General features: G+C 70.8%; 169 protein-coding genes and 2 tRNA genes (1 of these 171 only partly in view). 67 read left to right on the top strand and 104 right to left on the bottom strand.

All coding sequences use genetic code 11. The annotated features are described in order from the left end of the window. The first annotated feature begins 641 nt into the window (after positions 1 to 641). Together ACSDR0_RS05335 and ACSDR0_RS05330 are read left to right on the top strand one after the other, a co-directional pair. Complete coding sequence (locus ACSDR0_RS05335) at positions 642 to 1,052, top strand: hypothetical protein (RefSeq protein ID WP_435287591.1); 411 nt, start codon at positions 642 to 644, stop codon at positions 1,050 to 1,052. A gap of 53 nt (positions 1,053 to 1,105) precedes the next feature. Then, complete coding sequence (locus tag ACSDR0_RS05330; protein WP_435287590.1) at positions 1,106 to 1,339, top strand: hypothetical protein; 234 nt, start codon at positions 1,106 to 1,108, stop codon at positions 1,337 to 1,339. A 163-nt stretch (positions 1,340 to 1,502) separates the two neighbouring features. Here ACSDR0_RS05330 and ACSDR0_RS05325 read toward each other — a convergent pair whose 3' ends face one another. From ACSDR0_RS05325 to ACSDR0_RS05290, 8 genes are all read right to left on the bottom strand, one after another. Continuing rightward, complete coding sequence (locus tag ACSDR0_RS05325; RefSeq protein ID WP_435287589.1) at positions 1,503 to 1,931, bottom strand: PH domain-containing protein; 429 nt, start codon at positions 1,929 to 1,931, stop codon at positions 1,503 to 1,505. A 275-nt stretch (positions 1,932 to 2,206) separates the two neighbouring features. Then, a tRNA-Met gene (locus tag ACSDR0_RS05320) sits at positions 2,207 to 2,283 on the bottom strand. Positions 2,284 to 2,361: 78 nt separating this feature from the next. Continuing rightward, entirely contained in the window at positions 2,362 to 2,697 is a 336-nt protein-coding gene (locus ACSDR0_RS05315) for a hypothetical protein (RefSeq protein WP_435287588.1), read from the bottom strand. 388 nt (positions 2,698 to 3,085) lie between these two features. Next, positions 3,086 to 3,159: transfer RNA gene (locus ACSDR0_RS05310), tRNA-Met, on the bottom strand. Between the two features lie 74 nt (positions 3,160 to 3,233). Beyond that, complete coding sequence (locus ACSDR0_RS05305) at positions 3,234 to 6,182, bottom strand: UPF0182 family membrane protein (RefSeq protein ID WP_435287587.1); 2,949 nt, start codon at positions 6,180 to 6,182, stop codon at positions 3,234 to 3,236. A 343-nt stretch (positions 6,183 to 6,525) separates the two neighbouring features. Beyond that, positions 6,526 to 7,572, bottom strand: a complete 1,047-nt coding sequence (locus ACSDR0_RS05300) for a YlbL family protein (protein WP_435287586.1) — start codon at positions 7,570 to 7,572, stop codon at positions 6,526 to 6,528. A gap of 83 nt (positions 7,573 to 7,655) precedes the next feature. After that, positions 7,656 to 8,081, bottom strand: a complete 426-nt coding sequence (locus ACSDR0_RS05295; protein ID WP_435287585.1) for a molybdenum cofactor biosynthesis protein MoaE — start codon at positions 8,079 to 8,081, stop codon at positions 7,656 to 7,658. Positions 8,082 to 8,261: 180 nt separating this feature from the next. Next, positions 8,262 to 9,335, bottom strand: coding sequence for an NAD-dependent epimerase/dehydratase family protein (locus ACSDR0_RS05290; protein WP_435287600.1), 1,074 nt, complete (start codon positions 9,333 to 9,335; stop codon positions 8,262 to 8,264). A gap of 79 nt (positions 9,336 to 9,414) precedes the next feature. On the opposite strand from ACSDR0_RS05290, the gene ACSDR0_RS05285 reads away from it, so the two are divergent. From ACSDR0_RS05285 to ACSDR0_RS05275, 3 genes are all read left to right on the top strand, one after another. Further along, positions 9,415 to 10,734, top strand: coding sequence for a zinc-dependent metalloprotease (locus tag ACSDR0_RS05285; RefSeq protein ID WP_435287584.1), 1,320 nt, complete (start codon positions 9,415 to 9,417; stop codon positions 10,732 to 10,734). After that, positions 10,731 to 11,276, top strand: a complete 546-nt coding sequence (locus ACSDR0_RS05280; RefSeq protein ID WP_435287583.1) for an NUDIX hydrolase — start codon at positions 10,731 to 10,733, stop codon at positions 11,274 to 11,276. The genes ACSDR0_RS05285 and ACSDR0_RS05280 overlap by 4 nt, the downstream gene beginning before the upstream one ends. Before the next feature lie 160 nt (positions 11,277 to 11,436). Continuing rightward, positions 11,437 to 12,441, top strand: a complete 1,005-nt coding sequence (locus tag ACSDR0_RS05275) for an endonuclease/exonuclease/phosphatase family protein (protein WP_435287582.1) — start codon at positions 11,437 to 11,439, stop codon at positions 12,439 to 12,441. A gap of 30 nt (positions 12,442 to 12,471) precedes the next feature. Here the strand turns inward: ACSDR0_RS05275 and ACSDR0_RS05270 are convergent, their stop codons facing one another. The 3 genes from ACSDR0_RS05270 to ACSDR0_RS05260 all read right to left on the bottom strand — a co-directional run bounded on the left by ACSDR0_RS05270 (position 12,472) and on the right by ACSDR0_RS05260 (position 14,510). Next, positions 12,472 to 13,074, bottom strand: a complete 603-nt coding sequence (locus ACSDR0_RS05270) for a DUF2064 domain-containing protein (RefSeq protein WP_435287581.1) — start codon at positions 13,072 to 13,074, stop codon at positions 12,472 to 12,474. Further along, positions 13,068 to 13,583 carry a M48 metallopeptidase family protein gene (locus ACSDR0_RS05265; protein ID WP_435287580.1) on the bottom strand — a complete coding sequence of 172 codons (516 nt, stop codon included), beginning with the start codon at positions 13,581 to 13,583 and terminating at the stop codon, positions 13,068 to 13,070. Before ACSDR0_RS05265 ends, ACSDR0_RS05270 begins: the two co-directional genes overlap by 7 nt. Before the next feature lie 141 nt (positions 13,584 to 13,724). Beyond that, a complete protein-coding gene (locus tag ACSDR0_RS05260; protein WP_435287579.1) occupies positions 13,725 to 14,510 on the bottom strand; it encodes an enoyl-CoA hydratase/isomerase family protein in 786 nt (261 codons plus the stop codon). 465 nt (positions 14,511 to 14,975) lie between these two features. Here ACSDR0_RS05260 and ACSDR0_RS05255 point away from each other — a divergent pair, with 465 nt between their 5' ends. Together ACSDR0_RS05255 and ACSDR0_RS05250 are read left to right on the top strand one after the other, a co-directional pair. Beyond that, entirely contained in the window at positions 14,976 to 16,076 is a 1,101-nt protein-coding gene (locus ACSDR0_RS05255; protein WP_435287578.1) for a ThiF family adenylyltransferase, read from the top strand. Positions 16,077 to 16,139: 63 nt separating this feature from the next. Next, entirely contained in the window at positions 16,140 to 17,477 is a 1,338-nt protein-coding gene (locus ACSDR0_RS05250; RefSeq protein ID WP_435287577.1) for an ABC1 kinase family protein, read from the top strand. Positions 17,478 to 17,709: 232 nt separating this feature from the next. On the opposite strand, the gene ACSDR0_RS05245 is transcribed toward ACSDR0_RS05250, so the two are convergent. The 5 genes from ACSDR0_RS05245 to ACSDR0_RS05225 form a co-directional block, all read right to left on the bottom strand. Next, the gene (locus ACSDR0_RS05245) at positions 17,710 to 17,904 is read right to left on the bottom strand and encodes a hypothetical protein (RefSeq protein WP_435287576.1); all 195 of its coding nucleotides are present in this window, start codon (positions 17,902 to 17,904) and stop codon (positions 17,710 to 17,712) included. A 106-nt stretch (positions 17,905 to 18,010) separates the two neighbouring features. After that, positions 18,011 to 18,280 carry a WhiB family transcriptional regulator gene (locus tag ACSDR0_RS05240; protein ID WP_329085648.1) on the bottom strand — a complete coding sequence of 90 codons (270 nt, stop codon included), beginning with the start codon at positions 18,278 to 18,280 and terminating at the stop codon, positions 18,011 to 18,013. A 128-nt stretch (positions 18,281 to 18,408) separates the two neighbouring features. Then, positions 18,409 to 18,693: a hypothetical protein gene (locus ACSDR0_RS05235; RefSeq protein ID WP_435287575.1), complete on the bottom strand. Its 285-nt coding sequence runs from the start codon at positions 18,691 to 18,693 to the stop codon at positions 18,409 to 18,411. A 130-nt stretch (positions 18,694 to 18,823) separates the two neighbouring features. Next, the gene (gene tesB / locus ACSDR0_RS05230) at positions 18,824 to 19,690 is read right to left on the bottom strand and encodes an acyl-CoA thioesterase II (RefSeq protein ID WP_435287574.1); all 867 of its coding nucleotides are present in this window, start codon (positions 19,688 to 19,690) and stop codon (positions 18,824 to 18,826) included. Beyond that, entirely contained in the window at positions 19,687 to 21,768 is a 2,082-nt protein-coding gene (locus ACSDR0_RS05225) for an ATP-dependent DNA helicase UvrD2 (RefSeq protein WP_435287573.1), read from the bottom strand. Before ACSDR0_RS05225 ends, tesB begins: the two co-directional genes overlap by 4 nt. A 176-nt stretch (positions 21,769 to 21,944) precedes the next feature. Between ACSDR0_RS05225 and ACSDR0_RS05220 the strand changes: the two genes are divergently transcribed. Together ACSDR0_RS05220 and ACSDR0_RS05215 are read left to right on the top strand one after the other, a co-directional pair. Continuing rightward, entirely contained in the window at positions 21,945 to 23,171 is a 1,227-nt protein-coding gene (locus tag ACSDR0_RS05220) for an alpha/beta hydrolase fold domain-containing protein (RefSeq protein ID WP_435287572.1), read from the top strand. 58 nt (positions 23,172 to 23,229) lie between these two features. Further along, positions 23,230 to 23,484, top strand: a complete 255-nt coding sequence (locus ACSDR0_RS05215; RefSeq protein ID WP_435287571.1) for a glutaredoxin domain-containing protein — start codon at positions 23,230 to 23,232, stop codon at positions 23,482 to 23,484. Between the two features lie 186 nt (positions 23,485 to 23,670). On the opposite strand, the gene nudC is transcribed toward ACSDR0_RS05215, so the two are convergent. From nudC to ACSDR0_RS05180, 7 genes are all read right to left on the bottom strand, one after another. Then, on the bottom strand, positions 23,671 to 24,648 hold the full coding sequence (gene nudC / locus ACSDR0_RS05210) for an NAD(+) diphosphatase (protein WP_435287570.1): 978 nt from the start codon (positions 24,646 to 24,648) through the stop codon (positions 23,671 to 23,673). 299 nt (positions 24,649 to 24,947) lie between these two features. After that, on the bottom strand, positions 24,948 to 25,562 hold the full coding sequence (locus tag ACSDR0_RS05205) for a class F sortase (protein WP_435287569.1): 615 nt from the start codon (positions 25,560 to 25,562) through the stop codon (positions 24,948 to 24,950). 2 nt (positions 25,563 to 25,564) lie between these two features. Further along, positions 25,565 to 26,251, bottom strand: a complete 687-nt coding sequence (locus ACSDR0_RS05200; RefSeq protein WP_435287568.1) for a hypothetical protein — start codon at positions 26,249 to 26,251, stop codon at positions 25,565 to 25,567. A 96-nt stretch (positions 26,252 to 26,347) separates the two neighbouring features. Then, complete coding sequence (locus ACSDR0_RS05195) at positions 26,348 to 27,010, bottom strand: response regulator transcription factor (RefSeq protein WP_435287567.1); 663 nt, start codon at positions 27,008 to 27,010, stop codon at positions 26,348 to 26,350. An 85-nt stretch (positions 27,011 to 27,095) separates the two neighbouring features. Then, positions 27,096 to 28,457 carry an ATP-binding protein gene (locus ACSDR0_RS05190; RefSeq protein WP_435287566.1) on the bottom strand — a complete coding sequence of 454 codons (1,362 nt, stop codon included), beginning with the start codon at positions 28,455 to 28,457 and terminating at the stop codon, positions 27,096 to 27,098. A 41-nt stretch (positions 28,458 to 28,498) separates the two neighbouring features. After that, complete coding sequence (locus ACSDR0_RS05185) at positions 28,499 to 28,687, bottom strand: hypothetical protein (RefSeq protein WP_435287565.1); 189 nt, start codon at positions 28,685 to 28,687, stop codon at positions 28,499 to 28,501. After that, complete coding sequence (locus ACSDR0_RS05180; RefSeq protein WP_435287564.1) at positions 28,671 to 29,057, bottom strand: hypothetical protein; 387 nt, start codon at positions 29,055 to 29,057, stop codon at positions 28,671 to 28,673. Before ACSDR0_RS05180 ends, ACSDR0_RS05185 begins: the two co-directional genes overlap by 17 nt. Positions 29,058 to 29,234: 177 nt before the next feature. Here ACSDR0_RS05180 and ACSDR0_RS05175 point away from each other — a divergent pair, with 177 nt between their 5' ends. Genes ACSDR0_RS05175 through ACSDR0_RS05165 form a run of 3 tightly spaced genes read left to right on the top strand, consistent with a single transcriptional unit; the run spans position 29,235 to position 33,822 of the window. Further along, positions 29,235 to 30,392, top strand: a complete 1,158-nt coding sequence (locus tag ACSDR0_RS05175; protein WP_435287563.1) for an ATP-grasp domain-containing protein — start codon at positions 29,235 to 29,237, stop codon at positions 30,390 to 30,392. Next, a complete protein-coding gene (locus ACSDR0_RS05170; protein ID WP_435287562.1) occupies positions 30,389 to 32,194 on the top strand; it encodes an IucA/IucC family protein in 1,806 nt (601 codons plus the stop codon). The genes ACSDR0_RS05175 and ACSDR0_RS05170 overlap by 4 nt, the downstream gene beginning before the upstream one ends. After that, on the top strand, positions 32,191 to 33,822 hold the full coding sequence (locus ACSDR0_RS05165) for an IucA/IucC family protein (RefSeq protein ID WP_435287561.1): 1,632 nt from the start codon (positions 32,191 to 32,193) through the stop codon (positions 33,820 to 33,822). Before ACSDR0_RS05170 ends, ACSDR0_RS05165 begins: the two co-directional genes overlap by 4 nt. A 247-nt stretch (positions 33,823 to 34,069) precedes the next feature. Here the strand turns inward: ACSDR0_RS05165 and ACSDR0_RS05160 are convergent, their stop codons facing one another. After that, positions 34,070 to 37,291 (bottom strand): penicillin acylase family protein, encoded by a 3,222-nt coding sequence (locus ACSDR0_RS05160; RefSeq protein WP_435287560.1) that lies wholly within the window; start codon positions 37,289 to 37,291, stop codon positions 34,070 to 34,072. A gap of 304 nt (positions 37,292 to 37,595) precedes the next feature. On the opposite strand from ACSDR0_RS05160, the gene ACSDR0_RS05155 reads away from it, so the two are divergent. Further along, positions 37,596 to 38,399: an SAM-dependent methyltransferase gene (locus ACSDR0_RS05155; RefSeq protein WP_435287559.1), complete on the top strand. Its 804-nt coding sequence runs from the start codon at positions 37,596 to 37,598 to the stop codon at positions 38,397 to 38,399. Positions 38,400 to 38,551: 152 nt separating this feature from the next. Here ACSDR0_RS05155 and ACSDR0_RS05150 read toward each other — a convergent pair whose 3' ends face one another. The 4 genes from ACSDR0_RS05150 to ACSDR0_RS05135 all read right to left on the bottom strand — a co-directional run bounded on the left by ACSDR0_RS05150 (position 38,552) and on the right by ACSDR0_RS05135 (position 42,886). Next, positions 38,552 to 39,388, bottom strand: a complete 837-nt coding sequence (locus tag ACSDR0_RS05150) for a carbohydrate ABC transporter permease (RefSeq protein ID WP_435287558.1) — start codon at positions 39,386 to 39,388, stop codon at positions 38,552 to 38,554. A gap of 3 nt (positions 39,389 to 39,391) precedes the next feature. Further along, the gene (locus ACSDR0_RS05145) at positions 39,392 to 40,333 is read right to left on the bottom strand and encodes a carbohydrate ABC transporter permease (protein WP_435287557.1); all 942 of its coding nucleotides are present in this window, start codon (positions 40,331 to 40,333) and stop codon (positions 39,392 to 39,394) included. After that, the gene (locus ACSDR0_RS05140) at positions 40,330 to 41,619 is read right to left on the bottom strand and encodes an ABC transporter substrate-binding protein (RefSeq protein WP_435287556.1); all 1,290 of its coding nucleotides are present in this window, start codon (positions 41,617 to 41,619) and stop codon (positions 40,330 to 40,332) included. The genes ACSDR0_RS05145 and ACSDR0_RS05140 overlap by 4 nt, the downstream gene beginning before the upstream one ends. 97 nt (positions 41,620 to 41,716) lie before the next feature. After that, complete coding sequence (locus ACSDR0_RS05135) at positions 41,717 to 42,886, bottom strand: trans-sulfuration enzyme family protein (protein WP_435287555.1); 1,170 nt, start codon at positions 42,884 to 42,886, stop codon at positions 41,717 to 41,719. Positions 42,887 to 42,948: 62 nt separating this feature from the next. On the opposite strand from ACSDR0_RS05135, the gene ACSDR0_RS05130 reads away from it, so the two are divergent. Beyond that, entirely contained in the window at positions 42,949 to 43,965 is a 1,017-nt protein-coding gene (locus ACSDR0_RS05130; RefSeq protein ID WP_435287554.1) for a LacI family DNA-binding transcriptional regulator, read from the top strand. 231 nt (positions 43,966 to 44,196) lie between these two features. On the opposite strand, the gene ACSDR0_RS05125 is transcribed toward ACSDR0_RS05130, so the two are convergent. From ACSDR0_RS05125 to ACSDR0_RS05060, 14 genes are all read right to left on the bottom strand, one after another. Further along, positions 44,197 to 45,015 (bottom strand): SAM-dependent methyltransferase, encoded by an 819-nt coding sequence (locus ACSDR0_RS05125; RefSeq protein ID WP_435287553.1) that lies wholly within the window; start codon positions 45,013 to 45,015, stop codon positions 44,197 to 44,199. Between the two features lie 242 nt (positions 45,016 to 45,257). Continuing rightward, on the bottom strand, positions 45,258 to 46,451 hold the full coding sequence (locus ACSDR0_RS05120) for a cytochrome P450 (RefSeq protein ID WP_435287552.1): 1,194 nt from the start codon (positions 46,449 to 46,451) through the stop codon (positions 45,258 to 45,260). A gap of 32 nt (positions 46,452 to 46,483) precedes the next feature. Further along, entirely contained in the window at positions 46,484 to 47,191 is a 708-nt protein-coding gene (locus ACSDR0_RS05115) for a TetR/AcrR family transcriptional regulator (RefSeq protein WP_435287551.1), read from the bottom strand. Positions 47,192 to 47,326: 135 nt separating this feature from the next. After that, positions 47,327 to 51,019 (bottom strand): UvrD-helicase domain-containing protein, encoded by a 3,693-nt coding sequence (locus ACSDR0_RS05110; protein WP_435287550.1) that lies wholly within the window; start codon positions 51,017 to 51,019, stop codon positions 47,327 to 47,329. Positions 51,020 to 51,286: 267 nt separating this feature from the next. Further along, positions 51,287 to 54,451, bottom strand: a complete 3,165-nt coding sequence (locus ACSDR0_RS05105) for an ATP-dependent helicase (RefSeq protein WP_435287549.1) — start codon at positions 54,449 to 54,451, stop codon at positions 51,287 to 51,289. 368 nt (positions 54,452 to 54,819) lie between these two features. After that, positions 54,820 to 57,615 carry a CDP-glycerol glycerophosphotransferase family protein gene (locus ACSDR0_RS05100; RefSeq protein ID WP_435287599.1) on the bottom strand — a complete coding sequence of 932 codons (2,796 nt, stop codon included), beginning with the start codon at positions 57,613 to 57,615 and terminating at the stop codon, positions 54,820 to 54,822. Between the two features lie 252 nt (positions 57,616 to 57,867). Further along, the gene (locus ACSDR0_RS05095; protein WP_435287548.1) at positions 57,868 to 58,176 is read right to left on the bottom strand and encodes an MGMT family protein; all 309 of its coding nucleotides are present in this window, start codon (positions 58,174 to 58,176) and stop codon (positions 57,868 to 57,870) included. Next, entirely contained in the window at positions 58,164 to 58,514 is a 351-nt protein-coding gene (locus tag ACSDR0_RS05090) for a hypothetical protein (protein WP_435287547.1), read from the bottom strand. The genes ACSDR0_RS05095 and ACSDR0_RS05090 overlap by 13 nt, the downstream gene beginning before the upstream one ends. Positions 58,515 to 58,643: 129 nt before the next feature. Continuing rightward, entirely contained in the window at positions 58,644 to 60,026 is a 1,383-nt protein-coding gene (locus tag ACSDR0_RS05085) for a S8 family peptidase (protein WP_435287546.1), read from the bottom strand. Continuing rightward, positions 60,020 to 60,988 (bottom strand): hypothetical protein, encoded by a 969-nt coding sequence (locus ACSDR0_RS05080; protein ID WP_435287545.1) that lies wholly within the window; start codon positions 60,986 to 60,988, stop codon positions 60,020 to 60,022. The genes ACSDR0_RS05085 and ACSDR0_RS05080 overlap by 7 nt, the downstream gene beginning before the upstream one ends. 134 nt (positions 60,989 to 61,122) lie before the next feature. Then, positions 61,123 to 62,493, bottom strand: a complete 1,371-nt coding sequence (locus ACSDR0_RS05075) for a S8 family serine peptidase (RefSeq protein WP_435287544.1) — start codon at positions 62,491 to 62,493, stop codon at positions 61,123 to 61,125. Further along, the gene (locus ACSDR0_RS05070; protein ID WP_435287543.1) at positions 62,487 to 63,221 is read right to left on the bottom strand and encodes a hypothetical protein; all 735 of its coding nucleotides are present in this window, start codon (positions 63,219 to 63,221) and stop codon (positions 62,487 to 62,489) included. Before ACSDR0_RS05070 ends, ACSDR0_RS05075 begins: the two co-directional genes overlap by 7 nt. Before the next feature lie 157 nt (positions 63,222 to 63,378). Continuing rightward, the gene (moeZ, locus tag ACSDR0_RS05065) at positions 63,379 to 64,560 is read right to left on the bottom strand and encodes an adenylyltransferase/sulfurtransferase MoeZ (protein WP_435287542.1); all 1,182 of its coding nucleotides are present in this window, start codon (positions 64,558 to 64,560) and stop codon (positions 63,379 to 63,381) included. 77 nt (positions 64,561 to 64,637) lie between these two features. Then, positions 64,638 to 65,546, bottom strand: coding sequence for an alpha/beta fold hydrolase (locus ACSDR0_RS05060; protein ID WP_435287541.1), 909 nt, complete (start codon positions 65,544 to 65,546; stop codon positions 64,638 to 64,640). A gap of 462 nt (positions 65,547 to 66,008) precedes the next feature. Here ACSDR0_RS05060 and ACSDR0_RS05055 point away from each other — a divergent pair, with 462 nt between their 5' ends. The 6 genes from ACSDR0_RS05055 to ACSDR0_RS05030 all read left to right on the top strand — a co-directional run bounded on the left by ACSDR0_RS05055 (position 66,009) and on the right by ACSDR0_RS05030 (position 70,477). Continuing rightward, positions 66,009 to 66,344 carry a hypothetical protein gene (locus tag ACSDR0_RS05055; protein ID WP_435287540.1) on the top strand — a complete coding sequence of 112 codons (336 nt, stop codon included), beginning with the start codon at positions 66,009 to 66,011 and terminating at the stop codon, positions 66,342 to 66,344. Positions 66,345 to 66,997: 653 nt separating this feature from the next. After that, positions 66,998 to 67,321, top strand: a complete 324-nt coding sequence (locus ACSDR0_RS05050; protein WP_435287539.1) for a hypothetical protein — start codon at positions 66,998 to 67,000, stop codon at positions 67,319 to 67,321. Positions 67,322 to 68,058: 737 nt separating this feature from the next. Beyond that, positions 68,059 to 68,436 carry a hypothetical protein gene (locus tag ACSDR0_RS05045; RefSeq protein WP_435287538.1) on the top strand — a complete coding sequence of 126 codons (378 nt, stop codon included), beginning with the start codon at positions 68,059 to 68,061 and terminating at the stop codon, positions 68,434 to 68,436. 618 nt (positions 68,437 to 69,054) lie between these two features. Continuing rightward, positions 69,055 to 69,351 carry a hypothetical protein gene (locus tag ACSDR0_RS05040; protein WP_435287537.1) on the top strand — a complete coding sequence of 99 codons (297 nt, stop codon included), beginning with the start codon at positions 69,055 to 69,057 and terminating at the stop codon, positions 69,349 to 69,351. 60 nt (positions 69,352 to 69,411) lie between these two features. After that, on the top strand, positions 69,412 to 70,041 hold the full coding sequence (locus ACSDR0_RS05035) for a TetR/AcrR family transcriptional regulator (protein ID WP_362685409.1): 630 nt from the start codon (positions 69,412 to 69,414) through the stop codon (positions 70,039 to 70,041). Between the two features lie 205 nt (positions 70,042 to 70,246). After that, positions 70,247 to 70,477: a DUF3107 domain-containing protein gene (locus tag ACSDR0_RS05030; protein WP_435287536.1), complete on the top strand. Its 231-nt coding sequence runs from the start codon at positions 70,247 to 70,249 to the stop codon at positions 70,475 to 70,477. A 478-nt stretch (positions 70,478 to 70,955) separates the two neighbouring features. Here ACSDR0_RS05030 and ACSDR0_RS05025 read toward each other — a convergent pair whose 3' ends face one another. Continuing rightward, positions 70,956 to 71,606, bottom strand: a complete 651-nt coding sequence (locus ACSDR0_RS05025) for a ferritin-like fold-containing protein (RefSeq protein WP_435287535.1) — start codon at positions 71,604 to 71,606, stop codon at positions 70,956 to 70,958. Between the two features lie 369 nt (positions 71,607 to 71,975). On the opposite strand from ACSDR0_RS05025, the gene ACSDR0_RS05020 reads away from it, so the two are divergent. The 3 genes from ACSDR0_RS05020 (at position 71,976) to ACSDR0_RS05010 (ending at position 75,831) form a co-directional block, all read left to right on the top strand. Then, entirely contained in the window at positions 71,976 to 73,871 is a 1,896-nt protein-coding gene (locus tag ACSDR0_RS05020; protein WP_435287534.1) for a DEAD/DEAH box helicase, read from the top strand. A gap of 111 nt (positions 73,872 to 73,982) precedes the next feature. Further along, positions 73,983 to 74,855: an alpha/beta fold hydrolase gene (locus ACSDR0_RS05015; RefSeq protein ID WP_435287533.1), complete on the top strand. Its 873-nt coding sequence runs from the start codon at positions 73,983 to 73,985 to the stop codon at positions 74,853 to 74,855. Between the two features lie 58 nt (positions 74,856 to 74,913). Beyond that, positions 74,914 to 75,831: an oxygenase MpaB family protein gene (locus ACSDR0_RS05010; protein WP_435287532.1), complete on the top strand. Its 918-nt coding sequence runs from the start codon at positions 74,914 to 74,916 to the stop codon at positions 75,829 to 75,831. 87 nt (positions 75,832 to 75,918) lie between these two features. On the opposite strand, the gene ACSDR0_RS05005 is transcribed toward ACSDR0_RS05010, so the two are convergent. The 3 genes from ACSDR0_RS05005 to ACSDR0_RS04995 form a co-directional block, all read right to left on the bottom strand. After that, positions 75,919 to 76,827, bottom strand: a complete 909-nt coding sequence (locus tag ACSDR0_RS05005; RefSeq protein ID WP_435287531.1) for a RecB family exonuclease — start codon at positions 76,825 to 76,827, stop codon at positions 75,919 to 75,921. Then, positions 76,828 to 77,553 (bottom strand): MBL fold metallo-hydrolase, encoded by a 726-nt coding sequence (locus ACSDR0_RS05000; protein WP_435287530.1) that lies wholly within the window; start codon positions 77,551 to 77,553, stop codon positions 76,828 to 76,830. It abuts the gene before it with no gap. 111 nt (positions 77,554 to 77,664) lie between these two features. Next, the gene (locus ACSDR0_RS04995) at positions 77,665 to 78,306 is read right to left on the bottom strand and encodes a DUF6758 family protein (protein ID WP_435287529.1); all 642 of its coding nucleotides are present in this window, start codon (positions 78,304 to 78,306) and stop codon (positions 77,665 to 77,667) included. A gap of 74 nt (positions 78,307 to 78,380) precedes the next feature. Here ACSDR0_RS04995 and ACSDR0_RS04990 point away from each other — a divergent pair, with 74 nt between their 5' ends. Continuing rightward, entirely contained in the window at positions 78,381 to 78,779 is a 399-nt protein-coding gene (locus ACSDR0_RS04990; RefSeq protein ID WP_435287528.1) for an NUDIX hydrolase, read from the top strand. Here the strand turns inward: ACSDR0_RS04990 and ACSDR0_RS04985 are convergent. After that, positions 78,763 to 82,023 carry a hypothetical protein gene (locus tag ACSDR0_RS04985; RefSeq protein WP_435287527.1) on the bottom strand — a complete coding sequence of 1,087 codons (3,261 nt, stop codon included), beginning with the start codon at positions 82,021 to 82,023 and terminating at the stop codon, positions 78,763 to 78,765. The two genes, ACSDR0_RS04990 and ACSDR0_RS04985, sit on opposite strands and share 17 nt — an antisense overlap. A gap of 493 nt (positions 82,024 to 82,516) precedes the next feature. Between ACSDR0_RS04985 and ACSDR0_RS04980 the strand changes: the two genes are divergently transcribed. Beyond that, on the top strand, positions 82,517 to 83,140 hold the full coding sequence (locus ACSDR0_RS04980; protein WP_435287526.1) for a hypothetical protein: 624 nt from the start codon (positions 82,517 to 82,519) through the stop codon (positions 83,138 to 83,140). Further along, complete coding sequence (locus tag ACSDR0_RS04975) at positions 83,140 to 83,706, top strand: DUF6529 family protein (RefSeq protein WP_435287525.1); 567 nt, start codon at positions 83,140 to 83,142, stop codon at positions 83,704 to 83,706. Before ACSDR0_RS04980 ends, ACSDR0_RS04975 begins: the two co-directional genes overlap by 1 nt. On the opposite strand, the gene ACSDR0_RS04970 is transcribed toward ACSDR0_RS04975, so the two are convergent. Beyond that, a complete protein-coding gene (locus ACSDR0_RS04970) occupies positions 83,696 to 84,637 on the bottom strand; it encodes an HpcH/HpaI aldolase/citrate lyase family protein (RefSeq protein WP_435287524.1) in 942 nt (313 codons plus the stop codon). The two genes, ACSDR0_RS04975 and ACSDR0_RS04970, sit on opposite strands and share 11 nt — an antisense overlap. 161 nt (positions 84,638 to 84,798) lie before the next feature. Between ACSDR0_RS04970 and ACSDR0_RS04965 the strand changes: the two genes are divergently transcribed. Both ACSDR0_RS04965 and ACSDR0_RS04960 read left to right on the top strand, forming a co-directional pair. After that, the gene (locus tag ACSDR0_RS04965) at positions 84,799 to 85,374 is read left to right on the top strand and encodes a biotin transporter BioY (RefSeq protein WP_435287523.1); all 576 of its coding nucleotides are present in this window, start codon (positions 84,799 to 84,801) and stop codon (positions 85,372 to 85,374) included. 60 nt (positions 85,375 to 85,434) lie between these two features. Then, positions 85,435 to 85,797 carry a hypothetical protein gene (locus tag ACSDR0_RS04960; protein ID WP_435287522.1) on the top strand — a complete coding sequence of 121 codons (363 nt, stop codon included), beginning with the start codon at positions 85,435 to 85,437 and terminating at the stop codon, positions 85,795 to 85,797. A 131-nt stretch (positions 85,798 to 85,928) separates the two neighbouring features. Here ACSDR0_RS04960 and ACSDR0_RS04955 read toward each other — a convergent pair whose 3' ends face one another. Beyond that, entirely contained in the window at positions 85,929 to 86,873 is a 945-nt protein-coding gene (locus tag ACSDR0_RS04955) for an EamA family transporter (protein WP_435287521.1), read from the bottom strand. A gap of 139 nt (positions 86,874 to 87,012) precedes the next feature. Here ACSDR0_RS04955 and ACSDR0_RS04950 point away from each other — a divergent pair, with 139 nt between their 5' ends. Beyond that, on the top strand, positions 87,013 to 88,257 hold the full coding sequence (locus tag ACSDR0_RS04950) for a magnesium transporter MgtE N-terminal domain-containing protein (protein WP_435287520.1): 1,245 nt from the start codon (positions 87,013 to 87,015) through the stop codon (positions 88,255 to 88,257). Continuing rightward, a complete protein-coding gene (locus ACSDR0_RS04945) occupies positions 88,250 to 88,729 on the top strand; it encodes a DUF1003 domain-containing protein (RefSeq protein ID WP_435287519.1) in 480 nt (159 codons plus the stop codon). The genes ACSDR0_RS04950 and ACSDR0_RS04945 overlap by 8 nt, the downstream gene beginning before the upstream one ends. Before the next feature lie 148 nt (positions 88,730 to 88,877). Here the strand turns inward: ACSDR0_RS04945 and ACSDR0_RS04940 are convergent, their stop codons facing one another. Further along, positions 88,878 to 90,797 carry a Xaa-Pro dipeptidyl-peptidase gene (locus ACSDR0_RS04940; RefSeq protein ID WP_435287518.1) on the bottom strand — a complete coding sequence of 640 codons (1,920 nt, stop codon included), beginning with the start codon at positions 90,795 to 90,797 and terminating at the stop codon, positions 88,878 to 88,880. A gap of 536 nt (positions 90,798 to 91,333) precedes the next feature. Further along, positions 91,334 to 91,819 (bottom strand): MarR family winged helix-turn-helix transcriptional regulator, encoded by a 486-nt coding sequence (locus ACSDR0_RS04935; protein WP_435287517.1) that lies wholly within the window; start codon positions 91,817 to 91,819, stop codon positions 91,334 to 91,336. 267 nt (positions 91,820 to 92,086) lie between these two features. Between ACSDR0_RS04935 and ACSDR0_RS04930 the strand changes: the two genes are divergently transcribed. Next, positions 92,087 to 93,229, top strand: coding sequence for an Mrp/NBP35 family ATP-binding protein (locus tag ACSDR0_RS04930; RefSeq protein ID WP_435287516.1), 1,143 nt, complete (start codon positions 92,087 to 92,089; stop codon positions 93,227 to 93,229). Between the two features lie 203 nt (positions 93,230 to 93,432). Here the strand turns inward: ACSDR0_RS04930 and ACSDR0_RS04925 are convergent, their stop codons facing one another. The 5 genes from ACSDR0_RS04925 to sigE form a co-directional block, all read right to left on the bottom strand. Beyond that, a complete protein-coding gene (locus ACSDR0_RS04925; RefSeq protein ID WP_435287515.1) occupies positions 93,433 to 93,789 on the bottom strand; it encodes a sec-independent translocase in 357 nt (118 codons plus the stop codon). A gap of 104 nt (positions 93,790 to 93,893) precedes the next feature. After that, positions 93,894 to 95,522: a S1C family serine protease gene (locus ACSDR0_RS04920; RefSeq protein WP_435287514.1), complete on the bottom strand. Its 1,629-nt coding sequence runs from the start codon at positions 95,520 to 95,522 to the stop codon at positions 93,894 to 93,896. A 95-nt stretch (positions 95,523 to 95,617) separates the two neighbouring features. After that, the gene (locus ACSDR0_RS04915; RefSeq protein ID WP_435287513.1) at positions 95,618 to 96,652 is read right to left on the bottom strand and encodes a sigma-E factor regulatory protein RseB domain-containing protein; all 1,035 of its coding nucleotides are present in this window, start codon (positions 96,650 to 96,652) and stop codon (positions 95,618 to 95,620) included. Then, positions 96,649 to 97,179, bottom strand: a complete 531-nt coding sequence (locus tag ACSDR0_RS04910; protein WP_435287512.1) for an anti-sigma factor family protein — start codon at positions 97,177 to 97,179, stop codon at positions 96,649 to 96,651. Before ACSDR0_RS04910 ends, ACSDR0_RS04915 begins: the two co-directional genes overlap by 4 nt. Positions 97,180 to 97,231: 52 nt before the next feature. Beyond that, positions 97,232 to 97,864, bottom strand: a complete 633-nt coding sequence (gene sigE, locus ACSDR0_RS04905) for an RNA polymerase sigma factor SigE (RefSeq protein WP_329085768.1) — start codon at positions 97,862 to 97,864, stop codon at positions 97,232 to 97,234. Between the two features lie 171 nt (positions 97,865 to 98,035). Between sigE and ACSDR0_RS04900 the strand changes: the two genes are divergently transcribed. Both ACSDR0_RS04900 and ACSDR0_RS04895 read left to right on the top strand, forming a co-directional pair. Further along, positions 98,036 to 98,686: an O-methyltransferase gene (locus ACSDR0_RS04900; RefSeq protein ID WP_362685333.1), complete on the top strand. Its 651-nt coding sequence runs from the start codon at positions 98,036 to 98,038 to the stop codon at positions 98,684 to 98,686. 168 nt (positions 98,687 to 98,854) lie between these two features. Then, the gene (locus tag ACSDR0_RS04895) at positions 98,855 to 99,079 is read left to right on the top strand and encodes a hypothetical protein (RefSeq protein WP_435287511.1); all 225 of its coding nucleotides are present in this window, start codon (positions 98,855 to 98,857) and stop codon (positions 99,077 to 99,079) included. A gap of 63 nt (positions 99,080 to 99,142) precedes the next feature. Here ACSDR0_RS04895 and ACSDR0_RS04890 read toward each other — a convergent pair whose 3' ends face one another. Continuing rightward, positions 99,143 to 100,669 carry a leucyl aminopeptidase family protein gene (locus tag ACSDR0_RS04890; RefSeq protein ID WP_435287510.1) on the bottom strand — a complete coding sequence of 509 codons (1,527 nt, stop codon included), beginning with the start codon at positions 100,667 to 100,669 and terminating at the stop codon, positions 99,143 to 99,145. Between the two features lie 197 nt (positions 100,670 to 100,866). Further along, the gene (locus ACSDR0_RS04885) at positions 100,867 to 101,034 is read right to left on the bottom strand and encodes a DUF3117 domain-containing protein (protein ID WP_084195322.1); all 168 of its coding nucleotides are present in this window, start codon (positions 101,032 to 101,034) and stop codon (positions 100,867 to 100,869) included. A gap of 189 nt (positions 101,035 to 101,223) precedes the next feature. Here ACSDR0_RS04885 and ACSDR0_RS04880 point away from each other — a divergent pair, with 189 nt between their 5' ends. Both ACSDR0_RS04880 and ACSDR0_RS04875 read left to right on the top strand, forming a co-directional pair. Continuing rightward, positions 101,224 to 102,006: a PaaX family transcriptional regulator gene (locus tag ACSDR0_RS04880; protein WP_435287509.1), complete on the top strand. Its 783-nt coding sequence runs from the start codon at positions 101,224 to 101,226 to the stop codon at positions 102,004 to 102,006. A 107-nt stretch (positions 102,007 to 102,113) separates the two neighbouring features. After that, positions 102,114 to 102,896 (top strand): enoyl-CoA hydratase-related protein, encoded by a 783-nt coding sequence (locus tag ACSDR0_RS04875; protein WP_435287508.1) that lies wholly within the window; start codon positions 102,114 to 102,116, stop codon positions 102,894 to 102,896. A gap of 115 nt (positions 102,897 to 103,011) precedes the next feature. Here the strand turns inward: ACSDR0_RS04875 and ACSDR0_RS04870 are convergent, their stop codons facing one another. Together ACSDR0_RS04870 and ACSDR0_RS04865 are read right to left on the bottom strand one after the other, a co-directional pair. Next, positions 103,012 to 103,590: a DNA-3-methyladenine glycosylase I gene (locus tag ACSDR0_RS04870; protein ID WP_435287507.1), complete on the bottom strand. Its 579-nt coding sequence runs from the start codon at positions 103,588 to 103,590 to the stop codon at positions 103,012 to 103,014. Further along, entirely contained in the window at positions 103,587 to 104,336 is a 750-nt protein-coding gene (locus ACSDR0_RS04865) for a hypothetical protein (protein ID WP_435287506.1), read from the bottom strand. Before ACSDR0_RS04865 ends, ACSDR0_RS04870 begins: the two co-directional genes overlap by 4 nt. A 292-nt stretch (positions 104,337 to 104,628) precedes the next feature. On the opposite strand from ACSDR0_RS04865, the gene ACSDR0_RS04860 reads away from it, so the two are divergent. Further along, entirely contained in the window at positions 104,629 to 104,994 is a 366-nt protein-coding gene (locus ACSDR0_RS04860; protein WP_435287505.1) for a hypothetical protein, read from the top strand. Here the strand turns inward: ACSDR0_RS04860 and ACSDR0_RS04855 are convergent. The 4 genes from ACSDR0_RS04855 to ACSDR0_RS04840 form a co-directional block, all read right to left on the bottom strand. After that, a complete protein-coding gene (locus ACSDR0_RS04855) occupies positions 104,971 to 105,558 on the bottom strand; it encodes a TIGR00730 family Rossman fold protein (RefSeq protein ID WP_435287504.1) in 588 nt (195 codons plus the stop codon). The two genes, ACSDR0_RS04860 and ACSDR0_RS04855, sit on opposite strands and share 24 nt — an antisense overlap. A 9-nt stretch (positions 105,559 to 105,567) precedes the next feature. Next, positions 105,568 to 106,362 (bottom strand): TIGR00730 family Rossman fold protein, encoded by a 795-nt coding sequence (locus tag ACSDR0_RS04850; protein ID WP_435287503.1) that lies wholly within the window; start codon positions 106,360 to 106,362, stop codon positions 105,568 to 105,570. A gap of 220 nt (positions 106,363 to 106,582) precedes the next feature. Further along, positions 106,583 to 107,644, bottom strand: coding sequence for a succinyl-diaminopimelate desuccinylase (dapE, locus tag ACSDR0_RS04845; RefSeq protein WP_435287502.1), 1,062 nt, complete (start codon positions 107,642 to 107,644; stop codon positions 106,583 to 106,585). Positions 107,645 to 107,868: 224 nt separating this feature from the next. Further along, complete coding sequence (locus ACSDR0_RS04840) at positions 107,869 to 108,723, bottom strand: 2,3,4,5-tetrahydropyridine-2,6-dicarboxylate N-succinyltransferase (RefSeq protein WP_435287501.1); 855 nt, start codon at positions 108,721 to 108,723, stop codon at positions 107,869 to 107,871. A gap of 69 nt (positions 108,724 to 108,792) precedes the next feature. Between ACSDR0_RS04840 and ACSDR0_RS04835 the strand changes: the two genes are divergently transcribed. Further along, the gene (locus ACSDR0_RS04835) at positions 108,793 to 109,617 is read left to right on the top strand and encodes a hypothetical protein (protein WP_435287500.1); all 825 of its coding nucleotides are present in this window, start codon (positions 108,793 to 108,795) and stop codon (positions 109,615 to 109,617) included. Here ACSDR0_RS04835 and ACSDR0_RS04830 read toward each other — a convergent pair. The 3 genes from ACSDR0_RS04830 to fdxA form a co-directional block, all read right to left on the bottom strand. Continuing rightward, entirely contained in the window at positions 109,614 to 110,288 is a 675-nt protein-coding gene (locus ACSDR0_RS04830) for a DUF4178 domain-containing protein (protein WP_435287499.1), read from the bottom strand. The two genes, ACSDR0_RS04835 and ACSDR0_RS04830, sit on opposite strands and share 4 nt — an antisense overlap. Positions 110,289 to 110,299: 11 nt before the next feature. After that, on the bottom strand, positions 110,300 to 111,379 hold the full coding sequence (gene dapC / locus ACSDR0_RS04825; RefSeq protein ID WP_435287498.1) for a succinyldiaminopimelate transaminase: 1,080 nt from the start codon (positions 111,377 to 111,379) through the stop codon (positions 110,300 to 110,302). A 142-nt stretch (positions 111,380 to 111,521) separates the two neighbouring features. Further along, positions 111,522 to 111,848: a ferredoxin gene (fdxA, locus tag ACSDR0_RS04820; protein ID WP_435287497.1), complete on the bottom strand. Its 327-nt coding sequence runs from the start codon at positions 111,846 to 111,848 to the stop codon at positions 111,522 to 111,524. Between the two features lie 110 nt (positions 111,849 to 111,958). Between fdxA and ACSDR0_RS04815 the strand changes: the two genes are divergently transcribed. The 9 genes from ACSDR0_RS04815 to ACSDR0_RS04775 all read left to right on the top strand — a co-directional run bounded on the left by ACSDR0_RS04815 (position 111,959) and on the right by ACSDR0_RS04775 (position 124,061). Next, positions 111,959 to 112,195: a putative acetyltransferase gene (locus tag ACSDR0_RS04815; RefSeq protein WP_435287496.1), complete on the top strand. Its 237-nt coding sequence runs from the start codon at positions 111,959 to 111,961 to the stop codon at positions 112,193 to 112,195. Positions 112,196 to 112,512: 317 nt separating this feature from the next. Continuing rightward, positions 112,513 to 113,574: an ABC transporter substrate-binding protein gene (locus ACSDR0_RS04810; protein ID WP_435287495.1), complete on the top strand. Its 1,062-nt coding sequence runs from the start codon at positions 112,513 to 112,515 to the stop codon at positions 113,572 to 113,574. 128 nt (positions 113,575 to 113,702) lie between these two features. Continuing rightward, the gene (locus tag ACSDR0_RS04805) at positions 113,703 to 114,455 is read left to right on the top strand and encodes a class I SAM-dependent methyltransferase (RefSeq protein WP_435287494.1); all 753 of its coding nucleotides are present in this window, start codon (positions 113,703 to 113,705) and stop codon (positions 114,453 to 114,455) included. Positions 114,456 to 114,566: 111 nt separating this feature from the next. Beyond that, the gene (locus ACSDR0_RS04800; RefSeq protein WP_435287493.1) at positions 114,567 to 116,936 is read left to right on the top strand and encodes a hypothetical protein; all 2,370 of its coding nucleotides are present in this window, start codon (positions 114,567 to 114,569) and stop codon (positions 116,934 to 116,936) included. Positions 116,937 to 116,939: 3 nt separating this feature from the next. Next, the gene (locus ACSDR0_RS04795; RefSeq protein ID WP_435287492.1) at positions 116,940 to 118,997 is read left to right on the top strand and encodes a UvrD-helicase domain-containing protein; all 2,058 of its coding nucleotides are present in this window, start codon (positions 116,940 to 116,942) and stop codon (positions 118,995 to 118,997) included. Between the two features lie 49 nt (positions 118,998 to 119,046). Then, positions 119,047 to 120,888 carry a sigma factor-like helix-turn-helix DNA-binding protein gene (locus tag ACSDR0_RS04790; RefSeq protein ID WP_435287491.1) on the top strand — a complete coding sequence of 614 codons (1,842 nt, stop codon included), beginning with the start codon at positions 119,047 to 119,049 and terminating at the stop codon, positions 120,886 to 120,888. 122 nt (positions 120,889 to 121,010) lie between these two features. Then, entirely contained in the window at positions 121,011 to 122,399 is a 1,389-nt protein-coding gene (gene cysS, locus ACSDR0_RS04785; protein ID WP_435287490.1) for a cysteine--tRNA ligase, read from the top strand. 140 nt (positions 122,400 to 122,539) lie between these two features. After that, positions 122,540 to 123,016, top strand: a complete 477-nt coding sequence (locus ACSDR0_RS04780) for a GNAT family N-acetyltransferase (RefSeq protein WP_435287489.1) — start codon at positions 122,540 to 122,542, stop codon at positions 123,014 to 123,016. A 124-nt stretch (positions 123,017 to 123,140) separates the two neighbouring features. Beyond that, entirely contained in the window at positions 123,141 to 124,061 is a 921-nt protein-coding gene (locus tag ACSDR0_RS04775) for an aldose 1-epimerase family protein (RefSeq protein ID WP_435287488.1), read from the top strand. A 36-nt stretch (positions 124,062 to 124,097) separates the two neighbouring features. On the opposite strand, the gene rraA is transcribed toward ACSDR0_RS04775, so the two are convergent. After that, positions 124,098 to 124,577 (bottom strand): ribonuclease E activity regulator RraA, encoded by a 480-nt coding sequence (rraA, locus tag ACSDR0_RS04770; protein WP_435287487.1) that lies wholly within the window; start codon positions 124,575 to 124,577, stop codon positions 124,098 to 124,100. A 107-nt stretch (positions 124,578 to 124,684) separates the two neighbouring features. Between rraA and ACSDR0_RS04765 the strand changes: the two genes are divergently transcribed. Then, positions 124,685 to 127,225 carry a penicillin acylase family protein gene (locus tag ACSDR0_RS04765; RefSeq protein WP_435287598.1) on the top strand — a complete coding sequence of 847 codons (2,541 nt, stop codon included), beginning with the start codon at positions 124,685 to 124,687 and terminating at the stop codon, positions 127,223 to 127,225. Positions 127,226 to 127,388: 163 nt separating this feature from the next. Here the strand turns inward: ACSDR0_RS04765 and ACSDR0_RS04760 are convergent, their stop codons facing one another. The 4 genes from ACSDR0_RS04760 to mshB all read right to left on the bottom strand — a co-directional run bounded on the left by ACSDR0_RS04760 (position 127,389) and on the right by mshB (position 131,021). Continuing rightward, positions 127,389 to 128,624, bottom strand: a complete 1,236-nt coding sequence (locus tag ACSDR0_RS04760) for an MBL fold metallo-hydrolase (RefSeq protein ID WP_435287486.1) — start codon at positions 128,622 to 128,624, stop codon at positions 127,389 to 127,391. Between the two features lie 58 nt (positions 128,625 to 128,682). Then, positions 128,683 to 129,117 carry a hypothetical protein gene (locus ACSDR0_RS04755; RefSeq protein ID WP_435287485.1) on the bottom strand — a complete coding sequence of 145 codons (435 nt, stop codon included), beginning with the start codon at positions 129,115 to 129,117 and terminating at the stop codon, positions 128,683 to 128,685. 63 nt (positions 129,118 to 129,180) lie between these two features. Further along, a complete protein-coding gene (locus ACSDR0_RS04750) occupies positions 129,181 to 129,945 on the bottom strand; it encodes a DUF6113 family protein (RefSeq protein WP_435287484.1) in 765 nt (254 codons plus the stop codon). Positions 129,946 to 129,950: 5 nt separating this feature from the next. Next, entirely contained in the window at positions 129,951 to 131,021 is a 1,071-nt protein-coding gene (gene mshB / locus ACSDR0_RS04745; RefSeq protein ID WP_435287483.1) for an N-acetyl-1-D-myo-inositol-2-amino-2-deoxy-alpha-D-glucopyranoside deacetylase, read from the bottom strand. A gap of 106 nt (positions 131,022 to 131,127) precedes the next feature. On the opposite strand from mshB, the gene ACSDR0_RS04740 reads away from it, so the two are divergent. Next, positions 131,128 to 133,188: a prolyl oligopeptidase family serine peptidase gene (locus ACSDR0_RS04740; protein ID WP_435287482.1), complete on the top strand. Its 2,061-nt coding sequence runs from the start codon at positions 131,128 to 131,130 to the stop codon at positions 133,186 to 133,188. A 93-nt stretch (positions 133,189 to 133,281) separates the two neighbouring features. On the opposite strand, the gene ACSDR0_RS04735 is transcribed toward ACSDR0_RS04740, so the two are convergent. Continuing rightward, entirely contained in the window at positions 133,282 to 133,677 is a 396-nt protein-coding gene (locus ACSDR0_RS04735; RefSeq protein WP_435287481.1) for a hypothetical protein, read from the bottom strand. Between the two features lie 391 nt (positions 133,678 to 134,068). On the opposite strand from ACSDR0_RS04735, the gene ACSDR0_RS04730 reads away from it, so the two are divergent. The 3 genes from ACSDR0_RS04730 (at position 134,069) to ACSDR0_RS04720 (ending at position 137,399) form a co-directional block, all read left to right on the top strand. Further along, positions 134,069 to 135,013: an SGNH/GDSL hydrolase family protein gene (locus ACSDR0_RS04730; protein WP_435287480.1), complete on the top strand. Its 945-nt coding sequence runs from the start codon at positions 134,069 to 134,071 to the stop codon at positions 135,011 to 135,013. Between the two features lie 210 nt (positions 135,014 to 135,223). Next, positions 135,224 to 136,123, top strand: coding sequence for a helix-turn-helix domain-containing protein (locus tag ACSDR0_RS04725; RefSeq protein ID WP_435287479.1), 900 nt, complete (start codon positions 135,224 to 135,226; stop codon positions 136,121 to 136,123). Positions 136,124 to 136,427: 304 nt separating this feature from the next. Beyond that, on the top strand, positions 136,428 to 137,399 hold the full coding sequence (locus ACSDR0_RS04720; protein ID WP_435287478.1) for a hypothetical protein: 972 nt from the start codon (positions 136,428 to 136,430) through the stop codon (positions 137,397 to 137,399). Positions 137,400 to 137,463: 64 nt separating this feature from the next. Here the strand turns inward: ACSDR0_RS04720 and ACSDR0_RS04715 are convergent, their stop codons facing one another. Next, positions 137,464 to 139,209, bottom strand: coding sequence for an ABC transporter ATP-binding protein (locus ACSDR0_RS04715; RefSeq protein ID WP_435287477.1), 1,746 nt, complete (start codon positions 139,207 to 139,209; stop codon positions 137,464 to 137,466). Then, positions 139,206 to 140,897, bottom strand: a complete 1,692-nt coding sequence (locus tag ACSDR0_RS04710) for an ABC transporter ATP-binding protein (protein WP_435287476.1) — start codon at positions 140,895 to 140,897, stop codon at positions 139,206 to 139,208. Before ACSDR0_RS04710 ends, ACSDR0_RS04715 begins: the two co-directional genes overlap by 4 nt. 115 nt (positions 140,898 to 141,012) lie before the next feature. On the opposite strand from ACSDR0_RS04710, the gene ACSDR0_RS04705 reads away from it, so the two are divergent. Both ACSDR0_RS04705 and ACSDR0_RS04700 read left to right on the top strand, forming a co-directional pair. Next, positions 141,013 to 141,246 (top strand): RNA polymerase subunit sigma-70, encoded by a 234-nt coding sequence (locus ACSDR0_RS04705; RefSeq protein ID WP_329085846.1) that lies wholly within the window; start codon positions 141,013 to 141,015, stop codon positions 141,244 to 141,246. Positions 141,247 to 141,248: 2 nt separating this feature from the next. After that, positions 141,249 to 141,809, top strand: coding sequence for a Clp protease N-terminal domain-containing protein (locus ACSDR0_RS04700; protein WP_435287475.1), 561 nt, complete (start codon positions 141,249 to 141,251; stop codon positions 141,807 to 141,809). 111 nt (positions 141,810 to 141,920) lie between these two features. Here ACSDR0_RS04700 and ACSDR0_RS04695 read toward each other — a convergent pair whose 3' ends face one another. The 4 genes from ACSDR0_RS04695 to ACSDR0_RS04680 form a co-directional block, all read right to left on the bottom strand. Continuing rightward, complete coding sequence (locus ACSDR0_RS04695; protein WP_435287474.1) at positions 141,921 to 142,625, bottom strand: formylglycine-generating enzyme family protein; 705 nt, start codon at positions 142,623 to 142,625, stop codon at positions 141,921 to 141,923. 296 nt (positions 142,626 to 142,921) lie between these two features. Continuing rightward, positions 142,922 to 143,659 carry a succinate dehydrogenase/fumarate reductase iron-sulfur subunit gene (locus ACSDR0_RS04690; protein ID WP_435287473.1) on the bottom strand — a complete coding sequence of 246 codons (738 nt, stop codon included), beginning with the start codon at positions 143,657 to 143,659 and terminating at the stop codon, positions 142,922 to 142,924. Next, on the bottom strand, positions 143,656 to 145,584 hold the full coding sequence (locus ACSDR0_RS04685; protein WP_435287472.1) for a fumarate reductase/succinate dehydrogenase flavoprotein subunit: 1,929 nt from the start codon (positions 145,582 to 145,584) through the stop codon (positions 143,656 to 143,658). Before ACSDR0_RS04685 ends, ACSDR0_RS04690 begins: the two co-directional genes overlap by 4 nt. Before the next feature lie 160 nt (positions 145,585 to 145,744). Then, entirely contained in the window at positions 145,745 to 146,509 is a 765-nt protein-coding gene (locus ACSDR0_RS04680; RefSeq protein WP_435287471.1) for a succinate dehydrogenase cytochrome b subunit, read from the bottom strand. A 367-nt stretch (positions 146,510 to 146,876) separates the two neighbouring features. Between ACSDR0_RS04680 and ACSDR0_RS04675 the strand changes: the two genes are divergently transcribed. From ACSDR0_RS04675 to ACSDR0_RS04645, 7 genes are all read left to right on the top strand, one after another. Beyond that, positions 146,877 to 147,809 (top strand): LysR family transcriptional regulator, encoded by a 933-nt coding sequence (locus ACSDR0_RS04675; RefSeq protein ID WP_435287470.1) that lies wholly within the window; start codon positions 146,877 to 146,879, stop codon positions 147,807 to 147,809. Between the two features lie 370 nt (positions 147,810 to 148,179). Continuing rightward, positions 148,180 to 149,334 carry a PP2C family protein-serine/threonine phosphatase gene (locus tag ACSDR0_RS04670; RefSeq protein ID WP_435287469.1) on the top strand — a complete coding sequence of 385 codons (1,155 nt, stop codon included), beginning with the start codon at positions 148,180 to 148,182 and terminating at the stop codon, positions 149,332 to 149,334. Then, the gene (locus tag ACSDR0_RS04665; RefSeq protein ID WP_435287468.1) at positions 149,331 to 151,013 is read left to right on the top strand and encodes a sensor histidine kinase; all 1,683 of its coding nucleotides are present in this window, start codon (positions 149,331 to 149,333) and stop codon (positions 151,011 to 151,013) included. Before ACSDR0_RS04670 ends, ACSDR0_RS04665 begins: the two co-directional genes overlap by 4 nt. Positions 151,014 to 151,237: 224 nt before the next feature. Continuing rightward, entirely contained in the window at positions 151,238 to 151,687 is a 450-nt protein-coding gene (locus tag ACSDR0_RS04660) for a response regulator (RefSeq protein ID WP_435287467.1), read from the top strand. A 323-nt stretch (positions 151,688 to 152,010) separates the two neighbouring features. Then, entirely contained in the window at positions 152,011 to 152,796 is a 786-nt protein-coding gene (locus ACSDR0_RS04655) for a hypothetical protein (protein WP_435287466.1), read from the top strand. Between the two features lie 9 nt (positions 152,797 to 152,805). Then, a complete protein-coding gene (locus tag ACSDR0_RS04650) occupies positions 152,806 to 154,713 on the top strand; it encodes a fumarate reductase/succinate dehydrogenase flavoprotein subunit (RefSeq protein ID WP_435287465.1) in 1,908 nt (635 codons plus the stop codon). A gap of 2 nt (positions 154,714 to 154,715) precedes the next feature. Beyond that, positions 154,716 to 155,477 (top strand): succinate dehydrogenase/fumarate reductase iron-sulfur subunit, encoded by a 762-nt coding sequence (locus tag ACSDR0_RS04645; RefSeq protein WP_435287464.1) that lies wholly within the window; start codon positions 154,716 to 154,718, stop codon positions 155,475 to 155,477. Between the two features lie 66 nt (positions 155,478 to 155,543). Here ACSDR0_RS04645 and ACSDR0_RS04640 read toward each other — a convergent pair whose 3' ends face one another. Then, positions 155,544 to 156,020 carry a MarR family transcriptional regulator gene (locus tag ACSDR0_RS04640; protein WP_435287463.1) on the bottom strand — a complete coding sequence of 159 codons (477 nt, stop codon included), beginning with the start codon at positions 156,018 to 156,020 and terminating at the stop codon, positions 155,544 to 155,546. A 165-nt stretch (positions 156,021 to 156,185) separates the two neighbouring features. On the opposite strand from ACSDR0_RS04640, the gene ACSDR0_RS04635 reads away from it, so the two are divergent. Then, the gene (locus ACSDR0_RS04635) at positions 156,186 to 156,392 is read left to right on the top strand and encodes a hypothetical protein (RefSeq protein WP_435287462.1); all 207 of its coding nucleotides are present in this window, start codon (positions 156,186 to 156,188) and stop codon (positions 156,390 to 156,392) included. Between the two features lie 228 nt (positions 156,393 to 156,620). Here the strand turns inward: ACSDR0_RS04635 and ACSDR0_RS04630 are convergent, their stop codons facing one another. The 13 genes from ACSDR0_RS04630 to ACSDR0_RS04570 form a co-directional block, all read right to left on the bottom strand. Next, positions 156,621 to 158,108, bottom strand: a complete 1,488-nt coding sequence (locus ACSDR0_RS04630; protein ID WP_435287461.1) for a hypothetical protein — start codon at positions 158,106 to 158,108, stop codon at positions 156,621 to 156,623. Positions 158,109 to 158,225: 117 nt separating this feature from the next. Further along, the gene (locus tag ACSDR0_RS04625) at positions 158,226 to 160,268 is read right to left on the bottom strand and encodes a hypothetical protein (RefSeq protein ID WP_435287460.1); all 2,043 of its coding nucleotides are present in this window, start codon (positions 160,266 to 160,268) and stop codon (positions 158,226 to 158,228) included. 107 nt (positions 160,269 to 160,375) lie between these two features. Next, positions 160,376 to 160,789, bottom strand: coding sequence for a (deoxy)nucleoside triphosphate pyrophosphohydrolase (locus ACSDR0_RS04620; RefSeq protein WP_435287459.1), 414 nt, complete (start codon positions 160,787 to 160,789; stop codon positions 160,376 to 160,378). A 14-nt stretch (positions 160,790 to 160,803) separates the two neighbouring features. Further along, on the bottom strand, positions 160,804 to 161,901 hold the full coding sequence (locus ACSDR0_RS04615) for a C40 family peptidase (RefSeq protein ID WP_435287458.1): 1,098 nt from the start codon (positions 161,899 to 161,901) through the stop codon (positions 160,804 to 160,806). After that, positions 161,898 to 162,167: a hypothetical protein gene (locus ACSDR0_RS04610; RefSeq protein WP_435287457.1), complete on the bottom strand. Its 270-nt coding sequence runs from the start codon at positions 162,165 to 162,167 to the stop codon at positions 161,898 to 161,900. The genes ACSDR0_RS04615 and ACSDR0_RS04610 overlap by 4 nt, the downstream gene beginning before the upstream one ends. After that, positions 162,164 to 162,841, bottom strand: a complete 678-nt coding sequence (locus ACSDR0_RS04605) for a hypothetical protein (RefSeq protein WP_435287456.1) — start codon at positions 162,839 to 162,841, stop codon at positions 162,164 to 162,166. Before ACSDR0_RS04605 ends, ACSDR0_RS04610 begins: the two co-directional genes overlap by 4 nt. Before the next feature lie 2 nt (positions 162,842 to 162,843). Further along, entirely contained in the window at positions 162,844 to 165,378 is a 2,535-nt protein-coding gene (locus ACSDR0_RS04600; protein ID WP_435287455.1) for a type IV secretion system protein, read from the bottom strand. Beyond that, a complete protein-coding gene (locus tag ACSDR0_RS04595) occupies positions 165,375 to 167,867 on the bottom strand; it encodes an ATP-binding protein (protein ID WP_435287454.1) in 2,493 nt (830 codons plus the stop codon). Before ACSDR0_RS04595 ends, ACSDR0_RS04600 begins: the two co-directional genes overlap by 4 nt. Next, a complete protein-coding gene (locus tag ACSDR0_RS04590; protein WP_435287453.1) occupies positions 167,864 to 168,172 on the bottom strand; it encodes a hypothetical protein in 309 nt (102 codons plus the stop codon). Before ACSDR0_RS04590 ends, ACSDR0_RS04595 begins: the two co-directional genes overlap by 4 nt. Before the next feature lie 23 nt (positions 168,173 to 168,195). Then, positions 168,196 to 170,730, bottom strand: a complete 2,535-nt coding sequence (locus ACSDR0_RS04585) for a TcpE family conjugal transfer membrane protein (RefSeq protein WP_435287452.1) — start codon at positions 170,728 to 170,730, stop codon at positions 168,196 to 168,198. A gap of 47 nt (positions 170,731 to 170,777) precedes the next feature. Continuing rightward, on the bottom strand, positions 170,778 to 171,053 hold the full coding sequence (locus tag ACSDR0_RS04580) for a hypothetical protein (protein ID WP_329093688.1): 276 nt from the start codon (positions 171,051 to 171,053) through the stop codon (positions 170,778 to 170,780). Between the two features lie 151 nt (positions 171,054 to 171,204). Continuing rightward, positions 171,205 to 172,233, bottom strand: a complete 1,029-nt coding sequence (locus tag ACSDR0_RS04575) for a conjugal transfer protein (protein ID WP_435287451.1) — start codon at positions 172,231 to 172,233, stop codon at positions 171,205 to 171,207. Positions 172,234 to 173,106: 873 nt separating this feature from the next. Then, positions 173,107 to 173,325, bottom strand: coding sequence for a hypothetical protein (locus ACSDR0_RS04570; RefSeq protein WP_435287450.1), 219 nt, complete (start codon positions 173,323 to 173,325; stop codon positions 173,107 to 173,109). Between the two features lie 164 nt (positions 173,326 to 173,489). Here ACSDR0_RS04570 and ACSDR0_RS04565 point away from each other — a divergent pair, with 164 nt between their 5' ends. From ACSDR0_RS04565 to ACSDR0_RS04545, 5 genes are all read left to right on the top strand, one after another. Then, positions 173,490 to 173,945, top strand: a complete 456-nt coding sequence (locus ACSDR0_RS04565) for a hypothetical protein (protein WP_435287449.1) — start codon at positions 173,490 to 173,492, stop codon at positions 173,943 to 173,945. Positions 173,946 to 174,024: 79 nt separating this feature from the next. Then, on the top strand, positions 174,025 to 174,390 hold the full coding sequence (locus ACSDR0_RS04560; protein WP_435287448.1) for a hypothetical protein: 366 nt from the start codon (positions 174,025 to 174,027) through the stop codon (positions 174,388 to 174,390). Then, positions 174,387 to 175,247 carry a hypothetical protein gene (locus ACSDR0_RS04555; RefSeq protein WP_435287447.1) on the top strand — a complete coding sequence of 287 codons (861 nt, stop codon included), beginning with the start codon at positions 174,387 to 174,389 and terminating at the stop codon, positions 175,245 to 175,247. The genes ACSDR0_RS04560 and ACSDR0_RS04555 overlap by 4 nt, the downstream gene beginning before the upstream one ends. Then, positions 175,244 to 175,546, top strand: coding sequence for an HNH endonuclease (locus tag ACSDR0_RS04550; protein ID WP_435287446.1), 303 nt, complete (start codon positions 175,244 to 175,246; stop codon positions 175,544 to 175,546). Before ACSDR0_RS04555 ends, ACSDR0_RS04550 begins: the two co-directional genes overlap by 4 nt. A 758-nt stretch (positions 175,547 to 176,304) precedes the next feature. Continuing rightward, entirely contained in the window at positions 176,305 to 177,516 is a 1,212-nt protein-coding gene (locus ACSDR0_RS04545; protein WP_435287445.1) for a helix-turn-helix domain-containing protein, read from the top strand. A gap of 657 nt (positions 177,517 to 178,173) precedes the next feature. Here ACSDR0_RS04545 and ACSDR0_RS04540 read toward each other — a convergent pair. From ACSDR0_RS04540 to ACSDR0_RS04490, 11 genes are all read right to left on the bottom strand, one after another. Continuing rightward, positions 178,174 to 180,813 carry a phage tail tape measure protein gene (locus ACSDR0_RS04540; protein WP_435287444.1) on the bottom strand — a complete coding sequence of 880 codons (2,640 nt, stop codon included), beginning with the start codon at positions 180,811 to 180,813 and terminating at the stop codon, positions 178,174 to 178,176. 4 nt (positions 180,814 to 180,817) lie between these two features. Beyond that, positions 180,818 to 181,114: a hypothetical protein gene (locus ACSDR0_RS04535; RefSeq protein ID WP_435287443.1), complete on the bottom strand. Its 297-nt coding sequence runs from the start codon at positions 181,112 to 181,114 to the stop codon at positions 180,818 to 180,820. 2 nt (positions 181,115 to 181,116) lie between these two features. Next, the gene (locus ACSDR0_RS04530; protein WP_435287442.1) at positions 181,117 to 181,845 is read right to left on the bottom strand and encodes a hypothetical protein; all 729 of its coding nucleotides are present in this window, start codon (positions 181,843 to 181,845) and stop codon (positions 181,117 to 181,119) included. 14 nt (positions 181,846 to 181,859) lie between these two features. After that, positions 181,860 to 182,669, bottom strand: coding sequence for a hypothetical protein (locus ACSDR0_RS04525; protein WP_435287441.1), 810 nt, complete (start codon positions 182,667 to 182,669; stop codon positions 181,860 to 181,862). Between the two features lie 4 nt (positions 182,670 to 182,673). Then, positions 182,674 to 183,123: a hypothetical protein gene (locus ACSDR0_RS04520; RefSeq protein WP_435287440.1), complete on the bottom strand. Its 450-nt coding sequence runs from the start codon at positions 183,121 to 183,123 to the stop codon at positions 182,674 to 182,676. A 129-nt stretch (positions 183,124 to 183,252) separates the two neighbouring features. Then, the gene (locus tag ACSDR0_RS04515; RefSeq protein WP_435287439.1) at positions 183,253 to 183,495 is read right to left on the bottom strand and encodes a hypothetical protein; all 243 of its coding nucleotides are present in this window, start codon (positions 183,493 to 183,495) and stop codon (positions 183,253 to 183,255) included. Next, entirely contained in the window at positions 183,470 to 184,213 is a 744-nt protein-coding gene (locus tag ACSDR0_RS04510; RefSeq protein WP_435287438.1) for a helix-turn-helix domain-containing protein, read from the bottom strand. The genes ACSDR0_RS04515 and ACSDR0_RS04510 overlap by 26 nt, the downstream gene beginning before the upstream one ends. A gap of 181 nt (positions 184,214 to 184,394) precedes the next feature. Then, a complete protein-coding gene (locus ACSDR0_RS04505; protein ID WP_435287437.1) occupies positions 184,395 to 184,580 on the bottom strand; it encodes a hypothetical protein in 186 nt (61 codons plus the stop codon). Then, on the bottom strand, positions 184,577 to 184,810 hold the full coding sequence (locus ACSDR0_RS04500) for a hypothetical protein (protein WP_435287436.1): 234 nt from the start codon (positions 184,808 to 184,810) through the stop codon (positions 184,577 to 184,579). Before ACSDR0_RS04500 ends, ACSDR0_RS04505 begins: the two co-directional genes overlap by 4 nt. 170 nt (positions 184,811 to 184,980) lie before the next feature. After that, a complete protein-coding gene (locus tag ACSDR0_RS04495) occupies positions 184,981 to 187,572 on the bottom strand; it encodes a DNA primase family protein (RefSeq protein WP_435287435.1) in 2,592 nt (863 codons plus the stop codon). A 124-nt stretch (positions 187,573 to 187,696) separates the two neighbouring features. Next, the gene (locus ACSDR0_RS04490; protein WP_435287434.1) at positions 187,697 to 187,927 is read right to left on the bottom strand and encodes a helix-turn-helix transcriptional regulator; all 231 of its coding nucleotides are present in this window, start codon (positions 187,925 to 187,927) and stop codon (positions 187,697 to 187,699) included. Between the two features lie 58 nt (positions 187,928 to 187,985). On the opposite strand from ACSDR0_RS04490, the gene ACSDR0_RS04485 reads away from it, so the two are divergent. Beyond that, on the top strand, positions 187,986 to 188,168 hold the 5' end (the start) of the coding sequence (locus ACSDR0_RS04485) for a helix-turn-helix domain-containing protein (protein WP_435287433.1). Its footprint extends 504 nt past the window's final position; only the first 183 of its 687 coding nucleotides appear in the window; the start codon lies at positions 187,986 to 187,988; the stop codon falls past the right edge of the window.

Genomic DNA, 188,168 nt, shown 5'->3' with positions numbered 1-188,168 from the left:
CATCCCCCACCACCACACAAGGCGGAAAAAGGAACGCAGTGGATGTTCAACCAAAGGAATCCGTCCCCCACCCCAAAAGGTGGGTTGAACGGGGTTGTGCATCATGCACTGGCTTTTAACACACTGTTGAGTTCTCAAGAAACGGACGCGTACACCATCACCCTGACCGGCCAGATCGGCCGACCCGAACTCCGGGGCGTTCCATTTTCGTGTCACTATCTTATCAGGAGTGCCGGTTTCGTGTCAAACTGTCGGATTTTCGACCATCGACTCGAACCCGCCGAACCCGCTAGGATTGCGACCACCCCGTTTCCAGGGCAACCCCTCTAATTTACTCCCACATCCGGCCGATGTCCAATCGTGCAGACATGCCCGTTTTGTCGGGATCAGAGAGAGGGTTTGCTGGGCAACTCGTCCGTCTCAGGAGGTTTAAACCTGCGACTTCGCTGCCCTGCGAAAAGAACACTACCAGGACTCTCACGTCACAGAGACAACTTGCCAACCATCCCGGAGCTTCGCGCGTCCCAAACAGTCATAGGAAGTCGAAGCGCGCAACCAGACGTCAAGCCAATCGCAATCGACTCTGGATACGAAGTAGGCGCGAGGGTCAGGATCCTGACTCCGCCGTGGAGGTGAGCACCATGACCCGCTCGGAGTTCGACGACATCCGCGCGCACATCGACGCGGAGGCCGACCGTCCAGGTGACCTACTGAGGGTTGCCAGGTCTCTGCTGAACGACCTTGAAGACGCACGCATGAGAGAGGCGACCCTCCGCGCCTACTATCTGCGTCTCCTTACCGCGGCTCGGGCGACGGTCGCCGCGGAGGCGGCCGGCTACCCCGAGCCGTTGACCTTCCTCACCGACGAGCTCGCCAAGCGCGGCCAGCTCCCGACATCCGAGGACGAGGTGAACCGGATCCTCGGCGACGCCCACACCGCGGCGGCACTGCTGGCCTGTCTTGAGGAGAATCCTCTCGGAGCGACCCCGATGCACGCCGGCGGGTCTCGCGCGCGGAGGTGTGCCGGCACAAGCCGTAGCCTCCCACGATGAGGCGTTCCGCGTCATTGACCTGGGCTTGAACCAAGATCTGTAAGACTCCAGGCATGTTGCAGCGAGGGCTGAATTGGGCTGCGGCGACCCTGGTGGGCGCCTTCGGCTTTGTCTGGACCGGTGTAGTGATGTTCGCGGCCGTCGAGACCTCGATGTGGACGTGGCTCGGGCAGGTCTCCTTCGGGGCCTTCCTCACCTGCTGGGCTCTTTACAAGGCACGCCTGCTGGTACGCCGCACCAAGCCCGGTTTCGTCCCGAGACATCGCCGGGTGAGGGTCAGAGCCTGAGGAACGCCGTCGCGGTCCAGGGCCCGTCAGCCGCCGACCGGCACCGGGCCCTGGACCGGAGGGGTCCTGGACCGGAGGGGTCCTGGACCGGAGCCCGAAGACGCGGCCGCGGGCACCCCGGGAACGGAGGCCCGCGGCCACCGGCCTCCGAAGCCCGGACGGCCTATGAACCCGTCCGGAACGAGCGGAGCTCGTCGGCCACCTGCCGGCACGGCACCCCCAGATCGAACCGGCTGAGGAGGTGGATGCCCTCCCCCGTGTCGATCTCCAGGAGTTCCGTACGCGAGGTGAAACGGGTCCGCGTGTCCACCCGGATGCGCTCGACGGATCTCCACGGCACCCGTTCGGATCCGGCGAAGCCCCTCACCACGATGAGGCCCTCGCCATCGGCGGTCAGCCGTACCGGAGCGAGGACGTCACGCACCGCCAGCACCGTCAGCACCGCGGACGCGGCACCCGCGAGGATCGCGCCCCGGGGGTCTCCGAGGGTCAACACCGTGAGCACCGCGAAGGCGAGCGCGGCGACGATCTTCATGACGAGGAGGTCGCGGCGCACGCGCCAGCGCAGGACGGGTTCGGACGTTTCGGCCACAGCGGCACGCTACCTCTCGGACTCGGCACCCTTCGGACTCCGTAGCCCTCGAAGTACCTCCTTCGAAGAACTCCCACGAAGTACTTCTCTCAACGCTTCGCCATCTCCCGGACGCCCGGCTCGGCCCCTTTCGACCGTTCGCCGGTACCTCCCCACCCGCCCCGCGCGTACGAGGGTGTGATGCCCCGGCCAGCGGTTCGAGCGCAGGAAGACGAATTCCTGATTGTCGGAAATGCGAAAGGCCCTGATCTCCTGGGAGATCAGGGCCTTTCGATTGGTAGCGGGGACAGGATTTGAACCTGCGACCTCTGGGTTATGAGCCCAGCGAGCTACCGAACTGCTCCACCCCGCGTCGGTGTGTGTTTGAACAATATCCGGAATCCCCCTCCGGCTGCAAATCGGCGCGGGAACGCGGGGTGGCCCGCTCGCGCTATCCCGCCCGCGGGGACCCGGGTCGCGGTGTGATCGCCCAGGTCAGCATGGCCACGGTGAGGGCGATGAGCCCGAGGGCAAGAGGCACGTGGATGACGGTGATGCCCCCGCCGCCGGTCATCGACTGCGCGAAGCCGCCGACGAAGAGGGCGAGGCTGGCGAGTGCGGGCCAGCCGGGGCCACGGCCGGGGCGCCAGAGCAGGACCGCGGTCACCAGCTGGACGAGTCCGAGCGCGTGGACGGGCAGGGCGCCCGTGCCGTGCAGGCTCAGGGCGCCTGTGACGCCTCCGAGGAGCTGCCCTGCGGTCAGGCCCTGCAGGACGATGACAAGCACCTGTAGGGCCAGGACAACCCCGAGTACGGCCCGTGTCCTGGACCCGCGACCGGCTCGGCCGGACTCGGGGACGGGAGTGGCCTTGCTTTCGGGGGTCGAGGCGTCGCCGGATGTGGGATCCGTGTGCATTTCATCTGCCTTTCACCGCTCGACTCAAGTCTGGAATCGGCGGAAGAGGCGGATGAAACGCCCGCCGTCTCCCGTACGGGTCAAGGGTCGTCCCGGACACGTGGTGAGTCGTCAGACCGTGGGCGGTGGATGCTCTACACCCGTCGGCGTAGGCGACACTCCCGCGAGACGCGTAACCGGCCTTCCGAGGGAGTTCTTCGAAGGAAGGGCAACACAAAAGGCCCCGGTCGCCGTTTCCGGCGACCGGGGCCTTCTTTTGTAGCGGGGACAGGATTTGAACCTGCGACCTCTGGGTTATGAGCCCAGCGAGCTACCGAGCTGCTCCACCCCGCGTCGGTGTATGTCTTAACCATACCCGGCTTTGGTGGTGGACGCGAATCGAATGGCGCTGGGCTCCCCCGAGGTCTCTAGGGATTCGGTGCGGGCGTCGGTGTGGCCGATGGGACCGGTGTGGCCGACGGTGTCGCCGACGGCGCCGGGGACCCCGACGGCGAGGGCGACGGGGTGGGCGTGGGGCTCGTCGTCGCCTCGGTGCCCTTCAGCTTCGACAGCGCCGCCTGGAGCTCCTTCTGGGCGTTGCCGTAGTCGGTCCAGTTCGGCGGGTTGGCCTGGAGGGCCTTCTGCGCCTTGTCGTACGCCTTCTGCGCCTCGTCGATGGCCTGGGCCAGCGCGGTGGCTGGCTTGGCCTCCTCCGGTTTGGCCTCACCAGGCTTGGTCTCCTGCTGCGGCACCGTCTGAGTGCCGTTGCCGAAGACCTGCTCCAGCGCGCCCTTGAGCGTGTCGGCCGAACCGACCTTGCTGCCGTAGGCGACCAGGACGCGGCGGAGGATCGGGTACGGCTCCTGGCCGGAGGCGGCCGCGATCTCCACGTAGACCGGTTCGACGTAGACCAGGCCGTCGGCGAACGGCAGGGTCAGCAGGTTGCCGTAGCGGACCTTCGCCTGGCCGAGTCCGAGCAGGTTGAGCTCGCCGGAGAACTTGTTCTGGAAGTTGTTCTGAACCTGGCCGGGCCCGGGGATCGTGGTGTTGGACGGCATGCGCAGGATGCGCAGCTTCCCGTAGTCGGTTCCCGGGGTGGCGTCCACGGCCATGAACGCGGCCAGGTTGGGACCCTGGCGCGGCACGAACGTGGTGGTCAGGGAGAACGAGGGCGCTGTGGTCTTCGGCATCTTGACCGACAGGTAGTACGGCGGCTGCTTGGTGTCGCGGTCGCCGGACGACGGGTCGTTCGGGACGTTCCAGAAGTCCTGGCCGCTGTAGAAGGCGTTCGGGTCGGAGATGTGGTACTGGGAAAGCACGTCACGCTGGACCTTGAACAGCTTCTCCGGGTAGCGAAGGTGCTGCCTGAGCTCGGTCGACATCTCCGTCTGCGGCTTGATGACGCCGGGGAAGGCCTTGCGCCAGGTCTGCAGGATGGGATCCTTCTCGTCCCAGGCGTACAGGCTGACGGTGCCGTCGTAGGCGTCGACCATGGCCTTCACCGAGTTGCGCATGTAGTTGATCTGGTCGCGCGGCTGCGGGACCACCTGGCGCGGGTCGGTGATGGTGTCGCGCGTCATCGCCTCCAGGCTCTTGCTCTGGGAGTACGGGTAGGCATTGGACGTGGTGTACGCGTCGGCGATCCAGACCACCCTGCCGCCGACGATGGCCGGGTAGGGGTTGTCGTCCAGGCTCAGGAACGGCGCCACCTTGGCGATCCGCTCCTGCGGGTTGCGCTCATAAAGGATCTTGGAGTTCGTGTTGACGTCACCCGACAGCAGCAGGTTGATCTCGCCGTACTTGGCGGCGTAGAGCATCCGGTTGAGGAAGGATCCGACCGGGACCCCGCCCTTGCCGTCGTAGGTGGTGTTCTTCTGGCCGGTACCGCCGCTCTCGGGGTAGTCGAGCTCCTGCTTCTGCTGGCCGGTCCCGCCGACGACGACGTACGCGGTCGAGCCGGGTGCCTCGCCGAAGTAGATCCGCGACTCCTTCAGCTTCGTCCGGTCCACCAGGGCGCCGGTGACCGGCATGTCCTTGGCGTCGAAGTTGGGCAGGCCCTCGGAGTCGACCTCGTTGCCGGGCGCCGCCACGAAGCCGTTGCCGTGGGTGTAGACGAGGTGCCGGTTGATCCAGTTGTTCTGCTCCGCCGGCGGCCCCGTGAGCTCTCGCACGGCCACGACGGTGTCGCGCAGCGTGCCGTTCGAGTCGGGGTAGCGGTCGACGTCGAGCGGCTCGTGGAAGTCGTAGTAACCGCGGATTCGCTGCTTCTGCTGGTAGGTCTTGGCGACCAGGCTGGGGTCGAGCAGGCGCACGCCGGAGATCGAGCTGTCGGCGGTGACGTTGACCTTGCTCGGGTCGCCCTGAGCCGTGTAGTCGATCACCTCGGCGTCGTTGACGCCGTAGGCTTTTCGGGTCGCGTCGATGTTGCGCTTGATGTATTCCTGCTCCTTGCCCTGCTGGTTCGGCTTGACCTGGAACTGCTCGACCAGGGCCGGGTAGACCCCGCCGATCAGGATGGCCGAGAGCACCAGCAGGCCGAAGCCGACGCCGGGCAGCATGCCGCCGGATCGCACGACCCCGGCGAAGAACAGGACCGCGCAGATCAGGGCGATGATCGCCAGGATGCTCTTCGCGGGAAGCACCGCGTTGACGTCGGTGTAGGAGGCCCCGTGCCGGAATCCCCGGTCGGAGAAGACCAACCCGTACCGGTCGACCCAGTAGGCGATCGCCTTCAGCAGCACGAAGACGCCGAGCAGCACCGACAGGTGCGCCCTGGCGCCGCGTGAGGCGTGCACGCCGGGTGACTGAAGTCGGAACCCGCCGTACAGATAGTGCACGATCGCCGCCAGCATGGCGGAGAGCACCACCGCGACGAACAGGAAGTTCAGCACCATCCGGATGAACGGATAGGTGAACATGAAGAAGGAGATGTCCATCTTGAACTGCGGGTCGGTCTCACCGAACGGCGTGGCGTTGATGAACTCCAGCCAGGTCTTCCACTGACCGGAGAAAGACGATCCCGAGAACAGGCCGAGCACCGCCACGCCGATCAGGAAGATCAGCTTGCGGTGCGGGTCGAGGGCCATCCGATATCGGTCGGCGCCGCTGGCGCCGCCGAACATCCCCGGACCGAACATCGGCCGCATGCGGTACGCCATCAGCATGTTGCCGCCGACGATCCCGACCATCAGCAGTGCGCCGACGGCGAACAACAGGATCTGCGTGACGACCACACCGGAGAAGACGGCCGTGTAGTCGACCGATTCGTACCAAAGGTAATCAGTAAAAATACCGGCAAAAAGGAAGAATAACGCGACTATCGCGACCAGTGCGATCGCAACGGGAAGTAGCAGTCGTGGCCGGCGGGGCAAGCGCATTGCCCTGCCGGCTCCGGGGGTCCGGAAGCTCAAGGCCAACCCCTTGTCGTAAGAGCACGGTCCGTGTCTGGCAACCTACACCGGCGGGAGTTGGGTCGCGTTCGGCCTTTCGGGCACGGTCCGGCCACAACGCCCGCTGGTTTCGGGTCCACGGGTCCAACGTACGGGAGCCCTGATGAGTGCCCCGCGACAAGGCCCGGGACCGGAAAGCCACATCTTTTACGTGAATCAGGCTTCGCGCCCTGCTTTTCGGGCTTCTCTCACCGTCCGCAGGCGCCCTGCCCCGCTTTCCAGGCTTCTCGCCGTCCGGTCGGGCGCCGCTTCCCGCTTTCCGGCTCCCGGGTCAGCCGGCCCGGCAGGCCGGCACGGAACCCGAGCCGGTGCGGATCGCGTCGACCGCCTGGACGGCATCGCGCAGGGTCGCGACCTTGACCAGCCTGAGGCCCGCCGGGATCGCCTTGGCCGCCTCGGCGCAGTTGTCGGCGGGGGTCAGGAAGACCGTCGCCCCGGCCTTCCTCGCGCCGACCATCTTCTGCTGGATGCCGCCGATCGGGCCGACGGCGCCCTCCGCGGTGATCGTCCCGGTCCCGGCGATGGATCTGCCGCCGGTCATCGACCCGGGGGTGAGTTTGTCGACGATGCCCAGGGAGAACATCATCCCCGCGCTCGGCCCGCCGACGTCACCGACGTTGATCTTGACCTGGAAGGGGAACTTGTAGCCGACCCGCATGGTGATGCCCACGATGGGCATGCCGTCCTTGCTCGCGACGGTCGGGACGGCGACGGTCACGCTCTGGGCGCCCCGGTTGACGACGAAACTGACCTGCTCACCCGCCTTGTGCCTGCGGACGGAGGCGGAGACCGCCTCGCGGTCGGACACGGGCGCGCCGTCCACCGAGACGATCTCGTCGCCGGTCTTGAACTTCCCGTCGGCGGGCAGACCCTTCTCCGTGGAGGCCACGGTCACGACCGAGCTGTAGGGGATCTTCAACTCCGTCAGCGCCGCCGCGGTCGCGTCGTCCTGGGAGTTTGTCATCTCCTGGGTGTTCTGCTCCTCGACCTCCTTCGCGGTGGTGGCCGGAGGGAAGATCGTCTCCTCGGGCACGACCGCGATGGTGGGATCGATCCATCCCCTGAGCGCGCTGAAAAGGTCGATTCTGGTGCCGGGACCGCCCTGGTAGGCGACGGTGACGAGGCTGAGCTTGCCTTCCGTCGGATACGTCTGGCGCCCCTCGACGCTGATCACCGGCTTGCCGTCGACCTCACCGATGGTGTTCTCGGTCGGCCCGGGGCTCAGCACGACGTACGGCACCGGCAGCAGGGCGCCGACCAGCGCGAACATGAGCGTGAGAAAACCCGCCACCATGAGGGTCAGCGCTCGTCGGGACATGGACAAAGCCTATGCCGTACGACAGGTCATGAAACCGCACCCGGACCCCGCCGCGCCGACGGCCGCGCACCCGACGGCCGATCTCACTCGCAGGCCCCGACCCACTCGGAGGAGCCGTCGGTGAAAAGCTGGTTCTTCCAGATGGGGACCTGGCTCTTGAGGTCGTCGATCAGCCTGCGGGAGGCCTCGAACGCCTCGCCCCGGTGGGGCGTGGCGACCGCCACGACGACCGCGACGTCGCCCAGCCTCAGGTCGCCGACCCGGTGGACGGCGGCCAGGGCGGTCACGGGGAAGTCGGTGGCGATCTTCTCGGCCACCCGGCGGAGCTCGTCCAGGGCGCTCGGGTGCGCCGAGTAGGAAAGGCTCGTGACCGGTTTGCCATGGTCCTGTTCGCGCACCGTGCCGACGAAGACGGTCGTGCCGCCCGCGGCGTGATCACCGACGGCGGCGAGCACCTCGTCGACGGAGAGCGCGCTGTCGCGAATATCGAGCAACCGGATGACATCCACGCCGCAAAGCGTACCGCCCGGGAAAAACGCCTCCCGGCCGCGTACCCCTCCGGGGCGGGTCCCCGGTCGCCGTGAGAATCCCCTCGGCCTTCGTCCTCCGTGCCCCATGGGGGTCGCGCGAGGCCGTACGCCCTCTTACACACCACACGCACCGCGCACACCACGCGGACCACGTGATCGTCAGGTGCGGCGCTTCTTGCGGGCGGCGTGGACGATCGCCGCGGTGCCGAGGACGGCGACGGTGGCTCCGGCCGCGGTGATCGTGGCCTCCTTGCCCGACAGGCGGCGGCCCACGACGGCGTGCTTGCCCTCGCGCAACTCCAGGAGTTGCTCGAAGGAGGCCTCGTTGGTCCACACCGGCTTCCAGCCCGCCTCGCGCAACGCGGTGCAGTCGACCACCCACGGGTAGACGACGTAGTGCAGGTCGGCGGCCGGGGCCGGGGTGATGCCGAGGCGGTGCAGGCGCTGAGCGGTGCCGAAGGTCAGCCCGGCGGGCAGCTCCAGGCTGCGCAGCCCGGAGATCTCCTCCACCTGCTCCTGCTCCAGCCAGCCCTCGCCGCCGACGGCCACCACCCCCGAGACCGTGCCGAGCGCCGCCATCTCAAGGGCCGAGACAAGGTCATCGACGTGGCAGAACTGCCAGCAGGGGGCGCATCCCTTGACGGTCAGCAGCCGGGGCGCCTCGAAGTGCCGGGTCACCACGCTGTCGACGCCGGGACCCACCAGAGCGGCGGGCCGAACCACGGTCACGCCGAGACCGGGATGGCTGCGCAGGGAGCGCCGGGCCAGCGCCTCGATCTCCAGATGGTCGCCGACCATGCCCGTGTCGGGCTCGGCGGCGACCGCCGACCCCTCCGGCAGCGGGACGGGGTTGTCGGGGACGGCGCCGTACACCATGGCGCTGGTGACCAGCACGACCCGCCGCACCCGTGCGGCGGCGCTGGCGGTGAGCACCGTCTGGGCCGCTCGCAGATTGTAGGCGCGCCGCTCCGCCGGGTCGGCGTCTAGCGCGTAGTCGGCCGCCAGATGCACGAGCACGTCAATATCAGATATGCGGTTCGCCAAGAGCGGATCTCGGACATCGAGGACCCGCCAGGTGACGTCGGGAACGTCACCCCGCTGCTCGTCGATGGCCACGACCCTGCGGAAATCCGCAGACGAGGCGACCTTCGCGAGGAAGGCACGGCCTAGGCCCGAGGCGGCGCCGGTGACGGCGACGACGGGGGGGCGGGAGCGTTTCGAGGTAGGCACCAGGTCCTCACTTTGCACTGACCCGCCATGCGACGGATAACGTGGCGGATGTGGACTCCTCCATCCTGCACGAGGTAGAGCGGTGACTGACTTGCCAGGTCGGGAAAACGACCCCAACGAGAATCCGTTCGCCATGTTCGGCAACCCGGAGCAGATCGCAGCGGCAATGCGCCAGTTCGCCGACATGCTCTCCGCTCCGCCGACCTCAGGTCCCGTCAACTGGGACATGGCGAAGAACATCGCACGGCACGTGGTGGTCGCCGAGGGCGATCCAAGCGTCATGGAAGGCGAGCGGCGCCAGATCGTCGACGCCCTGAATCTGGCCGATCTATGGCTCAACGAGGCCACATCCCTGCCGAGCGGGGTGAGCAACCCCCAGGCGTGGAGCCGTTCCGAGTGGATCGAGAAGACCGTCCCGGTCTGGCAGAAGCTCTGTGATCCGATCGCCGCCCGCATGGTCGAGACCATGAGCGGCACGCTCGGCGCCACCGGTCTGCCCGCGGAGGCCCAGGCCATGGCCGGGCCGCTGATGGGGATGATGAAGCAGATGGGCGGCATGATGGTCGGCCAGCAGATCGGCCAGGCCATCGGCTCGCTCGCCCTCGAAGTGATCGGCTCCACCGACATCGGCCTGCCGCTGTCGGACAACGCCGCCCTGCTGCCCGGCGGCGTCGCGGCGTTCAGCCAGGGTCTGGAGACCCCGGCCGAGGAGATCCGCCTCTACCTCGCCCTGCGCGAGGCGGCCCACCACCGGCTGTTCCAGCACGTGCCGTGGCTGCGCGCGCACCTGCTCGGAGCCGTGGAGGAGTACGCCAGGGGCATCACGGTGGACGCGTCCGCACTGGAGGAGCAGCTCCGCGGGCTCGACATCAACAACCCCGAGCAGCTCCAGCAGGCGCTGAGCGGCGGCAACCTGCTCAAGCCCGAGGAGACCGAGCGGCAGAAGGCCGCCCTGTCCCGGCTGGAGACCATGCTCGCCCTGGTCGAGGGCTGGGTCGGCACCGTCGTGGACGGCGCCGCGGACGGCAAGCTCCCCTCGGCGACCGCGCTGTCGGAGACCGTACGCCGCCGCAGGGCGACCGGCGGCCCCGCCGAGCAGACCTTCGCCACGCTCGTCGGCCTCGAACTCAGGCCCCGCCGCCTGCGCGAGGCCGCCGCCCTGTGGCAGGCCCTGCAGGCCGACCGGGGCGTCGACGGCCGCGACGCGGTCTGGAACCACCCCGACCTGATGCCCACCGCCGACGACCTCGACAATCCCGAGGGGTTCGTACGGGGCGAGCCCGAGCTCGACCTGTCGTCCCTGGAGGGGACCCTGCGTGAGGAGCCTCCGGCCGTCCCGGGCGAGGAGGGCGACGGCGGGAAGGGCCGCAAGGACGACGGTGGCGGGGACGGCGGCGCGTGAGCCTGCGCGCCGACGCGAAGGACGTGCTCACAGGGTGGATCGCGCCCACGGCGGACGAGGAGATCCTCCGCAAGGAGTTCCTGGAGCACGTCCACGCCAATGACGACGCGATGTGGCGCGAGTGCGTCACCGGGCACCTGACGGCCACGACCGCGGTGCTCTCCCACGACGGCGAGCGGGTGCTGCTGACGCTGCATCCCAAGGCCGGGATGTGGCTGCCCATGGGAGGCCACTGCGAGCGCGGCGACGCCTCCCTGGAGGCGGTCGCGCTGCGTGAGGCCACCGAGGAGTCCGGCATCCCGGGCCTGCGGCTGCTGCCGGGCCCGCTGGCGCTCGACCGGCACCTGGTCTGGTGCCATCCGCCGCACAGTAGCCACCTCGACGTCGAGTACGGCGCCGTAGCCCCCGCCGGGGTCGAGGCCGTGATCAGCGCCGAGTCGCTCGACCTGCGCTGGTTCCCGCTGGAGGAGATCCCCGAGCTCTCCGACGAGGCGACCCGCCGCCTGGCCCGCCGCGCCCGCGAGGTTCTGCGCTCCACGTGACCGGACGCTCGGCTTCACCCGGTTCGACGGCGGGTTCCGGCCTGCCCGGGACACGGGCCCAGGGCGTTGGACCGTTTTACGCTTGTCTCACCTTTCCCCGGATATCTTCGTCCTCGTCAAGCTGTACGGAACGGATCGGGGCACTGTGAGCGTGGACATCGTGGCTGACAGGAGCGCCGGAGGCGTCGGGGGAACGGTGATGCCTCCGGCGCGGCGACGGCGGCGCTGGAGGATTCCCAAAACCCTCGCCTGGGCCGCGGTGACCCCGTTCGCCGCCTGGGCGGTGGCCCGGGTCGCCGGGCTCGAACGCGACTCGCTGACCACCCAGCTCATGACCGGCACCCCGTACGTGGCCGCGGCTTCGCTCGTCCCGGTGCTGCTGTCCGCGCTGACCCGCAACCGGGCGGCGACGGCCGTGGCGCTGATCACCACCGTGGCGCTCGGCCTCAGCGTGCTTCCCAGGGCCTTCCGCGCCGGGGATCCCGTGACGGGAACGCCCCTGCGCGTGCTGACGCTCAACACGCTGTTCGGGCACGCCGAGCCCGACGCCGTGATGGACCTGGTCCGGCGGCTGAACCCGGATGTGTTCAGCACCCAGGAGCTGACCCCGGGAATGGTCGAGAAACTGGAGGCGGCCGGGCTGGAGAAGATCATGCCGTACAAGGTGCTGGAGCCGGAGTGGAGCGCCGGCGGCAGCGGCCTGTACGCGCGGTATCCGCTGACCCCCAGGAATGACCTGTTCGAGGCGATCGGGCACAACATGCCCGCCGCGCTGATGACCGTGCCCGGCGCCAAGCCCGTCGAGATCGTCGACGTGCATCCCTTCCCGCCGCTGGGCAGGCAGGTTTACGACTGGACGGCGGCGCTGGACGCCCTGCCCTCCGCCGCGCCCGACACGATTCGCATCCTCGCGGGCGACTTCAACGCCAGTCTCGACCACGCGGCCATGCGCCGTTTCCTGAGCCGCGGCTATCTGGACGCGGCCGACAGCGCCGGGGAGGGCCTCACCCCCACCTGGCCGGTCAACAAGCGCGTCCCGGCGCTGATCACGATCGACCACGTCGTGGCGGACCGGCGGGTGGGAGTGAACGCGGTCAGCGTGCACACCGTTCCCGGCACCGACCACCGGGCCGTCTTCGCCGACCTGCGCCTGCCCCCGCCCTGACGGGGCGAGCGCTCGATCGCCCAGGGGTTCTCAGGGGGAGAGCAGGGCCCGGGTGTTGTCCCAGCCTTCCAGGCCCGGGTCGAGGAGGCCGATGTCGCCGGGAGTGCGCAGGCGATGCCAGCCGGGGCCCCTCGCGACCATGCGGCTGCCGGGCGCGGAGGCGCGGAGTGCCTTGACCGGGTCGAGGTCGTCGAAGCCCACCGCGGCCCAGCCGGGATAGGGGAGGTGGGCGGCGAACGCCACCGTGCCGCCCCCGGCGTCCGGGCAGACGGCGATCCTGGCCCGGCCGAGCTCGCGGAAGAGCTTGCCGATGAGCAACGGGGGCAGGTCGGGCGCGTCGGCGCTCAGCAGGACCGCCTGCTCACCGTACGGCAGGGCCGCGAAGGCGGCCTCGACCAGGGCGCTCCCCGAAAGATCGGGGATCTCGACGACCGGGGTGCCCGGCCAGACGATCTCCTCCATGCCCGGGACGCTCGTCACCACGACAGGGGAGACGAAGTCGAGCCCGGCGACGAGCTCGTAGGCGTCTTCGGCGACGGCCATGAGGAAGTCGGTGGCGTCGACTCCCGGTGGGGCGGCGTCCGCCACGGAGGAAGTGACCAGAACGGCCACCACCCGGTCTTCCGTCAACATTCCTCCGCGGAACCGTGAGCCGCCGTGGAGAATCCCTCCAGGAAGCCCCTGGCCCGCTCGGCCTTGGGATATCGTTCCACAAGCGCCCAGAAGCGTGAGCCGTGGCTCGGCACCAGCAGGTGGACGAGCTCATGCATGATCACATAGTCGACCACCCACGACGGCATGCCCCGCAGCCGCGTGGAGATCCTGATGGTTCCGTGATCAGGAGTGCACGAGCCCCAGCGGTGCTGCTGGTTCTCCACCCAGCGCACGCTCGACGGCTCAGCCTCCCCGCCCAGATAGCGGGCCGACAGATCGACGGCCCGATCGAGGAGATCGTCATCGGAGGGGCGTCTGCGCTGTTCCTTGGCCGCGAGGCGATCGAGCATACGGCGCACCCATTGTTCCTCATCGGTGCTACTCAGACCGGCGGGGAGGAGCACGATCGTTTTCTCGCCGTCGCGGTACGCAGAAACCGTCCGCCGGCGGCGAGAACTGCGGCGGACCTCGACTGTCTCGGGGGGCACATATGAACGGTAGCCGAGAATGGCGAATTCACACCAGGGGGTAGAACACGTTCCCGCTGGTCAATCCCCGTTCGCCGATTGTTCAGCGCGGGTGATCAACTATGACCGCGACTTATCTAATTAACCTGGATATCAGCCGTCTCATGCGTTGCCGAATCGCGGGACCCGCTGTTCTCTCTGGGCTGCCAGTCCTTCAAGCATGTCGTCGGAGATCATCGTGACCGGCTGGGCGAGAGACTCCCAGCGCAGCGCGGCGTCGAGGTCCGCGTGCCCGCCGCCCGCGAGGGCGACTTTGGTGAGCCGGGTGGCGACCGGCGCGTTGGCCGCGGTGCGCGACGCGATCCCCATCACCTCCGCCATCAGCGACTCCCGGGGAAAGGCCCTGGTCACCAGCCCCGCGGGGGCCGCCTCCGCGCCTGTCAACGTCCGCCCCGTGAGCAACATCTCCCTGGCCACGCCCACTCCCGCGACCCTGGGCAGCAGGTAGGTGGCCGCCATGCCGGGGTGCAGGCCGAGCGAGGTGAAGGGGGCGAGGAGTTTGGCCTCCTCGGCGGCGTAGACCAGGTCGCAGGCGAGGGCGAGGCACAGTCCCGCCCCGACGGCCGCGCCGTTGACGGCGGCGATGGTCGGCACCTCCAGATCGGCGATCGCCAGCCAGGTCCGGTAGAAGCCGAGCATCCGCTCGCGCAGGGCGGGGACCCCCTCCGAGGCCCGCTCGGCGAGCCAGGACAGGTCTCCCCCGGAACAGAACGCGTTTCCCGCTCCGGTGACGACGACGCATCTGAGGTCGCGGTCCGCCGCGAGATCGGCGACGGCCAGCCGCCAGCTGGCGGTCATTCCATCGGTCATCGCGTTACGCCGGTCGGGGCGGTTCAGAGTGAGCACCGCGACGCCGTCGGCACGCCGGTCGACCAAGAGCTCGTCCATGCCGGGGAGCGTAACCCACCCCCTCCCGGTCACCGCCTCCTGGGCCTGTCTTCTCCTCCGTCGCCTTCCAGACCCGCATGCCGGGCTCGCCCTGACGATCCGCCATCTCCCAGGAGTGCATCTCCCGGAATGTCCTCTCCCAGAGTGCATCTCCCCGAATGTCGTCTCCCAGCCCACCGTTCCCTCGACCCGCTGTCTCCCGGAATGTCGTCTCCCAGGAGTCCATCTTCCGGAATGGCCCTCATCCGGGAGGGCGAAAGATTTCCGGAGGCGGGTTATCCACAGGGCGGGAGTTATCCACAGGCGACGGAAAAGGCGTCCGGGATCTTGAAGGGCCATGCCACGCTGGCACACCCAGCCGGCCAACCTGCTCACCCGCTCCCCCTGCCACCCTGCGCAACCTGCTCCCTCTGCTCTTCGCTCCCCTGTCACCCGCAGGCTGCCCCCCGGAAGAAAGGCTCTCCGATGAGACCGCGTCTGAAGCCCGCTCTGCGCCGCGTCGCCCGAGACGGGCGCACCCTGCAGTTCGGCCTGCACCCCCGCCACGCGGTGGTGCTGACCGATCTCGAACCTGAGGTCCGCCGCTGGGTGGAGAGCCTCGACGGCGTGCGAGATCTCGCGGGTGTGCTGGCCGGCGCCGCCGAGGCGGGTCTCGGCGAGGAGCACGGCCGGACTCTGCTCGACCAGCTGGTCAGCCGTGGTGTGGTGGACGACGCGGGTGCGGGCCCCGGCCCGCTGCGCGCGCTCGCCATGGCCGAGCGTGACCGGCTCCAGCCGGATCTCGACGCGCTCTCCCTCACTCCGGGCACGATCGACGGCGGGCTCGCCGTGCTGGAGCGCAGGCGAGAGGCCCAGGTGCGGGTCTACGGCGCGGGCCGGGTGGGCGCGCAGGTCGTCAGCCTGCTCGCAGCCTCCGGCGTCGGCCGGATATGCGTCATCGATCCCGGCACGGCCCGGCGACAGGATGTCGTCCCCGGCGGGCTCGGCTGGACGGAGGTGGGAATGAGCAGGCAGGACGGCGCGGTCGCGGTGGCCAAACGGCTCGCGCCCGGTCTCACGGCATGGACCGGCGACGGGGCGGCACAGCTCGCCGACGGGGCCAGGCCTCCGGACCTGGCGGTGCTCGCGCCGGTGATGCCCCTGGACGGCCTCCTGGTCAAGGAGCTCGTCGAGTGGGAGATCCCCCACCTGCTGGTCGCCGCCTTCGAGGGCTCCGGGTCGGTCGGCCCTTTGGTGCTGCCCGGACGGAGCACATGCCTGCACTGCCTGGATTTGACCCGACGGGATCGCGACCCCGGCTGGCCCGTCGTCAGCGCCCGGCTGGGCGGCTTCCCCGCGGGAGAAATCGCGTGTGGCACGGTGCTGTCGACGCTGGTGGCGGCGTCGGCGACAGGCCACGCACTCGCCGTGATCGACGGCCGTGAGCCCGCTGTGACCAACAGCACAACGGAAGTATTGCCAGATTGGAGCTGGAAGAGGCGATCCTGGAGTGTTCATCCTCAATGTCGTTGCTTCCGAAACGAGTTGGGTTCGCTAACAATGGTCGCGTCGGCTACCTGCCGCTGACGGACACACAGCGAAGGGGGGGAGCGGCGTCTCGCTGTACCAGTGGATGCGCCGCTAACAAAGGTGAGTGACCTTCCGCGCCGCGCCGTTGCGCGCTCCGCCAAGCTGGCGGCCCTGCCGATCGGGTTCGCCGGTCGCACTGCTCTTGGTCTCGGGAAACGGATCGGGGGCAAGTCCGCCGAGATCGTGGCCCAGGAAATCCAGGAACGCACCGCCGAGCAGATCTTCAAGGTTCTCGGAGAGCTCAAGGGCGGGGCGATGAAGCTCGGCCAGGCGCTGTCCATCTTCGAGGCGGCGCTGCCCGCCGAGGTCGCCGGCCCCTACCGCGCGACCCTGACCAAACTCCAGGACGCGGCTCCGCCGCTTCCCGCGACGACCGTGCACAAGGTCCTCGTTGAGCAGCTGGGCGACGACTGGCGGGAGAACTTCCTGTCGTTCGACGACAAACCCACCGCCGCCGCGTCCATCGGGCAGGTGCACAAGGCGGTCTGGCACGACGGCCGGACGGTCGCGGTCAAGATCCAGTATCCGGGGGCGGGGAAGGCCCTGCTCTCCGACTTCACCCAGCTGTCCCGGCTCGGCAAGCTCTTCGGGGTGCTGCTGCCCGGCCTCGACATCAAGGCCGTCCTGAGCGAGTTGCGCGAGCGGGTGGTCGAGGAGCTCGACTATCTCCACGAGGCCGAGGCACAGCACGCCTTCGCCCTGGAGTTCAAGGACGATCCCGACTTCCTGATCCCGGACGTGATCGCCGCCAACGAGCAGGTGCTCGTCTCCGAATGGGTCGACGGCACCCCGCTGTCGCGGATCATCACCGACGGCACCCAGGAGGAGCGCGACCGGGCCGGGCTCCAGCTCGTCCGTTTCCTGTTCTCCTCACCCGCGCGGCTGGGCATGCTCCACGCCGACCCCCATCCGGGCAACTTCCGGATCGTCGAGGACGGCCGGATGTGCGTGCTCGACTTCGGCGCGGTCAATCGGATGCCCGACGGGTACCCACCGGTCTTCGGGAAGCTGACCCGCATCTTCAACAACGGCGACATGGCGACCGTGGTGCAGGGCCTGCGCGATGAGGGCTTCATCCGCCCGCACATCGAGATCGACCTCGAAGCCCTGCGGGCCTTCCTCGCCCCCTACGTCGAGCCGACCGCCGTGGAGGAGTTCTCGTTCAGCAGGGAGTGGCTCCAGCGGCAGGCCGCCACGGCCACCGACCTGCGTCCCGGCAATGTGGTGCGCCAGCTCAACCTGCCCGCCTCGTACGTTCTCATCCACCGCGTGCACGCGGCGGGGGTCGGCGTCCTCTGCCAGCTCGGCGCCACCGCCCGCTTCCGCCAGGAGGTCGTCCGCTGGGTCCCCGGGTTCTCCGACGAGGACTCCGGAGAACCCACTCTCACCAGCGTCTGAGGGATCTTTTCCCTCCCGCGACGCGGTGGGCCCGGCGAGACGTTTGAGGGGTGGCCCGCCGGAGCGGGTCACCCCTCGTTCGTCTCGCTCTTCTTGTCAGTCTCGCTCTTTCGTCTGCCTGGCCGTGCGACTTCCTGTCTGCCGTGCGACTTCGTGTGTCTCTCGTGCGTCTTCTACACGTCGCCGCCGGTTCTTACAGATCAGACCAGGTAAATCAGACGGACCAGGCAGATCAGATGAGGCGCAGGATCGCGCTCCGCAGGCGCGCCGAGGCGCGCTCCGCGTCGCGTTCCGCGCGCTGGAGGCGTCGAAGGCCTGCGGCCCTGCGATGCTCCTCCGCCTCGCGGTGAAGGGTCCGTATTCGGTCACGAACCATCTCTTCTTGCATAGATGACAGGTCGAGGCCTCTGGCGGTGAAGTAGCTCATCGGAATGGTCCTTTCGGAAACGTGCGGCTCGTGGTCGGTCGCGTTCTCGGTGGTTCGGGTTCTCGGTGGTTCGCGTTCTCGGTGGTTCGGGCAGCGACCGGGTTGTTCAGGCAGCGACCGGGTTCTTGCGGGGACGCCCGCGCGGACGCTTCCGGGGGACGATGGCCCCCCGCAGGACAAGCTCGCCGCCCCAGACGCCCCACGGCTCCTCGCGCTCCAGCGCGCGGGCCAGGCAGGCCTCACGGATCGGGCAGCCCCCGCAGAGCGCCTTGGCGAACTCCACGTCCTCCGGAGACTCGGCGAACCACAGGTCGGGGTCGGTACGACAGGGGATTGTGGCTTCGTCGATCAGGTCCATGACCGTCTGGGCCCCCATCTGCTTCACCTCTCAGCTAGGTGTTGATCTTCGATTACCTCTTGGGGTGGGGGTCAGGAATGACGCGGACAAACAAGAAGGCCGCGGATCCTGGGTGCGGATCCGCGGCCTGAAGGCTTTTTCCTCGGTCAGGTTATGACCGGAGGATGCCCCCAGGGTTGCGGACCGCGCAGTCCACCGTTTCCGATGTGCTTGGTCGTTGCTGCGTAGCTGCCGCCCACTCGGCCCCGAGCAGCCGGGACGTCCATCGCCGGGAGAGCGATCGGAGCGAACCAACGGCCGGTTTCGACCTGGAAATGGGCGGGATTGGCCTGCTGAGCCAGAGCTGCCGCGCCGCCGGCGAGGATGGTCTGGCTGTCGCAAGACAGAACGGTGTTACGGCGCGCGGAAGTGAGCCCCAGCTGGGACGTCATCAGAATGTTCCTCACAGCGGACTCACCTCCATTCGTGGATCGTCGGACAGTAGCGTCCGACTTGCTTGAGCATGACCCTAAACCCCGGCCCGGGGAGTGGGCAACATATTTTCTACCTGCGGCTTTGCGACTATCTCACGCGGATCATCGCCTCCTGCACTACCGACACGGCCAGTTCTCCGGACCGGGTGAACATCTCGCCCTTGGCGAGCCCTCGCGCCGCCCCCGACCACGGTGACTCCTGGGCGTAGAGCATCCACTCGTCCACGCGGAAAGGACGGTGGAACCACATCGCGTGGTCCAGCGACGCACCGGAGAGGTTGGACGCGCCCCACGCCAGGCCGTGGGTCAGCAGCACGGTGTCGACCAGGGTGAAATCGGAGGCGTAGGCGGCGAGCACCACGTGCAGCAGCGGGTCGTCAGGCAGTTCCGCGTCGTAGCGGAACCACACGTTGGTGTTTGAACCGCGAAGCTCCGGGTCACGGTAGGCCTCCCAGGTGAGGGGCGTCACATATCGGGCGTCCACCGGCCTCGGCCTCGACACCCACTCACGCAGCGGCGACTCCGCCCCCACCGCCTGGAGCAGCCGGTCCTGGAAGAGCGGCAGGCCCTCGGGATCGACCACCTGGGGCATCGTGGCCGCCTGGTGCTCGACACCGGTCTCCCTCACGTGGAAGGAGGCCGACATGGTGAAAATCGCCTTGCCGTGCTGGACGGCCACCACCCGCCGGGTGGTGAAGGACCGGCCGTCGCGGACCCGCTCGACGTTGTAGACGATCGGGATGGCCGGGTCTCCGGGACGGATGAAGTAGGCGTGCAGCGAGTGGACGTCGCGGTCGTCGGGCACCGTCCGTCCCGCGGCGACCAGGGCCTGGGCGGCTACCTGACCGCCGAAGACACGCTGGATGCGCTCCTCCGGGCTGCGCCCTCTGAAGATGTCGAGCTCGATCTGCTCCAGGTCGAGCAGGTCCAGGAGCTCCTTTAACGCCTCGTTCACGCGCCCTCCGTCCGGTTCGTAGCGATACGACACAGTTCGAGCACCGCCTCGCCATAACGATCCAGTTTGACGCGTCCGATTCCAGTGATCGCCAGCAGGTCCTGTTCCGAGAGCGGCGCCCGTTCGGCGATGGCCTGCAGGGTGACGTCGGTGAAGATCGCCCACTGCGGGATCTTCTCGTGCTTCGCCACCCCCGTACGCCAGGACTTGAGCGCTTCGAGCAGCGCCTCGTCGTAGTCGGCGGGGCAGCCGGCGCACCTGCCGAGCTTCTGTTCCACGGCGGCGGCCAGGATCTTTCCGCAGACCCGGCAGCTGATCGGCGCGGCGACCTGACGGCGATCGGCCGCCCCGGACGCCCCGGCCGGGGCGACGGTGCGGCTTTTCTGCGGGGCGCGGCCGGTGAGCCCGTCCAGGAAGCGGGAGGGTTTGCGGGAACGCCGCCCGCCGGGCGAGCGTGCCAGCGCCCACGACAGCCCCAGGTGGGCGCGGGCGCGGGTGACACCGACGTACAGGAGGCGGCGCTCCTCCTCGATCTGCTCGGGCGTCTCGGCGTAGATGATCGGCAGCATGCCCTCGGTGACGCCGACGAGGAAGACCGCGTCCCACTCCAGGCCCTTGGCCGCGTGCAGCGAGGCCAGGGTGACCCCCTCGACCGGCGGCGCGTGCTGCTCTCCGGCCCGGCGCTCCAGCTCGGCCACGAAGGCGGGCAGGTCGGCGCCCGTGGCGGCGAGGTCCTCGGCGAGGTCGGCCAGGGCCTTCAGCGACTCCCACTTCTCGCGGGCCTTGCCGCCGCCGGGGGCCTCGGGGGTGAGCCCGATGCCGGACAGGATGTGGTGCACGGTCGAGACGAGCGTGTCGCCGGGTTCGGCCGAGCGGGCGGCGCCGCGCAGCAGCACGACCGCCTGGCGGACCTCGGGACGTTCGAAGAAGCGGTCGGCGCCGCGCAGCACGTACGGCAGACCGGCCTTGGCGAAGGCCTGCTCGTACGCCTCGGACTGGGCGTTGACCCGGAACAGCACGGCGATCTCACGGGTCGGCACGCCGCCGCCGACGAGCTTCCTCACCGCCCTCGTCACGCCCTCGGCCTCGGCGGTCTCGTCGTCGTACTCGGCGAAGACCGGTTCGGGGCCGTCCGGACGCTGGGCGATCAGGGCGAGCTTGTGCGGGGTCCGCGCCCTGTCGAGCACCCGGTTGGCCAGGGAGACGACCTGGGGGGTGGAGCGATAGTCGCGGACCAGCTTGATCACGGTGGCGTTGGGGTGCTCGACCGAGAAGCCGGTCAGGTATCGGGGGGTGGCGCCGGTGAAGGAGTAGATCGTCTGGTTGGGGTCGCCGACCACGCACAGATCGTCGCGCCCGCCGAGCCAGGTGTCGAGCAGCAGTTTCTGCAGCGGGTTGACGTCCTGGTACTCGTCGACCACGAAGTAGCGGTACTGCTGGCGGATCTGGGAGGCCACCTCGCGGTGCTCGGTCATCACGGCCGCGGTGAGCTCCAGGATGGTCTCGAAGTCGACCAGGTGCCGGTCGCGGCGGAGGGTCTCGTAGGCCTCGTAGAGCCGGAAGACCTCCTCGGCGGGCACGGGCGAGGTGCGGCCCGCCTTCCTGGCGGCCTCCGCGTAGTCCTCGGGGGCGATCTGGGTGACCTTGGCCCATTCGATCTCGGAGGCGATGTCGCGCAGTTCGGAACGGTCCTGGTTCTTGCGCAGGGAGCGGCAGGCGTCGATCAGCAGCGGCAGCTTCGACTCGATCACCCTGGGCGGATCGCCGCCGATGACGCGCGGCCAGAAGTAGGTGAGCTGGCGCAGCGCGGCGGCGTGGAAGGTGCGCGCCTGCACGCCCGGCGTGCCGAGCTGCCGCAGCCGCTGTCTGAGCTCACCGGCCGCGCGTGTGGTGAACGTCACCGCCAGCACGCCCTGGGCGTCGACCACCCCGCTGCGGACCGCGTGCGCGATGCGGTGGGTGATGGCGCGGGTCTTGCCGGTCCCGGCTCCGGCGAGAACACAGACCGGTCCCCGGACGGCCTCGGCCACCTCACGCTGCTCGGGATCCAGTGCCGCCAGAACGTTGTCGGGCTCCACGGAGCCTCCTTACACGCAGTCGAACGGACCGGGCGGCAACATCCTCCCAGTCACTGGCCAAGCATCAGTCATTCTGGCAACATGCCGCCGTCAACCTATGTGGTTCGCCGAGATGCACAAAGCGGGCTTTTTACTCCACAATGGGGTCCGAACAATTCCGGGGAAGGAAGAGGCCCGTGCGAACTGGGGTAACCGTGGGTGCGCTCGCCCTGGCGGCGGCGATGATCGGTCCCGCGGTGGTGTACACGACCGCACACGCACACGCGACTTCGACTCCAGCCAAGCCTGGCGGCACGTCCGGTACGGCGAACGCCGACACCGGGAAAGCCTCCGGTACGGCGAGGGACGGCGCGGACAAGACGGACATCAGCACGTACGGCACGGCGAGGGCCAGCGTGGGGGTGGCCGATATCGGCACGGCCGGCGCGGGCACGAGCAAGTCCAGGACCGGTGCCAACACAACCGAGACCAGGACCGGTGCCGGCACGGCCGAAACCGGGAAGGCCGGTACGGGCAAGGCGGACACCGGGAAGACCTACGCCCGGAAGACCGGTGCGAGCGGGGACGGCGGGGGCAACCCGACGCCTCCTCCGACGGCCCAGCCCGACCCGCTGGCCCAGGGCACCGTCGTCAACACCGTCGCGTACGGCCCGTATGTCCGCCAGCGCATGGACGTCTGGTACCAGACCGACGAGGTGAAGCGGCCCGGCGTCTTCCTGATCCACGGCGGCTGGTGGTCGTCGGGCGACAAGAAGTACATGACCGAGATAAGCCGGAGTTACGCCGAGCAGGGTTACGTCGTCTTCAACATCAACTACCGCCTCTCCACCGACGCCTTCTGGCCGGCCCAGCGCACCGACACCCTCGACGCCATCGCCACCGCGCGGCGGCACGCGGCGCTGTGGTCCTTCGACCCGAACAACTACGTGATCGTCGGCTTCTCCGCCGGAGGCCACCTGGCCACCGCCGCGGGTACCTACAAGAACGGCCTGCCCGGCCTGCGCGGCGTGGTCGGCATCTCCCCGGTGATCTCCCCTCTCACGGCGTACACCGAGGGCACCGACACCTTCGACGTGGAGAAGCGCAAGCTGCGCGAGTCGGCCATCAGGCTCGCCGGGGGCTGTGAGCCCACCGGCAAGTGCGCCAGGGTCTGGGCGAGCATGGAGGTTCCGTGGCACGCGAGCCGCGGTGACGCGCCCGTGCTGGCCGTGCACTCGGAGGACGAGTTCGTGTCGGCGGAGCACAGCAAGCAGCTCAAGGAGCACCTGCGCCAGGTCGGCGTGCCGGTGACGATCCTGACCGAGCCCGGCATCGAGCACAGCGCGCCTCTTTACCGGCTGCCCGGCGTGGCGGAGCAGGTTCAGCAGTGGGTCGCGCAGAAGCTGCTCTCATCGGGAAGATGAACGGCCCTCGCTTTGTTGCCAATGGCGCCGGACATCACATGAGGGGATTTCTCACGACATGGCGCTGACTGTGTACACCACGAGCTGGTGCGGCCCCTGCAAGCGACTGAAGAGCCAGCTCAGCCGCGAGGGGATCTCCTACAACGAGATCGATATCGAGAGCAACCCGGACGCCGCCACGTTCGTCATGAGCGTCAACAACGGTAACCAGGTCGTACCGACCGTCGTGGTCGACTCCCCCTCGGGCCGGGTCGTCAGGACCAACCCCTCGGTGATCGAGGTCAAGCGCATCCTGGCGGGCGCGAGCGTGTAGTCGCCCCCGGCGGCGTCAGAGCCCCGGTTCCGCGATGAGAGGCGGGCGTCCCCGACGACCCGCGCGAGGCACCCGAGCCCCGGTTCCACGTCCACGGACACCGGGGCTCTCGCATGCCGGAACGGCCTCGGCCTCTCACCCCGGCGACCTGCCGGGGGCGAAGGAGGTCTCCGCCGGCGGGCGGGGTTACCAGTCGCCGGTCAGCGGTTCGCCGTACCAGGTCTCGATGAGCCTGCGGGCGATCGACACCTCGGGAGGCAGGCGCACCTCGCCGCTCTCCATCGCGGCCAGCAGCTCGGCACGGCTGAACCAGTGGGCCTCGGCGATCTCCTCGTGATCGAGGACGAACTCCGTCGACGTGGCCCGCGCGAAGAAGCCGAGCATCAGGCTGCGCGGGAACGGCCAGGGCTGGCTGCCCATGTAACGCGGCTCGGCGACGCTCACACCGACCTCCTCGGCCACCTCGCGCGCCACGGCGTGCTCCAGCGACTCGCCCGGCTCGACGAAACCGGCCAGCACCGACAACCGCCCCTCGGGCCACTGCGGCCCCCTGGCCAGCAGGCACCTGTCATCGTCGTCGTGGACCAACATGATCACCGCGGGGTCGACCCGGGGGAAGTGCTGGCTGCTGTCCTTGGGACAGACGCGCACGTGCCCGCCCGCGCGCACCTCGGTGGCGCTCCCGCACCGGGGGCAGAACTCGTGGGTGGAGTGCCAGGCGTCCAGGGCGACCGCGTACACCAGCAGCCCGGCGTCCAGATCCCCCAGCAGCGACCCCACCTGGCGGAGCCCCGCGGTGAGGGTCTGGCCCTCCTCCAGCTCCGAGGGGGCGAGCGGGGGGACGATCCGGTTGAGGGAGCCGGTGTGGATGCTGTCGGCCAGCGGCGCCGCCACTGCGAAGTAGGCGATGCCCTCGGCGTCGACGCCGAGCAGGTAGCGCTCTCCGTCGGGCGCGTCGGCCGTGGGCAGCAGGACCAACCTGGCCTCTCCGCCGCTGCGCCGGACCAGCGCCTGCCCGTCGTCGATGACCACGACCCTGGTCATGGTGTCCGCCCAGGCCCTTTCGAGCCACTCGGCGTCGCCGCGAAGCGCCGCCGACCGGTCGATGGCACTGCGCGCGAGCAGCAGCGGCCCCAACAGTCCTTCTTGTGCCGTGATCTCCACGCTGTTCCGCCTCCCCAAACGAGTGCACATACTATGCCGCCGGACGGAGCCCCTCTCCGCCCGCCTACGGGAGGGGGACCGCGAGTCCCGGCACATCACCGGCTTTTCCCTCCTCCCTCTCCCTTCTCCCCCTCGTCCGGTTCTTCCGGTCCCAGGCCCTCTTGGGTTCCACTCGGTCCTTCCTCGTTCTTACGGCATGGCCAGAAATACGAACAGAGGCCCGGTTACCAGGACTTCTCTCCCGGTAACCAGGCCTCTCGTCACGCGTCCCCCTCGCTGTGCCCTATGGCGCCGCGCCGTCAGCTCGCGAACACGATCACGTTGTCGCGGTAGCTGCGCCGCTTGCGGTCGAAGGTCCCGCCACAGGTGATGAGCCTCAGCTCGGCCCCCTTGGAGGAGCCGTACACCTGCCCGTCGGGGATCCGGCTCTTCGGGAAGCGCGCCAGGCGCCGGACGGTGAACGTCACCGTGCTTCCGTCGGCCCTGTCGACGTGGACGCGGTGTCCCGGGCGGAGTTTCCCGAGTTTGTGGAAGACGGCGGGCCCCGTCCTGGAGTCCACGTGCCCGGCGATGACCGCCGCACCGGCCTCGCCGGGCTCGGGACCGGCCTTGTTCCAGCCCACCCGGTCGAAACGAGCCGGAGCGACCAGCTTGTTCCTCGCGTCCAGCCTCAACGCGATCACCGTGGTGGAGACCCCGATCGCCGGGACGCGGAGCCGCACGGGGTTGGCGACCTCACCCCTGGCCGGAGGCCGTACGGCCTGGGCGGCCGTGGAAGCCGTGGAGGTTTCGGAAACCCCGGAGGTCGTGGAGGTCGAGGTGCTGTGCGCGGCGACCTCGGTGGAGCACGCGGTCATGGCCACGAGGGCGGAGAGAGTGGAGAGAGCGGCCACGAGGGCACCGGGGGTCCGCACGGTCAGCTCCCCGAGGTGAATCGGCGGCTGAACCAGAAGCCGCCACCGGCCAGCAGCCCGGCACCGGCCAGTCCCACCGGCACCCAGAGCGGCATGTCCTCCTTCTCAGCCGTCCCGCCGAACCCGGTCTCCACACCACCGGCCGGAGCGCGGTCGTCATCGTCGTCGTCATCACGGGACGCACCACCCTGACCGGTGTCCACACCCCCCGCGGGCGCCCGGTCATCGTCATCGTCGTCGTCATCGCGGGAGGTTCCCCCCTGACCGGCGTCCGTACCACCGGCCGGAACGCGGTCGTCGTCATCGTCGTCATCGCGGGACGCGCCACCCTGACCGGTGTCCACACCACCGGCCGGAGCGCGGTCGTCATCGTCGTCGTCATCGCGCGACGTACTGCCCTGGCCGGTTTCCACGCCGCCCCGGGGAAGGTCGTCGTCCCGGTCGTCGGCGGGTCCGGCTCGCCTGTCGTCCTTGTCGTCACGGTCATCACGGTCATCGCGGTCGTCATCACCGCCTCCGTCATCGTCGTCCTCATCGTCATCGTCATCGTCCGTGACGTTGACCACCGCCGTGGACGGAGCCGGGAGCACGGACGCCTGGGCCGCCGGGATGCCGGCGAGGACGCCGGTGGTCCCGAGTCCGAGGGTGATCGCGATGGCGAGCAGGGTCCGCCGTAGTACCAGGCTCATCTGGCCCTCCTGAAGGTCGTTCCGCACCTTCTGTGCGGATGACTCCAGATTTCCGGTGGCCGGTGGACCCACGATGAGCGCGGGATGAGAGGACTCTCACCCGACTCGCAGGCGGTAGCCGGAACCCCTGACGGTCTCGATCCGCTGGTTTCCCAGCTTGCGGCGCAGGTAGCGGACGTAGACGTCCACCACGTTCGAACCGGGGTCGAAGTCGAACCCCCACACGTGGCTGAGCAGCTGCTGGCGGGTGAGAACCTGGTCGGGGTGGCGGCAGAAGATCTCCGCGAGGGCGAACTCCCTGGTGGACAGGTCGACGGAGCGCCCGCCCACGTGAGCCCGCCGGGTCCGCAGGTCCAGGGCGAGGTCGCCGACGCGCAGGACGGTCGTCTCGGGGACACGTTCCGGGCGCAGGCGGAGCCGTACCCTGGCCAGCAGTTCCTCGAAGGAGAAGGGCTTGGCGAGGTAGTCGTCGGCGCCGCCCTCAAGACCCGCGACGGTGTCGGCGACGCTGTCGCGGGCGGTGAGGATGATCACGGGAATGGTCGTCATCTCCTGCCGGAGCCGCCGCAGGACCGTGAAACCGTCGCTCAGCGGAAGCCCGATGTCCAGGATCATCAGGTCGAAGCGACCGGCACGGGCATACTCGTACGCCGCGACCCCGTCCGCGACGACGGTGGTCGTGAACCCGTTGCCTCGCAGGCCCTTCTCCAGGAAGGACGCGATCCGGCCCTCGTCCTCGGCTATCAGGATGCGGTTCATCCTCGGCTCCTCCCTCGGGGACTGTCACGGTCGTGCCTTCCATGCCGGGCGGGCGCGGAAGGAAGGCTCTTGCCGTACGGGGACATCAGGTCTCGTACGGGGACGTCGGGGGGATCTCCTCGTACGGGAAGGAGATCAGGAAGAGCGCCCCGCCCCCGTCCGCCGCGCGGACCCGCGCGGTGCCCCGGTGTGCCTCGGCGATGGAGCGGACGATGGCGAGGCCGAGTCCCGCGCCGTCGTGCGACCCGGTGCGGTTCGCGCCCCGGACGAACCTGTCGAAGATTCGTTCGCGGTCCTGTTCCGGCACGCCGGGACCGGTGTCGCGCACCCACAGCTCCACCCGGTCTCCCCGTACGGCGGAGCCGACCGCGATCAGGTCGCCGGGGACGGTGTGCCGGACGGCGTTGGCCACGAGCTGCATCAGCGCCTGGGTGAGGCGCTGCCTGTCGGCCGTGACCTGTTCCTCGGCCACCTCGTCCACCCGCCAGCGGCGCTCTCCCAGGGCACGGGCCTTGGTCACGACCTCGACGGTGAGGTCGGCGAGCTCGACCTCACCGGGGGTGACGAAGCCCGGCTGCTCCGACCTGGCGAGTACGAGCAGGTCGTCGACGATCCGGTTCATCCGCCCCAGCTCGTCGGTGACCAGGGCCAGGGTCGCGGCCCGGTCTTCCGGGTCGTCGCCCATGAGTTCGAGGTGGCCGCGGACGACCGTGATCGGGGTGCGCAGCTCGTGCCCGGCGTCGTCGAGGAAGTCGCGCTGCACGGCGAAGGCGCGTTCCAGCCGGTCGAGCATGTGGTTGAAGGTCGCGGCCAGCGCGGAGACGTCGTCGTCGCCGTGGACGGTGAGGCGCCGGCTGAGGTCGCCGGAACCGCCGATCCGCTCCGCGGTCTGGCGGACCAGCCGCACGGGGGCGAGGACCCTTCCCGCGACGAACCACCCGGCGGCCCCGGCCAGGACCAGCGCCGCCAGCGCGGTGAGGCCCAGCACGCGCACCACCTCGACGACCTCGCGGCGTTCGAGGTCGTAGAAGACGATGGCCACGAAGGCGCCCTCGACCTCGCCGTCGGCGACCACGGGCATGACCGCCCAGCGGACCTCCCCGGCCGCGCTGGTGGGCCAGTCACCTCCCTCGGGCTCGGTCGCGGCGGCCAGCCGCGCCACCAGCGCCCGGTCGGTGTCCAGCACGGCCGGGGGCTCGGCGTACGTACGCCATCGGACCTTCCCGTCCACGATCACGAAGAAGGTCTCGTGGCGGTCGGGCGCGTTGACCGCCAGGTACTCCTTCAGCAGCGCCTCCGGGGAGGCGTCCGCGCTCTTCGCGTACCTGCGGAGCTTCTCCATCTCGTTGGCCAGCTCGGCGCTCACCCGGTCGTCGAGCGTGGCCAGCAGGATCGTCCAGGTGGCGAAGACCGAGACGCTGAGGGCGAGGCCGACGACCACGATCATCCAGCCCACGATGCGGGCTCGGGCGCTTACCGCTCGGGCACTCACCGGCCGGCCGTCGCCTCGGTCGTCTCGGCCGCCTCGGTCACCTTGGTCGTCTCGGTCACCTTGGCCGCCTCGGCCGCTTTGGTCGCTTTGGTCGCCGCCGCCGTCATCCCGGTCACCGCCATCATCTCGGTCGCCATGTTCTCGGCCACCGCCCCGGTCACCGTCACCTCAGTCGTCGCCGTCATCGCCGCCGCCGTCGTCATCGTCGTCGTCCCCGCCCCGCGGTGGCGGCGGGGGCTTCACGGGCTCCGCCCGCTCCCTGCCGGTCACGCGGGACGCCCCGGGCTCGCCGGATGTCACGGAACCCGTGGACGGCCGATCGTCCCGCGTCCCGGGATCGTCCGGTGCCGTGGGGTCCGCGGAGGGGCCCGGCTCCGCGGCGCCCGGTGAGGCGCCACGCGTCTCGGTGGTCTCGTTCGCGCGGTTCCGGTCGACCACGACGGCGTCCCCGAGGTCGCCCGGGTTGTGTGGGACCAGGACCCTGACCGCGACCATCGCGACCGCGGTGACGAGTATCCCGACCACTATGGAGACGGTTGACGTCCTACGGCTCATGGCCTCCACGCTAGGCGCCGTCATGGGAGATCAGGCTGGCACGGAGATGAGAAGACTCTCATCATCGGACGACACGGACATGTACTGTCAATAGGCCGATCGCCTCCGCGTGATGATCGGCCTCAGGCTAGGATCACCGAGTTAGGTTAGCCTTGCCTGATATCGGGGGTCCCTGCATTGCGGCTGTACCTCACCGCGCTGAAACCGACCGACTCGGTCACCGACGGCTTCCTCCCGGCGGCACGCGCGCTCGGCTGCGAGGTCACGATTCTCACCGACCGTCCCGAGCGGTACCGCGACTCCGGGGTGGAGGTGCTCGGCTGCGACGTGCGCGACGCGCGGGCGGTGATCGACACCGTCGCGCACCACCGCGTCCCGGACGCGATCTTCTCGAACTCCGACCACATCCAGGCGGAGACCGCGCTCGCCGCCGCGTACTTCGGCCTCCCGGGCAAGGACTGGCGGGCCTGTGTCGACACCAAGAACAAGGCGCTCACCCGGCGGCGGCTGGCCGCCGCCGGAGTCGAGACCGTCCGTTCCACGCGGCTGGCACCGGCCGACCCACCGCCCGCGGACATGCCGTTCCCCGCGGTCGTGAAACCGCGCGAGGGCGTGGCCAGCGAAGACGTCGTGCTGGTCCACGACGCGGGCGAGCTCGTAACGGCCGTCGCGGCCATCCGGGACAGGCGGCCGGGAGAGGCCCTGGTCGTGGAGGAGTATCTCGACGGGCCTCTGCACACGATGGAGACGCTCGGTGACGGTGAACGGGTCAGGGTGCTCGGCGGTTTCCGCACCACCCTCGGGCCGCTGCCGCACTTCGTGGAGGAACGGCTCGACTGGGAGCCGCCGCCGGGCCGCGAGCACGTGCTGCGGGCGCTGGAGGCGCTGCGGGTGGGGTTCGGTGCCTGCCACACCGAGTACGTGATGACCCCGGCCGGGCCGCGGATCGTCGAGGTCAACTACCGGGTGATCGGTGACCACTGCGACTTCCTGCTGGCCAGCATGCTGGACGCGCCCCTGTTCGAGCTCGTTCTCAGGGTGCATCTCGGGGCGGAATCGAAACTCCCCGGCCGGGCCGAGGGGCACGCGACCGCGCTGAGCCTGGTCGCCGACCGTCCGGGGACGGTGGTGAAGGCTCCCGGCACGGTCGTTCCCGCGCCCGGCGATCCGGTCCGGATCTGGCATCGGCCGCTGCTCGCCGTGGGCGACCGAATCGACCTGAGCAACACCAACCGCGACTACATGGGCATCGTCCGCGCGATCGGGCCCGACCGGGCACGGGTGGACGCGGCCGTCGCGGCCTTCACCGCGGAGAATCCGTGGGTGATCGCATGAGCCGGGAACCCCGCGAACGCGTGAGGCCGGGATCGGCGGGCGAGCGCGCGGGCCGGGGACCGGCGACCGATCGCGTGACCGGCAAAGGCCCCGTGGGCGGGCGGGAACGATACCTCGCCACCCGGGTGCTGAACGCGCTCCTGCGCGAGGACTACGGCGGCCTGGCCGGGCGGGTGACCCGCAGCAAGGACGGCGTCGCGCTGGTCCTGCCGGGCGGCAGGCGGGTGCGGCTGGCCCCCGGCTCGCTGTTCCAGGACTTCGTGGCGGCCCCGGAGGAGGCGCTCAGGCTGGAAGAGGTCCTGCGCGCCCTGCGGGAGATCTCCACCCCCGCCGACGCCGCCGGGGTCGAGTCGTTCGTCACGGAGTGCCGCGAGGCGCTGCGCGCCCTCGACCTTCACGACGTCCACCGCGAGGAGGTGCTCGCCAGGCTGAACGCGACCGTCGCCGCCTCGCGCCCCGGACTCACGCGCACGACGGGAAACGACACCGGCCGCGCGACCGGGAACGGGGCCGCGCGTGCGGCGGGCGGTGAGGGTGCGACGGGCAGCGGGGGCGGGCGTGGTGACATGTGGTACGAGACGCTGGCCGCGTTCGTCGACCACCCCGTCTACCCGACGGCCCGGTGCCGGATCGGCCTGTCCGACGAGGATCTGACCGCGTACGCTCCGGAGTTCGCGCCCGCCTTCGAGCTGCGATGGGCCGCGGTGCCGCGGGAGCGGCTCATCGGGGCGGAGATGCCGGAGGCGCCCGGATTCGCCGCCGTCGGCCTGGCCGGGGAGCTCGCGGAGACCCACGTGCTGTTCCCCGTACACCCCCTGACGGTCCCCGCGGTCGAGGAGATCCCGTGGGCGATCGTGGCCCCGTCGGCGTACCTGGAGGTCAGGCCCACGCTGTCGATGCGCACGGTCGAGATCGCCCCGGGCACGCACCTGAAGCTGCCGCTGACCACCAGCACCCTCGGGTTGCGCAACCGGAGGTCGCTCAAACCGGACACGCTGGCCGACGGGGCGCGGGCCGAGCTGCTCCTGCGGGCCATGCCCGACCCGGAGGTGCTTCTGGCCGACGAGCAGACGTACGGGCACGCCGGGCACGAATACCTGGGCTGGCTCCTGCGCCGTCACCCCGCGGGGGAGATCGTCCCGGTCGCCGCGCTGACGGCGCCGCTGCCCGGGGGCGGGCTGGTCGTGGAGGAGCTCGCCGGGCGGTGGTCCGGCGGGGACGTCGCCGGGCTGCTCGGCCGGTACCTGCGGGTGCTGTTCCGCTTCCACGTGCGGCTCTTCGTCAGATACGGCACGGCGCTGGAGGCCCACCAGCAGAACCTCTCGCTGGTGTTCGACGCCGGCGCCACGGGCGAGGGGGTCGTACGGCTGCTCGTCAAGGACAACGACGGCCTGCTGACCTCGCCCGACAGGCTGAGGAACGCCGGGCTCGCGGTGCCGGACCTCACCGACGCGCGGATGTTCACCGACGACCCGCACGCGCTCGCCGACGTGTTCGTGACCATCACCCTGCACCTGGCCGCCGCCGCCGTGGCGTTCGGCGCGCTGCCGCCGCCGAGGGCCTTCGAGCTGGTCCGCGACACGCTCACCGAAGCGCTCGACGAGTACGGGGAGGACCCGATGGCCCGGCTGCTGCGGGCCAGGACCCTCGACGCCGCCCGGCTCGTCGGCAAGTCGATGATCACCGCGGGAACCCTGGTGGACAAGGCGCGCACCGGTGCGCGGGATGTGAACAAGTTCTACGGCACGAGCGGGCCGAACTATCTCCGCCAGCCTCCCCAGATCACGCAAAGGACGACATGACCAGCCTCGCCCTCGACTCCCCCGCCGCCGTCGCCGAGGAGGCCTCACTGTCGGCGCTGCTGCGCTGCTGCGTGCGCGAGATCTCGGGACCTCGGGGACAGGTCCGCCACGAGGATCCGTACGTGCTGCTGCGCGTCGCGGGCACCCTCCTGCGGGTCCGTGCGCACGGCGGGATCGCGCTGCGCTTCGAGGGGCGGCCCGAGTGGCTGGAGAACGACTCCTGGCAGCCGCTCTCGGCGGACCTGCTCGTCCGGCTGGTGGAGACCGAGCTCGGCGCGGACAACGACGAGTTCGCCGCCCAGGTGACCGCGAGCAGGGACGTCATGGCGGCGCTGATCGCGGCCAGGCAGGAGGTGCCGCCGCCCGCCGACCCGTGGCTGGCCTCGGAGCAGGCGCTGGTCTTCGGGCACCCGTTCCATCCCAGCCCGAAGGCGCGCGGCGGCGAGGGCTGGCTGCGCTACGCGCCCGAGGCGCACGCGAGCTTCCCGCTGCGGCTGCTCGGGGTCAGGGACGACGTGCTGGCCGAGGCGGGCGACACCGGCTCGCTCGACGAGCTCGGCCAGGCGCCGCCCGGTTACTCGCTGCTGCCCGCGCACCCGTGGCAGCTGGAGCTGCTCGCGGCGGACCTGGCCGCGCCGCTGGCCGACGGCCGCCTGATCGACCTGGGCGACAGCGCCCGGATGGCGATTCCCACGTCGTCGGTCCGCACGGTCTACGAGCCGCTGGTCGACCGGTGCCTGAAGTTCAGCCTGGACGTGCGGATCACCAACTGCCTGCGGAAGAACTCCTGGTACGAGCTGGCGGGCGCGGTCGAGCTGAGCCGTCGTCTCGAACCGGTGTTCCTCGACCTGGAGGCCGCCTTCCCGGGCACCCGCTGGCTGCCCGAGCCGGGCTACCGCTCCGCCGAGCTCGGCACCCGGCTGCTGGAGGGGCTCGGCGTGATCGTCCGGGTGAGCCCGTGGTCGGTCTGCAGGCCGGGGGTGACCCCCCTGCTGAGCGGCGCGCTGGCCGCCGGGCGGCAGGTGCCCCGCGCGGCGCCGGATGACGTACCGGACATGGCCGATCCGGTACCGGGCGGCGCGCCGGCCGTGGGCGGCCGGCCGGTGGCCGATCCGGTGCGCTGGTGGCGGGCGTACGTGGAGCGCGTGGCGCCGCCGGTGCTCGACGCCTACGTCAACCACGGCGTGGTGCTGGAACCCCACCTGCAGAACGTCCTGGTCGGCGTGGACGCGGAGGGGATGCCCGTGGAGGCCGTCTTCCGCGACATGGAGGGCACGAAGCTCGTCGCCGGGCGGCACGACCTGTCCGGGCTGCCCGGCCGGGTCGCCGAGGCGCTCACCTACGACGCGGCCTCCGGCTGGAACCGGGTGGTCTACTGCCTGATGGTCAACCACCTCGCCGAGATCGCCGCCTCCCTCGCGGGGACCGGGTCCACGCGGGAGCTGTGGGCGGTGGCCGGGGAGGTCCTGACGGAGTACGCGGCGTCACGCGGGTGGCCCCGGCCGCTGTCGGATCTGCTGTCGGGGGCGCCGCTGCCGGCCAAGGCCAACCTGTCGGTCCGGTGGGCGCGCTCGGCGGACCGCTCCGCGGGGTACGTGACGGTCGCCAACCCGCTGGCCATGGCGTGAGAGGCGGGCGCCTTCCCGTGCGCGGGGCCCGGCTTCCGGCTTGACGCTGTTCGGGCCTGACGCTGTTCGGGCCTGACGCTGTTCGGGCCTGACGCTGTTCGGAGCCGGCGGCGTTCGGGCCTGACGGTGTTCGGGCTCAACGACGTTCCGGCCCGGCGGCGTTCGGAGCCGACGGCGTTCCGGCTCGATGGCGGGAGACGGCGGTGATGGTCACCGCCGTCCCCCACCCTCTACGTCAGGGTGTTCGTCACCGGGGATAGACCTCCAGCTCGTAGAGGGAGTAGCCGTGGGACGTCCCTCGCGTGACTCCCTGCATGCGGACGTAACGGGCACTGGTCGGGCTGAACCTCACGTTGTCCACACCTCCGTTTCCGGTGGTGGTGGAGTGGACGGTGGTCCAGGTGGAGCCGTCGGTCGAGGTCTGGATCGAGTACGCGGCCCCGTAGGCCGCCTCCCAGCGCAGCAGGGCCCTGGCCACGGTCGTGGGCGCCCCGAGGTCGACCTGGAGATACTGGTTGTCGCTGGACGAGCTCGACCATCGGGTGGTCGGGTCGCCGTCGACGGCCCTGCTCGCCGGGTAGAAGAGCTGGGTGCTCGACGCCCTGGCGGTCTTCCCAATGGCCAGGTTGGCGATCGCGTCACCCCGGCGGGCGGGGAACGACACGACCTGCTGGTAGGTGGGCCGGTTCTGCCAGGAGATCAGCGAGTGCGTGATCCCGCCGAGCGGCGACTGCTCGACCGCGTCGGAGCACCACTGGTCGCCCGCCGAGCACACGTCGTCCGCCGGGTAGGTCGTGGCCGCGGGCTCGGCGAGCGCCGCCGCCAGGCTTTCCAGCAGGACGGTACGGCAGCCCGCCACCGTGCCGTTTCCGCAGTATTTGGCGGGCAGCGGCCCGGAGACCGGGTCGCCGAGCACGCTCCTGACGTCCTTGCTCACGTAGCCCCACCAGCCGTACTGGAACGCCGACCCCTTGTGCGCCTGGGCCTCGTTCGCGGAGGTGGGCAGGGTGGACAGGTCGCCCTGCTGGTGGCCGGAGGGTGACTCGTTGATCTGGATGGCGTTGACCACCGACTGGTAGAGGCCGTCACCCAGCCCCGGCTTGAACTGCGCGCGGACGAGCTTGGGCCACCACGCGTCGAACGCGCGGATCGCCTCGGCGTGGGCGTATGCCTTGCTGCCCGGCGAGGTCTCCAGCCTCCTGGATCCCGCCGACGTCCAGGCCGACAGCTTGGAGACCGCGGAGGCGAGGGCCGGGTCGGTCACGGCGGCACTGTTGATCACCCGGAGCAGGTCCGGCAGGACCTTCTTGCCGCGCAGGTCGGTCACGGCGGCATCGGCCACGATCTTCGTGGTGCCCGCCCGGTCGAGCTTGCCGCCTCCCGACAGGGCCGCCTTGATCGGGGCGTCCAGCAGGTCGGCCCGGTGAACCGGCCCGAAGCTGAAGTTGCCGTCCGCGGCGCCGTAGTCCTTGGCCTGCTTGTTGTTCCAGCTGACGAAGTAGTCCTGGTTGACCGCCTGCGGGTGGGTGGCCGGAGCCGTGTAGGTCGCGGTGTTGGCGACCGGGTCGAAGCCCGCCCACTCGTGGGCCGCGTCGGCCGTCATCGGCAGGTTCGGGTCGGACACCGCGGACCTGACCGGGGTGTTGCCCGACATGAAGTACGCCGAGTCCCTGGAGTTGACGTAGAACCAGTTGAACGCGAAGCCGATGGTCGAGGCCGAGTTCGTGAACGCGGCCGGGTCACCCATCGTCGCCGGGTCGTTGAACATCTGGAAGCCGATCGCCGAGTCGACCTCGTGGTGGTACGTCGACCGCAGCGTGGTGAAGGCGGTGGGCTGCCCGCCGACGGTGCCGCGCCAGCTCACCAGCCCGTACTTCGTGCGCTGGATGACGAGGTCGTACGAGCCGACGGCGGTGGAGTCGGCGACGGTGGGCTTCCACCTGTTGGTCTTCCTCAGCGTCTCCATCTCCGTGCAGACGCCCCGGTAGAGGTAGTGGTTGGACGCGGTGGTGGCCGCGCCGCCGCCGGGCTCGCAGAGCTGGAGGGCGTACGTGTCGGTGATGTCCTGGCCGCTGGAGGTCGCGCTCCAGGCGTAGTCGGTGCCCCGGCCGAGCAGCACGTAGAGGTTGAGTCCGGCGAAGGCGGCGCCGCGCGCCCGGACGCCGGGTCCGGAGAGCTCCTGCAGCATGAGCAGCTGGGGGGCGAAGTAGCCCGTCTGCGGACCGAACACCGCGACCGGGTTCCCGGTCGCCGACTTGGCCGCCGACACCACCACTGCGTTGGACATGCCGGGCTTGGAGTTGTCGACGAGCAGCCCGTCGAGCACGCCCCTCTCCGCCGAGGCCGAGGCGGCGGAGCCGCTCTCGTTCGCGGTGATGTCCACGGGCGCCGTCGACGGGTCGGGGAGGACGACCCCGGTGGCTCCGGCGGGCGCGTTGCCGAACGGGAAGCTCTGGCCGTTGTGCAGGGTGAGCGTCGTCTCCGGGTCGTTCTGCGCCCGGAACGCCGACCAGACCTGGTCACCGACCGCCGTGCCGTACTTGGCGCGGGACGCGACCCGCACGAGCGCGGACTGCATCTCCGCCCCGCCGCCGCCGCCGAACAGGCCGCCGATCACACCGGAGATCGCGACCAGGTCGGTCATGGTGAAGTCCACCGGCCCGCCCGCGTTGGTGATCGCGTCGAGGTGCCCGGTCAGGACGTACTCGCCGGGGCAGTTGCGGTCCGCCATGCAGCGGTCGATGTAGGCGTTGACACCGGCGATGTAGTTCTGCACGTCGGTGTAGAGCTGCGCGCCCCGGGGGCCGGAGTCCCTGACCCTGGCGATCTGCGCCTGGAGGTCCGCCTCGGTGTAGGGGGAGTTGCGCCACGCGCTCTGCTCCAGCGCCCGGTTGCCCGGCGCGCCACCGGCGAACGGCGTCAGCTCGCCGCGGCCCACGTGCCGCATCAGGTCCATCACCCACAGGCGGTCCTGCGCGCCCGCGTACCCGGCGCCGAACATCGTGCCCTCGCGGGTCGTCCCGGTGATGTGCGGGACACCGGTCGCCCTGTCGCGGACGATCGTCACGTCCGGCCGCGGACTCGTGGTGCTCTCCACCTGTCCCGCGGGGACGCCGAACGAGGCGTCGTTGAAGAAGTCGGCGATCTGGTCGTTGGTCAGGCCGGTGTAGCCGGACAGGAGGTTCGCGTACCTGCCGAGCTGGTCGTCGCTGTGCTTCGGCTTGGTCCCCAGGGTCTGGTGGGCGAGGATCCCGGCCAGGGTCGCGTTGCCGTTCTGCCCCGGAGGCAGGATGTCCGCGCACTCGCCGAGGCAGTAGTCGTCGGGAGGAAGGACGGCCGCGGCCGTGGTTTCGGCTGTGGTTTCGGCCTTGGACGCGGCGGCGGATGCGGGCACGACGGGGGATGCCAGCGCTATGACCAGCAACAACCCGGAGGCCGCCATGGTCATTCGCCGGAGGCGTGCATGCATAGGAGGGTCCCCTAAACATGAGGCATACTCGGATGTTGAGAGGAACATACGTTCCGGCCAACACCGAATCAATGGCGGCTGTGATAATCGCCCGTACCGGTTGTGACTCGCTGCCAGAAGGGCCGGTCGACCCTTTGAAGTCCGCCGTGGGTTCCTGCGATCATCGGCGGAGCGAGGGGTGGCGAGTTCGAACCTCCTGGCCAGATGACGGTCAGACAGGCACCAACCGCCTGTTCTCGCTGCCAAAACGTGAAAAACTCTCTAAGATCAACCCCAGACAAATGCTGGAGAGTCTGGAGAAACCGTGGATGATCAGGCTTCGCCGGCCGGGGTCGACCCAAGCGTGCCCAACGTCGCCCGGATGTACGACTACTACCTGGACGGCAAGGACAACTTCGCCGCCGACCGGGCCGCGGCCGAGCAGATCCTGAAGCTCTTTCCCGACACCCGCGACTCCGCGAAGGAGAACCGGGCGTTCCTCTCACGCGCCGTACGTCATGTCGTCGAGTCGGGCGTCCGGCAGATCGTGGACCTGGGCTCCGGGCTGCCCACGCGGGGCAACACGCACGAGATCGCGCACTCGGTCGCGCCCGACACCCGCGTGGTCTACGTGGACTACGACGCCGTCGTGTGCGCGCACAGCCGGGCGCTCCTGGGCAACGGTGACAATGTCACCGTCGTGCAGGCCGACGTGCGGGCCCCGGAGAAGCTGCTGACCGAGCTGCGCGAACACGTCGACTTCGACCAGCCCGTGGCGTTCCTGCTGCTCGCCATCCTGCACTTCGTCCCGGACGAGAACCCCGACGGCGCGGGCGCCTACCAGATCATCGAGCGGCTGCGCGAGGCGAGCGCGCCGGGCAGCCACCTCGTTCTCAGCCACGCGATCGACGCCCGCCCCGACAGCACGCCGGAGGCGCTGGAGATCTACAAGCGGGCCACCGAGTCGCTGAGCCTGCGCACGCACGCAGAGATCGCCCGCTTCTTCGACGGCTACGAGCTGGCCGAGCCCGGCCTGGTGTTCCCCCAGGACTGGCGCCCCGCCGACCTGCCCCTGTTCGGCCGGCGGAACGCCCCGATCGGCTACGTCGGAGTGGGCCGTAAGCCCTGACGGTCACACCCTCCCGGCACGCGTGACGTGCCGGGCGAGCGGAGCCTCCGGGCTCCGTACGGCCGTCTCCAACCCGGTCGGCACCGAGATGAACGGCGGGATCGGCGAGGCTCCCGGGCTTCGCCGTTTCCAACCTCGGGAGCGCCGCGGTGTCAGCCCTTGACCGCGCCCGAGGTGAGACCCTCCACGATGTAGCGGCGCGCGAAGGAGAACAGCACGAGCGTCGGGATGACCGAGACCACCGTCGCGGCCGCCATCGGGCCCCAGTCGATGTCGTACTGCGTGATGAACGAGTTCATCGCGACCGGGATGGTCTTGGTCTCCTCACTGTCGATGAAGGCGATCGCCAGGAAGAGCTCGTTCCAGCACTGTACGAAGCCGAAGATGAAGGTGGCGGCGATCCCGGGCAGCATGACGGGCACGACCACCCGCACCATCGCCGTCAGCCGCGAGCAGCCGTCGACCATGGCCGCCTCCTCTAGCGCGGCGGGGACGCGTTCGTAGAAGCCGCGCATGATGATCGTCGAGAACGGGACGAGCATCGCGACGTAGACGAGCATCAGCCCGCTCAGCCGGTTGAGCAGGTCGAGCCCGGACATCATCAGGTACAGCGGGCCCAGCGCGATGAACAGCGGGATCATCTGGGTGACCAGGTAGGCGAGCATGAGCGCCCCGCGCCCCGGGAAGTGGAAGCGTGCCAGCACGTAGCCGCCCAGCACACCGGTCGCGGTGACCACCGCCGCCGAGACCAGCGAGACGATCAGGCTGTTGACGAGATACGTCCCGAACGAGGCGAAGGAGAAGAGCTCGCGGTAGTGGTCGAGCGTGGCGCTGCCGGGGAGATAGCGCAGCGGCACCGCGAAGATCTCCGAGGTGGGCTTCAGCGAGGTGATCAGGATCCAGTAGAGCGGGAAGACGGTGATCAGCAGCCAGACGCCGAGGACCACGGCCTTGGCGATCCGGGCGGGCAGGGGAACCGGGTGGTTCACGGGTCAGTCCCTCGCCTTCTCGAATCGGGTGGCGTTGAGATAGAAGATGCTGAACGAGAGCAGGAGCCCGAGGACGAAGATGCCCACCGCGCCGGCCTTGCCGTAGTCGCCGTTCTGTACCTGCTCGATGAGGTAGGTCGTGGCGATGTGCGTGCTCCCCGCGGGGCCGCCGCCGGTCATCGAGTAGATGAGGTCGGGGAAGTTGAGGATCCAGATGATCCGCAGCAGGACGATGAGCACCAGCGTGGTCCGGATGGACGGCAGCGTCACGTGGCGGAACTGCCGGAAGCGGGAGGCGCCGTCGACGTCCGCCGCCTCGTACAGCTCGCGGGGCACCGACTGGAGCGCCGCGATGATCATGATGGCGAAGAACGTCACGCCGTACCAGACGTTGGCGATGATGATCGAGGCCATCGCCCAGCCGGGTGAGGAGAGGAAGGGGATCGGCTCGTCGGCCAGGCCGGTTTTGATCAGCAGGTCGTTGACGACGCCGAACTCGCCGTTGAACATCCAGCGCCACAGCAGGCCGATGAGGAAACCCGACATGGCCCAGGGGAAGAAGACCCACGCCTGGTAGAGCCCGCGCCCCCGGAAGTGTTTGCGCAGCAGCAGGGCGAGGCCGAACCCGAGCACGAGCTGGAACACCAGGGACACGGCCACCCAGACCCCGGTGTTGGTCAGCGCGGTCCAGAACTGCTCGTCGCCGAGGACGGCCCGGAAGTTCTCCAGCCCGACGAACGGCGTGGCGGTCAGGTCGAACAGGTTGTAGCGCTGGAACGCGAGCACGCCGCCCCGGATCATGGGGTAGTACGTGAACACCGCGACGAACACGACTCCGGGCAGCAGGCAGAGCGCGATGAAGCGGGCCCGCCTGGCGTCGAAGACGGGCCGGGCCGCGTGGCCGGTGACCCGGCCACGCGAACCGGTCTTCCCGACCACCGTCACGAGGTCTTCTTCTTCGCCTGATCCGTCCAGAACGCGTCCCAGGCGCCCAGGACGTCCGCGGCCGTCTTGCCGCCGGTCAGCAGGGACTGGATGTCCTTGTCCGCGGCCTGCTGCCACTCGCTCCAGCCCGGGTAGTCGACCGGCCGGATCGTGATCACCTGCTTCTCGTCCTGCTGGGCGTCCAGGTACGCCTTCCAGGCCCCCTGGGAGAACTCGGGGTCCTGCTCGGCGGCCTTGGCGATCGGGATGAGCGAGTTGCCCTTGGCGAACTTCATGCTCTGCGCGTCCTCACCGAGGAACTGGACGAGCTTGGTCGCCTCGTTCTTGTACGTGCTGAAGGACGTCACGCCCCAGCCCGCGTACCCGACGGGCTGCAGCGCGTACCCGCCCGGTCCCTTCGGGATCGGGGCGGCGCTCCACCCGTCCTTGGGGACGCCGCTCTCCTGGAGCGTCTTGATCACTTCGGGGTCCTGGATGAGCATGCCGGTGACGCCGGAGGTGAAGCCCTGCACCATCTCCGGGAAGCTCCACGAGACCGAGTCGGCGGGGGACGCCTCCTTGAACAGCCGGACGAACAGGTCGATGGCCTGCGCGGCCTCCGGCGTGGACCAGATCGTCTTGCCGTCCTTCAGGAAGAACGACTTCTCCGGGTTCACCTTGTCGCCGTTGAAGGCGCTGACGATCAGGACGGCGTAGTCGAAGCCGCCCTTGCCGCCGCGGAAGGAGTATCCGTAGCGGCGCTTGCCCTTGTCGGTGAGCCGCTTGGCGGTGTCGTGCAGCTCCTGCCAGGTGGTGGGCGGCTGCGCGACGCCGGCCTCGCGCAGCCAGTCCGACCGGTAGAAGAGCACCTTCTCGTAGAAGCCGTAGGGGATGAGATACGGCTTGCCGCCCACCTCGACGGCCTTCTTCTGGGCGAGCTCGGTCAGGTCGCCCCAGCCGGGCCAGCTCCGCACCGGGAGCTCGGCCAGCCAGCCGTTGTTGGAGAACGACTTGGCGGTGTGGTCGCGGACCTCCAGGACGTCCACTCCCTTTTTGGTCTGCAGCACCTGGGTGATCTTCTGGTCGGCGCTCTCCAGGGGCGGTGAGATCAGCTCGACCCTGACCCCCGGGTTCTGCCGCTCGAAGTCGGCGAGCAGCCCCCTGAGGAGCTTGGTGCGTTCCGGGCTGGTCAGGCTCTCGATCATTCGCAGCCTGACTGTGCCCGCGGGGTCGTCGGCACCGCAGGCGGCCAGCGTCATGGTCAGCACGCCGACCATCAGGGCGGCGAACCTGTGGGGTGTTCTCATGGTCTCCCCAAGGGGTTGGCTCAACGGAGGGCAGTGCCTTTGACAGCGCTGTCACAACTCTGGATGACGGGGATGCTACGGAGCCGTCAGTGGTCCGTCAAGACTTCTCCAGGGCGTTCGCGAGATCGGCGATCAGCGTGGCGGCGTCCTCCAGGCCCACCGAGAGACGGACCAGTCCCACCGGGATCTCCATGGTCGCGCGCACGGAGTCCAGCGTGGTGAGCGCCGGCGCGTTGACCAGGCTCTCGTAACCACCCCACGACACCCCGACGCGGAAGTGCCGCAGCGCGTCCACGAACCGGCCCACCTCGGCGACGTCCTCGGTGTCCAGCTCGACGCTGAAGACGCTGGAGAAGCCCGTCATCTGGGTGCTCGCGAGCTCGTGCCCCGGGTGACCCGGCAGGCCGGGATGGTTGACCGCCCGGACCGCCGGATGCTTGACCAGGAACTCCGCCACCCGCAGCCCGCGTTCCTGGTGTGCCGCCATGCGGATCGGCAGGGTGCGCAGCCCCTTGATCGCCTTGCTGGCCTCGTGGGCCGACAGCGCGGCGCCGTACAGCTGGTACTCGGTCAGCGCCAGCGGCCTGACCAGGCTCGCGGGGCCCGCCACGACGCCGCCGACGAGGTCGCTGTGGCCGCCGATGTACTTGGACAGCGAGTGCACGACCAGGTCGACGCCCATCGTCAGGGGCTTCTGGAAGATCGGCGTCGCCCAGGTGTTGTCCATCACGGTGGTCAGGCCCCGATCGCACGCCCACCCGGCGAAGGCGCGGATGTCGATGACCCCGTAACGCATGTACGAGGGCGACTCCAGGTAGAGCACCCGGCTGTTCGGCTTGACAACGCTGTCAATGGCGTCAGGATTATCGGTGTGCACAGTCGTATGCGACACCCCGAACTTCTCCAGATAGCGGAGAAACTGGGTGGTCGGCCCGTAGACCGCTCCGAGCACGATCACGTGGTCGCCCGCGGAGACCAGCGAGGAGATCGTCGCGGCGATGGCGCCCATGCCGGAGCCGAAACACTTGGCCCGCTCCGCTCGTTCGAGCGCGGCGAGTTTGCGCTGGAGCAGGTCCACCGTGGGGTTGGTGCCCCGCGAGTAGACGTAGTTCTCGTCCTCGGCCGCCAGGCCCTCCGACAGCGCCCGCGCCGTGGGGAAGGTGAACAGGGAGCTCTCGAAGACCGGCGGGTTGACCGCCCCCAGCATCCAGGGCTCGTCCTCGCCGTACCGGCTGCAGATCCAGTTGTCGTCGATGTGTTCGTACATGACTGCGCAAGGTACAACATGTTTCGGAAAATCAGCTTGACCAGTCCGGGAAAAGGGTGGGGATGAGTCCTCGCAGGACCACGATGGCCGACGTCGCGCGCCACGCGGGGGTCAGCCTCAAGACGGTCTCCCGGGTGGTGAACCAGGAGCCCCACGTAAGGCAGGACGTGGTGCGACGCGTCCAGGACGCGATCACGACGCTCGGATTCCGGCGTAACGAGGCCGCCAGCCGGCTGGCCAGGGGCGGCTCGGTCCTCACCCTGGGCCTGGTGATCGAGAACATCTCCAACGAGTTCTACTCGCGGCTCGCCAAGGCCGTGGAATCGGCCGCCTCGGCGCACTCGGCCCTGGTGATGTTCGGGAGCTACGAGGAGCGGGCCGACCGCGAGGTCATGATCGTCGAGACGATGTACGGGCGGGGCGTGGACGCCATGGTCATCGTCCCGACCGCCGGTGACCACACCTGGCTGGCGGAGTACGTCGCGAGCGGGCTCACCGCGGTCTTCGTCGACCGCGTGCCCGAGGGGATGCCGGAGGTGGACGCCGTGCTCCTCGACGCCGGCTCGGGCGGCCGGATCGCCACCGAGCACCTGCTCGCGTACGGCCACCGGCGGATCGCCCTGGTCTCGGACAACGACCCGTTGAGCTCGGTGCACGCCCGTGCCGAGGGGCACCGCGCGGCGCTGCGCGCGGCCGGGGTCGCCGTGGACCCGACGCTGTGCGTGATTGGCGTGTTCGAACCCTGGCGGGTCGAGCAGGAGGTGCGGCGGCTGCTCGCGCTGCCCGATCCGCCGACCGCGTTCTTCGCGACCAACAACCGCGCCGCGATCGGCCTCGTCCAGGCCCTGCGCGACCATCCGGGTCCTCGCCCGGCCTTCGTCGGCTTCGACGACTTCGAGATGGCGGGGGTCTTCAACCCGGGGATCACCGTGGTCCGCTACGACGTCGGCCGCCTCGGCGGCGCGGCGGTGGAGCTCCTGCTCTCCCGGATGCGGGATCCCGCGCGCCCGAGGCAGCACGTGACCGTGCCGGTCGAGCTCGTCGCCCGCGGTTCGGGAGAGTTGCCGCCGCCGAGGTGATGCTCTCGGGCGCGGGCTGCGACCGCGCGACGTCTTCGTTCCGGATGACGGTGCGGGCGCGTGGCCGGTTTCGCTCCTCGTGGCCGCGTGGCCGTCTTCGCTCCTCGCGACCGCGGGCGCGTGGCCGTCTTCGCTCCTCGTGTCCCCGGGCGCGTGGCCGGTTTCGCTCTTCGCGACCGCGTAGCCGGTTTCGCGACCGCGTGGCCGGTGCCCCGGGGCGTGTGACGCCGGTCAGGCTTTGCGGCCGACTCCGCCGAACGCGTCCACCTCGTCCGGCGCCCCCCATGTGCTGTCCTCGGGACGCCACCGCGACACCGACACCACGCCGGGTTCCAGCACCTCCAGGCCCTCGAAGAACAGGGCGATCTGCTCGGGGGTCCGCAGCCGGTAGTCGTAGGCGCGGCCCTCCTCAACGAGCTGCTCCACCTCCTTGGCCGCGTCCGGGACCACCACGTTCGTGCCGTCCTCGAACACCAGGTGGCTCCCCGAGGGCAGCGCGTCCATGAACCGGCGGACGAGGGCCCGCGCCTCGTCGTCGTCGTAGACGGTGCCCATCACCCCGAACAGCATCAACGCGATCGGCCGGGTGAAGTCCAGGGTGCCCGCCGCGGCCCGCAGGATCGCCTCCGGATCGCGGGCGTCGGCCTCGATGTAGGCGCACCTCCCCTCGGGACTGCTGGAGAGCAGCGCCTGGGCGTGCGTGAGCACCAGCGGGTCGTTGTCGACGTAGACGATCCGGCACGTCGGGTCCGCCCGCTGCGCGACGTCGTGGGTGTGGTCGAGGGTGGGCAGGCCGGTGCCGACATCGAGGAACTGCCGGATTCCGGCCTCCTTCACGAGGAAGCGGACGGCACGACCCTGGAACGCGCGCGCCTGCCGCACGACGCTCTCCATCTGCGGATAGCTCTGGAGGATGTACTCGGCGGCGATCCTGTCGGCCTCGTAGTTGTTCTTGCCGCCGCCCAGGTAGTCCCACACCCTGGCCTGGTGCGGCACGTTGGGATTGATGCCGGAGGTGTCGGTCATGACGTTCTCTTCTGTTGTGATCATTTTCTGCACAACATAAAGGGTTCGCCGATATGGTGCGTCCGCTTCCCTGATACTTTCACCCCGATTCGCCCTCGGCGTGACGAACGGACGCCCACGGAGCACGCCTGCGCGCGCACGGGGGCCGTACCGGCGGGCCGCGCGGTAACCCCGCCGGGAGGCGGCGATCGCCGTGAGGAGCGGGAACCCCTCACGACGGTCGCCGGCGAACCGCTCGCACGCTCAGAGGTGACAGGGCGGCCGGCTCAGGAACCGGAGGTGAGCAGCGGCAGCTTCCGTACCCCGGTCATGTTCGGGCTCGGGATGAAGCTCGGCGGCTCGTCCGGATCGGTGCGCAGGTGGGGGAAGCGGTCGAGCAGGATGTTGAGGGCGACCCTGCCCTCCAGGCGTGCCAGCGGCGCGCCGACGCAGAAGTGGATGCCCCGGCCGAAGCCGAGGTGGGAGTTGGGGGTGCGGGAGGGGTCGAACACGTCGGGATCGGCGAACTCCCTCGGGTCGCGGTTGGCCGCCGCGATCCACACCATGAGCAGCTGGTCGGCGGGAACGTGCTGCCCGGCGAGCTCGACGTCGGTGTTGGTGACCCTGCCGAGGGCCGCGAACGGGCTGAAGAATCGCAGGGACTCCTCGATCACGGCAGGGATCGTCGACCGGTCCTCGCGGGTCCGGGCGAGCTGCTCGGGATGGGTGTCCAGGCACAGCACCGTGTTGCCCAGCAGCATGGTGGTGGTGATGTGCCCGGCTATGAGAAGGATGTTGGCGAAGTTCACCACCTCGGCCTGGCTGAGGCGCTCGCCGTCGACCTCGGCCTCGACGAGTTTGGTGAGAAGGTCGGAGCGCGGGTGACGCCTGCGCTCGGCGGCGTGCTCGCCGAGATAGTCGGTCAGGTGCTTGACCTGCTCCATGGCGACCGCCAGGTTGCGGTCCTGCTCCTCGCTGCGCTTGACGAGGGAGAACTGCTGGGAGCTCTCGAAGATCCTGTCGACCCACTGCTTGAACAGATGGCGATCACCGCTGGGCACCCCGAGCAGCTCCGCGATGACGATGACCGGCAGCGGGTAGGCGAGGTCGGCCACCAGCTCCAGGCGGTCCGGGTCGGCCACCTCGTCGAGCAGCTCGCGGGTCAGCTCGGCGATGCGCGGTTCGAGGTCCGCGACGACCTTCGGGGTGAAGGCGTGGCTGACGAGCTTGCGCAGCTTGCTGTGCATGGGCGGGTCCAGCTGCGTGATGCTGCGCTCGGAGGGCCGTCTGACCTCGGGCACCACGCGACCGGCGTCGGAGGAGAACGTCTTCGGGTCGCTGAGGATCCGCAGCGCCTCAGGGTGGCCGAAGACGTTCCACATCCCGGTGTCGGCGTCGAAGCTCACCGGCTGGTCCGGGTGCCGTCCGCGCAGCCAGAAGTGCCCCTCGTGCAGGCCCCATGTGTCGGCGATGGTGGTCATGGTTTGCCTTTCTCGTCGGGACGGGTCCGGGATCAGCCGGGCTCGTGCGTGCGGTCGTACGCGTAGATCCAGGTGCGGTAGGGCGGGATCAGGTCCTCGAAGACGGCGATGACCTCCGAGACGGCCTTGGCGAGTTCTTCGGGACCCGGCGGCTCGGGCGGTTCGAAGGCGTTTTTGACGATGAACGAGATCGACTCGGCCTTGGCCCGCCTGTCCACCTCGATGCCCATCAGGTCCGCGGCGTTGTTGAGGTGGAACCCCATCATCATCGCGCTCAGGGTGTACGACAGGTTCGGCACGTCGTCGCGGAGCAGGCCGTGCCGGACCATCAGGCCGTAGAACCGCTCGGAGGCGAGCAGCTCCTGGCTGTGCAGGAAGGCGTCGGCGAACCTGCTCTGCCTCCGCTCCAGGTACGCCTCGGACAGCGCCCGCAGCACTGGCCTGTCGCCGACCATGAGGAAGGACTCCGACACGAAACGGTGCGGCAGCAGCATCGCGGGATCCCGGCGCAGCCCGTCGAGGAGCTGCTCGACGTACGAGATGGACTCGCGCAGCAGCACGGCCTCGAACAGCTGCTGCTTGGTGCGCCAGTGCAGGTAGATCGTGCCCTTGCCGATGCCCGCCAGCTGGGCGATGTCCTCGATCGTCACCTTGCGGTAGCCGAGGCGCACGAGCAGTTCGGCCGCCGCGTCGAGGATCCGGTCGGCGCGGCCGATGGCCTGTCCTGTTCGTTCCTGCACCCTGGAACCTCTCGCTCTGACTTCGTGACCAATTATGAAACCTGGTCAACAAGTCAGAGAGTAAACCTCCTTCCGGGCACGGACAACCCCGTTTCCGGCACGTCATCGGAATCTCGCGCGGGCCGTGGCGCCGGATCAGCCGAGGGCCGGCACCGATTCGACGAGGGTGACGAGGCCGCGCTCGTCGAGGAGGTTGACGGGGCGGACCGTCTCGTTGAGCAGGACGTAGTGGAAGGCCGCGCTCACCCGGTCCAGGGGGACGGCGGCCAGGTGGGACCAGGCCAGCCGGTAGGCGGCGAGCTGGACGGAGGCGGCGGCCTCGGCCTTCTTCCCGTTCGGGCGGCGGCCGGTCTTCCAGTCGACGACCTCGTAGCGGTCGTCGGAGACCTGGAAGACCGCGTCCATCCGGCCGCGGACCACCCGGTCGGCGATCATGGTCTCGAAGGGGACCTCGACGTCGAGCGGTTCCCTGCCCGCCCACTCGCTCTCCTCGAAGCGGGCACGCAGCTCGTCGAGGTGGGCGTCGGTCTCCTCGAAGTCGTCGGACGCGCCGGGCAGCTCGAACTCGTCCATCAGCCGCTGCTGGCCCCAGCGCCCCTCCAGCCAGCGGTGGAAGGAGGTGCCCCTGCGCGCCAGCGGGGCGGGTTTCTTGGGCACCGGGCGGCGGATCTGCCGGGCCAGCGCCTTAGCGTCGGAGGCCAGGGTGACGAGGGAGGACACGGTCAGGTGGGTGGGCAGCTCCACCCGGCCGCCACCGCGCCGCCGGTTCAGCTCGCGCTCCCTGAGCAGGAGCTCGATGTCGCGCTCCCACGCCTTCGCCCGCTCCCTGTCCCACCCGCGCAGGTCGGCCACGGGAGCCGGCCGCCGCCCGGGCAGCTCCCCGGACTCGGCCTCGAACCCGGCCCAGGGCTCGGCTCCGGCCTCGGACTCGGACCCGGCCTCGGACCCGGCTCTGACTTCGGGCGCGGCTTCGGGGTCCGCGCCCGCCGCCCCCGGCTCGGACACCATCCCCCGCTCGGACAGCGTCCCGGACACCACCCCCGGGTCGGCCGGGAACGGCACGTCCTCGTCGTCCGGGTCCTCCGGGAAGGACTCGTCCCACGGGTCGCCGGGGAAGGGCACGCTCGCCTCTTCCGGGAAGGGCACGTCCGCTTCCTCGGGGAAAACCCCCCCGCCCCGCGCGGCCCCGGGAAACTCGGGGAAGGGGACGTCCTCGTACGAGGACGAGGACGAGGAACCGGAACCGGTCGCGGGAGCCGCCCCCCCGGCCATCGCCGCGAGGGCGGCCTCGACCATGGTGGCGCCGTCGAGGACGGCCGCGTAGCGGACGTCCTCCGGGGCGATCGGCCAGACGGACTCGGCGGGCTCGGCGAGGAGCGGGTTGGTGGCCCCCTCCTCCACTTCCGGTGCCCAGAAGGCCACCCGGCCGCAGGTCTCGCGGATCTCCACCAGGAAGTCGGACGGCTCCAGCGGCTTGGCCGCGGTACCCCAGCGGTAGCCGGAGGCGATCAGGAGGTAGTGGGCGCGGGTGACGGCGACGTACGCCAGGCGGCGCTCCTCCAGCAGGTCGCGGTCGCGGCAGCGCTCGTCGAAGTCGGCCAGTTCCTCCTTGGAAAGGCCGGTCAGCTCCGGCAGGTCCGAGGCGTCACCGCGCAGAGGGTAGGGCAGCTTGCGGGAGTTCTCCGTCCACTTCGGGCTGGTCGTGGCGCGGGCGGGGAACATGGTTCCGACGGTGAGCGTCCCGGCCTTGGACAGCGCCTGGGACAGGCCGGGCACCACGACGACCGGCCACTCCAGGCCCTTGGAGGCGTGCACGGTCATCAGCTTCACGCTGTTGCTCTCGCCCACCCGCCCGGCGTCCAGCCCGTTCTCCTCCTCGTCGGCCGCCTTCAGGAAGGCCAGGAACGCGCCCAGCGTCGGGTCCTCGGAGTCTCCGGCGAACCGGGCGGCGGCGTCCAGGAAGGCGTCGAGGTCGGCGCGGGCGGCGAACGGGCCGACGGCGGTCCCCCTGGCCGCCACCTCGATGTCCAGGCCGAGCCTGCGTTCGATCTCCAGGATCAGGTCGGGCAACGGCTGGCCCGTGTGGGCGCGCAGGACGCGCAGCTCCTGCGCCATGGCGACCAGCCTCACCCGGGCCAGGGGGGAGAACAGGTCCTGCCACGCGGGGCGGTCGGGCAGCTCGTCGAGGGCGTCGACCAGGCTGCCGCGCTCCTCGGCCATGTCCGCCACGACCTGGTCCAGCGGGTCGGCCACCGGCGAGGCGCTCTCGCGGGTCTCCCGGTTCAGCTCGCGGGCCCGCTCGCCCAGCTCCTTGAGGTCGGCGGGACCGATCCGCCAGCGGGGACCGGACAGCAGCCGCACCAGGGCGTCCCCGGCGCTCGGGTCGTAGATCACCCGCAGGGTGGAGACGATGTCGGCGACCTCGGGCACGGTGAGCAGGCCGCCCAGGCCGACGACCTCGACCGGGATGCCGCGCGCCTCCAGCGCCCGGCGCAGCGAGGGGAACTGCGAGCGCTTGCGCGCCAGGATCGCCACGTCGTGCGGCTGGAGCGACTGCGGCCCGCCCCAGGCGCTCTGCTTGGCCCTCTTGCGCTCGCCCTCCCCCCAGGGCATGCCGTCGGGCGCGCTCTCCGCGCCCAGCACCCTGGCGATCCCCGAGGCGATCCACTCCGCCTCGTCGTCGGCGGTCTCGTGGAAGGCGCACACCACCCGGCCGCGGTCGACCCGGTTGCCGCCGGGCACCAGGACCGGCACCTCCCTGGCCTCCATCCGCAGCGGCAGCTGGAGCCGGGCGGCGACGTCCAGCACGGCGTCGCCGTTGCGGAAGCTGACCGACAGGCGGTTGATCGGGGCGAGCTCTCCGGACGCGGTCCTGAAGTCGCGGGGGAAGCGGGTCAGGTTGCCCGCGGAGGCGCCGCGCCAGCCGTAGATGGACTGGCAGGGGTCGCCCACGGCCGTCACCGGGTGGCCTCCGCCGAACAGGGCGCGCAGCAGGACGAGCTGGGCGTGGCTGGTGTCCTGGTACTCGTCCAGGAGCACCACGGCGAACCGCCCGCGCTCGATCTCACCGACGTCGGCGTGCTTGGCGGCGATCCGGGCCGCCAGCGCCATCTGGTCGCCGTGGTCGACGACCTCCCTGCCCCGCTTGAGCCGGTCGTACGCCTCGACCAGCGGCAGCAACTGCTCCCTGGCCCGCTGGACGACCAGCGGCCTGCGCTGGTCCTTGATCGGCGTGCCGGGCAGCTCGTCGTACCGCCGAGCGAGCCAGGCGCCGACGTCGCGCACGTCCTGCGGGGTGCGCAGGTGCTCGGCCAGCTCACCGGCCAGCTCCAGCACCGCGCGGGTGACGGTCGCCGGGCTCCACTCGACCTGCTCCATGGGCCCGTCGTACGCGCTGACCACCCGCCCCGCGAGCTGCCAGGAGACGGCCGGGGAGACAAGGCGCATGGTCGGCTCCAGCGCCTCGCGCAGGGCGTGGTCGGTGACCAGGCGGGCCGCGTAGGCGTGGTACGTCGAGATGGTCGGCTCGCCCTCCATCAGGTCGGCGGGCACCTGCTTGGTCTCGACCAGGCCGTTGAGCCGCTCGCGCACGCGCGCGGCCAGCTCTCCGGCCGCCTTCCTGGTGAAGGTGAGCCCGAGCACCTGTTCGGGGCGGACCAGGCCGTTGGCGACCAGCCAGACGACGCGCCCGGCCATGGTCTCGCTCTTGCCGGACCCGGCTCCGGCCATCACGACCATCGGTTCGAGACCGGCCTCGATCACGGTGGCCTGTTCGGGGGTCGGCGGCAGGATGCCCAGCTTGGCGGCCAGCTGGACCGGGCTCAGCACGTGGCGCCCCCGTGACGGGCCGCGCGGCGCGGGCCCGACTCCTTCATACACGTGACACGACCGGGCGCGCGGCGCGGACCCAGCCCTCCGGTACACGTGACACGACCGGGCGCGCGGCGCGGACCCGGCCCTCCGGTACACGTGACACGACCGGGCGCGCGGCGCGGACCCGGCCCTCCGGTACGCGTGACACGACCGGGCGCGGGGCGCGGGCTCCCCGTACACGTGACGCGGTTCAGCACGGGGAGTCCCCCGGGGTCGTGCGGCTCAGCACACCTGATCTCCGTTCTTGCTGACCGGGCAGCTCGCCCGCACGGCGCAGGTGCGGCAGCCGTCGTTGACCTTGGCCTGGAAGAACGGCCCCGACATGCCGATCGCGACGGTGTCGACCATGTCGCGGGCCCAGCCGGGGTCGGAGTCGTCGGCCAGGGGGGGCTGCGTCTGCTCCTTGGCGGCCTTCTTTCCCGCAGCGTCGCCCACCTGGACCAGGGCGGCGCCGCCCGGCTCGGTCATGCCGTGCCGCTGGAAGGCGCCCAGCAGCGCGGCGAGCTGGTAGACGCCGAGCTGGGGGTGGCGTTCGAGATCGGCGTCCTTGGGACCGTTCTTGCCGGTCTTGATGTCGATGATCACGGCCCGGCCGTCGCCGTCGCGCTCGACCCGGTCGACCCGGCCCTTGATCTGCACGCCCTCGGAGACCATGGCCGTGAACGCCTCCTCCAGGCCGACCAGCTCCCGGGGGTTCTCCTGGTGCCAGCGGACGAACTTGGAGATCATCTCCTCGGCGACCCTGCGCTGCTTGCGGTTGTACCAGACGCCGCCGAAGTCGAGCTCGTGCCAGACGTCGTCCAGGCGCTTGCCGAGGGTCTCCTCGGTGGGCATGCCCGTCGCGGCGAGGACGGCCAGCGCGTGCACGACCGTGCCCAGGCCGCGGGCCACGTCGGTGCCGCCCGCCCCGACGGAGGTCTCCAGCAGCCAGCGCAGGCCGCACTTGCTGAAGCTCTCCACCGCCGAGGGCGAGACGCGCACGATGTCGTCGGGCCAGCTCAGCGGGCGGTCGTCGGAGATGGGGGTGAGGGCGTACCACTCGTTGGGGTGGGCGCCGGGCACCCCGGAGGCGGCGAGCCTGGCCAGGTGCTCGGCGGCGGACCTGCGGAGCGGTTCGGGCCTGGTGGAGTCGGCGACCGCCGAGCGCAGATCGGCCACCAGCGCGGACATGCTGAGCCAGCGGGAGCGCTCGTCGACGCCCGGGTCCTCGGCCGAGCCGGGGACCAGCTCGGTGAGGAAGCGGGAGGGCCGCTCCTCGGTGTCGTCGCCGCCCACGGCGGTGACGATGAGCCTCTTCCTGGCCCTGGTCGCGGCCACGTAGAACAGGCGGCGCTCCTCGGCCAGCAGCTGGGAGGCGAGCGCGGCGGAGACGGCCGCCGGGTTCTCGTGCTCGGAACCCTCGGCCCTGGCGACCATGTCGTCGGTGCTCAGGATGGACCCGCGCAGCCGCAGGTCCGGCCAGGCGCCCTCCTGGACCCCCGCGACGACCACCACGTCCCATTCCAGGCCCTTGGAGCGGTGCGCGGTGAGGATGCGGACCGTGTCTCCGTCGGGGGCCCGCGCGGCGAGGGAGTCGCCGGGGATCTCCTGGGCGACCAGGTCCTCGACGAACACGTCCACCCCGGCGTGCGGAAGCCGGTCGACGAACCTGGCCGTGTGGTCGAACAGCGCCACGACGGCGTCGAGGTCGCGGTCGGCCATGGTGCCCCTGACGCCGCCCCTCATGCTGACGTCGGTCCACTTCCTGGCCAGGCCCGTGGCCTGCCAGACGGCCCACAGCACGTCCTCGGCGGTGCCGCCCTGCCGGACGGCCTCGGTGGCGGCGGAGATGAGACCGGCGAGCCGCTCGGCGGGCAGCGCCACGTGCGGCTCCACCCTCACCAGCTCCCGCGCGTCCTTCAGCGCCGCGACCATCAGCTCGCCCGAGGAACGCGGGCCGGGGGTCTCGCGCTCGGCGGCGCGTTCCACCATCTCGTCCACGTCGTGCTCGTCGGGGCCGGCCAGCGCCTCGTGCTCGGCGATCCGCAGGGCGCGGCGCAGGCGGCGCACCCCGATCATGTCGGTGCCGCCGAGAGCCCCGGTCAGCAGCTCCTCCGCCACCCCCTCGTCGAGGGTCTCCGGGTGCAGCGCCACCTGGATGAGCCTGATCAGCGGCCGTACGCCCGGCTCCTGGAACAGCGGCACCTCGCCGCCGCCGACCACGACCGGCACCCCCGCGGTGACCAGGGCGCGGCGCAGCAGCGGCACCTGGCGTGTCGCCGACCGCACCAGCACGGCCATCCGCGACCAGGGGACGCCGTCCAGCAGGTGCGCCCTGCGGAGCGTGTCGGCCACGATCGCCGCCTCCTGGGTGGCGCCGTCGGCCACCAGCACCCGTACGTCGCCGGGCTCGGCGTCCGGCAGGGCGCGCAGGTCGCGGTGGGCGGCGCCGCCGGGGGTGGCGGGCAGGCGGGCGGTGACGCGGCGGGTGGCCCTCAGCAGGTCCTGGCCGCTGCGGCGGCAGACGCGCAGCGCGACGACGGGGGCCTTCGCGCCGCCGGCGTCGCGGAACCGGTCGGGGAAGTTCATGATCCCGCGGACGTCGGCGCCGCGGAAACCGTAGATCGACTGGTCGGGGTCGCCGACCGCGACCAGGTCGCGGCCCTCCCCCGCCAGCTGCTGGAGCAGGAACTCCTGGGCGGGGTCGGTGTCCTGGTACTCGTCGACGAAGACGGCGTCGTACGCCGACCGCTCGCGGGCGCGCACCTCGGGGTCGGAGAGCAGGGCCCCGGCCGCGCGGATCAGCTCCGCGTAGTCGAGCACCGGTTCGAGGTCGAGGTCGAACCTGGCCTGGTAGCGGTCGGCGAACCCTCCCGCGGCCACCCAGTCGGCGCGGCCGTGGCGGCGGCCCAGCTCCCTCAGCTCGGGCCCGTCGAGGCCGCGCTCGGCGGCGCGGGCCAGGAAGTCGCGGAGCTCGGAGGCGAAGCCGCGCGTCTTGAGCGCCTCGTGCATGTCGTCGGGCCAGTGCGTGGCGCCGTCCTCCAGCTCGCCGTGGAGCAGGCGGCGGATCTCCAGGAGCTGCTCGGGGCCGGTCAGCAGGCGCGGCGGCACCCCTCCGGCGAGCACGGCCTCGCGGCGCAGCAGCGCGTAGGCGTAGCTGTGGAAGGTGAGGGCGAGGGGGGTGCGGGTGGTGCGGCGCATCCGGGCGGTGATGCGCTCGCGCAGCTCCTCGGCGGCCTTGCGGCTGAAGGTGAGGACGAGCACCCGCTCGGGGTCGACGCCCCGGCGCTCGATCCTGTCGACGACGGTCTCGACGATCGTGGTGGTCTTGCCGGTGCCCGGCCCCGCGAGCACGAGGAGAGGACCGCTCTCATGGGCCACCACCGCCCGCTGGTGCTCGTCGAGCACAGGGGCAACAGCCCTCCCCGCACCCTCACGACGTATCAGCCGCCAGTCCTGACCACTCACAACTCGCCATTCCACCAGATCCCGGGCGATGATCGTGCCGAGTCGGCGGGTACGGCATGGCGGATTCTTCACCGGACGCGGCGGGCGGCGGGCGGTTCGCGGGAGACCCGGTGGCCGGAGCAACGCGCCGACCTGGGCCGGAGCCCCCGGAAGGCGGGATGGGCGCTCGTGCGGACCTCTCGCGGAACCACCCGGAACCGCCCGGAACCGGCCGGGGATCGCGAGAGGGCCCGGGAACGAGTCCGGGGACCGTTTCAGGGAAACGGCCCCCGGGCGCCGGCCGGATCACCCGGACCGGCGCGGGACGGTCAGGTCGAGAAGACGCGGTCGACGAGCCTCGCCGTCGCCTTGCCGTCGTCGCGGGGCGCGTAGGTGCGCTGGAAGAGGTCGTACTTCTCGGCGTGGGCTGCGGCCACCTCGTCGATCGACCGCAGGGCCTTGATGACCTCCGCCCCGGTGGACAGCAGCGGGCCGGGGACCTCTGCGGCCAGGTCGAGGTAGATGCCCCGCTTGGACGAGTATCGCTGCAGGTCGTAGGTGAAGAAGAGCATCGGCCTGCCGGTCGCCGCGAAGTCGAACATGACCGACGAGTAGTCCGTGATCAGCACGTCCGCGATCAACAACAGATCCGTGATATCCGGATATGTCGTTACATCACGGCCGAGGCCGGCGCGCACGTTCGGTGCCGCCTGCATCGAGTGACCCCGGATCAGGAACTCGTAGCCGGGACCGAGCACCCGGTGCGCCTCGGCCAGGTCCAGGCGGATCGAGGCGTTCTTGCGGTCGTAGTCGCGGTAGGTCGGCGCGTAGAGCACCACCTTGGCGTCCCCGGCGACGCCGAGCCGCGCGCGCACCGCCGCGGCCAGCTCGTCGCGGTCGGGGGCCACGAGCACGTCGTTGCGCGGGTAGCCGCTCTCCAGGACCTCGCCCTGGTAGCCGAACGCCTTGCGAAGGACGCGGGTCGCCCAGGGGCTCTGGGAGACCAGCAGGTCCCAGCCACGCACCTCGACGGCCTGCCGGTGCCAGGCGGGCGGCCTGGGGTCGCGGGACATGTGCGGCAGGTCGTTGCCCAGGCGCTTGACCGGGGTGCCGTGCCAGGTCTGCACCACCACCTGGTCCTCACGGGACCGGAACCACGGCGGCAGGAAGCCGTTGGTCACCACGTAGCGGGACCTGGCCAGCGCCGCGTAGTGCTCACGGCTGCCCGCGCGCACCACGGTCGGGGTGGTGCCCGCGCCCAGGCCGAGCTCCTGCGGGCCTGGAGGCGCGAACGCGCCGTCCTTGACCACCCAGATGTGCTCGCCGGCGTCGCCGCGCCGCACGCGCTCCTCGTAGACCGCGCGGACGCTGCCCTCGTACTGCCGCCCGTCGTAGGCGACGTAGACGGTCGCGTCGTTCAGCTCGCGGGTCCGCTCGGCAGGGTAGAAGTGCCGGCGCAGGGCGAACAGGCCGCCGGCGCCCTTCTCGTCGTCGGGGAGGTGCTCGGCGACCGACAGCACCGGGATGTCGAAGCGGGTGGAAATCAGGCGGTACTCGCGACCGTCGCGGATCTTCGTTTCCTCGTCCAGCCCGTCGAGGATGGCGTGGTCGACACGGAACGGGACGATCTGCCCGGCCTCGTCGCGGACCGCCATGCTCCAGGTGCCGCTGCTCAGCGGGGCCGTGTCGGCGAAGCGGGGCATCGCGGCGGGCGCGAGCGCGACCGTGAAGCGGGAGCCCTCCCGCTCCAGGGGAATGGCGTGGATCAGCCCGCTGCGGTGCTTGAGGGTCAGCGCGGCCTCGCCGGAGCCCGGGTAGGAGCCCTCCAGCGTGAGCACGCCCCGCTCGTCCCAGGTCGCCGCGGTGATGACCGGGCGGATCCGGTGCGCGGAGACGCTCACGCGGTCGCGCCGGTCGCGCAGCACGGTGATCTCGCGGTCGCCGACGACCGTACGGCTCTCCCGGGCCTTGCCGATCATGACGGAGGCCGCGGGGTCGCCCTTGGGCTCGATCCAGAGCCGGCCGCCGTCGCGTTCCTGCAGCAGGGAGGCCGTCGCGAGCGGCACGACGACGGTGGTGCCGCCCTCGGCCGGGGTGAACTCGGCGGCGATCCGGTGGCCGTCCAGGCGGGCCTGCCCCCTGGTCACGCCCTTGCCCGGCAGGAAGACCTCGACCTCCAGGCGCTCGCCGTCCAGCCGCACGCCGACCAGCTCGGCGCGGGTGGGCTGCAGCACGACCTGCAGGGCGCGGTCGGAGGTCCAGACGGGACGGATCCACCAGCCCTTGCCGAGGTCCAGCCCCGCGGGGCGCTCGGTACGGCCGGTGGAGGGACCGCGCAGGAGACCCCCGGCGCGGGCGCCACGGCTCCAGATCACGATCTCGGTACGCCAGGTGGTGGTGTCCTGCACGGTCGCGCGGCGGCGCAGCAGCCGCTTGCCCCCGCGCACCACGGCCCGTACGGCCGACCGCCAGCGCAGCGGCCACGGGCTCATCTCGGCGGTGAAGCCGGACCAGTCGTAGTTGCAGCCCGCCTCCTCCGCGCCGTGGGTCGCCTCGGGGTGGAAGACCCTGCGGGTGCGAAGCCGCACCGGGGGCAGCCAGCGCGGGCCGCGCAGCACCACGGTGGCCCGGTTGAGGCGGCGGCTGCGCACGGACAGTCCGGCCAGGTAGGCGTGGCCGCTGACGTGCAGCCGCCCGCCCGACCAGGAGATGTCCTCGACCTGGGTCACCGGGATGAGGTCGGCGGCCCGCAGCCGGTACAGGGTCTCGGGCAGCTCGTCCTGGAGCGGCAGGTCGGCGTACCAGCGGAGGCTCTTGCGGACGCGTTTCGAAGGCTCCGCCGCGGCGGCCACGAGCTTCTGCAGCGCGTCGCCGTCGGCGAGGTCGTCGATCCCCCGATGCTCGATCAGGTGGAAGGCGATCCTGCGGGCGACCGGCAGGTCGCGCTTGACCTTCGCGTCGACGCCGGTCACGTACGGCTTCAGGAGCGTGACGAACTCGCGGCGCCTGGCGGCGCCCCGCTTGGCCGCGATCTCCAGCCGGGTCCCCAGGGGGCCGGCCAGCGCGTCGGCGTCGAAGCGGCGGCGCTCAACCGGTTTCAGCCCGTCTGCCAGCACCGCGGCCATGATCGAGTCGAGTGGTTCTCCCCGGTCGCAGAGATCCTGGACAACCCGCAGACGATCAGCGACGGGGTCGCCGCTGGCTCGTGCGGGAGTGGCACCGGTGGCCATGGGGAAAGCACCGCCTTTCGGACAGAGCGCTGTCCTAGGCCATGTTAGTGCGCCACGGCAGGGCCGGTTACGCCGTGATTTACGGGGCTGCGGGATTTACAGGCATTTGTGATCTGCCGGGTTTCCCACCCCGTCCCACCGTACAATCTACGGGCTTCCGTCCCATCTGGCCGCTCGCATGTCGGCGCGGGCGCCCCTCAGCGGAGTTCGCTCCTCGCGCCAGCTCACCAGGCACCGCTGCTCGTGGCCGGGCGGCGGGGTGCCGTCGGCGTGCACGACGCGCCACCAGGGCACGCCCCCGCCCCAGGTGGACATCACCCTGCCGACCTGACGCGGGCCCCCCTCGCCGAGATACTCGGCGATGTCGCCGTAGGACATCACCATTCCGGACGGGATGCGCTCGACCAGGTCGAGCACCCGCTCGGCGTACGGGGTGGGGTGGCCTACTGACTCCATACCGTCGGTCCGGCGGTGAGGATCTCGTCGAGCTTGCCGAACTCATAGGCCGCCGAGCCGTTCAGCTGCTCGACCAGGCCGCCGCGGATCGCGTAGGACTCGCCGTCCTCGCCGACCAGTCTCGCTCCCAGGAGGGCGGACACGCGCGCCAGCTGGGCCACCTGCCAGTCGGATCCGGGAGCGCCGGAAAGGCGTCCGTTCCATATTGCTATGGCATGGACCGCGCCATTGTGGCGGGCCAGGACTTCCCCCGACTCCTGCGAGCCCCTGAACTCGAACCCCGCCTGCCCCAGCACAGTCGCGAGTTCCGCGAAGGCGAGAGGCGCAGGGCGCTCCACGCGCAACTCGTACCCCATAAAGCGCGAGACTAGCGAACGTTCCCGGTTTTCCGGAGCGCGAATTCCGACATCCGGGCTACCGCATCCGAACAGTGTCCAAAACGCGTTCGAATCGCAGTCAAATTACGGTTACCTTCGCGACCTCCCGCGCCGGATCGACTCGGGGGACGCCATCATCGGCCCGCCCCTGCCGGAGTGCCGGTTGAGCATCGCCACGGCCGCCGCGAACGCCAGCAGACCGCCCGCGAGGCCCGCGCCGTACAGCCAGAGACGCGCGGGCTCGGGGCCCGGCCTGCTGGGCTCCGTGGGCAGGGTGCCGTCGCCGAAGTGCCTGCCGTCGGGGGCCGGGACCTCCGCCGCGGCGGCCACGAGCCGGCCCGCCCTGGCCAGGGCGGCCGCGGCGTCGATGATGCCGAACCCGACGTGGTCGTCGTAGCCGCCGAGGGGCCGGGCCGTGGCCGTGGAGGTCAGGGCCTGCGACACCATTTGCGGCGATATATCCGGATATTTTGCTTTTATAAGGGCGATAACTCCGGCCACCAGCGCGGTCGCCGAACTGGTCCCCTCCGAGGATCCGTACTTCCCTCCGGGAACGACCACCGGCACGTCGACACCCGGCGCCGAGACCAGGACCGACAGGTTGTCACTGCTGAACGTCGCCGGCCTGCCCAGGTCGTCCACCGCGCCCACGCCGATGACCCCGGAGTATCCGGCCGGGAAGTTCCAGAAGGAGGTGGCGTTGTCCATGGCGTACTGGGAGTCTCCGTCGTTGCCCACGGCGGCGACGAGCACCACGCCCCTGGACAGCGCGTAGGAGACCGCCTCCCGCTCGCTCCTGTGCGGCCCGTAGGCACCCAGCGACATGCTGACGACCTTGGCCCCGTGGTCGGCGGCGTAGCGGATCGCGCGGGCCAGGGGGCTGTCGTCGCGCGAGCGCAGGTCCTCGTTCGGCAGGGCGGTCCCGTCCTCGGGCCGCCCCTCGACGATCAGCGGCAGCGAGAGGATCCTGGCCTCGGGCGCGACGCCGAGAAGGCCCTCCTCCCCTTTGCCCGCCCCGGCGATGAGCGAGGCCATGGCCGTGCCGTGCCGCCCGGCGTCCGGCCTGTCCCTGTCGAACCGGACCGACCCCATGTCGGGCCCGGAGATCACCCGCCCCTGCAGCTCGGCGACCCGGTCGTCCACCCCGCTGTCGACCAGCGCCACGATGACGCCCGAGCCCTTGGTGACCTTCCACGCCTCCTCGGCGTTGAGCATCTCCAGCACCCAGCGCTGGTCCTCGCGCACGTCCGCCGCCCCCTCGGGCGATGCCGACTCGGGCGGTGCCGACTCGGGCGGTGCCGACTCTGGTGGTGCCGACTCGGGCGGCGCGGTCGACGCGGCCGACACGGGCTCGGCGAGCGCCGGGGCGGCCGGCACGGGGACGGCCGACACGGGGGCGGCGACCGGCACCGGACCCGCCGCCGAGAGCCCGACCAGCACTCCTGCCGCCCAGAACCGCCGGAGCCTCAGCACACGTTCCCCTGGGTGCACTGGGGCACGGCGCTGGGCTCGTCGCCGAGGGCGCGGGCGATGCGCCCCGCGACCGCCTGGGCCGCGGGCCACAGCTCGCTGTGCAGGATCTCCTCGGGGGCGACCGCCTGGCGGGTCCGGCCGTCGGTGTAACCGGCGGTGGAGAAGACGATGTAGGGGCCGACGCCGACCCAGGCGTTGCGCTGGCGCTGCGCGGCCCCGAACAGCTCGGTCGCCGTGCCGGGGAAGGCCACGGGGCGCACCCCCACCCGGTCGTCCACGGCCAGCTGCGCGGAGGCGGCGATCCGCCGCTCCTCGTCGTCGAGCACCGCGATGCCCACGGTGAAGGCGAACGAGGACGTCTGGTCCACGTAGGTGGCCCGCAGCAGGGTGCGGCAGCCGTATTCGGAGAGCACCGACCCCACCGGCGGGTCCGTTCCCGCCGCGCAGGCCACCTCGGGGGCGAGACCGACCCTGCGGGCGTACTGCTGGACCCTGCCGAGGCCGATGTACTGCAACTCGGCGGGGAAGACCAGGTCGGCGGTCCAGGTGTGCCAGCGCCTGGCGATGTCGTCCTGGATGTAACGGGCCTGCTCGGCGGCGGTCAGCGGGCGCGAGCTCGTCTCGCGCACCAGCCCGACCGTGCCGGTCAGCACGTTGGTGGCGGCGATGGCGAGGATCGTGCCCATCAGGATCAGGAAGATCGTACGGAAGCGGATGCCCTGTTCCAGGGTCGCCAGCTCGGCGCGCCTGACCGCCGCGCGGTCGCGGCCCGCCGCGGGCCAGGAGCGCACGCGGGACCGCCTCGCGGGGGAGCCCAGCGCGGGCGCCCGCCGGACCCGCCTACCGGCGGGACCGCCGACGCCGCCCACCCGGGAGCCGGACGGCGGCCAGCCGCCGCGAGCGCGGGGGGCGGGGGTTCCCGGGGGCCGCTCCGGCTCCTGGGACCGCCCTTGCTGCGACATACTCCGATGCTACGTCGAAGGACCTCTCCGCCCTATCGGCGGCGTGTATTTTCACGGCACCCTCCATGGCAGGAGCCCGTGTCAGGGCTCGCACGCCGGGCCGGACCCGGGGTCCTCCCGGCGCCGCCGGGCACTCACGGCCAGGGGGCCGCGACCGGGTCCGGTACGGGGTTCCCTGAGACCTCCCGCGAGCGCGTGCGGCCGACGAACACGGCGAGCGCGATCAGGGAGACGACCGCGCCGAGCCCGGCGGCCACGGCCACCCCGCCGTACAGGGTGATCCGGTCCCGGTCACGGTGGACGACCCGCACCGGCTCGACCGCCAGGCCCAGCGGGCGGGCGGGGTCGTGCCCACCGGCGCCCCCGGCGCCCTCGGCGGTGAGGGTGTGCCGGGAGATCCTGGCGGCGGCGGCGAGTGCCCGGGTGGCGTTGACGACGCCGAAGCCCGTGCCGGTGTCGTAGCCGCCGGTGGGCCTCCGGGTGGCTCCCGCGGTGATCGCCTGCACGACCAGCACGGGCGACATTTCCGGATATTTGGCCTTAATGAGGGCGGCGACGCCCGACACCAGGGCGGTCGCCTGCGAGGTGCCCCGGCCGACCCAGTACTCGTCGCCCGGGCCGGCGCCGAGGATGTCCACCCCCGGCGCGGCCACCAGGACCGAGGGGTTCCGGTTGGAGAACGAGGCCCGGCGCAACCCACGGTCCGTCGCGGCGACCGAGACCACCCCGGGGAAGGCCGCCGGATAGGAGTAGGGGGCGTGGCCGCTGGCGTCCGGCTCCTCGGCGCCCTCGTTGCCCGCCGCCGCGACGAGCACGACCCCCTTGGAGATCGCGTAGCGGATCGCCGACCGCTCCTCCCTGGTCGCCAGCTCCTTGGAGATCGACATGTTGATCACGTCGGCACCGCGGTCCACGGCGTGCCTGATGCCCCTGGCCACCACGTTCTCGTAGCGCTCGGCGGTGTTGAACTCCCGGAAGCCGGGCTCCTCGTCCTCCAGGATGACCCGCACCGACAGCACCTTCGCGCGGGGCGCGACGCCGATCACCCCGTCGGCCCCGCCCGGCCCGTGCCCGTGCCCGGCGATCAGCGACGCCATGTACGTGCCGTGCAGCCTCAGGGGTCTCACCCCCGGCGGATTGGCCCCGGCCGTGAAGTCCTTGCCCTCGATCACCGAGCCGGCCAGGTCGCGGTGGTCGCGGTCCACCCCGGAGTCGAGCACGGCCACGGTCACGCCCCTGCCCTCGGAGATCCGCCAGGCCGCGGGCAGGTCGAGGGTCCGCAGCACCTCCCGCTGGCTGTCCCTGACGTCGTCGGCACGCGCGGACGCGACCGGGGCCAGAGCCGCCGGCACCACCAGTGTCGCCAGCACCGCCAGTGCCGCCGGCATCAGCGGCGCCTTCCGCGTCACCACGTTCCCCAGCGCCCCCAGCCTTCTCAGCGCCGTCAGCGCCACCCTCGCGGGCGGTCCCGTGGCGGCGGGGAGACGTCTCGGCGTGGTCAGCATCGCCATTCCGTGGAGACGCAGTCGGGGCGGGCGGGCATGGACAGATCGGCGAGGATGCGGTCGGCGATGTCCCCGGTGAACGCGAACAGGGTCGGCCGCTGCTCGCCGACCGCCCTGGCGGGCCTGCCGTCGGTCTGGCCGACCGTGGCCATCACCACGTACGGGCCCGCCTGCCGGGAGAGACCCGCCTGGCGCCCGGCGGAGACGAACCGGTCGGTGACGGTGCCGGGAAAGGCCAGCGCCCTCAGGCCTGGCGAGGGTTTGCCGCCCCTGGGCAGCGCCGCTTTGGCCCTGGTGGCGCCGCTCTCGTCCGCGAAGGCCGCGACGCCGACGGTGACGACGATTCCCTGGAGCGCGTCGATGTAGGTGGCCCGCAGGATTCCCAGGCATCCCGCCCGCCGCAGCGCCTTGCGCAGCCGGGCGTCGACCGCGCCGTCACAGCGGGTCCCCGAGGAGATGCCCACCCGGCGCGCCTTCTCCTCGCCGCCCTGCTCCGCGGCGTAGGGGACGGTCGCGGGGAAGACGCGCCCGGCGGGCCAGGCCTGCCAGCGCCTGGCCACCTCGTCGAGGGCGGCCCGGTCGAGCTCCGCCTGAGTCGGGCCCCGGGTGAGTTCCGTCGCGGCGGCACTGCTCGCCACCCCGGCCACGATCGCGCAGAGCAGCGTCAGGGCGGAAGCCACGACCAGCGTCGGCCATGAACGCCGCCGCTGACGTGGGACTTCATTCACGTCACCGACCTTAATGCGGCGAGGCGGGTGTCATCCGCCGTTCCGTCCAGATCCGTCAGTGTGGAGAGCACTTGGTGGCCTCGGCGGAACCCCTCGGACGGCGAGCGCCCCGCGGAGCGCGTGCTCCACGGGGCGCGGGCCGCACCGGACGGGGGCCTCAGTAGGCGGGCAGGCTCGGGTCGACCGTCTTGATCCAGCTGAGCACGCCGCCGCCCACGTGGACGGCGTCGGAGAAGCCGGCGCTCTTGACGACCGCCAGGACCTCGGCGGAGCGGGCACCGGACTTGCAGTGCAGGACGATCTTCTTGTCCTGCGGGAGCCTCTCCAGCGCGGAGCCGTTGAGGAACTCGCCCTTGGGGATGAGCACGGCGCCGGGGATGGAGACGATCTCGTACTCGTTCGGCTCGCGGACGTCGATCACGTAGATGCTCTCGCCCCTGTCCTGCCAGGACTTGAGCTCGGCGGCGGTGATCGTGGAGCCGGAGACGGCCTCCTGGGCCTCCTCGGAGACCGCGCCGCAGAACGCCTCGTAGTCGTCGAGCAGCTGGGTGACCGACGGGTTCTTGCCGCAGAGCACGCACTCGGGGTCCTTGCGGACCTTGACCGAGCGGTAGTTCATCTCCAGGGCGTCGTAGATCATCAGACGGCCGACCAGGGGCTCGCCGATGCCCGCGAGGAGCTTGATGGCCTCGTTGACCTGGATGGAGCCGATCGACGCGCACAGCACGCCGAGCACGCCGCCCTCGGCGCACGAGGGGACCATGCCGGGCGGCGGGGGCTCGGGGTACAGGCAGCGGTAGCAGGGGCCGTGCTCGGCCCAGAAGACGCTGGCCTGGCCGTCGAAGCGGTAGATCGAGCCCCAGACGTACGGCTTGCCGAGGAGGACGGCCGCGTCGTTGACCATGTAGCGGGTGGCGAAGTTGTCGGTCCCGTCGACGATCAGGTCGTAGGCGGCGAAGATGTCCATCACGTTGTCCGTGGTGAGCGCCTCGTTGTGAACGACCACGTTGACCAGCGGGTTGATCTCCTTGACGCTGTCGGCGGCGCTCTCCGCCTTGGGGCGGCCGACGTCGGACTGGCCGTGGATGACCTGCCGCTGCAGGTTGGACTCATCGACCACGTCGAAGTCGATGACGCCGAGCGTGCCCACTCCCGCGGCCGCGAGATAGAGCAGCGCGGGGGAACCCAGACCTCCGGCGCCCACACAGAGCACCCTGGCGTTCTTCAGGCGCTTCTGCCCGGCCATGCCCACGTCCGGGATGATCAGGTGGCGCGAGTAACGGCGCACCTCGTCGACGGTCAGCTCGGCTGCCGGCTCTACCAGCGGTGGCAACGACACAGTTCTGCTCCCGTTTCAGGGGTCCTTGATGCGGCTGGCGCAGCACGCTCCTCTCACAACCTAACCCGGTGCCCCCGTCATTCCCCAACCGGCGCGAGGACCGTCTCGGCGATCAGGAGCCCGGCCTCGCGGGCCACCCTCTCGGGGAACTCCATCTGGGCCACGTGCCCGGCGTCGGGCAGCAGCACCAGCCTCACGCACGGGAACGTCCGGACGGCGCGGGCGGCCATCCGGGGGTTGACGAGCCGGTCGTGGCGGCCGTGGATGACCAGCGTGGGCGCGCTCACCTGGGCCGCCTGCCGCCACAGGTTCGTCTCTCCGCGCCTGAAGTACTCGGCGACGATGCCGCGGGCCGAGTTGATCAGCGCCCCCGCCGCGTACGGGAGACCGTCCCTGCGGCGCAGCTCCTCGGCCGCCTCCTTGAGCCGGTCCGGGTGGATCCGCCCGATGTCGGCGTAACACATGGCGAGCGTGGCGCCGAGCCTGCGCTCGGCGGACACGAGGGTCAGCCGGCTCGCGGCCCACTCGCCGATGCGGGGCACGGTGGACAGCGCCACCCGCGCCGGGCCGTACCGGGGCAGGAGGTCGGGCAGGGCCGGTGAGATCAGGGTCAGCGAGCGGACCAGTTCGGGGCGGGTGGCGGCGACCCGCACCGAGACGGCACCGCCCAGGGAGTTGCCGAACAGGTGTACGGGAGTGTCGGAGACCCGCTCGATCAGGGCGGTGACGGTCCGGGCGTGGGCGTCGACGGAGTAATCGTCGCCGGGCGGCTCCGGCGAGTATCCGGCGCCGGGCAGGTCGAGGGCGTGCCCCGTCACCACCCCGGACAGCTCGCTCATCAGGTCGGTCCAGTTGGTCGCGGAGCCCGCGAGGCCGTGCACGTAGACGGCGGTCTCGGCGGGTCCCCGGGGTGTCGACCGCACATGGACCCGCTGGTCGCCGAGGTCGATCATCTCGCCCTGCCAGATGGGGATCGGGTTCTTCACCACTCGCCTCCTGTCGTCCCACTGCCCTTCCACGATAGTTCGGCCCGTGACATGCCAGGCGACAGCCTCCCGTTACCACAAAAGACGCATAAGGCAATTTTCGCCAGATGTCCTTTATTACACGATTTATCATCATTAATTCGATGACACACCGCCTTCGCCCGGAGACATCGAGAGCCGCCCATAGCGGCTGGAACCCCAGCCCTCCGCACCCACCCACCTCTTCCCCGAAGAACAAATGTGACATTGAGGACATTTCACTTTAAAGCGACCATTAGGCGCCTAAAATATGCCACAAATAGCTAAGAAAAGCGCAAAAGCCTTCGGCCCCCGTTTCTCGGCAGACATGGGTGGAAATCATGACAAGCAGGGATGGCTCACCACTCGCCATCTCCGGCTATTCCGGATTATGCGGAAAATGCCAAAAATCGGGGTAATCGATCCTTTCAAGGGGGAAACGCAATGCCCAAGTTCAAGAGTGTCATCGCGGGGCTCGCGATCAGCACGGCGCTGACCGGCGGAGTCGTCGGTATGGGCGCGGCGACCACCGCCACGAGCGCCGGCGCGACGACCGCCACGGTCACCGCCGCCGCCTTCCCGACCTGCGGGGGCGGCTGCGGCTGGCGTCGCGGTTGCGGCTGCCGCTGCTGCGGCGGCGGTCACCGCAACCACCACCGCCACTACCAGCGCCACCGCATCAGGCTGATCATCAACAACTACAACAACAACCGCAACGAGCTGCGCAACGACAGCCGCAGCGACCGCGCCGTGCCGTTCTTCGCCGGCGACGACGACTAGTCGCCGGACCGAGACCGCATACCCCGTTCGGGGCGCGGCACGGTCGAAGGAGAAGACCACACGGCCGGATCCGCGATTTCCCGCGGCTTCGAAACCGTGACGGAGAGACAGGACCCCCGTATTCGCCACAGCCGGGCTTCTCACCCGGAAACACCGGCCAAACAGCGACCACGGAAACTTGAGGAGAAATCCCCAAGACCCTGACTCTCAACACAGTGCGAGTTCTCATTCCACGAAGTCACAGCGAGGCCCCGCGGTTTTCGAACCGCGGGGCCTTCCCGCGTCACCCCCGGGCTTCCGGCACACGACCCTCCCCACCCCCTCTTCCATCCAACCCCGCCCCCCTGTCACCTCGACGCTGTCGTACGAGAGCGGCACCGGCTCACCGACCGGCAGCGCCCAACCCCCTCCCCACCCCAGGAGAACAAATGCGACATTAAATACATTTCACTTCAAAGCGATCAATAAGCATCCAACATCGACGATAAATAGCTAAGAAGAGTGCAAAAGCCTTCGATCTCTGTTTGTCGGCAGACATACGAGGAAACCATGACAACCAGGGATGGCTCATCACCGGCCATCTCTGACAATTTCCGGTTTATACGGAAAATGTTGCAAACAGGGGTAATCAGTCCTTTCAAGGGGGAAACGCAATGCCCACGTTCAAGAATGTCATGGCAGGGCTCGCGATCAGCACGGCGCTGGCCGGCGGGGTCGTCGGTATGGGCGCGGCGACCACTGTCACGAGCGCCAGCGCGATGACCACCACGGTCACCGCCGCCGCCTTCCCGACCTGCGGTGGCGGCTGCGAGCGCGGCGGCGGCTGCTGCTGCTGCCGCGGCCACCACCACCGCCACCGCTTCTACGAGCGCAAGCACTTCAGGCTGCGCCTCAACAACCACAACAACAACGACAACGACCTGTTCAACCGCAACCGCAGCGAGCGCCTCGTGCCGCTTGGCGGCGGCGAGGACTAGTCGCCGGACCGAGACCGCATACCCCGTCCGGGGCGCGGCACGGTCGAAGGAGGAGACCACACGGCCGGATCCGCGATTTCCCGCGGCTTCGAAACCGTGACGGAGAGACAGGACCCCCGTATTCGCCACAGCCGGGCTTCTCACCCGGAAACACCGGCCAAACAGCGACCACGGAAACTTGAGGAGAAATCCCCAAGACCCTGACTCTCAACACAGTGCGAGTTCTCATTCCACGAAGTCACAGCGAGGCCCCGCGGTTTTCGAACCGCGGGGCCTTCCCGCGTCACCCCCGGCTTCCGGCACACCACCTTCCCACCCCCACCCCGTCACCTCGGGAGCACAGCGGCAGATCGCACACAGGAAGGGCCGACGACCTTCCCGGGGAGCTTTGTCAGGACATCCGAGGTTGAAGCCGCGGCGTGACACCGGCCGACGCGTGAGAGCGGCGCCGGCTCACCATTCGACGGCGCCCAGCGCCCCGCCTTCCATACGCGAAGAACAAATGCGACATTAAATACATTTCACTTCAAAGCAATCAATAAGCGTCCAACATCGACGATAAATATCTAAGAATAGCGTAAAAGCCTTCGATCTCTGTTTGTCGGCAGACATACGAGGAAACTATGACAACCAGGGATGGCTCATCACCGGCCCTCCCCAACCATCTATGGCAATTCCCGACCCATACGGGAAATGCCAAAAATTGGTAAAACCAATCCTTTCAAGGGGGAAACGCAATGCCCGAGTTCAAGAGTGTCCTCGCGGGGCTCGCGATCAGCACGGCGCTGGCCGGCGGAGTCGTCGCCATGGGCGCGGCGACCACTGTCACGAGCGCCAGCGCGATGACCACCACGGTCACCGCCGGCACCTTCACCGCGTGGGGAGGCGGCGGCTGCTGCGGCCGCGACCGCCACCACTACCGCCACCGCCACCACGAGCGCTTCAGGTTCTACCACAACAACGACAATTGCAACCGCAACCGTCTGCACAACGACAGCCGCGCCGACCGCGTCGTGCCCCTTATCCAGCCCGAAAACGGCGGTGGCAATGGCGGCGGCGGTGGCAATGGCGGCGGCGGTGGCGGCGGCGGCGTCGTGCCCCCGCCCGCGTCCTGACCCAGGCTTGACACGGTCGGAACACGAGGCCGACAACGGCTGGAACCGCGTTTCAGAGCGGCTCCGAAACCGTTACGGAGAGGCAGGAATCCCGCATTCACCAGGATCACGTTCCTCCACGGAGAAGCGCCGGTCCGGACGGTGATCACGGAAAGCCGGGGATAACATCCTCGGGATTCCGACTCTCAATACAGTGCGAGTTCTCATTTCTCACGAATAGCAGGCGGGGGCTCCGCGGTTTTCGAACCGCGGGCCCCCGCCCTGTGATGTCCGACGCCCGGCACCCGGCCCTTCTCCCCGCCTCCCCGCCCCGCCCGCCGCCCCCAGGCAACTCCGCCCCCTCACCCCTCGGACGGCACGGCACACCCCAGGTCATCTCGATACGACTCCCCCGGTCCGACACCTCACTCCGGATATCGCACACATGTTCGTAAATATCATCGAACAGACGTGAGGCGCCGTCATGTCGGCAGGTACTCCCATGGGCAATCCGATGCCGCGTCTTTCTCAGCGCGCGGCATCCGAGGTCGTACGCTGGGCGATGTCCGACGTTTGCAGGAACCGGGTCAGGAGAGGGAACGCGCCGAAGCCCGGATGACGACAGGAGATGTCAGACATATGAACGCGCGCGGCGACAGATCGCACGGGGAAACGGTCGACGACCTTCCCGAGGAGCTCTCCATCGAGACGCCCGAGGCCGACGCCGCCGAGCAGCACCGGCCGGTGCGCGAGAACGGCTCCGAGGCCCCCGCCGACCTCCCGATGGAGGCCGACCCCGCCGACGCCGCCGAGCAGAGCCGCACCGTGCGCGAGGAGGAGCCGGAGTGGCCCGACTCCATCCCCCTGGAGGTCGATCCTGCGGACGCCTTCGAGCAGCGGCGCACCGTCGAGCTCGACGAGGACGATTATCGCTGACCCGGGTTACCCGCGCGTAGGATGGCCCCAGACGCCAGGAGCTTGACACGAGGAGACCACGTGACCGCTACCCCGGACGCCAAGCCCCGGGGCACCCGGCTGCCCCGGACGGCCCGCCGCCGCCAGCTGCTCAGCGCGGCGCAGGAGGTGTTCGTGGAGAACGGCTACCACGCGGCCGCGATGGACGAGATCGCCGAGCGGGCAGGTGTCAGCAAGCCGGTCCTCTACCAGCACTTCCCCGGCAAGCAGGAGCTCTACCTGGCCCTGCTCGACCTGCACGTGGACGACATGATCACTCGCTGTCGCGACGCCCTCGCCTCCACCACGGACAACAAGCAGCGCGTCCAGGCCGCGATCGGCGCCTTCTTCGACTTCGTCTCCAGCCAGGGTGAGGCGTTCCGGCTGGTGTTCGAGTCGGATCTGCGCAACGTCGCCCCGGTCCGCCAGCGCATGGAGCGCAACCTCCGCGAGAGCGCCGAGATGATCAGCCAGGTCATCCAGGAGGACACCGGCTGCTCCAGCGACGAGGCGCGCCTGCTCGGCGTCGGGCTCGTCGGCATGGCCGAGGTCAGCGCCCGTTACTGGATCAGCAGCAACGGCTCCATCCCCAAGGACGCGGCCACCCAGCTCATCGCCCGCCTGTCGTGGCGCGGCATCTCCGGTTTCCCCCGGACCGTCGCCGACCACTGAGAGGCTCCGGGCGGGCGCTCCCGACAACCGGCCCCGGCCGGTTCGCCCGCACCGTCACCGACCACCGGCTCCCCTCGGGCACCCCGGCCTCCGGGGCGGCCGTTCGCCTGTCGCGATCAGCTGTTCGCTTGGCGCGATCAACCGGCGCGCCGGGTCTCCGATGGGGCGACCATGGGACGAGCAACCCTCATCGAAAGGGAGCATGATGGAAATCAAGATCGGCGTACGTTCCGTACACCGTGAACTCGTAGTGGAGACCGACCTCACGGCCGAGCAGGTCGAGGGCGAGATCAGCGCCGCCTTCGCGTCCAGCAGCGGTGTCCTCACCATCACCGACGTCAACGGCCGGAAGATCATCATCCCGGTCGCCTCGCTCGGCTTCATCGAGATCGGTGAGGAGGAGGCGCGTCCCGTCGGCTTCGGCGGCACGCTCTGACGGATCCCGGGCTCGCGCCACGTCGCCTTCGCCGGCCTGGCGCGGTCCGCGGATCCGGTGCGAGCGCGCCCCTCAGGCTCCCCGCGCTCGTCTCACCGGAAGAAACACCTGATCACCGGAAAGAAACACCCGGCCAGGAACCCCGAGCGAGGACATCGAGCCCACGAACACCGGGCTCGGGCGGACACTCGCGTCCCTCATGTGCCCGAGCACTCGTCCCGCTCGCCGAGCCCGCAGCAGCGCGGGCGTCTGACGCGGCGGAGATGCTCCCGCCCCCGGCTGATCGCCGGGCAGCCCGCGCCTCCCCTGCGCAGCACGGGACGCGAAGTCCAGCGGTTCGGCCCACATCTCGTCAAGGAACTGCCATAGCGGCGCGAGGCCCTCATGTCTCGCACGCTACAGCTGTTCGGCGCCGCACGCGTCGTGATCCGCGGACCGGCTTCCCGGCTCCGCCCCCGGCGAACGGCCGGACGTTCCGCTAGGGCCCCGGGGTCAGCCCCAGGGCGGCCATCCGGTGGCCGTGCTTCTCCGTCAGCCGGGCGAACATCCGGCTGATGTCCTCCCCGGCCGCCTCCACCAGCAGGGCCGCGAGCTCCGGCCTGGCCGCGGCCACGTGCTGGCCCTGGCTCAGCGCCTCCCCCACCAGACGCCTGGCCCACAGCGCCAGCCGCCCGGCCTGCCGGGGGTCCTCCTCAAGCGCCGCGCGGACCCGCTCGACGGCGAACTGCGACCGCCCCTCGTCCGCGAGGACCTCGTCGACGAGGTTCCGCGTCTCGTCGTTCACGCCGATGGCCGCCTCGCGGTAGAAGTCGAGCGCGATGCCGGTGCCGACGTACGCCTTGACGAGAGCCTCCAGCCAGTCTCCCGGGAAGGTCTGGGCGTGCCAGTCGTCCAGCGGCCCGGCGAAGGGCGCCATCGCCTCCTCGGGATCCACCCCGAGGGAGGCGAGCCGGTCGCGGAGCAACTCGAAGTGCGCGTACTCGGCCGCCGCGAGGCCGCCGAGAGCCGCCTGATCGGTCAGTGAGGGGGCGTATCGGGTGGCGTCCTCGGCGAGTCTGAGGAACGCGGTCAGCTCGGCGTAGGCGAGGACGCCGAGCAGGTCGGAGACACCGGGAGGGGAATCGCTCATGGACGCAGCCTACGAGCTGAGCGACCTCGCGATTCACCGGGAATAAGAAGAAATCGGTTCCCCGTTGTGGTATCGAGTACACTGCTCTGTGAAAGTGCGACCGCACCGTGTTAATCCGGGATATCCACTCCCGTACGCCCCCAAAAGTCGGCGTGACGCCGCAGCGGTCGCTGATGACATGAGAGGGCTGGACCTTCCGCGAGGACCCGGCACGGGGAATACGTCTTCCGCCCGTGGTCCCGGCAGGCCTGCCTTCAACGGAGATTTAGGCAGGCCAAGCTGACGACGTTCCGAGACCTCGGAGTCACCCCAGAGATCGCCGATGCCCTTGAGACCGAGGGCATCATCGCGCCGTTCCCGATCCAGGAAATGGCACTCCCCCTGGCCCTCAACGGCCAGGACATCATCGGCCAGGCGCGCACCGGCACCGGCAAGACCTACGCCTTCGGCGTGGCGATGCTGCAACGTGTCGGCAAGCCGAGGAAGAACCGCAAGAAGCCCCGCGGGCTGGTCGTCGTACCGACCCGCGAGCTCGCCGTCCAGGTCACCGAGGACCTTGTGACGGCGGCCGGCAAGCTCGGCTCGCGGATCCTCACCGTCTACGGCGGGCGCGCCTACGAGCCCCAGATCGAGGCGCTCAAGCAGGGCGTCGACGTCATCGTCGGCACCCCGGGGCGCCTGCTCGACCTGGTCAAGCAGAAGCACCTCGACCTCAGCCAGATCGGGATGCTCGTCCTGGACGAGGCGGACCGGATGCTCGACCTGGGCTTCCTGCCCGACATCGAGCGCATCATCAAGCTCATCCCGGCGGAGCGGCAGACGATGCTGTTCTCCGCGACGCTTCCGGGCGAGATCGTCGCCCTGTCCAGGCGTTACCTCACCCGCCCCACCCACGTGCGGGCGGAGAACAACGACATCGAGTCCGAGGCGACCCCGCAGACGACCCAGTTCGTCTGGCGCACGCACCGGATGGACAAGATCGAGATCGTCGGCCGCCTGCTGCAGTGCGAGGGCCGCGGGCTCACGATGATCTTCTGTGAGACCAAGCGCGCCTGCGACATGGTCGTCGAGCAGCTCAAGGAGCGCGGCTTCGCCGCCGCGGCCGTCCACGGCGACCTCGGCCAGGGCCAGCGCGAGCAGGCCCTGCGGGCCTTCCGCAACGGCAAGATCGACGTGCTGGTCGCGACCGACGTCGCGGCGCGCGGCATCGACGTCGACGACGTCACCCACGTCGTCAACTACGACTGCCCGCAGGACGAGAAGGCGTACGTCCACCGGATCGGCCGCACCGGCCGGGCCGGCAAGACGGGCGTCGCAGTGACCTTCGTCGAGTGGGAGGACCTCACTCGCTGGAAGGTCATCAACAACGCGCTCTCGCTCGCCTTCCCCGAGCCGGTCGAGACCTACTCGACCTCCCCGCACGTCTTCAGCGACCTGGGCATCCCCGAGGGCACCAAGGGCGTGCTGCCGCGCGCCAACCGCTCCCGGGCGGGCCTGGCCGCCGAGGAGGTCGAGGATCTCGGCGAGACGGGCCGCATCCGCTCCCGCTCTCCCCGCAAGGGACGCGAGGACGACGCCCGCAAGGGACGCGAGGACGATCGCGAGGAGCGCCGCGAGCGCCCCGCGCGCACGTCCCGCGAACGCCGTCGCACCCGCGGGGGCCGCATCGGCGAGGAGAGTCCCGCGCCGGTCGTGGCCGAGGAGGTCCAAGCCCCTGTCGTCGAGATCGCCGAGGTGGAGACGGACATGGCAGCCCGCAGGGACATCCGTGACGAGCAGCCCGCCGAGACCGCGCCCCGCAGAAGCCGGGCTCGCAAGGCCGGGCTGAACCCCGAGGTGAGCCTCGTCGGCACGTCCGAGGCCCCGGTTCACGCCGAGCCCGCCGCGGAGGAGCCGGTTCGCCGGCAGCGCCGTGCCAGGCGCGAGCAGGCGGCGGACATCCCGGCGACTCCGGCGATCCCGGAGACCCCTTCGGCTCCGTCGTGGGCCGAGGAGCGGGTGGCGGACTTCACCGACCCCAGAGAGGACGACGACACCATGGCAGAGCGCTGGGACGACGAGCCCGTGGCGGAGGCCCCCGCGCCCCGGCCTCAGCCCGAGAAGATCATCCCCCCGAGCCCGTTCTCGGTGATCTTCAAGTCCCCGGACCTGGCGTCCGAGGACGACGAGATCGCCCCCTCGGCGGCCTCGGAACGCGTGCAGAGCCGTCGCCGCCCACCGGTGCGCAACGGCCAGCCTCAGCGGGGAACGCGTCGCCCTAACTAGCAAATACCACCATGAACAGGGGCGCGACCATTCGGTGGCGCCCCTTTTCACGCTCCCGGCCCCTCCCGGACGCACGGAGCGATGTCACCAAGAGAGGTATCGTGGGGCCACGTGAGTACGCCGCGTTTTCTGACCCTGCCTCCTGGCGTCCGTTCTCGCCAGATCGAGACGGCGGTGGGCACCTTCGCCGCACTGGAGGCTCTGCCCGTCAGCGGCATCCCCGAGCGGTGGCCCGCCCTGCTGGTGCCAGGCCTGACCGGCAGCAAGGAAGACTTCATCGCGGTCCTGCAGACGCTCGCGCAGTCGGGCCGGCAGGTCGTCGCGATCGACATGCGCGGCCAGTTCGAGACGAACGGCCCTGACGACAGGAACGCCTACACCTGCGCCGCGCTCGGCAACGACGTCGACGTCCTGGCCCAGGTGATCGGCCACGGCGGCCCGATCCACCTGGTCGGCCACTCGTTCGGTGGCCTGGTCACCCGGGAGGCGGTCATCGACGGCCGCACCCGGTTCGTGTCCTACACGCTCATGAGCTCCGGGCCCGCCGCGATCGTCGGGCCCCGCGAGCGCGCGGGCCGCCTCATGATCTCGGAGCTGCCCGGCATCGGCCTGGAGCACCTGTGGCACACCCGGATGGAGCCCGAGGCCCTGTCCTCGGGAGTGTCCGACGAGATCATCTCCTTCCTGCGCAAGCGGTTGTTCTCCAACTCGACCGTCGGCATGCTCACGATGACCGAGGAGGTGCTCACCGCGCCGGACCGGTGCGACGAGCTCAACCAGGTCGAGGTCGACACCCTGGTCCTGTACGGCGAGCACGACGACGGCTGGCCGCCGCGCATGCAGGCGGAGATGGCCCGCCGCCTGGACGCCGAGTGCGTGGTCGTCCCCGGCTCGGCCCACTCCCCGGCGGTGGAGGCCCCGGAGACCACGGCCGCCGCCCTCATCCGCTTCTGGAACGCCGCCGAGAGCCGTCTGAGGAGCTGAACGGCCGGGGTGGCCCCGTTGGACGGGCCGCCGAGCGCCGTGTGACCATTCGCGTACCATGGCGAGCATCGAGGACATCGTCGTCCAGCCCCCGCACACCGCGACGTGGCTGGTGCACATCGACCGCTCCATGTGGATCGGCGGGGTCAGCGGCCTCATGCTCCAGGCCCTGCACCCGCTCGCGATGCGCGGGGTCTGGCAGAACTCCGACTTCCGGCGCGATCCGTTCGGGAGGCTCCACCGTACGGCGGACTTCGTGGGCAGGGTCACCTTCGGCAGTCCCGCGGAGGCCGACGAGATCGGCCGCCGCGTCCGGGGGATCCACCGGCGGCTGCGCTTCGACGACCCCGACACCGGCCGGAGCCACCGGGTGGACGACCCGGAGCTGCTGCTCTGGGTGCACTGCGCGGAGGTCTCCTCCTACCTGTCCGTGGCGCGGCGGGCGGGGCTGGGGCTCAGCGACCGCCAGGCCGACCGCTACCTGGCCGAGCAGCGCCGCAGCGCCACCTATGTGGGCCTGCACGCCGAGGATGTGCCCGGCTCCCTGGCGGAGCTGGACGACTACCTCGCCTCGACGCGTCCCCTGCTGAGGGTCACCCCGGAGGCCGTCTCCACGGTCCGCTTCCTGATGTGGCCGCGCCTGCCCGCCGGGCTGCGCCTCCTCACCCCCGGCAAACCCGCCTACCTCCCCTTCGGGGCGCTCTGCTACTACGCGCTGCCCGGCTGGGCCAGGCGGATGTACGGCGTGCTGCCCGAGGTGCCGCGAGGTGCGGTCACGGCGGCGCTGAGAGCGTTCCGGCTGGTCATGGACACGCTTCCCGAACACGTCCACGACCGGGCGTTCATGCCCGCCACCCGAGAGATGCTCGCCGCCTCGCGCGAACGGCTCGGCGCGGCGGGCTACGACATGGCCGGGGGGCTCAAGGGGCTGACCGACCCGCGCCGGTGGCCGGACCGGCCGTCCCAGCCCTCCTGACGAGCCTGCCCGCGACGCGCTTTCGCGGACGCGACCCCGGCGGCCGGGCCGTCGAGCCCCGCGCGAACGGCCGGGCGGGCCTGGCGGTCAGTCGGCGAGGGCGGCCCAGGGCTCGCGGTCGTCGCCCGCGGCCTGCCCCTCGGGGCAGTGACGGCGAAAGTCGCACCACGAGCACAGGGGGCCCGTACGGGGCGGGAAGGCCGCGTCGATCTCGGGGGGCACCGCGGGCGGGGTGCGGTCGCCGCCGCCGCGCGCCTTGGCCGGGGCGGCTCCCGCGGGCCGGGTCGTGGCCGACCACTCCCGGTAGCGCTCGTCGGCCTCGGACGCCTCGACGGCGATCTCCTCGGCGTGGCCCAGGTGGCGGGCCAGCGACTCGTCGGTGTGCTCCCACTCCACGATCGAGGCGGTCGGCAGGTGGTGAAGCTCGACCCGGTGGCAGGGGCGGCGCATCATCCGGGAGGAGGCGATGGCGTAGACGGCCAGCGCGAGCGAGGAGCGGGCGTCGTCGGTGGACAGCGGGCGGCGGCCGGTCTTGTAGTCGACCACGACCAGCTCCTCGCCGCGCCGGTCGAGCCGGTCCACGCGGCCGGAGAGCGCCACCACGGAGGTGCGCGTGGCGACCGTACGCTCGACGCCGACCGGCTCGGCGGCGGGGTCGAGGCTCGCCACGTATCCGGAGACCATCTCCCCGGCCCGGTCGCGCCAGGTCCGCGACTGCTCCGCGTCGCGGAAGCCCTCGTTGATCCAGCCCCTGGTGAGCAGGCTCCCCGCGACCTCGGGTGTGCGCCGCTCGTACGGCTCGCGCCACCAGGCGGCCAGGGCGTTGTGCACGCTGGCGCCCACGCTGTTGTGGGCCCACGGCGGGCCCTTCTGCGGTGTGGGCCGGTCCATGTAGGTGAACCGGTAACGGCGGGGACAGTCGAGCCAGTTGTTCAGCCGCGACGGCGTGCAGGCGTAGAGCCGCCGCGGCATGCCTTCCAGGGGAAGCTGGTCCATTTAGAGCAGATCGTTCCGGGGATTCAGCCGGATTCCCGCCGCGCGGGTGCCGTCGGTCAGCGGACCCTCCTCTTCCGGCGCCTCGTCGGCGCCACGGGTCAGCGAGCCGGAGAGCCAGGCGTCGAACTGGGGCTCCAGATCGCCGACAGTCGTCTCCTCACCGTGCGCGGGCAGCACCCGGGTGCGGTGGGGCAGGGTGAACAGCCGCCCGCCGATGGCGGTCAGCTGGTCGGCCAGGGCGGGATACTCACCACCGATCTTGCCTGGGCCGTCGGCCTGGAGGGTCTTGCCGGTGAAGACCGCGTCCAGGTCCTCGCAGTACAGCGAGACGCCGCCGTGGGAGATGCCCGGGGTGGACATGACCTCCAGCACGACGCCGCCGACCTCGAACACGCCCTCGTCCTCCATATCGATGTCCGGCCAGGTGTCGGGCCAGGTCAGCCGCCACAGCGGCCGGTCCTTCGGGTGAAGGGCGACCACCGCCTCGTCTCTGGCCGCGACCTCGATGGCCGCGCCCACGTGGTCGGGCAGGCCGTGGGTGCAGATGATCGCCAGCACCTCCCGCTCGCCGACCTTCTCCAGGATCTTCTCCGCGTCGCGCGCGGGGTCGATGACGATGACATCCTCGTCGTCACCCAGGATCCACGTGTTGTTCTCGACCTTGTGCTCGACGCCGTCGACATCGACGACGCCCTCGGTCACCACTCGCTCGATACGCGCTGTCACGTTTCCGAACTTTACTGCCTCCCCCCGCCCCCCGGTTCGGACGGAACAGTCAAGGCTCCGAATAAGGGGTGGGCGGGCGGCCCGCGTGGGAACGCGGGCGCGCGGGTGGTGTCAGGGCGCCTGGACGTCGAGGCGCGGAGAGAACGCCCCGAAGGGCAGGTCGAGGGTCTGGTCTTGGTCGCGCAGGTCGCGCAGGGACAACTCGGCCAGGGTGATGAGGTAACCGGCCTCGGCCGGCCACACGACCACCCAGAGCCAGTTTCCCAGCGCCTCGCCCGCGTAGACGGCCCGGTCGGGGGCGGCCGTGACGCACCACAGGGCGCACGGATGGCCCCTGACGTCGATCTTGGCGTGCGGCGGGCCCTTGTCGAACCCGGTACCGGGATCGGTGCCCTCCAGCCCCGCGAACGCCGCGCCGAGCCCCACCCCGGGCTCCTCGGCGATGATCAGCAGGTCGGCGGGTCCCTGGGTCAGCGAGGGGCCGGAGACCGCGACCACGGTGGCCCGCACGTCGCTGCGCTCGTCGCCCACCTCGGCGAACCCCGTGACCAGCCACCCCGTGGGCAGCGGCCAGGGAACCCAGGCGGGGACGCGGGAACCTCGGGTGACGGCCTCCACCGCGGCGGCGGACGGAGGTCTGGGTGGCTGGAACGGCAGGACATCGCCGTGGGGACCGCATCTCCAGGAGCTTGACCAAGCACTCGGCGGACGAAGCGGGCCGAAACACCGTGGGCACGTAGGGGCGGCTTTCACGCCTACCCACGCTGCTTCTTCTTCGGCCCATCCGTCAAGAGGCTGGGTCGTTATCACAACGTAATCTTGTTCACGTGCGCGTAAATTGTGTCGGAGCGATCATCCTCGACGGCTCGGGGCGGATGCTTCTGGTCCGCCGTGGCCGGCCGCCCGGTGAGGGGCTGTGGTCCGTCCCCGGCGGGCGGATCGAACCCGGGGAGTCCGATCCCGAGGCGGTCGTCAGGGAGGTCCTCGAGGAGACCGGCCTGACGGTCGTCCCCGGGCGCCTGGCCGGGACCGTCGACCGCCCCGGTCCCGGCGGCGCCGTCTACGAGATCCGCGACTATCTCGCCGAGGTCTCCGGCGGCACGCTCGCCGCCGGGGACGACGCCGCGGACGCCCGCTGGTTCGCCCCCGAGGAGCTCCCGCGGCTCCCCCTCGTCCCCGGCCTGCTGGACGCGCTGGTCGGGTGGGCGGTCATCGCGACGAGGTGAGCGTGGAGCGCCACAGGGTGAGGTGGTCCGCGCTGTAGGTGGTGGAGCGGCCCAGGGCCACGACCTGGCCGCCGGAGACCGCCACCGCGCCGAGCCACTGGGCGCCCTCGCCGTCCAGGCTGCCCTGGCTGGGGGTGTGACGCTGCCAGTTCAGCCCGTCCTCGGAGGTCCAGGCCGCGCTGTCACCGGCCCCCGCCGCCCCGTGCCAGCCGACGGCCACCACGCCCTCCGGCGTCGCGGCGAGGTCCTGGACGGCGGACGCCTGGTCCGCGGGGAACCAGGAGAACTCCCAGCTCGCCCCGTTGTCGTCCGACACCGCGCCGAAGGCCTTCCTTCCGTCCTCGGTCTGGGCCGTGCCCGCCGCGACGACGTACCCGCCGTACAGGACGACGTGCCGCAGGCCCGCGGACGTCGCCCCCGGGGGCAGGACGGGCTTGCGCGCGGTCCAGTTGACCCCGTCGGCAGACACCCAGACCACACCGGTCTCGCGCTCGGCCGTACCGGTGCCGCCGACGGCCACGTACCCGGACGAGGTCGCCGAGACGTCGTGCAGCCGTACCCCCGTCCCGCCCGCGGGAAGCTTGGCCGCCCTGGAGTAGCGCTTGAGGTCGGCGGAGAACCACAGGACGGGCACGGTGGCGGCGGGTCCGCGGTCCTCGCCCGCCATGACGTAACCGGACGGCCCCGCCGCCACCGCGTGCGGGGCGAGGAAGTCGTGGTCGCCCGCGGGGGCGAGGGGGCCCAGCACCGGCACCCTGCGCCAGCTCTGGCCGTCGGAGGAGGTGAGCAGCAGCGGCTCGGTGGAGGAGGCGTCGGTCATCGTGCTGCCCGCGGCCAGCCAGCCCCGCCTGCCGTGCGCGACGTCGGCGAGGGCCTGCCGCCTGGGGCCGCCGAAGAGCTGCGCCGGGCCGCCCGCCTTCCAGTTCTCGCCGGCGGTGCTGCTCCAGATCCCGGCGTCGCCGGAGACGGCGCCCACCGCGACGAACCTGCCGTCCCCCGCGGCCACCCTGGCCGTCTCGCGGGCGGCCCTGGCGAGGCCCTGGATCCCGCTCAGGGAGACCGGCTTGGGCTCGCCGCCCTTGGGCGCGGTGATGAGGACCACCCGGTTGTCCACGTCCGCGGCACGTTCGTCGCCGCCGACGACGAGCGTGCCGGTGTCGGACAGCGCGAGTGCCCTCAGCGAGCCCGGCACCTCGCCGAGATCGGTGGTCTTGTGCCAGTCGCGGCCGTCCTCGCTGGTGTGGACGGTGTAGCGCTCGAAGCCCGACTCGACGACCGCGGCCACTCCCGCCGAGGAGGAGGCGAGGCGCTTGACGCCCGTGCCCTCGGGCCCGAGGCCGGTGATGGCGCCGCAGGCCTTCCAGTCGGCGCCCTCGGGCGAGCAGTAGACGCGGACCTCGCCCTTGTCGCTGCGCTGCTGGGTCGGCACGAGCACGAACCCTCCGGCGGCCACGGCCAGCGCGCCCGGCTCGGGGACGACGTCGTTGAGCGAGGCGCCGGTCCGCTGCCAGCTCCTGCCCCCGTCGGCTGAGCGCAGGATGACCGAGGTGGACTGCCCCTGGGCGGGATCCGCCAGCGCGACGACGGCGTCACCCTTGGCGACGACCGCCTTGATCCCGCGCACCTTGTCCGGCATGCCGATCTCCCGGGTCTCCACCCGGTCCCAGGCGCGCCCGTCGGGAGAGACCCAGGCGACCGCCCCGGTGGTGCCGTCGTCCAGTACGGCCGCGCCGACCGCGACGAAACCGGAGCCGGTCCTGGCCAGATCCATGATCTTGTCACCGCGCGCGAAGGCGGCCAGCCCGCCGGGGTCGGCCGCGGTCCAGCCGTAGCCGTCGGAACTGGTCCACAGGCCGTGCCCGGAGCCGAGGGGGTCGTTGCCCGCCGCCAGCCAGAGGCCGTCGCCGCCCGCCACCCGGCCCACCGTGGTCGGCCCCGTCTCGTACCCCGCCGGGCCGGTCACCTTGCCCAGCTGCCAGGTCGTGCCGCCGTCGGGAGAGACCAGGAACAGCGGCCTGGGGACCGGGCTGGTGGTGTCGCTGCCGACCGCGACCATGACGGAGCCCACCGAGGCCACCGCGTTGAGGACCTGGTTGGACCCGTTGCCGCCGACACCGGCCTGCGGCACGAAGTTGTCGTCGCCCGAGGTCACCTCGTCGCCGACCAGCCGGAGGCCGGTGGCGAACGGGCTGCTCACCCAGCCCCACAGGACCAGGCCGCCGCCGACCGCGACGGTGAGGACCAGGACCATCAGGAACGGGATCACCAGGCCCCGGCCCCGCCTGCGCCTGGTCGGGCTGGAGCGGCGCACCGCGGAGGGCGCGGTGGCCGGGCGGTGGTGCCGCCCGCCGTTCGGCCCCCGCCTGCCGGGCGGGCCCTCCGCGACGAGCAGGTCGGGCCTGGCGGGCCTGCCGCCGGGCGGGCGTCCCACCCGGCGTACGGGCTCGAAGTCGTCGTCCTCGACCGGCACGGAGGGCCGCTCGGGGGCGGGAGGCCACTCGGGCCCGGGCTCCGACGGATCCCGGTCCGCGTCCGGCCTGGACCGCGCCCTGGGGCCGGGTCCGGGCTCGGGTTCCGGCGACGGCTCCGGCGTCGCCGCGATGCTCGGCTCGACCCTGATCCGGTCCTCGGGCGCGGGCGGCGGTTCGACCCTGATCCGGTCCTCGGGCGCGGGTGGCGGGGAATCCGTCCGCCCGCTCCTCCCCGGCTCCCGGGGCGGCCCCGAGGCGACGAGGAGATCGGGCCGGTCCGCCCTTCTCCTGCCCCTGCGCTCGGGAGCCGGTCCGGAGGCGACGAGGAGGTCCGGGCGGTCCACCAGCCGCGGGCGCCCCTGCTCGGGGGTGGCGTGGCGTCCCTGCCCCGCGGGCCTCTCCTCCGCGGCCGGGGGGCCGGCGGGGGGCTCGGGCTCGGGCGGTGGTCCTGGGCGCTGGGCCGCGGGGGGCTGGGGAGCGGGGCCGTAGGGGCGGGTGTACGGGCGGCGGCGCTCACTTCCGAGGCCCTCGGGGCGGGCCTGTGGCGGCTCGCTGTCGTCCGGGGTCGGCGCCGCGAACGGCGGGAGCATCCACGGGGAGGCCATGGGGAGCCCTCGCGCGCCGTCGTCGGAGGGGCCCGGCGGGGAGTGCTGGATCGTCGGCGGGGACGTGTGGGGCTGTTGGGACCCGCCTTCGTGTATGGCGTCGTCGTGGACGCCGTCGTCATCCACCGGCCACTCTCGCGAGCGCGGGTCGTGGGGGCCCGAGGCCACGCTCAGCACCTCCTTGCAGGAAGCCCGTCCCAGCCCGGGGTCACCACCCAGGACCGTTCCAGTCGTCTCCGTGTAACAGCAGGCCGCAACCCCTATGGATGCGGCAAATCGCACGCGACCCTACTACTACCCCGTTCTGCGGAAACGATCACCTCCCGCGGCCGGATACCCGGTCCTCGGCCGTACACAGTCAAGAGCAACACGTCCGGGCCACGATGACGAGACCTCTCTAGTCAGATTTATCAACTGAGCGCCGGAATTGTCAGGTTTTATCCTTTAATTTTCAAAAACATCAGCCACTGGAAGATCCCCTGAATCCCCCGTCGCGGAGACCGGGAGGAGCCACCGAGAAACCTGGCCTCGTCCCTCCATGTGCGGATAAGTTCACAGACTCCCGGAACGACAGCGTGTACACCTGACTCACAACCCACCACCCCAGGGAGCAGATATGACACGGCTGGGGCCCGTATACACACTGGCGGCAGGAGCGGTGATGGCCGTCGCCCTCGGCGTGGCCAGCGCCACCACCTCACCCACCACACAGACCGTCAACGCGCAGGACGACGCGCCCGCCCCGGTGGCCCAGGCCACCACGGAGGCGACGCCCACGCCGGAGCCGGAGGCCGTCAAGACGGCCAAGCCCACCCCCGTCAAGGCCGACTACGCCGGGCGGGTCACCGGCAACGGCGGGCTGATCGCCCTCTCCATCAGGAACGGCAAAGCGGTCGGCTACTTCTGCGACGGCAAGATCGAGGCCTGGATGAAGGGCAAGGCCGCCGACGGCAAGGTCACCCTGTCCGGCCGGGGCAACGCCTCGCTCACCGCCCAGCTCGGCGGCGGCAGGGCCTCGGGGACCCTCGGTTTCGGCGGCAAGGAGTGGAGCTTCAAGGCTCCGACCGTGAAGAAGCCCTCCGGCCTCTACCGGGCGACCGCGCTCGTCCGCGGCGCCAACGTCCGCGCCGGATGGATCTATCTCGACGACGGCACCAGGGTCGGCCTGACCCTCGTGGGCGACGAGGTCGCCGACGTGCCGATCCCCGAGCCGGGCGAGAACGCCGTCGTGAACGGCGTGGAAGTCGATCCCCAGGACGTCGACGAGTTCATCGAGGGGTTCTGATGAATGACACACAGATCACACCGGCCCAGCACCGGCAGCCGAACAACCTCGCGCCGCTCCTCGTCCCGCTCGTCGTCGGCGGGCTGGTCGCGGTCGGGCTGGGCGTCTACGGGCGGGTCCACGCGCCCACCGGGTACGCGATCGGGCTGGCCGGGTTCTCCGGGGCTCTGGCCATGAAGGCCTGGCTCACCACCGGCGCGTTCCTGCTGGCGCTGGTCCAGCTCTTCTCGGCCCTGGTCATGTGGGGCCGGATCAAGCTGGACGTGCCGTGGATCGGGACCCTGCACCGCTGGTCGGGGCGGGTGGCGTTCATCCTGACGATCCCGGTGGCGCTCCACTGCCTGTACGCGCTGGGCACCCAGTTCGACGTGCCGCGCGTGATGATCCACTCGCTGCTCGGCTGCTTCTTCTACGGTGTCTTCACCGCGAAGATGCTGTCGCTGCCCAAGCGGGGCCTGCCCGGCTGGACCCTCCCGGTCCTCGGCGGGCTGACCTTCGTCGCCCTGACCGGCCTCTGGCTGACCTCGTCGTTCTGGTTCTTCACCACCATCGGGATCAAGCTGTAGGCGGGGTGAAGGCCGTGGTGCGCCGCAGACCGGCCGCCCTGCCCTTCGCCGCGACCACCAGCGCCATCTTCCTGGACGCCTCGTCGATCATCTCGTCGCCGAGCATGACCGCGCCGCGCCTCTCGACCGTCGTGTAGTACTCGTACGCGTCGAGGATCAGCTCGGCGTGGTCATAGTCCTCCTGCGGCGGCGAGAACACCTCGTTCGCCGCCTCGATCTGGGAGGGGTGCAGCACCCACTTCCCGTCGAACCCGAGCGCCGCGGCCCGCCCCGCCACGCGGCGGAAACCGTCGAGGTCCTTGATCGCCAGGTACGGGCCGTCGATGGCCTGCAGGTCGTGCGTCCTGGCGGCCATCAGGATGCGCATCAGGATGTAGTGGTACGCGTCGCCCTCGGTGTAACCGGGCGGCTGCTCCCCGACCACCAGGGTCCGCATGTTGATCGAGGCCATGAAGTCGGCCGGGCCGAACACGAGCGTCTCCAGGCGCGGGGACGCGCCGCCGATGGCGTCCACGTTGACCAGGCCCCTGGCGTTCTCGATCTGGGCCTCGATGCCGATCCGGCCGACCGGGAGGCCGTTCGCCTTCTCGATCTGGGTGAGCAGCGTGTCGAGCCACATCACCTGGGCCGCGTCCTCCACCTTGGGCAGCATCAGGCAGTCGACGAACTCCCCCGCACCCTCCACGACCTCGATGACGTCCCGGTAGGTCCACTGGGTGCCGAGGTCGTTGACCCGCACGACCCTCGTCCTGCCCGACCAGTCGCCCTCGCGCAGGGCGGCCACGATGTTCTTGCGCGCGCCCTCCTTGGCGAGCGGCGCGACGGAGTCCTCCAGGTCGAGGAAGACCTCGTCGGCGGGGAGCCCCTGGGCCTTCTCCAGGAACCTGGGACTGCTGCCGGGCACCGCGAGGCACGAACGTCGGGAACGCATGGGGAACACGCTAACGCCCGGCGGGAGCCGGACGACAGGCCGGACGGCGCTATGGCGTCCGTACAAAGACCCCGCCCTGTTCTTGGCGGCGATCTCGTAGGACCCTTGCCAGAGATGTCAGAAGAATGGACATCAAGAATCTGCCAAGGGAGACACGCACGATGGCAAACGCTTCTTCGGTGGCCAGGCCCGCCGTACTGTCCGACCTCATCCCGGCCTCCCGCGTCCGCGACGTCGCGCTCGTGGTCGGTGGCGCCGCCCTGACGGGCCTGGCGGCCCAGCTCAGCTTCCCGCTGCCCGGCTCGCCGGTGCCGGTCAGCGGCCAGACCTTCGCGGTCGTGCTGGTCGGCGCCGCCCTCGGCATGAACCGCGCGGTGCTGAGCATGGCGCTCTACATGCTGGCCGGTGTCGCGGGCGTGCCGTGGTTCGCCGACGGTGCCTCCGGCTTCGGCGGAGCGTCCTTCGGGTACGTCATCGGCTTCATCGCCGCGGCGGCCGTGGTCGGCAAGCTCGCCGAGCGCGGCGGCGACCGTACCGTCCCGCGCACGATCGGCACGATGATCCTGGGCAACCTGGTCATCTACGCCTTCGGCCTGCCGGTCCTCGTCGCCGTCGCCCAGGTGGATCTCGCCACGGGCCTCGCCCTGGGCGTGCTGCCCTTCCTGCTCGGCGACGCCCTCAAGATCATCGTCGCGGCGGGGCTGCTCCCGGCGGCCTGGAAGCTCTCCCGGCACTGATCCGGCGGCGTGTATGGCCTGTACCGCCATTCGGGGAGGCACAGGCCGTACATTCGTCTCATGGGCGTGATCGAGGAGGGCGCGAAGAAGTCGAGCGTCCTGTGGCTGTCGCTGGACCGGCCCCGGCTGGCCTGGCACACCTGGCACGACGGCGCGATCTACCTGGTCACCGGCGGTGGCGAGCAGCCGCTGCCGGGGCTGGCCGAGGCGGGGGAGGTACGGGTGACGCTGCGCAGCAAGGACAACGGCGGGCGCCTGGTGGCCTTCGACGCCTTCGTGGAGGTGGTGGACCAGGCACGGGCCCCCGACGCGGTGGCCGCGCTCGCCAAGGAGCGGCTCAACGCCCCCGACGGCACGAGGCTCCTGGAGCGCTGGGCCGCGGCGTCCAAGGTCATACGGCTCGTCCCGCGCGAGCCCGCCTGACGGCTCGTCCCGCCGGACCCGCCCGACGGTGCGTCCCGTTGGACCCGTCTGACGGCGCGTTTCGCCGGACCCGCCCGGCGGCCTCGGCGCACCGGGTGCCGCCCCCGGCCGATCGCCCCGCCGGCGCGGCCTCACCCCACGCGAACCGGTTCCCTGACCTCCCGCGCGGGCGGGGGCAGCGCGGCCGTGGCCCGCTGGGCCAGGTAGGCGCCGGCCAGGACGATCACGCCGCCCGCGATCTGGAAGGGGCCGAGCGCCTCGCCCAGCAGGATCCAGGCGACCACCGCCCCGGCGATGACCTCCAGCGAGGCGACCGTGGAGCCGATGGCGGCCGACAGGCGGCGGATCGCGAGGACGCCGAGGATGTAGGCGGCGGCCGTGGCGACCACGATCAGCCAGACCAGCGCCCCGACGACCGGCAGCGTGTGGCCGCCCGCGGGGGTGGCCGTCCCGCTGAGCGCCCCCCAGGGGATGTCCCACGGCCGGGAGATCGGCAGGAGCACCGCGGCGGCGCCGAGCAGGCCCCAGGCGATCAGGCCGAGCGGGTCGACGTCGTCGCCGAGGCTGTCGCTGAGCAGGAAGTATCCGGCGCAGCCCGTCATCGCGGCGAAGGCGAGCAGCAGGCCCACCGGGTCGAGGGCGAGACCCGACCAGACCTCCACCACGATGCCGAGCCCGACCACGGCGACGACGGCACCGGCGAAGGCCGCCCGCGGCAGCCGTACCCGCCGGACGAAACGCACCCAGAGCACCACCACCACCGGCGAGGTGTACTCGATCAGCAGGGTGACGCCGACCGGCAGCCGGGTGATCGCCGCGAAGAACAGCGCCTGCACACCGGCGACCGCGATCACCGCGTACGCCAGGAGGAACGGCAGCCGCGCGCGGGGGATGCGCAGGGCCGAGGGCCGGGCGACCGCGAGGACGCCGACGAGCAGCAGCCCGGCGCCCGCCATGCGGACCCAGACCGCCTCCAGCGGGGCCAGCCCCGCCGCGCCCAGGTATTTGGCCATGGGGCCGGAGAAGGCGAAGCACAGGGACGACGCGATCGCGATCAGAAGTCCTGCACGTCTCATGACCCACCGTTTCTGTAATTACCGTTAAGCGCCTTTGATGCTGTCACGGTGGCATATCGGACAGCAACCGCATTCCGGAATGTGAGCCGGGGAGCGTGGCAGCGGCCGGCCGGCTCAGGACGCGGCCTACGCTTCAGATGTGAGGATCTTCATCGCGCGTCTCGCCGGAACCCCGGTCTTCGACCCCGCCGGGGACCAGATCGGCCGGGTCCGCGACGTGGTGGTGGCCATCGCCGGCAGCGCGCCGCCGCACGTGCACGGGCTGGTCGTCGAGGTGCAGCCCCGCCGCAGGGTCTTCCTGCCGATCACCCGGATACGGTCCGCCAAGGCCGGTGCCGTCGTCTTCAGCGGCCAGCTCAACATGCGCAGGTTCGAGCAGCGGGCGACCGAGACCCTGGCCATCGCCGAGTTGCTCGACCTCGGCGTGGAGGTCGAGGGCCAGCGGATGACGGTCCTGGACCTGGCCATGGAGGAGAACAGGCGCTCCGAGTGGCTGATAACCAAGGTGGCGGTGGTCGGAAGCCCTCCCGGCATGGGGCTGCGCCGGCGCGGCGTGACCAAAATCGTCGACTGGGGCGAGGTTCGCGGCTTCGGCGCCGTCCAGAAGGACCAGGGCGCGGCCAACCTGCTGGTCGCCTTCGAGTCGATGCGCGCCGCCGACCTGGCCGGGGCCCTGCACGAGCTGCCCGACAAGCGGCGGGTCGAGGTGGCCGCGGCCCTCGACGACGTACGGCTCGCGGACGTGCTCGAGGAACTTCCCGAGCGGGACCAGATCGGCATCCTGAGCAGGCTCGCCCCCGAGCGGGCCGCGGACGTGCTCGAGGAGATGAACCCCGACGACGCGGCCGACCTGCTCCAGGACCTCCCCGCCGAGCAGGCCGAGGCGCTGATGGCGCTGATGGAGCCCGAGGAGGCCGCGCCGGTCAGGCGGCTGCTGATCTACCCGGAGAACACCGCGGGCGGGATGATGACGAGCGAGCCGGTGGTCCTGCCCCCGAGCGCGACGGTCGCCGAGGCGCTGGCCAGCATCCGCCAGCGCGAGATCACCCCGGCCGTGGCCGCGCAGGTCTACGTGGCCCGGCCGCCCGTCGAGACGCCCACCGGCCGCTTCCTCGGCCTGGCCCACTTCCAGCGGCTGCTGCGCGAGCCGCCCTCGACCCTGCTCGGCGGCATCCTGGACACCTCCCTCGACCCGATCAGGCCGGGGTTCACCCTGAACCAGGTGACCTCCTACCTGGCCAACTACAATCTCGTGGCGGCTCCCGTGGTGAACGAGGCGGGACGCCTGGTCGGCGCCGTCACCGTGGACGACGTGCTCGACCACCTGCTGCCCGACGACTGGCGCGAGCGGGACGACCAGCCGAGAGAGGGCGAGAATGCCTGACCGCCTCGACCAGCCCAGGCAGCCAGGTCTGCGGCTGCGCCCCCACTACGACCCCGAGGCGTTCGGACGGCTGTCGGAGCAGATCGCCCGCTTCCTCGGCACCGCCAGGTTCCTGGTCTACATGACGGGTTTCGTCGCCCTCTGGGTGCTGTGGAACGTCTTCGCCCCCCAGTCGCTGAAGTTCGACCCCTACCCGTTCATCTTCCTGACGCTGATCCTGTCGCTGCAGGCCTCGTACGCGGCGCCGCTGATCCTGCTCGCCCAGAACCGGCAGGACGACCGCGACCGGGTCCAGAACGAGCACGACCGCAGGGCGGCGGAGCGGAACCAGGCCGACCTGGACTACCTCACCCGGGAGATCGCCGCCCTGCGCATGGCGCTCGGCGAGGTGGCCACCCGCGACTACATCCGCTCGGAGCTGCAACGCCTTCAGGAGGACCTCCAGGAGCCCCAGCGATCCCTGGAGTCGTGAACCGGGCCCGTTCCAGCCCGCCCCCTCCCCCCGGGCGGACACGCGCTCTGAGCCCCGCGCCCGGCGGTGACACGGGACGGGGTGCGAGCCGGGCGTCCCGCCCCGCTCACACCCCGCGGATCTTCTGAGGATCAGTGGCTCCCGAAGATCAGAAGAACAGGTTCTCCGGCTCCGGCAGGTCCAGCTGCCGCGGACCACTCCACCTGCTCGCGTCCCTCGGCACGTCGGTGCTCCGCAGGGTGCTGAGCGCCAGCGGGAGGAGCACCCTGCTCCCGGCCAGGTCGACGGTGACGTTCGCGCCGGTGGCCCTCTCGTCGCTGTAGGTCGAGTCGGTGCCCGCGATCACGAGGGCCAGCCTGTGTCCCTTCTTGAAGACGTAGTCCTGCGGCAGCGTCTCCCAGCTCACCTTGCCGTACGTGCCCGCGGGCAGCGGCGAGGGCGTGCTGAGCGAGTCGCGGTTCTGCACGTCGATCCAGCCCCGGGCGACGATCTCCAGCGGGCGGGTGGCCCGGTTGGTGACGACCTGCCGGTAGCAGGCGTCGTCGGAGGCCGTGCTCTCGCCGTGGCAGCTCTCCTCCGTGACCGTGGTGATGCCCTGGCCACGCCGCCAGTCGATCCGGGTGTCCTCGCCGAAGTCGACGAGGAGCGCGGTCAGGTTCGAGGTGGGCTGGTCGAGCGCGACGCGCAGGTCCACCACGGGCGTGCCGGACAGGCGCAGGTCCAGCGGCAGCGCGCCGGTGGTGAAGGCCACCCTCCCCGGCTTGGCCGTGCCGACGTCGGCCACCATCGCCTCCTCCGGCTGGCGGATGTCGGTGAACGTGGCGGTCTGCCCCTTCTTCGCCGGTACGAGGCCGAACGAGCCGTCGGCCGCGGGACGGAAGGGGACCTTCAGGGCGAGCGGGGCGGGCCAGTCGTGCTGGGTGGTCCAGCGGTCGAGGCTGCTCTGCACGTCGGCGCGGGGCTCGCGCATGATGTCGTTCCGCACGCCGAGCAGCCAGTAGTCGAACCAGCGGTGCAGCGTGTCGACCCAGAGGTCACGGCGTCCCTCGAAGTCGAAGGGGTCCACGTGCTGGTACTGCCCGACCCAGATCTTGCGGGGCACGTTCCTGTCGGCCAGGGCCTTCCACCACTTGGAGAAGTTGTCGGGCATGACATTGAGGTCGTTGACCGTGTGCACGGCGAAGACGCTGGCGCGCACCTTGGAGACGTCGGCCAGCGAGCCCGCGATGTAGTCGCGCTCGGCCCAGAAGCCGTTGTAGTTCCCGGTGTCGTCGCCGTCCTGGGCGTCCAGGCGTGCCCAGGTGGCCGCGCACTTGGCCGTGGGGTCGCTGTCGACGTAGTCCCCCAGCCAGGACATGTAGTCGTAGTTGTAGATCACCCCGTTGGAGCGCTGGTACTTGTACCAGGAGCTGATCGCCGAGATCGGGACGATCGTCTCCAGTCCCTTCACCCCGGTCGCCGCCACGGCGTTGGCCAGCGTGCCGTCGTACGACTTGCCGATCATCGCGGCCTTGCCGGTGGTCCAGTCCGCGACCGCGGGCGTGCCGTCGGGGCGGTAGGCGGTGGCGCGGCCGTTCAGCCAGTCGATGACGGCCTTGCCGCCCAGCACGTCGGCCTGCCCGCCGACGTCGGGGCAGCCGTCGGACCTGGTGGTCCCGATCATGTCGACGTTGAGGACGGCGTAACCGCGCGGTACGAAGTAGTTGTCGTAGTACAGGGGGAATTTCGTCACGTTCCCGGCGGCGTCGTAGACCTTCCGCTCGGCCTCGTTCCCCCGTCCGGAGTTGTCGTAGTACGGGCTCTCATCGATGATCACCGGCACCTTGAGGCCGGGACCGGACTCCTTCGGCCTGATGATGTCGACACGGACCCGGTCCGGCTTTCCGTCGGAGTCGCTGTCGACGCTCGACTCGACGTACACGTGCTCACGGACGGCGTCGGCGTACGAGAAGACCGGCTGGGTCCGTCCCCGCTCGACGGTGAGAGAGGGGTGGGTGGCGGCGTGTGCCGGGGTGACACCCGCCGCGACCACGATGAGGGCGGTGAGGGCTGCCCGTAATTTTGGCATCGAGCCTCCGCATTAGTCGTGAATATCCGCAATCTCCACGAGTGTCCGTATGACCGGCAAGATCCTTTATGCGTTCGACATCACTCTGGGGCTGGCATGTGACATGGCGCCGAACGGTCTTGTCCGGAAAGCGGTCAAGACGGCCGATCGGACCGCGACAGGGCGGGAAACCTCGCCGGGGAAGGGCGGGACAGGACTCCGGGAAGCCACCCGGGAAGCCCTCCGCGCCGGGACCGCCCGGCCGGAGGTCATGAGAGCCGGCGCCCGCGCGAAGCCGCGCGGGCGGCATCGGCGAGACGTCCAGGCGGGTGGTGCCGGCAGGTGGCCCCGGGGCGCGCCGGCGCGAGGCCGTGGAGCTCGCGTTACAGGTGGTGCCGATGGAAGGCCGTGGGGCTCAGGTGCCGGCGCAGGGTCGTGAGGCTCAGCACAGACGGTGCCGGCGCAAGGTTGTGGAACTCAGCACGGACGGTGCCGGCGCAAGGTCGTGGGACTCAGTGAGACTCAGCACAGACGGTGCCGACGCAAGGTCGTGGGACTCAGTACGCGTCGGTGTCGGAGTGAGGGCCGGGAAAGAGCTTGTTCAGCATGGCCGCGCACTGCCGCAGCTCGTCGGCGTCGAGCATGTCCAGGAACTGGGCGCGGACCCCGCGCAGGTAGGTGGGGCTGGCCTCGGCCAGCCGCGCGGCGCCGTCGTCCGTCAGGACCGCGAACAGCCCGCGGGCGTCGCTAGTGCAGGCCTCGCGCTCGACCAGGCCGTCACGCTGGAGGCGGTCGATGAGCCGGGTCAGCCCGCTGCGCGACAGCAGCACCCGATCGGCCAAATCGTTCATCCTCAGCCGCCGCTCCGGCGCCTCGGACAGCTGCAACAGGACCTCGTACGAAGCCAGGGCCAGGTCGTGCTCGACCAGCAGGTCGGCCTCCAGAACCCGGGTGATGCGGACCTGGGCCCGCTGGAGCATGCGCCAGACCACCAGCTCCTCCGAGCCGATGCTCTCTCTTGACTCGCCCGCCGTCAGGGTCACGGAGTAACCTTAGAACGTTGCACGCGCACCTACACAGCGAATTGTCCGAATCCGGCGACCAAGGCCGGATTCGGAATTCCTTTCGGTGTCCCCGGGTTCCATACCATGGGCTCACGACGCCGACCGTTCCCTGCTGGGATCGGCCTCCTGCCAAGCCATACGGGCGCCACGACGGGCAGGTCCCGCCCGCGAGACGCCTCATCGATAACAGACAAGGAGGGACGGCATCCCCCGTCGCCCCCGGGTGACGTGACTGCCGACACTTCGATGGCACCTACCACGGAACTGGTGATGGCCGCCCTCGCGACCGTCAACGACCCTGAGATCCGTCGGCCGATCACCGAACTCGACATGGTCAAGAGCGTCGACATCTCCCCCGAGGGGGCTGTACGCGTCGCGATCTATCTGACCGTGTCCGGCTGTCCCATGAAGGACACCATCACCCGAGACGTCACCGGCGCCGTCTCCAAGGTCGACGGAGTGACCGGCGTCTCCATCGAGATGGACGTCATGAGCACCGAGCAGCGCAAGACGCTGCAGACCAAGCTGCGCGGCAACAAGGGCCCGGAGAAGGAGATCCCCTTCGCCCAGCCGGGCTCGCTGACCCGCGTCTTCGCGGTCGCGTCCGGCAAGGGCGGCGTCGGCAAGTCGTCCGTCACCGTCAACCTCGCCGCCGCGATGGCCGCGAGCGGTCTGAAGGTCGGCGTCGTCGACGCCGACATCTACGGTCACAGCATTCCCCGCATGCTCGGCATCTCCGAGCGCCCCACCAAGGTCGAGGACATGATCATGCCGCCGGTGGCGCATGACATCAAGGTCATCTCGGTCGGCATGTTCAAGCCGGAGGGCAACACCCCGGTCGTGTGGCGCGGTCCGATGCTCGACCGGGCCCTGCACCAGTTCCTCGCCGACGTCTACTGGGGTGACCTGGACGTGCTGCTGATGGACCTGCCCCCGGGCACCGGCGACATCGCGATCTCCGTGGCGCAGCGGATGCCGTCCGCGGAGCTCCTGGTGGTGACCACCCCGCAGCAGGCCGCCGCAGAGGTCGCCGAGCGCGCGGGATCGATCGCCGTCCAGACCCACCAGCAGATCGCCGGTGTCATCGAGAACATGTCGTGGCTGCCCTGCCCGCACTGCGACGAGCGGATCTCGGTCTTCGGCGAGGGCGGCGGCCAGACCGTGGCCGACGCGCTGACCCGCACCCTGGGGTCCCGCGTGCCGCTCCTGGGCCAGGTGCCCATCGACATGCGCCTGCGCGAGGGCGGCGACGAGGGCAAGCCGCTCGTGCTGACCGACCCGGACGCCCCGGCCGCGGTAGAGCTGAGCCGCATCGCCACCTCCCTCAGCAAGAAGTCGGCCAGCCTCAAGGGCCTCCAGCTCGGCATCTCGCCCACCCGGCGCGGCTAGTCCCGGCCACGGCCCCCGCCAGGCGGGCCGCACAACCCGGCCTTCCGGACCGGAGACGACCCGGAGGGCCGGTTCCGCGAGGCTCGAAACGACGTCTCCCGCGACACGACGACGGCGGCGCCCCCTCACCGGGGGGCGCCGCCGTCGGCCGTTCAAGACGCGAGCCGCCCGCCCGAAGCGGGAACTCGCGGGAAACCAGGCGACTAGGTCGCGTCGGAGTCGTACGGGGGGATCTCGCCGTAGCCCAGCTCGTCGGTGCCGCTCATCGCGTGGGCGGCCGGTTCGGCGGTGGCGGCCGAGGCGCCGTTCCAGTCGTCCTCAAGGTCGGCGGTGAGGTGCTTGCGGACGAAGTTCTTCGGGTTGAGGTCGGCCGGGTCGAAGTCGGCGAAATCGGGCCCGAGCCCCGTCCGCAGGTCGTCTCTCGCGTTGTTGGCCATCCGGCGCAGGTTGCGCAGCGTCTTGCCCGCCTGAGAGGCGGCCTGGGGAAGCTTCTCCGGGCCGAAGACGAGAAGGGCGATCACCACCAGCGCCACGATCTCAGGCCAGCCGAGTCCGAACACGGTGATCTCCTACCGGGAGGATGCCAGAAGCACCTCTCCGGTCATACACCGGAGAGGTTCCACACTAACGCCCCCACCCGCGAGCACGCGCCGCACCCCGTCGCTCAGGAGGGCCGGGGTGAGGGCAGGTCGGGTGCGGTGCCGACGGTCACGATCGCGGTCTTCTCCTGGCCGCCACGCTGGTACTTGATCGAAAGCTTCTCGCCGGGGGCCCTGTTGCGGATCATGGCGATCAGCTCGTTGCCGTCCTGGAGCACGACGCCCTCGACCTCCAGGATGACGTCCCCGGGCTTGAGGCCCGCCTGGGCGGCGGGACCGTTCGGCTCGACCGGCTGCTGGGCGCCCTGCCTGGGCTCGGTGGCGATGCGCACCCCGACGCCCTGGTAGGTCGGGTCGATGGCGACGCCGATGCGCGACTTCTTGGCCTTGCCCGTGGTGATCAGCTCCTGGGCGACCCGGCGGGCATGGTTCACCGGGATAGCGAAGCCGAGGCCGATGCTGCCGCTCTGGCCGCCGACCGACCTGCCGAGCGTGGCGATCGCCGAGTTGACGCCGATGACCTCGCCGTTGACGTTGACCAGCGGGCCCCCCGAGTTGCCGGGGTTGATGGCGGCGTCGGTCTGCACGGCGCTGAGCCAGGTGGTGTCGGAGCTGTTCTCCTCACCCGCCTGGACGGGACGGTTGAGCGAGCTGACGATGCCGGAGGTGACGGTGCCGGTCAGGCCCAGCGGGGATCCGATGGCGATGACCGGGTCGCCCACCACCACGTTGTCGGAGTTGCCGAGGGTGATCTCGGGGGCGCCGAAGGTCTCCGCGGGCTTGACCACGGCCAGGTCGGACTCGGGGTCGCGGCCCACGACGACGGCGGAGGTGGACTTGCGGTTGTTGAACTGGATCTGGATCTGGCCGCTCGGGTCGGCGTTGGCCACCACGTGGTTGTTGGTCACCACGTAGCCGCCCTTGATCAGGAAGCCGGAGCCCGTGCTGGAGCTCGCCCCGCCCTCGACGGCCAGCGACACCACGCTGGGCAGGACCTTGGAGGCCACGCCCGCGACCGATTCGGGGGGCCGGACGTTGGAACCCGTCGGCGCCCCTCCCAGGCTGAAGGAGGGGTCGCGCCCCGAGCCCGCCGGCTTGGTGAGGAGGTAGGTGCCGACACTGCCCAGCGTGGAGGCCAGCAGCGCGATCACCACGGCGAGGATCGCCAGCGTGGCGGTGCGCGGCCCGCGCCGGACGGGCGCGGGTGCGGGCGGCGGACCGCCGAAGCCTCCGTAGCCTCCGGAGCCGCCGGGAGGCGGAGCCCAGCCGGGGCCCATGCCGAACGCCTGGGCGGGCGGCGGGGGCGGACCGGCCTGGGAGGCGAAGATCGCCGTGTCGTACCTGGGCCTGCCCGAGGGGTCGCCCCAGTTCTCCCCCGCGGGGGCGGGGCCCTGGACGCCCTCACCGGGCGGCTCCCCCTCGTCGTGGCGGAGCCGCTCGGGATGGTCCTGCGGCCTGCCCCACCGGGAACGGTCGGGCTGGGCCCCCAGCTGGCTCCAGCCGTCGTCGCGGGGCTGCTCGGTCTGGAAGGGCGCGGCCTCCCCGGCGGGCAGGAACTCCGGGCGGGAGAACTCAGGGCCGGAGGAGTCGGCGCGGCGGGGCTCGGGAGTGCCGTGTCCGCCGTCGGTGAAGTCCGACGGCGTACGCCCCTCAGCATCGTGCGCCTCGTGGGTAGTACGGGCATCGTCGGTCATCGAATACTCACTACTCCTTGCCTCGCAGGCGGCCGCTCACCGAGTCAACCCGGCAATCTTCCCCCGAGCGGCATACGAGATGTGTAAAGCACGCGTTATCCGAAGGGATTGACCCAGGAGAGCAGGCGGCTCGCACCGCGGCCGAGCCGCGACCAGAGATCGGGAACGGGCTCGTGCGGCAACGCCGCGACGGCGGCGTCGACCATGTCGGCCGGCGCGTCGGCAAAGACGGTGTAGACATGACCCCCACTCGCCCAGATCGTCTCCTGCCCAGCTGGGTCTCGAACCCAGATCGTATGCCCCTTGCGCCTCTCCGCATGCCAACCTTGAAGACGTTCCTCGTCAAGCATCCCAGACTGGATGAAAACCGACACGACTGACAATCCATCTGAATACCCTAGATATAAGTATCCAGGAGGGGTGTTGTGGGCGGCGAACAGCTCCAGGCGCCCCGGTAGGACCCGGGGAAAACGCCAGCCTCCGGCCTCCAGGCGGGGCAGCTCGGCCAGGTCGAAACCACCGGCGGCCATCACGGGCAGCGCCGTGCTCCTCACCACCGGGTCGAGGGTCAGATCGACGAAGGCCCCGGCGCTGACGACCCGGCCCGCCGCGTCCATGAGCTCGCGGCGCAGCACCGGCCCCCCGGACTCGTCGAGCCAGTAGCGGGCGGCGACCGTGCCGTCGGCCCGGAGGACGTTCACCAGGCGGGCGGGGCGCCCGCAGGCGAAGCCCTCCCCCGCGGCCACGACCCGGTAGTTGCGGGCCAGGACCTCGAGCATCACCTCGGACGGGCTGGACATGCCCCCGGCGGGGGTGCCGGGGTCGGCGTTCCGTACGGAGCCGGAGGGCTCGGTGCGCACCGTCAGTCCCTTTCCGGGGATGTTGCGCACCTCCAGCACCGCGGAGGTGGAGCCCGAGGCGCCCCAGACGGTGACGTACTGGGTGCCGGAGTATCCGCGGGACCTGCCGGCGACCGCCGCCTCGCGGAGCAGGTGCAGGCCGGTGTCCTCGCTCTCGATGTCGTCCGGCGGCACGGAGTGCGGGGCCCGGACGGCGTGTGCCGGACTGCCCGCCACCATTCCCAGCAGCATGACAGCGGCCAGGATGACCGTGGCGGGCAGCCGGATCACGGAGAGGGAGAGAGGGTCGGCGCCGCCGACCCGCCATAGGGCGCGGTGTTCCTGTGCTGGTTGGCGAACATGTCGACCGGCGGCACGACACGCGGGTTGGGGTCGGCCCCGCCTACGACGAACAAGGTCCCGATCGCCACGGCCGCCGAGGCGACGCCCACCGCGACGTATCCCGCTCTCCGCGCGCGGCGAGGGGTCCCGGCACGGCCCCGGGGCCGGTTGTCGGGGGGAGCGACGCTGTGCATGCTCGGAATGGGTGCGCCGCCGAAGGTGCGTGAGGCCGGAAAGGGGCGCTCACGCGGCGGCAACGGGCCGCCGGGCTCCGCCATCCGCAGCAGGGACATCGTCAGGTCGGCGGGCATCGCGGGACCGTCGAGGGACCGCAACCGGCTCTTCAGCGCGCGCATGGCGTCGACCTCGGCCCTGCAGGGGGCGCAGAAGGTCAGGTGCGACAGGGCGCGGTCGCGCTCGTGGTGATTCAGCTCACCGTCGACCAATGCTGAAACGCGTTCTCCAAGGTGACTCATGCGCACTCCTTGCCAAGTGGCTCGTCGTGACATTCGTCATGACTGTGGTTTCTCATGCGAATTCCTCCCCGTGGGTAACGCTCGGGGGGAATTGATCGTTCCGCGGCGCGCGGTGCTCCAGCGCCTCACGCAGCTGCGCCCGCCCACGGTGGATCCGGCTGCGGACGGTGCCGAGCTTCACGCCCAGCGTCGCCGCGATCTCCTCGTAGGACAGCCCCTCGATGTCACACAGGACGACGGCCGCCCGGAACTCGGGCGCGAGCGCGTCGAGTGCCGCCTGGATGTCGGGCTCCAGATGGGTGTCGTCGTACACCTGTGCGGGAGAGGGCTCGCGCCCGCGCAACCGCTCGGCGGCGTCGTCGGCGAGCCCCTCGAACCTGATGCGCTGCTTGCGCCGCGCCATGTCGAGGAACAGGTTGGTGGTGATGCGGTGCAGCCAGCCCTCGAAAGTGCCTGGCGTGTAGTTCGACAAAGACCTGAAGACCCGGACGAAGACCTCCTGTGTGAGATCTTCCGCATCGTGCACGTTGCCGGTCAGCCGATAGGCCAGCCGGTATACGCGCGCCGAGTGCGTCCGGACCACCTCCTCCCATGTAGGAGGTGTCCAATCAGACACGGGAGCTTCGGCCTGGTGGTCGGACTCCTCCACCAGCACTCCTCTCTCCGGGACCACCGCTATCGCCATAGTGCCTGGTTTCGTCCCTTCGTGCGCACTGACTACCTTCAGGACCGGCAAAGGCCGCTTAAACCGTGCAACGCACCGGGGGTGACATGAGTTCCCGATCGGGCCTGCCTCCCTTAGGCTGCGACCCAGCGCCTATATGACTGTGTACGGAGAAAGCGGGAGGAGAGGCCGATGGCAGAGACGCCGACAAGTCCGTTGGAGGCCACTCTGGCCTATGCCGACGAGTTCCACAGGGAGGACGACATCCTGCGTGCCGCGCGCATGCGCGGCGCGGAGGTGGGGGCGCCCCCGATCCTGCCCGGCGGCGGCGCCGCTCTCTGCTTTCTCGCCACCGCCATCAACGCCCGCGCCGTCGTGGAGATCGGCACCGGCTGCGGTGTGTCGGGGCTGTGGCTGCTCCGCGGCATGCGCCAGGACGGCACGCTCACCAGCGTGGACGTGGAACCGGAGCACCAGCGGCTGGCCCGGCAGAGCTTCGCCCAGGCCGGATTCTCCGGCGGCCGGATCCGCCTGATCACCGGCCGCGCCCTCGACGTGCTCCCCCGCCTCTCCGACGGCGGCTACGACCTGGTCTTCTGCGACGGCGCCATGCACGAGTACGCCGACTACCTGGCCGAGTCCGTCCGGCTGCTGCGGGTCGGCGGCATCGTCGTCTTCGACAACGCCCTCTGGGGCAACAGGGTGGCCGACCCCGTGCAGCGAGACCCCGACACGGTCGCCATCAGGGAGCTGGGCAAGCTGGTCCGCTCCGACGAGCGGCTCCGCCCGCTGATGATGCCCCTGGGAGACGGGATCCTGGCGGCCGTCAAGCTCGCCGACTGACACCGTCCGCGACACGCCCCAGAATTGGGCAATGCCGTTCACACGGGTCCGGCAAGCGATCTCCAGGATCCCGAAAGAGGCGGATCGATCCCCCATCGGCCGGAAACGATGCTGGCAAGGCCCATAACGCGGGCCTTTTCCATGATCATCGATACACAGGGGTGAACCATGACGGTTGCCGCCAAACTAGACAAGCTGCTCGACAAGGAGTATGAGGGGGCCGACCTCAGCGCGCTTCCCAACGCCCCGGTCAGCGCGCTCTCCGGAGTCAGCGAGAGCGACGCCAAGGATCTGGCCAAGGCGTTCGGCATCAAGACCATCGGCGATCTCGGCCGCAACAAGCACTTCCGGGCAGCGGAGGCCATCGTCAGCCTCTCCGAGGCGAACCGGTAGCGAAGCGCGGGCGGCGGCCCGCGCACCGGGCAGGCGCCAGGCTCGCGGGCCTGGCGCCGGCCACTACCCCCTGGTCACCGCTCCTGCCCTGGTCACCGCCCCTTGGTCACCGTCGTGGAGCCCCGACAGCCACTCCAGCAGCAGGCGCACGCCGTACCCGGTGGCCCCCTTGCTGAAAACGCCCTCGTCCGCCCCGCTGCGGCCGACGCCCGCGATGTCCAGGTGCGCCCACGGCCGTCCGCCGGTGAACTCGCGCAGGAACAGCGCCGCGGTGACGGAGCCGGCGCCGTAGGTCGATCCGGCCTCGATGTTGGCCAGGTCGGCCACGGACGAGTTGAGCGCGGGGACGTAGTCCTCGATCAGAGGCATCCGCCAGAGCCGTTCCCCGCTGCCCTCTCCCGCCCCGATCAGCGCGCCGGCCAGCTCGTCGTCGGAGGCGAAGACCGCGCCGAGATCCTTGCCCAGGGCGATGCCGATCGCCCCGGTCAGCGTGGCGATGTCGACCATGACGTCCGGGTTCAGCTCCGCGTCGGCGTAGGCCAGCGCGTCGGCCAGGACCAGGCGCCCCTCGGCGTCGGTGTTGAGCACCTCCACCGTCCGGCCGCCGTACTGCGTGATCACGTCGGAGGGGCGCTGGGCCGTGCCGGAGAAGGCGTTCTCGGCGGCGGCGACCAGGCCGGTGACCCGCACCCGCACGCCGAGCGCGGCCAGCGCGCCCAGGACCGCGATGACGACGGCTCCGCCGGCCATGTCGGTCTTCATGAACACCATGTTGCTCGTCGGCTTGAGCGAGATGCCGCCGGTGTCGTACGTGATGCCCTTGCCGACCAGGACCACGTGGCCGGTCGCGCCCTCGGGCTCGTAGGAGAGCTGGATCAGCCGGGGCGGGTTCACCGACCCCTGCCCGACGGCGAGGAGGCCGCCGAATCCGCCGGACCGCAGCTCCCGCTCGTCCCACACCCGCACCGCGACGCCCCGCTCGGCGGCGCGCTCGGCGAGCCAGGCGGGGGACTTCACCGAGGAGGGGGTGTTGGCCAGGTCCCTGGCGAGCGCGACGGCCCCGGCGATCACCTCGGCCCCGGCGACCTCCGCCTCGACCCCGTCACCGACGAACTCGAGCGTCGCGGGGGAGGACTTCGCCTCGCCGACCCGGAAGGTGTACGTGGCCAGCAGCGCGCCCTCCACGAACGCGGCCACCGGCCCGCTCGGGAGCACGATCCTGATGGCGTCCCTGCCCTTGCCGCGCCGCGCCACCGCCGCGCCCGCCTTGCGCAGGGCGGTCGCCGAGCCGTCGCCGACCCCGTAGAGGAGCACCCGGCCGACGGCGTCGCCGTTCGCGACGGGAACCTCGACGATCTCCCCCGCCTCGCCCTTGGCCTTGTGGTGGGCGAGCAGCGCCGCCGCGGGCACCGGCAGCTCGATCTCGGGCGCGAGGTCCGCGGCGAAGGGGACGGCCAGCAGCTCGGCGTCACCGGGGAGCGCGGCCCCGGCATCCTCCCCGGCGGTGGACTCCGCGCCCCCGGGGGACGCGGCGGAGAGCCCCCGCGCGTAGGGGACGCGAGGCAGGAGCAGATGGGGAGAGATGGGCATAAGGGTAACTCCAGTCATCAGGCCCGGCATGGGAAGAACACCGGGGAGAACACCGCGGCCCTGGCGCGAGCCACCGTGAGGCGGTCCGACGGCCAGGGCCGTGTTCATCGTCGATCGCGCGGGCCATCGCAGGTGTCATGCTCCCCGAGCAAGCTCAAAATAGGGCCCGGCTCCACCACTTCTGTCTTAGATGGGGATCAACCGACGATTTTCTTCAATTCCTCGCCGAGGGCGCTTGCCTCGTCCGCCGAGAGCTCGACGACAAGACGGCCGCCACCCTCCAGAGGAACCCGCATGACGATCCCCCTGCCTTCCTTGACGACCTCCAGCGGACCATCACCGGTCCTCGGCTTCATAGCCGCCATGCGTGTATCCCTTCCTGCTTCGGGCTCCGGATCTCCGTCTGACCCGAGGGTGGCCGACGCATTCACGTCTTCTGTGATGTCCTATTATCCCGCCTCCGCACGGAGAATGGGAACGATCAGTCTTAGCGTCGGCTCATCCGGCGATCAAGACCGTTGTCCGAGACCCCTCAGACGACCAAACTTGTCCTCGTGAACGCCCGCGCCGCACTGTTCGATCTGTACGGGGACCACCTCAGATCCCGAGGCGGTCGCGCGTCCGTGGCCGCCCTCGTCCGTCTGCTCGCCCCGCTGGACATCGCGGCCCCCGCCGTGCGCACCGCCGTCTCGCGGATGGTGCGGCAGGGCTGGCTCGCGCCGGCCCGGCTGCCCAGGGGGCCCGGTTACGAGGTCACCCCCAAGTGCGTGCACCGCCTCGACGAGGCCGCGCTGAGAATTTACCGAGTCGGAACGATCACGTGGAACGGCCGGTGGCACATCCTCGTGGTGGAACCCGTACGCGAGCGGTCCAAGCGGGAGCGCCTGCGCTCCGATCTGGCCTTCATCGGGTACGCCCCCCTGTCGGAGACGACCTGGATCGGGCCTCGGCCCTCCCCCGAGCTCGACGCGATCCTCGAGGGCGAGGGCATCGGCGCCGACCGGTTCGACGCGGTGCTCGACGGTGACCCCGCGGCGCTGGTGGCCAGGACATGGGACCTGGACGGCATCGGGGCCGCCTACGAGGAGTGGATGGCCCAGGCGAGGGACCTGGTCGGCAAGCTGCCCGACAACGCGAGCGGCGACCAGGTGTTCGCCACCCGGAGCAGGCTGCTGCACGGCTGGCGCAACTTCCTGTTCCGCGATCCCGGGCTCCCCGCCGAGCTCCTGCCCCGGGGCTGGCCGGGCGAGAAGGCCAGGATCTACTTCGAGCACGAGGCCGGGCGGCTGCTCCCGGCCGCCGCCGCCTTCGTCGACCGCCACCTCGCCGAGGCGTAGCGGAGGTCGTCGTCCGTGACAAGAGCGAGGTCCCGGCGCCGGCGCCGTACAGACAGGGGGCTCGGTGGGCCCTCGGGCGGGGCCGGGACCTCCGGAAGGAGCATCCGTTGAACGACGTCCTCTACTCCGTCGACAATGCCGTCGCCACCGTTGTCGTCAACCGGCCGGAGGCGATGAACTCGCTGACGGTCCGGGCCAAGACCGCCCTGCTGGAGGCGCTGACCGCGGCGGCGCGGACGCCCTCCGTACGGGCGGTGCTCCTGACCGGGTCGGGACGGGCGTTCTGCGCCGGGCAGGACCTGGCGGAACACGCCGTGAACCTGGAGGCGGGGCGGGGACTGAACGAGACCGTACGCGCGCACTACAACCCGATCATCCGAATGATCACCGAGATGGACAAGCCCGTCGTCGCGGCGGTGAACGGCGTCGCCGCGGGCGCGGGCGCCTCCCTGGCCTTCGCGTGCGACCTGCGGATCGCGTCGGAGAGGGCCAGGTTCGCGATGGCCTTCTCGGGGATCGCCCTGGCCCCCGACTCGGGCGCCTCCTGGACCCTCCAGCGCCTGGTCGGCGCGGCCCGCGCGGCCGAGCTCCTGCTGCTCGGCGAGCCCCTGGGCGCGGACCGGGCGCTCGAACTCGGGATCGTCTCGCGGGTCGTCCCCGCCGACGAGCTGGACACCGAGGCCCGCGCTCTGGCCGTACGGCTGGCGCAGGGGCCCACGAGCGCCTACGCGGCCACCAAGCGCGCCCTGCGGTTCGCCGCGACCGGCTCCCTGGCCGAGGCCCTGGAGCTCGAAGCCGACCTTCAGGACGCCTGTGTCGAAACCAACGACCATCTGAACGCGACCCGCGCCTTCCTCGCCAAGGAGCGCCCCGTCTTCGAGGGCCACTGACTTCGAGGGGGCGCCGCTCTGAGAAGCGTGGATCCACGGTCGTCGGCTTCGGGGCCGGCGGCTTCGTCAATGGCCCGGTCGGCGGCTTCCGGAAGCCGCTCGCGAGGGAGGGACGTCAGGCCCGGCGTGTCCAGCAGTCGGCCAGGTGATCGTTGACCAGGCCGATGGCCTGCATCAGCGCGTAGGCGGTGGTCGGGCCGATGAAACGGAAGCCGCGCGTCTTGAGCTCCTTGGCCAGGGCCTTGGAGCCGGGGGTCTGGGCGGGCACGTCCCCCGGGGTCTTCGGGACGGGCGCGCCGGGGTCGGCGTGGTTCCAGATGAGGTCGGACAGGTCGACGCCGAGCGCGGCACGCGCGTTGGCGATCGTCGCCTCGATCTTGGCCCGGTTGCGGACGATGCCCGCGTCGCCGAGCAGGCGGACGACGTCCTCGTCCCCGAACGCGGCCACGGCCGGGATGGAGAACCCCGCGAAGGCCGTCCGGAAGTTCTCCCGCTTGCGCAGGATGGTGATCCACGACAGGCCGGACTGGAACGACTCCAGCGCGATCCGCTCGAACACGCGGTCGTCACCGGTGACCGGACGGCCCCACTCCTCGTCGTGGTAGGCGATGTAGTCGGGGGCCGAGGTCCCCCAGCCGCAGCGCACGGGCTCCACGGGGGCCGCGGGGGCCGCGCCTCGTGAGATCTCGGTCACCGGGGGTCCTCCGTCTCCTGCCGCTCCCCCGTACGGAGGCCGACGGAACCCGGAGACGACTCCTTGGAGTCCGAGGTCCCGGACGAGGCCCCGGACGAGGAGGGCGAATCCGGCGCCTGGGGCGGCTCGGACGGCCTGGCGAACGGCGACACGCCGGACGACTCGGACGCCTTGGCGGCCTGAGGACGCTCGTCCGGCCCGGAGGGCTCGTCGGCCCTCTCGGGCTCGGGCTCGGCCCGCGACCCGCCGGAGAGCTCCTCGGACGCCCCGAACCCGCCCCTGCCGGAAGCTCCGGGCAGCGTCTCGCGCTCGGTGCCGGAAACGGCCGGCGACCCGTTGGACAGCTCCTCGGACGCTCCGAACCCGTCCTTGACGGGAAGCTCGTACGGCGCCTCGGGGCCGCGCTGAGGGCTCTGGGTGCCGGAGGTGAGCTCGTGGCGGGCCTGGAGCCTGCCGGCGAGCAGCTCCGACACCCGCTGTTCCAGCACGGCGATCCTGGTGTCGCGCTCGCTCAGGGCCCCGGCGACCCGGTTCAGCGTCTCGTCCACGCTCTGCGTGTTGTATCCGACGAGGCTCACCGGGAGCTGAAGGGCCATGAAGTCGACCGCGCCGAGCTGGCCCGCCTGGGGCAGGTTCAGCGGGGGCACGTCGGGGGCGAACTCACTCAGCTCCCCTCCCCGGCCCATGGCGACCACCGTGACACCGGCGATGACGGCTACGGCAGCGAGAGCTAATACGACCAGCACATACGAATCGTGCCACATCTCCGCTGACCTAGGATCGGATCAAGACGTCCTCCCCCGGCTCGGAAGCCGGGGATTGCAGCGCCCGGCCCTCCGGCCGGGCCTGTCGGATCGCGGTTCACGGGCCGGGTGACGCCGAACCCGCCCCGCGCAGACACGGCACACCACGCCGCGTTCGGAGAAACATGTCCCACCTGTTCATCGCGGAACGCCCCGCCCCCGCCGGGCGGGCCCCACGCGACGAGAGACGCCTCCCCTCCGCTCCGAGGGGCGGGGCGTCCGCCCGTGGTGTCCGGTGACGGCCTTCGTCGTGCTCCGTCCCGGCGACCGGGGCGAACCCGGCTGGGTCGAGGCTCGTTCAGTCGGGGAGGTCGAGGAACTCGTCCGTGCCGGGCACACCGTGGCCGTCACCCCCGCCCGCCTGGCCGCCGGCGCCTCCCTCACCCCGCCCGAGAACGGCGGGGACCGTGGGGACGGCGGAGCCGCCGCGAAGGAGAGGGACGCCGAGGCCGCGGAGCTCACCGCGGCCTCGATCTGCGCCTGGGCCGGTGCCCGCGTCTTCCGTACGGACCGCGCCGAACAGGTGCGGCTCGCGGTCGAGATGACCGACGCCCTCGCCGGGCGGCGCCCTCCCGCGCTAACCCGCCGTGGCCTCGCCTAGCTCCTCCGCGCTCGGCTCCAGGTGTCTGGTCGACTTCTCCAGCAGCCGGAACGCCTCGTCGACCGTGGTGGTCCAGGAGATGGCGTCGAAGACGTTCGGACGGGTGAAGCCCGCCTCGTCCATGCCCTCGACCAGCTCCCGCAGCGGCGCGTAGATCCCCCAGGGGTCGAGGACCACCAGCGGCTTGTCGTGCAGGCCCAGCGTGCGGGACGTCCAGATCTCGAACAATTCCTCCAGCGTCCCGATGCCGCCGGGCAGCACCAGGAAGGCGTCGGAGCGGGCGTCCATGATCCCCTTGCGCTCGCGCATGTCGGTGGTGACCACCAGCTCGTCGGCTCCCTCGTCCGCGAGCTCGATGTCCACCAGCGACTGGGGGATCACCCCGACGGTGCGGGCGCCACCCGCGCGGGCCGCTCGGGCCACGGCTCCCATGCAGGAGACCCTGGCCCCACCGCTCACCAAGGCGTGTCCGCGCCTGGCGAGCTCGGTGCCGACCTGCTCCGCCAGTTCCAGATACTTCTTATCGATCTTCTGACTCGATGCGAGGAATACACAAATGAACACGCACTGACCCTATTCGGCATCACCGACCGTGGTCATGGCCGCCTTCCGCTCGTCCTCTCGCCGATCGCCCCTGTTGTTGTCGGCCTCCACGATGATCCGGACCGCCTCGTCCACGTCATCGGTGACGTGGATGAGATCCACGTCCGCCGGAGAGATCTTGCCCGTTCCCACGAGGGTGTTCTTGATCCAGTCGAGCAGGCCTCCCCAGAACTCCGTCCCCATCAGCACCACGGGGAAGGAGGTGACCTTCCGGGTCTGGACCAGGGTGAGCGCCTCGAAGAGCTCGTCCATGGTGCCGAAACCGCCGGGCAGCGTGACGAAGCCGCAGGAGTACTTCACGAACATGGTCTTGCGGACGAAGAAGTAGCGGAACTCGATGCCGAGGTCGACGTACTCGTTCATGCTCTGCTCGAAGGGCAGCTCGATGCCCAGGCCCACCGAGGTGCCGTCGGCCTCCACGGCCCCCCTGTTGGCGGCCTCCATGCAGCCGGGGCCGCCGCCGGTGATCACGGCGTAGCCCGCCTCGGACAGCTTCCGGCCCAGCTCGACCCCCATCTCGTACTCGGGGCTGTCCACGGGGGTGCGCGCGGATCCGAAGACGGTCACCGCCTGGGGCAGCTCGGCGAGCTGGCCGAAGCCCTCCACGAACTCGGCCTGGATGCGCAGCACCCTCCACGGGTCCATGTGCAACCAGTCGGCCGGACCCCTGCGATCAAGAAGCCGCTGGTCGTGGGTGGATTCGGAGACGAGGTCGCCGCGGACCACGGCGGGTCCCTGGCGACGTTCCGGGCGTGTTTTCTTCATGCGGGTCACCGTAGCGCCGTCCCAGAAAAATCTTGAAAAATCTCCATGAAAACATGGAACCGGATTTTGAACAGGGCGCGTCTAACTGCCGAGGGTGCTGCTCGGGACTGAAAGTGGCTTTCCCCGCCAAATGGCCGGCGAGGAAAGCCACTTTCATTTGTACCGGCCCCTCCCGGCTCCCGCCGGCGGCGCCCCGCTCCATACCGGCCCGCGGCGCCTTTCAGGACAGCCAGCCGAGCATTCCGCGCTCGCAGTCGGCGATCTTCTTCAACGAGACGAACTCGTCCTTCTGGTGCGCCAGATTCGGATCTCCGGGACCGTAGTTGACCGCGGGCACGCCGAGGCCGGAGAAGAGCGAGACGTCGGTCCAGCCGAGTTTGGCCCGCGGCGTGCCGCCGACGGCCTCGACGAAGGCCGACGCCGTCGGATGGGTCAGGCCGGGTCGCGCGGCGGCCGCGGCGTCGGTGAAGCGGACCTCGTAGCCCTCGAACACCTCGCTCACGTGGGCGCGCGCGTCGTCCAGCGACAGGTCGGGGGCGAAGCGGTAGTTCACGGTCACCACGCACTCGTCCGGGATCACGTTGCCCGCGACGCCACCGCCGATGCCGACCGCGTTCAGACCTTCGTGGTACTCCAGCCCGTCCACGACGGGAAGCCTGGCCTCGTAGGCGTTCAGGATCGCGAGCACCGGCTGGGCGCCGTGGATCGCGTTGACCCCGAACCAGGACCTGGCGCTGTGCGACCGCTTGCCCCGGACGACGACCTGGGCCCGGAGCGTGCCCTGGCAGCCGCCCTCGATCACGCCGTCGGTGGGCTCCATCAGCACGGCGAAGTCACCCGCGAGCCATTCCGGATGCCTGCGGCTGAGCCGGAGCAGTCCGTTGCGCTCGGAATCGATCTCCTCGCAGTCGTAGAAGACGTAGGTCACGTCCCTGCTGGGCTCGGAGAGGGCGGCCGCCAGTTTCAGGGCGACCGCGACACCGGCCTTCATGTCCGAGGTGCCGCAGCCGTACAGCCTGTCGCCCTCGACGCGGCTGGGCAGGTTGCCGACGACGGGGACGGTGTCGAGGTGTCCGGCGATCACCACCCGCTCGCCGCGGCCCAGGTGGGTGCGGGCCACGATCGACTCACCGTCGCGCTCGACGGTCAGGTGCCCGAGCGGCCGCAGCGCCTCCTCCACGGCGTCGGCCAGGGCCTTCTCGCCGCCGCTGACCGACTCGACGTCCACGATCCGGGCCGTGAGCTCCCCGGCGTCCTGTGTGAGGTCCAGACGTGTACTCATGCTCGCGACCCTAGTGCCCGTACGTGTTCCGGCCCGGTTCGCCCCTCGCGGAAAGCCGTCGCGCCCGTGCCGGATCCGGCCTGTCCCGGCCCCGCTCGCGTCGTCGCGAAATCCGGCAGGCCCGCCTGAGAAGTCCGGCAGGCCTCGGCCTCGCCGTCCCCGTCCGTTCGGTCCGGGGCCTGCCCGTACCGCCGGCGGGAGCCGGCCCGCCCCGGCCCCCGGCCCTACCCGTGCAGGATGCGGTCGAGTTCGGCCCTGCCGGGCCTGTGGCCCTCCCGCAGGCGTTCGAGCACCAGGACGCAGCGCAGGCCGAAGGTGCCGCCGGGAAAGTCGCGCCACCGGGTGCCTCCGGCCGCCACGCACCAGTCGGGGACGCGCCCGCGCTCCAGTTCCTCGCCCGTCCGCGCGTCGACGACGGGGGTCGAGCCCGCCAGGACCGTCCCGGCGCCGACCACGGCGCCCCGGCCCACGCGGGCCCCGTCGGCGATCACGGCCCGGCCGCCGATCAGCGCGCCGTCCTCGACGATCGCGGGCACCGTCCTCGGCGGCTCCCCGGTGGCGCGGTGATCCTCCGCTCCCTCCCGGCCACCGGTCTCCCCGACGCCGACTCCCCCGGACAGGTGGACGTTCCTGCCGATCTGGGCGCACGGGCCGATCGAGGCCCACGCGCCCACCGTGCTGCCCTCGTCCACGTGGGCGCCGATGTCGACGAACGAGGGCATCAGCACGACACCCGGCGCCAGGTAGGAGCCCCAGCGGGCGATCGCCCCCGGCACGACGCGCACCCCCTCGACGGAGGCCTTCAGCGGGACGCGGTCGCGGTGGTGGAAGTCGCCCACCTGGGACCTGGCCAGGCCGAGCACCCGGAACGCGAGCATGACGGCCCGCCGGGCGCGCTCGTCCACGACCACCTCGCCGGTACGGGAGACCTCGGCCACCCGGGCCTTGCCGCTGTCGAGCATGTCCACCGCGCTCACGACGACGGCGCGGGCCTCGGTGTCGGCGGGGCCCAGCTCGGCCCTGCGCCACCACAGCTCGTCGACGGCCGCCGGCAGCGGGCCGGCATCGCTCTGGATCATGGCCCGGAGCCTATGTTCACGGCCTTCTACCAGACCGCGCAATCGCTGGGGACCTGTAGGTTCTTGACCGTGCGACGGCGCTTCTCAAAAGGGGTCATCGCGATCATCGCGATCGTGACCGTGCTCGCGGTGGCCATCACCGTGGGTCTCTTCAGCCTGCTCGGGAAGGTGACACCGCTCGTCGACCTCGGTGAGGGATGCAAGATCACGACACCGGAGGGCTCGCTGGACCTGGACATCGAGCAGGCCAAGGTGGCGGCGGTCATCGCGGCCGTGGCGGCCCGCAGGAAGCTGCCCGAGCGGGCGGTGGTGATCGCCTACGCCACCGGCATCCAGGAGTCCAAGCTGGAGAACCTCAGGGGCGGCGACCGCGATTCGGTCGGCGTGTTCCAGCAGCGCCCCTCGCAGGGGTGGGGCAGGCCCGAGCAGCTCATCGACCCCGTCTACGCGTCGGGGAAGTTCTTCGCCGCGCTGGTGAAGGTGAAGGGCTACCGGAAGCTGCCGCTCCACGAGGCGGCCCAGGCGGTGCAGCGCTCGGCCGACGGCACGGCGTACGCCCAGCACGAGGACGACGGGAAGATCCTCGCCGCGGCGTTCACCGGGCGCGTCCCTAAGGCGGTGCACTGCTGGTTTCCCGCCCCGTCGGGCAAGACCCCGCTGCCCGACGCGCGCGGGGCGGAGCGCAGGCTCACCAGGGCGCTCGGCCCGGGGGAGACGTTCGAGGCCCCCTCGCGCAGGCGAGGCTGGCTGGTGGCCGGATGGTCGATCGCCCACGCCAAGACGTTCGGGCTGACCAGGATCCGCTACGACGGCCAGGCGTGGGTGTCCGCGAAGAGCCACGACGGCTGGAAGACCGACCCCGGATCCTCCGTCAAGAAGGTCGAGCTCTCCTAGCCGCCCTTCTTCTCGATCCTGATCGTCCCGGGGGCCAGGGGCTGGGCGTGGGAGGAGCTCCAGCGCTTGCCCTGGAGGCGTTCGAAGCTGAGCAGGCGGCCGTCGGCGGCCCGGTAGTCGGCGAAGTCGAGCAGGCCCCGCTCGGGCATCGAGGTGACGCCCTCCCCGCGGAAGGCCGCGGTGCCCCGGTCGACGGGGAAGAAGTCGACCCCCTCGACGCTCAGCGTGGCCTTGGCGGGGATCATGCCCTCGGTGGGCACCGGCGTCCACAGCAGCACCTCCAGATGCGGCGGATCACCGGCCGCCAGGCCGGCGCGCATCTGGATCGACAGCCACTGGTAGCGGCGGGTGCCGTCGTCGAGGAGATATTCGGTCCACTGGTTGCCCTGCCACGACAGGTACAGGGCGCCGAGGACGCGGCTGCGGACCCCCTGGCAGTCGATCGTGTCGCCGACCTTGATCGTGCGGGGGTCGGGGTAGTCGATGCCGACATGGCCCGTGGACGGTTGGGCCGGCGACCGCGCAGCCTCAACCGAGGGGAGGGGGGTCTCGCCGGAACGCTCGGACTCGTCGGCCTCCCTGTCCTGACGCGTCGTCGCGAAGAACGCGACGAGCAACAGGACGAGCGTGGCCACGCTCAATCCGAGTATCACGGCGACCTCGGGGGTCATGCCGCGCGATCCTACTGGAGGCGGCGCACCGCCGCACTGATGCGTTCGTCGCCGGCCGTCACGGCGATCCTGATGTGCCGCTCGCCCGCGCTCCCGTAGAAGTCACCGGGCGCGACCAGGATCCCCCGCTCGGCCAGCGCGCGGACCTGGTCCCAGCAGCCCGCCCCGTTGGAGGCCCACAAATACAGGCCCGCGGTGGAGTGCTCGATCTTCCAGCCGGCCGTCTCCAGGGCGGGACGGAGCACCGCGCGGCGGGCGGCGTAGCGGGCCCGCTGCTCCTCGGCGTGCTCGTCGTCGTCCAGGGCCACGGCCATCGCCGCCTGGACCGGCGCGGGCATGATCATGCCGGCGTGCTTGCGGATCTCCAGCAGCCGCTTGACCAGCGCGGGGTCGCCCGCGACGAACCCGGCCCGGTAACCGGCCAGGTTGGAGCGCTTGGACAGCGAGTGCACCGCGAGCAGGCCCTCGTGCGAGCCGCCGCAGACGTCCGGGTGCAGGATCGAGACCGGCCGTTCCTCCCAGCCCAGCTCGATGTAGCACTCGTCGGAGGCCACGACCGCGCCGTGCTCGCGCGCCCACGCGACGACCTTGCGCAGGTGCTCGGCGGGCAGGACCCTGCCGGTCGGGTTGGACGGGGAGTTCACCCAGACCAGCGGCACCTGCTCGGGCCCGAGCGCGAGCAGCCCGTCGGTGGCGTACGGCTCCGCGCCCGCGAGGCGCGCGCCCACGTCGTAGGTGGGGTAGGCCAGCTCGGGGAGGATCACCCGCTGCCCGGGACCGATGCCGAGCAGCGTCGGCAACCAGGCCACGAACTCCTTGGAACCGATCAGCGGCAGCACGTTCGCCTGGTCGAGGATCACGCCGTGCCTGCGTCGCAGCCACCCGGCGGCGGCCGAGCGGAGGCGCTCGGTGCCGTACGTCAGCGGGTATCCGGGGCTGTCGGAGGCGTCCGCGAGGGCCTGCCGCACGACGGCGGGCACCGGGTCGACGGGGGTGCCCACCGACAGGTCGACGATCCCGTCGGAGTGCGAGGCCGCCAGCTCCTTCAGCGGCGTGAGCCGGTCCCACGGAAAGTCCGGCAGGGCCCTCATCGGAGCCTCGCCGGGACGCTCTGGGCCTCCGACCGGGCGGAAATGGCGTTCATGGTGATCAGCCGTCGTCTTTCGCTGGGCGGGTCTGCCGATGACGATATGGGGGAACGGCCGTCTCGGCCGCTCCCCCGGTCACCGGTTTCTAGTGGCTCTCGGCCTGCGGAGGCAGGGCCGAGACGACCGGGTGGTCCTTCTCGATCTTGCCGACCTTGGAGGCGCCGCCGGGCGATCCCAGGTCCTCGAAGAAGTCCACGTTCGCCTTGTAGAAGTCTTTCCACTGCTCGGGCAGGTCGTCCTCGTAGAAGATGGCCTCCACCGGACAGACGGGTTCGCACGCGCCACAGTCGACGCATTCATCGGGGTGGATGTAGAGCATCCGCTCACCCTCGTAGATGCAATCGACGGGGCACTCCTCGATGCACGCCTTGTCCAGGACGTCCACACAAGGCTGCGCGATGACGTAGGTCACCTCGGGCTCCTTCTTCTTTACGCACCTAGGCACGACTTCGACCGCGAGTTGCTAAGCCCTAGTATTGCCGTGCCCGCCATGTGCCTGAAACGGGAGGGGGCAAAAGCCCGATGGCCTTTGGTTTCAGCGCTCGCCTGAACATCACCATAACCCCTGCCGACGTGGGCAAAAGAGTCACCACTCGGAGACGGGTCCCAGAAGGATTCCGCGACGCGGTGGGTGAGCTGGAGTTCTGGCGCGACGGCGTGCTCGGTGTGCGCAGGCGAAACGGCACCCTGGTCGAGATCGACGAGGAGACGCTCGCCGCGGCGAAGGTGGTTCCGGAGTCTCCGCGCCCGCGCGCGTGAGCCCGTTTCCTCCTCGGCTTTTCTCCCCGGCCTGTTCTCCCCTCGGCCTCCTCGACCTGTCCTCTCCTCGGCCCTCTTCGACCTGCTCTCTCCTCGACCTGCCCGCCGAGGCGGGTCTCCGCCCCCGCCCGCCCGCCGAGGCGGGTTTTCTCCTCGGCCCGCCCGCCGGGTAAGCCGGACGGGCGCCCCCGTACACGCGCGAGAGAGACGGCCGGGCGCCCGCCGGGTAAGCCGCTCGCCAAGACACGTGTAAGCCGTTCGTTAAGAAGGGTCGCGCCTGCTCGACCAGACGAATGACAGCGGAGAGTATTCCGTTCGTGACCATACGTACCAGCGCCGCAGCCGCCGTGATCCTCACGGCCACGATCGCCGGATGTGGCGCCCCGGCTCCTCAGAACGCCCAATTCCCGCCCCTCAACGCGCAGGCCGCCTCCCTGAAGGAGGGCTTCTCGACGATGGAGCGCCTCGTCGAGGCGGCCAGGAAGGAGGGGGCACTCACGGTGATCGCGCTGCCGCGCGACTGGGTGAACTACGGCGAGATCATCGACACCTTCTCCGAGGAGTACGGGATCAAGGTCCACCAGCTGGAGCCCGACGCCAACAGCGCCAGGGAGGTCGCGGCCGCGGCCGACCTCAAGCCGGACGTGTTCGACCTGAGCATGGACGTCGCGGCGGCCAAGACCTCCCTCTTCGCCCCCTACAGGGTCCAGACCTGGCAGGACATCCCCGACCGCCTGAAGGACCACAGGGGCTTCTGGTACGCCGGGTACGGCGGCTACATGTCCATCGGCTACGACCCGAGCAAGGTCGCGGCCCCCGTGTCCTTCTCCGACCTGCTCAAGCCGCGCCACAGCGTCTCGCTGCCCGGCGATCCCCGGGAGGTCTCCGCGGCCTTCAACGGGGTGATGGCCGTCTCCCTCAGGGGCGGCGAGGCCAGGGCCGAACGGGGCGTGGAGTTCTTCCACCGCCTCAAGAACGCGGGCAACCTCGCGACCACCCCGAAGGCGGCCTCGGTCCTCGTCGACTGGGACTACCACAACGCCGAGCGGGCCGCCGTCGACAAGGCGTGGAAGGTCACGATTCCCGGCGACGCCGTGCTCGGCGGGTACTACGTCCAGGCCATCAACAAGCAGGCACCGCACCCGGCCGCGGCCCGGCTCTGGCAGGAGTTCCTGTTCTCCGACAAGGGCCAGAACCTGTTCCTGAAGGGGTATGCCCGCCCGGCCAGGATGGAGGCCCTCCAGATGCGCGGCACCCTCGACCACGAGCTGGCCGCCAAGCTCCCCGCGACCAGCGCGAGGCCCGTGATCCTCTCCATCCCGGAGATCGACAGGGCCAGGGCCTACCTCCAGCGGGAGTGGGCCAAAAAGGTGAGATGAGCCTGGGGCTGATGAGACTGATATGTCGTGACTTCCCAGAGGCTCTAAAGTGTCTGGAGAGTACCGACAAGAGGCTTCGCGTCTCAGAATGTGAGCTGATCGTCTTGCGATACGACACCCCGAGCTTGATGAGGTGGAACGCTCGCGCCTATGACAGCAGCTTTGGGTACGTTTCAGCACATGGCGCCCCCCTGGTCGAGCTTCTCGACCCGCAACCCGGCGAGCGCATCGTGGATCTCGGCTGTGGCACGGGGGTGCTGACGGCCGAGATCACCTCCCGGGGCGCCCGCGTCCTGGGGATCGACGGATCACAGGCGATGATCGAGAAGGCCCTGGCGCAGCACCCGGGACTGGACTTCATCGTCGGTGACGGCCACACCTTCACGGTGGCCCAGCCCTACGACGCGGTCTTCTCCAACGCGGCCCTGCACTGGATGGGCCGGGAGCCGGACGCGGTGATCACCAGCGTCCGCGAGGCCCTCACGCCGGGCGGGCGGTTCGTGGCCGAGATGGGCGGCGCGGGCAACTGCGCCGCGCTGACGGCGGCGCTGTCCACCGCCTGGCGGGAGTACGGGCTGCGCGAGCCCGGCCTGCCGTGGTACTTCCCCACCCCCGCCGAATACGCCACACGGCTGGAGAAGGGCGGCTTCACCGTCCGCCTGCTGGAATACTTCGACCGGCCGACCCCGCTCGACGAGTGCCCCGGCGGGGCGGCCGACTGGGTGCGGATGTTCGCGGGTTCGCTGCTCAAGGAGGTGCCCGCGGAGATGGTCGACCCGCTGCTCCGCCGGGTGAACGAGCTGGCCGCCCCCGCTTTGCGGCGGGAGACCGGCTGGATGGCCGACTACGTGAGACTGCGGTTCGCGGCCGTACGCCGCTGAACCGGCCCAATACACCGGGGCGATTTGCCAGACTATGGTCTGTTCCATGAGTCTCGTTCCCCGGCCACATGGAGTGACTCGGGCGGCTTGAGGGGCTGGTGAAGGGAACGGATGAACTTCTGTCTGAGTGACCTCGTGCCGCCGCTGCGCTGGAGCGACGCGGCCACGATCCCACTTCTGCGCGAACAGCCCGACCTACCGGACGCTTGGTGGCGGAGCCTGCCGATGGCCCGCGTGCTCGCCGTGCTGGGTCCGGAGCGGCTGGCCGACATCCTCGCCTCGGTCGCCCTGAACCACTGGCCGGCCGCCGCCGTGGGTGACGTGCTCCCCGCCCTGCACGTCCTGGACCCGGACGAGGCGGACGAGCCCTACACGGCCATCGCCCTCGACCGCGCCGGGTCCTGGTCGGGCCTTCTCTCGCTGACCGGCCACGACCTGCGCGACCAGCCGTTCATCCAGCCGGTCCCGCTGCTGCACGCCCTCTTCACGGCGGTCTTCACCCGCCTGGCGGTCCCCGCCCACGCGGTCCGGCCCCCGGCGCACCCGGCCGGGGACTCCCGGGCGCTCGCGCCCTCCCCCGAGCCGGTGGCCTCTCTCGCGCCCGTCGCGGGCGGATCCGTGGCGGGCAAGTCCGCTGTGAGCGAGTCCATGGCGAGTGGATCCGTGGCGAGCAAGTCCGACGTGAGCGAGTCCGCCGGAGATCGCCCGGTGCCGGACGCCCCGCCCGTCGTGGCGGACCTCCACGCCGAGAGCGCTCCCGAGCCGGAGCCCGAGGCCCTCGCGGAGCCCATCGTCCTGCCGAAGCGCAAGGCCCTCGGGGAGCGTGACGCCCTGCCGGTGCCCGAGGCCCGCCGCACGGCGGAGGCGGGCGCCGGCTCCGAGGAGGCCCCCGGATCGCTCTTCCAGCCCGCCTTCGCGCGGAAGAACCGGTCGATGGGCGCCTTCGCGCGAGAAGACCGGTTCGCGACCGCCCCCGAGGAAGCTGAGGCCGTCGCCAAGGCCGCACCCACCGGAGCGGAGCCCGTCGCCAAGGCCGTACCCGCCGAGGTGGAGCCCGTCTCCGAGGCCGTACCCGCGGAGGCGGAGGCCCTCCCCGAGGCCAAGGCCGAGCCCGGGTCCGGGTCCGAGCCCGTCGCAGAGCCCCAGGACGCCCCCGGAAACGACCGCGAGGACGCCCCCGTACCCGCCGATGTCCCCCACGCGGAGGACACCCCCGAGCCGGTCGCGGAAAGCGACGAGAGCGGCGAAGGCGACGAGGACGGCGAAGGCGCGGAGGACGACGGGGCCGGGCGGCCGGTGAGGAAGAGCCTGCACGCGCTCGTGGACGGCGTCTTCGCCAACGTGGAGGACAAGCGCTGGGCGGTGGCGCAGAACAGGCTGTTCAGCGACACCCCGGCGACCGTGGAGGCGCTGGCCAAGCTCTTCGCGGTGTCTCCCGAGATCATCCACGACATCGAGACCGACCTGCGCCGGGAGCTCGACGAGTGGATCGCCTCCGACGAGGCCGCCCCGTACCGGGAGCACCTGGAGGAGGTGAAGGAGATCCTCGGCAAGGCCGCCCCCAGGGAGCGGCTGGTCAACGCGGCCGAATGGCACACCGGGGAGCTGCACTCCCTCGACGTGCCGGCCTGGCAGTTCGTGCTGGCCACCCTCCCCGGCTACCACCTGGTCGACGAGTGGCTGGTGGAGGGCGACATCACCGAGCTGCGCCACCGCACCCGCGACATGATCAGCGGTGCCAAGCCTCCGCTGACCATCAACAAGGCCCTCGACATGGTCTCCTCGCTGGGCATCCACCCCGAGGTGTCCAAGGAGTGGCTGGAGAACGTCCCGCAGCTCCGCATCCTCGGCGCGGGCGAGCGGCCTCCCCAGCGCTCGAACGGCGCCCCGTCCCTGACCGTGGAGAAGCCCGGCGGCGGGCCGGACGGCGGGGAGCCGGGACAGGAACCGAAGAAGGCGCCGTTCCGCCCGCTGAAGGACGTCTCGCTGACCAGGCGCTGCTTCCGGCAGCCGGACGGCCGCTGGTGGCTGCGAATCGACGTCACCCAGGATCACCTCGGAGGCGCCGAGTGCCCGCTGCCCAGCGGGTTCGCCGCCTACCTCGGGATGGCGCCCGGCGACGGCCGCACGGTCAGCAGCGCGGTCGGGGAGCTGGTCCTCAGCTGGCACGACAGGCCCGTGCTGGAGTCGCTCATGACGCTCCTGGAGGACGTGGGCGCCAAGGAGGGCAGCCATCTGTTCCTGACCCTGTCGGACGAGGGGGTCCTGCGGGCCAGGCACCTGCCGGCCGCGGGCGAGGAGGTGGAGACGACCGCGCGGGCGCTGCGGCTGGTCGGCTACACCGCGACGGGCGGCACCCCCGAGCAGGCCGGGCGGGTGATCGCCACCCGGGTCGGCATGACGGGATCCGTGGGCACCCCAGAGCTCCTCACCCGCCTGCGAGAACGCGGGGACCGCGATCTCCTGTCACTGTTGGCCTGACCCATGCCCCGCCTCGCCATCTCCCCGGACTTTCCCGTCGAACTCGGCGCCCTGGCCCAGCCGGTGCGCCGGGACGTCGTGGTCGCGGCGCGCAGGTTCCTGCAGAACGTCGCGGGCGCCCCGCACCCCGAGCGGGTCAGGGGGGCGAGGGACCCCCGGGTGGCCACCCTGAGGCTGGCCGACCGGCACCGGGGCGTCGTGGTCAAGCAGCGGGACGTCTACTGGCTGCTGACCGTGCTGCCGGACGCGGAGGCGTGGGCGTACGCGCAGCGCTACCGGTTCGGCGTCAACACGGCGCTGGGCGTGGTCGAGATGTGGGACGCCGAGGCGCTGGACCGGGTGCGGCCCGCGGTGCGCAGGGCGGCCGAGGCGTCCGCGACGCGGCTGTTCGCCGACATCTGCGACAGCGACCTGGCCGAGCTGGGGGTCGACGGCCGCTTCCTGCCGCTGGTCAGGCAGATCACCGACCAGCTCACCCTGGAGGCGCTCGAACCGCTGCTGCCCCCGACGCAGTACGAGCCGCTGGCGGCGCTCGCCAGGGGCGAGTCGATGGCCGGGGCCTGGCGGGAGCTGGAGAACTGCCGCGCCGTCGCCGCGGAACCCGGGCCGATCAATCCCGAGGACTTCGGCGCCGCGCTCCTGCGCAGCCCGGACCGCGCCGTCTTCACCGATCACCCGCGCGAGCTGAACCGCGTGCTCGACGCGCCCGGCTGGTGCGTGTTCCTGTACCCGCCGCAGCACCGGCTGGCGTACTGGGAGTCCTACCAGCAGCCGACGCTGGTCACCGGCGGCGCGGGGACCGGCAAGACGCTCGTCGCCCTGCACAGGGCCGCCTACCTGGCCAGGCGCGCGAGCGGGCAGATCCTGCTCGTCACCTTCTCCCAGGGGCTGAGCGCCGAGCTGGCGGCCAGGCTCGACCTGCTGATCGAGGACGAGGTGGTCCGCAAGCGGATCGAGGTCGGCAACGTGGACCGGCTGGCCCACCGCATCGTCGCCGAGGCCGAGGGGCGTCCGCCCTCCCTCGTCGGGGCCGCCGAGCTGACCGCGCTCTGGGAGGAGACGGAGACCGGCCACAGCCCGGCTTTCCTGCTGCGCGAGTGGGAGCAGGTGGTCCTGGCGCAGAACCTGCGGACCCTGGAGGAGTATCTGGAGGCTCCCCGCCGGGGCCGCAGCGTCGAGCTGGCGGACGAGCAGCGCATCTCCGTGTGGAAGGCCATCGAGCACGTCACCGAGCAGCTGCACGAGCGCGGCAAGCGGACCCTGCTGCAGCTGGCCTCCGAGGCGTCGGTGCTGCTCGGCCAGACGACGGGGGACCTGCTGGAGGAGATCGAGCCGGCGCGGGAGCCGTACCGGCACATCGTGGTGGACGAGGCGCAGGACCTGCACCCCGCGCAGTGGCGGCTGCTGCGGGCGGCGGTGCCGCACGCCCGCGACGACATGTTCATCGTGGGCGACCCGCACCAGCGAATCTTCGACACGCGGGTGACGCTCGGCGCCGTGGGGATCGACGCGATCCAGCAGCGCCTGCAGGTGTCGTACCGGCTCCCGCGGGAGATCCTGTCCTGGGGAGTCCGGTTGCGCGGAGGCGGTCCCGCCGACGGGCTCGTCAAGGGTGTGCAGGAGCTTTACGGCTTCAGGGGCACCCGGCACGGGCTCCGGCCGATGGTCCGCGCCTACGATTCACCGCAGGATGAGCTGACGGGTCTGGTGGCACAGGTGGGACAGTGGGTGAATGAGGGTGTGACGCCCGAGGAGATAGCGGTGGCCGCCAGGACCGCCGGCCTCGTGCGTGACGCACGGGCCGCTCTGCGTGATCTGGGGGTACGGGTGACGACGCTGCACGGTATGAAGGGGCTGGAGTTCCGGCGGGTCGCGGTGATCGGCGTGGGCGACGGAATCGTGCCCGACCCCGACTCCCTGACCCCGGTCGGCGAGGACCCCGCGGCCAGGGCGCACGACCTCCAGCGGGAGCGCGGCCTGCTCTACGTGGCCTGCACCCGGGCGAGGGAACTCCTCTACGTTTCTCATTACGGACGGGCGAGTCCCTTCCTTCCTACCTGACCACATAGTCTGAACTGCGGATATATTCCCCTTTGCCGGTTGGACCTCAATGAACCTCAGCCTGAGCGACATCGCGCCACCCTTGCGCTGGACCTCTCCCGGCCAGGTAGCGCCGATCGCGACCGACCCCCGCCTCCCAGAGGCGTGGTGGCAGGCGCTTCCGCTCGACACCGCCTGCTCGACCATCGGGACGTCCGAGGTCGCCGGTCGCCTGACCGACCTCGCCCTGGCGTGCTGGGGTCACCTGATGCTCGGTGACGTTCTCCCCCTGCTCAGGTTCGCCGACCCCGCCGCGAGCGTCCGCACGCCCGAAGGGCTCGGCCGCGAGGTGGTGCACAAGCTGTTCACCGGCGTGCTGGAGCGACTGCTCGAACCGGTCACCGAGGAGAGCGTCGCCAGGGTCCGTCCCTCCCGGCCCGACCGGCCGCTGCCCGAGCTGATCGACGAGGTCTTCGCCACGCTGGACGAGCGGCAGCGGGCCATCGCCAGGGACCGGCTGTACGCCTCCCAGCGGGCCACGCTCGACGACCTGGCCCAGCGGTTCTCGGTCACCAGGGAGCGCATCCGGCAGATCGAGCGCGACCTGCGCGACCACGTCGAGGCCTGGCTCGCCAAGGACGACGCGGCGCCGCTGATCGCCCACGTGTCGTGGCTGCGGGGCCGGCTGGGCTCCGCCGTGCCCGCCGACGACCTGGCCGCCGCCGTGCCGTGGCACCGCACCGACCTGACCACCCTGGGCATCCCCTCCTGGCGGTTCGTACGGACCCTGCTGACCGGCTACGAGCAGGTGGACGGCTGGCTGGTCGCCGGGGGGGCGGACGAGCTCAGGGAGAAGACCCGGCAGCTGTTCACCGACGGCCCGCGCCCGCTGGACGAGGCCGTGACGCTGGCCAGCCAACTCGGCATCCGCGAGGACGTGGCGGAGCGCTGGCTCATCGCGGTGCCCCAGCTGCGGGTGCTGGAGGACCACGTGGTCCCGTGGCCGCGCAGCGTCAACGACAAGGCCGAGGCCGTGCTCGCGGTGGCGGGCGGCCCGCTGACGCCCGAGGAGATCCAGGAACGCATCGGCGAGGACTACAGCCTCGTCGGCATCCGCAACCAGCTCACCGCCGACGACCGCTTCCTGCGGGTCGACAGGAACAAGTACGGGCTGTCGCGCTGGGGCGGCGAGCAGTACCTGGGCATCCGGGAGATGATCGTCCGGGAGATCGAGCGGTCCAACGGCGAGGCGTCGGTCAACACGATCGTCACCAACCTCACCGGACGCTACGACGTGAGCGAGAGCTCGGTCCGCGCGTACGCGGGCGGGCCCGGCTTCGAGCGCACGCAGCGCGGGTGGATCAGGGTGGCCGGAGCCGAGCAGGCCGACTACCAGCCGCGCCGGGACGTCTCGGAGACCCGGCGCTGCTTCCGCAGCCGCGACGGGCGCTGGTGGCACCGGGTGGACGTCAACGCCGAGCACCTGCGCGGCTCGGGCTCCCCGCTGCCGACCGGCTTCGCCGCGCACCTGGGCATGGCCCCCGGCGGCCAGCTGACCGCCTCCACCCCCTCGGGCGACGTGGTGATCAGCTGGCACAACCAGCCGACCATGGGTTCCATCCGCCCCGTCCTGATCGCCGCCAACGCCTCCGAGGGCGACCACGTCTTCCTGACGGTCTCCGACGGCGGCGAGCTGCTCACCCGCTACCTGCCCGCGGCCTCGCCGACCCTGCCCGCCCTGAACCGGGCGCTGCACCTGATCGGCTACACGGCGCCGGTGGCGTCGGAGGCCGAGGGCGTCCGCCTGATCGGTGCCCGCATCGGCCTGTCGGAGGGCTGCACCCGCGAAGAGGTGATCGCCCGCCTGCGTGACCGGGGCGACCGCGAGATCCTCGCCTTCCTCGAAGGCTGAGGCGTCGGAAAGCTGAGGCGTCGCACCCCGGGTCCGGACACCGCCGCGCCCGGGGCGGGCCCGGTCGCGCCCGTGTGCACTCGTACGCTGTGGGACCGGGCGCGGTTGCGTAGGCTCGACACATGCTGAGCCTGTATGACACGCGGAATCGCCGGGTCGAGCGGATCGTTCCCGAGGGGACGCGCTCCCTGCGGATGTACACCTGCGGCCCGACCGTCTACAGGTCGGCCCACGTGGGCAACCTCCGGTCGTACCTGCTGGCGGACCTGATCAGGCGGGTCAGCGAGCGGCAGCGGGTCCGGGTGGTGGCCTGCCGCAACATCACCGACGTCGGGCACCTGGTGGACGACACCGAGATCGACCCCTCGGGCGAGGACAAGGTGCTCGCCCAGGCCAGGGCCGAGGGGCGGAGCGTCCTGGAGGTCGCGCGGTTCTACGAGGACGCCTTCGTGGCGGACACGACCGCGCTGAACATCCGCCCGCCCGAGCACTCGCCCCGGGCGAGCGAGACGATCGACCTGATGATCGAGATGATCGCCAAGCTGATCGAGAAGGGGCACGCGTACGCGGTGCCCGACGGGTCGGTCTTCTTCGACGCCGCCTCCTTCCCGACGTACGGGGAGATCTCGGGCAACCGGCTCGACCAGCTGCGGCCGGGCCACCGGATCGAGGGCGTCGACCCGCGCAAGCGGTTCCACGCCGACTGGGCGCTGTGGAAGCCCTCGGACCAGGGGCTGACCTGGGAGACCCCGTGGGGCCGCGGCTTCCCCGGCTGGCACATCGAGTGCTCGGCCATGTCGCTGCGGTTCCTCGGCGAGCACATCGACCTGCACACCGGCGGGATCGACCTGCGCTTCCCGCACCACGAGGACGAGCGCGCCCAGTCCGACGCCACCGCCGGACACGAGGTGGTGCGGCACTGGGTCCACGGCGAGCACCTGCTCTTCGACGGGCGCAAGATGTCGAAGTCCACCGGCAACGTGGTCCTGCTCAAGGACGTGGCGGACGCGGGCCTCGACCCGCTGGCCGTGCGGCTGGCGTTGCTGGAGCACCGCCACCGCCAGCAGATGAACCTCACCTGGGACACCCTGCGGGCCGCCGACAAGACCCTGCGGCGCTGGCGCGGCCAGGTGGCCGAGTGGTCGGAGTCGCCCAGCGGCCCGATGCCCGCCGACCGGGTCGCCCGGATCGAGGCCGCCTTCGACGACGACCTCGACACCCCGCTGGCGCTGCGGCTCCTGCGCGAGCTGGAGCGCGACGGCTCGATCTCCCCCGGCTCCCGCTTCGAGGCGTTCCTGCACCTCGACCAGATCCTCGCCCTGGACCTCTCCCTCGACATCGGCAGGTCGGTCAGGCCGAGGAGCCTGCCCGAGGGCGCCGCCGAGCTGCTGGAGCGGCGCTCGCGGGCCCGCGACGCCAAGGACTGGGCCGCCTCCGACCGCCTCCGCGACGAGCTGGCCGGTCTCGGCGTGAAGGTCACCGACACCCCCGAGGGCCAGACCTGGTCCTGACGCCTCACCTCCGGCCGTCGCCGCCGGGAAAGGGTTTCCCGACCGGCGGAGCGGAATCCCCACCCCGCCGGGAGGGGAATCCGCCCCTGCGAAAAAGGGACGAACCCGTAATGTCGGTCGCGACCGATAGCGTCTTGATCATGAGTGAGATCGCCGTTGCCGTACGACCCGGCACGATCGCGGATTTGGACGGGATCGTCGCCTGCAGCTCCGCGCTGTTCGCCGAGGACGCCGGGGCCCGTGACCCCGCCCTCAACGTCAACTGGCCCGAAGAACACGGGCGGGCCCGCTTCGTGGACGCGCTGAGCGATCCGGGCCGCCTGGTGATGGTCGCCGAGGACGGCGGCCGGATCGTCGGCCACCTGACCGGCGCCCTGTCCGGCCCCACCGCGATGCGGCCGGTCACCGTGGCGACCCTGGGCAGCATGTACGTCGAGCCCTCCTACCGCGGCCGGAAGATCGGGGCCAGGCTGGTGGAGGAGTTCAGGAAGTGGGCCCGCCACCACGGCGCCCGGTACGCCGGTGTGACCGCCTACGCGAGCAACGAGGCGGCCGTCCGCTTCTACCGGACCAACGGCTTCGACGTGCAGTCCACGGTCCTGGAAACGGTGCTGTAGGGCCGGAAGGAACGCGCCAGGCCCGGGGAGGCGGCGGCACGGGAGGGTGCCGGCGAGCACGGGCGAGGGCGGTGATGGCGCGGTGGTGAATGAGGAGTGGGGGGCATAGGTGTTGAATTGCCGGGTGACAAACATCGCGCCCACCGGGACCCAGCACACCATCGCGGACGGCGGTTTCCAGGCCGTCATCACCGAGCTCGGCGCCGGCCTCAGGAGCCTCACCCTGGACGGCCGCCCGCTCGTGCTCGACTTCCCCGAGGACCAGTCCCCGCTCGGCGGGGCGGGGCTGCCGCTGCTTCCCTGGCCGAACAGGATCGAGGACGGCCGCTACACCTTCGACGGCGAGGACCGGCAGCTCGCGCTGAGCGAGCCCAAGACCGGCAACGCGATCCACGGCTTCTCCCGGTCGTTCCCCTGGCGGCTCCTCTCCCACGACGACGCCTCGATCCGGCTGGGACTGCGGCTGTTCCCCCAGCTCGGCTACCCGCACGTCCTCGACCTCTCCATCCGGTACGCGCTGGACGCCTCCGGCCTGGAGATCGAGGTGAGCGCGGAGAACGTCGGCGCCACCGACGCGCCGTACGGCTTCGGAGCCCACCCCTACCTGTCCCTCGGCGCCCTCTGCCCCCTTGACGACGCTCTCCTGCGGCTTCCCGCCGCCGAGTGGATCGCGGTGAACGAGCGGAAGATCCCCACCGGCCGCCAGGACGTCGAGGGCACCGAGTACGACTTCAGGACCGCCCGCCCGATCGGCGCGACGGAGCTCGACACCGCCTTCACCGGCCTGGAGCGCGGCGCCGACGGCCGGGTGCGGGTCACGCTGACCGGCACGAACGGGACCGGCGGAGTCGAGCTGTGGGCGGGCGAGGGGATCGAGTGGCTCCAGCTCTACACCGGTGACACCCTGCCGGAGGGCCACCGCCGCCAGGGGCTGGCGGTGGAGCCGATGACCTGCCCGCCGAACGCCTTCCGTACCGGCGAGGACGTCATCCGGCTGGCCCCCGGCGACCGCGCCGTCCACCACTGGGGAATCGGCCCGATCTGACCGGGGCCCCGGACGTGAAACCCGCGAGAAGGTCCCTCAGGAGAGTTCGGCGGGGCTGGTGAGGATGCCGTCCTCGTCGCTGTAGAGCCAGGCGCCCGGGGTGAAGACGACCTCGCCGAAGGTGACGGGCACGTCGAGCTCGCCGGTGCCCTCCTTGGCGCTCTTGGCCGGGTTGGAGCCGAGGGCCTTGACCCCCAGGTTCAGACCGGCGAGGGCGGCCGTGTCGCGGACGACGCCGTTGACGACGAGGCCGGACCAGCCGTGCGAGACGGCTGAGGCGGCGATGAGGTCACCCACCAGGGCGGTGCGCAGGGATCCCCCGCCGTCCACCACCAGCACGCGGCCCTCGCCCGGGGTGGCCAGGACCCGCTTGACGAGAGCGTTGTCCTCCAGGCAGCGGACGGTCGCGATCCGCCCGGCGAAGGAGGGGCTCGGGCCGTAGGAGCGGAACTGGGTCAGGCAGCTCGCGACCGCCGCACCGTGGGCGTCGACCAGGTCGGCCGTGGAAAGTCTCATGCGTGCATCTTCACAATTACGCCAGCGCCGACACCACGGGGGTGGTGCCACACTTGCGGGAGCATGCCGCCTAGGAGGTTTTTGTGAGGTTCCGCCCGTATGCCTGGATGCCCCGCCCGTTCACGTGGCTGGCACGGGTGCTCACCGTTTTCCTGGTGCTCGGGCTGCCGCTCGCCGGAGCGGGCGTGTGGAGCGTGCGGGCGTCCTTCCCGCAGCTCGAAGGCGAGCTCAAACTGACCGGCTTAAAGGGAAAAGTCACCGTATATCGCGATAAGACGGGTATCCCGCATATCTACGCTGACTCCCCCGAGGACCTGTTCCTGGCCCAGGGCTACGTCCACGCCCAGGACCGCTTCTTCGAGATGGACTTCCGCCGCCACGTGACCGCCGGGCGGCTGTCGGAGATGTTCGGTTCGGCGACGCTGACCGAGGACAGGGTCATCCGGACCATGGGCTGGCGGAAGGTGGCCGAGAAGGAGCTGTCCCTGCTCGACGGGCAGACCCGGCGCTACCTGGACGCCTACGCCGGCGGGGTGAACGCCTGGATGAAGCGGAGCGACGGCTTCGCCGACAGGAGCCTGGAGTACGTGCTCCTGCGGGCGACCAGCCCGGACTACAAGCCCGAGCCGTGGACGCCCGCGGACTCGGTGGCCTGGCTCAAGGCCATGGCCTGGGACCTGCGCTCCAACATGGCCGACGAGATCGGCCGGGCGCTCGCGGCGAGCAAGCTGCCGCGCGGCCGGGTGGAGCAGCTCTGGCCCGGCTACCCGTACGACACCCACCAGCCGATCGTCACCCGGGGCTCGGTCGGCGAGCGCGGGTTCGACCAGGGCCAGGAGCCCAAGAAGGTCGACACGGAGCAGTCCGGGGTGGCTCCGGACACCGGGGCGCTGACCCGGGCGGCCGAGGCCATGCGCGCGGTGCCGAGCCTGATGGGCGACCCGGCGGGCGGCAGCGGCATCGGCTCGAACTCCTGGGTGGTCGGCGGCGCGCACACCGCGTCGGGCAAACCGCTGCTCTCCAACGACCCCCACCTGGGGCCCGGCATGCCCTCGGTCTGGTACCAGGCGGGGCTGCACTGCCGCGTCAAGAGCCCCCAGTGCCCGTTCGACGTCACCGGGTTCACCTTCTCCGGCGTGCCCGGCGTGGTCATCGGCCGCAACGACAAGATCGCCTGGGGCTTCACCAACCTGGGCCCGGACGTCGCCGACCTCTATCTGGAGCGGATCAAGGATGATTCGTACCTGTCCATGGGCGAGTGGAAGCCGCTGACCACCAGGACCGAGACGATCAAGGTGGCCGGAGGCGCCGACGTACGGCTCAAGGTGCGCGACACCATTCACGGGCCGATCATCTCCGATGTCATGGAGAACGCGAAGAACACGTTGCCGGGCATGGGCGCGGTCCTCGAGGAGAAGGCCGACGCGGTCGCGCTCAAGTGGACGGCGCTGGAACCCGGCAGGACCGCCGATGCGATCTTCGCGCTGAACACCGCGCAGGACTGGCAGCAGTTCAGGGTGGCGGCCAGCCGGTTCGAGGTGCCCGCGCAGAACCTGGTCTACGCCGACACCGCGGGCAACATCGGCTACCAGGCCCCTGGGCGGATCCCGGTGCGCACCCGCGGCGACGGCACCTGGCCGGTGCCCGGCTGGACCGGCGAGTACGCCTGGCAGTCGACGATCCCCTTCAACGAGCTGCCCAGCGTCTACAACCCGCCGGAGGGCTACATCGTGACCGCCAACAACGCGGTCATCGACCCCGGCCGCTACCCGTACACCCTCACCAAGGACTGGGCGTACGGATACCGCTCCCAGCGCATCCTGGAGCGCCTCCGCGAGGCGGTGAAGGACGGCGGCAAGGTGGACGCGACGGCGATGAGTGCGTTGCAGCAGGACAGCGACAACGGCTTCGCCCGGTTCCTGGTGCCCAAGCTGCTGGACGTCGAGATGGCCGGGCCCGCCAGGGAGGCTCGCGAACTGCTGCGGAAGTGGGACCACGCGCAGGGCGCGGAGTCGGGTCCCGCGATGTACTTCAACGCCGTCTGGCGGCACCTGCTCATCGAGACCTTCAACGACGATCTCCCCGAGGGCGCCCGGCCCCAGGGCGGCGACCGCTGGTTCGAGGTCGTCCGGGTCATGCTCGACAAGCCGGACGAGGCATTCTGGAACGACACGGCCACCCCGCGCGCCGAGACCCGCGACGACATGCTGCGGCGGGCGATGGCCAGGGCCTACGACGAGCTGAACGGCCTGCTGGGCCCGGACGCCAAGGACTGGCGCTGGGGTGACCTGCACTCCCTGGAGCTCGTCCACCAGACCTTCGGCACCTCGGGGATCGGCCCGATCGAGTGGCTGTTCAACCGGGGCCCGTTCCCGGTGGCCGGCAGCGACGACGCGGTCAACGCCGCCGGGTGGGACGTGCAGGACGATTACACGGTGAGCTGGCTGCCGTCCATGCGGATGGTGGTGGACCTGGCGAACCTGGACAAGTCCCGGTGGATCAACCTGACCGGCGCCTCCGGCCACGCGTTCCACGACAACTACTGGGACCAGGCGCCGCTGTGGGCGCGCGGCGAGACCGTCCCCATGCTCGCCCGCCGGGGCTCCATCGAGAAGGCGGCCACCCACACCCTGACGCTCAGCCCCTGAGCGCCGGGGCGCCCTGGGCTTACTTGGGGCCGCTTGCCGCTTGAGGCCGCTTACGGGCCGTTTGAGACGTTCCGGGCCACGATGCTCGCCTCGCGGCCCGGAACGTCTCAAACGGCACCGGGGCCCAGGGCGCAGGGCACCGAAGCGTCAAGGCCTCAGGACTTCAGGAGGTCAGGACGCGGGACTCGCCGACGGCGAGGTCCCACAGGTCGGCGCGGTCCCGTCCGGCCTCCGCCCAAGCCACCCTGGCCTCCTCCACCGGCGCGAGGAGCGACTCGCCGGACATGACGAACGTGCCCCAGTGCATGGTCGCCATCCGGCGGGCCCCCACGTCCTGGCACGCCCGCACGGCCTGCGCGGGATCGACGTGCGCGGCCTTCATGAACCAGCGGGGCTCGAACGCCCCCACCGGCATCAGGGCCAGGTCGATGCCCCCCGGGTAGCGGGCCCCGATCTGGGCGAAGCGCTCGCCGTACGCGGTGTCCCCGGCGAAGTAGATCGTCTGGTCGTCGGAGGCGATCACCCAGCCGCCCCAGAGGGTCTTGCAGGTGTCCCAGATCGACCGGCGGCTCCAGTGGTGGGCGGGGACGAAGTCGAAGCGGACGCCGCCGACCCAGGTGCTCTCCCACCAGTCGAGCTCGGTGACGTCGCGGAACCCGCGCCTGGTGAACCAGGACCTGAGCCCCGCCGGTACGAGGACGGGCGTGCCGCGCGGCAGCCGCCGCACGGTCCGCGCGTCCAGGTGGTCGTAGTGGTTGTGGCTGATCACCACGGCGTCGATCCGGGGCAGGTCGGCCCACGCGACACCGGGCGGGGTGAGCCGGGGCCGATGGATACCGACGATCTTCCTCGCCCAGACCGGGTCCGTGAGGATGGTCAGCCCGCCGATCTGCACCACGTACGTCGCGTGTCCCACCCAGGTGACGACCGCGTCGGTCCCCGTCACCCGGGGCAGCCCGTCCCGGTGGACCGGGATGCGGTCCGCGTCCCCGACACCGGGCCGGAACGTGCCGTGCCAGGCGACCGCCAGCAGCTCCTGGAACGTCGGGAGCGGCGAGGTCAGCCGGTCCCTGAAGCCCCCCGGCCACGACCGCCTCGGCAGGGGCGCCGGCCGCGGTGCCCGTCGTACGGGTGTCGTGGAGCGTGCGGGAAACTCCGTTCCCGCGAAGGGGGAGGGGGGCGCGGGAGGGCGGGACGCCGCCTCGGCGACGGCCGCCCGCCGCTCGGCGGGGCGGTCCCTCACCGCCCGGCCGGCGGTCCGTCCCAACTGCCTGAGCGCGCGCGCCGGTCGGGTGGCGAAGCGGGCCGACCACCCGGAACGCCGCGGGGGCTCTTCGACGAGGCCGCCGGGTTCCACGGGCATCTGGGAGGCGATTTGCGGGTGGGACGTCTGCGACATGGGCGGCCCCCTTCTGTCATCGTCAGCTCACCCCTTGTAGATCCCCTCCCAGAGAGATTCATTCCTTTTGTGGGGATCTAGTGTGAAGCCACCAGGGTGACCTGCGGGCATAGTTGCCGTCCTCCAGGTTCGCCAGCCGCTCGAAGAGGTTCCACGAGGCCTGGTTGCCGCAGATCACCATGGAGACGACCACCGCGACGACGTAGAGGGGGAGCATCGGCAGGCCCACGCAGCACATGTACTGGGAGGCGTGCCGGGCCTCGTGCCTGAGCAGGGCACCGGTGAGGAAGCCCTCCTCGTGCTTGGTCAGCACCACGTTGCCCACGGTGAAGGCCGAGGCGATCGGGAACCGGAAGCGGTAGCCGTACGCCAGGATCAGCCCACCGGGCCCGGCGGTCACCCGGGCGCGGCCGAGGCGTGCCAGGAGCAGCCCCAGCGGTGTGGACAGGTTGAGGTAGTTGAGCGTCCGCCGTACCCGATACAACCGCCGCATACCGGGATTGTGCGTCATCCGGGTGACCGGCGACAGTGGCTTTCGGAGTGCCGGGCCAGGTCGTCAGGGAGCACCCTGGCCAGGTGGTACGGGTGGGGCCTGCGAGTCGGGCGGGACCCGGCCCGGCGAGACCTGATCCGGCCGGGTCTGATCCGGCCGGACCTGCCCGGCCTGGGCGGCCTGAGCCTGGGCGGGCGGGGGCTGCGGGCCGGGCGACGCGGGCGGGAGCTGCGAACCGGACGGGACGGGCGGGAGCTGCGAACCGGACGGGACGGGCGGGGACTGGGAGCCGGACGGGACCGGCGGGAGCTGCGAACCGGACGGGACGGGCGGGAGCTGCGAACCGGACGGGACGGGCGGGGACTGGAAACCGGGCGACACCGGCGAGGACTCCGGGCCCGAGCGGTACCCGTGCGGGGTGAGCAGCCACGACCCGCCCGCGGCGGCCGACGGCGAGAGCAGGATCCCCACCGTGACCACCGCCAGACCCCCGTAGAGGTAGAGGTAACCGGACAGGTCGTTGGCGATGACCAGGTCGCCCTCCGGCCGTCCGGAGATCCAGATCACGGTGACCAGCGCCCAGCCCGCCGCGAACGCCAGGGCCGCCGGCTTGCCTCGCGTCACCCGGCCCACCCCGTAGGTGATCGCGAACAGCAGGGCGACACAGCCGACGGCGGAGACCGGGACGGGCCTGATGTACCAGGAGTGCTGGAACCCGCCGAGGACGCCGATCAGGAGCCCGAGCACGAAGAGCACGGCGTTGGCCGCCACGGTGACAACCGTCTCCGAGGGTTCGCGCACAGCTGGGACCTGCTCCATCACAAGCATCGAGGCTAGTGGATCCCGGCGAAGAGGTCGTCCTCGCGGTCGTACGGCTCGCCGAGCCCTCCCACTTCGACCGGCGCTCCGGGGCCCGCCGGACCCGGCACGCCGGAGCGGAGGATGAAGTGCTCGACCCCGAGCACCTCCTGGCCGACGTTGTTGGACAGGGCGAACCAGGGCGGGTTCACGCTGATCTGGGTGGCGTGCGCCCGCATCGCCTCGATCTTCCTGCCGACGTGCGCGCGGGCGTCGATCTCGGTGCTGACGTCCTTGTCCGCGCAGCCGAACGGCATGTCGTCGACCGACTCGACGAGGAAGGGCGCGCCGCCCTCGCGCATCGCCTCCTCGGTCCTGTACAGCACGGATCTTGGGATGGCGGTGTGGTAGAACTTGGCGACCCGCCACGGCCCGTCCTCACCGGGCGCTTTCCCACGCGCTTCCCCACGCTTCTCAGCGGACGCCTCTCCGGCCGCCTCCCCTGCCGCTTCTCCGCGCCCCGCACCGGACGCCTCATCGGCCGCTTGCCCGTGCTTCTCGCCGGACGCCTCATCGGCCGCTTCCTCGTGCGCCTCACCCGGCGGCGCGAACTCCGGGTCGGCGGCCAGCTCGACGGCCCGCCAGGCGACGCGGTGGGCCTGGATGTGGTCGGGGTGGCCGTAGAAACCGTTCTCGTCGTAGGTGACGAGCACCTGGGGCCGCACCTCGCGGATGATCCTCGCGAGCTCGCCCGCCGCCTCGTCCAGGTCGGCCTGCCAGAAGGCGTCCTTCCTGTGGTTGGAGGCGACGCCCATCATGCCGGAGTCCCTCCAGCGGCCGGGGCCGCCCAGGAACCGGTGATCGGTGACGCCGAGCGCCGCGCAGGCCGCGGCGAGCTCCCCGATGCGATGCTCGCCCAGGGTGTCGTCGCGATCGGCGGCCAGGTGAGCCAGCTCCGGGGGGATGACCTCACCCTCCTCCCCCAGGGTGCAGGTCACCAGCGTGACGTGCGCGCCCTCGGCGGCGTACCTGGCCATGGTGGCTCCGCTGCCGATCGTCTCGTCGTCCGGATGGGCGTGCACGAGCATCAGGCGCCGATCAGTCATGCGTCCGAGGGTACCGATGCCGGACATCAACCAGAACCTCCGGTTTCCCTGCCCGTCCTGGCCCGGAAAACAAGACACTCGATGCGGAACTGGCAAGATGGCTCGTATGAGTGAGAGCTTCCCTCGCCTGCACGCCAGAACCCGTCGATTCACCCTCGGAGTGCCGCGCGGCTTCACGATCGCCCCGGGCGGTGACCGCGTCGTCTTCCTCCGGACCAGGAGCGGCGTCGACCCGGTGACCTGCCTGTGGGAGTACGACGTCCTCAGCGGCACGGAACGGCTGGTCGTCGACCCGCGCGCCCTGGCGGTCGACGAGGAGGACCTGCCCCCCGAGGAGCGGGCGCGCCGCGAGCGGAGCCGGGAACAGGCCGGGGGCATCGTCGGATACAGCACCGACTCCGCGGTGACCGTCGCGGCGTTCGCGCTCTCCGGCGGCCTCTACGTCGTCGACCTGAAGACCAGGCACCTACGGCGGCTGAAGACCGCCGGGCCAGTGATCGACCCCCGGATGTCGCCCACCGGCGTCCACGTCGGCTACGTGACCGGTGGCGCGTTCCACATCCAGGACCTGGAGGACGAGGTCGACCACGCGCTGGCCCGCCCCGAGTCCCCGGAGGTGACCTACGGCCTGGCCGAGTTCATCGCCGCCGAGGAGATGAACCGCATGCGGGGCTACTGGTGGTCGCCGTCCGGCGACGCGATCCTGGTCGAGCGCGCCGACGAGTCGCCGGTGCAGCGGTGGCACATCGCCGACCCGACCAACCCGGCCCGTCCCGGCACCGAGCAGCGCTACCCCTCGGCGGGTACGGCCAACGCCGGGGTCGAGCTCTTCGTCCTGACCCTCGGCGGGACCCGCGTCGCCGTGCCCTTCGACGACGAATACCTGGTCAACGCCGCCTGGGACGCCCACGGCCTGTCGATCGTCACCATGACGCGCGACCAGCGGACCATGCGGCTGCTCGACGTCGACCCGGCCACCGGCACCTCCACGGTCGTGCGCGAGGACACCGACCCCGCCTGGGTCGACATCGTCATCGGCGTCCCCGGCCACCTGTCCGACGGCAGCCTCGTCTGGGCCGCCACCTCGGAGGGCGGCCACCGCCTGATCATCGGCGACTCCCCCGTCACGCCGCCCACCCTCCAGGTCCGCGAGATCCTCGACATCGACGGTGAGACCGTGCTCTTCCGGGCGAGCGGGGAGCCCACCGAGATCGCCGTATGGGCCTACCGGAGGGGCCAGATCACCCTTGTCAGCCCGGCCGAGGGCGGCGTCTACAGCGGCCACACCGCGAGCGGCACCCTCGTGATCACCGGCCAGACCCTCGACAGCGAGGGCTCGGTCACCCGTGTCCTGCACAACGGCACGCCCCGCGGCCACATCACCTCCCACGCCGAGCGCCCTGGCCTGGACCTGCGGGTCTCCCTGATCAAGGCGGGTGAGCGCGACCTGTCCACCGCCGTGCTCCTGCCCACCGGCCACGTGCCCGGCTCGGCGAAACTGCCGGTCCTCATGGACCCGTACGGCGGACCGCACGCCCAGCGCGTGCTGGCCGCGGCCGGAGCGCACCTGACCAGCCAGTGGTTCGCCGACCAGGGCTTCGCGGTGGTCGTGGCCGACGGCCGCGGCACCCCCGGCCGCGGTCCCGAGTTCGAGCGGGCCGTCCTGCACGACCTGGCCACCCCGGTCCTGGAGGACCAGGTCGACGCCCTGCACGGCGCCGCCGCGCGGTTCCCCGACGACCTGGACCTGTCACGGGTCGGCATCCGGGGCTGGTCGTTCGGCGGCTACCTCGCCGCCCTGGCCGTGCTCCGCCGCCCCGACGTGTTCCACGCGGCCATCGCCGGGGCTCCCGTGACCGACTGGCGCCTGTACGACACCTGCTACACCGAGCGCTACCTCGGCCAGCCGGACGAGGGCCACTACGACTCCTCGTCCCTGTTCGCCGACGCCGAGAAGCTGGACCGCCCCCTCCTGCTGATCCACGGCCTGGCCGACGACAACGTGGTCGCCGCGCACACCCTCCGCCTGTCCTCCGCCCTCCTGGCCGGAGGCCGCCCGCACAACGTGCTGCCGCTGTCGGGGGTCACCCACATGACCCCGCAGGAGACCGTGGCGGAGAACCTGCTGCTGCTCCAGGTCGACTTCCTGAGGAAGGCCCTGTCCTGAGCCGGTGATGAGCGGCCTGTCACCGTCACCGTCCCGGGCCGGTGACAGGCCGTCGGCCACCCTCATCGTCCCGAGCGGGTGATCGACGTCGCGTCAGCCGTTCTGGGCGGGGGGATAGGCGGCGTAGCCATGGGGGCCGCCGTACCCCTGCGGGGCGGTGTGGCCCTGCTGAAGGTGGTGGCCCTGGGGAACGGTGTAGCCCTGCTGGAGGTTGTGCCCCTGCGGGGCGGCGTAGCCCTGCTGCGGATTGTGGCCCTGCGGGGGGTAGTGCTGCGGATCCGGGGGCTGCTGGGGAGCCTGCGGAGGGCGACCGGTCCGGCGCTCGGCGGCCCCGCAGGCGGCGCCGGCGACCATCAACCCGATGCCGCCCAGCGCGAAGACCTGTGCCCGTTGCATGTTCTCCGGGTCCTCCTCGTTCATCGCCAGCATCAGGGCGACAAACAGCACCATGCAGCCAAAGGTGAGATAGAGGATGCGACCTATACCCATGGGGCGAGAGTGTAGCTTCCCCCGCCGAAGGACTTGAGAACGAAGAAAAGGTGCGGGATATCGGGGCACCACCGCGAGGGGCCTTCGATTGAACGCGGGACACGCCCTCCACACCCGGCGGGCACGGGGCAGGCCACGTTGAGTGCGTCTCCCCCCGGCCGTTACGGACGGCCCGCTATACCGGATCCATCTTCTGTCAAGGTTCCCGCGAGGCGGCGGCCCTAATATCGGTGCCGAAACCGTGCGCGAACGACCCGTGAAACCAGCGGCATTCCCTGTCCCCCGGACCGCGGACGCACCGGCACGAATTCACGGGCCGCAGGGGGTGCCACGAGGCGGGTATTCCTTGTCGCCGTGGCCCTCATCATCTCCACGGGAGGATTCACCAGTGATGATGGTCACTCGCACGAGAATCGTCGCGGGCCTTGCGGGCCTCGTCATGGCCGCCGGGACGACGGCGGGCACGGTGGCCCCCGCGGCCGCGAGGGCCACCGGTGTCACGCCGTCCTTCGACGTGGTGGCGTTGGGCGACTCCTACGGATCCGGCACGGGGGCCGGAGACTACGAGCCCGGCACCGAGCAGACCTGCTATCGCAGCCGCCACTCCTCCTCCGCGATCCTCGTCGAGGAGCTCCGGCGACGCGGCACGAATGTGAGATTCACCAACGTCACGTGCAGCGGCGCGACCATCCAGGATCTGCGGCAGACCTTCAAGGGAGAACCCCCGCAACTCGGCGCGCTCCGCCGGAACACCGATCTGGTGACGCTGAACATCGGCGGCAACGACATCGGCTTCGCCGGATACGGCAACACGTGCGTCCAGGCGGACTGCACGGGCGCGCCCACCACGGCGATCCTCGACCGCATACCCGCCCTGAAGCGGCCCCTGAGCGGCCTCCTCACCGAGATCAGGCGCCGCAGTCCCCGCGCCCAGATTGTCATGACCGGGTACGGCAGGGCGGTCACCCGTGGCCAGAACGCCACCGGCGTGCGACTCGACCCGATCTGCGACGCCGGTGTCCTCAGCGCCGAGGAGCGTCTGGCGGGAGCACGGGTCTCCAGCACGCTGGACGCCACCCTGTCCCGGACCGCACAGGCCGCCAGGGCACGCGGGGTCGACGTCCGGTTCGTCAGCCCGCACCGGAGTGCGGCCACCCTCCACCCCGAATTCGCCGGGCACTCGCTGTGCGAGTCCACCGCCCCCTTCTACCGGGGATTCGACGCCCTCGCCCCCGGCCAGGAGGGCGGGGTCGCGGTGCTGCACCTCAACCGGCAGGGCCACGCCGCCCTCGCCGCCCTCATCCAGCGCAAGGTCCCGATCCTCGCCGCCCTCTGACCCGCGTCCCGGATGACGCGCCTCCTGGGTAACCCGCATCCCGGAAAAGCCGGACGAAACACGACCGGCCATATCCGGCCCCGCGAGCGGTCCTGAGACGCGTACCACCGCTCGCGGGGAGGCGAGGTGGGGCCCGGGTGAGCCAGACCCCGCGGATCCCTACCCCGGCGGGGTGAGGCGCGGATCGCCGGCACTGCGCATACTCGACTCATGAACAAGCACGGGCAACTCGCCGACTTCCTGCAGACGCGCCGGGGCCAGCTTCGGCCCGAGGACGTCGGGCTGCGGACCTACGGCGAGCGGCGCCGGGTTCCGGGGCTTCGGCGGGAGGAGCTCGCGATGCTCGCGGGCATCAGCGCGCCCTACTACACCCGCCTGGAGCAGGGCCAGTCGCAGAACGCCTCGCGCGAGGTTCTCGACGCCATAGCCAACGCCCTGCGACTGGACGAGCCCGAGCGCGCCCATCTGCACGCCCTGGCCCGCGCACCGAGACGCGGTGGACCCTCGGGCCGGCCGCGTACCGAACGCGTCACCCCGGCGACCGGCGCCCTGCTGGCGGCCTTCGGGAGCACCCCCGCCATCGTGATCGGCCGCAGCAGCGACGTCCTGGCCTGGAACCGTGAGGGTCACGGGCTGTTCGCCGGCCATCTCGATCCCGACATCCCCGGCGTCCCGGGCCGGCGGCCGAACATGGCCAGGCTGGTGTTCCTGGACGCGCACACCCGTGACCTGTACACCGACTGGCCCGCCAAGGCCAGGGCCGTGGTGGGCAACCTGCGCCTGACGGCCGGGCGGCACCCGGACGATCCACTGCTGGCCGGGCTGATCGGTGAGCTGACCATGCGCAGCCCGGAGTTCGCCTCGATGTGGGCCGATCACCGGGTCCTGGCCTGCGATGTCGCCGACTACGAGATGCGCCACCCCCTGGTCGGGACGCTGACGGTCACCCAGCAGACGCTGCAGAGCCCGCAGGGAGACGGTCCGGCCCTGGTGGTGGCCACGGCCGATCCCGGTTCCCCCTCCGCGGCGGCCCTGACCCTGCTCTCCCACGTCACCGCGCCGCGGAAGGCGGCCCGGCCGCGCCACGGCGCCGAAACCCGCACCACCTGACCGCCGAAACCCGCACCCTCTGACCATCGAGACCCACGCCCCCTGGCCGCCGACCCGCACCACCTGACCGCCGAGATCCGCACCCCCTGGCCGCCGGACCCACATCACCTGATCTGAACCCCTCCGCCGGCCGAGGGCGCCGGGCGCGTACGTGTCCGCCGCGGTGTCCCGCCGCCGAATCACCCCTGTCGCCGACCGCTCCCACACCTGTGGCCGGCGGCACGATCGCGACCTCCCCCGAGGCATCCCCTTGACCACGGCGCCGCACCGCGGCCGCCGCATGCCGAAAAACAGTGAAGGAACCATGTCCAAGCGAAGCATCAAGATCACCGTGTCGGCCGCTCTGCTGGCCGCGGCCACCCTGGCGACGGCCGCACCGGCCAACGCGACGTCCCCCAAGGAACCGCTGACAGATGTGCGGATCGCCACCCACTTCGACCTGTCCGCGGGCCAGATGCCGGAGAACATCGCCCTGCTGCCCGACGGCACGGCGAACGTCACCTTCGCCGCCAGCCGCCAGGTGGCCCAGGTCACCCCCCTGGGCAAGACGCGCATCCTGGCGACGCTGCCCGCACCCGCCGACGGCGGGGTCAACACGCCGGTCCTCGGTTTCCCCCTGGCCACCGGTATCGTCCACACCTCGGACGGCACCGTCTACGTGCTGTACGCGACCGGCACGGCCGATCTGACGGGGCTGTGGCGGCTGCGCCCGGGGAAGGCCCCGCGGCGCATCGCCGCGCTGCCCGCGAGCGGCCTGCCCAACGGGCTGGCACTGGACGGGAAGGGCGAGCAGCTCTACGTCACCGACTCGGTGCTCGGCACCGTGTGGACCGTACCCGTCACCGGCGGCACACCCACCGCCTGGTCCACCGCTCCCGAACTCTCCTCGACCGGCTTCCTCGGAGCCAACGGCGCGAAAGTGCACGGCGGCGCGCTGTGGGTGAGCAACCTCGACCGGGGCACCCTGCTGCGCATTCCGATCCGTCCGGGAAACCGCGCGGGAACGCCGCGGGTCAAGGCGTCAGGCATGGTCGGCATCGACGACTTCGCCTTCACCGGCCGTGGCGACGAGGTCCTCGCCGCCCTCAACGGCCCCAACACGGTCGTGCGCGTCCGGCCCGGCGGCACCGGCACCACCGTGCTGGACGCCGGCGACGGGCTTCAGAACCCCACCTCCGTCGCGCTGCGCGGCAACGACGTGTACGTGCTCAGCGCCGCCTACACCACGGCCACCGACCCCAACCTGCTGCGCGCACGCCTGCGCAACCACCCGTAGGACCCGGCCGGACCTGCCGTGGTTCTCACCCGGATGTCCGGGCGAGAAGCATGGCAGGTCACTCTCACCTGGACGTGCCGTGCCAGCTGCTCCACAGGGCCGCGTAGGAGCCTCCCGCCGCGACCAGCTCGTCGTGGGAGCCGAGTTCGCTGATGCGGCCGTCTTCCACCACCGCGACGCGGTCGGCGTCGTGGGCCGTGTAGAGGCGGTGCGCGATGGCGATGACCGTACGGCCGTCGAGGACGGCGGCCAGCGAGCGCTCCAGGTGACGGGCGGCGCGGGGGTCGATCAGCGAGGTGGCCTCGTCGAGGACGAGGGTGTGCGGGTCGGCCAGGACCAGTCGGGCCAGGGCCAGCTGCTGCGCCTGGGCGGCGGGGATGGACTCGCCGCCGGAGCCGACGGCCGTGTCGAGCCCTTCGGGCAGGGCCTCGACCCACTCCCAGGCGTTGACGGCCTCCAGCACCTCGCGGACCCGCGCGTCGTCGGCGTCGGGCCGGGCGATCAGCACGTTGTCGCGTACGGTGCCCCGGAAGATGTGGTGCTCCTGGGTCACCAGGGCGACATGGCCGCGCAGGTCGTCGAGGGGGAGCTCGACCAGCGGGACCCCGCCGACCGCGACCGAGCCGGTGCGGGGGCCGTGGATGCCCGCCAGCAGGCGCCCCAGTGTGGACTTGCCCGCCCCGGACGGGCCGACCATGGCCAGCCTCTCGCCCGGCTTGACCGTCAGGTCGATGCCGTGCAGCACGTCGTGGCCCTCGCGGTAGGCGTAGCGGACGTCGTCGGCCTTCAGCTCGCTGCCCTCGGGGGCGCCCGAACCGGCCTCGCGGTCGTCGGGCACCTCGGCGACGCCCAGCAGGCGGGCCATGGAGGCGCCGCCGACCTGGAGCTCGTCGATCCACATGAGCAGCCGGTCGAGCGGGTCGATGAGCTGCTGGACGTACAGCGTGGCGGCGGTGACCTGCTCCAGCGAGACCCAGCCCCGGATGTAGAAGAAGCCGCCGATGACCAGCGTCGCCACGATCGGGATCACGTAGCCGAGCTCGACCGACGGGAACCAGACCGTGCGCAGCCGCAGCGTGTAACTCTCGGCCGCCCACGACTCGGCGATGTCGGCGTCGGTGCGACGGTGGCGCCGCCCCTGCAGGCCCAGGGCCTCCACGGCGCGGGCGCCGTTGACCGTCTCGGCCAGCCCGTCGGTCATGTCGGCGTACGCCGCGCTCTCGCGCAGGTAGCCGTCTCTGGCCCGCTTGAGATACCAGCGGGTGGAGATCCACAGGATGGGGACGGCCAGCAGCGAGGGCAGCGCGAGCAGCGGCCCGACCAGCAGCAGCGCGCCGACGCTGATCACGCAGGTGACCAGCGCGATCAGCGTCTCGGGCACGGCGTGCCGCACCGTGCGCGACAGCGAGTCGACGTCGCGCGAGGTCCGCGAGATCAGGTCGCCGGATCCGGCGCGCTCGACCGTGGACAGCGGCAGGCCGAGCACCCGCCCGACGAACTCCTCGCGCAGCTCGGCGAGGACCTTCTCCCCGAGCCTGGAGGAGGCGTAGACGGCGAACCTGACCAGCACCGCCTGGGCGACCACGAAGCCGCCGATGGCCAGCGACACCTGGGTGACGTCGGTCCCGGCGCCGTCGTGGACGCCCTGGACGAGACCGCCGAGCAGCCACGGCACCGCCAGGCCCGCGACGGCGGCCACGGCGTGCAGGAGCAGGGCCACGGTCAGGTCGCGGGGATACTTCAGGGTGAGCCTGCGTGCGTACGCCCGGACCTGCGCCTGGTCGGCGACAGGCAGGATCTGCCTGCTCATGACTCTTCCCCACGGGTGACGACGGCGGTGTAACCCGGGTGGGCGGCCAGCAGCTCCCGGTGCGTGCCCTGGGCGCGCACGACGCCTCCCTCGACGTAGATGACGTGGTCGGTGCGGTCGAGCACCAGCGGGCTGGTCGTGCAGACCAGCGTGGTCTTGCCGGCGCGGGCCTTGGCCAGCCGGTCGGCGATGCGCGCCTCGCTGTGGGCGTCGACCGCGCTGGTGGGCTCGATGAGGATCAGCACCTCCGGGTCGAGGGTCAGCGCCCTGGCGAGCCTGAGCCGCTGCTGCTGGCCGCCGGAGAACTCCCGGCCCGCCTCGGCGACGCGCCCGTCGAGACCGCCGGGCAGCGCCTCGACGATGTCCTCGGCGCACGCGGCCCGCAGCGCCTGGTCGAGCTCGTCGGCCGTGGCCCGGCCGGTGACGTCGAGCTCCTCCCTGAGCACCCCGGCGAACAGCTTGGCGTCGTTGTCGGCGACGAGGATCCGGCGGCGCACCTCGGAGATCGGCAGGCTCGCGAGCGCCACGTCGCCGAAGTCGACGTCGCCCTCGCTGTAGCGGCCGAGCCGGTCGGCGATGGTCGCGGCCTCCTCGGGGAGGGCCGCCGCGACGGCGGTGAGCATGCCGGGGCGCACGGCGACCCCGGAGGTCACGTCGCGCAGCAGGCCACCCTCCGAGCGGTCGGAGCCGCCCTCCACCTCCGGCTTCAGCGAGAGGATGCGCATCACCCTGCGGGCGGCGACGTGCCCCTTGGTCAGCTTGTCCGCGGCCTCGGTGAGGGTGCGCACGGGGGCGATCAGGAAGGCGGCGTAGCCGTAGAAGGCGACGAGCTGACCGGCGCTGATCTCGCCGCGCATCGCGAAGGTCGCGCCGAGCCAGGTCACCGCGGTGACCAGCAGCCCCGGCAGCAGGACCTGCGCGCCCTCCAGCATCGACTCGACGGAGGCCACCCGCACTCCCGCCCGCCGCACCCGCTGGGACTCCACGCCGTAGCGGTCGGCGAAGACCCGCTCGCCGCCGATGCCGCGCAGCACCCGCAGGCCGGCGACGATGTCGGCGGCGCGGGTGGAGAGGTCGCCCTGCAGGTCGCGGTGGGCGTTCTGGCGGCGGTGCAGCGGCTTGAGCAGGGGGGCGACGGCGACGGCCATGAGGGGCAGGCCCACCAGCACCGTCAGGCCGAGCGGCGGCGAGCTGCCTATCAGGATGACGGTCACGACGGCGATGGCGACGATCGCGCCGATGCCCCGGATCAGGATGTCGATCGCGTTGCCGATGTGGGCGATGTCGGAGTTGCCGACGCTGACGACCTCGCCGGTGGACATGCGCTTGGGCAGGGTCGCGCCCAGGCGGGTCGCCTGCCTGGCGGTGACCTGGACGGTCCGGTAGGCGGCGGCCAGCCAGTTGTAGACGGCCAGCCGGTGGCGCAGAACGCCCGTGACGGCCTGCGAGATCCCCAGCGCGAGCGCCACCCCGCCCCAGGTGGTCAGGGCCGGCATGTCCTTGGCCGTGATGGCGTCGATCCCCTTGCCCATGGCGTACGGCACGAGCGCCATCGCGAGCCACCACAGGATGGAGTAGACGATGCCGAGGAGCAGCGGGCCCCTTTGCATGCGGGCCACCCACCGCAGGTATCTGGCCGGGCTGCGGGCATCGGGAACGCCGGGGTCGGCGGTGGGTAAGGAGCGCATGTCCCTGCAAGGGTTACAAACTCCGGCCTGACCAGGCAAATCATTTTCGGCCCTCTCGGCGTGTCGTCGTCAATCAGAGTTGACAAAAGATGCGCGTCAACCTAAATTGACATACATGAGTGATACGGCGCAGCTGGCATCAGACGCCGGTAGCCGCGATCCGGCCGTGGGCCTGCGGGCCGTGCGGGCACTGCGGACGCTGGTCGACCGGCTGGAGGCCCTCCAGGTGGAGAACGCGCGGGAGCAGGGCTGGTCCTGGCAGGAGATCGCGCACTGCCTGGAAGTGACCCGGCAGGCGGTGCACAAGAAGTACGCGGGCGGCCGAGGTTTGCTGAGACGGGAGAGATAGCGATGTTCGAACGGTTCCACAGTGAGGCCCGCCAGGCGGTGACCCTCGCGCAGGAGAATGCCCGCAGGCTACGGCACGACATCATCGGCACCGAGCACATCCTGCTCGGCCTGCTCGACCAGCCGGAAAGCCTCGCGGCGCGGATACTGGGCCGTCACGGCCTCGACCACGACAGCGCCTACCGGTCGGTCGTCCGCCTCACCCCGCCGAAGCCGGGCGACGCCCTCGACGCCGAGGCGCTGGAGTCGATCGGCATCGACCTTTCGGCCATCAGGGAGAAGGTCGAGGCGGCCTTCGGGCCCGGCGCCCTGGACCGCAGGCCCGACGTCGAACGGCGGGGCCGCGTGCTCGGCGGCTTCCACATCCGCTTCAGCCCCCGGGCGAAGAAGACCCTGGAGCTGTCCCTGCGCGAGGCCCTCAGCCTCAAGCACAACTACATCGGCGACGGCCACATCCTGCTGGGCATCCTGCGCGAGGGCGAGGGGCTGGGCAGCAAGGTCCTGGCCGACGCGGGCCTCGACTTCACGAGCCTGCGGCAGGAGATCGTCACCGAGATGGGCTAGCCGTACCGAACCGAGAGGCCGGGTACGCGGCCGGCAAATGGGTGCCCCGGTCCGGGCGAGCCGGGGCACCGGCGCCACCAGGGCATCCGGCCCCGTCGCGTGTCTCCCCGCTCACCGCGATCGGGCGAGCCGGAATCCGAGGTCGTCGACGCGGAAGGTCGGGTGACTCTTGCGGCGGCACGACGCCCGGCATCCGCGGGGGAGGTCATACGCGCCTCCGCCGCGGAACACGCGGTACGGGCCGTAGACGCCGGGATCGTAGAGATCCCAGCACCACTCCCACACGTTGCCGATCATGTCGTGGAGGCCCCACGCGTTCGGCGCCCTGGTCGCGACGTCGTGCACCTCGCCGCCGGAGTTCCCGCCGTACCAGGCGATCTCGTCCAGCTCTCCGTAGCGGACGCCGGAGGTCCCGGCCCTGCACGCGTACTCCCACTCCGCCTCGGACGGGAGGCGATAGCCGCCGGCCTCCCAGTCGCAGACCACGTCCCGTCCGTCGCGGTCGTCGCCCATCGAGTAGCAGGGTTCGAGCCCCGCCGCCTCGGAGAGCAGGTTGCAGAACCGGACGGCCTCCCGCCAGGAGACCTCGGTCACCGGCGTCCGCGGCCCCGCCGGACTCCCGGGCACCTCGCCATCGCCTTCGCCCCGCACGGCGCGGTACAGCTCGCGGGTCACGGGATGCGACGCCAGCAGGAAGGCCCCCACCTCGACCTTCCAGGTCACCTTCGTGCCCTCGTCCCGCAGGAAGATCGTCCCGGCGGAGATCTCGATCATGCGCTCGGCGATCTCCTGGCGCGGCGTCGGTTCGGGACTCATCACGGGTTCTCTCCTGGGCGATCGGTTCGTGTCGACGACACGCGGACTCCGCATGTCGCCCCGGCAGAATCGAGGCCCGCGATCGGCTCGCGCCCGGCTCGGCCGGCACCGGACCGGCACATCGCGGACGACCGACGGTAACGGCCCGGCGCGGGACGTGTGCGGGACGTGTGCGGGACGTGTGCGGGACGTGTGCGGGACGTGTATCGCGTCAACCGGAGAGCACTGACGATCCGGGACGGAAAAAGCGGGAGCCGCCCCCGCAGTTGGGGCGGCTCCCGTCTTCTTCGGGGAACCTACTTGGTGGCTCGCAGGTAGTCGCGGTTCATCTGGGCGATGGTGTCCAGCGGGATGCCCTTGGGACAGACCGCCGTGCACTCGCCGGTGTTGGTGCAGCCGCCGAAGCCCTCCGCGTCCATCTGCTCGACCATGGCCCTGGCGCGGGAGTCGCGCTCGGGCTGGCCCTGCGGCAGCAGGCCCAGGTGAGTGATCTTGGCGGCGGTGAAGAGGGAGGCCGAGCCGTTCGGGCAGGCGGCGACGCACGCGCCGCAGCCGATGCAGGTGGCCGCGTCGAACGCCGAGTCGGCGTCGACCTTCTTCACCGGGACGCTGTGCGCGTCGGGGGCCGATCCCGCCGGGACGGAGACGAAGCCGCCCGCCTGGATGATCCGGTCGAACGCCGAGCGGTCCACGACCAGGTCCTTCACCACGGGGAAGGGCGCGGCGCGCCACGGCTCGATGGTGATGACCGCGTTGTCCTCGAAGTGCCGCATGTGCAGCTGGCAGGTGGTGGTGGCAACCTGCTCGCCGTGCGCGACGCCGTTGATGACCATGCCGCACATGCCGCAGATGCCCTCGCGGCAGTCGTGGTCGAAGGCGACCGGGTCGTCGCCCTCCAGGATGAGCCGCTCGTTGAGGACGTCGAGCATCTCCAGGAAGGACATGTCCGGTGACACGTCCTCGACCCGGTAGGTGACCATTCGGCCCTTGTCCTCGGGGCCCTTCTGCCGCCAGACCTTGAGGGTGAGGTTCACTTGTAGCTCCGCTGGCTCATCTTGACGTACTCGTAGTCGAGGTCTTCCTTGTGCAGGATCGGGCCCTGCTCCCCGTGCTCCCAGGCCGCGACGTAGGCGAAGTGCTCGTCGTCGCGCAGGGCCTCGCCGTCGGCGTCCTGCGACTCGGCGCGGAAGTGGCCGCCGCACGACTCGGTGCGGTGCAGCGCGTCGATGCACATCAGCTCTGCCAGGTCGAAGAAGTCGGCCACCCGCCCGGCCCGCTCCAGCGCCTGGTTGAGCTCCCCGGCCTCGCCGGAGACCTTCACGTTCCTCCAGAACTCCTCGCGCAGCTCGGGGATCCGCTCCAGGGCCTTGCGCAGCGACTCCTCGGTGCGCTCCATGCCGCAGTAGTCCCACATGAGCTTGCCCAGCTCACGGTGGTAGGAGTCGGCGGTGCGGTCGCCGTCGTTCGACAGCAGCCTGGCGATCTTCTCGCGCACCGCGACCTCGGCCTCGGCCACGGCCTGCTCGTCGACCTCGCCGTACGGGCCGTTCGCGAGGTAGTCGCCGATCGTGGTCGGCAGCACGAAGTAGCCGTCGGCCAGGCCCTGCATCAGCGCGGACGCGCCGAGGCGGTTGGCGCCGTGGTCGGAGAAGTTGGCCTCGCCGATCACGAACAGGCCGGGGATCGTGGACTGCAGGTCGTAGTCCACCCACAGGCCGCCCATCGTGTAGTGGACGGCCGGGTAGATGCGCATCGGCTGGGCGTAGGGGTCCTCGCCGGTGATGCGCTCGTACATCTCGAAGAGGTTGCCGTACTTCTTCTCCACCGCGTCGCGGCCCAGGCGGCGGATCGCGTCGGCGAAGTCGAGGTAGACACCCAGGCCGCCGGGACCGACACCGCGACCCTCGTCGCAGACGTTCTTGGCGGCGCGGGAGGCGATGTCGCGCGGGACCAGGTTGCCGAACGCCGGGTAGATGCGCTCCAGGTAGTAGTCGCGCTCCTCCTCGGGGATCTCCGAGGCCGGACGGGTGTCGCCCCGCTCCAACGGCACCCACACGCGGCCGTCGTTGCGCAGCGACTCCGACATCAGGGTCAGCTTCGACTGGTAATCGCCGCTGACCGGGATGCAGGTCGGGTGGATCTGGGTGTAGCAGGGGTTGGCGAACATCGCGCCGCGCCGGTGCGCCCGCCAGATCGCCGTGGTGTTGCAGCCCTTGGCGTTGGTCGACAGGAAGAACACGTTGCCGTACCCGCCGCTGGCCAGCACGACCGCGTCGGCCAGGTGCCGCTCGATCTCGCCGGTGACCATGTCGCGGACGATGACGCCGCGCGCCCGGCCGTCGGAGATGATCAGGTCGAGCATCTCGTGGCGGGTGTGCATCTCGACGGTGCCGGCCGCGATCTGCCGCTCCAGCGCCTGGTACGCGCCGAGCAGGAGCTGCTGGCCCGTCTGGCCCCTGGCGTAGAAGGTACGGGAGACCTGCGCGCCGCCGAAGGAGCGGGTGTCGAGGAGGCCGCCGTACTCGCGGGCGAACGGCACGCCCTGGGCCACGGCCTGGTCGATGATGTTCACGCTGACCTGGGCGAGCCGGTAGACGTTGGACTCGCGGGCGCGGAAGTCGCCGCCCTTGACCGTGTCGTAGAACAGCCGGTAGATCGAGTCGCCGTCGCCCCGGTAGTTCTTGGCCGCGTTGATGCCGCCCTGGGCCGCGATGGAGTGCGCGCGCCGGGGCGTGTCCTGGTAGCAGAACGACTTGACGTTGTAGCCCAGCTCGCCGAGGGTCGCGGCGGCCGAGCCGCCCGCCAGCCCGGTGCCCACGACGATGACGTTCAGCTTGCGCTTGTTGGCCGGGTTGACCAGCTTGGCGCCGAACTTGCGCTTCTCCCAGCGGTCCTCGATCGGGCCGTCGGGGGCCTTGGTGTCGCGGATCGGCGCACCCTCTGTGTATTTCGTGGTCATGACCCGCTCACCGCTCCTCGTTCGCCACGCGGAAGATCCGCTCCTCGTTCACCACGCGGAAAACCCGCTCCTCGTTCACCACGCGGAAGATCCGCCTCTTGCCCGCCGTATGGGAGGCCCGCTCCTCGTACGTCGCCGCGCTCGTCGCGCCGGGCCCCGCTCACTTGATCACTCCGATCGCGACCGCGACCGGGACCGCGAGGAAACCGACGACCAGCAGCGCCGACAGGCCCGTGGCGGCGGCCTTCAGCGAGCGGTAGCTGCGGCGGCCCGCCAGGCCGAGCGTCTGGAAGGCGCTCCACAGGCCGTGGCGCAGGTGCAGGCCGACCATGGTGACGGCGAGCACGTAGAACAGGGTGACCCACCAGCGGGACGGCGCGAAGCCCTCGACCAGGCGCTCGTACGGGGTGGAACCGGCACCCGCCGGGTTGGCCGCGCCGAACGTCAGGTCGAGCAGGTGGTAGACCACGAACAGCACGATGACGACGCCGCCGTAGCGCATGGTGTGGACCGCGTAGCCGCCCGCCCGGGACTTGCGCCTGGCCGCGTACCTGACCGGACGTGCCTTGCGCGCCCGGCGGGTCAGGGAGATCGCCGCCCACATGTGCAGCCCGACCGCGGCGACCAGTCCGATCTCGACGACGGTCAGCAGGACGCGGTGGGGCAGGATCGGCTCGCCCATGGTCCGCAGGAAGGCCGCGTAGGAGTTGAAGGAGTCGGCGCCGAAGAAGCTCTTGAGGTTTCCGGCCATGTGGCCGACCAGGAAGAGCACCATGACGGCACCCGTGACGGCCATCACGACCTTCTTGCCGTTGGAGGAGCTCAGGAAGCCGCCCCGCCGCCTGGGCGGCGTCGGCTTCGCGGGGGCGTCCGCCGGGGGGTTCACCGGCGCGGTGGCGGATCCGCGCTCAATCGTGGCAGTCACGCTTGTCACGCTAGGTAGGAGGATTTACCTGCGTCCAAGTCATCGTAGATGTGGTTTCCATAGCCTGTGGCTATTAGCTCTGCGTCCCCGCCGCTTCCGAAAACGCGGCCCCCGCGGGGTGCGAGCAATCTCACAACTTCCTTACAGCGATCTCTCATCGTCTCCCACCCCACCTCCGGCCCCGGATCCGAGGCCGGAAGTTCCATGCGCTATATCCCGACATGTCATGACAGGTCCTGCGGGCCGGTCCCCGGACGCCCAAGCCCTCACACCCGCGAGGACTCGTACGTCCAAGGAGAGGACTCGCACGCTCAAGAACGCACACCCGGCAAACCGTACGCCGGGGAACCCCCTACGCTTGGGAAACGTGCAGCTCCAGCAACTCGCCTACTTCGTGGCGGTCGCCGAGGCCCGGCACTTCACCCAGGCCGCCGAGGGGATGCGCGTCGCCCAGCCCTCGCTGAGCAAGCAGATCAAGGCCCTGGAGACCGAGCTCGGCGCGCCGCTGTTCAGCCGCGCCCGGGGCAACGTCACGCTGACCCAGGCGGGCGAGGCGCTGCTGCCGCTGGCCCGCAGGATGCTGGCCGACGCCGAGACCGCCAGGAGCGAGGTCGGCGAGCTGGCCGGCCTGCGCCGCGGCCGGGTCCGGCTGGGCGCGACCCCCTCGCTCTGCGCCGGGCTGCTCGCCGACGCGCTGGCCAGGTTCCACCACGCCTACCCCGGCATCGAGCTGTTCGTGGAGGAGGGCGGCTCCCGCGACCTGGTCCGCACCCTCGCCCGCGGCCAGCTCGACCTGGCGCTGATCATCATGCCGCTGCACAGCGACGACCCCGCCCTCGTCACCGAGGAGATCCTGCGGGAGAACCTCGTCGTCGCCTCCCCCTCGAACGATCACGCCCACAGGCCGTACGTGCGCATCGAGGAGTTGCGGCGGCGGCCGATGGTGATGTTCAGGCGCGGGTACGACCTGCGGGAGGCCACGCTCAGCGCCTGCAGGCAGGCCGGGTTCGAACCCAGGTTCGCGGTGGAGGGCGGCGAGATGGACGCCGTGCTGCGCTTCGTGGAGGCCGGACTGGGGATCGCGCTGGTTCCCTCGATGGTGCTGGACGGCCGTCCCGGGCTGGCCGGAACGCCTCTGGCGCCTCCCGGGCTGCGCCGCACCATAGCCATCGCGCACCGCAAGGACGTCGAGCCCACCCGCGCCGCCCAGGCCTTTCGCGCGACCCTGCTCCTCTTCCTCACCGAGGCCGCCCGCGACGGCAGCCTCCCCCAGGGACTCGAACTGACCACCGAGAACTGATCACCGAAAACTGTCCCCTGAGAGCTGTCCCCGAGAGTCGATCGCCGCGAGCTGATCCCCGCCTGGCGGGTCCGCTCCGGAGACCGCCGCCGCGGCACACGACACGGGCGCTCGTCACGCGTGACGGCCGGAGATTCACGGACGGCGGCCGGGGTGCGCGGACGACGGCCGGAGGTTTGCGGGCCTGGGGGCCGGGCAGTGGCGGCGAATGCCCGAGGGGCACCTGACAGGCGCCGCGACGTGTTCCTGACGTGCGGCGGGCACGAGCGCGACCACGTGGATCAAGGTGAATGACAACACCCTCTAAGTCCCGGTGTCACACTATTCTACGTAGCGTCGACAGGTTCTCCCGATCAACGAAGAGGCGTCAGTGACCGCCCCCGGCAACGAAACGCTCACACTCCTCCTCATCGAGGACGACGCGGGCGACGCCTTCCTTGTGGAAGAGCTGCTCAGCGAGGCGGAAAACCCACCCAAGATCATTTGGGTGCGGAGCCTGGCCGAGAGCCGGGAGCGCCTCACCAAGGACGTGCGGTGCGTGCTCGTCGACCTCTCCCTGCCCGACGCGACCGGCCTCGAGGCACTGGAGCAGGTGCTGTCGATGGCACCGCACGCCGCCGTGCTCGTGCTGACCGGCCTGAACGACACCCACGTCGGCGTGGAAGCCGTCGCCGCCGGCGCCCAGGACTTCCTGGTCAAGCAGGACGTGGAGGCCCGCCTGCTGGCGCGGGCGATCCGCTACTCGATAGAGCGCAAGCGCGCCGACCTGGCCCAGCGCAAGCTGGTCGAGGCCGAGCTGCTCACCAAGGAGAACTCCCGCCTCGAACGCGGGCTCCTGCCGGTCCCGCTGCTGACCCCGGGTTCCCTGAACCACCAGGCCCGCTACCTGCCGGGGCGCAGACGCGCCCTTCTCGCCGGTGACTTCTGGGACACCGTGCAGAGCCCCGACGGCGCCGTCCACGTGGTGGTCGGCGACGTGTGCGGGCACGGCCCCGACGAGGCCGCGCTGGGGGTCGCGCTCAGGATCGCCTGGCGAACCCTGGTCCTGGCCGGGCACACCGGCAACGAGCTGCTCGGCACCCTGGAGTCGGTGCTCCGCCTGGAGCGCAAGTCCGCGGAGATCTTCACCACCCTGTGCATCGTCACGATCGACCCCACGCTCAGCAGGGCGCGGATGCACGTGGTCGGCCACCCTCCACCGCTGCTGATCCGCGACGGCGTGATCGGCGTGGTGCCCGGCACCCCCTCGGGCCCCCCGCTGGGGATCTTCCAGGACGTCCGGTGGTCGGCGATCGACGTCCCGCTCGGCGACGACTGGTCGCTGCTGCTCTACACCGACGGCCTGATCGAGGCCACGGTGGGCGGCGGGCCCGACCTGCTCGGCACCGAGGGCCTGCTCAAGCTCGTCGAGGAGCAGGGCGGGATCGAACTCGACCGCCTCATCGAGCGCGTCATCGAGCTGAACCGCGACGCGCTCAGCGACGACCTGGCGACCGTGCTCATCTCTCGAAGCGGAAAACGATGACCGAACGTCCGGATCGTTCGAGCGATGGCCCCAGCCCTCGCCCCCTGCCCGCGCTCACCCCCGCGAAGGGGTTCGGGAACCTTCCGGTGGGGCGCTGGTTCACGTTCGCCGGGGTGAGCATCGCGCTGGTCTTCATGATCTCGGCCGTCGTCACGATCAAGTCGATCGAGGAGACGCGAGAGGCCAGGGAGACGCTGGTCGACGTCATCGACCCGGCGGCGCTGCGCCTCCTGGAGATCTCCAACGCGATGACCTCGCAGGAGAGCTCGGTGCGGGCGTACGGCAGGACCAACGAGGCGGTCTCCCTGCAGGACTACCGGAACGCGATCACCGCGGAGAAGGCCTCGCTGGACATGCTCACCTCGCTGCTCCCCCGGATACCGGAACGGCAGGTGGTCGGCGCCGAGGTGGCCCGGCTGAAGGAGACGGGAGAGGCCTGGCGACGCGACTACGCGGACAAGGTCATCGCCGCCGTACCGACCCTGAAGACCGAGGCCGCCCGGCAGAACGCCGCCATCAACGCCACCCGGTTCAACGAGATCCGCCAGTCCCTCACCGGTCTCCAGAACCACCTGAACCGGCTGCACGAGGCCGGCGTCGTCCGGCTCGACCTCGGCTGGCAGGCCCTCTACGTCGCGCTCATCGGGGTGGCCCTGGCCCTGGTCGTGGCCGGGGTCGTCGCGGTGCTCATCGTGCGGTACGCGGTGCTCCGCCCGCTGGCGGAGCTGAACCAGCAGGTCCGCGCGGTCGCCCAGGGGGATTTCGACCACAGGCTCATGGTCGAACGCCCGGCCGAGCTGTCCGAGCTGTCGGGCCACGTCGACGCGATGCGCCGCCGCATCCTCGCCGAGTGGCGCCGGTCCTCGGAGACACAGCGCAAGCTGGAGGACCAGGCAGCGGAGCTGAGGCGCTCCAACGGCGAGCTCGAGCAGTTCGCCTACGTGGCCAGCCACGACCTGCAGGAGCCGCTGCGCAAGGTGGCCAGCTTCACCCAGATGCTGGAGCAGCGCTACGGCGACCAGCTCGACGAGCGCGCCAAGCAGTACATCGCCTTCTCCGTCGACGGCGCCAAGCGCATGCAGATGCTGATCAACGACCTGCTCGACTTCTCCCGGGTCGGCAGGATGGGCGGCGAGCGCACCAGGATCGACGCCAACGTGCCGTTGAGGGCCGCGCTGAACAACCTCGGCGCGACCATCGAGGACACCGGGGCGACGGTGACCCACGACGAGCTGCCCGAGGTGCACGGCAACCGGGCGCAGCTGACCCAGCTCTTCCAGAACCTCATCGGCAACGCGATCAAGTTCCACTCGCAGGACCCGCCGGTGATCCACATCGGGGTGCGGCGCGACGGGGACATGTGGGAGTTCTCCTGCACCGACAACGGCATCGGCATCGACAGCAAATACACTGACCGCATCTTCCTGATTTTCCAGCGCCTGCACGGACGGGACGTGTACGCAGGTACGGGCATCGGGCTGGCGCTCTGCAAAAAGATCGTCGAATACCACGGTGGCCGCATCTGGGTCGACACCGAAGACGGCGAGAGCACCGAAACCATCGGGAACAGCGAAAGGACCGCCACGTCAGGCACGACCTTCCGCTGGACCCTTCCCACAGGAGACCTGGTTGACATCCCCCCCTCCCCGGAGGGAGGGGATTCCCACGGTCGCCCGTGAGAGTTCCTGCTTCACCGCCGGTTGCCCGCAGGAGAAAACTCCTTTGAGGTCTTACACCAGCTCCACAGGCGTTTCATCTCTCCGCCAGCCCAGCGGCGAGGGTGTTGCTGATCACGCATGTGGTGGCTTGATTATCGCCACCGCCGAACACGCTACCGAATCGCGCGGCACCGCGCCGCGTTTCCCCCGGTCTGAAGGCCGGGGTCTTCACACTGGAGGAACTGATGAATGACCTGCGCTGGATCGACGTGCTCCTGGTCGAGGACGACCCGGGCGACGTCCTGCTGACGCGGGAGGCGTTCGAGCTCAACAAGGTCCGCAACAAGCTGCACGTGGTCAACGACGGCGAGCAGGCCATGTCCTTCCTGCGCAAGGAGGGCGCCTACGCCGACGTGCCCCGGCCCGACCTGATCCTGCTCGACCTCAACCTGCCCCGCAAGGACGGCCGGGAGGTGCTGCAGGACATCAAGGCCGACGAGAAGCTCCGCGGGATCCCGGTGGTCGTGCTGACCACGTCGGAGTCCGAGGAGGACATCCTGCGCAGCTACAACCTGCACGCCAACGCCTACGTCTCCAAGCCGGTCGACTTCGACCAGTTCATCAGCGTGGTCCGGCGGATCGACGACTTCTTCGTGACCGTCGTCAAACTTCCCAACTCCAGCCAGCACTACTGAGGGCCCGCCGGGGTAGGGGCCGGATAGGGGTCGCCCGGCCGCCGCACGCGTCTCCGCGGCCCCCGAGACCTCCCTGTGACCGTCCACCCCGTGAGACGTCGCAGGCTGGGGGCCTCTGTCAGACGAACGTGACAGGAATCACACCGGGTCGGTGAAATTGTGAGAGACCCCTTACACACAACCCCCAGGCTCCGTCGTAACGTATCCCCCACCAACATGCGCGCGCACGTGTGAGCCGGCGCGACCATGGCCCGGCGCGCGGCACAACTGAAACAACCCGGATCCCTGGGCGAGGGGGGTCCGCGGGAGGTGGAGAGGTCTCGATGACCCAGACAACGGCCGAGAGCCCGGCCAGAAGGCAACGTGCGCAGATCAAGGAGCGCACCCTGCGAACCGACCAGTGGTGGCGCTATCCGCTGGTCACTTTCCTCATTTTCACGGCATTCCTCGTCTACGCCACGTGGGCGATCTTTGATACAAGCTACTTCGTGTCGCCGTACCACGCGCCGTTCGCTTCGCCCTGTCTGGCGACGAGCTGCCCGCCGGACGCCAGGCTGTTCGGCCTCGCTCCCTTCGGCGACTGGTACACCCTGCCTCCCGGTCTGCTGATCCTCGGCCTTCCCGCGGGGTTCCGCTTCACCTGTTACTACTACCGCAAGGCCTACTACCGGGGGTTCTGGCTCTCGCCCCCGGCCTGCGGAGTGAACGAGCCGCACAAGAAGTACTCCGGCGAGTCGCGGTTCCCGCTGATCCTGCAGAACATTCACCGCTACTTCTTCTACGCGGCGATCGTCGTCGGCCTCATCCTGGCGTACGACGCGGTGAAGGCCCTGATCGACAGGCCGGCCGGTCTGGGCACGTGGATCCTGATCGCCAACGCGATCCTGATCAACCTGTACACCCTGTCGTGCCACTCCTGCAGGCACATCACGGCCGGGCGCCTGAACCACTTCTCCAAGCACCCGATCCGCTACCGGGCGTGGGGCTTCGTCTCCAAGCTCAACGCCAAGCACTCGCAGCTCGCGCTGATCTCCATGTTCTCCGTCATGGGCGCCGACCTCTACGTGCGCCTGGTCGCCAAGGGCATCATCGCCTTCCCGTTCGCATAAGGATCACCTGTGGAAATCGAGCGTCACGAATACGACGTCGTCGTCATCGGCGCCGGCGGTGCGGGTCTGCGGGCGGCCATCGAGGCCCGCCAGCAGGGCAAGCGGACGGCGATCGTCTGCAAGTCGCTGTTCGGCAAGGCGCACACGGTCATGGCCGAGGGCGGCGCCGCCGCCGCCATGGGCAACGTCAACAGCGACGACAACTGGATGGTGCACTTCCGCGACACCATGCGCGGCGGCAAGTTCCTCAACAACTGGAGGATGGCCGAGCTGCACGCCAAGGAGGCCCCCGACCGGGTCTGGGAGCTGGAGGCCTGGGGCGCGCTGTTCGACCGCACCAAGGACGGCAAGATCAGCCAGCGTAACTTCGGCGGGCACGAGTACCCGCGGCTGGCCCACGTCGGCGACCGCACGGGCCTGGAGCTGATCCGCACCCTGCAGCAGCGGGTGGTCGCGCTCCAGCAGGAGGACGAGAGGCTCCACGGCGACGCCGAGGCGTACATCAAGGTCTTCCAGGAGTGCACGGTCACCCGCCTGCTCAAGGAGACGGGGCCCGGCGGGAGCGGCGCGATCTCCGGGGCCTTCGGCTACTGGCGGGAGAACGGCAAGCTCATCCTGTTCGACGCCCCCGCGATCGTGCTGGCCACCGGCGGCATCGGCAAGTCGTACGTGGTCACGTCCAACTCGTGGGAGTACACCGGCGACGGCCACGCGCTGGCCCTGCTGGCCGGCGCGAAGCTGATCAACATGGAGTTCATCCAGTTCCATCCCACCGGGATGGTCTGGCCGCCCTCGGTCAGGGGCATCCTCGTCACCGAGTCGGTCCGCGGTGACGGCGGGGTGCTGAGAAACTCCGAGGGCAAGCGCTTCATGTTCGACTACATCCCCGAGGTGTTCAAGGACAAGTACGCCACCACCGAGGAGGAGGCCGACCGCTGGTACATCGACCAGGCCAACAACCGGCGCCCTCCGGAGCTGCTCCCCCGCGACGAGGTCGCGCGGGCCATCAACTCCGAGGTGAAGGCCGGCCGCGGATCACCCCAGGGCGGCGTCTACCTCGACGTCTCCACCCGCCTCCCCGCCACTGAGATCATCAGGCGGCTGCCGTCGATGCACCACCAGTTCAAGGAGCTGGCCGACGTCGACATCACCAAGGAGGCCATGCAGGTCGGCCCGACGTGCCACTACATCATGGGCGGCGTCGAGGTCGACGCCGACACCGGCGCGGCGGCCGTGCCCGGCCTGTTCGCGGCCGGTGAGGTCTCCGGCGGCATGCACGGCTCCAACCGGCTGGGCGGCAACTCGCTGTCCGACCTGCTGGTGTTCGGCCGCCGCGCGGGAGCGGGAGCGGCCTCGTACGTGGACGGCCTGGCGGCCCGGCCGAAGATCTCCGAGGAGGCCGTGGCCGAGGCGAGCGCGGAGGCGCTGGTCCCGCTGGAGCGCGTGGGCGAGAACCCCTACGAGGTCCACCACGAGCTGCAGCGGACGATGAACGAGCTGGTCGGCATCATCCGCAAGTCCGAGGAGGTCTCCGAGGCGCTGGAGGCGGTGGAGAAGCTCAAGGAGCGGGCCCAGAACGTCGGTGCGGCAGGCAGCCGCATCTACAACCCGGGCTGGCACCTCGCCCTCGACCTGCGCAACATGCTGCTGGTCTCGGAGTGCGTGGCCAAGGCGGCGCTGCTGCGCCAGGAGAGCCGCGGCGGCCACACGCGCGACGACTTCCCCGGCATGTCGCCCGACTGGCGGTCCAAGATCCTGCTCTGCGGGCTCACCCCGGACGGCTCCGGCGTCACGGTGGAGGAGCAGGCACAGCCTCCGATGCGGGACGACCTCATCACGTTGTTCGACCGCGACGAGCTGAAGAAGTACATCACCGAGGAAGAGCTGGCCGCCTTTGACGCGCTGGCCAAGGAGTAACCATGAGTTACAAGGCGAAGTTCCGCGTCTGGCGGGGCGAGGGCGGCGAAGGCAAGCTTGAGGACTTCACGGTCGAGGTGAACGAGGGCGAGGTCGTCCTCGACATCATCCACAGGCTTCAGGCCACCCAGGTCCCCGATCTGGCCGTCCGCTGGAACTGCAAGGCCGGCAAGTGTGGCTCGTGCTCGATGGAGATCAACGGCAAGCCGAAGCTCGGGTGCATGACCCGGATGTCCACCTTCACCGAGGAGGAGACGATCACCGTGACGCCCATGCGGACGTTCCCGGTGATCAAGGACCTCGTCACGGACGTGTCGTTCAACTACCAGAAGGCCAGGGAGATCCCGTCCTTCACCCCTCCGGCCGACGTGAAGCCGGGCGAGTTCCGCATGCAGCAGATCGACGTCGAGCGGTCCCAGGAGTTCCGCAAGTGCATCGAGTGCTTCATGTGCAACAACGTCTGTCACGTCATCCGCGACCACGAGGAGAACAAGACCAACTTCGCCGGTCCGCGCTTCCTGATGCGGATCGCCGAGCTGGACATGCACCCGTACGACGTGGCCGACCGCAAGGACTCCGCCCAGGAGGAGCACGGTCTCGGCTACTGCAACATCACCAAGTGCTGCACCGAGGTCTGCCCCGAGCACATCAAGATCACTGACAACGCGCTGATTCCCATGAAGGAGCGCGTCGTCGACCGGAAGTACGACCCGCTGGTCTGGCTGGGCAACAAGATCTTCAAGCGTTCCAGCTCGAAGACCTGACCTTCCCGCTTTCACGACGGCGCCGTCCACGGGCTCTCCCGGGGCGGCGCCGCCGCGTTTCCGCCCTCAGCCCCGCCACAGCCGCCGGGTCTGCTCCCGCATGACGTCGTCGGCGCGGACGGCGAAGTCATGGATGATCACCAGCTCCGCGTCGCTGTAGCTCTCGGCGAGATCGGCGTAGGCGCGGTTGACGTCCGCCAGGATCTCCTGCAACGCGCGGTAGGGACCCTCGCGCACCAGCTCGACGAGGACGCGGCGCCGGTCGGCGCCGTCCCGGCCGCGGCGCACGTATCCCGCCTTCTGCAGGCGGTCCACGACCGCGGTGATGGCGCCACCGCGCGTCAGCCCTATCCGCGGGGCGAGGTCGTGGGGGGTCAGGGGCCCCTCCTTGTCGAGGACGGCCAGGCAGTTGAAGTCGGTCACGTTGATTCCGGCCCGGCCGGCGATGCCGACGTGGAACAGTGCGGCTCGCATGGCCGTCAGGCGTCCCTGGCCGGACACCGCCATGATCATCTCCGCGCGGCTTCCCGACTCCGTCGACATGTCGGCCCCTCTTTCCATTCTCTCTAAAATAGAGAGGCTCTAAAGAAGAGAGTCTCTATTTTGGCGTGAAAAGGCTAGTCGATCCTCCAGGAAGAAGTCATGCCCGCGTCCTCTCCCCCGGCAGACCCGCCCATATCCCGCCGACGCCGAATCACCCTCGGCATCGTGCCGAGCACCGCCTTCATGGGCGACGTCGACGCGACCATCCTCGGCATCACACCGCCGCGCATCCGACGCGACCTCGGCGCCGCGCGGAGCCCGGCCGGCCACGCCCTGGCGTTCTCGCCGCTTGGCGCGGTTCTCAGCGTGGGCAATGCCGGCGCCCCGCCGCTGGGCAGGCCGCTTCCCGCTCCGCCCACGACCGCGTCGTAGATCGCGCCCGGACGGTCAGAGCCGCTCGGGGACGGGTGAGCGGTCGTTCAGGCCCACAAGGTGTTCAGGCTCACAAGGTGGAGCGATCGTTCAGAGGCGGGTAGCGCGCTCGTTCAGGCTCAGGCGGAGCAATCGCTCAGGCTCAGTGGTCGCTCAGGCACAGGCAGAGCGATCGCTCAGAGGCGGGCTGAGCGATCGTTCAAGGTCACGTGGAGCGATCGCTCAGCGTCAGGTGGAACGGCGGAAGAGGCCGCGCTTCTTCTTGCCTGCGTCCTTGTCGGAGGACTCTCCCGCTTCCTTGCCGGGAAGCGGATAGATCGCCGTCGGGGTCGGCTCGGCGGCGGACCGCTCACCCCCGGCCGACCGGTCTCCGGGACCGCCCTGGCCGGGGCCACCCTGCGGCTCGGCTCCGAAGGGCTTGAACCCCTCCCCAGGACGGCGCTCCGGCCCGATCAGCCCACCCTGCGGTTCCTGGCCCGACGGCGTGAAGCCGTCCCGGGGACCGTCATGGAAGGGCCGGTCCGGCGAAGGCTCCTGGCCGGGAGCACCCTGGGGAGCGGCGCCGTGACCGAACGGCCGGAAGTCGTCTCGCGGGCCGTCGAACCCCAGATCGCCCCGGGCGGGCTCCTGCGGGAACGGCGCCCCGGGGAACTCCGACGCCCCCTGCGGAAGGTGCTCCTCGCGGGAGCCGGGGTCGAACGAGGTGCCGTGGAACGCGGCCGGCGAGCCGCCCTGAACCGTCGGGCCGTAGGACGCCTGCCCAGGCTGATCGGGCTGTCCGGGCCGCACGTGGCCGGCCTGCGGGTCGTACGGGTCGCCGTGACCGGTGACCGGCGGCTGCTCGTAACCGGGCGCGGGCATGTACGCCGTCGTCTGCTCGTACCCCTGGGGATACTGCTCGGGGGCGTAGCCCTCCGGGTAGACCGGGGCGTACATCTGCATGGGCACGAAGCTGATGATCGGCGCGTAGGCCGTACCGCCCTGGTAGGGGCCGGGGGCGTAACCGGGGCCCGCACCGTAGCCGGGACCGCCGGGATAGGCCATCGGGTCCATCGTGCGCGGACCGGCCCTGCGGATGGCCGCGGCGTGGGCCAGGCGGCGCAGCCTGCCCTCGAAGATCAGGACCGCGAACAGCACCAGCAGCACCAGGATCAGCGCCGGGATGCCGAGCTGGCGGCTCAGCGTGGCCCCGTCGAACTCGGAGCCCGCGTTGCGGATCTCGTACACCGAGGAGCCGGAGGCGCTCTGGTCGAGCGTGGCGGTGTCGGACGGTGTGGGCGTGACGGCGGGAAGCTGGTCCGGCCCGGGGCTGGTCGGCGGGAACTGGACGTCAGGGTCGTTGGTCGCCGGCGGGGTCTCGGCGGGCGGGACCACCGGGGGCGTGGTCTGCTGGACCGGCGGCGGTGCGACCGCCGTCTCCTGCGGAGGCGGGGGCGTGGTCTTCGTGGCCTTGGGAGGCTTCGGCGACGCCGGGACGGTTATCGTCGTGGTCACCGTCTTCTGCGGCACGGCGGTTTCCTCGGAGCCCCCCGGATCCTGGGTGACCGTGACGGTGACGATCGGCGTGGGCTCCTCGCAGGGCCCCGCGGGATCGACGTCACAGCCCTCGACCTGCGACGGGTCGACGACCACCGTCCTGACGGTCGCGCCGGCCGCGGAGGAGCCCGCGAGCGGCGCCAGGGCGAGCAGGATGGCGCCGCTGAGTCCCACGGACATCACAACGGCGGAGACAGCTGCCCTGTGCCGTGCTCGCGTCACCGGTGCCCTCCGCGCAATCAACCATGAACACGTCAAAGAAATACTAGTTGGGCAAAAGTAACAGTAAACCGTGTTTTACAAAACGTGTCGCGACCGACGGCGGCGCTGGATCCTCCGCTGCAGCCACAGGAGGCCGAGGAGTACCCCCACCGCCGCTCCCACCGCCGGGAGGCCCCGGACTCCTGTCAGCAGCGGACTTGACTCGGCCACCGGCTGGACTTGGCCGTTCGGGCCGTCGAGGTCCTGCGGGAGGGGCGCGCCCTGCGCACCCTGCGGAAGGGGGACCTGCGCGGCGGGGAAGGCGCCCGCCTGCGGCAGTTGGAGGCCGTTCACGAGACCGGGCATCTGGCCCGCCCCCGCCATTCCCATCGAGATCGGCGGCGTCATGGAGCCCTGCGCGCCCGGCACCTGCGCCCCGCCGGGCTGTGCGCCAGGGAGCCCGCCCGGCTGCCCCGCTCCCGGGTGGACGGGAGGCACGGGTCCGCCCATCGGCCCGCCCGGCCCCTGCTGCGGCATCCCGGGCTGCCCGGCCATACCGGGCTGTCCCATTCCCGGCTGCCCGATCCCCGGATAGCCGGGAAGCATCGGCTGCCCCGTGTTCTGCGGCCTCGCACCGGGCTGGCCGGGCACGACGGGCTGCCCGGCGGGCAACTGGCCGACCCCCGGATAGCCGGGAACCATCGGCCCGACCACCGGTTGCCGCGCTCCGGGCCGACCGGCCACCTTCTGCCCGCTTCCTGGATGAACGGGACCCATCGGCGGGAGAGCCTGCTGCCCCGGTCCCAGCTGCGGCACCCCGGGCAACCCCGTCACCGGCTGACCGACTCCCAACTGGCCGGGACCCGCGTGCCGGAGACCCTGCCTGCTCACTCCCCGCTCGCGCGCACCGGCTCGGCCGGCCGCGTGCCGCTGCCCGCGCACCTTCCGCCCGGCCGCCTTGTGACCGGCCTGAGAGCCCACGGCCGAATGGTTCCTACCGTTCTGCTCCTGCAGCGTGGGGGCCGCGGGCGCTCCCGCCGGCGGTACGGCGGCCTGTCCCTGGCCGGGCACACCGGTACCGGCCTCCGGCGCGGTGCCCGTGGTCGCGGCGCCCTCCGGAAGCCGCGTTCCCTCCGGCGGAAGGCCGGGGGTGACCGGACCCGCGGGACGACCGGCGGCGGCCGCCTCGCCCGGGATCGGGCCGGGGGCCGCCGGAGCCGCCGGGGACCCGGCCTCCTGGCGCGTACCCGGCACGGTGGCCCGCGTCTCGTGGGAGGCCGCCGGACCCCCCGTCGCTCCCGCGCCGCCGGGAAGCGCACCCGTCTGCGGGCCCGCCTGCGCCCCGGCACCCGGCGGCGTTCCCGGCCCGGCCGGGAACCCGGCGGTGCCGCTCGCGCTCGTACCCGCCGCGCCCGGCTTCGGAGCCGGAAGGGCGAACGACTTTCCGAGAAGATCGAGAAGGAAGGCCGACACGCGCTGCTCGGCCTTCTGCGCCTCCGAGGTGCCCGGCGCGGGCAAGGGGACCCCCTCGGCCTCCCCGGCCGTCTGGGGGACCTTGAGGACCATGCTGGCGGCACCTGGAGCCCCCACGCCGGTGCGGGTCTCGGCGGACCCGGCCTCCCTCGCGACGCGGACGCGCTCCAGCGTCTCCGGGCCTCCGACGACGCCCCCGCCCGGCCGCATCGCCGCGTCCGAGCTCTTGATCGTGCCCCGGGCCTGCTGCTTCACCATCTTGCCGTCGAGCCCGCGCGTCCGGGCCAGGGCGGACACCGTGATGTCCCGCGGGTGCCTCGGCACGGCGAGCAGCACGTCGACGGAGCCGCCCTCGGCGGGCAGGGCGCCGATCATGCACACCCCCGCCCCCTTGGGTACGGGTGCCGAGGACCTGGTCTCCTTGGGGCACTCGATGCCCGCGAGCGCCTCGGCGGGGGTCGTCAGGACGGCCAGCCGCGCGTCGGTGCCCGGCCCCTGCAGCCGGATGCGGTAGCGGATCACCTGGCCGGTAGCGCTCTCCCGCGCCCATGCGCCGGAGTCGGCCTCGGCCGCCAGGTCGAGGGGCAGCGCGGCCGGCTCGTCCATCTGGACGGCGTACACCCCCGACGCTCCGAGGATGAACACTCCCGCTCCGACAGCGGACACGAACCCAGCACCACGCCACCATACGGTCACCGCATATCTCCGTTCCCCGGGTACGGACACGCGACATCGCCACGTCCAGTAGCAGTTATGTCACGCTGCGGAGTGGATCAATCCTTATTGAACCGACCTTGCCCATCGTTGAGGCGACCTTGTACCGCCCGGACGATTGGAAGGTCCGCGGGGAGCCACGCCACGTCGTAGAACTCCGCCTCGGCCAGCCAGCGCAGATCCAGGTGCTCCCTCGCCTCGGGCTTGCCCTCGACGACCACCGCGAACCAGACCCGGAGGACGTAGCCGCCGGCGAGCGCCCAGTCGCCGCCGACGCGCTCACCCACCTCGACCAGCACGCCGAGTTCCTCCTGGCACTCCCTCACCAGTGCCGTGTGCTCGTCCTCGCCGGGATCGACCTTCCCCCCGGGCAGCTCCCAACCTCCGGCCAGCTCGGGAGGGTCGGCACGCTGGGCGGCGAGCAGTCTCCCGTCGCCGTCGACGATGGCGGCGCCCACAACGACCTTTTCCATGGCTCCCGATTCTGTCAGCCCTGCTCCCGCGCCTTGAGTTGCGCAAGGACCTGGGGGTGTTGCAGCGGCCGGGTGAATCCCACGATCCCGGTGCGTTCCCGATATGTGGTGACCTTGATCGGCCCGCACAACCGGCACCTCGCCTCGACCATCTTGCCCGGGGAGACCACCATTCCCACGTGCCCCGGGTTGTCTGGGCCGGTTCCTGGACCGGAGTTGAAGAAGACGAGGTCTCCCGCCTGCTCCTGCCCCTCGGGAACCTCCACCCCGAACGGCCACTGGCCGAACGTGGTGCGCGGGATGGTCAGGCCGACGCTCCGGTAGGCCATGTAGATGATCCCCGAGCAGTCGTAGCCCGCGGGACCCGTACCGCCCCAGATGTAGGGCTTGCCGCGCTGGGCCAGCGCGTACGCGAGGATCGCGGCCACCGTGCTGGTCGGCGCCGCCTCCAGCATGGGCTCGTCGCAGCTGTCGTCCGCCTCCGGCGGGATGGTGACCTCGCCGTCCTTGGCGTACTTCTCGGCGATCTCCATGACCTGGTCGACGTACCACCAGGCGCGGTTGTAGACGAACAGCGAACGTCGCACGTCCTCCGGCGCGCCGTTCCGCTTCAGCATCTTCGCCGCGCCTAGGATGGCGTCCGCCGGGTTGTACACGTCGGCCCAGCCGTCTCCGTCGCCGTCGGAGGCGTAGCCGTTGAACGTGGACGGGATCTTGATCTTGGCCTTGCCGCCCCACGTGCTGATGAGAAACTGCATCGGCCCGGCGGCGCCCGCGTAGTTCGTGCCACTTTGCACGCCGGGGAGCGTGGAGCGGCCGTGGTTGGTCTCGCGCTTGCCGACCCCGGCGAGCACGTTCCACTGCACGCCGACCTTCTGGCCGTGCTCGCGATACAGCTTCAGATACTTCTCGGGGATGTCGGACGTCGCGGTCTCCGACTGGTCCTCCACCGACTGCGCGGTCTCCCCGCAGTCTGGCTGCGCCTCCCCGGTGATCGACGGGAAGGACGGGAAACCGCTGATCATCATCATCGGCGCCATGATCAGCGTGATCAGGCAGAGCCCGGCGACTCCGAGGATCAGCGCGAGGCGGAGGTGCTTGTTGTCCCTCATGCCACCTCGCCGCCCGTCCCGGCCCACCGGCCCGTGATCCCGCCGTCCATCCTGTCCCGCCCGTACGCGGTCCCGGCGACCAGCCCGGCCCGCCCGTACGCGATCTCGCCGTGCATCGCGTCACAGCCGTAAGCGGTCCCGCCGTGCATCCCGTTGCGCCCGTACGCGATCCCACCGTGCATCGCGTCACAGCCGCGCGCGATCCCGTCACGCCGGTGCGCGGCCCCGCCCATTCGCCCTCGTCCGTACGTGATCTCGCCGCTCATCCGGTCTCGCCGGTCTCGCCGGTCTGGGAGGGCTGGTCGTCCCCCTCCTGGCCGGAGTCCGCGGGCTGGAGGTCGTGGACCCGCCAATCGGCGCCGACCTGGATGAGCGTGACGGCGTACTCCGCGGTCTTCTCGTTCACCCCGCTCCTGGCCGTGACGTTCTGGGTGCCGACGACCACGAAGACCACCGAGGCACTGTCGATCTGCCGGATCTCCTTCACCCGCGCCGTCCCGACCGAGACGATCTCGTCGGCCTTGTTGCTCTCGACGGTGCCCGGCGAGGCGACGGTCCGCAGCAGCGTCCCCAGGAACTCCGCCGTGACGTATCCCTTGAGGCGGTCGCCGTAGACCGCCGGGTCCTCGTCGTAGCCGAACGTGCCGTACTCGGCGGTGAAGCGCTGCGCGTAGTCGGCGGCCGCGGCCAGCTCCTGCTTGGTCATCGGCAGGTAGGAGTAAACGTCGAAGGGCGCGTTGCTGGCCGTCGCCGCCGGGCGCGCCGGCTCCGCGGCCGGCTCCTGTCCCGACACCACCGTGCGGGTGACGCCCGCCGACTCCGCCCGGGTCTCCGGCCCCTTCCCGGTGTCCGACCACATGGTCACGTAGATGCCGACCGCGGCGATTATCACGACCAGCACCGCGAAGACGACTCCTCGCCGGCTGCCTCCCTCGATCATCGTCAGTCCTTGCCGCGGTTGGACGGGCGCAGCCAGAACGGCGGCGGCTCACCGGCCTCCCCGCCGCGCTCCGCCCGCCTGGTGATCCAGAGCGGGGGCGCCTCGGACGACCTGCCCCCGGAGTCCCGGTTTCGCGAACCACCGGAGCTTCGGGACCCGCCGAAGATGCTCCCGCCCGAGGAGCCCGACCCCGAACCGCCGGAGCCCGAGGATCCGCGGGAGGATCCGCCGCCGTTACGCGATCCCGAGCCGGAGCCGCCTCGCGAGGAGCCCGAGGAGCCACGGGAGGAGCCACCGCCGAAGATGCTCCCGCCCGAACGACCGCCCCCGCCCGAGGAGCCCGACGAACCGGATGAGCTGGAGGAACCCGAAGACCTGCCCGACGAGGGCGCCGAGGGCCTGACCGCCGGGGAACCGGACGACCTGCCCGCCGAGGAGGACCCGCCGCCCGAACCCCCCTGCGGGGCCCAGCCGCCGGAACGGCCGCCGAACCAGCCGCCCGAACCGCTCGAACCACCCGAGACGCGCCCGGAGGAGCCTCCGGACCTGGTGGGGGGCGCGCCGCCTCCCGTACCGGCTCCGGAGAGGTTGAGTGGCGGCGCCGCGCCGGGGCGGGCCGCGGTGACCGGCCTGCCGGTGCCCCTGCGCCGCCCCGCGGCCTGGGAGTCGGTGTCGAGCGGTGCCGGTTGCGCGCCGGTCGGGACCCGGGTGCCCGACGGCGTGGCCGGCGTGGCGCCGCCGTCCTCGCCGCGAACCCTGCCCTGGGCGACGGCTGCCGCCGCGGCCGCGCCGACGCCGGCCCCGCCGGCCATCGCGGCCGCCTGCAGCATCGGCTCGGCCTTGCGCATGCCCCACCGGCCCGCCCTGGCCGCCGCGACCGGCGGCAGCGCGGACGCGGCCCGCTGCAGGGTCGGCGCGGTCGCCGCGTCGCCGAGCATCCGGGTGGTGAGCGTGTGCCCGTCCATGGACGAGAACAGGTGCTGGAACGGCCGCCGGTAGAAGAACACCGCGATCGTCAGGATCGCCATGAACATGACCTGCATGCCCCACGGCATCGCCGTGGAGATGATCAGGGCGTAGCCGTACACGAGCACGCCGAGAACGAGGGCCAGCACGGCCTGTCTGAGCAGGGTGCCTATCAGCATCTCCACCCAGCGCATGGCGATGATCCGCCCGGAGCCCGGATGGACGCCGATCAGCAGGAAGACCGGCGCGAGGATCAGCAGCAGCAGGAACCCGACCTTGAGGACCAGCAGCGAGACCGCCACCAGGAAGATCAGCAACCCCGCGACCACCGCGGCCATGAGGGCGCCGATCGCGACCCCCAGGCGGCTCGTCCAGTCCTTGCCCTGGAAGAGGGGGAAGACCGGTGTGTTCTGCAGCTTGTCGGCGATCTCCGTCTCGTACCGCGCCTGGTGGGAGGCCACCTCCGGCATCTGCTCGGCCTTCATCTCGGCCGCGTCGATCGTCTGGATCTCCAGCAGCTTGGCGCCGAATATCTTGATGATCGGAGCGTCCGCGTCGGCCGTGCCGAACTGGCCCATCAGCCACGGCTTGCAGACCAGGGTGGACCAGAGCGCGTCGGAGTTCTGCTCGACGCCGGGCACACCGCTCTGGCCGTACCCTCCGCCCTGGATCTGCGGGTTGGCGTCTCCCTTGGCGGGCAGGCAGGACGTCCCGCCCGCGCCGGGCAGGCCGGAGAAGGCGGAGTTGACCACCTCGCCGGTCTTGTCGGTGACGACCTTGCCCAGCCCCGTGAGGTCGCCGGGGCGGCTGAAGAACCAGACCGCCACCGTGACCGCGAGGACCATCCAGATGACGCCCTCCGCCGTGGTGGTGGCGCGCTTGCGGATCAGCCCGTACCAGGCCAGCCAGATGGCGCCGAGGATCACCAGCGGCCGCAGGTACGGCCAGTACATGGCGTCGGCCAGGCGGACCACCATGTCGTCGACGACGTTCTTGATCGATTCGAGCGGGCCCTCGGTGGCGGCCGCCTGGTAGGTGGTGATGGTCAGCCGGTCGAGCGCCTTGGCCCACAGGAAGACCGTGTTGGCCATCGCGTTGCCCATCACCGCCGCGATGTCGTCGCAGCCGAGCAGATGGGTGTGCCAGAACTGACCGCTCATGCCGTACGTCGCGTAGTTGCCCTGGGTCGCCGGGGCCTGCGCCGCCGGTGCGCCCGGCTGGGCGGCGTCGGGAAGCGGCGGCTGGATCAGGCCGTCCACGCCTCCGGCGACCATGTCCGGGGACAGGTCGGGAGACATGTCGCAGGGAGCCGCGGCGACGGCCGTGGACGTGTCGTCGGGGAACACCAGCGGCAGCGCGAGGAAGGCGGCCAGCACCACCAGCCCGATGGCGATCCGCCTGCCCAGCCGTCCCCGGCGGGAACCCGCGCGGGAGCCTCTCCTCTCGCGGAGCCCGCGAAGCCCGCGGAACTCGCGAAGCCCGCGAAGCTCCCGGAGCCCGCGAAAACCCTTCGATCCCTTGAGGGACCGTCTCTCGCGAGAGCCCTCAAGCCCTGTACGGGAGCCCTTCATGACCGCACCTCCAGCGCCGCAGCCCCCGACCTACCGACTCTGTCGCCCCCAGGAAGATCATGCACTTTCTCGTCGGGTTTGTCGTGGGTCGGATTCGTGTCGAGCCAGCGCAGCAGCTCATCCGAGATCAGGTCCACCCCGATACGGCCCGCGCGACCGTCCAGATCCCGGAAGACGCATTCGCCGTTGCCGAGTGAGCGCAGCACCGCCTTGTGCTCCTCGGAGGGTTCGACCCCGAGCAGCGCCATCACGTGCTCCACCTCGACCCGTTCCGTGGAGCGGAACGCGAAGACCGACGACAGGCAGTTCGTCACCTGCTCGCTCAGCAGGTCTCCGGCGTTCTGCGAGACCAGGACCAGCGCCGTGTTGCGGGAGCGGCCCATCCGGCTGACCTCGGGCACCAGCTTGGCGCCCTCGGGGGTGGAGGTGATCGCCCATGCCTCGTCCAGGAAGATCGCCTTGGGCGTCCGCCGGTCCAGGCCGTTCATCAGACCTCGCGCGAACTGCGCGACGAGATAGAGCAGTGCCACCGACAGCCTCTGCTCGTACGAGTAGTCGTCGCGGCCGGTGGAGGCGTCGGGCAGTGTCAGACCGCCCAGGGTGAAGACCGTGGTCCAGCCCTCGGTGTCGATCTGGTCGCCGCCCGAGGGGTCGAAGCAGAGCCTGGCCAGATGCATGTCCGACATGGAGCGGAGCACCGCGCCCAGGTTCTTGGAGGCGGCGTCCTCGGTCTGCTCGAGGAAGTCGACGACCTTGCCCAGCGACGGGTCCTCGGCGTTGGAGACCGCGGCGACCGCCTGGATCATCGCCGACTCGCGTTCCTCCGACATGCGAGGCAGCAGCAGACGCAGGGTCTCGGTGGCCATCGTCTTCTTGGCCGCCAGGTCGTCGCCGAACGAGAACGGGTCCAGCAGGCCGGGAGCCGCCGAACCGAGGGGGATGATCCGCGCCTTCCTGCCCCGCTTCTGCAGCAGCTGCACCAGCGACTCGGCGTCGCCCTTGGGGTCGATGACCGCGACCGTCACCCCGCGCAGCGCCATCTGGTAGATCATCAGCAGCGCCAGCGTGGTCTTGCCACCTCCGGGCTCGCCGGTGATGGCGATGGCCGTCGGCCGGTTGCGCGTCGCCGCCACCAGCGGGTCGAAGTGCACGATGCTGCGGGCTCGGCCCAGGGTCTCCCCGACGTAGGGGCCCATCCAGCCCGAGGCGCTCTCGTCCACCCGGTCGCCCAGGTCGACGGTGGCGGTGGCCATGCCGCCCGCGATGGTGCGCAACGGCTGCCGCTGCGCGTAGGCGTTGACCCGGACCCGCTCTCCCGGCAGCGTCTCGCAGAACAGCGAGAACTGGTCGCCGGTCGAGTTGACGATGTCGATGCCCATGTCACGGTAGTGCTCCACGACCGCCTCGACCCGCTGCACGCAGATCTCCTCGGTCGGGGCCGACACGATCAGGCGGTGCCAGCCGTACACGAACGGCAGGCGCTCCTTGGTGATGCCGTGCTCAAGCATCCGGGCCGCGTCGATCTGCTCGGCCAGGGCCAGCGGCGCCTCCGCGCCCGCCTCGCGGATGTGGATGTCCATGTCGCGGGCGTGGGCGAGCTTGCGCGCCACGTCCTTGCTGGCCTTGACCGGCGGGATCAGCCGCATCCTCGAACTGATCTCCACGGGGAAGGGCAGCTGGTCGGCGAAGTGCATCCAGGGCTCGCCGTCGGGGAAGGGCATCAGGTCGGGGAAGCGGGCGAAGGACATGTGCGCCACGTAGGAGTCGCCCTGCGGCTGCTCGATCCGCAACAGCGCCCTGCCGTTGTGGATCTGTCCCTCGACGAGGGACTCGATCTCCCCCTGTCCCCACCGGCGCTTGGGGCTGGCCGAGGCGGGAGGGTCGCCGAGGGATCCGGTCGCGGCGTGCTGGAACAGCCAGGCGAGCTCGACGGAGGTGGCGTGCCTGGCGTACAGCGCGCTGGCGGACAGCGCCCTGCCCAGCCGCTCCGCCTGCTCGGACCACTTGGCGATCTCGGCCTTGGGGACGTGGTCGTCCTCGATGCCCAGGGCCTTCTCGCTGCGCTGGTAGAAGCCGAAGAGCTGCGACAGGACCCCGGTGCCCAGCTGCCGCCCGCGCGTGCCGAGCCGCACGCCGAGGTAGACCTCTTTGGTCCAGAAGTCCTTGGCCCAGACGTGGCGGTACATGTCCTCCAGGTAGTCGCGCCAGCCCGGCCCCTCGTCGGAGGTGGAGTTCAGTGCCATCGCCCACTCGGCGGCGGGGTAGGTGCGGTGCGCCACGCGCAGGTGGACCTCGGCGTCGGGCATGCGGATGGCGGCCAGCGCGATCGTGATGTTGGTGGCCAGCGCCTCCCGCTCCTCGGGGGTGATGAACTCGTAGCTCACCGTGGGAAGCCTGAAGTAGGCCCAGACCGACGAGTCGGTCAGCAGGATCCGATCGTCGAAGTATCGGACGGCCAGGCGGCTGCGCGCCCGGGAGGCGCGGCTCACAGCCCCTCCCCCACCGCTCGCGCGGCCCTGCCCCCGCGGCCTCCGGACCCCTCGCCGGCCCGGATCCCGCGGCACCCGCTCGCCCGTGCCTCGCCCGGCCCGCCCTCGCGAACCCGCCCGAGGCGGCCCGTACGGACCTTGCTCAGCCCGGCACGGCCCGGCCCACTCCGGTCCGGCCCGCTCCGATCGAGCCCGGCATGGCCCGGCCCGCTCTGATCCAGCCCGCTCGCACGAACCTCGTCCAACCCGTTCACCCGGACCCCGGCCTGCCCGCTCATCACCTGCACCTCCTCTCGCCCGCTCACCACATCTCCTCGCGCCCGGGGGATCACTGGGCTAATTCCTCCTCGCTGGGTCGACCCGCCTGAACCGTTCCGAAGCCCGCCACGACGACACCGGCCAGAGCGAGGTACGCCCGGCGGCCCGGTGCCCTCAGGTGGGACGGTTCCACCCGATCGGCCCTGCCGGGGGCCAGCGCGTCCTCCCAGGGAACCCGGACGATCGCCCGGCACCTGCCCCGCGCGACCGCCTCCGCCTGCTCCACGTCGGCCATGCTGCGGCGGCTCACCCCGTTGACGACCATGACCGCCCGGTGGCGCAGGTCGGCGCAGCCGTGCCCGTCGAGCCACTCGTAGGTCATGGCCACCGCGTCCGGCCCGTCCTCGCTGGCCGGGACGACGAGGACGAGCTGATCGGCGTAGGGGAGGACCCGCGCGGCCAGAGCCGCCGCCGGGTCCATGACGATCATCTTGTAGTGCCGGTCGAGCATGTCCATCGTCTGGCCGAGCCGCCGGTCGGAGAAGAGCGTGCGGTCGGACAGCCGCTGCTCGGCACCGGCGTCGCTGTCTCCGGCGAGGACCTCCAGCCCCGAGGCGCAGCGGCTGGTGTAGGCGCGCATGCCGAGGTATCCCTGGACGTTGTCGAGCCCGGAGAGCAGGGAGCTCAGGGTTTCGGGCGACTCACCCTGGATCCGGCTGGACAGCGCGTGGGAGCCGGTGCTGGCGTCGACCGCGAGGATCCGGTCCTCCCGGTAGCGGGCGAGGGTGTGGCCGAGCATGAGGGCGGTCGTGGTCTGCCCCGCGCCGCCGGTGCAGCCCAGGACCACCACCCGGCGGCTGCCGCTGAACACCGCTCTGGCCCGCGCCTCGTCGATCTCCGAGCCGTCCGTACGGCCACCGCCGCCGGGTCCGATCACCACCTGGGCCAGCCGCCGCCAGCCGCCCGAGGAGTCACGGCCGACCACCGACTCCACCCGGCGGACCCTGGTCTCGGCCTCGCCGCGCGGGGAACCGGTCACCGGCACCGCCGGGGTGACCGGATCCGCCGTGGCCGATCCCGACGGGACCGCGCGGATCGACATGCCGCTTCCCTGGACACCGGGACCCGCCGGGGCGCCGGGACCTCCCTGCGCGCCCGCGGGCCTCTCCGGCGGCCACGCCCTCGACGTGTCGGCCGCCCGCCCGATCGGCGCGGGCTGCCCCTTGCGATGCTGGCGCCGCGCGCTCTCCTCGTCCTGCCTGTCCTGCGGGAGCTCGGCCGCCTCCGCGGCGCGGCGCCCGATCGGCGTCGGCCCGACGAACCTCGGCACGAACGACGGAGTGGCCGGAGCGGAGGGCTTCTGGGCGGGGTCGGGCACGACGGCGGGCCTCTCGGCGGGCACCGCGCGGGCCGGGGCGGGCGTCTCCACCTGCGGCGACCCGGGAGCCGAGGGCGACGGCACGGCCGGGGCCTCGGGCCGCTGCCGGACGGGAGGCTTCGAGGCGGGGGCGGCCTTGGAAGGCTCGGCGGGCGCGACCACCTCGGGGGACGCGGCCGGTGTGGGAGGCGCGGCCGGTACGGCCGGGGCCGTGGCGGCGCGCTGGGCCTCGGCGGAGGCCGCGAGCCTGCGCAGGCGCCGCAGCGCCTCGGTGCCGATGGGGGCGGGCGGAGCCGCGGTCGCGCCGGCCGCGGCCTCGTCCCCCGAATCGCTCGCGGACCCGGCCGCCGGAGCACGATCCGTGGAGCGGTCGGCGGGCGGCCGCGAGACCGAACCCCTGACCGGCGTACCCGGCACGGACCCGGCGGACGCGGCGGGCTCGGCGGACGCGGCGGGCTCGGGCACCGGGGGCGCGGCGGACGACACGACGGGCAGGGACGCCGGGGGCGCAGAGGGCGTAGAAGGCGCGGAAGGCTTGGAGGGCGCGGAGGCCACGGGGAGAACGGCGGGGACGGTGACCGGGGGCGCCTCGACGGCCCAGGTGGTCTCGACGGCCCGAGACGTCTCGACGGCCGGGGTCTGCCCGAAGGCCGAGGCCTGTCCGAGGGCCGGGGCCGTGCCCTGGCGGGAGGCGTGGACCTCGGCCCAGGCGACGCGCTCGCGGGCCACCGGAGCGGTGGCGGCGGCCGCCGCGGCGGCGGCCACGGCGGGACGCACCTCACGCGAGCGGGCGGCGGCACGCTTGGACTGGGCGTGCCTGGCCTTGCGCGACGCCTTGACCCGGACGGCCGTGTGCCACGGCGCGGCCCGCCAGACCCGGCCGTTCAGCGTGATCTCGGCGGGCTCGGAGAGAGGGGCCATCCGGCACCAGGTGCGCGGCTCCCCCACGTAGCGCATCTGCGACTGGAGCAGCTCGGTGAGCCTCTTGCTCTCGATCACCGGCCGGGTGGAGAGCCACGTGACGACACCGGGCGGCACCAGGTAGAGCACGTGCCAGGGGGCGGCGAAGGGCAGGCCGAGCAGGTAGAGCAGCAGCGACCACGGGGCCAGCACTCCCACGAACCCACCGATCCAGACAATCGGGAGCGGCATCGGCAGCCGTAGGTCGTACAGCTTGTAGAGCCGCTTCTCAATCCTCCAGATATTGGTGTACGTGGGCAGATCCACGTGATCCTCCTCTCCGCCTCTCCTTGTTTGACCGTTCGAACCCGGTCTCAACCCCCCGAGATGCCCAGCGCGCCCGCGATCGCCTTGGCAGTCACCTCGATGATGTTCGGAACGTAGAAGATCACTCCGATGGCGATCGCCAGGATGATGAACTGGACGAATCTGGTGATCTCACGGGTGAAGAGGAAGAAGAGGGCCACCACCGAGACGATGACCAGGAAGAGTGGCGCGAAGAAGCTGCGGAGGAAGTCAGCGAGGCCTTCGGTGTTGACGCCCGCGGGAGGAGCTGTGGGCTGAGCGAGCTCTATGGCGCTCAGCAGCATGGTCTTGATAATCACTTCTTGTCCTCCGTACTCACGATCGTGCCCGCCGGACGGCGACGGGTCCGCGACGCCTGAGCGCGGGAACCCGGATCGGCGGCTCATCGATCAGGGGGGTTCTGCTCACCGTGGACCGGCTCCATTCGATCATGTGTTACCCCGCCACAGATCGGTATGCGCCGCGGATGTCCTTGACGAACCACTTGTCGCCCTGCTTGACCATGGTGAGCAAGTAGGACTGTTCCAGCTTGCCTCCCGCTTGGCCGGGGTCGGCGGGTTCGGGTTCGGTGGACGACGTCGCCTTCGACGGCACGCCCCACGTGACCGTCGCGGTCACCTCGCGGGTGGTTCCCCCGGTGAGGGGCACGGAAAGGTCCTTGAGCTGCAGGAAGGTGAACGCGCCCCCGAACCCCTCCAGGGTGACCCCGGCGTCGGCGTAGCGCTGCAGCGAGGCGGTGTCACCCGCGTACGCCTTGAAGAAGTCTTCCAGCGGGGTGCGCAGCTCCTGCTCGGCGGCGCGGTCGCGCTCGGGCGCGGCCTTGGGCGGCAGGCCGGCCGCCTTCGGCGCCGGCAGGATGCCGGGGCGCCCGGCGACCACGAACCTCTCCGCGGCCCGGTCGCGGTAGACGGGCACCGACAGAAGCTGGCGGCGGTTCTCCGACTGGTAGGCGACGGTGACGACGGCGTTGTCGGCGTCGACGACCTCGATCCCGTACGGTTGCACCGCTCCAGCGCTCATCCTGCCGAAACCGTCCCAGCCGAACTGCGCCTCGGCGCCCTCGGGCAGGTAGGGGGCGAGTCTCGACTCCCTCTCCGAGAGGCGGGCTCCGTCGAAGTTCAGATAGACCTCGGCGAACTGGGCCGCGAAGGCGGAGGCCTGGACCGTGGGGAATCCGGTCCCCGAGACGGGCGCCACGCCGGAGGGGGCGTTCTGCTGGGTGAAGCGCTCGAAGGGCGCGCGGACCCCGTTCACGACGATGACGACGATCAGCGCCCAGAGCACGGCACGGCCGGTCCACACCAGCCAGCGGCCGCCTCCACCGGACCAGCGCCCGCGCGACGCGCCCCGCCCGCGCGCCGGAGCGCGATCGAGGTCGGAATCGTCGGGGAAGTCCGGGTATGCCGACAGCTCAGGGTCGCCAGCGATCCGGGGATCACGCTGGACCGTCGACCTTCGAGCCATCACGCCTCCGCTCGCGTCAATCCTCGGCCGGCGCGGTTTCGTATTTCCGCCGATCCCGTTGGCCGTGGTGACGCACTTACTCTAGCCGCCCAGCCGATTCTTCCAGGAAAGCCACGCCTATGCTGCAGGCATCGCGATGACTGAGCAAACCGGGTCTGGAACCCCGGCGAGGTAGCCGATGCCGCCGATGACCGGTGAAAGGCGCATTACCCCTGGCCAGCGCGCGGGCTGATTACTCAAACGCCACCCATTGCTAACTAGACGGCCCCCGGACTGTCGCGACCTGCGCATTTAACGCAAAATACGTCACCCAGGGTCACAACCCCCTGAAATAGCCCTGCTCATCACGCCCGACCAAGGTCGAATCCACGGATGCGGTGTACGAATGTCCAGGTCTGCCGGTGAGTGTCCCGCTTTGAGTAGGTCGTCACCGAGAAGCCCGGCCTCACACGTGGCGAAAAACGCGACGGAGCGGGGGAGACCCGGAGCCTGTCGCCAGGCGGGAGCCGAAGGCGCGAGGAGGGTGGAGGCGGACAAGCGGTCCCGGCCGCCCCGTCCGCCCTCGTCGTGCCTCTCACCCCGTGCGACGCCGTAACTCCTCGAAGCTCGACCACGCACCCGTACGCTACACCCGTGAACGCGACCCCCGGCAGCGGGAACCAGCGAAGGGGACGCCCTACCGCCTCACCGGCGAGCCGGGAGCACCCTTCGCGTCACACGATCGGTCAGACGTTGAAGCGGAACTCTGGCTGCAACGCTCCGACCTGGCACAACTCCCCTGCATGCACTCTGACCTGCATGTTCTTGCGTTTGCTGGCGTTGACGATGTTCGGCGCTATTCGAAGGTCCTGCGGACTCGCTGCGGACCGGAGGTCATTCCTTGACTCTCCCCGTTCGCTTCGCCCACGCGAGGATCTCGTCAGCCCACCAATAGTCAGTGCCGGCCACCTTCCCCGACGCAGGTGGGAACGGCTCGACCTGCTTCGCGCTGGCCGCTCTCTTGCGCCATTGGTTCACGGTGTTCACCGTCACCCCGAGCAAGGCGGCGACGTCGCTGACCGCGACGGGGACGGGGCGCTCCTTGGACTCCATGATGCCAAGTGTACGCACTCTCGGGACGAACCTAAAGAAGGTGTCCCGATGTTGTGTACATCTGTCCCGAGCGTCGGTACAGTCTGAGACGCAAGACGGGTCCGCCCGGTGTACCACCACCGAACGGACCCTTGATCCAGATCCTGGTAAGAGGAAGAAGATCCATGAGCAAGCTTATGAGCCTCACCGCCGCCGTCGCCAACCGCACCGCTCTGACCGTTCCGCAGCTTGAGGGCTGGGCCTGTGTCATCTGCGCCGTGCTCGGCATCCCCGCCGTCTTCGTCGGGATGATCGGTGGCCGCGAGGTCTACGCCTGCAACTCCTGCGCCATCAGCACGCCGCCGGCCACCCCTGCCGCTCCCGCGACCACCTGCCCGGCCTGGTGCGGCACCGACCACCTCAACGGCGTCGACGTCGAGCACGAGTCGGGGCTCGACGTCGTCCACCCCGGACACGAGTTCATGACGGGCCTGCGCCAGCAGCCGGGCGACGAGGTGCTCATCGTGCTGTCCGACGACGAGCGAAGCGAAGGCACCCTCACCGTTGAGCAGGCCGAGCACCTCGTCGAGCACCTGCAGACCCTCATCACGGCCGCCCGCCAGGGTGCCCGTTCCTCATAGCAAGACGGCCCCCGGTCGGTGCTCCAACACCGGCCGGGGGCCTCGACCCCATCCCCTGATCTGAGCAGGAGACAGAATCGTGGAACCGACCGTACCCGCCCCCGCCCGGCAGCGCTGTCCGCTCGGCTGGTGCGACGCCACCCACCCCCGCATCGACGACGGCACCCAGCACACCCGCCTCGTCGCCGACCTCGACACCGACCGCAACACCGTCCAGATCACCTACCTCGTCGTCGAGGCCGCCGGCCAGCTGCAGCCGCCCGCCCTGGAGGTGATGTACGGGCCCGACTGGGCGGTCCCGGCGAAGCTGCTCATCCCGCTGGCCGCGGCCGGGGCGCTCGGCGACGTCATCGCGCTGCTCGACATCCGCACCTTCCCCGACTTCGGCGCGGCCCTGACGCGTGGTTCGAAGGGCCCGGACCAGGGCGGGGCGGTGAAGTGGTGAGCAACCGTCATATCCCGGCCCGGTGGCCGCTGCTGCTGCTCGCGCTGCCCGCCGGGGTGGCCACCTGGTCAGGGTGGGTCGGCCTCGGCGAGAAGACCGGTTTCGGCATGGTCAAGCCGCTGCCGGGCATCTCCGATTTCGAGATCAACACGGCCATCAGCTTGCCGATCGGCGTGGAGACCTACGCGGCGTACGCCCTCGGGACGTGGCTGTCGTCGAGCCCGGTCGTGTCGGCCACCACCCGCCGCTTCGCGAAGTTCTCCTCAATCGCGTCGCTGCTGCTGGGCATGCTCGGCCAGGTCGCCTACCACCTGCTCCAGGTCGCCAACTTCACCACGGCCCCGGTGTGGATCGTCACCGTCGTGTCGTGCCTGCCGGTGCTCGTGCTCGGCATGGGCGCCGCGCTCGGACACTTGCTCGCCCGCGACGGCCAGGCGTACCGGGAGACGGAAGCCGTCACCGCGGCGGCGCCGCTCGAGAACGTCGTCCCCGACGAGGAGCTGGTGGATGAGGTCGAGGGGGCGTGGCGGGACGCGAAGCGAATCCTTCGGGTCGTCGATACGGGCCAGGTACACCGGCCCGCTGTACCTGCCCAGGTAGCCGAGGTGGCGCCGCCGGGAGATCCGCGCGGATTCGTCTCCGCGCCCGGCGATGGGCCGGAGGCCGAGGTACAGCCGCACGGCGTACCTGACCCCGACGCAGACCTGTACCCGCTCGCCCTGTCTCACTTCCTGGCCGACGTCACCCAGGGCGAGCTGCCGTCCGTCCGCACGATCAAGACGCGGATGTCGGTGGGCACCGACCGGGCGCGGAAGCTCCAGGCGTACCTCGGGCAGCTCGTCGAGGTCGCGTCATGAGGCGCCACCGTCAGTGGAGGTCGAGGCGCACCCAGGGAGAGTACGGCCGGGAGCTGAAACGGGAGCTGGCGGTCCGAGACGGGTCGCGTTGCTTCTACTGCTGGGCGCCGGTCGAGAACCCGACGACCCTCACGTTCGACCACTACATTCCGCTTCGCATGTGGCGCACGAGCAAGCCGCAGAATCTCGTGTTGGCGTGCAGGCCCTGCAACGAGGCGAAGGCCGACAAGTTGCCGTGGCCGCTGGTGTGGCTGCTGCTCGACCGGGCCCGGGAGGTGGAGGTCCAGCGCGCGGCCTGACCGGTTGAGGATGGGCGGCCCCTCTGCTTCGGCAGGGGGCCTACCCGTGCCCCTACCTCGGGCCTACCTGCCGGGCAGGCGCTACCCGGCCACTACCGTCTGTGAGCTGCGCGGTAGTGGCGGTAGTGCCATTCCGGCACCCCTCGAAAATGGGCCCTGGAGGCCGGTTCCCGGGGGTCAGGGCAGGGTCATGGACTTGAGGGTCAGGGTCAAGAACTTGAGGCCGGGTCCAGGATTCTTGACCCTGCTCTCGACCCCGGCGGCCTGCGCTCTTGAGGCTTCGAGGGGGTCTTGAGGGTCACCCCGGGGGCGGCCCCTCGGCGGGGCTCGTACGGCTGCGCGTGGGGCAGAGCGCCGAAAAGCTTGTTGATCTTCGCGGGGTGTGTCGGGGCACTGTCGCCGGCCTGTCGGGCGGGGTGTCGCCGAGGTGTCGCGACACCTGTCGGAACGCCCTGACCTGTAACCCCCGGCCCGCGACACCCCAGCCCCTTCATGGGGGTGCCACGGTGTCGCGGGCCGGGGTGCCACACCCCCGCCACGGCAGGTGCCACCAGGTGCAACGATCTTGCCGCCACGGGGTGTGGCACCCGCCCTGACCTGTAACCCCCTCGCACGTGGCACCCCCACCCCTCCGCGAGGGTGCCACGGCCCGCCCTGACTGTCTCTAAGCGGCTTCTCGCATGATGAAGGCCCTGCACCGTAGCCTGAGGTTGTTGACGCCTCCGGGACTGTGCAGAGCCTGACTAGGACGGTACACGATGGAACTTCGCCCCGACATGACCATCGGCCAGCGGCTCGCAGTCGCCCGCCGCTACACCGGGCTCACACAGGAAGCACTCGCCGAGCGGGCCGGGGTCAACGTGGACACCATCCGGAAACTGGAACAGGGACAGCGGCAATCCGCGCGAGTCTCGACAGCGAACGCGCTCGCCACGGCGCTCGGCATCACCACCACCGAACTCCTCCTCGGCGTCGTCCCCCAGGTCGAGCGCGGCGACGACCCGCAGCTCCTCGCGATCCGCCGCGCCCTGGTCCCCGCCGGCGACTGGCTTCCCGCCGTCGACGTCGAAGGCGAAGACGCGCCACCCGACATTGAGGCGCTGCGCGAGTCGGTGGCCGACGCATGGAGCAGCTACCACGGCGGCGACTTCGCGACCCTCGGCCGCACCGTGCCGGACCTCCTCACCGAGGCCCGGGTCGCGGTTCGGGAGAACACCAACAGCCGCGCCGCGGCTGCCTCGGCGGTGCTGGCGAAGACGAGTCAGCTCGCCGCGCACGTCCTGGTGCAGCACGGCCAGGAAGACCTCGCCCTGCTCGGCCTGGACCGGGCCGCCGCCGCCGCACGTGACAGCGATGACGCGATGCTGCCCGCGATGATCACAAACTCCGTGTCGTGGATCTTCCTGCGTACCGGGCGGCTCGACGACTCCGAGCAGGTCGCCACCCGGGCCGCCGACACGATCGAGCCGAAGTTCCGCAGTGACCGTCACCAGGTGTCCGTCTACGGCGGGCTGCTGCTGTCGGGCATGACCGCGGCGGCCCGCGCCGAGCGGTACGACACGGCGCGCGAGCTCCTGCGCGTCGCCCAGGCCGCCGCGCAGATGGTCGGCGACAGCACCGACCGGTGGACGAGCGTGTTCGGGCCGACGTCAGTGTCGATGCAGGCCGTCCAGCTGGAGACGACGGCGGGCGAGTGGGGCAAGGCGCTGGAGTTGGCCCGCCGGGTACCGATGGCCGCTCAAACCCCGGAGTCGTGGCGGGCCCGGTTCATGCTCGACGTGGCGCACGCCCAGACTGAGACGCACCGGGACACGGCGGCGGTGGAGACGTTGCAGACCATCCGGCGTCTGGCGCCCGGGTGGCTGCGTCAGCACGGCCTGGCGCGGGCGGTCGTGCGGGAGCTGATGATGAGGCCGACCCGCCCCCGGGGCGTTGTCGCTATGGCGGATTTTGTGGGGGTGCCCCACTAATCGCGACGGTTTTTCGCTGCGGCGACTGATGGGTTCTGTCCCTGTGACGCACCGCACACTTCTCGCGACGATCGGTGTGTGGCCCCAGACACGAATACCCCAGCACCGCAGGAGCTCGCTGCGCATCCGCCGCTCCTGCTGACCGACGACCAGGCCGACGCGCTCGTGATGCACCTCAGCGGCGTGTATCCGGGCCGACGCATCTGGCGTGCGGGCGGCATCTGGCACGCAACCGGGCCGTGCCCTCTGCTTGGCTGCCTCTGCACCCGCACCTTGCACGCCCCCGACCCTGTCGACCTATGCCGACAGCTCGACGAGGTGAAGCAGCCCAGCGGGGCGCAGCGGGAAGCCCGGACATGACGGACGGGCCCCGGCCCGGCCTCTGCCCAGACTGCCGTTGGCCGATCAGCCGCCTGTGGTCCCTGTACCTCGGCTACTACTGGGGCGCTGACGTGCGCGAGGACTACCTGTTCCTACCCGCAGCGGCCTGCATCGCGAAACGGGGCCCGCTCGGGTACGGCCCCCACACCCCGCCCACGCGTCAATAGCTTCTGTCCCGGCGCGGATACCTCTGGGCGTCACCCCAGGGGGCCGGGACGGACCGCGGCGGCCCCCGACCTCTCTGGAGGGAAGGTCGGGGGCCGCCGCCATGTTCGATCAGGCGCGGGCGGTGTATTCGAAGCCGAACTGGGCGCCCAGACGAGGAATGTCTGCGGGCTCACGGATGGTCGCGTTCGGCATGTTGATGACCACCCCGCCGCCTCCGGGCTGCCAGGACGAGCCGCCGCTGAAGCCGCCGCCGCCCTCCAACGCGACACCGGACGTGCCGTGCGTGGCGCCCTTGATCTCGGTCTTCTTCTGCTGCTGGGCTTTGGCCTTCTTCTCCGCAGCGAGCAGGGCGGCGTCGATGGCGGCCCGGTTGTCACCGAAACCCGAGTCTTTGGCGGCTTGCTTCGCGGCGGCCATGACCTTCTTCACCGCGACAACAGCCTCGCCACCCTTGGCCAGCACGCCGTTGATCCAGCCCTGAATCGTGTTCTCGCCGATGAGGTGAAACACCTTCGACGGGGAGTGCTCGTCGAGCAAGTTTCTCACCCCGTCGACGGCGCCCTTCACCACCGACTTCGCCGCGTCGACCGCCGCACCCGCCATGTTTTTGATGCCGTTGACGAAGCCGAGAATCATGTCTTTTCCAGCTTGGATCAGCCACGTGCCCGCATCATGAAAAACGGCTCTGGTTTTTGCTGGAATTGTTTTTACGTCAGCAATGAGGCCGGTGATTTTTTCGGCTATCGTCTTTTTAAGATTTTCCCAGGCCGCGGTCGCGTCGGCCTTCAGTTTCGTCCACGACTCAGACGCGATTTGGCCGACAGATCCCAGGGTGCGCTTAATGGTGTCTTCCACCATTTGCCACAGAGAATCCCAGATTTGACGCAAACCCTCTTTAAGGAGCGTAAAATCACCGGTCATTACCGCCTTGGCAGTTTTAACCAAGCCGGAAACGACGCCCCAAAAACCATTCCAGATAGAGAGGAATGTGGAGACTAAAAAAGTGACGGCCGCAATAATATCTTGGCCGTATTTGTCCCACAATTCTTTCAGAATGGTGAGGACATCAGAAACGACGGTCTTCGCAGACTCGAAACCCTCGGACAGTTTCGTCTTCCACTGCTCGATGGTCTCCCCGTTGGCGGCCACCCATTCCTGGACGTCGGCGACCACCCCGTCCCAGATGAGGCCCAGCTGGTCCTTCCAGCCCTGCACTGCCTCCAGGGCCCCAGACATGGAGAAGCCTTCAGCGGCCTTCTCCAAAGCGGGGAGGACTGTGCCGCCGAGGAAGTTGACGACGCCCTCGGACATGCCGCGCTTCCACTGCTCAATTTTGTTCGTCGCAGTGTCGTGAAGCGTGTCCCCGGCCTTTTTCGCCGCTCCGGAGAAAAAACCGAGAGAGGCCGTAGCCTTGGACGGGTCGAGTGAAAACAGGGCCTTACCGAGGTCTTCGGCCTTCGTGCCGAACAGCTCGACGGCGATCGCGTTTCGCTTTACCGGGTCTTCGACGTTGCGGAGCTTGTCCACCATCTGATCGAAGGCGCCCGCTGCGGCCGGTCCGCCCTTGGCGAACTTCGAGATCATATCGTCAGCGGAAAAACCAAGGTTGGCCAGCCCTGACCGAACCTTTTCGCCGCCCTGCACAGCCTCGATCGCGAATTCCTTCAGCGCGTCAGCGGCCACATCCGAATCGCGAGCGCCGCCTTTCAGGAGCTGTGAAATCAGCCCGAGAGACGTCTTTCCGTCTAGGCCCAAGGTGCGAAGCTGAGTACCGTACTCATTGAAGCTGTCCAGCAGATCCTCGGACTTGTTCAGGCCAAGCTGCTGGCCGCGCACGATGATGTCGAACGCCTCCTCGGCGTTCTTCGCAACCCCCGTACGGAGCATCTGAGAGACGGCCGCGGTGACCCGGCCGAGGTCCTCGTCGAGGATGGTCGCGGCATCCAGGGCGCGCTTGGACAGGGTGCCCAGGGCTTCATCGGACGCGTCCCGGACGCCATCGATGTTCTGAACCACCGACTTCAGAGACTCGGTGACGTCACCGATCCCCTCGCCGTACCCGTCGGCGTACACCTTTCCGGCGACACGGCCCAGCTTGTCCATCTCGTCGCCGGTCGCACCCACCTGGGCGAACAGCTTCGCCTTGGCCTGCTCAGCGTCCAGGGCGCTCGTGAGGCCCGACATCAGGGCCGCGCCGATCGCCGCGCCGGCCGCAAGCCACGGCGCCGACTTGAGCGAGGACATCAGCCCGTCGGCCGCGCCACCCATGCGGGCCCGGCCGGTCTGCTCAGTGCCGTCGCCGAACTCGCGGCCCGCGTCGTCACCGGCTTCCCGGGCAACCCGCTTCGCATCGGCCAGCGAGGCGCGGAGCCCGGCGACGAGGCCGTCTCCGCCGTCCTGCCCGGCCTGGCGGGCGACATCGTCCACATCGCCCAGGGCGGTGCGGAGCTCGTTGACGATGCCTCGGCCGCCCTGCGCGGCTTCGGCCTCCATCCGGTCGAGGTCGGCGACGAACCCGGCCACGAGCCGGTCAGCGTCGGCGAGCGCCGCGGTGGGGTCGAACCCGTCGGCCAGGGATGCGGCGACCTCGCCAAGGCTCTGGGTGACCGTGGATTCCAGGGAGGCCAGGGCGGTGTTCGCCCCGGACTGCAGGGCTTTCAGCGACTTCTCGGCGCCGTTGACTGCGGAGTCGAACCCGGCGTCGTCGGCGTCGATGATGGCGTGGAGCTCACCGAGAGACAAGGACATGGGTTCAGCTCTCCCTCTTGCGTGCTGCGTGGGCGCCCACCGCGGTCAGCCACTCGGCCGCCGGGGTTCCGCCGGCGGCCTTGTCCCACTCGTCGCAGGCGTGCCCGGCCTGCGCGGCGAGCTGCCCGATGAACCACGCGAGCGCCTGCGCGGCCTGCCCCGGGTGGCGGTTCTGCAGATCGGTCATGGCAGCGACGACCTGGCGGCCGAGCTCGCCGGAGGGCAAGCCGGCGCGGGCGGTGGTGATGAGGCCGACCGAAGCGGCGAGCGCGTCGGCGCGGCCGGACAGGGAGAGCGGCACGGTCAGGCGTCCCGCCGGATCCGGGCCCGCAGATTCACCGGCTCGGATTTCGTGCCCTCGTACCAGTCGCCCGCGAACCCGGTGATATCCCGGTCGACGTAGCACTTGAGGAACTCAGACGGGTACGGCGACATGACGCGGAAGATGGTCGCCCCGACGAACTTCCCGGCGACCAACGACCGGTACACCTTCCGGCCGATGATGGCGGTCCCGTTGTCGCGCGAGTAGGAGAACCCCTCGGGCCCGGCCTGCTCGCCCTGGACGACGCTGATACCCGCTGAACCCATCAGCCGCGTCCACCGGGTGATACGGGCGTTGTGCTCCTCCATCGCCTCACACAGGCCGGTGAGAGCCGCCTCGAAGGTGTCGAGGGCGTCCACGATGTTCTCGGCCCCGTCCAGGTCGGCCGCGGCCTCCTCGCGGATCTGGGCGCGGATGGCCTCCCACTCGGCATGCTTCCGCTTCTCCCGCACCTGCTCCGTGCGGCGCTCGGCGGCCTGAACGTTCATCTGCGCGAGGTCGACCGCGGCGCGCAGCTCCACCAGGCGGGCCGGGGTGATGGCCTCGGCCTTCATCGCCAGGCCGGCCGACGGCGCCTCACCGCGCGCCGTCTGCTCGGCCTGCTGCAGCGCACGCTCGGCCTGCTCGGCCTCGGCCAGGGCGTCGCCGACGATCGCGTCCACCTCCGCCTCGCTCATGGACAGATCCGGGTCGGTCTTCGTCTTCGTCATGGGCGTGGTCCTGTTCATCGCGGAACGTAGGGGTTAAGGCGGGCGGCCTGGGCGCGCTGCCCGGCCTGGCGCTCGGCGGCGGCACGCAGACCGGGCAGCGTGAACATCTCGTCGGGGCGCCTGGCGCCCTGGAACGCCAGGAACGTCCACCCCCGGCCGGGGCCGTGGCCCTCGATCTCCTCGCGCAGCGCGCGGATCTCCGACAGGACGTCGGTCTTGCCGGCCGCCTGCGCCCACGCGTCGATCAGCTTCATCTGCCCGGTGTCCGCCGCGGCCGTCAGCACGGCGCGCAGGGTGGGGGTGTCGCCGAACCGCAGGGCGTCGGCGAGCATCTGGCCGCGCTGCTCAGGGGACGCGGCGCGGGCCTCACCGAGGGCGGCGCGGAACGCGGTCGTCATCACCGCGGCGTCAGCCGGGGAGGCGTCGGAGGGAACCCCGGGCCCCTGGGGGATCTGCGCTTGCAGGTAGGTGAGGCGGGCGGTGCGCCGCTCGTGCAGGTCCGCGGCGAGCTTCTCCAGCTGCGCCCCGTGCTGCTCGTGGGCGGCGACGACGGCTTCGGCCTTGGCCAGGTCTGAGAGGTTCGGGTCGTTGCGGATCGCGTCCAGGCGGGCCCCGTAGGAGCTCTGGAGGGCCTGCCCGCTGGTGACGGCGGGGTCGGTCTGCGCGGCCGGGAGCGGCGCGGGCGGCTGCTTCATCGGCTGGAAGGTGGAGACCAGCGGCGCGGGGGCGGCGCCTCCGGGGAGCCACCCGGGCGGGATGACGGGCGCGGGCGCCGGTGGGGGTGTGGACGTCGGCTCAGGGGTCGATGCGGGCTCGTCGGCCACGGGGTTACCTCCGTACTCTGGCCACCTCCAAAGCGGTGGCGTCGTCTGCGTGCCACAGGCCCCGGGCGACCGGCCGGACGTGCCCGTCCCGGGCGATGTTGCGGGCGTGCCGCGGGGTGACGCCGAGACGGGCAGCCAGCTGATCAGTGGTGATCAACGCCTGCTCCGGTGAGGATGCGCTGATTTCCGCAGGGTTCCGCGAGGCGCTTCCGTTCGCGGACGTGATGGTGTGCAGGTGGCCGGCCGCGCGCAGTACTTCGACGGCGGCGGCGATTTCGGGGAGGACGTGGCCGCCGTCGGCCCGGTGCTTGGCGAGGTATGTGCGCAGGACTCGCCAGATGGGATCGCAGACGGAACCGGGCAGGTAGGCGCCGGTGGCGATGAGCGCGGGGCCCGGCCCGTCAGGCAGCGCCACGGTCAGCCCCTCACCCTGGGCGACTGCATGACCATGCATGACCACCTGGAAGAACGGACACCGCCGGACAGATCTCCTTGCTCAACGAGGGCTCTCAGATTCGTGCAGGTCAGCGCGTTTCTATACACAACAGAGCCTGGGTTCTGTCTGGTATAGCTCGAAAATGGATCACACAACGTCATCGCCCTCGCCCTCGTCCTCGGTGATGCCGAGGCGCTTGCGCACCCCCGCGCTCCAGATCTCCGTCTCCCGGCGGGTCCGCGGCTTTCCCCGGCCCTGCGCGAGCCGCCTCTCCCGCTCGCCCTTCTGCAGCTCACGCAGGACCTTGCGCATCTTGGCGACGTCGGGCTTGCCGTCCGTCGTCACGTCGATCCGGGCGGGCCGGTCAGGGTTCTTCGAGGTGTCGCTCAAGGTGGCTCCTCTCCAGCGGGTGGTACGGCCAGGCGAGCGTCGACATGAGACTCTCGGCGCGGCGGTCGAGGCGCCGCGACTCCTCCAGCACGGACTCGGCGCGGTTCATCTCGGCTTCGAGGCGGTCGAGCTGGGCGGCGGTGAGGTTGCCCGGCGGGGGGATCGGTACGGCGTGGAACCCAGCGATCGCGAGCCGCCGGGCCGCGACGCGCGCATGCCCGGCCCGCCGGCCAACCTCATCCCGCAGCGCCTTCACTTCCCGCTGCGCCCTACCGAGCCGCCGGGAGCGCCTCCGCTCCCCGGCCGGGGTGTCAGGGCGCAGCGACTCCCCGGCCGCCTCCTGGAGCGCCACGGCGACCGGCCCGGGGTTCTCGTGGTCGAGGCCGTAGGCGAGCGCGGCCAGCACGCCCGGCCGGGGCCGACGCTCCCCGGCTTCGAGGCGGGTGATGGTCGACCGGGCCACCGTCGACCGGACGGCGAGCGCCCGCGTCGACAGGCGCCGCTCGGCGCGCAGGGAGCGGAGCAGGGCGCCGAGCGTGGCGGCCAGGCGCTCCCGCTCGACGGCGCCCGGCTGGGAACGTTCGAACCGCGTGCGGACAAGATGGTCGCCTGACGCGGGCGCACACGCGATCGCGCGCGAAGGGACGTCCGCCCGGTCGCAGCTGCTCGGGGCCGCGTCCTCCAGCTTCGACCAGTCGGAGCTTCGTACGTGCGTCATCTGGTCGCCTGACGCGCCCGCGCGCATGATCGCGCGTGGGGGGAGTGACCGGTCATTCGCGCGCGTGCACGTTTGCCCTGTACGACGGGGCAGTACGGGGGGTACCGGTATGGGCTGGTCGCCTGATGTGGGCGCGCGCGCATCATTTCCGCGGATCGACGAGGCGCCGCGGGCAGGGCGCTCACCGGGTGTTCCTGCGGTTCTGACGGGCGCGGAGAGCCGGGCAGGTGTTGTCGTGGTGGACGGTGATCTGGGTGATGCGGCCGGTGACCTTCTTGACGGTCTGGTAAGCGTGGCAGTCGTCGCAGCCGCCGGGGATGGATCCGCGGGGGGAGGCGGCGGGTTGGGCGAGCGGGTGAGGCTTCACGCGGCGTCCTCCGGGGTGGGCTGGGTGGCGGGGACGACGTAGTAGCCGGTGGGGCGGTCTCGGTCGCGGCAGTGGGCGATGCGGTGCCCTCCGTTGTCCTGGGCGCCTCGGGGTGCTCCGTGGATGTGCTGCTCTCCGCAGTGCGGGCAGGCGAGGAGGATCCAGCTCCAGTTCCCTCCAGGGCGGGTGGGCGGTCGGAGGGCCGCGGGGGCTTGGGGGTCGGTGGTCATGGCGTCCTTCAGGTGGCGGGTGATGTGTTTTCGCTGGTCAGAGCGTTGTGCAGGGTTGTTGTGAAGTTTTCGCAGGTCAGAGGGGTAGTGCAGGGTTGTGCAGGGTTTTCCGAAACTCTCTACGCGCGCACATGTGGAGGGTTTACGGGAGACCCTGCACAACCCTGCACTTACGCAGGTCGGAACCCTTTTGGCTCTTCCTCATCGGCGGCGAGTATCAGTCCCAGGTACGTCATGCCGACGCTCCGTTTCTTCTTCTCGTGGCCGCGCTTGTCCATCGACTCGGCGAACGCCTTCTCGGTCCCGGGTTCCTCGCCGAACGCGTAGCACCACTGCGTCCACGCGGTGTACAGCTCCCGGGCCTTCACCACCCCGTGCGGGGTGCCGATGGTCCGGTCGTCGAGGAAGCGGCCCAGGGCGTCGCTGGAGGCCTGATATTCCTGCGTGCGGGCGCGGACGGCCTCCGGGGGGTTCAGCCCCTGCTGCTGGTAGTCCAGCCACCCCTGGTGGGCCCAGGCGAGGATGGCGGGCGCGGCGGCGCGCAGCCGGTCGGGCAGCTTCCCGTCCCGCTCCTGCTCGGGGATCACGACGTCGAACGGGACCACGAGCAGGCGGCGCCAGACGGCCGGGTCGTCGCCGGACACTGCGGGCAGGTGGTTCGTGAGCATGATCAGGGTGTGGGACGGGATGAACGTGATGGGGTTCTTGTGCATCAGGTTCGCCTCGATGGGGTCGCCGCCCACGAGTCGCTTCATGGTGGCTTCGGCGAACCGGCGGCCCTTCTCGGTCTCGGAGCAGAAGACCAGGCGGGCCCCGCGCAGCCGCATCTTGAAGGCGCCGTGCCGCTCGTGCTTGGCCTCCATGAGCATGGCCGGGTCGATCTCGATGGCGTAGTCACCGAAGGCGGCCATGAGCGCGTCGCGCAGGGTGCCTTTGCCGTTCGCCCCGGTGCCCGTCCAGATGGGCATCACGTGCTCGACGACCTTGCCGAGCATCGAGTAGCCGGCCAGGCGCTGAACGAACGCTCGCACCTCGGGGTCAGGGAGGATGCGGGCGAGGAACGCGAGCCACTCCGTGTCATCGCCGGTCTGGGGTGCGGCGCCCGCGACTTTGGTGATCAGGTCGGCCCGGTCGTTGGGCCGGGTGTTGCCGGTCAGGAGGTCGAGGGTTCCTGAGGTGGTGTTGAACAGGTGGGGGTCGGCGTCCAGCTCCTTGGATGCGACGGAGATGGGCGGGAGCGCGGAAGCGATCTTCACCATGCCGTCGATGCCGGAGGAGGATTCGGACTTGCGGATGTCTTTGAACAGGTCGTCGCGGTCCTGGCCTTCCATCTGCTTGAGGTCGGCGAGCGCCGTTTTGATGGTCTGCCGGGCGGCGACGATGTCGGCGCGCTGGTCGTCGACGGCCCACCGCGCCTCGTCCCAACGGTGCCAGCCGAGGCCGTGCACGTAGCGCAGGGTGTCGGCGTGCTCGGTGACGAATCGTTCGGCCATGCGCAGGTGCCCCCGGTGCTGCTCGCCGTGGCCGACCGAGGGGGCGCGGCGGATGTCGGTGACGGTGGCGAGCGCGGTGTTGCCCACGACTCCGGGCGTGATGCCACCGAGGGTGTACAGCTCGGCGGTCTTGTCGCGGGAACTGCCGTACCCCTGGGCGCGCAGGGCTTTCGTTGCTGCGCTGAACGCGGCCTTGCTGGTCGAGCCCTGGGTGAGCTGGGTGTAGGCGCCGAACTTGCTGTAGGGCTTCTGGGTCTCGAACTCGGTGCTGGTAGAGAAGACGTACAGGTTGTCCATGCCGTCGCGGCCGGTGGTCGCGGAGGTGTCGCCGGATTTGCCGGGACGGCACCACCGGGTCTCGGCGCCGTACTGGGCGATGCGGGTCCAACCGCGGGTACCGAGAATGTCGTCCCACGAGGCGCGGTCGTTGAAGTCGTCACCGGGGCTGAGCTCGTCTTCGTCGTCGCGGTAGGGCCGCGGCTGGTTGAACGGCAGCGCGGCGCCCTGGGCGGCCGGGGCGGTCGTCTCAGGCTCGGGCAGGGGGATGCCGAAGATGAGCGGGGTGAGCTCGGCGAGCGGGTACGTCACTCCGGAGGTGTCGTCCATGATGAAGCAGGCCCGCGACAGGCCTTCCTTGCGGTTGATCGTGCCGGGGATGCGCAGCACGCGGGCGAGGTCGCCGACCGGCGCGTATTCGTAGCCGAGCCGTTCGGCGGACGCCTTGACGGCCTGCTGGAACCGTTCGGACAGGGCGGCGATGACGGGGATAGTTTCCGGGGTCATCAGGTAGGGCTCGTCGAACAGGTGATAGGTGTAGGCGCCGCCACCAGAGTGGATCCACACGGAGGGTGCGGGTAGGCCGGACTCGGCCATGATCCGCCTGACCGCGTCGACATCTTCCGGGAGGGGCAGGCGGACGTGCTTGTGCCGTTCGGTGCAGCCGGTGGGGCAGACGTCGTGTTTGTGGCCGGGCCCGGCGATGTCGAGGTCGGTCCAGAAGCCGGGAATGGCGAGGGACAGGTCGATCTCGCCGCGCCTGCCGGTGGGTGCCTGCTCGCGCAGGGTGGTGACGCGAGCGTAGATCCCGGTGGCGCCTTGCGCGTCGAGCTGGCCGACGTAGTCGACGGCCAGGGCGCGGCCGGGCGGGGTGGTGGGGAAGGTGCGGCCGGACCAGTTCAGGTTGGACACGATGCTGGTCAGGCCGTCCGCGTCGCCGTGGAGCGTGGCGAGCCACCGGTTCACCTGGTCGGGGTCGTACAGGTTGGTCACTGGCCCTCCCGGGCGGCCGGGGGGTGCGCTACCGTGGCCGTGGTGATGGCGCTGGTGAGCGTCTTTCTTGCGGGGCGGTTCCTGTGGCGGGGGCCGCCCTTCGCCATATCAGGGCACGGGAACATCAGGCGGCGCCGTTCTGCTCCGCCTCGCGGGCGAGCTCCCAGCGGATCAGCTCGGACTCGCGGTAGAGAACCTTTGTGCCGATCTTCACGCCGTGCGGACCAATGCCCGCGTGACGCCAGTAGCGCACGGTGGACGGGGAGGTGCGGTAGCGAGCAGCGACCTCGGCAGTGGTCGAGAAAGGGTCTCGCTGTGTCGAGAGCACACTAATTTCGGTCATGCTGTTAGACATGGACACACGCTCTCAGATGTGGTTGTCAGCTGTCAACGCATGCACATATTGTGAGCACATGACACAAGAAGAGTGGCCCGCTCGGCTGGCCACGAGCGTTGCCGCCCAGGTGCGCAGGCACCGGGAGCGGCGAGGAATGAGCGCTCAGCAGCTCTCGGACGCCTGCAAGAACCTGGGCCTCCCCTTCTCCCGATCCGCTTTGGCGAACTTCGAGAGCGGCCGACGGCCGACGATTTCCGTG

This window comes from Streptosporangium sp. G11 (genome assembly GCF_051192615.1).
Lineage (GTDB): Bacteria > Actinomycetota > Actinomycetes > Streptosporangiales > Streptosporangiaceae > Streptosporangium.
This window is presented reverse-complemented; position numbering and strand designations above follow the sequence as displayed.

Coding starts and splice junctions, on each gene's coding strand:
- ACSDR0_RS05095 (WP_435287548.1), bottom strand. CDS start 58,176: ATGGAGTCAGTAGGCCACCCCACCCCGTACGCCGAGCGGGTGCTCGAC.
- ACSDR0_RS05160 (WP_435287560.1), bottom strand. CDS start 37,291: ATGCATGCACGCCTCCGGCGAATGACCATGGCGGCCTCCGGGTTGTTG.
- ACSDR0_RS04725 (WP_435287479.1), top strand. CDS start 135,224: ATGAACAAGCACGGGCAACTCGCCGACTTCCTGCAGACGCGCCGGGGC.
- ACSDR0_RS04830 (WP_435287499.1), bottom strand. CDS start 110,288: ATGACCCCCGAGGTCGCCGTGATACTCGGATTGAGCGTGGCCACGCTC.
- ACSDR0_RS05300 (WP_435287586.1), bottom strand. CDS start 7,572: ATGTCCCGACGAGCGCTGACCCTCATGGTGGCGGGTTTTCTCACGCTC.
- ACSDR0_RS04730 (WP_435287480.1), top strand. CDS start 134,069: ATGATGGTCACTCGCACGAGAATCGTCGCGGGCCTTGCGGGCCTCGTC.
- ACSDR0_RS05170 (WP_435287562.1), top strand. CDS start 30,389: ATGAGCCGGGAACCCCGCGAACGCGTGAGGCCGGGATCGGCGGGCGAG.
- ACSDR0_RS04970 (WP_435287524.1), bottom strand. CDS start 84,637: ATGCGTTCCCGACGTTCGTGCCTCGCGGTGCCCGGCAGCAGTCCCAGG.
- ACSDR0_RS04720 (WP_435287478.1), top strand. CDS start 136,428: ATGTCCAAGCGAAGCATCAAGATCACCGTGTCGGCCGCTCTGCTGGCC.
- ACSDR0_RS04695 (WP_435287474.1), bottom strand. CDS start 142,625: ATGAGTCCCGAACCGACGCCGCGCCAGGAGATCGCCGAGCGCATGATC.
- ACSDR0_RS05130 (WP_435287554.1), top strand. CDS start 42,949: ATGAGTCCTCGCAGGACCACGATGGCCGACGTCGCGCGCCACGCGGGG.
- ACSDR0_RS05045 (WP_435287538.1), top strand. CDS start 68,059: ATGCCCGAGTTCAAGAGTGTCCTCGCGGGGCTCGCGATCAGCACGGCG.
- ACSDR0_RS04920 (WP_435287514.1), bottom strand. CDS start 95,522: ATGACCGACGATGCCCGTACTACCCACGAGGCGCACGATGCTGAGGGG.
- ACSDR0_RS05255 (WP_435287578.1), top strand. CDS start 14,976: ATGAGACCGCGTCTGAAGCCCGCTCTGCGCCGCGTCGCCCGAGACGGG.
- ACSDR0_RS04605 (WP_435287456.1), bottom strand. CDS start 162,841: ATGATCGAGGGAGGCAGCCGGCGAGGAGTCGTCTTCGCGGTGCTGGTC.
- ACSDR0_RS05195 (WP_435287567.1), bottom strand. CDS start 27,010: ATGAACCGCATCCTGATAGCCGAGGACGAGGGCCGGATCGCGTCCTTC.
- ACSDR0_RS04750 (WP_435287484.1), bottom strand. CDS start 129,945: ATGCTTGTGATGGAGCAGGTCCCAGCTGTGCGCGAACCCTCGGAGACG.
- ACSDR0_RS04660 (WP_435287467.1), top strand. CDS start 151,238: ATGAATGACCTGCGCTGGATCGACGTGCTCCTGGTCGAGGACGACCCG.
- ACSDR0_RS05025 (WP_435287535.1), bottom strand. CDS start 71,606: ATGAGCGATTCCCCTCCCGGTGTCTCCGACCTGCTCGGCGTCCTCGCC.
- ACSDR0_RS04965 (WP_435287523.1), top strand. CDS start 84,799: ATGGCAAACGCTTCTTCGGTGGCCAGGCCCGCCGTACTGTCCGACCTC.
- ACSDR0_RS04510 (WP_435287438.1), bottom strand. CDS start 184,213: ATGACGCACGTACGAAGCTCCGACTGGTCGAAGCTGGAGGACGCGGCC.
- rraA (WP_435287487.1), bottom strand. CDS start 124,577: ATGAGACTTTCCACGGCCGACCTGGTCGACGCCCACGGTGCGGCGGTC.
- ACSDR0_RS05165 (WP_435287561.1), top strand. CDS start 32,191: ATGACCAGCCTCGCCCTCGACTCCCCCGCCGCCGTCGCCGAGGAGGCC.
- ACSDR0_RS05135 (WP_435287555.1), bottom strand. CDS start 42,886: ATGTACGAACACATCGACGACAACTGGATCTGCAGCCGGTACGGCGAG.
- ACSDR0_RS05075 (WP_435287544.1), bottom strand. CDS start 62,493: ATGCTGACCACGCCGAGACGTCTCCCCGCCGCCACGGGACCGCCCGCG.
- ACSDR0_RS04955 (WP_435287521.1), bottom strand. CDS start 86,873: ATGAGACGTGCAGGACTTCTGATCGCGATCGCGTCGTCCCTGTGCTTC.
- ACSDR0_RS04755 (WP_435287485.1), bottom strand. CDS start 129,117: ATGCGGCGGTTGTATCGGGTACGGCGGACGCTCAACTACCTCAACCTG.
- ACSDR0_RS05050 (WP_435287539.1), top strand. CDS start 66,998: ATGCCCACGTTCAAGAATGTCATGGCAGGGCTCGCGATCAGCACGGCG.
- ACSDR0_RS04780 (WP_435287489.1), top strand. CDS start 122,540: ATGAGTGAGATCGCCGTTGCCGTACGACCCGGCACGATCGCGGATTTG.
- ACSDR0_RS04760 (WP_435287486.1), bottom strand. CDS start 128,624: ATGTCGCAGACGTCCCACCCGCAAATCGCCTCCCAGATGCCCGTGGAA.
- mshB (WP_435287483.1), bottom strand. CDS start 131,021: ATGACTGATCGGCGCCTGATGCTCGTGCACGCCCATCCGGACGACGAG.
- ACSDR0_RS05240 (WP_329085648.1), bottom strand. CDS start 18,280: ATGGGGGCCCAGACGGTCATGGACCTGATCGACGAAGCCACAATCCCC.
- ACSDR0_RS04740 (WP_435287482.1), top strand. CDS start 131,128: ATGAGTGAGAGCTTCCCTCGCCTGCACGCCAGAACCCGTCGATTCACC.
- ACSDR0_RS04580 (WP_329093688.1), bottom strand. CDS start 171,053: ATGCTGCTGAGCGCCATAGAGCTCGCTCAGCCCACAGCTCCTCCCGCG.
- dapC (WP_435287498.1), bottom strand. CDS start 111,379: ATGAGGGCCCTGCCGGACTTTCCGTGGGACCGGCTCACGCCGCTGAAG.
- ACSDR0_RS04715 (WP_435287477.1), bottom strand. CDS start 139,209: ATGAGCAGGCAGATCCTGCCTGTCGCCGACCAGGCGCAGGTCCGGGCG.
- sigE (WP_329085768.1), bottom strand. CDS start 97,864: ATGGCGATAGCGGTGGTCCCGGAGAGAGGAGTGCTGGTGGAGGAGTCC.
- ACSDR0_RS05100 (WP_435287599.1), bottom strand. CDS start 57,615: ATGGCCGCGGTGCTGGCAGACGGGCTGAAACCGGTTGAGCGCCGCCGC.
- ACSDR0_RS04945 (WP_435287519.1), top strand. CDS start 88,250: ATGCCTGACCGCCTCGACCAGCCCAGGCAGCCAGGTCTGCGGCTGCGC.
- ACSDR0_RS04960 (WP_435287522.1), top strand. CDS start 85,435: ATGGGCGTGATCGAGGAGGGCGCGAAGAAGTCGAGCGTCCTGTGGCTG.
- ACSDR0_RS05055 (WP_435287540.1), top strand. CDS start 66,009: ATGCCCAAGTTCAAGAGTGTCATCGCGGGGCTCGCGATCAGCACGGCG.
- ACSDR0_RS04700 (WP_435287475.1), top strand. CDS start 141,249: ATGTTCGAACGGTTCCACAGTGAGGCCCGCCAGGCGGTGACCCTCGCG.
- ACSDR0_RS04710 (WP_435287476.1), bottom strand. CDS start 140,897: ATGCGCTCCTTACCCACCGCCGACCCCGGCGTTCCCGATGCCCGCAGC.
- ACSDR0_RS05010 (WP_435287532.1), top strand. CDS start 74,914: ATGGCGAGCATCGAGGACATCGTCGTCCAGCCCCCGCACACCGCGACG.
- ACSDR0_RS04975 (WP_435287525.1), top strand. CDS start 83,140: ATGAATGACACACAGATCACACCGGCCCAGCACCGGCAGCCGAACAAC.
- dapE (WP_435287502.1), bottom strand. CDS start 107,644: ATGAGTACACGTCTGGACCTCACACAGGACGCCGGGGAGCTCACGGCC.
- ACSDR0_RS04840 (WP_435287501.1), bottom strand. CDS start 108,723: ATGATCCAGAGCGATGCCGGCCCGCTGCCGGCGGCCGTCGACGAGCTG.
- ACSDR0_RS05020 (WP_435287534.1), top strand. CDS start 71,976: ATGGCACTCCCCCTGGCCCTCAACGGCCAGGACATCATCGGCCAGGCG.
- ACSDR0_RS04735 (WP_435287481.1), bottom strand. CDS start 133,677: ATGGGTATAGGTCGCATCCTCTATCTCACCTTTGGCTGCATGGTGCTG.
- ACSDR0_RS04500 (WP_435287436.1), bottom strand. CDS start 184,810: ATGACCACCGACCCCCAAGCCCCCGCGGCCCTCCGACCGCCCACCCGC.
- ACSDR0_RS05245 (WP_435287576.1), bottom strand. CDS start 17,904: ATGAGCTACTTCACCGCCAGAGGCCTCGACCTGTCATCTATGCAAGAA.
- ACSDR0_RS05005 (WP_435287531.1), bottom strand. CDS start 76,827: ATGGACCAGCTTCCCCTGGAAGGCATGCCGCGGCGGCTCTACGCCTGC.
- ACSDR0_RS05180 (WP_435287564.1), bottom strand. CDS start 29,057: ATGAGCCGTAGGACGTCAACCGTCTCCATAGTGGTCGGGATACTCGTC.
- ACSDR0_RS04570 (WP_435287450.1), bottom strand. CDS start 173,325: ATGGAGTCCAAGGAGCGCCCCGTCCCCGTCGCGGTCAGCGACGTCGCC.
- ACSDR0_RS05305 (WP_435287587.1), bottom strand. CDS start 6,182: ATGCGCTTGCCCCGCCGGCCACGACTGCTACTTCCCGTTGCGATCGCA.
- ACSDR0_RS05260 (WP_435287579.1), bottom strand. CDS start 14,510: ATGGACGAGCTCTTGGTCGACCGGCGTGCCGACGGCGTCGCGGTGCTC.
- ACSDR0_RS04900 (WP_362685333.1), top strand. CDS start 98,036: ATGGCAGAGACGCCGACAAGTCCGTTGGAGGCCACTCTGGCCTATGCC.
- ACSDR0_RS05185 (WP_435287565.1), bottom strand. CDS start 28,687: ATGACGGCGACGACTGAGGTGACGGTGACCGGGGCGGTGGCCGAGAAC.
- ACSDR0_RS04575 (WP_435287451.1), bottom strand. CDS start 172,233: ATGGCTCGAAGGTCGACGGTCCAGCGTGATCCCCGGATCGCTGGCGAC.
- ACSDR0_RS04815 (WP_435287496.1), top strand. CDS start 111,959: ATGGCCTTTGGTTTCAGCGCTCGCCTGAACATCACCATAACCCCTGCC.
- ACSDR0_RS04795 (WP_435287492.1), top strand. CDS start 116,940: ATGCCCCGCCTCGCCATCTCCCCGGACTTTCCCGTCGAACTCGGCGCC.
- ACSDR0_RS05030 (WP_435287536.1), top strand. CDS start 70,247: ATGGAAATCAAGATCGGCGTACGTTCCGTACACCGTGAACTCGTAGTG.
- ACSDR0_RS04805 (WP_435287494.1), top strand. CDS start 113,703: ATGAGGTGGAACGCTCGCGCCTATGACAGCAGCTTTGGGTACGTTTCA.
- ACSDR0_RS04910 (WP_435287512.1), bottom strand. CDS start 97,179: ATGAGTCACCTTGGAGAACGCGTTTCAGCATTGGTCGACGGTGAGCTG.
- ACSDR0_RS04885 (WP_084195322.1), bottom strand. CDS start 101,034: ATGGCGGCTATGAAGCCGAGGACCGGTGATGGTCCGCTGGAGGTCGTC.
- ACSDR0_RS04615 (WP_435287458.1), bottom strand. CDS start 161,901: ATGAGGGACAACAAGCACCTCCGCCTCGCGCTGATCCTCGGAGTCGCC.
- ACSDR0_RS05140 (WP_435287556.1), bottom strand. CDS start 41,619: ATGAGAACACCCCACAGGTTCGCCGCCCTGATGGTCGGCGTGCTGACC.
- ACSDR0_RS04550 (WP_435287446.1), top strand. CDS start 175,244: ATGAGGCGCCACCGTCAGTGGAGGTCGAGGCGCACCCAGGGAGAGTAC.
- ACSDR0_RS04705 (WP_329085846.1), top strand. CDS start 141,013: ATGAGTGATACGGCGCAGCTGGCATCAGACGCCGGTAGCCGCGATCCG.
- ACSDR0_RS04565 (WP_435287449.1), top strand. CDS start 173,490: ATGAGCAAGCTTATGAGCCTCACCGCCGCCGTCGCCAACCGCACCGCT.
- ACSDR0_RS04655 (WP_435287466.1), top strand. CDS start 152,011: ATGACCCAGACAACGGCCGAGAGCCCGGCCAGAAGGCAACGTGCGCAG.
- ACSDR0_RS05040 (WP_435287537.1), top strand. CDS start 69,055: ATGAACGCGCGCGGCGACAGATCGCACGGGGAAACGGTCGACGACCTT.
- ACSDR0_RS04620 (WP_435287459.1), bottom strand. CDS start 160,789: ATGGAAAAGGTCGTTGTGGGCGCCGCCATCGTCGACGGCGACGGGAGA.
- ACSDR0_RS04530 (WP_435287442.1), bottom strand. CDS start 181,845: ATGACGAAGACGAAGACCGACCCGGATCTGTCCATGAGCGAGGCGGAG.
- ACSDR0_RS04765 (WP_435287598.1), top strand. CDS start 124,685: ATGCCCCGCCCGTTCACGTGGCTGGCACGGGTGCTCACCGTTTTCCTG.
- ACSDR0_RS04930 (WP_435287516.1), top strand. CDS start 92,087: ATGGCACCTACCACGGAACTGGTGATGGCCGCCCTCGCGACCGTCAAC.
- ACSDR0_RS04540 (WP_435287444.1), bottom strand. CDS start 180,813: ATGTCCTTGTCTCTCGGTGAGCTCCACGCCATCATCGACGCCGACGAC.
- ACSDR0_RS05080 (WP_435287545.1), bottom strand. CDS start 60,988: ATGTCGCAGCAAGGGCGGTCCCAGGAGCCGGAGCGGCCCCCGGGAACC.
- ACSDR0_RS05120 (WP_435287552.1), bottom strand. CDS start 46,451: ATGACCACCATCGCCGACACATGGGGCCTGCACGAGGGGCACTTCTGG.
- ACSDR0_RS05235 (WP_435287575.1), bottom strand. CDS start 18,693: ATGACGTCCCAGCTGGGGCTCACTTCCGCGCGCCGTAACACCGTTCTG.
- ACSDR0_RS04520 (WP_435287440.1), bottom strand. CDS start 183,123: ATGCATGGTCATGCAGTCGCCCAGGGTGAGGGGCTGACCGTGGCGCTG.
- ACSDR0_RS04850 (WP_435287503.1), bottom strand. CDS start 106,362: ATGAAGAAAACACGCCCGGAACGTCGCCAGGGACCCGCCGTGGTCCGC.
- ACSDR0_RS04800 (WP_435287493.1), top strand. CDS start 114,567: ATGAACTTCTGTCTGAGTGACCTCGTGCCGCCGCTGCGCTGGAGCGAC.
- ACSDR0_RS05335 (WP_435287591.1), top strand. CDS start 642: ATGACCCGCTCGGAGTTCGACGACATCCGCGCGCACATCGACGCGGAG.
- ACSDR0_RS04895 (WP_435287511.1), top strand. CDS start 98,855: ATGACGGTTGCCGCCAAACTAGACAAGCTGCTCGACAAGGAGTATGAG.
- ACSDR0_RS04645 (WP_435287464.1), top strand. CDS start 154,716: ATGAGTTACAAGGCGAAGTTCCGCGTCTGGCGGGGCGAGGGCGGCGAA.
- cysS (WP_435287490.1), top strand. CDS start 121,011: ATGCTGAGCCTGTATGACACGCGGAATCGCCGGGTCGAGCGGATCGTT.
- ACSDR0_RS04685 (WP_435287472.1), bottom strand. CDS start 145,584: ATGACCACGAAATACACAGAGGGTGCGCCGATCCGCGACACCAAGGCC.
- ACSDR0_RS04490 (WP_435287434.1), bottom strand. CDS start 187,927: ATGTCTAACAGCATGACCGAAATTAGTGTGCTCTCGACACAGCGAGAC.
- ACSDR0_RS04545 (WP_435287445.1), top strand. CDS start 176,305: ATGGAACTTCGCCCCGACATGACCATCGGCCAGCGGCTCGCAGTCGCC.
- ACSDR0_RS04640 (WP_435287463.1), bottom strand. CDS start 156,020: ATGTCGACGGAGTCGGGAAGCCGCGCGGAGATGATCATGGCGGTGTCC.
- ACSDR0_RS04940 (WP_435287518.1), bottom strand. CDS start 90,797: ATGCCAAAATTACGGGCAGCCCTCACCGCCCTCATCGTGGTCGCGGCG.
- ACSDR0_RS04630 (WP_435287461.1), bottom strand. CDS start 158,108: ATGTCCGTGGGACTCAGCGGCGCCATCCTGCTCGCCCTGGCGCCGCTC.
- ACSDR0_RS04600 (WP_435287455.1), bottom strand. CDS start 165,378: ATGAAGGGCTCCCGTACAGGGCTTGAGGGCTCTCGCGAGAGACGGTCC.
- ACSDR0_RS05125 (WP_435287553.1), bottom strand. CDS start 45,015: ATGATCACAACAGAAGAGAACGTCATGACCGACACCTCCGGCATCAAT.
- ACSDR0_RS04890 (WP_435287510.1), bottom strand. CDS start 100,669: ATGCCCATCTCTCCCCATCTGCTCCTGCCTCGCGTCCCCTACGCGCGG.
- ACSDR0_RS04665 (WP_435287468.1), top strand. CDS start 149,331: ATGACCGAACGTCCGGATCGTTCGAGCGATGGCCCCAGCCCTCGCCCC.
- ACSDR0_RS04610 (WP_435287457.1), bottom strand. CDS start 162,167: ATGAGCGGCGAGATCACGTACGGACGAGGGCGAATGGGCGGGGCCGCG.
- ACSDR0_RS05330 (WP_435287590.1), top strand. CDS start 1,106: ATGTTGCAGCGAGGGCTGAATTGGGCTGCGGCGACCCTGGTGGGCGCC.
- ACSDR0_RS05200 (WP_435287568.1), bottom strand. CDS start 26,251: ATGAGCCTGGTACTACGGCGGACCCTGCTCGCCATCGCGATCACCCTC.
- ACSDR0_RS05190 (WP_435287566.1), bottom strand. CDS start 28,457: ATGATCGTGGTCGTCGGCCTCGCCCTCAGCGTCTCGGTCTTCGCCACC.
- ACSDR0_RS05270 (WP_435287581.1), bottom strand. CDS start 13,074: ATGTTGACGGAAGACCGGGTGGTGGCCGTTCTGGTCACTTCCTCCGTG.
- ACSDR0_RS04980 (WP_435287526.1), top strand. CDS start 82,517: ATGGCCGTCGCCCTCGGCGTGGCCAGCGCCACCACCTCACCCACCACA.
- ACSDR0_RS05215 (WP_435287571.1), top strand. CDS start 23,230: ATGGCGCTGACTGTGTACACCACGAGCTGGTGCGGCCCCTGCAAGCGA.
- ACSDR0_RS04790 (WP_435287491.1), top strand. CDS start 119,047: ATGAACCTCAGCCTGAGCGACATCGCGCCACCCTTGCGCTGGACCTCT.